The organism is Spiroplasma poulsonii, from assembly GCF_009866525.1.
GTDB classification, from domain to species: domain Bacteria; phylum Bacillota_I; class Bacilli_A; order Mycoplasmatales; family Mycoplasmataceae; genus Spiroplasma; species Spiroplasma poulsonii.
Genome location: NZ_CM020866.1, coordinates 374,260 through 604,945, shown reverse-complemented (window position 1 = coordinate 604,945; position 230,686 = coordinate 374,260). Strand labels below are relative to the sequence as shown.

The 230,686-nt window shown below is 27.8% G+C and carries 275 protein-coding genes, 2 tRNA genes, 18 pseudogenes and 1 riboswitch (1 of these 296 cut by a window edge); of the genes and pseudogenes, 66 read left to right on the top strand and 229 right to left on the bottom strand.

Translation table 4 applies throughout. The features are described from left to right. The 7 genes from MSROBK_RS03315 to MSROBK_RS03285 all read right to left on the bottom strand — a co-directional run. Positions 1–1,372, bottom strand: the 5' portion of a protein-coding gene (locus MSROBK_RS03315; RefSeq protein WP_040093101.1) for an MATE family efflux transporter. 236 nt of this gene lie to the left of the window's left edge; 1,372 of the gene's 1,608 nt are visible here — the first part of the coding sequence; the start codon lies at positions 1,370–1,372; its stop codon lies off the left edge, out of view. Positions 1,373–1,515: 143 nt separating this feature from the next. Beyond that, positions 1,516–1,959: a peroxiredoxin gene (locus MSROBK_RS03310; protein WP_040093100.1), complete on the bottom strand. Its 444-nt coding sequence runs from the start codon at positions 1,957–1,959 to the stop codon at positions 1,516–1,518. A gap of 52 nt (positions 1,960–2,011) precedes the next feature. Then, positions 2,012–2,239, bottom strand: coding sequence for a hypothetical protein (locus MSROBK_RS03305; protein ID WP_227991402.1), 228 nt, complete (start codon positions 2,237–2,239; stop codon positions 2,012–2,014). 182 nt (positions 2,240–2,421) lie between these two features. Next, positions 2,422–3,840: an NADP-dependent glyceraldehyde-3-phosphate dehydrogenase gene (locus MSROBK_RS03300; protein ID WP_040093098.1), complete on the bottom strand. Its 1,419-nt coding sequence runs from the start codon at positions 3,838–3,840 to the stop codon at positions 2,422–2,424. A gap of 62 nt (positions 3,841–3,902) precedes the next feature. Next, positions 3,903–5,237 carry a methylenetetrahydrofolate--tRNA-(uracil(54)-C(5))-methyltransferase (FADH(2)-oxidizing) TrmFO gene (gene trmFO / locus MSROBK_RS03295; protein WP_040093097.1) on the bottom strand — a complete coding sequence of 445 codons (1,335 nt, stop codon included), beginning with the start codon at positions 5,235–5,237 and terminating at the stop codon, positions 3,903–3,905. After that, complete coding sequence (locus tag MSROBK_RS03290) at positions 5,218–7,884, bottom strand: valine--tRNA ligase (RefSeq protein ID WP_040093095.1); 2,667 nt, start codon at positions 7,882–7,884, stop codon at positions 5,218–5,220. Before MSROBK_RS03290 ends, trmFO begins: the two co-directional genes overlap by 20 nt. Before the next feature lie 296 nt (positions 7,885–8,180). Beyond that, on the bottom strand, positions 8,181–9,350 hold the full coding sequence (locus tag MSROBK_RS03285) for an AEC family transporter (protein ID WP_040093093.1): 1,170 nt from the start codon (positions 9,348–9,350) through the stop codon (positions 8,181–8,183). 235 nt (positions 9,351–9,585) lie between these two features. Here MSROBK_RS03285 and MSROBK_RS03280 point away from each other — a divergent pair, with 235 nt between their 5' ends. Then, positions 9,586–10,005 carry a helix-turn-helix domain-containing protein gene (locus tag MSROBK_RS03280; RefSeq protein ID WP_052443456.1) on the top strand — a complete coding sequence of 140 codons (420 nt, stop codon included), beginning with the start codon at positions 9,586–9,588 and terminating at the stop codon, positions 10,003–10,005. Positions 10,006–10,090: 85 nt separating this feature from the next. Here the strand turns inward: MSROBK_RS03280 and MSROBK_RS03275 are convergent. The 3 genes and pseudogenes from MSROBK_RS03275 to MSROBK_RS03265 form a co-directional block, all read right to left on the bottom strand. Further along, positions 10,091–10,534, bottom strand: a pseudogene (locus tag MSROBK_RS03275) (transposase family protein); the annotation flags it as partial. A gap of 176 nt (positions 10,535–10,710) precedes the next feature. Continuing rightward, complete coding sequence (locus MSROBK_RS03270) at positions 10,711–11,511, bottom strand: IS3 family transposase (protein WP_242441467.1); 801 nt, start codon at positions 11,509–11,511, stop codon at positions 10,711–10,713. Positions 11,512–11,543: 32 nt separating this feature from the next. Then, positions 11,544–11,819 (bottom strand): IS3 family transposase, encoded by a 276-nt coding sequence (locus tag MSROBK_RS03265; RefSeq protein ID WP_040092565.1) that lies wholly within the window; start codon positions 11,817–11,819, stop codon positions 11,544–11,546. A 135-nt stretch (positions 11,820–11,954) separates the two neighbouring features. Between MSROBK_RS03265 and MSROBK_RS13080 the strand changes: the two genes are divergently transcribed. After that, positions 11,955–12,326 (top strand): IS5 family transposase, encoded by a 372-nt coding sequence (locus MSROBK_RS13080; RefSeq protein ID WP_040093092.1) that lies wholly within the window; start codon positions 11,955–11,957, stop codon positions 12,324–12,326. Next, positions 12,311–12,709, top strand: coding sequence for a transposase family protein (locus MSROBK_RS13075; protein ID WP_242441474.1), 399 nt, complete (start codon positions 12,311–12,313; stop codon positions 12,707–12,709). Before MSROBK_RS13080 ends, MSROBK_RS13075 begins: the two co-directional genes overlap by 16 nt. 155 nt (positions 12,710–12,864) lie before the next feature. Here MSROBK_RS13075 and MSROBK_RS03255 read toward each other — a convergent pair whose 3' ends face one another. The 12 genes and pseudogenes from MSROBK_RS03255 to MSROBK_RS12075 all read right to left on the bottom strand — a co-directional run bounded on the left by MSROBK_RS03255 (position 12,865) and on the right by MSROBK_RS12075 (position 19,078). Continuing rightward, positions 12,865–13,635 (bottom strand): Pr6Pr family membrane protein, encoded by a 771-nt coding sequence (locus tag MSROBK_RS03255; protein ID WP_052443455.1) that lies wholly within the window; start codon positions 13,633–13,635, stop codon positions 12,865–12,867. 90 nt (positions 13,636–13,725) lie between these two features. Continuing rightward, the gene (gene rpmA / locus MSROBK_RS03250; RefSeq protein WP_040093422.1) at positions 13,726–14,016 is read right to left on the bottom strand and encodes a 50S ribosomal protein L27; all 291 of its coding nucleotides are present in this window, start codon (positions 14,014–14,016) and stop codon (positions 13,726–13,728) included. Positions 14,017–14,018: 2 nt separating this feature from the next. Beyond that, a complete protein-coding gene (locus tag MSROBK_RS03245) occupies positions 14,019–14,333 on the bottom strand; it encodes a ribosomal-processing cysteine protease Prp (RefSeq protein WP_040093091.1) in 315 nt (104 codons plus the stop codon). A gap of 239 nt (positions 14,334–14,572) precedes the next feature. Continuing rightward, positions 14,573–14,863: pseudogene (gene rplU, locus MSROBK_RS11455) on the bottom strand (50S ribosomal protein L21); the annotation flags it as partial. A 345-nt stretch (positions 14,864–15,208) separates the two neighbouring features. Next, positions 15,209–15,607, bottom strand: coding sequence for a transposase family protein (locus MSROBK_RS03235; protein WP_242441474.1), 399 nt, complete (start codon positions 15,605–15,607; stop codon positions 15,209–15,211). Continuing rightward, on the bottom strand, positions 15,592–15,876 hold the full coding sequence (locus tag MSROBK_RS03230; RefSeq protein WP_040093087.1) for a helix-turn-helix domain-containing protein: 285 nt from the start codon (positions 15,874–15,876) through the stop codon (positions 15,592–15,594). Before MSROBK_RS03230 ends, MSROBK_RS03235 begins: the two co-directional genes overlap by 16 nt. 150 nt (positions 15,877–16,026) lie before the next feature. Next, complete coding sequence (locus tag MSROBK_RS13070; protein WP_242441474.1) at positions 16,027–16,425, bottom strand: transposase family protein; 399 nt, start codon at positions 16,423–16,425, stop codon at positions 16,027–16,029. Further along, positions 16,410–16,862, bottom strand: a complete 453-nt coding sequence (locus tag MSROBK_RS13065; protein WP_040092446.1) for an IS5 family transposase — start codon at positions 16,860–16,862, stop codon at positions 16,410–16,412. Before MSROBK_RS13065 ends, MSROBK_RS13070 begins: the two co-directional genes overlap by 16 nt. Positions 16,863–17,008: 146 nt before the next feature. Beyond that, positions 17,009–17,665 carry an IS3 family transposase gene (locus MSROBK_RS03220; protein ID WP_242441473.1) on the bottom strand — a complete coding sequence of 219 codons (657 nt, stop codon included), beginning with the start codon at positions 17,663–17,665 and terminating at the stop codon, positions 17,009–17,011. Positions 17,666–17,697: 32 nt separating this feature from the next. Further along, complete coding sequence (locus MSROBK_RS03215; RefSeq protein ID WP_040093086.1) at positions 17,698–17,973, bottom strand: transposase; 276 nt, start codon at positions 17,971–17,973, stop codon at positions 17,698–17,700. 268 nt (positions 17,974–18,241) lie between these two features. Further along, positions 18,242–18,625: an IS5/IS1182 family transposase gene (locus MSROBK_RS12080; RefSeq protein WP_040093085.1), complete on the bottom strand. Its 384-nt coding sequence runs from the start codon at positions 18,623–18,625 to the stop codon at positions 18,242–18,244. After that, entirely contained in the window at positions 18,626–19,078 is a 453-nt protein-coding gene (locus MSROBK_RS12075) for an IS5 family transposase (protein ID WP_040093083.1), read from the bottom strand. 269 nt (positions 19,079–19,347) lie between these two features. On the opposite strand from MSROBK_RS12075, the pseudogene MSROBK_RS03205 reads away from it, so the two are divergent. Further along, positions 19,348–20,154: pseudogene (locus MSROBK_RS03205) on the top strand (MATE family efflux transporter); the annotation flags it as partial. A gap of 137 nt (positions 20,155–20,291) precedes the next feature. Here MSROBK_RS03205 and MSROBK_RS03200 read toward each other — a convergent pair. Continuing rightward, a pseudogene (locus MSROBK_RS03200) lies at positions 20,292–21,047 on the bottom strand (IS30 family transposase); the annotation flags it as partial. Between the two features lie 62 nt (positions 21,048–21,109). Between MSROBK_RS03200 and MSROBK_RS13060 the strand changes: the two are divergent. From MSROBK_RS13060 to MSROBK_RS03190, 3 genes and pseudogenes are all read left to right on the top strand, one after another. After that, positions 21,110–21,562, top strand: coding sequence for an IS5 family transposase (locus MSROBK_RS13060; RefSeq protein WP_040092446.1), 453 nt, complete (start codon positions 21,110–21,112; stop codon positions 21,560–21,562). Next, positions 21,547–21,945 (top strand): transposase family protein, encoded by a 399-nt coding sequence (locus MSROBK_RS13055; protein WP_242441474.1) that lies wholly within the window; start codon positions 21,547–21,549, stop codon positions 21,943–21,945. The genes MSROBK_RS13060 and MSROBK_RS13055 overlap by 16 nt, the downstream gene beginning before the upstream one ends. A 147-nt stretch (positions 21,946–22,092) precedes the next feature. After that, positions 22,093–22,728, top strand: a pseudogene (locus tag MSROBK_RS03190) (MATE family efflux transporter); the annotation flags it as partial. A 15-nt stretch (positions 22,729–22,743) separates the two neighbouring features. On the opposite strand, the gene MSROBK_RS03185 reads toward MSROBK_RS03190, so the two are convergent. The 16 genes and pseudogenes from MSROBK_RS03185 to MSROBK_RS11450 form a co-directional block, all read right to left on the bottom strand. Next, the gene (locus tag MSROBK_RS03185) at positions 22,744–23,871 is read right to left on the bottom strand and encodes a GNAT family N-acetyltransferase (RefSeq protein WP_040093081.1); all 1,128 of its coding nucleotides are present in this window, start codon (positions 23,869–23,871) and stop codon (positions 22,744–22,746) included. Between the two features lie 287 nt (positions 23,872–24,158). Then, positions 24,159–24,994 (bottom strand): annotated as a pseudogene (locus MSROBK_RS03180) (IS5 family transposase). 26 nt (positions 24,995–25,020) lie between these two features. Next, the gene (locus tag MSROBK_RS03175) at positions 25,021–25,275 is read right to left on the bottom strand and encodes a hypothetical protein (protein WP_052443452.1); all 255 of its coding nucleotides are present in this window, start codon (positions 25,273–25,275) and stop codon (positions 25,021–25,023) included. Beyond that, a complete protein-coding gene (locus tag MSROBK_RS03170; protein ID WP_052443451.1) occupies positions 25,275–25,586 on the bottom strand; it encodes a hypothetical protein in 312 nt (103 codons plus the stop codon). The genes MSROBK_RS03175 and MSROBK_RS03170 overlap by 1 nt, the downstream gene beginning before the upstream one ends. After that, complete coding sequence (locus tag MSROBK_RS03165; RefSeq protein ID WP_105628898.1) at positions 25,579–26,541, bottom strand: hypothetical protein; 963 nt, start codon at positions 26,539–26,541, stop codon at positions 25,579–25,581. Before MSROBK_RS03165 ends, MSROBK_RS03170 begins: the two co-directional genes overlap by 8 nt. Positions 26,542–26,705: 164 nt before the next feature. Then, positions 26,706–27,104 (bottom strand): transposase family protein, encoded by a 399-nt coding sequence (locus MSROBK_RS13050; protein ID WP_242441474.1) that lies wholly within the window; start codon positions 27,102–27,104, stop codon positions 26,706–26,708. Then, positions 27,089–27,541 carry an IS5 family transposase gene (locus MSROBK_RS13045; protein ID WP_040093077.1) on the bottom strand — a complete coding sequence of 151 codons (453 nt, stop codon included), beginning with the start codon at positions 27,539–27,541 and terminating at the stop codon, positions 27,089–27,091. Before MSROBK_RS13045 ends, MSROBK_RS13050 begins: the two co-directional genes overlap by 16 nt. 824 nt (positions 27,542–28,365) lie before the next feature. Next, positions 28,366–28,617: a hypothetical protein gene (locus MSROBK_RS03155; RefSeq protein ID WP_040093073.1), complete on the bottom strand. Its 252-nt coding sequence runs from the start codon at positions 28,615–28,617 to the stop codon at positions 28,366–28,368. Then, on the bottom strand, positions 28,617–28,766 hold the full coding sequence (locus tag MSROBK_RS03150; RefSeq protein ID WP_004027793.1) for a hypothetical protein: 150 nt from the start codon (positions 28,764–28,766) through the stop codon (positions 28,617–28,619). Before MSROBK_RS03150 ends, MSROBK_RS03155 begins: the two co-directional genes overlap by 1 nt. 649 nt (positions 28,767–29,415) lie before the next feature. Further along, complete coding sequence (locus MSROBK_RS03145; protein ID WP_052443449.1) at positions 29,416–30,105, bottom strand: hypothetical protein; 690 nt, start codon at positions 30,103–30,105, stop codon at positions 29,416–29,418. 243 nt (positions 30,106–30,348) lie between these two features. Further along, the gene (locus MSROBK_RS03140) at positions 30,349–31,479 is read right to left on the bottom strand and encodes a formate/nitrite transporter family protein (RefSeq protein WP_040093071.1); all 1,131 of its coding nucleotides are present in this window, start codon (positions 31,477–31,479) and stop codon (positions 30,349–30,351) included. Between the two features lie 39 nt (positions 31,480–31,518). Beyond that, complete coding sequence (gene yihA / locus MSROBK_RS03135; RefSeq protein ID WP_040093069.1) at positions 31,519–32,118, bottom strand: ribosome biogenesis GTP-binding protein YihA/YsxC; 600 nt, start codon at positions 32,116–32,118, stop codon at positions 31,519–31,521. Beyond that, a complete protein-coding gene (locus MSROBK_RS03130; RefSeq protein ID WP_040093067.1) occupies positions 32,118–32,900 on the bottom strand; it encodes a TrmH family RNA methyltransferase in 783 nt (260 codons plus the stop codon). The genes yihA and MSROBK_RS03130 overlap by 1 nt, the downstream gene beginning before the upstream one ends. Before the next feature lie 20 nt (positions 32,901–32,920). Next, complete coding sequence (locus MSROBK_RS03125) at positions 32,921–33,631, bottom strand: hypothetical protein (RefSeq protein ID WP_040093066.1); 711 nt, start codon at positions 33,629–33,631, stop codon at positions 32,921–32,923. A gap of 242 nt (positions 33,632–33,873) precedes the next feature. Then, positions 33,874–34,317, bottom strand: a complete 444-nt coding sequence (locus tag MSROBK_RS03120; protein ID WP_040093064.1) for a hypothetical protein — start codon at positions 34,315–34,317, stop codon at positions 33,874–33,876. Positions 34,318–34,330: 13 nt separating this feature from the next. Beyond that, entirely contained in the window at positions 34,331–34,495 is a 165-nt protein-coding gene (locus MSROBK_RS11450; protein WP_227991399.1) for a hypothetical protein, read from the bottom strand. Positions 34,496–34,784: 289 nt separating this feature from the next. Between MSROBK_RS11450 and MSROBK_RS13040 the strand changes: the two genes are divergently transcribed. The 5 genes from MSROBK_RS13040 to MSROBK_RS03100 all read left to right on the top strand — a co-directional run bounded on the left by MSROBK_RS13040 (position 34,785) and on the right by MSROBK_RS03100 (position 37,398). Further along, the gene (locus MSROBK_RS13040) at positions 34,785–35,237 is read left to right on the top strand and encodes an IS5 family transposase (protein WP_040092446.1); all 453 of its coding nucleotides are present in this window, start codon (positions 34,785–34,787) and stop codon (positions 35,235–35,237) included. Continuing rightward, positions 35,222–35,620 (top strand): transposase family protein, encoded by a 399-nt coding sequence (locus MSROBK_RS13035; RefSeq protein WP_242441474.1) that lies wholly within the window; start codon positions 35,222–35,224, stop codon positions 35,618–35,620. Before MSROBK_RS13040 ends, MSROBK_RS13035 begins: the two co-directional genes overlap by 16 nt. Before the next feature lie 326 nt (positions 35,621–35,946). Next, positions 35,947–36,399 carry an IS5 family transposase gene (locus MSROBK_RS13030; RefSeq protein ID WP_040092446.1) on the top strand — a complete coding sequence of 151 codons (453 nt, stop codon included), beginning with the start codon at positions 35,947–35,949 and terminating at the stop codon, positions 36,397–36,399. Further along, positions 36,384–36,782, top strand: a complete 399-nt coding sequence (locus tag MSROBK_RS13025; RefSeq protein WP_242441474.1) for a transposase family protein — start codon at positions 36,384–36,386, stop codon at positions 36,780–36,782. The genes MSROBK_RS13030 and MSROBK_RS13025 overlap by 16 nt, the downstream gene beginning before the upstream one ends. 352 nt (positions 36,783–37,134) lie before the next feature. Then, positions 37,135–37,398 (top strand): hypothetical protein, encoded by a 264-nt coding sequence (locus MSROBK_RS03100; protein ID WP_040093062.1) that lies wholly within the window; start codon positions 37,135–37,137, stop codon positions 37,396–37,398. A gap of 73 nt (positions 37,399–37,471) precedes the next feature. Here MSROBK_RS03100 and MSROBK_RS11445 read toward each other — a convergent pair whose 3' ends face one another. The 10 genes from MSROBK_RS11445 to argS all read right to left on the bottom strand — a co-directional run bounded on the left by MSROBK_RS11445 (position 37,472) and on the right by argS (position 47,866). Continuing rightward, positions 37,472–38,182 carry a M20/M25/M40 family metallo-hydrolase gene (locus tag MSROBK_RS11445; RefSeq protein WP_227991398.1) on the bottom strand — a complete coding sequence of 237 codons (711 nt, stop codon included), beginning with the start codon at positions 38,180–38,182 and terminating at the stop codon, positions 37,472–37,474. A 61-nt stretch (positions 38,183–38,243) separates the two neighbouring features. Then, positions 38,244–38,561 (bottom strand): M20/M25/M40 family metallo-hydrolase, encoded by a 318-nt coding sequence (locus tag MSROBK_RS11440; protein ID WP_227991509.1) that lies wholly within the window; start codon positions 38,559–38,561, stop codon positions 38,244–38,246. Between the two features lie 311 nt (positions 38,562–38,872). After that, positions 38,873–39,952 (bottom strand): radical SAM family heme chaperone HemW, encoded by a 1,080-nt coding sequence (gene hemW / locus MSROBK_RS03090; RefSeq protein ID WP_040093060.1) that lies wholly within the window; start codon positions 39,950–39,952, stop codon positions 38,873–38,875. 73 nt (positions 39,953–40,025) lie between these two features. Continuing rightward, positions 40,026–41,714 carry an MSC_0882 family membrane protein gene (locus tag MSROBK_RS03085; RefSeq protein ID WP_227991392.1) on the bottom strand — a complete coding sequence of 563 codons (1,689 nt, stop codon included), beginning with the start codon at positions 41,712–41,714 and terminating at the stop codon, positions 40,026–40,028. A gap of 85 nt (positions 41,715–41,799) precedes the next feature. Next, the gene (locus tag MSROBK_RS03080; RefSeq protein ID WP_040093058.1) at positions 41,800–42,060 is read right to left on the bottom strand and encodes a hypothetical protein; all 261 of its coding nucleotides are present in this window, start codon (positions 42,058–42,060) and stop codon (positions 41,800–41,802) included. 389 nt (positions 42,061–42,449) lie between these two features. Next, on the bottom strand, positions 42,450–42,848 hold the full coding sequence (locus tag MSROBK_RS13020) for a transposase family protein (RefSeq protein ID WP_242441474.1): 399 nt from the start codon (positions 42,846–42,848) through the stop codon (positions 42,450–42,452). Further along, on the bottom strand, positions 42,833–43,285 hold the full coding sequence (locus MSROBK_RS13015; protein ID WP_040092446.1) for an IS5 family transposase: 453 nt from the start codon (positions 43,283–43,285) through the stop codon (positions 42,833–42,835). The genes MSROBK_RS13020 and MSROBK_RS13015 overlap by 16 nt, the downstream gene beginning before the upstream one ends. A 26-nt stretch (positions 43,286–43,311) precedes the next feature. Further along, positions 43,312–44,553: a BMP family ABC transporter substrate-binding protein gene (locus MSROBK_RS03070; protein WP_052443448.1), complete on the bottom strand. Its 1,242-nt coding sequence runs from the start codon at positions 44,551–44,553 to the stop codon at positions 43,312–43,314. A 76-nt stretch (positions 44,554–44,629) separates the two neighbouring features. Next, positions 44,630–46,147, bottom strand: coding sequence for a hypothetical protein (locus MSROBK_RS03065; protein WP_040093057.1), 1,518 nt, complete (start codon positions 46,145–46,147; stop codon positions 44,630–44,632). A 45-nt stretch (positions 46,148–46,192) separates the two neighbouring features. Continuing rightward, positions 46,193–47,866 carry an arginine--tRNA ligase gene (gene argS, locus MSROBK_RS03060; RefSeq protein WP_040093056.1) on the bottom strand — a complete coding sequence of 558 codons (1,674 nt, stop codon included), beginning with the start codon at positions 47,864–47,866 and terminating at the stop codon, positions 46,193–46,195. Between the two features lie 150 nt (positions 47,867–48,016). Between argS and MSROBK_RS13010 the strand changes: the two genes are divergently transcribed. Continuing rightward, positions 48,017–48,469 carry an IS5 family transposase gene (locus MSROBK_RS13010; RefSeq protein WP_052443447.1) on the top strand — a complete coding sequence of 151 codons (453 nt, stop codon included), beginning with the start codon at positions 48,017–48,019 and terminating at the stop codon, positions 48,467–48,469. Continuing rightward, entirely contained in the window at positions 48,454–48,798 is a 345-nt protein-coding gene (locus MSROBK_RS13005) for a transposase family protein (RefSeq protein WP_416375033.1), read from the top strand. Before MSROBK_RS13010 ends, MSROBK_RS13005 begins: the two co-directional genes overlap by 16 nt. A gap of 189 nt (positions 48,799–48,987) precedes the next feature. Here MSROBK_RS13005 and rsmB read toward each other — a convergent pair whose 3' ends face one another. The 3 genes and pseudogenes from rsmB to rsmD form a co-directional block, all read right to left on the bottom strand. Then, positions 48,988–50,232, bottom strand: a complete 1,245-nt coding sequence (gene rsmB / locus MSROBK_RS03050; protein ID WP_040093054.1) for a 16S rRNA (cytosine(967)-C(5))-methyltransferase RsmB — start codon at positions 50,230–50,232, stop codon at positions 48,988–48,990. Between the two features lie 22 nt (positions 50,233–50,254). Then, positions 50,255–50,830 carry a guanylate kinase gene (gene gmk, locus MSROBK_RS03045; protein ID WP_040093053.1) on the bottom strand — a complete coding sequence of 192 codons (576 nt, stop codon included), beginning with the start codon at positions 50,828–50,830 and terminating at the stop codon, positions 50,255–50,257. 1 nt (position 50,831) lies between these two features. After that, a pseudogene (rsmD, locus tag MSROBK_RS03040) lies at positions 50,832–51,401 on the bottom strand (16S rRNA (guanine(966)-N(2))-methyltransferase RsmD); the annotation flags it as partial. A gap of 85 nt (positions 51,402–51,486) precedes the next feature. Between rsmD and MSROBK_RS03035 the strand changes: the two are divergent. The 3 genes from MSROBK_RS03035 to MSROBK_RS03025 all read left to right on the top strand — a co-directional run bounded on the left by MSROBK_RS03035 (position 51,487) and on the right by MSROBK_RS03025 (position 55,478). Next, positions 51,487–52,068 carry a peptide deformylase gene (locus MSROBK_RS03035; RefSeq protein WP_040093050.1) on the top strand — a complete coding sequence of 194 codons (582 nt, stop codon included), beginning with the start codon at positions 51,487–51,489 and terminating at the stop codon, positions 52,066–52,068. Positions 52,069–52,243: 175 nt separating this feature from the next. Next, entirely contained in the window at positions 52,244–54,007 is a 1,764-nt protein-coding gene (rnjA, locus tag MSROBK_RS03030) for a ribonuclease J1 (RefSeq protein ID WP_040093048.1), read from the top strand. Between the two features lie 238 nt (positions 54,008–54,245). Next, positions 54,246–55,478 (top strand): alanine--tRNA ligase-related protein, encoded by a 1,233-nt coding sequence (locus MSROBK_RS03025; RefSeq protein WP_308506899.1) that lies wholly within the window; start codon positions 54,246–54,248, stop codon positions 55,476–55,478. A 24-nt stretch (positions 55,479–55,502) separates the two neighbouring features. Here the strand turns inward: MSROBK_RS03025 and MSROBK_RS03020 are convergent, their stop codons facing one another. The 8 genes from MSROBK_RS03020 to MSROBK_RS02985 form a co-directional block, all read right to left on the bottom strand. Next, on the bottom strand, positions 55,503–56,468 hold the full coding sequence (locus tag MSROBK_RS03020) for a CPBP family intramembrane glutamic endopeptidase (RefSeq protein WP_040093047.1): 966 nt from the start codon (positions 56,466–56,468) through the stop codon (positions 55,503–55,505). Positions 56,469–56,559: 91 nt separating this feature from the next. Next, positions 56,560–58,152, bottom strand: a complete 1,593-nt coding sequence (gpmI, locus tag MSROBK_RS03015; protein ID WP_040093045.1) for a 2,3-bisphosphoglycerate-independent phosphoglycerate mutase — start codon at positions 58,150–58,152, stop codon at positions 56,560–56,562. A gap of 143 nt (positions 58,153–58,295) precedes the next feature. Continuing rightward, on the bottom strand, positions 58,296–58,787 hold the full coding sequence (locus tag MSROBK_RS03010) for an HAD hydrolase family protein (RefSeq protein WP_227991505.1): 492 nt from the start codon (positions 58,785–58,787) through the stop codon (positions 58,296–58,298). 120 nt (positions 58,788–58,907) lie between these two features. Further along, the gene (locus MSROBK_RS03005; protein ID WP_052443446.1) at positions 58,908–59,858 is read right to left on the bottom strand and encodes a hypothetical protein; all 951 of its coding nucleotides are present in this window, start codon (positions 59,856–59,858) and stop codon (positions 58,908–58,910) included. 70 nt (positions 59,859–59,928) lie between these two features. Then, on the bottom strand, positions 59,929–60,936 hold the full coding sequence (locus MSROBK_RS03000; RefSeq protein ID WP_105628897.1) for an NAD(P)H-dependent glycerol-3-phosphate dehydrogenase: 1,008 nt from the start codon (positions 60,934–60,936) through the stop codon (positions 59,929–59,931). A gap of 14 nt (positions 60,937–60,950) precedes the next feature. Further along, the gene (gene der, locus MSROBK_RS02995) at positions 60,951–62,267 is read right to left on the bottom strand and encodes a ribosome biogenesis GTPase Der (protein ID WP_040093040.1); all 1,317 of its coding nucleotides are present in this window, start codon (positions 62,265–62,267) and stop codon (positions 60,951–60,953) included. Beyond that, positions 62,268–62,936 (bottom strand): (d)CMP kinase, encoded by a 669-nt coding sequence (gene cmk, locus MSROBK_RS02990; protein ID WP_040093038.1) that lies wholly within the window; start codon positions 62,934–62,936, stop codon positions 62,268–62,270. 16 nt (positions 62,937–62,952) lie between these two features. Further along, on the bottom strand, positions 62,953–63,654 hold the full coding sequence (locus MSROBK_RS02985; RefSeq protein ID WP_040093034.1) for a hypothetical protein: 702 nt from the start codon (positions 63,652–63,654) through the stop codon (positions 62,953–62,955). A gap of 99 nt (positions 63,655–63,753) precedes the next feature. On the opposite strand from MSROBK_RS02985, the gene MSROBK_RS02980 reads away from it, so the two are divergent. Then, positions 63,754–63,999 carry a ferredoxin gene (locus tag MSROBK_RS02980; RefSeq protein WP_040093033.1) on the top strand — a complete coding sequence of 82 codons (246 nt, stop codon included), beginning with the start codon at positions 63,754–63,756 and terminating at the stop codon, positions 63,997–63,999. A gap of 32 nt (positions 64,000–64,031) precedes the next feature. Here MSROBK_RS02980 and MSROBK_RS02975 read toward each other — a convergent pair whose 3' ends face one another. From MSROBK_RS02975 to MSROBK_RS02935, 12 genes are all read right to left on the bottom strand, one after another. Further along, a complete protein-coding gene (locus MSROBK_RS02975; protein WP_040093032.1) occupies positions 64,032–64,541 on the bottom strand; it encodes a dUTP diphosphatase in 510 nt (169 codons plus the stop codon). Beyond that, on the bottom strand, positions 64,531–66,090 hold the full coding sequence (locus MSROBK_RS02970) for a VWA domain-containing protein (RefSeq protein ID WP_040093030.1): 1,560 nt from the start codon (positions 66,088–66,090) through the stop codon (positions 64,531–64,533). The genes MSROBK_RS02975 and MSROBK_RS02970 overlap by 11 nt, the downstream gene beginning before the upstream one ends. Before the next feature lie 26 nt (positions 66,091–66,116). Next, on the bottom strand, positions 66,117–67,661 hold the full coding sequence (locus tag MSROBK_RS02965) for an AAA family ATPase (protein WP_040093024.1): 1,545 nt from the start codon (positions 67,659–67,661) through the stop codon (positions 66,117–66,119). A 13-nt stretch (positions 67,662–67,674) separates the two neighbouring features. Then, the gene (locus MSROBK_RS02960) at positions 67,675–68,343 is read right to left on the bottom strand and encodes a hypothetical protein (RefSeq protein ID WP_040093022.1); all 669 of its coding nucleotides are present in this window, start codon (positions 68,341–68,343) and stop codon (positions 67,675–67,677) included. Between the two features lie 198 nt (positions 68,344–68,541). Next, a complete protein-coding gene (locus MSROBK_RS02955; RefSeq protein WP_040093020.1) occupies positions 68,542–68,982 on the bottom strand; it encodes a vWA domain-containing protein in 441 nt (146 codons plus the stop codon). Between the two features lie 262 nt (positions 68,983–69,244). Next, entirely contained in the window at positions 69,245–69,643 is a 399-nt protein-coding gene (locus tag MSROBK_RS13000) for a transposase family protein (RefSeq protein WP_242441474.1), read from the bottom strand. Further along, positions 69,628–70,080, bottom strand: coding sequence for an IS5 family transposase (locus MSROBK_RS12995; protein WP_040092446.1), 453 nt, complete (start codon positions 70,078–70,080; stop codon positions 69,628–69,630). Before MSROBK_RS12995 ends, MSROBK_RS13000 begins: the two co-directional genes overlap by 16 nt. Before the next feature lie 26 nt (positions 70,081–70,106). Further along, positions 70,107–70,235: a hypothetical protein gene (locus tag MSROBK_RS12070; RefSeq protein WP_258267051.1), complete on the bottom strand. Its 129-nt coding sequence runs from the start codon at positions 70,233–70,235 to the stop codon at positions 70,107–70,109. 27 nt (positions 70,236–70,262) lie between these two features. Continuing rightward, positions 70,263–70,622: a hypothetical protein gene (locus MSROBK_RS02945; RefSeq protein WP_040093018.1), complete on the bottom strand. Its 360-nt coding sequence runs from the start codon at positions 70,620–70,622 to the stop codon at positions 70,263–70,265. A gap of 235 nt (positions 70,623–70,857) precedes the next feature. After that, positions 70,858–71,256: a transposase family protein gene (locus tag MSROBK_RS12990; RefSeq protein WP_242441474.1), complete on the bottom strand. Its 399-nt coding sequence runs from the start codon at positions 71,254–71,256 to the stop codon at positions 70,858–70,860. Continuing rightward, the gene (locus MSROBK_RS12985; RefSeq protein ID WP_040092446.1) at positions 71,241–71,693 is read right to left on the bottom strand and encodes an IS5 family transposase; all 453 of its coding nucleotides are present in this window, start codon (positions 71,691–71,693) and stop codon (positions 71,241–71,243) included. The genes MSROBK_RS12990 and MSROBK_RS12985 overlap by 16 nt, the downstream gene beginning before the upstream one ends. Positions 71,694–71,719: 26 nt before the next feature. Beyond that, positions 71,720–71,989 (bottom strand): hypothetical protein, encoded by a 270-nt coding sequence (locus MSROBK_RS02935; protein ID WP_040093019.1) that lies wholly within the window; start codon positions 71,987–71,989, stop codon positions 71,720–71,722. A 110-nt stretch (positions 71,990–72,099) separates the two neighbouring features. Here MSROBK_RS02935 and MSROBK_RS12980 point away from each other — a divergent pair, with 110 nt between their 5' ends. From MSROBK_RS12980 to MSROBK_RS12965, 6 genes are all read left to right on the top strand, one after another. After that, on the top strand, positions 72,100–72,552 hold the full coding sequence (locus MSROBK_RS12980) for an IS5 family transposase (protein ID WP_040092446.1): 453 nt from the start codon (positions 72,100–72,102) through the stop codon (positions 72,550–72,552). Next, positions 72,537–72,935 (top strand): transposase family protein, encoded by a 399-nt coding sequence (locus tag MSROBK_RS12975; protein ID WP_242441474.1) that lies wholly within the window; start codon positions 72,537–72,539, stop codon positions 72,933–72,935. Before MSROBK_RS12980 ends, MSROBK_RS12975 begins: the two co-directional genes overlap by 16 nt. 235 nt (positions 72,936–73,170) lie before the next feature. Beyond that, the gene (locus MSROBK_RS02925) at positions 73,171–73,530 is read left to right on the top strand and encodes a hypothetical protein (RefSeq protein WP_040093018.1); all 360 of its coding nucleotides are present in this window, start codon (positions 73,171–73,173) and stop codon (positions 73,528–73,530) included. Positions 73,531–73,557: 27 nt separating this feature from the next. Then, positions 73,558–73,686 carry a hypothetical protein gene (locus tag MSROBK_RS12065; RefSeq protein ID WP_258267051.1) on the top strand — a complete coding sequence of 43 codons (129 nt, stop codon included), beginning with the start codon at positions 73,558–73,560 and terminating at the stop codon, positions 73,684–73,686. Between the two features lie 26 nt (positions 73,687–73,712). Further along, positions 73,713–74,165, top strand: a complete 453-nt coding sequence (locus MSROBK_RS12970) for an IS5 family transposase (RefSeq protein WP_040093016.1) — start codon at positions 73,713–73,715, stop codon at positions 74,163–74,165. After that, positions 74,150–74,548 (top strand): transposase family protein, encoded by a 399-nt coding sequence (locus tag MSROBK_RS12965; protein WP_416375435.1) that lies wholly within the window; start codon positions 74,150–74,152, stop codon positions 74,546–74,548. The genes MSROBK_RS12970 and MSROBK_RS12965 overlap by 16 nt, the downstream gene beginning before the upstream one ends. 85 nt (positions 74,549–74,633) lie before the next feature. On the opposite strand, the gene MSROBK_RS02915 is transcribed toward MSROBK_RS12965, so the two are convergent. Together MSROBK_RS02915 and MSROBK_RS02910 are read right to left on the bottom strand one after the other, a co-directional pair. Further along, positions 74,634–75,518, bottom strand: a complete 885-nt coding sequence (locus MSROBK_RS02915) for a hypothetical protein (protein ID WP_052443445.1) — start codon at positions 75,516–75,518, stop codon at positions 74,634–74,636. After that, positions 75,475–75,912: a hypothetical protein gene (locus MSROBK_RS02910; protein WP_052443444.1), complete on the bottom strand. Its 438-nt coding sequence runs from the start codon at positions 75,910–75,912 to the stop codon at positions 75,475–75,477. Before MSROBK_RS02910 ends, MSROBK_RS02915 begins: the two co-directional genes overlap by 44 nt. Before the next feature lie 307 nt (positions 75,913–76,219). On the opposite strand from MSROBK_RS02910, the gene MSROBK_RS12960 reads away from it, so the two are divergent. Next, positions 76,220–76,672 carry an IS5 family transposase gene (locus MSROBK_RS12960; RefSeq protein ID WP_040092446.1) on the top strand — a complete coding sequence of 151 codons (453 nt, stop codon included), beginning with the start codon at positions 76,220–76,222 and terminating at the stop codon, positions 76,670–76,672. Continuing rightward, positions 76,657–77,055, top strand: coding sequence for a transposase family protein (locus MSROBK_RS12955; RefSeq protein ID WP_242441474.1), 399 nt, complete (start codon positions 76,657–76,659; stop codon positions 77,053–77,055). Before MSROBK_RS12960 ends, MSROBK_RS12955 begins: the two co-directional genes overlap by 16 nt. Before the next feature lie 165 nt (positions 77,056–77,220). On the opposite strand, the gene MSROBK_RS02900 is transcribed toward MSROBK_RS12955, so the two are convergent. The 4 genes from MSROBK_RS02900 to MSROBK_RS02885 all read right to left on the bottom strand — a co-directional run bounded on the left by MSROBK_RS02900 (position 77,221) and on the right by MSROBK_RS02885 (position 81,512). Then, positions 77,221–77,850 carry a hypothetical protein gene (locus tag MSROBK_RS02900; RefSeq protein ID WP_227991390.1) on the bottom strand — a complete coding sequence of 210 codons (630 nt, stop codon included), beginning with the start codon at positions 77,848–77,850 and terminating at the stop codon, positions 77,221–77,223. A gap of 12 nt (positions 77,851–77,862) precedes the next feature. Further along, the gene (locus MSROBK_RS02895; protein WP_227991388.1) at positions 77,863–78,549 is read right to left on the bottom strand and encodes a hypothetical protein; all 687 of its coding nucleotides are present in this window, start codon (positions 78,547–78,549) and stop codon (positions 77,863–77,865) included. 59 nt (positions 78,550–78,608) lie between these two features. After that, positions 78,609–79,193 carry a hypothetical protein gene (locus MSROBK_RS02890; protein WP_052443443.1) on the bottom strand — a complete coding sequence of 195 codons (585 nt, stop codon included), beginning with the start codon at positions 79,191–79,193 and terminating at the stop codon, positions 78,609–78,611. Between the two features lie 111 nt (positions 79,194–79,304). Beyond that, positions 79,305–81,512 (bottom strand): hypothetical protein, encoded by a 2,208-nt coding sequence (locus MSROBK_RS02885; protein ID WP_040093014.1) that lies wholly within the window; start codon positions 81,510–81,512, stop codon positions 79,305–79,307. A 116-nt stretch (positions 81,513–81,628) separates the two neighbouring features. On the opposite strand from MSROBK_RS02885, the gene MSROBK_RS12950 reads away from it, so the two are divergent. Both MSROBK_RS12950 and MSROBK_RS12945 read left to right on the top strand, forming a co-directional pair. Continuing rightward, on the top strand, positions 81,629–82,081 hold the full coding sequence (locus tag MSROBK_RS12950; RefSeq protein WP_040092446.1) for an IS5 family transposase: 453 nt from the start codon (positions 81,629–81,631) through the stop codon (positions 82,079–82,081). 23 nt (positions 82,082–82,104) lie between these two features. Further along, positions 82,105–82,464 carry an IS5/IS1182 family transposase gene (locus MSROBK_RS12945; RefSeq protein WP_052443403.1) on the top strand — a complete coding sequence of 120 codons (360 nt, stop codon included), beginning with the start codon at positions 82,105–82,107 and terminating at the stop codon, positions 82,462–82,464. 179 nt (positions 82,465–82,643) lie between these two features. Here the strand turns inward: MSROBK_RS12945 and MSROBK_RS02875 are convergent, their stop codons facing one another. The 15 genes from MSROBK_RS02875 to MSROBK_RS02805 form a co-directional block, all read right to left on the bottom strand. Then, on the bottom strand, positions 82,644–84,689 hold the full coding sequence (locus tag MSROBK_RS02875) for a hypothetical protein (RefSeq protein ID WP_040093013.1): 2,046 nt from the start codon (positions 84,687–84,689) through the stop codon (positions 82,644–82,646). Between the two features lie 141 nt (positions 84,690–84,830). After that, complete coding sequence (gene lpdA / locus MSROBK_RS02870) at positions 84,831–86,216, bottom strand: dihydrolipoyl dehydrogenase (protein WP_040093012.1); 1,386 nt, start codon at positions 86,214–86,216, stop codon at positions 84,831–84,833. Positions 86,217–86,232: 16 nt separating this feature from the next. After that, complete coding sequence (locus MSROBK_RS02865; protein ID WP_040093011.1) at positions 86,233–87,510, bottom strand: dihydrolipoamide acetyltransferase family protein; 1,278 nt, start codon at positions 87,508–87,510, stop codon at positions 86,233–86,235. Positions 87,511–87,528: 18 nt separating this feature from the next. Next, positions 87,529–88,518, bottom strand: coding sequence for an alpha-ketoacid dehydrogenase subunit beta (locus MSROBK_RS02860; RefSeq protein ID WP_040093010.1), 990 nt, complete (start codon positions 88,516–88,518; stop codon positions 87,529–87,531). Next, complete coding sequence (pdhA, locus tag MSROBK_RS02855) at positions 88,518–89,621, bottom strand: pyruvate dehydrogenase (acetyl-transferring) E1 component subunit alpha (protein WP_040093008.1); 1,104 nt, start codon at positions 89,619–89,621, stop codon at positions 88,518–88,520. The genes MSROBK_RS02860 and pdhA overlap by 1 nt, the downstream gene beginning before the upstream one ends. A 35-nt stretch (positions 89,622–89,656) precedes the next feature. Then, on the bottom strand, positions 89,657–90,643 hold the full coding sequence (gene lplA, locus MSROBK_RS02850; protein ID WP_040093006.1) for a lipoate--protein ligase: 987 nt from the start codon (positions 90,641–90,643) through the stop codon (positions 89,657–89,659). A 2-nt stretch (positions 90,644–90,645) separates the two neighbouring features. Beyond that, a complete protein-coding gene (locus MSROBK_RS02845) occupies positions 90,646–92,004 on the bottom strand; it encodes an FAD-dependent oxidoreductase (protein WP_040093005.1) in 1,359 nt (452 codons plus the stop codon). Between the two features lie 238 nt (positions 92,005–92,242). After that, positions 92,243–93,184 (bottom strand): 3'-5' exoribonuclease YhaM family protein, encoded by a 942-nt coding sequence (locus MSROBK_RS02840; RefSeq protein ID WP_040093004.1) that lies wholly within the window; start codon positions 93,182–93,184, stop codon positions 92,243–92,245. A 62-nt stretch (positions 93,185–93,246) separates the two neighbouring features. Next, complete coding sequence (locus tag MSROBK_RS02835; protein ID WP_040093002.1) at positions 93,247–95,535, bottom strand: 2-oxo acid dehydrogenase subunit E2; 2,289 nt, start codon at positions 95,533–95,535, stop codon at positions 93,247–93,249. Between the two features lie 40 nt (positions 95,536–95,575). Beyond that, complete coding sequence (locus MSROBK_RS02830; RefSeq protein WP_040093001.1) at positions 95,576–97,252, bottom strand: phospho-sugar mutase; 1,677 nt, start codon at positions 97,250–97,252, stop codon at positions 95,576–95,578. Positions 97,253–97,381: 129 nt separating this feature from the next. Continuing rightward, entirely contained in the window at positions 97,382–98,041 is a 660-nt protein-coding gene (gene phoU, locus MSROBK_RS02825) for a phosphate signaling complex protein PhoU (RefSeq protein WP_040092999.1), read from the bottom strand. A 26-nt stretch (positions 98,042–98,067) separates the two neighbouring features. Next, positions 98,068–98,877: a phosphate ABC transporter ATP-binding protein PstB gene (gene pstB, locus MSROBK_RS02820; RefSeq protein ID WP_040092998.1), complete on the bottom strand. Its 810-nt coding sequence runs from the start codon at positions 98,875–98,877 to the stop codon at positions 98,068–98,070. Then, complete coding sequence (pstA, locus tag MSROBK_RS02815) at positions 98,877–100,979, bottom strand: phosphate ABC transporter permease PstA (RefSeq protein ID WP_040092997.1); 2,103 nt, start codon at positions 100,977–100,979, stop codon at positions 98,877–98,879. Before pstA ends, pstB begins: the two co-directional genes overlap by 1 nt. A gap of 2 nt (positions 100,980–100,981) precedes the next feature. Next, positions 100,982–102,301, bottom strand: coding sequence for a phosphate ABC transporter substrate-binding protein (ptsS, locus tag MSROBK_RS02810; RefSeq protein WP_040092995.1), 1,320 nt, complete (start codon positions 102,299–102,301; stop codon positions 100,982–100,984). A gap of 92 nt (positions 102,302–102,393) precedes the next feature. After that, entirely contained in the window at positions 102,394–105,348 is a 2,955-nt protein-coding gene (locus tag MSROBK_RS02805) for a chromosome segregation protein SMC (protein ID WP_040092991.1), read from the bottom strand. A 260-nt stretch (positions 105,349–105,608) separates the two neighbouring features. Here MSROBK_RS02805 and MSROBK_RS02800 point away from each other — a divergent pair, with 260 nt between their 5' ends. From MSROBK_RS02800 to MSROBK_RS12935, 4 genes are all read left to right on the top strand, one after another. Further along, a complete protein-coding gene (locus tag MSROBK_RS02800) occupies positions 105,609–105,746 on the top strand; it encodes a hypothetical protein (RefSeq protein ID WP_157944223.1) in 138 nt (45 codons plus the stop codon). A gap of 197 nt (positions 105,747–105,943) precedes the next feature. Next, on the top strand, positions 105,944–106,435 hold the full coding sequence (locus tag MSROBK_RS11435; protein WP_206780833.1) for a trypsin-like serine protease: 492 nt from the start codon (positions 105,944–105,946) through the stop codon (positions 106,433–106,435). A 133-nt stretch (positions 106,436–106,568) separates the two neighbouring features. Next, positions 106,569–107,021, top strand: coding sequence for an IS5 family transposase (locus MSROBK_RS12940; RefSeq protein ID WP_040092647.1), 453 nt, complete (start codon positions 106,569–106,571; stop codon positions 107,019–107,021). Next, positions 107,006–107,404 carry a transposase family protein gene (locus MSROBK_RS12935; protein ID WP_242441474.1) on the top strand — a complete coding sequence of 133 codons (399 nt, stop codon included), beginning with the start codon at positions 107,006–107,008 and terminating at the stop codon, positions 107,402–107,404. The genes MSROBK_RS12940 and MSROBK_RS12935 overlap by 16 nt, the downstream gene beginning before the upstream one ends. Before the next feature lie 254 nt (positions 107,405–107,658). Here MSROBK_RS12935 and MSROBK_RS12060 read toward each other — a convergent pair whose 3' ends face one another. From MSROBK_RS12060 to MSROBK_RS02780, 3 genes are all read right to left on the bottom strand, one after another. After that, the gene (locus MSROBK_RS12060; protein WP_258267048.1) at positions 107,659–107,973 is read right to left on the bottom strand and encodes a solute carrier family 23 protein; all 315 of its coding nucleotides are present in this window, start codon (positions 107,971–107,973) and stop codon (positions 107,659–107,661) included. Next, on the bottom strand, positions 107,960–108,964 hold the full coding sequence (locus MSROBK_RS02785) for a uracil-xanthine permease family protein (protein WP_258267047.1): 1,005 nt from the start codon (positions 108,962–108,964) through the stop codon (positions 107,960–107,962). Before MSROBK_RS02785 ends, MSROBK_RS12060 begins: the two co-directional genes overlap by 14 nt. 198 nt (positions 108,965–109,162) lie before the next feature. Then, positions 109,163–109,624 carry a transposase family protein gene (locus tag MSROBK_RS02780; RefSeq protein WP_157944222.1) on the bottom strand — a complete coding sequence of 154 codons (462 nt, stop codon included), beginning with the start codon at positions 109,622–109,624 and terminating at the stop codon, positions 109,163–109,165. 283 nt (positions 109,625–109,907) lie between these two features. On the opposite strand from MSROBK_RS02780, the gene MSROBK_RS02775 reads away from it, so the two are divergent. The 9 genes and pseudogenes from MSROBK_RS02775 to MSROBK_RS02735 form a co-directional block, all read left to right on the top strand. Continuing rightward, entirely contained in the window at positions 109,908–110,057 is a 150-nt protein-coding gene (locus MSROBK_RS02775) for a hypothetical protein (RefSeq protein WP_084217950.1), read from the top strand. Beyond that, positions 110,057–110,305 carry a hypothetical protein gene (locus tag MSROBK_RS02770; RefSeq protein WP_040092611.1) on the top strand — a complete coding sequence of 83 codons (249 nt, stop codon included), beginning with the start codon at positions 110,057–110,059 and terminating at the stop codon, positions 110,303–110,305. Before MSROBK_RS02775 ends, MSROBK_RS02770 begins: the two co-directional genes overlap by 1 nt. 242 nt (positions 110,306–110,547) lie before the next feature. After that, a complete protein-coding gene (locus tag MSROBK_RS02765) occupies positions 110,548–110,982 on the top strand; it encodes a DUF3627 domain-containing protein (RefSeq protein WP_040092988.1) in 435 nt (144 codons plus the stop codon). Positions 110,983–111,134: 152 nt separating this feature from the next. Further along, positions 111,135–111,338, top strand: a complete 204-nt coding sequence (locus tag MSROBK_RS02760; RefSeq protein WP_040092609.1) for a DUF2649 family protein — start codon at positions 111,135–111,137, stop codon at positions 111,336–111,338. A gap of 352 nt (positions 111,339–111,690) precedes the next feature. Continuing rightward, positions 111,691–112,704, top strand: coding sequence for a hypothetical protein (locus MSROBK_RS02755; RefSeq protein WP_040092987.1), 1,014 nt, complete (start codon positions 111,691–111,693; stop codon positions 112,702–112,704). Further along, entirely contained in the window at positions 112,697–113,095 is a 399-nt protein-coding gene (locus tag MSROBK_RS02750; RefSeq protein WP_040092985.1) for a hypothetical protein, read from the top strand. Before MSROBK_RS02755 ends, MSROBK_RS02750 begins: the two co-directional genes overlap by 8 nt. Then, complete coding sequence (locus tag MSROBK_RS02745; RefSeq protein WP_040092604.1) at positions 113,095–113,331, top strand: hypothetical protein; 237 nt, start codon at positions 113,095–113,097, stop codon at positions 113,329–113,331. Before MSROBK_RS02750 ends, MSROBK_RS02745 begins: the two co-directional genes overlap by 1 nt. 11 nt (positions 113,332–113,342) lie before the next feature. Beyond that, positions 113,343–113,645, top strand: coding sequence for a hypothetical protein (locus tag MSROBK_RS02740; RefSeq protein ID WP_040092983.1), 303 nt, complete (start codon positions 113,343–113,345; stop codon positions 113,643–113,645). Next, a pseudogene (locus MSROBK_RS02735) lies at positions 113,638–114,888 on the top strand (spiroplasma phage ORF1-like family protein); the annotation flags it as partial. The gene MSROBK_RS02740 and the pseudogene MSROBK_RS02735, both read left to right, overlap by 8 nt. A 5-nt stretch (positions 114,889–114,893) precedes the next feature. On the opposite strand, the gene MSROBK_RS02730 reads toward MSROBK_RS02735, so the two are convergent. The 4 genes from MSROBK_RS02730 to MSROBK_RS12925 all read right to left on the bottom strand — a co-directional run bounded on the left by MSROBK_RS02730 (position 114,894) and on the right by MSROBK_RS12925 (position 116,988). After that, on the bottom strand, positions 114,894–115,694 hold the full coding sequence (locus tag MSROBK_RS02730) for an IS3 family transposase (RefSeq protein ID WP_242441467.1): 801 nt from the start codon (positions 115,692–115,694) through the stop codon (positions 114,894–114,896). Between the two features lie 32 nt (positions 115,695–115,726). Then, on the bottom strand, positions 115,727–116,002 hold the full coding sequence (locus tag MSROBK_RS02725; protein ID WP_040092982.1) for a transposase: 276 nt from the start codon (positions 116,000–116,002) through the stop codon (positions 115,727–115,729). Between the two features lie 150 nt (positions 116,003–116,152). Then, positions 116,153–116,551, bottom strand: coding sequence for a transposase family protein (locus MSROBK_RS12930; RefSeq protein WP_242441474.1), 399 nt, complete (start codon positions 116,549–116,551; stop codon positions 116,153–116,155). Then, the gene (locus MSROBK_RS12925; protein WP_040092446.1) at positions 116,536–116,988 is read right to left on the bottom strand and encodes an IS5 family transposase; all 453 of its coding nucleotides are present in this window, start codon (positions 116,986–116,988) and stop codon (positions 116,536–116,538) included. The genes MSROBK_RS12930 and MSROBK_RS12925 overlap by 16 nt, the downstream gene beginning before the upstream one ends. A gap of 500 nt (positions 116,989–117,488) precedes the next feature. Here MSROBK_RS12925 and MSROBK_RS02715 point away from each other — a divergent pair, with 500 nt between their 5' ends. From MSROBK_RS02715 to MSROBK_RS02705, 3 genes are read left to right on the top strand one after another with little or no spacing between them, the layout of a single operon-like run. Beyond that, a complete protein-coding gene (locus MSROBK_RS02715) occupies positions 117,489–117,764 on the top strand; it encodes an IS3 family transposase (RefSeq protein ID WP_040092565.1) in 276 nt (91 codons plus the stop codon). Continuing rightward, a complete protein-coding gene (locus MSROBK_RS02710) occupies positions 117,707–118,597 on the top strand; it encodes an IS3 family transposase (RefSeq protein ID WP_206780831.1) in 891 nt (296 codons plus the stop codon). Before MSROBK_RS02715 ends, MSROBK_RS02710 begins: the two co-directional genes overlap by 58 nt. A gap of 58 nt (positions 118,598–118,655) precedes the next feature. Beyond that, positions 118,656–119,009: a S1 RNA-binding domain-containing protein gene (locus tag MSROBK_RS02705; protein WP_052443440.1), complete on the top strand. Its 354-nt coding sequence runs from the start codon at positions 118,656–118,658 to the stop codon at positions 119,007–119,009. Positions 119,010–119,089: 80 nt separating this feature from the next. Here MSROBK_RS02705 and MSROBK_RS02700 read toward each other — a convergent pair whose 3' ends face one another. The 27 genes and pseudogenes from MSROBK_RS02700 to MSROBK_RS02570 form a co-directional block, all read right to left on the bottom strand. After that, complete coding sequence (locus MSROBK_RS02700) at positions 119,090–119,551, bottom strand: IS5 family transposase (protein ID WP_040092980.1); 462 nt, start codon at positions 119,549–119,551, stop codon at positions 119,090–119,092. A 640-nt stretch (positions 119,552–120,191) separates the two neighbouring features. Next, on the bottom strand, positions 120,192–121,730 hold the full coding sequence (gene guaA / locus MSROBK_RS02695) for a glutamine-hydrolyzing GMP synthase (RefSeq protein ID WP_040092979.1): 1,539 nt from the start codon (positions 121,728–121,730) through the stop codon (positions 120,192–120,194). Further along, complete coding sequence (hpt, locus tag MSROBK_RS02690) at positions 121,731–122,249, bottom strand: hypoxanthine phosphoribosyltransferase (RefSeq protein WP_040093404.1); 519 nt, start codon at positions 122,247–122,249, stop codon at positions 121,731–121,733. Between the two features lie 114 nt (positions 122,250–122,363). Further along, positions 122,364–122,461, bottom strand: a riboswitch (purine riboswitch). 122 nt (positions 122,462–122,583) lie between these two features. Beyond that, a complete protein-coding gene (locus MSROBK_RS02685; RefSeq protein WP_040092978.1) occupies positions 122,584–123,321 on the bottom strand; it encodes a DNA-processing protein DprA in 738 nt (245 codons plus the stop codon). 78 nt (positions 123,322–123,399) lie between these two features. Next, a complete protein-coding gene (gene rnhB / locus MSROBK_RS02680) occupies positions 123,400–124,023 on the bottom strand; it encodes a ribonuclease HII (RefSeq protein WP_040092977.1) in 624 nt (207 codons plus the stop codon). Between the two features lie 3 nt (positions 124,024–124,026). Next, positions 124,027–124,905, bottom strand: a complete 879-nt coding sequence (gene ylqF, locus MSROBK_RS02675; RefSeq protein WP_040092976.1) for a ribosome biogenesis GTPase YlqF — start codon at positions 124,903–124,905, stop codon at positions 124,027–124,029. A 41-nt stretch (positions 124,906–124,946) separates the two neighbouring features. Continuing rightward, a complete protein-coding gene (locus MSROBK_RS02670) occupies positions 124,947–125,795 on the bottom strand; it encodes a putative GTPase (protein WP_040092975.1) in 849 nt (282 codons plus the stop codon). Positions 125,796–125,860: 65 nt separating this feature from the next. Further along, positions 125,861–126,217, bottom strand: a complete 357-nt coding sequence (gene rplS / locus MSROBK_RS02665; RefSeq protein WP_040092973.1) for a 50S ribosomal protein L19 — start codon at positions 126,215–126,217, stop codon at positions 125,861–125,863. A 35-nt stretch (positions 126,218–126,252) separates the two neighbouring features. Then, a complete protein-coding gene (gene trmD, locus MSROBK_RS02660) occupies positions 126,253–126,978 on the bottom strand; it encodes a tRNA (guanosine(37)-N1)-methyltransferase TrmD (RefSeq protein ID WP_040092972.1) in 726 nt (241 codons plus the stop codon). Continuing rightward, the gene (gene rimM, locus MSROBK_RS02655) at positions 126,979–127,470 is read right to left on the bottom strand and encodes a ribosome maturation factor RimM (protein ID WP_040092970.1); all 492 of its coding nucleotides are present in this window, start codon (positions 127,468–127,470) and stop codon (positions 126,979–126,981) included. Next, complete coding sequence (locus MSROBK_RS02650; protein WP_040093402.1) at positions 127,471–127,722, bottom strand: KH domain-containing protein; 252 nt, start codon at positions 127,720–127,722, stop codon at positions 127,471–127,473. It lies immediately after the preceding gene. 30 nt (positions 127,723–127,752) lie between these two features. After that, positions 127,753–128,043: a 30S ribosomal protein S16 gene (gene rpsP, locus MSROBK_RS02645; RefSeq protein WP_174842681.1), complete on the bottom strand. Its 291-nt coding sequence runs from the start codon at positions 128,041–128,043 to the stop codon at positions 127,753–127,755. Positions 128,044–128,938: 895 nt separating this feature from the next. Then, positions 128,939–129,783, bottom strand: a pseudogene (locus MSROBK_RS02640) (IS5 family transposase). A gap of 26 nt (positions 129,784–129,809) precedes the next feature. After that, positions 129,810–130,862, bottom strand: a complete 1,053-nt coding sequence (locus MSROBK_RS02635) for a hypothetical protein (RefSeq protein ID WP_040092968.1) — start codon at positions 130,860–130,862, stop codon at positions 129,810–129,812. A gap of 289 nt (positions 130,863–131,151) precedes the next feature. Next, positions 131,152–131,826, bottom strand: coding sequence for a hypothetical protein (locus tag MSROBK_RS02630; protein WP_227991386.1), 675 nt, complete (start codon positions 131,824–131,826; stop codon positions 131,152–131,154). Between the two features lie 234 nt (positions 131,827–132,060). Continuing rightward, on the bottom strand, positions 132,061–132,537 hold the full coding sequence (locus tag MSROBK_RS02625; RefSeq protein WP_040092967.1) for a hypothetical protein: 477 nt from the start codon (positions 132,535–132,537) through the stop codon (positions 132,061–132,063). Further along, complete coding sequence (locus tag MSROBK_RS02620) at positions 132,537–133,025, bottom strand: hypothetical protein (protein ID WP_040092965.1); 489 nt, start codon at positions 133,023–133,025, stop codon at positions 132,537–132,539. Before MSROBK_RS02620 ends, MSROBK_RS02625 begins: the two co-directional genes overlap by 1 nt. Before the next feature lie 161 nt (positions 133,026–133,186). Then, entirely contained in the window at positions 133,187–133,504 is a 318-nt protein-coding gene (locus MSROBK_RS02615; protein WP_040092963.1) for a helix-turn-helix domain-containing protein, read from the bottom strand. 121 nt (positions 133,505–133,625) lie between these two features. Then, positions 133,626–134,992 (bottom strand): annotated as a pseudogene (gene asnS / locus MSROBK_RS02610) (asparagine--tRNA ligase). Between the two features lie 20 nt (positions 134,993–135,012). Further along, complete coding sequence (gene deoD / locus MSROBK_RS02605) at positions 135,013–135,723, bottom strand: purine-nucleoside phosphorylase (protein ID WP_040092962.1); 711 nt, start codon at positions 135,721–135,723, stop codon at positions 135,013–135,015. Between the two features lie 78 nt (positions 135,724–135,801). Continuing rightward, on the bottom strand, positions 135,802–136,629 hold the full coding sequence (locus tag MSROBK_RS02600) for a MurR/RpiR family transcriptional regulator (protein ID WP_040092961.1): 828 nt from the start codon (positions 136,627–136,629) through the stop codon (positions 135,802–135,804). Positions 136,630–136,634: 5 nt separating this feature from the next. Further along, the gene (tsaD, locus tag MSROBK_RS02595; RefSeq protein ID WP_040092960.1) at positions 136,635–137,591 is read right to left on the bottom strand and encodes a tRNA (adenosine(37)-N6)-threonylcarbamoyltransferase complex transferase subunit TsaD; all 957 of its coding nucleotides are present in this window, start codon (positions 137,589–137,591) and stop codon (positions 136,635–136,637) included. Between the two features lie 128 nt (positions 137,592–137,719). Further along, positions 137,720–137,983, bottom strand: a complete 264-nt coding sequence (locus MSROBK_RS02590; protein WP_040092958.1) for an HPr family phosphocarrier protein — start codon at positions 137,981–137,983, stop codon at positions 137,720–137,722. A gap of 84 nt (positions 137,984–138,067) precedes the next feature. Next, positions 138,068–138,976, bottom strand: coding sequence for a type 1 periplasmic-binding domain-containing protein (locus tag MSROBK_RS02585; protein ID WP_040092957.1), 909 nt, complete (start codon positions 138,974–138,976; stop codon positions 138,068–138,070). A gap of 15 nt (positions 138,977–138,991) precedes the next feature. Then, entirely contained in the window at positions 138,992–141,181 is a 2,190-nt protein-coding gene (locus MSROBK_RS02580) for an ATP-dependent helicase (protein ID WP_040092956.1), read from the bottom strand. Between the two features lie 38 nt (positions 141,182–141,219). After that, positions 141,220–141,981 (bottom strand): RDD family protein, encoded by a 762-nt coding sequence (locus MSROBK_RS02575; RefSeq protein WP_227991385.1) that lies wholly within the window; start codon positions 141,979–141,981, stop codon positions 141,220–141,222. 6 nt (positions 141,982–141,987) lie between these two features. Next, positions 141,988–142,959 (bottom strand): glycosyltransferase family 2 protein, encoded by a 972-nt coding sequence (locus tag MSROBK_RS02570; protein ID WP_040092955.1) that lies wholly within the window; start codon positions 142,957–142,959, stop codon positions 141,988–141,990. 292 nt (positions 142,960–143,251) lie between these two features. Between MSROBK_RS02570 and MSROBK_RS02565 the strand changes: the two genes are divergently transcribed. Next, positions 143,252–143,569, top strand: coding sequence for a hypothetical protein (locus tag MSROBK_RS02565; RefSeq protein ID WP_258267046.1), 318 nt, complete (start codon positions 143,252–143,254; stop codon positions 143,567–143,569). A gap of 46 nt (positions 143,570–143,615) precedes the next feature. Here MSROBK_RS02565 and MSROBK_RS02560 read toward each other — a convergent pair whose 3' ends face one another. The 30 genes from MSROBK_RS02560 to rpsJ all read right to left on the bottom strand — a co-directional run bounded on the left by MSROBK_RS02560 (position 143,616) and on the right by rpsJ (position 159,286). After that, positions 143,616–143,795, bottom strand: coding sequence for a hypothetical protein (locus MSROBK_RS02560; RefSeq protein ID WP_040092954.1), 180 nt, complete (start codon positions 143,793–143,795; stop codon positions 143,616–143,618). A gap of 98 nt (positions 143,796–143,893) precedes the next feature. Next, positions 143,894–144,637: a type I methionyl aminopeptidase gene (map, locus tag MSROBK_RS02555; RefSeq protein ID WP_040092953.1), complete on the bottom strand. Its 744-nt coding sequence runs from the start codon at positions 144,635–144,637 to the stop codon at positions 143,894–143,896. A 69-nt stretch (positions 144,638–144,706) separates the two neighbouring features. Next, positions 144,707–145,066 carry a 50S ribosomal protein L17 gene (gene rplQ / locus MSROBK_RS02550; RefSeq protein ID WP_040092952.1) on the bottom strand — a complete coding sequence of 120 codons (360 nt, stop codon included), beginning with the start codon at positions 145,064–145,066 and terminating at the stop codon, positions 144,707–144,709. Between the two features lie 18 nt (positions 145,067–145,084). Continuing rightward, positions 145,085–146,038 carry a DNA-directed RNA polymerase subunit alpha gene (locus tag MSROBK_RS02545; RefSeq protein WP_040092951.1) on the bottom strand — a complete coding sequence of 318 codons (954 nt, stop codon included), beginning with the start codon at positions 146,036–146,038 and terminating at the stop codon, positions 145,085–145,087. Positions 146,039–146,053: 15 nt separating this feature from the next. After that, positions 146,054–146,443: a 30S ribosomal protein S11 gene (gene rpsK / locus MSROBK_RS02540; RefSeq protein WP_040092950.1), complete on the bottom strand. Its 390-nt coding sequence runs from the start codon at positions 146,441–146,443 to the stop codon at positions 146,054–146,056. An 18-nt stretch (positions 146,444–146,461) separates the two neighbouring features. Beyond that, on the bottom strand, positions 146,462–146,827 hold the full coding sequence (rpsM, locus tag MSROBK_RS02535; RefSeq protein WP_040092949.1) for a 30S ribosomal protein S13: 366 nt from the start codon (positions 146,825–146,827) through the stop codon (positions 146,462–146,464). Between the two features lie 21 nt (positions 146,828–146,848). Next, positions 146,849–146,962: a 50S ribosomal protein L36 gene (gene rpmJ / locus MSROBK_RS02530; protein WP_004028447.1), complete on the bottom strand. Its 114-nt coding sequence runs from the start codon at positions 146,960–146,962 to the stop codon at positions 146,849–146,851. A 42-nt stretch (positions 146,963–147,004) separates the two neighbouring features. Continuing rightward, on the bottom strand, positions 147,005–147,223 hold the full coding sequence (gene infA, locus MSROBK_RS02525; RefSeq protein WP_040092948.1) for a translation initiation factor IF-1: 219 nt from the start codon (positions 147,221–147,223) through the stop codon (positions 147,005–147,007). A 24-nt stretch (positions 147,224–147,247) separates the two neighbouring features. Beyond that, entirely contained in the window at positions 147,248–147,886 is a 639-nt protein-coding gene (locus MSROBK_RS02520; protein ID WP_040092947.1) for an adenylate kinase family protein, read from the bottom strand. Between the two features lie 18 nt (positions 147,887–147,904). Further along, positions 147,905–149,332: a preprotein translocase subunit SecY gene (secY, locus tag MSROBK_RS02515; protein WP_040092946.1), complete on the bottom strand. Its 1,428-nt coding sequence runs from the start codon at positions 149,330–149,332 to the stop codon at positions 147,905–147,907. After that, a complete protein-coding gene (rplO, locus tag MSROBK_RS02510; RefSeq protein ID WP_040092944.1) occupies positions 149,332–149,769 on the bottom strand; it encodes a 50S ribosomal protein L15 in 438 nt (145 codons plus the stop codon). Before rplO ends, secY begins: the two co-directional genes overlap by 1 nt. A 12-nt stretch (positions 149,770–149,781) precedes the next feature. Next, on the bottom strand, positions 149,782–150,255 hold the full coding sequence (rpsE, locus tag MSROBK_RS02505; RefSeq protein ID WP_040093398.1) for a 30S ribosomal protein S5: 474 nt from the start codon (positions 150,253–150,255) through the stop codon (positions 149,782–149,784). Positions 150,256–150,420: 165 nt separating this feature from the next. Next, positions 150,421–150,786, bottom strand: coding sequence for a 50S ribosomal protein L18 (gene rplR / locus MSROBK_RS02500; protein ID WP_040092942.1), 366 nt, complete (start codon positions 150,784–150,786; stop codon positions 150,421–150,423). A 21-nt stretch (positions 150,787–150,807) separates the two neighbouring features. Further along, positions 150,808–151,347 (bottom strand): 50S ribosomal protein L6, encoded by a 540-nt coding sequence (rplF, locus tag MSROBK_RS02495; protein WP_040092941.1) that lies wholly within the window; start codon positions 151,345–151,347, stop codon positions 150,808–150,810. A gap of 24 nt (positions 151,348–151,371) precedes the next feature. Then, positions 151,372–151,761, bottom strand: coding sequence for a 30S ribosomal protein S8 (gene rpsH / locus MSROBK_RS02490; RefSeq protein WP_040092939.1), 390 nt, complete (start codon positions 151,759–151,761; stop codon positions 151,372–151,374). A gap of 19 nt (positions 151,762–151,780) precedes the next feature. Continuing rightward, positions 151,781–151,966, bottom strand: coding sequence for a type Z 30S ribosomal protein S14 (locus MSROBK_RS02485; protein ID WP_040092938.1), 186 nt, complete (start codon positions 151,964–151,966; stop codon positions 151,781–151,783). Positions 151,967–151,978: 12 nt separating this feature from the next. Next, the gene (rplE, locus tag MSROBK_RS02480; RefSeq protein WP_040092937.1) at positions 151,979–152,521 is read right to left on the bottom strand and encodes a 50S ribosomal protein L5; all 543 of its coding nucleotides are present in this window, start codon (positions 152,519–152,521) and stop codon (positions 151,979–151,981) included. 21 nt (positions 152,522–152,542) lie between these two features. Continuing rightward, entirely contained in the window at positions 152,543–152,863 is a 321-nt protein-coding gene (rplX, locus tag MSROBK_RS02475; RefSeq protein WP_040092936.1) for a 50S ribosomal protein L24, read from the bottom strand. An 11-nt stretch (positions 152,864–152,874) separates the two neighbouring features. Further along, positions 152,875–153,243, bottom strand: a complete 369-nt coding sequence (gene rplN, locus MSROBK_RS02470) for a 50S ribosomal protein L14 (protein WP_040092935.1) — start codon at positions 153,241–153,243, stop codon at positions 152,875–152,877. A 19-nt stretch (positions 153,244–153,262) separates the two neighbouring features. Then, positions 153,263–153,523 carry a 30S ribosomal protein S17 gene (rpsQ, locus tag MSROBK_RS02465; RefSeq protein ID WP_052443438.1) on the bottom strand — a complete coding sequence of 87 codons (261 nt, stop codon included), beginning with the start codon at positions 153,521–153,523 and terminating at the stop codon, positions 153,263–153,265. Next, positions 153,520–154,392, bottom strand: coding sequence for a 50S ribosomal protein L29 (rpmC, locus tag MSROBK_RS02460; protein WP_040092932.1), 873 nt, complete (start codon positions 154,390–154,392; stop codon positions 153,520–153,522). The genes rpsQ and rpmC overlap by 4 nt, the downstream gene beginning before the upstream one ends. Before the next feature lies 1 nt (position 154,393). Next, complete coding sequence (rplP, locus tag MSROBK_RS02455) at positions 154,394–154,807, bottom strand: 50S ribosomal protein L16 (protein WP_040092931.1); 414 nt, start codon at positions 154,805–154,807, stop codon at positions 154,394–154,396. Next, positions 154,807–155,565, bottom strand: coding sequence for a 30S ribosomal protein S3 (gene rpsC / locus MSROBK_RS02450; protein WP_040092930.1), 759 nt, complete (start codon positions 155,563–155,565; stop codon positions 154,807–154,809). The genes rplP and rpsC overlap by 1 nt, the downstream gene beginning before the upstream one ends. A 19-nt stretch (positions 155,566–155,584) precedes the next feature. Beyond that, complete coding sequence (gene rplV, locus MSROBK_RS02445; RefSeq protein ID WP_040092928.1) at positions 155,585–155,923, bottom strand: 50S ribosomal protein L22; 339 nt, start codon at positions 155,921–155,923, stop codon at positions 155,585–155,587. Between the two features lie 28 nt (positions 155,924–155,951). Beyond that, positions 155,952–156,227 carry a 30S ribosomal protein S19 gene (gene rpsS, locus MSROBK_RS02440; protein WP_040092927.1) on the bottom strand — a complete coding sequence of 92 codons (276 nt, stop codon included), beginning with the start codon at positions 156,225–156,227 and terminating at the stop codon, positions 155,952–155,954. A gap of 86 nt (positions 156,228–156,313) precedes the next feature. Further along, positions 156,314–157,150, bottom strand: a complete 837-nt coding sequence (gene rplB / locus MSROBK_RS02435; RefSeq protein WP_040092925.1) for a 50S ribosomal protein L2 — start codon at positions 157,148–157,150, stop codon at positions 156,314–156,316. A gap of 56 nt (positions 157,151–157,206) precedes the next feature. Next, the gene (gene rplW / locus MSROBK_RS02430; RefSeq protein ID WP_040092924.1) at positions 157,207–157,494 is read right to left on the bottom strand and encodes a 50S ribosomal protein L23; all 288 of its coding nucleotides are present in this window, start codon (positions 157,492–157,494) and stop codon (positions 157,207–157,209) included. Beyond that, on the bottom strand, positions 157,494–158,120 hold the full coding sequence (gene rplD / locus MSROBK_RS02425; RefSeq protein ID WP_040092922.1) for a 50S ribosomal protein L4: 627 nt from the start codon (positions 158,118–158,120) through the stop codon (positions 157,494–157,496). Before rplD ends, rplW begins: the two co-directional genes overlap by 1 nt. A 22-nt stretch (positions 158,121–158,142) precedes the next feature. Then, positions 158,143–158,913: a 50S ribosomal protein L3 gene (gene rplC / locus MSROBK_RS02420; protein WP_040092920.1), complete on the bottom strand. Its 771-nt coding sequence runs from the start codon at positions 158,911–158,913 to the stop codon at positions 158,143–158,145. 64 nt (positions 158,914–158,977) lie between these two features. After that, complete coding sequence (rpsJ, locus tag MSROBK_RS02415; RefSeq protein ID WP_040092918.1) at positions 158,978–159,286, bottom strand: 30S ribosomal protein S10; 309 nt, start codon at positions 159,284–159,286, stop codon at positions 158,978–158,980. 301 nt (positions 159,287–159,587) lie between these two features. Here rpsJ and MSROBK_RS02410 point away from each other — a divergent pair, with 301 nt between their 5' ends. Continuing rightward, positions 159,588–159,851, top strand: a complete 264-nt coding sequence (locus MSROBK_RS02410; RefSeq protein ID WP_052443437.1) for a hypothetical protein — start codon at positions 159,588–159,590, stop codon at positions 159,849–159,851. Positions 159,852–159,971: 120 nt separating this feature from the next. Here the strand turns inward: MSROBK_RS02410 and MSROBK_RS12920 are convergent, their stop codons facing one another. Then, the gene (locus MSROBK_RS12920; protein WP_242441474.1) at positions 159,972–160,370 is read right to left on the bottom strand and encodes a transposase family protein; all 399 of its coding nucleotides are present in this window, start codon (positions 160,368–160,370) and stop codon (positions 159,972–159,974) included. Beyond that, positions 160,355–160,807 carry a transposase family protein gene (locus tag MSROBK_RS12915; RefSeq protein WP_040092916.1) on the bottom strand — a complete coding sequence of 151 codons (453 nt, stop codon included), beginning with the start codon at positions 160,805–160,807 and terminating at the stop codon, positions 160,355–160,357. The genes MSROBK_RS12920 and MSROBK_RS12915 overlap by 16 nt, the downstream gene beginning before the upstream one ends. A gap of 69 nt (positions 160,808–160,876) precedes the next feature. Between MSROBK_RS12915 and MSROBK_RS02400 the strand changes: the two genes are divergently transcribed. Next, positions 160,877–161,077 carry a hypothetical protein gene (locus MSROBK_RS02400; protein ID WP_227991384.1) on the top strand — a complete coding sequence of 67 codons (201 nt, stop codon included), beginning with the start codon at positions 160,877–160,879 and terminating at the stop codon, positions 161,075–161,077. A 98-nt stretch (positions 161,078–161,175) separates the two neighbouring features. Here MSROBK_RS02400 and MSROBK_RS12050 read toward each other — a convergent pair whose 3' ends face one another. Beyond that, positions 161,176–161,250, bottom strand: a complete 75-nt coding sequence (locus MSROBK_RS12050; protein WP_258267094.1) for a 23S rRNA (pseudouridine(1915)-N(3))-methyltransferase RlmH — start codon at positions 161,248–161,250, stop codon at positions 161,176–161,178. 121 nt (positions 161,251–161,371) lie between these two features. Then, positions 161,372–161,584 (bottom strand): annotated as a pseudogene (locus MSROBK_RS12045) (23S rRNA (pseudouridine(1915)-N(3))-methyltransferase RlmH); the annotation flags it as partial. A 102-nt stretch (positions 161,585–161,686) separates the two neighbouring features. On the opposite strand from MSROBK_RS12045, the gene MSROBK_RS12910 reads away from it, so the two are divergent. Continuing rightward, a complete protein-coding gene (locus MSROBK_RS12910; RefSeq protein WP_040092915.1) occupies positions 161,687–162,139 on the top strand; it encodes an IS5 family transposase in 453 nt (150 codons plus the stop codon). Next, positions 162,124–162,522, top strand: coding sequence for a transposase (locus MSROBK_RS12905; protein ID WP_416375032.1), 399 nt, complete (start codon positions 162,124–162,126; stop codon positions 162,520–162,522). Before MSROBK_RS12910 ends, MSROBK_RS12905 begins: the two co-directional genes overlap by 16 nt. Before the next feature lie 194 nt (positions 162,523–162,716). Here MSROBK_RS12905 and MSROBK_RS02385 read toward each other — a convergent pair whose 3' ends face one another. The 8 genes from MSROBK_RS02385 to MSROBK_RS02350 all read right to left on the bottom strand — a co-directional run bounded on the left by MSROBK_RS02385 (position 162,717) and on the right by MSROBK_RS02350 (position 169,195). Continuing rightward, positions 162,717–163,931 carry a lipoprotein gene (locus MSROBK_RS02385; RefSeq protein WP_040092913.1) on the bottom strand — a complete coding sequence of 405 codons (1,215 nt, stop codon included), beginning with the start codon at positions 163,929–163,931 and terminating at the stop codon, positions 162,717–162,719. 67 nt (positions 163,932–163,998) lie between these two features. Further along, on the bottom strand, positions 163,999–165,372 hold the full coding sequence (dnaB, locus tag MSROBK_RS02380; protein ID WP_040092912.1) for a replicative DNA helicase: 1,374 nt from the start codon (positions 165,370–165,372) through the stop codon (positions 163,999–164,001). Between the two features lie 3 nt (positions 165,373–165,375). Beyond that, the gene (gene rplI, locus MSROBK_RS02375) at positions 165,376–165,825 is read right to left on the bottom strand and encodes a 50S ribosomal protein L9 (protein WP_040092911.1); all 450 of its coding nucleotides are present in this window, start codon (positions 165,823–165,825) and stop codon (positions 165,376–165,378) included. 101 nt (positions 165,826–165,926) lie between these two features. Continuing rightward, positions 165,927–166,856: a hypothetical protein gene (locus MSROBK_RS02370; RefSeq protein WP_040092909.1), complete on the bottom strand. Its 930-nt coding sequence runs from the start codon at positions 166,854–166,856 to the stop codon at positions 165,927–165,929. A gap of 246 nt (positions 166,857–167,102) precedes the next feature. Continuing rightward, positions 167,103–167,178 (bottom strand) — tRNA-Ala (locus MSROBK_RS02365). Between the two features lie 16 nt (positions 167,179–167,194). Then, positions 167,195–167,271 (bottom strand) — tRNA-Ile (locus MSROBK_RS02360). A gap of 271 nt (positions 167,272–167,542) precedes the next feature. Continuing rightward, positions 167,543–168,625 carry a hypothetical protein gene (locus tag MSROBK_RS02355; protein ID WP_040092908.1) on the bottom strand — a complete coding sequence of 361 codons (1,083 nt, stop codon included), beginning with the start codon at positions 168,623–168,625 and terminating at the stop codon, positions 167,543–167,545. Between the two features lie 132 nt (positions 168,626–168,757). Next, a complete protein-coding gene (locus MSROBK_RS02350) occupies positions 168,758–169,195 on the bottom strand; it encodes a PDDEXK-like endonuclease domain-containing protein (RefSeq protein WP_105628892.1) in 438 nt (145 codons plus the stop codon). Positions 169,196–169,248: 53 nt separating this feature from the next. Between MSROBK_RS02350 and MSROBK_RS02345 the strand changes: the two genes are divergently transcribed. Then, entirely contained in the window at positions 169,249–169,602 is a 354-nt protein-coding gene (locus MSROBK_RS02345) for a spiroplasma phage ORF1-like family protein (RefSeq protein WP_133165045.1), read from the top strand. A 20-nt stretch (positions 169,603–169,622) separates the two neighbouring features. On the opposite strand, the pseudogene MSROBK_RS02340 reads toward MSROBK_RS02345, so the two are convergent. Continuing rightward, positions 169,623–171,469, bottom strand: a pseudogene (locus tag MSROBK_RS02340) (spiroplasma phage ORF1-like family protein); the annotation flags it as partial. Positions 171,470–171,618: 149 nt separating this feature from the next. On the opposite strand from MSROBK_RS02340, the gene MSROBK_RS12900 reads away from it, so the two are divergent. Then, positions 171,619–172,071, top strand: a complete 453-nt coding sequence (locus MSROBK_RS12900) for an IS5 family transposase (RefSeq protein WP_040092446.1) — start codon at positions 171,619–171,621, stop codon at positions 172,069–172,071. Beyond that, positions 172,056–172,454 (top strand): IS5/IS1182 family transposase, encoded by a 399-nt coding sequence (locus MSROBK_RS12895; RefSeq protein WP_040092905.1) that lies wholly within the window; start codon positions 172,056–172,058, stop codon positions 172,452–172,454. The genes MSROBK_RS12900 and MSROBK_RS12895 overlap by 16 nt, the downstream gene beginning before the upstream one ends. 250 nt (positions 172,455–172,704) lie before the next feature. On the opposite strand, the gene MSROBK_RS12890 is transcribed toward MSROBK_RS12895, so the two are convergent. The 22 genes and pseudogenes from MSROBK_RS12890 to MSROBK_RS02240 all read right to left on the bottom strand — a co-directional run bounded on the left by MSROBK_RS12890 (position 172,705) and on the right by MSROBK_RS02240 (position 188,056). Further along, positions 172,705–173,103, bottom strand: coding sequence for an IS5/IS1182 family transposase (locus MSROBK_RS12890; protein ID WP_040092905.1), 399 nt, complete (start codon positions 173,101–173,103; stop codon positions 172,705–172,707). Continuing rightward, on the bottom strand, positions 173,088–173,540 hold the full coding sequence (locus MSROBK_RS12885; RefSeq protein ID WP_040092446.1) for an IS5 family transposase: 453 nt from the start codon (positions 173,538–173,540) through the stop codon (positions 173,088–173,090). Before MSROBK_RS12885 ends, MSROBK_RS12890 begins: the two co-directional genes overlap by 16 nt. A 47-nt stretch (positions 173,541–173,587) precedes the next feature. Further along, positions 173,588–173,770 (bottom strand): annotated as a pseudogene (locus MSROBK_RS02325) (hypothetical protein); the annotation flags it as partial. Positions 173,771–173,782: 12 nt separating this feature from the next. Next, positions 173,783–174,019 carry a hypothetical protein gene (locus MSROBK_RS02320; RefSeq protein WP_040092902.1) on the bottom strand — a complete coding sequence of 79 codons (237 nt, stop codon included), beginning with the start codon at positions 174,017–174,019 and terminating at the stop codon, positions 173,783–173,785. After that, positions 174,019–174,401: pseudogene (locus tag MSROBK_RS02315) on the bottom strand (hypothetical protein). The gene MSROBK_RS02320 and the pseudogene MSROBK_RS02315 overlap by 1 nt, the downstream one beginning before the upstream one ends. After that, positions 174,394–175,407, bottom strand: a pseudogene (locus tag MSROBK_RS02310) (hypothetical protein). The pseudogenes MSROBK_RS02315 and MSROBK_RS02310 overlap by 8 nt, the downstream one beginning before the upstream one ends. A gap of 166 nt (positions 175,408–175,573) precedes the next feature. Further along, entirely contained in the window at positions 175,574–175,972 is a 399-nt protein-coding gene (locus MSROBK_RS12880; protein ID WP_242441474.1) for a transposase family protein, read from the bottom strand. After that, a complete protein-coding gene (locus tag MSROBK_RS12875) occupies positions 175,957–176,409 on the bottom strand; it encodes an IS5 family transposase (protein WP_040092446.1) in 453 nt (150 codons plus the stop codon). Before MSROBK_RS12875 ends, MSROBK_RS12880 begins: the two co-directional genes overlap by 16 nt. Positions 176,410–176,839: 430 nt before the next feature. After that, positions 176,840–177,043 carry a DUF2649 family protein gene (locus tag MSROBK_RS02300; protein ID WP_040092901.1) on the bottom strand — a complete coding sequence of 68 codons (204 nt, stop codon included), beginning with the start codon at positions 177,041–177,043 and terminating at the stop codon, positions 176,840–176,842. A gap of 152 nt (positions 177,044–177,195) precedes the next feature. Further along, entirely contained in the window at positions 177,196–177,627 is a 432-nt protein-coding gene (locus MSROBK_RS02295; RefSeq protein ID WP_040092900.1) for a DUF3627 domain-containing protein, read from the bottom strand. 9 nt (positions 177,628–177,636) lie between these two features. Next, entirely contained in the window at positions 177,637–177,810 is a 174-nt protein-coding gene (locus MSROBK_RS11165; RefSeq protein WP_168226816.1) for a hypothetical protein, read from the bottom strand. Positions 177,811–177,951: 141 nt separating this feature from the next. Next, positions 177,952–178,161 (bottom strand): hypothetical protein, encoded by a 210-nt coding sequence (locus MSROBK_RS02290; RefSeq protein ID WP_040092899.1) that lies wholly within the window; start codon positions 178,159–178,161, stop codon positions 177,952–177,954. 2 nt (positions 178,162–178,163) lie between these two features. After that, on the bottom strand, positions 178,164–178,343 hold the full coding sequence (locus tag MSROBK_RS02285) for a hypothetical protein (protein WP_040092898.1): 180 nt from the start codon (positions 178,341–178,343) through the stop codon (positions 178,164–178,166). 2 nt (positions 178,344–178,345) lie between these two features. Further along, complete coding sequence (locus MSROBK_RS02280; protein WP_040092897.1) at positions 178,346–178,759, bottom strand: hypothetical protein; 414 nt, start codon at positions 178,757–178,759, stop codon at positions 178,346–178,348. 215 nt (positions 178,760–178,974) lie between these two features. Beyond that, positions 178,975–179,226: a hypothetical protein gene (locus MSROBK_RS02275; RefSeq protein ID WP_040092896.1), complete on the bottom strand. Its 252-nt coding sequence runs from the start codon at positions 179,224–179,226 to the stop codon at positions 178,975–178,977. Continuing rightward, positions 179,226–179,375 (bottom strand): hypothetical protein, encoded by a 150-nt coding sequence (locus MSROBK_RS02270; protein WP_084217942.1) that lies wholly within the window; start codon positions 179,373–179,375, stop codon positions 179,226–179,228. The genes MSROBK_RS02275 and MSROBK_RS02270 overlap by 1 nt, the downstream gene beginning before the upstream one ends. A 308-nt stretch (positions 179,376–179,683) precedes the next feature. Then, positions 179,684–180,424, bottom strand: coding sequence for a tRNA pseudouridine synthase A (locus tag MSROBK_RS02265; RefSeq protein ID WP_040092894.1), 741 nt, complete (start codon positions 180,422–180,424; stop codon positions 179,684–179,686). Beyond that, the gene (locus MSROBK_RS02260) at positions 180,424–181,389 is read right to left on the bottom strand and encodes an energy-coupling factor transporter transmembrane component T family protein (RefSeq protein ID WP_040092893.1); all 966 of its coding nucleotides are present in this window, start codon (positions 181,387–181,389) and stop codon (positions 180,424–180,426) included. Before MSROBK_RS02260 ends, MSROBK_RS02265 begins: the two co-directional genes overlap by 1 nt. A 4-nt stretch (positions 181,390–181,393) precedes the next feature. After that, positions 181,394–182,311, bottom strand: coding sequence for an energy-coupling factor transporter ATPase (locus MSROBK_RS02255; protein ID WP_040092891.1), 918 nt, complete (start codon positions 182,309–182,311; stop codon positions 181,394–181,396). Further along, positions 182,299–183,165: an energy-coupling factor transporter ATPase gene (locus MSROBK_RS02250; protein WP_040092890.1), complete on the bottom strand. Its 867-nt coding sequence runs from the start codon at positions 183,163–183,165 to the stop codon at positions 182,299–182,301. Before MSROBK_RS02250 ends, MSROBK_RS02255 begins: the two co-directional genes overlap by 13 nt. A 151-nt stretch (positions 183,166–183,316) precedes the next feature. Continuing rightward, positions 183,317–186,286 carry a DNA translocase FtsK gene (locus tag MSROBK_RS02245; protein WP_040092889.1) on the bottom strand — a complete coding sequence of 990 codons (2,970 nt, stop codon included), beginning with the start codon at positions 186,284–186,286 and terminating at the stop codon, positions 183,317–183,319. 102 nt (positions 186,287–186,388) lie between these two features. Next, positions 186,389–188,056 (bottom strand): ribonuclease J, encoded by a 1,668-nt coding sequence (locus MSROBK_RS02240; protein ID WP_040092888.1) that lies wholly within the window; start codon positions 188,054–188,056, stop codon positions 186,389–186,391. A 225-nt stretch (positions 188,057–188,281) separates the two neighbouring features. Here MSROBK_RS02240 and coaD point away from each other — a divergent pair, with 225 nt between their 5' ends. The 7 genes and pseudogenes from coaD to MSROBK_RS02215 all read left to right on the top strand — a co-directional run bounded on the left by coaD (position 188,282) and on the right by MSROBK_RS02215 (position 191,655). After that, positions 188,282–188,704 carry a pantetheine-phosphate adenylyltransferase gene (gene coaD, locus MSROBK_RS02235; RefSeq protein ID WP_040092887.1) on the top strand — a complete coding sequence of 141 codons (423 nt, stop codon included), beginning with the start codon at positions 188,282–188,284 and terminating at the stop codon, positions 188,702–188,704. A gap of 72 nt (positions 188,705–188,776) precedes the next feature. Continuing rightward, positions 188,777–189,612 (top strand): annotated as a pseudogene (locus tag MSROBK_RS02230) (IS5 family transposase). A 181-nt stretch (positions 189,613–189,793) separates the two neighbouring features. Then, positions 189,794–190,171, top strand: a complete 378-nt coding sequence (locus MSROBK_RS02225; protein ID WP_052443433.1) for an SDR family NAD(P)-dependent oxidoreductase — start codon at positions 189,794–189,796, stop codon at positions 190,169–190,171. Positions 190,172–190,197: 26 nt separating this feature from the next. After that, positions 190,198–190,650, top strand: a complete 453-nt coding sequence (locus MSROBK_RS12870; protein WP_040092885.1) for an IS5 family transposase — start codon at positions 190,198–190,200, stop codon at positions 190,648–190,650. Beyond that, complete coding sequence (locus tag MSROBK_RS12865; RefSeq protein WP_127092996.1) at positions 190,635–190,808, top strand: transposase; 174 nt, start codon at positions 190,635–190,637, stop codon at positions 190,806–190,808. Before MSROBK_RS12870 ends, MSROBK_RS12865 begins: the two co-directional genes overlap by 16 nt. Next, on the top strand, positions 190,774–191,034 hold the full coding sequence (locus MSROBK_RS12860) for a transposase family protein (protein WP_258272983.1): 261 nt from the start codon (positions 190,774–190,776) through the stop codon (positions 191,032–191,034). Before MSROBK_RS12865 ends, MSROBK_RS12860 begins: the two co-directional genes overlap by 35 nt. 252 nt (positions 191,035–191,286) lie before the next feature. Then, positions 191,287–191,655, top strand: a complete 369-nt coding sequence (locus MSROBK_RS02215; protein WP_084217940.1) for an SDR family NAD(P)-dependent oxidoreductase — start codon at positions 191,287–191,289, stop codon at positions 191,653–191,655. Positions 191,656–192,080: 425 nt separating this feature from the next. On the opposite strand, the gene MSROBK_RS02210 is transcribed toward MSROBK_RS02215, so the two are convergent. From MSROBK_RS02210 to rsmG, 30 genes and pseudogenes are all read right to left on the bottom strand, one after another. Then, complete coding sequence (locus MSROBK_RS02210) at positions 192,081–192,386, bottom strand: hypothetical protein (RefSeq protein WP_052443432.1); 306 nt, start codon at positions 192,384–192,386, stop codon at positions 192,081–192,083. 416 nt (positions 192,387–192,802) lie between these two features. Beyond that, positions 192,803–194,080: a glucose-6-phosphate isomerase gene (locus tag MSROBK_RS02205; protein WP_040092881.1), complete on the bottom strand. Its 1,278-nt coding sequence runs from the start codon at positions 194,078–194,080 to the stop codon at positions 192,803–192,805. Positions 194,081–194,139: 59 nt separating this feature from the next. Continuing rightward, the gene (locus MSROBK_RS02200; protein WP_040092880.1) at positions 194,140–194,463 is read right to left on the bottom strand and encodes a S1 RNA-binding domain-containing protein; all 324 of its coding nucleotides are present in this window, start codon (positions 194,461–194,463) and stop codon (positions 194,140–194,142) included. Positions 194,464–194,577: 114 nt separating this feature from the next. Next, positions 194,578–196,581 carry a type I DNA topoisomerase gene (topA, locus tag MSROBK_RS02195; protein ID WP_040092879.1) on the bottom strand — a complete coding sequence of 668 codons (2,004 nt, stop codon included), beginning with the start codon at positions 196,579–196,581 and terminating at the stop codon, positions 194,578–194,580. 87 nt (positions 196,582–196,668) lie between these two features. Further along, entirely contained in the window at positions 196,669–198,219 is a 1,551-nt protein-coding gene (locus MSROBK_RS02190; protein WP_040092878.1) for a hypothetical protein, read from the bottom strand. A gap of 333 nt (positions 198,220–198,552) precedes the next feature. After that, positions 198,553–199,485: pseudogene (gene arcC, locus MSROBK_RS12305) on the bottom strand (carbamate kinase). A 24-nt stretch (positions 199,486–199,509) separates the two neighbouring features. Further along, positions 199,510–201,000, bottom strand: a complete 1,491-nt coding sequence (locus MSROBK_RS02180) for a YfcC family protein (protein ID WP_040092877.1) — start codon at positions 200,998–201,000, stop codon at positions 199,510–199,512. 38 nt (positions 201,001–201,038) lie between these two features. Next, positions 201,039–202,043, bottom strand: coding sequence for an ornithine carbamoyltransferase (argF, locus tag MSROBK_RS02175; protein ID WP_040092875.1), 1,005 nt, complete (start codon positions 202,041–202,043; stop codon positions 201,039–201,041). A gap of 39 nt (positions 202,044–202,082) precedes the next feature. After that, positions 202,083–203,063: an arginine deiminase gene (locus MSROBK_RS02170; RefSeq protein ID WP_227991502.1), complete on the bottom strand. Its 981-nt coding sequence runs from the start codon at positions 203,061–203,063 to the stop codon at positions 202,083–202,085. A gap of 172 nt (positions 203,064–203,235) precedes the next feature. Continuing rightward, complete coding sequence (locus MSROBK_RS12855; RefSeq protein ID WP_181382060.1) at positions 203,236–203,709, bottom strand: transposase family protein; 474 nt, start codon at positions 203,707–203,709, stop codon at positions 203,236–203,238. Beyond that, on the bottom strand, positions 203,651–204,070 hold the full coding sequence (locus tag MSROBK_RS12850; protein WP_040092874.1) for a transposase family protein: 420 nt from the start codon (positions 204,068–204,070) through the stop codon (positions 203,651–203,653). Before MSROBK_RS12850 ends, MSROBK_RS12855 begins: the two co-directional genes overlap by 59 nt. A gap of 56 nt (positions 204,071–204,126) precedes the next feature. Further along, positions 204,127–204,351 (bottom strand): annotated as a pseudogene (locus MSROBK_RS02160) (arginine deiminase family protein); the annotation flags it as partial. Positions 204,352–204,671: 320 nt separating this feature from the next. Continuing rightward, positions 204,672–205,547: a hypothetical protein gene (locus MSROBK_RS02155; protein ID WP_040092871.1), complete on the bottom strand. Its 876-nt coding sequence runs from the start codon at positions 205,545–205,547 to the stop codon at positions 204,672–204,674. Between the two features lie 73 nt (positions 205,548–205,620). Next, positions 205,621–205,842, bottom strand: a complete 222-nt coding sequence (locus MSROBK_RS11420) for a hypothetical protein (RefSeq protein WP_168226815.1) — start codon at positions 205,840–205,842, stop codon at positions 205,621–205,623. 446 nt (positions 205,843–206,288) lie between these two features. Then, positions 206,289–206,762, bottom strand: a complete 474-nt coding sequence (locus MSROBK_RS12845; protein ID WP_181382060.1) for a transposase family protein — start codon at positions 206,760–206,762, stop codon at positions 206,289–206,291. Beyond that, entirely contained in the window at positions 206,704–207,123 is a 420-nt protein-coding gene (locus MSROBK_RS12840; RefSeq protein ID WP_040092869.1) for a transposase family protein, read from the bottom strand. The genes MSROBK_RS12845 and MSROBK_RS12840 overlap by 59 nt, the downstream gene beginning before the upstream one ends. Positions 207,124–207,149: 26 nt before the next feature. After that, positions 207,150–207,398, bottom strand: a complete 249-nt coding sequence (locus MSROBK_RS02140; protein WP_227991370.1) for a hypothetical protein — start codon at positions 207,396–207,398, stop codon at positions 207,150–207,152. Positions 207,399–207,663: 265 nt separating this feature from the next. Further along, the gene (rsmI, locus tag MSROBK_RS02135) at positions 207,664–208,338 is read right to left on the bottom strand and encodes a 16S rRNA (cytidine(1402)-2'-O)-methyltransferase (RefSeq protein ID WP_227991368.1); all 675 of its coding nucleotides are present in this window, start codon (positions 208,336–208,338) and stop codon (positions 207,664–207,666) included. Next, entirely contained in the window at positions 208,328–208,897 is a 570-nt protein-coding gene (gene pth / locus MSROBK_RS02130) for an aminoacyl-tRNA hydrolase (RefSeq protein WP_040092867.1), read from the bottom strand. Before pth ends, rsmI begins: the two co-directional genes overlap by 11 nt. A gap of 14 nt (positions 208,898–208,911) precedes the next feature. After that, positions 208,912–210,201, bottom strand: coding sequence for an adenylosuccinate lyase (gene purB / locus MSROBK_RS02125; RefSeq protein WP_040092866.1), 1,290 nt, complete (start codon positions 210,199–210,201; stop codon positions 208,912–208,914). Then, positions 210,201–211,502 (bottom strand): adenylosuccinate synthase, encoded by a 1,302-nt coding sequence (locus tag MSROBK_RS02120; RefSeq protein ID WP_040092864.1) that lies wholly within the window; start codon positions 211,500–211,502, stop codon positions 210,201–210,203. Before MSROBK_RS02120 ends, purB begins: the two co-directional genes overlap by 1 nt. Before the next feature lie 67 nt (positions 211,503–211,569). Then, entirely contained in the window at positions 211,570–213,165 is a 1,596-nt protein-coding gene (gene pyrG / locus MSROBK_RS02115; RefSeq protein WP_040092863.1) for a CTP synthase, read from the bottom strand. A gap of 83 nt (positions 213,166–213,248) precedes the next feature. Then, positions 213,249–213,788 carry a DNA-directed RNA polymerase subunit delta gene (gene rpoE / locus MSROBK_RS02110; protein WP_040092862.1) on the bottom strand — a complete coding sequence of 180 codons (540 nt, stop codon included), beginning with the start codon at positions 213,786–213,788 and terminating at the stop codon, positions 213,249–213,251. 18 nt (positions 213,789–213,806) lie between these two features. Beyond that, positions 213,807–215,039 carry an HD domain-containing protein gene (locus tag MSROBK_RS02105; RefSeq protein WP_052443429.1) on the bottom strand — a complete coding sequence of 411 codons (1,233 nt, stop codon included), beginning with the start codon at positions 215,037–215,039 and terminating at the stop codon, positions 213,807–213,809. A gap of 2 nt (positions 215,040–215,041) precedes the next feature. Then, positions 215,042–216,490, bottom strand: coding sequence for a glutamate--tRNA ligase (gltX, locus tag MSROBK_RS02100; protein ID WP_040092861.1), 1,449 nt, complete (start codon positions 216,488–216,490; stop codon positions 215,042–215,044). A 21-nt stretch (positions 216,491–216,511) separates the two neighbouring features. Then, positions 216,512–216,973 carry a 2-C-methyl-D-erythritol 2,4-cyclodiphosphate synthase gene (gene ispF / locus MSROBK_RS02095; RefSeq protein WP_040092860.1) on the bottom strand — a complete coding sequence of 154 codons (462 nt, stop codon included), beginning with the start codon at positions 216,971–216,973 and terminating at the stop codon, positions 216,512–216,514. 11 nt (positions 216,974–216,984) lie between these two features. Continuing rightward, the gene (gene ychF, locus MSROBK_RS02090) at positions 216,985–218,085 is read right to left on the bottom strand and encodes a redox-regulated ATPase YchF (RefSeq protein ID WP_040092859.1); all 1,101 of its coding nucleotides are present in this window, start codon (positions 218,083–218,085) and stop codon (positions 216,985–216,987) included. A 22-nt stretch (positions 218,086–218,107) separates the two neighbouring features. Beyond that, a complete protein-coding gene (locus MSROBK_RS02085; RefSeq protein ID WP_174842680.1) occupies positions 218,108–218,998 on the bottom strand; it encodes a ParB/RepB/Spo0J family partition protein in 891 nt (296 codons plus the stop codon). Beyond that, positions 218,985–219,764: a ParA family protein gene (locus tag MSROBK_RS02080; RefSeq protein ID WP_040092857.1), complete on the bottom strand. Its 780-nt coding sequence runs from the start codon at positions 219,762–219,764 to the stop codon at positions 218,985–218,987. The genes MSROBK_RS02085 and MSROBK_RS02080 overlap by 14 nt, the downstream gene beginning before the upstream one ends. A gap of 58 nt (positions 219,765–219,822) precedes the next feature. Then, the gene (gene rsmG / locus MSROBK_RS02075) at positions 219,823–220,524 is read right to left on the bottom strand and encodes a 16S rRNA (guanine(527)-N(7))-methyltransferase RsmG (RefSeq protein ID WP_227991365.1); all 702 of its coding nucleotides are present in this window, start codon (positions 220,522–220,524) and stop codon (positions 219,823–219,825) included. Between the two features lie 94 nt (positions 220,525–220,618). Here rsmG and MSROBK_RS02070 point away from each other — a divergent pair, with 94 nt between their 5' ends. Further along, entirely contained in the window at positions 220,619–221,122 is a 504-nt protein-coding gene (locus MSROBK_RS02070) for an isochorismatase family protein (protein ID WP_040092849.1), read from the top strand. 32 nt (positions 221,123–221,154) lie between these two features. Here the strand turns inward: MSROBK_RS02070 and MSROBK_RS02065 are convergent, their stop codons facing one another. From MSROBK_RS02065 to MSROBK_RS02035, 7 genes are all read right to left on the bottom strand, one after another. Continuing rightward, entirely contained in the window at positions 221,155–221,724 is a 570-nt protein-coding gene (locus MSROBK_RS02065; protein ID WP_040092848.1) for an HNH endonuclease signature motif containing protein, read from the bottom strand. 10 nt (positions 221,725–221,734) lie between these two features. Further along, a complete protein-coding gene (locus tag MSROBK_RS02060) occupies positions 221,735–222,136 on the bottom strand; it encodes a DNA-3-methyladenine glycosylase (protein ID WP_227991501.1) in 402 nt (133 codons plus the stop codon). 240 nt (positions 222,137–222,376) lie between these two features. Beyond that, the gene (gene nusG, locus MSROBK_RS02055; protein ID WP_040092846.1) at positions 222,377–223,021 is read right to left on the bottom strand and encodes a transcription termination/antitermination protein NusG; all 645 of its coding nucleotides are present in this window, start codon (positions 223,019–223,021) and stop codon (positions 222,377–222,379) included. Positions 223,022–223,058: 37 nt separating this feature from the next. Next, positions 223,059–223,505, bottom strand: a complete 447-nt coding sequence (secE, locus tag MSROBK_RS02050; RefSeq protein ID WP_040092845.1) for a preprotein translocase subunit SecE — start codon at positions 223,503–223,505, stop codon at positions 223,059–223,061. Between the two features lie 9 nt (positions 223,506–223,514). Continuing rightward, complete coding sequence (gene rpmG / locus MSROBK_RS02045; protein WP_071890193.1) at positions 223,515–223,664, bottom strand: 50S ribosomal protein L33; 150 nt, start codon at positions 223,662–223,664, stop codon at positions 223,515–223,517. A 54-nt stretch (positions 223,665–223,718) separates the two neighbouring features. Continuing rightward, positions 223,719–224,003 carry a hypothetical protein gene (locus MSROBK_RS11410; protein ID WP_227991364.1) on the bottom strand — a complete coding sequence of 95 codons (285 nt, stop codon included), beginning with the start codon at positions 224,001–224,003 and terminating at the stop codon, positions 223,719–223,721. Between the two features lie 406 nt (positions 224,004–224,409). Beyond that, a complete protein-coding gene (locus tag MSROBK_RS02035) occupies positions 224,410–225,747 on the bottom strand; it encodes an Mbov_0401 family ICE element transposase-like protein (protein WP_040092844.1) in 1,338 nt (445 codons plus the stop codon). 278 nt (positions 225,748–226,025) lie between these two features. On the opposite strand from MSROBK_RS02035, the gene MSROBK_RS02030 reads away from it, so the two are divergent. The 6 genes from MSROBK_RS02030 to MSROBK_RS02005 all read left to right on the top strand — a co-directional run. Beyond that, positions 226,026–226,424, top strand: a complete 399-nt coding sequence (locus tag MSROBK_RS02030; protein WP_040092843.1) for a hypothetical protein — start codon at positions 226,026–226,028, stop codon at positions 226,422–226,424. After that, positions 226,417–227,877 carry a PBSX family phage terminase large subunit gene (locus MSROBK_RS02025; protein WP_040092839.1) on the top strand — a complete coding sequence of 487 codons (1,461 nt, stop codon included), beginning with the start codon at positions 226,417–226,419 and terminating at the stop codon, positions 227,875–227,877. Before MSROBK_RS02030 ends, MSROBK_RS02025 begins: the two co-directional genes overlap by 8 nt. After that, on the top strand, positions 227,877–228,155 hold the full coding sequence (locus MSROBK_RS02020) for a hypothetical protein (protein ID WP_040093566.1): 279 nt from the start codon (positions 227,877–227,879) through the stop codon (positions 228,153–228,155). Before MSROBK_RS02025 ends, MSROBK_RS02020 begins: the two co-directional genes overlap by 1 nt. After that, a complete protein-coding gene (locus MSROBK_RS02015; RefSeq protein WP_040092835.1) occupies positions 228,148–229,539 on the top strand; it encodes a hypothetical protein in 1,392 nt (463 codons plus the stop codon). The genes MSROBK_RS02020 and MSROBK_RS02015 overlap by 8 nt, the downstream gene beginning before the upstream one ends. A gap of 3 nt (positions 229,540–229,542) precedes the next feature. Further along, the gene (locus MSROBK_RS02010; RefSeq protein WP_105629227.1) at positions 229,543–229,905 is read left to right on the top strand and encodes a hypothetical protein; all 363 of its coding nucleotides are present in this window, start codon (positions 229,543–229,545) and stop codon (positions 229,903–229,905) included. A 110-nt stretch (positions 229,906–230,015) separates the two neighbouring features. Then, positions 230,016–230,686 (top strand): hypothetical protein (locus tag MSROBK_RS02005; protein WP_159373216.1); only part of this gene is annotated, 671 nt, incomplete at its 3' end.

Here is a 230,686-nt window from a genome sequence, read left to right as displayed (position 1 = left end):
ATGGGACCATTACAATTAAAGAACGAAGCATTGAACATATTAGCGTTTGGGTTGATTTTCCAATTGCTGAATATAGTGCCATTGAAGTATAAGTTACTGATGCAAAAATATAAGTTGAAAATGCTAAAACAGTGTATCAACGATAGTGACCAACGAGTTCTTGCGGAAAGTTATAAATTAACATCATCTTATCCGCAAATGCTAAAATTAGCAGAAAAACAAATGTAAATCATGCTACCTCTAAAATTGCAACTCGAAAAATAATTCGTTCAATTCGTTTATATTTTTTCGCTCCAAAAGCATAAGCACAAATCGCAGTTGCTCCTTGTGCTAAACCTACACCAGCAGAAGTAAAAATGACAATAAACGGGGAAACGGTAGAATAAACTAACTGACAAATATAAATTCCAACCGAAGTTGTTAATACTTTTTGACCATTAACAGTAATTAAGACATCATCTTGACCTGGCAAATGGACAACTAAAATTGTTGAAATTAAAACTTGAATTGCCATTGCAAAATTAAGAAAAAAGGCTCCAATTCCAATTGGAAATGATCGTTTGATAATTTCTCGTGATCATATCATTTCCCTTCAATTAAATTTACAATATGAATTTTTTGAAAAAATAATAACACAAGCAGAAAACACAATGTTAAAAATTCAAGCCATCATACTTCCCATCATTACTCCCGACATTTGCAAATGTGCTAATTTTGCAAAAATAAACGAAAATAAAACATTAACTGGGATTGAAATAATTTGCATTATTAAAACAATAAATACTTTCCCTTCTGTTCGTAGAAAAGTTGGTAACGCAAACGATAAAAACAATAGTGGTGCACAAAAAATAAACACGCGGGAATATTCTCACGATAAAGTAATATAACGACTTTGCGCCAGTCCTGACATTCCACCATTCATTTGAGCTTTGACCAATAATGCTCCAAAATGTTCATTCATTAAAAAGAATAATACTATGGCAACCAGAATTGATAAAACAATTTGTAAGCCAACCATGTTCCCAACAATTCGTCGCATTTGTGCAATATTACGCCGTCCATATTCCATTGAAAAAACAATTGATGCTCCAACACCAAATAATGATGCAAAGGCAAATAACGTATAAAATGCCGTCATTGTATAACCGGTTGTAATATTTACTAAATTATTTGCGGTATGTTCATCAATAATAAATCGTTTCATAATATCTACACTTGTAAAACTCTGGGCCATATTTTTATCAATAATATTATATAACCCTTGAATAACCATAATTAACACCATTGGACCACAAAAATACCAAATTGCAGATCACGGTTTAGCATAACGCAACTTATGTTCGCGTTTTGTCATTATTAATTTTTCTTCCATTATGTTTCCTCATTATTCTTTCTATGTTTATAAACAAAATCTAATTTAATTAGCAATAATAAATTAGATTCTAGTAAGCGGACCATTCATTTGTTGTTAAAACTATTATTTATTATCCTTGTTAATTTATAATAACTAATTAGTTACAATACGGCGGATAAAACAGTTTTAATGTGTTCAACTGGGGCTACTTTTCGTCATACTTCAATAATTTCAAAATCATTATTTAATAAAAAAGTACTACGTTCAATTCCCATATAAACATTATTAAACATTTTCTTTTGTTTTAACACATCAAACATTTTACATAATCTTTCATCAACATCACAAAGCATTGGAAATTCAACAGCATGATCTTGTTGAAATTTAGTTTGTTTTTTTAAATTATCTCTACTAATACCAATAACATTATAACCTGCCGTTAAAAATTTTTGATAATAACGATTATAAGCAACCGTTTCTAGCGCGCAACCTGCTGTTGCTGCCTTTGGAAAAAAATAAAAAATATAACCCTTTTCTTTTTGAAAATCAGAAATTAGATGTTCTTCTCCATCAGTAAATAAAAATTTTTCTTGCTTTAAATTCATCTGAAATGCTCTCCCCCGCTATTGCAATAATAGAAAAGACAATAATAATTGATTACTGTCTTTTAAAAAGTTTTATTAAATACTTTGTTGCTTCTAATTTATTTTTTAAAATATTAAATGATAGTTTTAAATCTAAAAATATTAAATATAATGAAATTTCAGTAATATCAAACTTATATTCTAATTCACAGATCTCTTTTTCAATATTTTTTATTTGGTCGGTAATATTTTCATAATCATCAACAACGGTGCTATTATTTAAACTTGCTCGTTCTTGCAATTCACTAAGATCTAAATTGACATCCTAAACTGTTAACATTAGTTCATTTAACGATTGTTCAATTTTTTCTTCGCGTAAGGACATTTGTTCCTCTTTTTGTTCCATATTATTTTCCCCCTACTTTACAAATATAATATATCATAAAATAAGAATAAAATGAAAAAAGGTTCTTTAAAATTACTTTAGTAATTAATTACTAAACCTTTAAAACGAGTAACTGAATTAATGGTTTCACAAATTCCTTGCACTCCTTGCCCTGAATCATGAATTCCTAAAAATGGAAATGAATCAGGACCACGTTGCGTACGACCATTAATATTAACAGTTCCTGTTTCTAATTCACCAGCAATTTTGAAAGCAGCATTAATATCATTAGTAAAAATACATGCTTGTAACTTAAAATTCGATTTATTTGCTAACATAATCATTTCTTCAACATTTTTACAACGAATAATTGGTAAAACAGGTCCAAATGGTTCTTCTCAGGCTAATCGCATATCTGCTGTAACATGGTCAATTAAAGTTGCACTAAGTAAATTATCTTTCCGTTGATTTCCAATAACTAAAGTTGCTTTTTTTGCCAAAGCATCATCAATTAATTCTTGGACAAATTCAGCAGCCTTAATATCAATTACTGGAATAATTGCTTTGTTTTCTAACGGTGAACCCATCTCTAACTTGCTAACTTCTGTTTTTAATCGTGCAACTAATTCATCAGCAATTGTTTCATCAACTAAAACACGTTTAATTGCTGTACAACGTTGTCCTGAATAAGAATAAGCTCCACCAATAATTTCTTTCACAGCTTTTGCTAAATCAGCATCTTTTAACACTAATGCTGGATCTTTTCCACCTAATTCTAAAACTAAATCTTTGCCATGGCCTAATTTACGAATGTGATTTCCAACGGCAACAGAACCAGTAAAAGAGATTACATCAATTTCTGGATTTAAAACTAGTAAATCACCAATATCGCGACCACGACCTGTTACAACATTAAAGACACCTTTCGGAAAACCAACTTCATGCGCTAATTTTGCCATATATAATCCCGTTAAACTCCCATTTGTTGCTGGTTTAAAAACAACACTATTTCCAACAACTAAACTTGGAACAATTTTAGCAATACTTAAGTTAACCGGATAATTAAATGGTGAAATTGCTAATACAACGCCTTTCGGAACACGGGAAAAAATGCCAAGTTTATTTTGAACATTTCAACCATCGCCTGTTAAAGTTTCTGGAAAAACTCGTTTTGCTTCTTCAATTGTGTAATCAATATATTCAATGCTTCGTTCAACTTCAACTTGGCCATCTTTTAAACTTTTGCCAACTTCATAAGCCATAGTTTTTGCCAACTTCGTTTTATGAACTAACAATAAATCTGCTCATTTTCGTAAATAACTAATCCGTTCAAACAAGGTTAATTTTGCTCAAGGTTTTTGGGCTTGGCGTGCTGTTTGAAAAGCTTGCTTAATTTCTTTTTCTTTTAAAGCTGGAACACGTCCATAGGGTTTATTATCAATTGGTGATATAATTTCTAATCAATCGCCATTATTCATTAATTCGCCATTAATTAATGCGTTTAATTCTAAGCTCATTTTTCACTGCCTCTTTTCTCTTCATATTCATTCTACTTCTATTCTATGCTTTTTTAAAATTATTAAAAGTTAATTTCATCATTTAACTTATTGTTTTTAATAAAATTGGTTAATTTTGTTAAGACACGGTCACTATATGCTAAGTATTTGTCGACTTTTGCTTTAAAATGTTGATCAAGATTAGGGACAATCCCAAAGTTAGCCTTCATTGGTTGAAAATTAGTTGATGAAGCATTAATAATATAGTTAATTAATGCTCCCATCATTGTTTCAGGAGGAAAAGTTAACATTGCCTTGTTATTTAAAAAGTTTGCAATATTAAGCGCACTAATAATCCCGGTTGCTGCTGATTCAACATAACCTTCAACACCTGTAATTTGACCAGCAAAGAAAACATTTTGTTGTGATTTTAATTGTAAAAATTGATTTAACAACACTGGTGAATTAATAAAATTATTTTTATGAATAACACCATAACGAACAATATTAGCATTTTCTAACCCCGGTATCATTGTCAGAAGACGTTTTTGCTCTGGGAATTTTAAATTAGTTTGAAATCCTACAACATTATACAACGTGTCAATCGCATCATCTTGGCGTAATTGAATAACAGCATATGGTTGTTCACCATTTGGTTTTTCTAACCCAACTGGTTTTAATGGTCCAAATAATAATGATTTAACTCCACGCTTGGCCATTACTTCGATTGGTATACATCCTTCAAAATAAATTTCTTTTTCAAATTCACGTAAAGCAACTGTTTCAGCTGTAATCAATTCTTGTACTCATCTTTCAAACTCTGCTCTTGTCATTGGACAATTAATATAATCTTTACTTTCACCTTTATCATAGCGTGACTTATAATAAACCTTTTGAAAATCAATACTTTCCTTTGCAATAATTGGTGCTGCTGCATCATAAAAATAAAAGTATTCTTTTCCTAATAACTGTTGAATCTCTTTTTGTAAACTTGGTGTTGTTAATGGTCCTGATGCAATTATAGTAATTGCTGTTAAATCAATTGTTGCAACTTCTTGATCAATTAAAGTTACATTAGGATGTTTTGTTACCCAAGTTGTAACATAATTTGAAAACTGTTGGCGATCAACCGCTAAAGCACCACCAGCCGGGACACGACTAGCATAAGCAGCTTTAATAATCAATGAATCAAAAGCTAGCATTTCTTGTTTTAAGAGCCCAACACCATTTGTTAAACTATCACTTCGTAATGAATTTGAACAAACTAATTCCGCAAAACTATCTTGCTTTTGCACTGGGTTTTTATTAATTCGTTTACTTTCATATAAATTAATCTGAAACCCTCTTCTTGCCAACTGATAAGCTGCTTCAGTTCCAGCTAAACCAGCACCAATAATATTAATTTTTAGTTTTGCCATAGTTTACCTTTTCTTTTAATTGGTCATATTGTTCCAAATATTTCGCATATTTCTCTTGTTCAACTTTAATTTTCTCTGGAGTTGCCTTTGCCAAAAAGTTTTGATTATCTAAAATATTCTTACTACGGATAAGCTCTTGTTCTAAGCGTTTTAATTCAGCGGTTACTTTCATTTGTTCTGCTGCTAAATCAATAATATCATTAGCAACCACTTCTAAAATCACATCTGTTAATGGAACTGTGATATATGTTTGTTTCAGATCTTTTTCTTTTAAAATACCTTTAATTTCACTATTTACCATTTTAAAAATGAAATCATTAATTAATGGAATTATTGCCCCATTAATTTTTATTTTATTATTTGTCGCATCTAATCAAATTTCAATTACTTGTTGTTTTTTAATTTGATAATTACTACGTAATTCCCGCATTGCAGCAATAATTTCAGTTACTAAATTTAAATATTCTACATCATAATTAAAATTAGTTGTTGGATATGTTTCTAACATAATTGATGCTTTTAAATTTAATTTTTGATAAATTTCTTCTGTTACAAATGGAATAAAGGGATGTAACATCACTAAAATTTGTGTTAAAACATAAAATAATGTTTGTGTTGTTACAGCTTTGATTCTTTGATTATCACTTTGTAAATTAACTTTTGTTAATTCAATATATCATGAGCAAAACTTATTTCATACAAAATCATATAAATCCTTACCAACTAAAACAAACTCGTATCTTTCCATATTAACCTTAACTTTATTAATTGTTTTTGTTAACTCTGTTAAAATTCATTGGTCAATCGCATTTTCTTGATGTTTAGTTAATAGTGCTACAATTTCTTGGTCAAACTTTAGCAATGGTTTAAAATCACTTGCTAAATTCATTTCAACATAACGTGCCGCATTCCATAACTTGTTAATAAAATTTCAAGCCCCATTAATTTTTTCTTGCGAATATCGTAAATCTTGGCCTGGCGCACTATTTGTCACTAAAAAATAACGTAATGTATCAGTTCCATAATCATTAATAACATCCATTGGATCAATCCCATTTCCTAATGATTTACTCATTTTGCGACCTTCTTCATCACGAATTAAACCATGAATTAAAACATCATTAAATGGTTTTTCATTAGTAAATTCTAATGAATCAAACATCATTCTTGAAACTCAAAAGAAAATAATATCATAACCAGTTACCAAAACATTAGTTGGAAAATAACGTTGAAATAATGTTTCATTTCAAGTTCATCCTAATGTTGTAATTGGTCACAATGCTGATGAAAATCATGTATCTAAAACATCTTCATCTTGTAATCAATTATTTGTATCATCTGGTGGTGTTAATCCAACATGGATTTTAGTCGGGTCGTCTTTCATATATCACGCTGGAATTTGATGTCCTCATCATAGTTGACGGGAAATACATCAATCTTGAATTTTTTCCATTCAATTAATTAATGTTGTGTTAAACCGTGATGGATAAAATTTAATTTGATCTTTTGTTTCTTGAAATTTAATAATTTTTTTCGCAAAAGAATCCATTTTAACAAATCATTGGTCAGATAAATATGGTTCAACAATTGCTCCACTTCGTTCAGAAAAACCAACTTGATGAAAATGGTCTTTGATTTCAACAACTAAATTTTGTTTTGTTAAAGCAGTAACTAAATTTTGTCGGGCAATAAATCGATCTTGATTAACATATTCCCCCGCCATTTCATTCATTGTTCCATCAGTATTCATACAAATCGGCATTGCTAAATTATGACGCAACGCAATTTCAAAGTCATTAGCATCATGGGCTGGTGTACATTTCATTGCTCCCGTACCAAATTCTTGGTCAACATAGTCATCACAAAGAACAGGAATTAACTCACCATTTGCTGGATTAATAACCTTTTTATTTCAATATTGCCGATAACGTTCATCATTTGGATTAACAACCACGCATTGATCAGCAAACATTGTTTCTGGGCGGGTTGTGGCAATAGTTAGATATTCACTAGTACTATTTTCTAGAAAATATTTAAAATAATACATTTTACCTTTTTGTTCTTGATATAAAACTTCAATATTTGATAAGGCTGTTTTTTGCACTGGATCTCATGAAATAATTCGTTTTCCACGATAAATTAATCCTTTTTGATATAAATCAATAAAGACTTTTTGAACCGCTGCTGACAAATTATCATTTAGAGTAAATTGTTCACGCGAATAATCTAACGCTAACCCCAACTTGGCTCATTGCTCACGGATTACCTCCGCATACTCTTCTTTTCATGCTCAAACTTGTTCAACAAATTTTTCACGGTCTAAATCATGCCGTAAAACATTTTTTGTTATTCGTAACCGTTCTTCAACTTTTGCTTGCGTCGCAATCCCGGCATGATCCATTCCTGGTAAATATAACGTATCAAACCCCATTAACTTTTTATAACGAATAATTAAATCTTGTAAAGTTGTATCTCATGCATGCCCTAAATGTAGCTTTCCAGTGACATTTGGCGGAGGAATCACAATACTAAAACTTGGTTTATTACTCTTTAAAACACCGGTAAAATACCCAGCATCTTTTCAAAATTGATACTTTCCTTCTTCAACAAGATTATGATTATACTTTTTACTTAATTCCTTTGCCATTAAATCTCCTATCTAAATAAAAACTCCTATTATTTTGTTAAAATAATAGGAGCAATTATTATTTAATAATTACGGTACCATCCTTTTTTAATAAGTACAAACTTATTATCTTAATTAAAATATCAAGTTGAAATATTGGTAACCTTCATTAAACAAATAGATTAATTTCACACCACCAATTAACTCTCTGAACTATTTTGTTTAATTACTCCTCTAATATTTATGGTTTTATTATAATTCTTTTTTGATTAATTGCAACAATTTTACCAGTTTTATCTTTATTCTTAATTGTTTAACTAAGTAAATAAACTAATTGATCCAATGGCTGTTGTAACAATAATTCAAAATGGCAAAATAATAATTGACATTAAAGTTGATAATAATGTTACATTACTTGTTAACAAGGTTTCTTTCTTGAAGTTAATTGAATATGCAACAATTACCGAAGCTGGTGGAGCTGCTAACATAATTATAATAATTGTTAAGCCCATACTACTCATTGTTCAAGCCCCAGTTTCTTTTCCAATTGCTGTTACAATCAAGGTTATTACTAAGCCAATAACTGGCGCTAGTAAAACCTTCATAATTGTCCCATATCATGTTTTAAAACTTTTTAAACTATCTTTTAACGTCTCTTTTGTTAAATTAATTCCAATTGCTAAGCATGCTAACGGCGTGCAAATTGCTTGTAATGTTACTAAAATTTTTTTAATTGGAGGAAAAGTATTATCTAATCGTAATGATGAAAATGATTTGCCACTACCAAGCACATTTTGATCAGGAACAACAGCAATTCCCGGAATCAACTGTGTTACTCAAAAGGTAAATCCAATAATTGTCGCTAATAAAATTGGATTCAATAAAATCTTCTTAGAATTAGTTTTAAACATTTTTCAGCCATAAGCATATCGATTCTTAAAACTATTTCTAATAACAACCTTATCTTGTAAATAACCCTTATTATCTTTGCCCATAATAATAAATCCTAATGAATATAAAAAGACATAGTACGGAACATTAAAAATATTTGAAGCAATTTTTGCATCAGATCCCGGAAACAACGCCGTTACAATTGGAATACCAAAAAAAGAAGTTGCTGCAAAAGTAATACTCATTGATAACGCATCTTGGACATCACGATCATATTTAATATAAAAGTATTTTGCAATAATCCCTAAAATAATATAAAATAAAAAACCGCTTAATAAAACAGCCGCTTCTTGTTTAACATTTTCAACAGTAGCATCAGACATAAATCCTTCAAAAACTAAAGCTGGTAAACCAATTACAACTAATATTTTAATAAAAACAACATCTCATTCTTGTTTTAATGTTACTTTTTTTGTTAAAAGTCATCCTAAAAATATCACAAAAATTGTAGCAATAATGGCACTTCAAAACCTTCATGCTGTTAATATGTCAATAATTGCCTTGCTAACTTTATTTTCATCCAATAATAACTGCATTATGTCCTCCATTTAGCATTCTTTTTAATTTTACCGCTTAAAAATAAAAATAAAAGTTATTTCTAACTTTTATTTGTTTCATTTTCTGCGTTTACTTCTTCTGCCCCTTTTAAATTATTGTTTCAATCTTTATACATGAAAAAGATAAATCCACCAAATAAAATAATAGACTTCTTGCGATACCCTTTTTTATTAAAATATTATTATAAAATATAATTTATGAGGACATAAAAATATGAACAATAATAAATTTAATACTCTTAATGATAGAGAATGGTTAAGATTAACAGGAATAAAAAAATCCACTTTTAATAAAATGTTAGATATTTTAAAAGTTGCTGAAATAGAAAAATTTAAAAAAGGTGGTAAAACTAATAAATTATCATTAGAAAATAGATTATTGATGACTTTATTATATTGACGAGAATATCAGACTTATTTTCATCTTGGTAAAAGTTTTGATATTAGTGAGGCTAATTGTTATCGTAATATTAAGTGAATTGAAGATATTTTAATTAAAAACTCTGATTTTCAACAACTTGCTGGTAAAAAAGCACTAATAAATGATTATTTTAATAGACTTCTTGCATTACTTGTTAAAAAATTGCAAATATTTGTAAAAAAGATACTAATAGAAAAATATAATTTTAATTAATTATGTTTTTTATTTAAAAATTTAATATTTTTCCACAACGAAAAATTAATTTATTATTTAAATTATTTAATTTTAAATAAATATTTTATGTTAAATATAATAATTGTAAATTATAAATTGAGGCAATTAAATTAAATCTTAAACCAAATCTTTTTCTTCGATTACGATATTTTTCTGTAATAATTTTAAATTTTTTAAGAATAGCAAAAATATTTTCAATAATAATTCTCATTTTTGAAACTAGTCTATTATATTGCTTTTGTTCTTTGTTTAAAGGGTTTTTCTTTGTTTTCTTTGTAGGTATTAGAACATTATTGTGATTTTTTTGTATTCCTTGATAACCACTATCAACTATTAATTTGGTATTTTTTAAAATTGGGATTTTTGATTCTTTAAATAAAGCATAATCATGTTTTTTTCCGAGCGAAAAACTTGTTGCAATAATTTTTTTGGTTTCTTGTTCGATAATTACTTGTGTTTTGATCGTGTGTTTTTTCTTTTTACCAGAATAAGATTGTTTTTGTCTTTTTTTGGGCGTTGGATTGGAGTTTCGGTAGCATCAATAATAATAGTTTTATCATTAGACTTCTTGCGATACCCTTTTTTATTAAAATATTATTATAAAATATAATTTATGAGGACATAAAAATATGAACAATAATAAATTTAATACTCTTGGAATGGCAAGGGTTTTTTGGACAAATTTTATGTAGAGTAAAGATTTTTATATTCAATTGGTGTTAAATAATTTAATTTGCTGTGAATTCGTACATTATTGTATCAATTAACATAGTCAAATAATTCTAATTTAAATTGTTCAATATTTTTAAATTTTCTGTTTTTAATTAATTCTGTTTTTAAAATTTTATAGGTTGATTCAGAAACAGCATTATCATAAGGACAGCCTGGTTTACTATAAGATTTTGCAACATTGTTTTTAGCTAAAAGATTGTAAATGATATTGTTATTAAATTCGCTGCCTTGATCAGTATGAAATATTTTAATATTATCTAAAGAAAAACTAAGCTTTTTAAAAGTATTTTCAACTAATTTGGCATCTTTATGAGAACTAACATCATAACCAATAACTTCACGATTAAATAAATCAATTAGAAAGCACACATAATATCATTTGCTATTGATAGCAACTTGTGTTAAATCACTGACAACAACTTCATGTAGTTTATAATTATTAAATTCTTGATTTAACAAATTATGATATTTGTATATAGCGTTTTTGTTACTTTGATGTTTATATTTAAGTTTTGTATAATTGGAAATTAAGTTATATCTTTGCATTATTTTACTAATTTTTATTCGTGATAATAAAATATTTTGTTGTGCTAACATAACTTTAATTTTTCTTGTGCCATAATTTTTACGACTTTTTAAGAAAATACTGATAACAGCATTATCAATAGTATGGTTTGATTTAGGATTATTTGATTTCAATTGATAATAAAACGTTGATCTAGGAACTTTTAGTGTTTTGCATAAATTAGTAATTGCATATTTTTCTTTGTTGTTTTTAATAATTACTATTTTTTGCCTATTATCAGTGTGGCTTGCTTTAAAATATCATTTTCCATTCGTAATTGTTTAATTTCTTTTCTTAGATGAATTAGTTCATTTTCTTCTGGGCTTCGATTATCTTTTGCTTTAAATGAACCAGAATTATTGAATTCATAAATTCATTTTCAAACTGTTGATTTACCGACCTGATAGTCACTGGACAATTGTTTTGCTGTTTTACCTGTTTTATAAAGACTAACAATTTGTTGTTTAAATTCATCGGTATAATGATTCTTTGCCATAATTACACCTCCATTTATTAATTTAATTATAATCCTTACTCCACATTATTGTTGTCCAATTTATCTTAACCCATCCATCTTAATGATAGAGAATGGTTAAGATTAACAGGAATAAAAAAATCCACTTTTAATAAAATGTTAGATATTTTAAAAGTTGCTGAAATAGAAAAATTTAAAAAAGGTGGTAAAACTAATAAGTTATCATTAGAAAATAGATTATTGATGACTTTATTATATTGACGAGAATATCAGACTTATTTTCATCTTGGTAAAAGTTTTGATATTAGTGAGGCTAATTGTTATCGTAATATTAAGTGAATTGAAGATATTTTAATTAAAAACTCTGATTTTCAACAACTTGCTGGTAAAAAAGCACTAATAAATGATTATTTTAATGATAAAACTATTATTATTGATGCTACCGAAACTCCAATCCAACGCCCAAAAAAAGACAAAAACAATCTTATTCTGGTAAAAAGAAAAAACACACGATCAAAACACAAGTAATTATCGAACAAGAAACCAAAAAAATTATTGCAACAAGTTTTTCGCTCGGAAAAAAACATGATTATGCTTTATTTAAAGAATCAAAAATCCCAATTTTAAAAAATACCAAATTAATAGTTGATAGTGGTTATCAAGGAATACAAAAAAATCACAATAATGTTCTAATACCTACAAAGAAAACAAAGAAAAACCCTTTAAACAAAGAACAAAAGCAATATAATAGACTAGTTTCAAAAATGAGAATTATTATTGAAAATATTTTTGCTATTCTTAAAAAATTTAAAATTATTACAGAAAAATATCGTAATCGAAGAAAAAGATTTGGTTTAAGATTTAATTTAATTGCCTCAATTTATAATTTACAATTATTATATTTAACATAAAATATTTATTTAAAATTAAATAATAAATTAATTTTTCGTTGTGGAAAAATATTAAATTTTTAAATAAAAAACATAATTAATTAAAATTATATTTTTCTATTAGTATCTTTTTTACAAATATTTGCAATTTTTTAACAAGTAATGCAAGAAGTCTATTATTTCACAATTTTTTTCTTATTAACAAACTTATATGAACAAAAATTATACAGGGTTCCTAGCCCAAAAACTAACCCTGCAATAGCAATCACAGCGATGATAAACCATACCACCCCAGGAATTCCAGCTAATGATTTATGAACATTTAAGAAAAAATATTGATAGGGAAATGCTTTCCCCGCTTGTCAACGAAATTCACCACGAATCATATTCACAATTGTTCATACAATTGGATAAAAATAAAATTTTCAAAGATCTTGTCTTCAATAAACTTTTGTTGTTTTAATATTATTTTCTCGTTCCATAAAGAATAAAAAATAAACAATCATGACTATTGGACAAATAACGTGTTGAATTGTTGAATACAACCAAGCTCTTCAAGTTTGTGGTTGTTCAACTGGTAATAACATTAAATTAAAAATTAAAAAAGTAATACTAATATAAATTGTAATTGCTAAAGTCATATTGTAACCTAATCACTTGTTTTTTCCTTCATATTTAGGAAATAACCCTGCTCCAAGTAATCAGGCAAATACTAACAGATTTATTTGAATTGTAAAATAACTAAAATAATTAAAAGTATAATCACCTTTATCATTGATAAAGTTTTTTGTTGTTTCCTCTGATCATGTCGGATTTTTCACAGTAACAGTAATTCCATGAACATAACTTTCAATCAATGCCGCAAAAATACCGTACCCAATTAAAACTGCAAAGAGTAATTTGTAGTAAACTCGTCAGTCTCTTCATATCTCCTTCTTGTAAAACATTTTAATCCTCCTTTTAAATATTTCAATTATTATATAATTAAAAAAATACTAATGCTACCTTTTGGGGTAAATTAGTATTTTTATTTTTGTTTATTTTGCTGGTTTTTGATAAACTGATGCTTTTGTTTTGTTTCGTCCAAATTTTTCAAACTTAACAATCCCATCGATTAAAGCAAATAAGGTATCATCCCCACCACGCCCAACATTTACTCCTGGGTGAACTTTTGTTCCGCGTTGACGATAAATTATTGATCCAGCTCGAATTCCTTGGCCATCAGCTCTTTTTGCGCCTAAACGTTTTGAATGTGAATCACGACCATTTTTAGTCGACCCTACTCCTTTTTTTGAAGCAAATAACTGTAAGCCTAATAAGAACTTCATCATTATTCTTCAACCTCCTTTACACTAATAAATTCTTGGTATTGCTGATAAATTGTTAAAAATTGATAATACATCGTTTGTAAAATAACTTGTAAATCAGAACTATTTTCTTTTACGATGATAGTAATTAATCCTTCATTAATAACAAATTCACAACTATTTGGTTTAATTTGATCAATTGCATTTAAACCACCTGTTGCAATTCCTGTTATTGCTGCACAAACAAGGTCTTTACCATATTCACCTGCCTGTGCATGACCAGTAATTTCAATTTTTGTAAATTTTTGTTCAGTTTTATTAATTATAATTTTAATCATAATTATTTATCATTTTTTTCTGTTTTTGTTACTGGTTTTTTTGCTGATGTTGTTGTTGAAGTTTTTGCAGCAGGTTTCGCCGCAGTTGTTGATTTTACTGTTGCCGGTTTTGCTGCTGGTGCTGGTTTACTTACCACAGGTTTCACAACCGGTTTTGGTTCAGCACTCGTTGCAGGTTTTGCTACTGCTGCTGGTTTAGTTTCTGCTGCTACAGCTGGTTTTGCTGTCCCTGACAATAAAATTTGGTCAATTTTAATTTTTGTGTATGGCTGACGATGACCATACTTCTTATGTTGTGTTTTCTTTGGTTTATAATGAAACACAACAATTTTCTTTTGTTTTCCTTGTTTTAAAATTGTCCCGGTTACTGATGCCCCTTTTAAAAAGGGAGTTCCTACTTTTCCATCAACCATTAAAACTTCGGTAAAATTAACTTTTTCACCTTCGTTACCGTTTAACATTTCAACAAATATTTCATCACCTTGAGAAACACGTAATTGTTTCCCCCCAGTTTTAATTATTGCAAACATTTTTACACCTCCAGTTTATACTCGCCTTGTAAGTAGATAAGTATTACATATCCTTTAGGTACTTAAAAGTCAAAGAGCGGTTGAAACTGAAACAACCATAATTAATTATATCGTTATCTTGAAAAAATTCAATAAATATTTTATTTTTTAATATTTCTTAACTTAATTTTAATTATTATATTAGACTTCTTGCATTACTTGTTAAAAAATTGCAAATATTTGTAAAAAAGATACTAATAGAAAAATATAATTTTAATTAATTATGTTTTTTATTTAAAAATTTAATATTTTTCCACAACGAAAAATTAATTTATTATTTAAATTATTTAATTTTAAATAAATATTTTATGTTAAATATAATAATTGTAAATTATAAATTGAGGCAATTAAATTAAATCTTAAACCAAATCTTTTTCTTCGATTACGATATTTTTCTGTAATAATTTTAAATTTTTTAAGAATAGCAAAAATATTTTCAATAATAATTCTCATTTTTGAAACTAGTCTATTATATTGCTTTTGTTCTTTGTTTAAAGGGTTTTTCTTTGTTTTCTTTGTAGGTATTAGAACATTATTGTGATTTTTTTGTATTCCTTGATAACCACTATCAACTATTAATTTGGTATTTTTTAAAATTGGGATTTTTGATTCTTTAAATAAAGCATAATCATGTTTTTTTCCGAGCGAAAAACTTGTTGCAATAATTTTTTTGGTTTCTTGTTCGATAATTACTTGTGTTTTGATCGTGTGTTTTTTCTTTTTACCAGAATAAGATTGTTTTTGTCTTTTTTTGGGCGTTGGATTGGAGTTTCGGTAGCATCAATAATAATAGTTTTATCATTAAAATAATCATTTATTAGTGCTTTTTTACCAGCAAGTTGTTGAAAATCAGAGTTTTTAATTAAAATATCTTCAATTCACTTAATATTACGATAACAATTAGCCTCACTAATATCAAAACTTTTACCAAGATGAAAATAAGTCTGATATTCTCGTCAATAGACTTCTTGCATTACTTGTTAAAAAATTGCAAATATTTGTAAAAAAGATACTAATAGAAAAATATAATTTTAATTAATTATGTTTTTTATTTAAAAATTTAATATTTTTCCACAACGAAAAATTAATTTATTATTTAAATTATTTAATTTTAAATAAATATTTTATGTTAAATATAATAATTGTAAATTATAAATTGAGGCAATTAAATTAAATCTTAAACCAAATCTTTTTCTTCGATTACGATATTTTTCTGTAATAATTTTAAATTTTTTAAGAATAGCAAAAATATTTTCAATAATAATTCTCATTTTTGAAACTAGTCTATTATATTGCTTTTGTTCTTTGTTTAAAGGGTTTTTCTTTGTTTTCTTTGTAGGTATTAGAACATTATTGTGATTTTTTTGTATTCCTTGATAACCACTATCGACTATTAATTTGGTATTTTTTAAAATTGGGATTTTTGATTCTTTAAATAAAGCATAATCATGTTTTTTTCCGAGCGAAAAACTTGTTGCAATAATTTTTTTGGTTTCTTGTTCGATAATTACTTGTGTTTTGATCGTGTGTTTTTTCTTTTTACCAGAATAAGATTGTTTTTGTCTTTTTTTGGGCGTTGGATTGGAGTTTCGGTAGCATCAATAATAATAGTTTTATCATTAAAATAATCATTTATTAGTGCTTTTTTACCAGCAAGTTGTTGAAAATCAGAGTTTTTAATTAAAATATCTTCAATTCACTTAATATTACGATAACAATTAGCCTCACTAATATCAAAACTTTTACCAAGATGAAAATAAGTCTGATATTCTCGTCAATATAATAAAGTCATCAATAATCTATTTTCTAATGATAATTTATTAGTTTTACCACCTTTTTTAAATTTTTCTATTTCAGCAACTTTTAAAATATCTAACATTTTATTAAAAGTGGATTTTTTTATTCCTGTTAATCTTAACCATTCTCTATCATTAAGAGTATTAAATTTATTATTGTTCATATTTTTATGTCCTCATAAATTATATTTTATAATAATATTTTAATAAAAAAGGGTATCGCAAGAAGTCTATTATTGTATCAATTAACATAGTCAAATAATTCTAATTTAAATTGTTCAATATTTTTAAATTTTCTGTTTTTAATTAATTATGTGTTTAAAATTTTATAGGTTGATTCAGAAACAGCATTATCATAAGGACAGCCTGGTTTACTATAAGATTTTGCAACATTGTTTTTAGCTAAAAGATTGTAAATGATATTGTTATTAAATTCGCTGCCTTGATCAGTATGAAATATTTTAATATTATCTAAAGAAAAACTAAGCTTTTTAAAAGTATTTTCAACTAATTTGGCATCTTTATGAGAACTAACATCATAACCAATAACTTCACGATTAAATAAATCAATTAGAAAGCACACATAATATCATTTGCTATTGATAGCAACTTGTGTTAAATCACTGACAACAACTTCATGTAGTTTATAATTATTAAATTCTTGATTTAACAAATTATGATATTTGTATGTAGCGTTTTTGTTACTTTGATGTTTATATTTAAGTTTTGTATAATTGGAAATTAAGTTATATCTTTGCATTATTTTACTAATTTTTATTCGTGATAATAAAATATTTTGTTGTGCTAACATAACTTTAATTTTTCTTGTGCCATAATTTTTACGACTTTTTAAGAAAATACTGATAACAGCATTATCAATAGTATGGTTTGATTTAGGATTATTTGATTTCAATTGATAATAAAACGTTGATCTAGGAACTTTTAGTGTTTTGCATAAATTAGTAATTGTATATTTTTCTTTGTTGTTTTTAATAATTACTATTTTTTGCCTATTATCAGTGTGGCTTGCTTTAAAATATCATTTTCCATTCGTAATTGTTTAATTTCTTTTCTTAGCTGAATTATTTCATTTTCTTCTGGGCTTCGATTATCTTTTGCTTTAAATGAACCAGAATTATTGAATTCATGAATTCATTTTCAAACTGTTGATTTACCGACCTGATAGTCACTGGACAATTGTTTTGCTGTTTTACCTGTTTTATAAAGACCAACAATTTGTTGTTTAAATTCATCGGTATAATGATTCTTTGCCATAATTACACCTCCATTTATTAATTTAATTATAATCCTTACTCCACATTATTGTTGTCCAATTTATCTTAACCCATCCATATCTAACATTTTATTAAAAGTGGATTTTTTTATTTCTGTTAATCTTAACCATTCTCTATCATTAAGAGTATTAAATTTATTATTGTTCATATTTTTATGTCCTCATAAATTATATTTTATAATAATATTTTAATAAAAAGGGTATCGCAAGAAGTCTATTATTTAAATTATTTAATTTTAAATAAATATTTTATGTTAAATATAATAATTGTAAATTATAAATTGAGGCAATTAAATTAAATCTTAAACCAAATCTTTTTCTTCGATTACGATATTTTTCTGTAATAATTTTAAATTTTTTAAGAATAGCAAAAATATTTTCAATAATAATTCTCATTTTTGAAACTAGTCTATTATATTGCTTTTGTTCTTTGTTTAAAGGGTTTTTCTTTGTTTTCTTTGTAGGTATTAGAACATTATTGTGATTTTTTTGTATTCCTTGATAACCACTATCAACTATTAATTTGGTATTTTTTAAAATTGGGATTTTTGATTCTTTAAATAAAGCATAATCATGTTTTTTTTCCGAGCGAAAAACTTGTTGCAATAATTTTTTTGGTTTCTTGTTCGATAATTACTTGTGTTTTGATCGTGTGTTTTTTCTTTTTACCAGAATAAGATTGTTTTTGTCTTTTTTTGGGCGTTGGATTGGAGTTTCGGTAGCATCAATAATAATAGTTTTATCATTAAAATAATCATTTATTAGTGCTTTTTTACCAGCAAGTTGTTGAAAATCAGAGTTTTTAATTAAAATATCTTCAATTCACTTAATATTACGATAACAATTAGCCTCACTAATATCAAAACTTTTATCAAGATGAAAATAAGTCTGATATTCTCGTCAATATAATAAAGTCATCAATAATCTATTTTCTAATGATAATTTATTAGTTTTACCACCTTTTTTAAATTTTTCTATTTCAGCAACTTTTAAAATATCTAACATTTTATTAAAAGTGGATTTTTTTATTCCTGTTAATCTTAACCATTCTCTATCATTAAGAGTATTAAATTTATTATTGTTCATATTTTTATGTCCTCATAAATTATATTTTATAATAATATTTTAATAAAAAGGGTATCGCAAGAAGTCTATTACAGAAATTTATGATCGTGTTGTTTTTTCAGTTAATAAAAACTTTGGGAAAGCAAGTGCGTTAACTAATTAAAGATATCTTTAAAAAACCTTAATAAATTAATTTTTTTGAGCTATAATTTAAGAAGGATTATAAATATAGTTTTACAAATTACTTTACTTAGTAAGGTTTTTTTGCTTTTTAAATAGGGGGGATTAAGTTGTCGGAAGTTTTAACGGTTCGTGAGAAAAAATTACGGTTTGAACAGCCATGAAAAACAATTGCATACTTTTGTATTCCAACCGTTTTTTTAATGGTCGTCCAAGGATTATATAATATTATTGACAAAAAATTAGCTTTAGCATTTGTTGCGCCTGATGCAATTTATGATTGGTTTTATATTGATGCTTATAATCAAATAACAGGAAGTGCTGTTTCAATTGTGCCATTAGCTGATATGCGGTCATATATTAATGTAGCAACACAATATGCTTCACAAACGTATAATTTACAATGATCATTTAGTATTATGATTGGAATGGGTTGTGCAATGAATTTTTCAATTGCCTATGGACAGCGCGACATTCCGAGAATGCGTTGGATTGCTGGAAATGGTTTTTCAACAACGGTGCTTTTTTCGATTATCATCGCGTTTGCAATTTTTTGTATTGTGTATCCCGGGTGAAATGCTGTTTTCATCACTTCGCAAATGGGGAAAAATTATAATCCAATTACTGAACGTTTATGTTGAGAATATTCTTTCCCAATGTTAGCAGCAGCGTCAATGATGTTTTTGAGTTATTATTTTATGTCATTGCTTCGTAGTGAAGGACGAATGAAATGAGTAACAATAATGATTTTAAGTTCAATTATTATTAATTCTGTTGCAGCAATTTTCTTTATGAAAGTTTGTCATTTGGGAATGTCTGGGGCAATGTTGGGGACAGTTTTTTCGTGAACAGTGCAAGTAATATGAGGATTAATTATTGTTTTTGTATATTGTAAATTCAAATGACACACTTTATTTAATTTCATTATAACACAACAAAATAAGTATTCAATATAATTTTATTTTTAAAATTATGGTTTTTTTATCTAAATTTATGAATTTAGACACACTAAAAATAATTTATTAAATTATTTGATTAATTCAATAAAAAATTATTAAATATGTGATGATAAATTTAAAAATAATTGTTGTGAAGTTAACCACTGTAAACAAGCCCGTGGTTTATTGTTAATAACATCAATAACTCAGTCTATTTCTTGTTGAGTAATATTATTAAAATCTGTTCCTTTAGGAAATCAATGCCTAATATCTCTATTAATTCTTTCAACTAATGGTTTTTGAGTAGGCGTTCCAGCATCACAAAAATAAACATTAGTACAAGCAATTTTTTCTATTTCTTTTCAGTTACTAAATTCTTTGCCTTGATCTGTAACAATTCCTTTAATATTTATGGTTTTGAAAATCTTATTATTTAAAATTTTTTTTATTGCTTTTGTAACTTCTACGACTGAATTTTCATTTAATTTTTTACAGAAAGTTTTTTTGCTTAATTCTTCTGTTAAAACTAAACAACTAGATTGATGGTCTTTCCCAACTACTGTATCCATTTGAAATCAACCAAATTCATATTTATCATGTTTTGCTTGCTCAATAGTTTTAAAATTTCTTATTTTTCCACGGTTATCTTTTCTATTTTTTGTTTTAAATCTTTTACCATGAAAATACAAATTTTCTTTTGATAAATTTAAAAGGCCAGAATAAATATATTTATACAAAGTTTTAACACATATAGGAAATTTACTGCCAAATTCTTTTTCATAGTTTTTACAAATTTGCTCTGGTGTATCATGGTACTTATTAAATCTTTTATCTAATCATCTTAATTTTTCATCTGAAAATATAATAGACTTCTTGCGATACCCTTTTTTATTAAAATATTATTATAAAATATAATTTATGAGGACATAAAAATATGAACAATAATAAATTTAATACTCTTAATGATAGAGAATGGTTAAGATTAACCGGAATAAAAAAATCCACTTTTAATAAAATGTTAGATATTTTAAAAGTTGCTGAAATAGAAAAATTTAAAAAAGGTGGTAAAACTAATAAATTATCATTAGAAAATAGATTATTGATGACTTTATTATATTGACGAGAATATCAGACTTATTTTCATCTTGGTAAAAGTTTTGATATTAGTGAGGCTAATTGTTATCGTAATATTAAGTGAATTGAAGATATTTTAATTAAAAACTCTGATTTTCAACAACTTGCTGGTAAAAAAGCACTAATAAATGATTATTTTAATGATAAAACTATTATTATTGATGCTACCGAAACTCCAATCCAACGCCCAAAAAAAGACAAAAACAATCTTATTCTGGTAAAAAGAAAAAACACACGATCAAAACACAAGTAATTATCGAACAAGAAACCAAAAAAATTATTGCAACAAGTTTTTCGCTCGGAAAAAAACATGATTATGCTTTATTTAAAGAATCAAAAATCCCAATTTTAAAAAATACCAAATTAATAGTTGATAGTGGTTATCAAGGAATACAAAAAAATCACAATAATGTTCTAATACCTACAAAGAAAACAAAGAAAAACCCTTTAAACAAAGAACAAAAGCAATATAATAGACTAGTTTCAAAAATGAGAATTATTATTGAAAATATTTTTGCTATTCTTAAAAAATTTAAAATTATTACAGAAAAATATCGTAATCGAAGAAAAAGATTTGGTTTAAGATTTAATTTAATTGCCTCAATTTATAATTTACAATTATTATATTTAACATAAAATATTTATTTAAAATTAAATAATTTAAATAATAAATTAATTTTTCGTTGTGGAAAAATATTAAATTTTTAAATAAAAAACATAATTAATTAAAATTATATTTTTCTATTAGTATCTTTTTTACAAATATTTGCAATTTTTTAACAAGTAATGCAAGAAGTCTATTCTTCCATTGTGTCATGAATGACATTAGTTTTATCTGCCGGAATTGGGGTCACCCAAGGAGCACGGAGTATTATTGCCTATAATTATGGGGCGAAGAAAAACGCCCGGATTTGAGAAGTTTTAAAACGAGTTAGTTTATTAATCATTATTTGATTTAGTTTAATGTTAATTGTTTTCATTCTGTTTGGAAAAGATATGATGATTTTGTTTGCTTTCCCACCAGAGTATGCGGCTCAATATCGTTGATGAATTGTTTTAAACTTTATGACATATCCATTTTGTTCATTAACTTACATTGCGTTAACATTATTCCAAGGAATTAATCGTTCAATTTTAGCAACTTTTACAAGTAGTTTACGTTCAATTGTTGTAATTTTACCTTTAATTGGAATTGGATATGGCGTTAGTCAAGCAACGGGTAATCCAATTTTCTATTATGTTTTTATCGGTTTAAATGATTTAATTTCTGCAGCAATTATTATTCCAATTTTAGTTTATTATTGAAAAAAATATCATACTAAATTGGTTGATGAACCAGATCCATATTTTAATGAATATCAAGAAGATTTACAATTAAAAAAAGGCTTAAAGTTAAGTCATAAAAAAAATAAGAATTAAAAAATTACCTAATTCTTATTTTTTTGTTGTTTCATCATTAGTTTTCTCAACAAGGAGCACTCATTTATCCTTTGAAGAAAAACTATAACAATTCTGATGATAATTATTAATAACAAAATCATTTAACGGTGTTATTGCCACTAGATATTTTTGATCAAGAATTTCACTATTACATTTTTTACAAGTTAAATTATTAACCATATAGGTAATTGTTGTTTGCTGCATAGTTTGAAGATTCTTAATTTTACCTTTACTAATTTTTGTGGCAATTTGGCTTAAATCATTTCCTTTTGCTTTTGTGACATATTCGCTTAAATATAAATTAATTGGTTGAAACCCTAATTTGCGATAAACATTATATCCTTCTGGTGTGGCAATTAAACCAACTAAATCATAATCTTGATTATAAACACGGTTAATTAAATGATTCATCATTAGTTTTGCCAATCCTTGGCGGCGAAAATTTTGATGTGTTGAAATATCATCAATAATTGCGATGTCTTTTTCAAAATAAATATTTCCAGTTGCTGCGGGAAGATCATTTTTATATAATAAATCAATTTCAGCAACGTCTTTATCCTTGTTTAGTTTTAATAATGTTTTATAAAAGGCATAATCTCAACTTTTTGGTCCCATAGCACTTTCTAAAATTTTACTAAAATCAGTTAATCGTTTGTTATCATTAACTCGTCGAAACTTAATACTTTTATCAGTTTTTGTTTTATATTTTTTTCATTTGGTTAAATCAAGGACCATTCCCACTAAAATTTCATTTTGAACAAAACCTAATGATTCAAAAAAAGCTTGTTCTTTTTCATCAATTTTTTCACCAATGGTATATCATAAAAAATCTAAATCATTGTCAACATAGTCTTTTACTAACTCTTTAACACGTTCAGCATCTTCTTGGTAATCTAGTTGGGTACTAATAGCAATAGTATAAGTTTTATCAACATCATTGCTAATATCAGTCATATATATTTCGTTTTCAGTATCAATTAGTTCATTTCGGATTCGTTTATCTTGGAAAGGGTTAGTCATATAACGAACAAAATTTTGTGCTAATTTTGTTGCTTCATATTCCCCTTTAATCCGAAACATTCGTTTAATTTTCGGGTTCTGTCGATACTTTCTTCGTTTCATCTTTTCATCCACCTTAAATTACATATATTATATCGTGTTTTTATCAAACTTGCATTAAATTATTAGTTTTCATTAAAATTAAGAGTACTTAGAGAATTAAAGATCATAACTAGCCTTATTTATTAGACTTCTTGCATTACTTGTTAAAAAATTGCAAATATTTGTAAAAAAGATACTAATAGAAAAATATAATTTTAATTAATTATGTTTTTTATTTAAAAATTTAATATTTTTCCACAACGAAAAATTAATTTATTATTTAAATTATTTAATTTTAAATAAATATTTTATGTTAAATATAATAATTGTAAATTATAAATTGAGGCAATTAAATTAAATCTTAAACCAAATCTTTTTCTTCGATTACGATATTTTTCTGTAATAATTTTAAATTTTTTAAGAATAGCAAAAATATTTTCAATAATAATTCTCATTTTTGAAACTAGTCTATTATATTGCTTTTGTTCTTTGTTTAAAGGGTTTTTCTTTGTTTTCTTTGTAGGTATTAGAACATTATTGTGATTTTTTTGTATTCCTTGATAACCACTATCAACTATTAATTTGGTATTTTTTAAAATTGGGATTTTTGATTCTTTAAATAAAGCATAATCATGTTTTTTTCCGAGCAAAAAACTTGTTGCAATAATTTTTTTGGTTTCTTGTTCGATAATTACTTGTGTTTTGATCGTGTGTTTTTTCTTTTTACCAGAATAAGATTGTTTTTGTCTTTTTTTGGGCGTTGGATTGGAGTTTCGGTAGCATCAATAATAATAGTTTTATCATTAAAATAATCATTTATTAGTGCTTTTTTACCAGCAAGTTGTTGAAAATCAGAGTTTTTAATTAAAATATCTTCAATTCACTTAATATTACGATAACAATTAGCCTCACTAATATCAAAACTTTTACCAAGATGAAAATAAGTCTGATATTCTCGTCAATATAATAAAGTCATCAATAATCTATTTTCTAATGATAATTTATTAGTTTTACCACCTTTTTTAAATTTTTCTATTTCAGCAACTTTTAAAATATCTAACATTTTATTAAAAGTGGATTTTTTTATTCCTGTTAATCTTAACCATTCTCTATCATTAACAGTATTAAATTTATTATTGTTCATATTTTTATGTCCTCATAAATTATATTTTATAATAATATTTTAATAAAAAAGGGTATCGCAAGAAGTCTAATAAATCCAACAATATATAAACTCGATATTGTTAACATTAACGGATGAGAAAACAAAATTGCCATTTTACCAAATAAAGAAAGTAAAAAAGTATCTGAGTTATATAAATCCATAATGATATTTTTTGCTGATGTTAATTGATTAATAATTACAGTAATAAAACCAGTACCAAAAATAGCAATTGCAACAACTAATAAAACTAATCTAATCATTAATCTGTTTCCTTTCACTGACCATTTTTATTAGCCTTATGTGCTTTTTTAACACCACGTACTGTTGAAGCATACAATTTTGATGTACTGTTTTTAACAGTTGAACCTAATTCGTTATATTGCGTTCTTGTTCCGTGAATTGCATAAATCGATAACTTAACCACCATAAAAAAGATAATAAAATAAGCAATTGTTGTATTTGTCATTGGCAATTTAGTATTTCAAATAACATCAAAAATAAACAAAAATACATCAAAAATAAAACTAAAAATCTTATCTCAATTACTACTTTCTGATAATAAATTAATCATTTTTACCACTTCCTTTTTCTTTTTTAGGTTTTAAATTCTTTTTCAAAATATCAATATCAAACAATTCTAAACGCTCTTTAACACTCAATTTAGTAATTTCCAACCAATAATATTCTTTTTTATTAACTATTTCATCATTTTTTAAATCACGAACAAACTTTAATCATTGACTATCATATTTTTGAGCAAACTCTAACGGAATAATTATTTTAAAAAACCGAATTCCTAACCCGACATCAGATTTATGTTTTGCACGTTTACCTTCTGCTGTTCGTTCCACTGATTTTGTCTTTCAAATTTCATAATCAGTAATATCTTGGAAAATACCAATTCGCATAACAAAGAAACGATTAAAAAAATTTAATCCTTTTTTAGCAATGGGTTTTTTCAATGAAATTGGAATAATAATACCGCTTGCTAATTGTCGAATATTATTTCAAATCATACCCTCACGCTGAGCTGTAAATAAAGCACGATTACCAAAATGTCTTGCTAATACAATTCACGGAATTTTACCACTATGAACTTTTTTCTCATCGTGGGGACTAGTTCCATCAATATATAAATAACTTTCATCAAATAAAATAACACTATCATCAGGGGGAACCGGTTTTGTTCTATCTGTAAAATCTAAATTTTTAAATGTTAAAACCTTAACTTTATCATCTTCTAACGGATAATTACTATAAATCTTATCTGTTAATAATTTCATAGTTTGTGATAAATAAGTTAAAAGTAAAGTTTTACCCGTTCCTAACTTACCAATAATTACCGATAACGGATTATCTCAAACAAAATTAACTAACCGAAAAGCATTCAACTGATAAAATATGTTTTTTCATACTCATCAAACAAAATAAACACATTGTAAAGCAAATAATAATCAAAATATTAAACCAGTATAATTTAATGAAATTATCCAAAGTAATAAATCAATTAAACTAAACAAAATCATTAGACTTCTTGCATTACTTGTTAAAAAATTGCAAATATTTGTAAAAAAGATACTAATAGAAAAATATAATTTTAATTAATTATGTTTTTTATTTAAAAATTTAATATTTTTCCACAACGAAAAATTAATTTATTATTTAAATTATTTAATTTTAAATAAATATTTTATGTTAAATATAATAATTGTAAATTATAAATTGAGGCAATTAAATTAAATCTTAAACCAAATCTTTTTCTTCGATTACGATATTTTTCTGTAATAATTTTAAATTTTTTAAGAATAGCAAAAATATTTTCAATAATAATTCTCATTTTTGAAACTAGTCTATTATATTGCTTTTGTTCTTTGTTTAAAGGGTTTTTCTTTGTTTTCTTTGTAGGTATTAGAACATTATTGTGATTTTTTTGTATTCCTTGATAACCACTATCAACTATTAATTTGGTATTTTTTAAAATTGGGATTTTTGATTCTTTAAATAAAGCATAATCATGTTTTTTTCCGAGCGAAAAACTTGTTGCAATAATTTTTTTGGTTTCTTGTTCGATAATTACTTGTGTTTTGATTGTGTGTTTTTTCTTTTTACCAGAATAAGATTGTTTTTGTCTTTTTTTGGGCGTTGGATTGGAGTTTCGGTAGCATCAATAATAATAGTTTTATCATTAAAATAATCATTTATTAGTGCTTTTTTACCAGCAAGTTGTTGAAAATCAGAGTTTTTAATTAAAATATCTTCAATTCACTTAATATTACGATAACAATTAGCCTCACTAATATCAAAACTTTTACCAAGATGAAAATAAGTCTGATATTCTCGTCAATATAATAAAGTCATCAATAATCTATTTTCTAATGATAATTTATTAGTTTTACCACCTTTTTTAAATTTTTCTATTTCAGCAACTTTTAAAATATCTAACATTTTATTAAAAGTGGATTTTTTTATTCCTGTTAATCTTAACCATTCTCTATCATTAAGAGTATTAAATTTATTATTGTTCATATTTTTATGTCCTCATAAATTATATTTTATAATAATATTTTAATAAAAAAGGGTATCGCAAGAAGTCTATTGTTTACTTATTGATAAAAACACTGATTATTAACAATGTTATACATAATGCTATATATTGTTTATTTAATGTTTAATAAACAATGTTATTAACAATGTTAAATATATAAAATAATAAAAATTGACACACTGAAAAATACTATTTAATTTTTAATAATAGTTATTAAAATATAAAATCATAAGTTTATATAATTAAGTTGATATTATTATGGTTTTCTCTCTGTATAAATTATTTTAAATAGAAAGAAAAAATAAAATATCGAAGAAATAATAAATTCATTTTTTACAAATGTGATACCATCTATTTTTTGATTATCATGAATGGTATCACCAATTAAAACAATTATTTCAATAACAATAGTTTTAATAATAACTTTTAAATTTATTATTTGAATTTTTAATAAATTAACAAATTTATAAATATTTTTATACAGAGAGAAAACCATAATAATACCTTAAATATAATTAAATTGATATTTTTACACTATACACTGTTTACAAATAAATCCTACTAAAAAATATTTTTCATAATAGACTCAATATTATGAATAATAAACAATATAAATTTATCCACCATAGAAAATATAGTTAAAATTATATGTATAATAGAAATTTTTATAATTCCAACATTAACAATAATAATAAACTTTATTAAAAAATAAATTTGTAAACAGTGTATAGTGTAAAAATAAACAATAAAATTATTTAATAAAATCACATATAAAAACTAGTGTGCCACAGCTAAGATATATGAATTAAAATCCTTTAACCATAACACGGAAAAAATTTAAAATCTTAATGATAACAAAAATACCAAATGGAATTAAAATAATTCACGTATCACCTAAAAAGGTCATTAATTGTGGTAATACAGCATAAATTGCTTCTTTAACTTTCATCATTGCTTGTCCTAATCCACTTCAAATAGAACCCATTCCATCTGAAATAGTAGGTTTATCACCAACTGCTAAAAAATTAATTACTGTTGTTAAATACATACCTAACATTATTTCTTATCCTCCTTATTTTCAATTTCTTTTTTATCTTTTTTCTTTCCTCGAATTTGGCGAATTTTTTGATAAATTGATAAACCAATTCACGCAAAAATACCTAATATAATAACAACACTAAAAATTGTCGTTAATCAAACTGGCATAATATATCTCCTTTCAATAAATTAAAAAATTGAAATTTGCAAACTCGCTCCGCTCGTTGTCGCTTTGCTCCATTAAAAAACATTATTGAATAAATTATCCGCTAATAAATTACGCGGAATAATTTATTCTTTATTTTTTAATTTCAATATCATTTGCAATCTTATTGACAGTATTAATAACATTATCTTTACCATATTTTTTCACTAACGACCGCAAAATAAAATATTGCTTTGTTTGCATAATTCCAACTCCTTAAAATTTTTAAAAAATAATAACTTTAATATTAATAATTTCTATATATAAAAGAAAAAACAAGATTATATCTTGTTTTTAACTAAAACCCGTATCTTTGCAACACTCCCTTTTAGAAAAATAAAATATTATTTTCCTGCAAATTTTAAAATTATTATTTTTCTCAAAATACCCAATCACTAACATTATACTATTAATATTCCAAAATTTACCATTTTTTAAATCTTCTTTTTAATTTAAAATTTATAATTTGTTTTTTATTAATAATCACTTTAATTTCAATTTTTAATTTCATTCTGTTTTAAAATGTTTTCCTCTTCTAATGAGATACTGTGCTTCATTTTATCACTTTACTCTCATTTTTATTTAAAACAATTATTTTCGTTAACTTCAAATTTATAATTTATTTTCATAAATAATAACTCTAAAATAAAATTTTGCTTGAGTTTTAACTCAACTAAATAAATTCGTATTTTGAACAGTGGCTTTAGCGATAAAATTAGTAGTCATTACATTATTAAAATATTCTAAATTTACAGTTAATCCTAGTTTTACTGTTTCAAGTGTATAGAAATCTATTATGTCAAAACTTGTTTCATATTTTGTATAATTATATTTAATTTCTGCTATTTTTTTATTATTTTGTGTATTATTTACTAATGAAATATTGGTTTTAAAAAATAAAGGTAAATTCAAAGAATTACTAAAATAATTAAAATCACCACCTTCAGCTCAATAATTACTATTGGGTTTAACTTCTATATTAAAAAATTTATATTTTGTCCCTATTGGTAATTCTTTTGTTCAAACAAATGTATTTTCATCAGAATTGGTTGTATAAAAAGCGGTTACTTTGGTAATTGTTGTTTCTAATTCAAAATCTTCCCTAATAAAAGCGGGGAATTGTTGATTTGTACTACTTTCTCGTTTTATTATTTTTTTTGCTTGCTCATTAGATTTTAATTCAGGTTTGAAATCAGTAACTTCAAAATTATCTTTTCCAACATATAAACTCATAACATTTAATGTTAAAACTGGCGTAACACCAATTATTAAACCACTTACTAGACTTAAAAAATTTTTCATTTAAAATCAACCTTTCTTCATCTCTTATTTCATCTTTAAGATAGTATTATCCTACCTTAAAGAATAAGAAAATTATTTTTTAAGATAAAATAATGCCAAAATACCTGGGTGAATAAAATATTTGAGGATTTAATTGATCGTTTAATTATCCTTAAACTTACGCCAAAAAAAATATTAAAGATAGCTTTTCTTATCATAAAAATAAGTTAATTTTTCTAATAAAATAAAGAATCTAATTTAAACTTAGTTTTTTGTTTTTTTAACAAATCAATGTTTTTTCACTGGTAACTGCACATTACTAATTGCGTTATTAAATTTAGTTTGATCTAATACAAAATTATTATCAATAATCTCCGCAAAACCAGCCTTTAATTGTAATATTTTAATTTTACTTGCATAATTTTCTTTTTTTAAATTAACAGCTGTTGCAACAACCTTTTTATGAGCAATAAAATATGCCACTGTTGGAATAATAATTGCTCCTCCTAAAAAGTTACCAATAAAAGCTGGTAATAAATTAAATCCCGCAAAATAACCAACTGATGAGCCTGATAAAACTTCTGTCCCGAACATTGTAGTTCCCAACATTAAGACATTCATTCAAAAAATAAATGAATTAGCAACAACGTGTTGAAATCCAGAAATACAAAATGCTAATAAAACAAAGAAAATACATAAAATTGAAGCAGTTGGGCTTTTTGAAAAATAAGTAACATATAATGTTGCAGCAACTAAAATATTACAAAAAATCCCTGACATTAGACTATTTAAAAAAGTTATTCCCATATCACTACCGGTAACTGCTTGCCCATGGGCCAAGGCCTCTCCAATTGAACCAATTTTATGTTGAATCATATTCATTGTTTGACCAGCAAAACTATTTAAATCAGTTGTTGTTTGATGACCAAAAACAGCAGCATAATAAATAATAACTGCCGCAAACAAACATCCAATAAAATTACCTAAAAAAATTAATAACAAATTACGAACAAATAATCATGGGTTGGCGTGTCCTGTCGCAGCATTAATAAAACCAACACAATGCGATGTATAAATTCCGCCACCTAAAAATGTTACTAATAACAAACCAACCGGAAAGATAATTCCAAAAATTACTTGTTTAATTCCTGTTGTTGTAATTCCTTGAATAGCATATAATGCAGCAATATACCCAATCGAAATAAATAGTCCTCCCAAAAAACCATTTAATAATGTATTAATAATTCCTGCCTTAATTTTACGATCAGACGATTCAAAAGCACCAATAATTGCTTGTTCAGAATAAGATAAATGGCCTTCTAAAACTGATACATCAACTTTTGCTAACTTATCAATTTCATTTTGATATTGCACTATTTTAATAGTATTTTTCATTGTTTTCCCCTTTATTTTTAAAATAAACTATGGTTTAGATTATACATTAAATCCTAATAATTTTGCAAATAATGTTAAGCATTCATCACGACCAATGTTTTTACTACTTGATGTTTTAATAAAATAATCGCTATCGGCAAAATTTAATTTTGTTTTAATAATTTTTTCTTGTTTCTGAATGTCGTTTTTTTTCAACTTATCTAACTTTGTTCCAATAACAACTGTTAGAATTTTAAAGTGCTTTAAATATTGGTACATCTCATAATCATCTTGGGTTGGAGAATGACGTAAATCAACTAAGAGACAAACAAATTTTAAATTATTTCGTTCAGTTAAATATTGTTCCATCATTTTTGCAAAAGCAACTTTATGTTCATCGTTCGCTCTGGCAAAACCATAACCTGGGGCATCCACAATTCGAAATTGATTATTATTAATTGTAAAAAAATTTAGCATTCTTGTTTTTCCTGGAATTTGTGAAACTTTTGCTAATTGCCGTTGATTTGTTAACATATTTAAAAAACTTGATTTTCCAACATTACTTTTTCCTAAAAAAGCAATTTCAAATAAATCATCATTAATTCATCCCATTTTATTTACAGCCGAAGTAAGATAATTGGCATTTTTAAACTTAAACATTATTTTCCCTCCAATTGGCGATTAATTTCATACATTAAAATTGTTCCTGCTTGAGCAACATTTAATGATTCTAATTTTGAACTAATCTTAATTTGAACATTATAGTCACTAATTTTTTGTAAATCAGCAGAAAGACCATGCCCTTCGTTTCCTAATACTAAAATATATTTTTCTGTTTTGTTAACCTGTCATTCTTGCAAGAAAACACTTTTTTGTTTTAAAGCAGTTGTCACAAGTTTATAGTGTTTTGCTTGTAACGCTTTAATTTCTGACAAACTAAGTTCTTTAATAATAGTACGAAAAACTGCCCCTTGGCTGGCTCGCAATACTTTATCATTAAAAATATCAACCGGATGATTATATAAAATAATATTAGTAAAATTAAAACCTAAACCGGTTCTAATTAATGTCCCTAAATTCCCGGGGTCTTGAATATTTTCTAATAATAAAATATTTTGATTGGCCTTAAAATCATTGTTACTATTCATTTTATTTAAGTCAATAACACCAATAATATTCTGACTATTTTTGCTCTGACTTAATTTTGCTAAAATAGGTTCTGAACAAATTGTTATTAAAACATTAGTAATATTTTTTAATTTTGACCTATTTGCCGCAGTTGTTAAAACTTCAACTAGTAATTCTTGTTGTAAAACTTCTTCAATAATATTTCAACCTTCAATTAATGCTAAATTTAATTCGTCACGATATTTTCTGTCTTTTAACTTCACTAATAATTTAACATGTTCATTTTGAGTTGAATTAATTTCACGATACTGCATTTGCTTGTTTTCTTTCTCTCTTAATTAACATACATAAAACCAACAAGATATTTTTTTGTTTTAGGATCATCTCATTGTTTTTTAGTTTCTCCTGTTTCCCGAATTGCCACAGCCATTGCTCGTGGCCGTTTTGGTGGGTCTTGCATTTTTCCTAATAAAACCGATAATCCGGTGCGTTTATTTTCGTGATTATTTTCTTTGTTATAATCTTCGGCATCTTTAACACCAACTTGTTTTGCCATAATTTTAATTTTATTTTTTTTATATCAACGTTGAAATTGCAAGTATTTTTCAAAAGTTCATTCCTTTTCTTCTCATGTTAAGAAAATACGATCTTTTTCTTCATCTCAACTATCTAAGTAATCACGAAAATTTGTTTGTGAGGTTGGCCCTTGTTCCATCATTTTAAAAGTTCGGTCAATTGTTTCTGCTAGAGTATCATACCCGTAACCAATAAAAGCATTACCAATTCAATGATGTTTATAAATTGGTTTGATAGGATCAATTGGTTCAGTAAAAGTAACAGCATATGACCAATATTTATCATCAGCTTTACTACGAAAAAGTTCATATCCAAATTTTTCATGCTTTATAATTACGGCATCTTTCTTAATTTTGCATACTAAATGTTTAAAGCTTTTAACAATTGCATCAATTTCAGTTGCAGTTAAAGGGGCTTTTAATTTTGGTTGTTTTGATTTTAGAATATGTTCTGCATAATATAATGGCATAATAAGTATAAACCTCTTTCTTTAAACCTTAGTAATTAACTAATTATAATTTTAACTTTTATCATTCGTTAAGTAAAGGATAATTATTAATTAATCTTTACTTCAAAGATACTTTTTAAAAATTTTAAACATAAATAAATATTACAATTTAAAAAAGAAATAACTTAATTTAATTATTTTGACAATTTAAATTCTTCTTTCTTTTTTTCTTAAAAATAATAGTTTAAACTTATTCTTAAAGTTTATTTTACTTGTGCATTTAAATAATCTTTTAAACATTTTAATGAACAAACATTAACATTATCAATTCGCATAATTTTTGATTTAAGGTTATCACATTGATAACAAACAAACGCCTTTGATTCATCTAAATGATGGGTACATGGTTTTGCTTTATGCACTCAACACTCCGTAATCCCTTCTCCTAATAGTTCAAAATCACTACCATTGTCATTGACCATTCGTGAAAAACTAACTCCTTGCGCAACATCATGACCACAAGCTGATTTAATTAAAACAGATAAAATTTCATATGAAGAATTAGCAAAAACTAAATTTGACATTTGATTTTCATAATTACAAGTTTCACAATCAACATATGGAATATTAGTTAAATGTTGGATTTTTGCTACTAAATCAGCAAATTTATCTAATCATTTATTATTACTTAAAACTTTATTATTCATCTTTTTAATCCCCCTACTTAATTGTTTTATTAAGATATTTGCGTAAGCATTCTCGTGAACAATAATTATTATTATCAAGAACTAAGTGTTCATCATCTGGGTAAAGCAATTTTTTGCAATAAACACAAGCAACATTATTACGTAAAACTTTAATATATGAATTAGTGACATCATTCATTTCATTACATTCATTACATAAATCAACATTAAATTGATCAATTGTTTCTTTTTTTACATTAACTTTATCAAAACTAAAACCAAAAAAAAGATCATAAATATTTAAATCATCAATATCTTTCTCCTGATTACAGTTATTACAATAAAACGAAGTAATTTTACCAAGTTTAATTATTTCATATAAATACCCAAATAATTTATCTTTAAACTTAATTCAATATTAGACTTCTTGCGATACCCTTTTTTATTAAAATATTATTATAAAATATAATTTATGAGGACATAAAAATATGAACAATAATAAATTTAATACTCTTAATGATAGAGAATGGTTAAGATTAACAGGAATAAAAAAATCCACTTTTAATAAAATGTTAGATATTTTAAAAGTTGCTGAAATAGAAAAATTTAAAAAAGGTGGTAAAACTAATAAATTATCATTAGAAAATAGATTATTGATGACTTTATTATATTGACGAGAATATCAGACTTATTTTCATCTTGGTAAAAGTTTTGATATTAGTGAGGCTAATTGTTATCGTAATATTAAGTGAATTGAAGATATTTTAATTAAAAACTCTGATTTTCAACAACTTGCTGGTAAAAAAGCACTAATAAATGATTATTTTAATGATAAAACTATTATTATTGATGCTACCGAAACTCCAATCCAACGCCCAAAAAAAGACAAAAACAATCTTATTCTGGTAAAAAGAAAAAACACACGATCAAAACACAAGTAATTATCGAACAAGAAACCAAAAAAATTATTGCAACAAGTTTTTCGCTCGGAAAAAAACATGATTATGCTTTATTTAAAGAATCAAAAATCCCAATTTTAAAAAATACCAAATTAATAGTTGATAGTGGTTATCAAGGAATACAAAAAAATCACAATAATGTTCTAATACCTACAAAGAAAACAAAGAAAAACCCTTTAAACAAAGAACAAAAGCAATATAATAGACTAGTTTCAAAAATGAGAATTATTATTGAAAATATTTTTGCTATTCTTAAAAAATTTAAAATTATTACAGAAAAATATCGTAATCGAAGAAAAAGATTTGGTTTAAGATTTAATTTAATTGCCTCAATTTATAATTTACAATTATTATATTTAACATAAAATATTTATTTAAAATTAAATAATTTAAATAATAAATTAATTTTTCGTTGTGGAAAAATATTAAATTTTTAAATAAAAAACATAATTAATTAAAATTATATTTTTCTATTAGTATCTTTTTTACAAATATTTGCAATTTTTTAACAAGTAATGCAAGAAGTCTATTCATAATGACGTTTAACAATATTTTCATTATTTTGCTCATTATTTTCAACAGTTGGTTTATCATAATCTTGCAAGTTTTCTAATTTCATTATTAGACTTCTTGCGATACCCTTTTTTATTAAAATATTATTATAAAATATAATTTATGAGGACATAAAAATATGAACAATAATAAATTTAATACTCTTAATGATAGAGAATGGTTAAGATTAACAGGAATAAAAAAATCCACTTTTAATAAAATGTTAGATATTTTAAAAGTTGCTGAAATAGAAAAATTTAAAAAAGGTGGTAAAACTAATAAATTATCATTAGAAAATAGATTATTGATGACTTTATTATATTGACGAGAATATCAGACTTATTTTCATCTTGGTAAAAGTTTTGATATTAGTGAGGCTAATTGTTATCGTAATATTAAGTGAATTGAAGATATTTTAATTAAAAACTCTGATTTTCAACAACTTGCTGGTAAAAAAGCACTAATAAATGATTATTTTAATGATAAAACTATTATTATTGATGCTACCGAAACTCCAATCCAACGCCCAAAAAAAGACAAAAACAATCTTATTCTGGTAAAAAGAAAAAACACACGATCAAAACACAAGTAATTATCGAACAAGAAACCAAAAAAATTATTGCAACAAGTTTTTCGCTCGGAAAAAAACATGATTATGCTTTATTTAAAGAATCAAAAATCCCAATTTTAAAAAATACCAAATTAATAGTTGATAGTGGTTATCAAGGAATACAAAAAAATCACAATAATGTTCTAATACCTACAAAGAAAACAAAGAAAAACCCTTTAAACAAAGAACAAAAGCAATATAATAGACTAGTTTCAAAAATGAGAATTATTATTGAAAATATTTTTGCTATTCTTAAAAAATTTAAAATTATTACAGAAAAATATCGTAATCGAAGAAAAAGATTTGGTTTAAGATTTAATTTAATTGCCTCAATTTATAATTTACAATTATTATATTTAACATAAAATATTTATTTAAAATTAAATAATTTAAATAATAAATTAATTTTTCGTTGTGGAAAAATATTAAATTTTTAAATAAAAAACATAATTAATTAAAATTATATTTTTCTATTAGTATCTTTTTTACAAATATTTGCAATTTTTTAACAAGTAATGCAAGAAGTCTATTATATCCTCCAAAGAATTTAATGGATTAATTATATCACAAATTAAACGGAAACAATGATGAACTTATCTGTTAAATAATGTTAAATGAGGTAACAATGACCAAACAATTTAACTGAAAAATTTCTAAAAATTCATAGTATAATTCTTATATGAAATAACTATCTTTAAGATGAAAGGAGTCAAATTTATGGCTAAAAGAATGTTATCATCACTTTTCAACATCTTGTTTTGTTGATTAAACGTAATTTTATGAATTTTTAATGTGAATCCTGTTGGGACCCTGCTTTTTGGAACTGATTGTCCAAATACGCGCAAAGGAAAATTTGTTTATGGATTATGTTCTTTGTTACAATGAATTTTAATGGCAACAATTATTGGAACAATCTTCGTCATTATTTTCTGAGCAAAAGGAGAGCCATCAATTGCTCAACGTCTTGCTAAATTAGTGTAATAATAAAAAATAAAAAGTTTTAATAAATATCCTTATAAAGATCTTTGTTAAAACTTTTTTAATTACAACAATATTACTTTGTTGTTAACAACGGAATTGCTTTTGTATAAATTTCTAACATTTTTTGTAAGTCGCTGATTTTAACATACTCATTATATGCATACATTGTTGACTCATTAATATCAAATTCAGCCCCAAAAGTAACACAGTTTGGCATTGCTTTTGCATAAGTTCCACCACCAATTGCGACTGGTTTTGCATCATGATCACCAGTAACATCACGATAAACTTGCATAATATTCTTAATCATTGGACTATCAAGTGGCATATGAATTGGTTTTTTTGAAGAAATAATCGCTAATTGTAAATGATATTTTGATAGTTCCGCTGTTAATGGTGCTTCAACATCTTTTAAATGATATGAAATTGGTACTCGCATGTTTAATGTCAAACGGGTTTTTTCAGCATTAATCTCAACAATGCCATTATTAACAATCAATAAACCGGTATCATCTTTCATTGTTGAAAAAATTTGTTTAAAATTAAAATCATTGTATAGATGTTTTTTCACAAAATTAGCAATTGGCGAGTCAGTTGTAAATTCAGCATAGGTTGCTAATGTTACTAAAGCAGCATTAATTCCTCGTTCAGGTAAACTACCATGGGATGCTTTTCCTTTCACGATTAATCAATCATCTTCAAGATCTGTTTCAATTTGTTTTTGGTCTAACTTAGTTTTAATGTCTGTAAGATAAGGTTCTTGATAACGAACAACATTAGCCACACAATTGTACGCTTCGCCACCTAATAAAACAAATTTTTGTCCCTCACCAATAATATCGGAATTAATAATTCCTTTCTCGGCATAAACAACTGGAAACTCACCATCTGGGTGGGGTATAACCTAATGCTGGAGTTCCTTCAACTGCCATATATGCTTTAATTGATGCTCAATCGGTTTCTTCTGTTAAACCAAAAATTAAACGAATACAATAATCTGGTTGATAATTATGATCTTTTAAATATTTTAAAGCATACAAATTAATAATGGTTGGTCCTTTATCATCAAATGCACCACGACCTAATAACTTTCCATCGCTAATTTGAGGTTGAAATGGTTCAAAATCTCATTTTTTAAGATCACCCGCCGGAACAACATCTAAATGCCTTAAAATTGCAAAGATTTCAGCACCCGTTCCATATTCTACATACCCATAACGATTTTCAGGGTCCTGATAAGTTTTAAAACCTAATTCTTTTGCTAAATTAACAGCATAATCTAAGACAGCTTTTGTTCCTGCTCCAAATGGGGCATTTGGTTGTGCTGCACTACGAACAGATGGAATTTTAATAACATCTTAAATTTTTACTAGTGCTTCTGAAAAATATTTTTCTTGTAATTTAATAACATCTATTTCCATTTTATTTTCCTTTCCCTTTTAAGGGCCTTGATACTCATATCATAACATAAAAATTATTCCATAATATTAACTAAAATATCATTTAAGATATTTAATCCTTGTTTTGTACAACGTAAATGATTATTTTCAAAAACCAAATTATTTTTTGCAACTTCAGCGGTAATTTTAGCTTCATAATAATTTACTGCTGCTTGTGCATCTTTGACTGTTCCTAAATTAATGCCCTCCAAAATTCGTAATCCCATCATTAAAATTTGAAAATAATAATCTGCTAATGATATTTCTGTTTTCTGCTGCGTTCAATTGGCATATTTTCGACTATTTTCTAATAAATAATAACCATCATCATTAATAAAACCAGCTGCTCCTGGTCCAAGCAATCAAAATGATTTATTAGTTCAATATCCTAAATTATGCTGTGATTTTTTATTGTTATTAGTGTAATTTGAAATTTCATAACGAACACACCCCATTTTTTTAAGAGCCGCATTAATAATTTCATCAAAGGCAATATCATAATCAGGCAATTTAACTTTCGTTTTTCCTCAGTAAGAATTTTCTTTTAAAATTAATGAATATCAACTAATATGATCAGGTTGTAATTGTTTAACCATTATTAAGTCTTGTTCAATATCAGCTGTTGTTTGGTCAAATAAGTTATAAATTAAATCAAAAGAAATATTATTAAAACCCTCCCTGCGCGCTAAATTATAACTAGTAACAATATCTGCAACACTATGATGACGATTAATTTTTTTTAATAACTGATCACTAAATGTTTGCACCCCAATTGATAACCGATTAACATGATATTTTTTTAAAAGTTGCAATTGACTTTTCATAATTCTTTCAGGATTTAATTCAATCGTATATTCAACAACTGCTGTTTGATCAATCTTTTGCAACAATTGTAATAATTTTTCTAATTGGCTATCATCCAAACTGTTGGGTGTTCCGCCTCCTAAATAAATTGTTTTTAAGTTGAATCGTGGTTGGGGCTGTGAAATTTCTGCTTCTAACGACAATAAATATTCGTCAACCATTTCATTCCGTGATTTTTTGATTTTAAAAAAATCACAATAAAAACAAATATGGTCACAAAAAGGAATATGTACATATAAATGTTCAATCATTATTAATCCTCACTTCTTTATTAATAATTATAAGATAATTTCAAATAAAAAAGAATTGTTTTCAACACAATTCTTAATTACGGTTAAATCAACGACCAAGGATTGGTTCACCACGACGTTTACGACGACGAGCAATTAACCATGGAATTGAAATTACTAGCGTTAAGATAATTAGAAAAATAATAAAAATAACTAAGCAAATGCGATTGGTTTTCTTCTTCAACGCCGCTAATTCTTCTGGTTTAACAATTTCATAACCATAATAACCAATAATATTTGCTTTACGTTTTTTTGTTAAAACAATATTAGCAATATGAATTCCTAATGTTGCAATTAAAATCGTAATTGTAATTGTAATTGCTGCTGTTAAATCATCAACAATTCCCCAACTTCAAAATCCAAATCGGAATTCTTCGCCAGAATGTTGTTGAAAACCATAAAGGATTCCTAACACAATTCCGCCAAAGAAATATGTTGGAAATGCTAATCAATTTAAAATAATACTACGAACAGTCATTTTTTTATAATTATCAATCAAGAAGTGTGGAATCGTATGATTACCACGCATTAAATGCGAGATATAATTGTTTGTTTCAATGCGAACCCGTGATAAATCAAAAATTCCGGCAAATAATAATCCTAATGAAATTAATAAAAAGGTAATTGTTAAAAATGGATGGGGAATATATTTCGCTTGAATTTCCATAATTGATGATAAACCTTGTTGATGTGAAATGAAATATAAGGCAATAAATAAACTTGTTGACATTGTGCCAAAAAGACCAAATGTAATCATAATTAGTGTTCGAACTTTTTCCGAACGAATTTCACGCGCAATTTCTAACGGAATTAATTTATTAGCATATTCACGATTAAAATGACGACGACTATGTTTTGCTGGTAATTGTGGCTGATAAGCATAACGATTATTTTCAAAACCATTTTGAAAAGGTTGACCTTCCAACTGGGCTGGTGGTAAATAATTATTATTTTGATAAAAGGCAGGTGGAGCTGGCATTGCATTTGCCATCATTTGGTTTCCATCAAAATATGGTTGTGGATTTACATTAGGATAATAGTTTTTGCCATCATAAGATAATTCGGACTGGTTAAATTGTTCGTTAAACTGTAACTGACTATATGGATTAACAACACGACGTTGGTAAGGACGACGATATTGATTTACATAAACATGATCATCATTAAAATAACCATCACGATTATTTTGATAATTCATTGCTTCTGGATACGAATACCCACCATAATTCTGTTGACCTGCTAAATATTGATCTTGCATTGAATTTGATGTTGGTTGATGAATTCGCCGTGGTAAAATTTGTGGTTGCACTGGACGAGAATAATTATTAGCGGCATCATGATTATAATAAGGTTCAACATAACCTGGCGGTGTTGATGGTGCTACTGCTGGTGCTGTAATTAACTCACGTTCTTCATCAATATACTGTCTTTCATTATTTGTATAATAATTATATTGGTTATTTAAATTCATTCGTGCCGGACGAATTGTATTGTGATTTTGATATAACATTTCGGTATTATTTAATTGATTTTGTTTATATGTTTCATTGGGACGGAAGTACTGATCTTGTGGCCATTGATTTTGCGCAATACCATTATTATTTATTTGTTGATGAGAAAAATTTGGGTCATTTTGGTTCAATAATTCGGGATTAAAATTATCACCATAACCATTACCTGTTTGCATTTGTGACTGTTTATCATGTTCTTTATCTTTAGTCATAAAAGATTTTACTGTATTAAAAAAACCCATACTTTGTTTCACCTACCCTACTTGTGAAAATTAATTTATTTAAAAAAAGAACTATCTAGTTTTTATCACCCGTTTTTCTAGCTAGCATAATTTCTTGTTCAAAATACTCAATTTTTTCCTTAAAACTTGTTTCTTCTTTTAATTTCATCATATTTGTTCAATTTTGATTATTCTTTTTACTTCGAAATAAAGAAAAAGTAATAATAAAATAAATAAATAATAATAGCGTTGCGAACCCTAGTAGAAATCCAACTAACCCAATTATTGGAATTTCTAAATCTAAGATTTTGATACTAATAGCCAAGATTCCTCCCATATAAACACCACACTATCTAAAAGCATTATACTATAATTTTTAAATTTTTACAAAAAATATTTTTTTATTTTAATCCATCTTCTAACGACGTTAGAATCACTTTTTTAAGTGTTTTTTGGTTCTCATATGTTAAAGTTAAGGTATCAACAAAATGTAATTGATTTATTTTACGATAAATTTTTCCAACCGTTGCCGCTAATTTTAGTAACTTTGGATCTTTATCAATAGACTTCTTGCATTACTTGTTAAAAAATTGCAAATATTTGTAAAAAAGATACTAATAGAAAAATATAATTTTAATTAATTATGTTTTTTATTTAAAAATTTAATATTTTTCCACAACGAAAAATTAATTTATTATTTAAATTATTTAATTTTAAATAAATATTTTATGTTAAATATAATAATTGTAAATTATAAATTGAGGCAATTAAATTAAATCTTAAACCAAATCTTTTTCTTCGATTACGATATTTTTCTGTAATAATTTTAAATTTTTTAAGAATAGCAAAAATATTTTCAATAATAATTCTCATTTTTGAAACTAGTCTATTATATTGCTTTTGTTCTTTGTTTAAAGGGTTTTTCTTTGTTTTCTTTGTAGGTATTAGAACATTATTGTGATTTTTTTGTATTCCTTGATAACCACTATCAACTATTAATTTGGTATTTTTTAAAATTGGGATTTTTGATTCTTTAAATAAAGCATAATCATGTTTTTTTCCGAGCGAAAAACTTGTTGCAATAATTTTTTTGGTTTCTTGTTCGATAATTACTTGTGTTTTGATCGTGTGTTTTTTCTTTTTACCAGAATAAGATTGTTTTTGTCTTTTTTTGGGCGTTGGATTGGAGTTTCGGTAGCATCAATAATAATAGTTTTATCATTAAAATAATCATTTATTAGTGCTTTTTTACCAGCAAGTTGTTGAAAATCAGAGTTTTTAATTAAAATATCTTCAATTCACTTAATATTACGATAACAATTAGCCTCACTAATATCAAAACTTTTACCAAGATGAAAATAAGTCTGATATTCTCTTCAATATAATAAAGTCATCAATAATCTATTTTCTAATGATAATTTATTAGTTTTACCACCTTTTTTAAATTTTTCTATTTCAGCAACTTTTAAAATATCTAACATTTTATTAAAAGTGGATTTTTTTATTCCTGTTAATCTTAACCATTCTCTATCATTAAGAGTATTAAATTTATTATTGTTCATATTTTTATGTCCTCATAAATTATATTTTATAATAATATTTTAATAAAAAGGGGTATCGCAAGAAGTCTAATGTAATTAATAATTTTGCTATCAATTCATTTTGTTTTTTCAACACCCAATCAATTAGCATTTGTGCTTGATGATTGATCAGTATTAATTCAACATTTATTAGTTGCTTTCTTAGCATCTCATATTTTACTATCTGTTTGATAACCACATGTTGGTGAATAAATATTTATTAAAGCATCTTCTGTTGCTTGAGCAATATTTAATAAGCCACTCGTAATAATATATTGATCACCATAAATCTCTGCCTGGGCTGTATCAACACCAACTACTTTTGCCTTTGCTTCATTATATTTAATTCGATCAATTGTATCTTGCGTTTGTGGTCCTGCAACCGGAAAAATAACATTCGCCTGTTTACTAATTAAGTAGTCTGAGATAACTTTACCATCCCCCTGATTAAATGATTGCGAAAACCATGATTCGTTTTTATTTAATACTGTTTGTACTTTATTAATTGGTTGTAATCCCTTCAATGTTGGACTAATTCCTTGTAAGAGAGTTAAAATATCTTGTTTTAAGTGATGTAAGTTAGGATAAAGACTATTGTTATTAATTATTTCATTAAAAATATCCGCTGATAATAAAAAGCCTCATAAGTAATTTGAAACCCCAATTGGATTATCCATCCCACCATAAGTTCCAATCCCTAATTGACCATTAAATTGTGTTTGATGCAAATTAAGTCACATTGCTGTTACAAGTCCCGCTAAAAAACCAGCAATTTCTTTTTGAAATAAAATTCCAACAACATTATCTACTCACGATTCTTTTTGATCCATATTCTTATGAATATTTTGACCACTACCATCAATAAAAATGATATTATTTGCTAATGTCGCCGCTCAACCAATGGTATTACCATGAATAAAACCTGGTAAAATTAATGTTTTTGCACCAGCAATACTTGCTGTAATATAAGCTGTTTTAAACTCCGCTGGGGTTAATCCTACTGGTTCAAAGTAACTGGCACGGATGTTACTATCTTGTCAATTTGATGAAACTGACTGTTCGGAATGTGTGACAAGATATCGACTAGCTCCTTCTCACGCTGATTGATTAAAAGACTTATCATTAATAGTACTACTACTAATAACTCAAATATTACTCATATATTGGTGTTTTTTTAAACAAGCTGTTAAAAAACTAGTTAAAGGAATAACTATTTGTAACGCCATTATAAACTTCATTAGTTTTTTCATTATACACTCCTTTTTAAATAAGTTAAAAATAATAAAAAACATTGCTTCTTAAACCAAGGAATAATTAATTATTATGTTAACTTTTATTTTTTTCATCTGCCCCAATTGCCATATTTGACTTTACCCGACTAATAAAGCTTTCACGTAGCAATAAGTTAATTTTAGGAACTAATAATCGTAAATGATTGCGATATTCCGCTAAAATTAGGTCTGAGGTATAATAAAATATTAACAGAATAATTAATACAATTGATGCACAAATTGTAAAAATTATTGTTGTAATGTTATCAATTTGACCAGCAAAATTATCAACTGGAATATAGTTTTGCCCGGGAACAACATAATTACTAAATATTCCAATTTGTTTGTCACGAACAAAGTCATCAAAGAATTTTGTAATAAATTCAACACCAAATCACAATAATTGGAATTGAGCAACAACGGGACGATTAGTTGGTGAACGATATTTTCACTCACAAGTCATTGCAAATAAAATACTAAAACACATTGAATAAGCTAAACCATTAATTATTTGTAAAAATAAGTATGCATCAGGAGAGTGGTTAAAAGCAGCAACACTAAAGAACAAGAATCATAATAACAACCCTAAACTAAAACAATATTTAACACCGATTTTATTATAAAGTAAATGACATGCTAAATAAGCCCCAAAAAATTGCGGAATTAAAAATAACTGTTCATTCAAACGAACAAATTGGTTAACTTTTAAAACATCATGGTATTTTTCCCAAGTCCGCTGTCCCAATAATCAAATATAAATATTTGATTGGGAGATTTCTTTTAAGGCAATAATTAAAATAAACATAAAAAAGATAATTAAAACTTTTTTTCATTTAAATGGTTCAAACATTTTTTGTTGTTCAACGGTAAACGGCTGCGAAGTAAATTCTTTATGTGAAAAGAACGAATATAACATTGCGGCAATCCCAATCGCACAAACCGCAATTGCCCCAATTATTACAACTTGTAAATGATTGGATAAATCGCTCCCTCTTGTTGTCACCAAATTATTAAATTCACTACCAAAAATAAGGGCAAAAGTCATTAATGGGGCAATTAAACTAACCATTTTAAAAGGAAAAAACTTACGACCATAGACTTCATTATATGACAGAAAATAACTAGCTTTACTAATGATTCCAAACCCTAAAAAAATCGCCGCAATAATTAAAGTTGGTAGCGACGGATAAGCCATTAAAATAATAATCCCTAGTGCGGAACCAGCGAAAATCCCATATTGCGCAAAATGTCACCCAACACGAGAAAAAACCTTATGTAAGAAAACATAAGGAATCATTGCTAAAAATGCATAAAATGACAGCAATGTAACGGCAATTAACGCAACCCCTTCAAAATTATTGATTGAAGCAGCAAAAAATAAATTTCTAAATTCTAAATTATCACCAATAATGGCTGATAACGCAAATCAATATAAAAAAGTTTGAACGAAAAATGCCTTTTGACTAGCATGTTTAATTTTAATGTTTTTCGCTAAAATTAAAATATAAAGAACAAATAACAATAATAACATTAATGGATTAAATATAAAAACATCTCAATTATTCTTTAACATGCTTGGCCCCTCTTTCTTCTATGATAAATTATAGCACAACTTAATTTACATCTGTTCAATAACATTAACCCCTAATAAGTTAAAGGCATTTGCTAAGATTTGATAAATTACTTTAATAAAAACTAAACGTTGTTTTGTTAATTCTAAGTTATCTAAATTAATAACTTTTGATTCATTATAATACGAATGGAATTGCCGTGCAATATTTTGTAAATAATCACAAATTAGATGCGGTTGACGTAACTTTGCGGCTCCTTCAATACAACGATTAAACAAATCAATATCATTTAAAAGATCTAATTCTTTTTGGGAAGTTAATAACTCAAAGGTTTTGACATCATCAACCTTAATATCATTAACTTTAGCTTGTTGTAAAACACTATTGCAACGTGCTGTTGCATATTGGGCATAATAAACTGGGTTTTTTGATGAATGCTCTTTTAAAACACCAATATCTAAATCCATATGACTTTGGGCACTCTTTGAAACTAACATATAACGAATCGGGTCAACCCCAATTTCTTCAATTAAATCAATTAATCAAACTGCTGTTCCTTTTCGTTTACTCATTTTATATTCAGCACCATCTTTAATTAAACGGACCATTTGAATCATATCAATATCTAAAATATCTTTTTTATAACCTAATAACTGTAAACCAACTAGCATTCGGATAATGTACCCATGGTGGTCACCACCTCAAAAATTAACTAATTTATCAGCTTTTGACCGCATTAAGCGTTCATTATGGGAAGCTAAATCTGGTGTAATATATGTTAAATCGCCATTTGATTTAACTAAAACACGATCTTTATCATCACCAAAATCAGTTGTTTTTAATCATAATGCACCATCAAGCTTATATGTTTTATTTAGTTTCGCATATTGTGCTAATGTACTTTGAATTTTACCACCTTCATACATTGATGCTTCTGAAGAATAGTGTTCGATTTCAACACGAAATAATTTTAATTGTTCCTTAATAATATCTAAAAATAAATCAACTGACTTCTTACGAAACATTTCGTGCACTTCTGGATCACTAAGTTTATAATCCTCATCAAAAGTTACATCAATAAATTTATCTTGATACTTATCAACAAAATATTGTGCTACCTCATCATACATATCCCCGCGATATGCTTCTGGTGGTAGTTCTGTTTTTTTCCCTAATAAATTTAGATAACTTACAAAAACAGTTACTGCAAGATTATTAATTTGATTACCTGCATCATTAACATAATATTCAGTTTGCACTTTATACCCAGCGGCACGTAAAATCCGAGCAACACTATCACCAATTGCACCGTTTCGGGCATGCCCAATATGTAAAAAACCAGTAGGATTTGCTGATACAATTTCTAAATTATAAATAAAGTTTTTGGGGGCTGAATGACCATATTTTGTTTGTAATTTTAAAACATCACTAATAACGTGCTGTAATTGTTCATCAGCTAATGTAAAATTAATAAATCCTGCCCCAGCAATTTCAATTTTTTTAAAATACGGTTTATTATTTTTTTCAATAAAGGCAATAATTTCTGCAGCAATTTTGTTTGGCGCTTTTTTTAAATCCTTAGCTAATAATAAAGTTAGATTTGTTGATAAGTGCCCAAACCCTTCTTGCCGTGGTTTTTCAACCATCACTTCTTTTGTTAAATTGTGGACCTTTAAATATTGCTGTAAAAGTTCTTCAATCAGTTTAACGTTCGTATTCATAACTCCGCTTCCTTTCTTATTCTTATATATATTTTACATACTTTTTATAATTACTTATCTTTTTTTCGAATTTTACAATAATAGACTTCTTGCGATACCCTTTTTTATTAAAATATTATTATAAAATATAATTTATGAGGACATAAAAATATGAACAATAATAAATTTAATACTCTTAATGATAGAGAATGGTTAAGATTAACAGGAATAAAAAAATCCACTTTTAATAAAATGTTAGATATTTTAAAAGTTGCTGAAATAGAAAAATTTAAAAAAGGTGGTAAAACTAATAAATTATCATTAGAAAATAGATTATTGATGACTTTATTATATTGACGAGAATATCAGACTTATTTTCATCTTGGTAAAAGTTTTGATATTAGTGAGGCTAATTGTTATCGTAATATTAAGTGAATTGAAGATATTTTAATTAAAAACTCTGATTTTCAACAACTTGCTGGTAAAAAAGCACTAATAAATGATTATTTTAATGATAAAACTATTATTATTGATGCTACCGAAACTCCAATCCAACGCCCAAAAAAAGACAAAAACAATCTTATTCTGGTAAAAAGAAAAAACACACGATCAAAAAACAAGTAATTATCGAACAAGAAACCAAAAAAATTATTGCAACAAGTTTTTCGCTCGGAAAAAAACATGATTATGCTTTATTTAAAGAATCAAAAATCCCAATTTTAAAAAATACCAAATTAATAGTTGATAGTGGTTATCAAGGAATACAAAAAAATCACAATAATGTTCTAATACCTACAAAGAAAACAAAGAAAAACCCTTTAAACAAAGAACAAAAGCAATATAATAGACTAGTTTCAAAAATGAGAATTATTATTGAAAATATTTTTGCTATTCTTAAAAAATTTAAATTATTACAGAAAAATATCGTAATCGAAGAAAAAGATTTGGTTTAAGATTTAATTTAATTGCCTCAATTTATAATTTACAATTTTAAAATTAAATAATTTAAATAATAAATTAATTTTTCGTTGTGGAAAAATATTAAATTTTTAAATAAAAAACATAATTAATTAAAATTATATTTTTCTATTAGTATCTTTTTTACAAATATTTGCAATTTTTTAACAAGTAATGCAAGAAGTCTAATAAAATCCATCAGTATTGTTTTCATACCCAAAAGTTTGCTCAGTTGCAATTATTTCAAGATCATTATATTTTGCTAAAAAATTCCTAATTTGGAGGTTGTTTTCATATACTTCAAATGTACAAGTAGAGTAAACTAAAATACCTCCTGGCTTTAATAATTCATAGGCTTTCTCTAACAATTGTTCTTGGATTTCGACCAAATTAGCTAACTTCTCATTTGTAAAAGAATGATATTTGATTTCCGGTTTTCGTTTAATGACACCAAGACCACTACATGGTGCGTCACATAAAATTTTATCATATTTAACTGATGCAGTAATTTTTCTAGCATCTAATAAATGGGGATAAATATTTGTAATTCCCAGTCGTTTTGCATTAGTCTTAATTAAATTAAGTTTTCTTTCACTAATATCACATGCATCGATAATACCCTTATTATTCATTAACTGACTTAAATGGGTTGTTTTACCACCAGGAGCACTACACATATCTAAAACACGATCAGTTTCTTGCGGATCTAATACTTCGGCAATTCGCATACTCATTTCATCTTGAATAAAAATTAAGCCCTCTTCAAACATTTCTGAATTAATAACTGGTTTTTCGGCAATAACACCAACCGGAGAAACGACACTTTTTGTTAAATTATAACCAGCATACTTTGTTAATAATTCATCCTGTGTAATTTTTAAAGTATTGACACGAAAAGCAATCTTTGGAATTGTTAAATTATCTTCCATTACTTTTCGGGCAACTTCTTCGTTATATTCATTCCGAAGAATTAAATATAATGACAAAGGAAAAATATATTTAATACTTAACTTTTTTGTTTCATCAGTAAGTTTAATTTCAAAAATATCTTCCTTACTTTCAAAAATCTTTTTTAAAGTAGCATTAACAAACCCGGCATATTTTGGATTAAGTTTTTTGCCAATATTAACTGCTTCGTTAACAATAGCATAATTTGGAATGCGGTCTAAAAAACGAAATTGATAAATGCTCATTCATAAAATTACTTGGAGTTTTTGATTAGTTTTTCTATTATCAATAAATTGATTAGCAATATATTCTAAATATAATTTGTTTTTAAGAGTGCCATAAACAATTCGATAAGCTAAGGTTTTATCCTGGTCAGTAAAACTGGCATTTAGTTCAATTGTTTTTGCTAATAAATGATTACTAAATTTATTCTTTGCAAAAACTTTTCACAGAATATCTCAGGCTAATTCTCTTGCTCGCATACCTTAACCACCTTTAGTTAACTTATATACGATTAGCAATTTCTTGCTCTAAAATTGTTTTAATTTCTGCCACTGCTTGTTCAACGGTATTATTCACAACAACATAATTATAGTTACTTTGTAACGGAAGTTCATCAGCTGCTTTTGCTAACCGGGCTTGAAGAACAGATTCCGGTTCACTTTTTCGACCCCGAATTCGGCTCTCTAATTCTTCTAAACTTGGTGGAATTAAAAAAATTGAAACTGCATCAGTAATTTTTTCTAATACTTGTGTTGCTCCTTGAACTTCAATTTCTAATAAAACATTCTTTCCCTTTTCAATTTGTTCAAGACAATATGATTTTGGGGTCCCATAATAATTCCCAACAAATTCTGCATATTCTAATAACTCATCATTTTTAATTACATTTTCAAAGGTTGGCCGATCAACAAAGAAATAATTTAAGCCCTCAATTTCATCTGACCTCTTTTCCCTTGTTGTCATTGAAACTGAATAAGCTAAATTTAATTCTTCATACTTGAACAACTCCTGACAAATTGTTCCTTTGCCAACGCCTGATGGACCAGAGAAGATAATTAAAAAACCCTTTTTTTGCACACTAATTTTCTCCTTTTTCTAAACGTAGTATATATAAATACTTTTTTTTATATTTTTTGTAACGTAACATTACTAAGTCAAATTGAACAAATGATAGTTCTTGATTTGATTCACAAACTATTATTCCATAGTTATTTATAATATTGTTTTTCAATATTATAGTAATAATATCATAATAATATTCAATTTGTTTAAAAGGTGGATCCAAAAATAAAATATCAATTGTGATATGGTTTTGAATTATTCAATTTAATAACACATTATAATCATAATTTAACACTTTTCCATTCGTAATTTTTAAGTTTTGAAGATTAGTTGTAATTATTTGGTAAGCACCTTGATGAAAATCATTAAAATAACATTGCTGTAAACCACGTGATAACCCTTCAATTCCTAGTTGACCACTACCAGCAAAAATATCTAAACCAGTTTTATTTTCATAAATAAAATAATTATCTAAAATATTAAACATATCCTCTTTTACCCGGGCTGTCATGGGTCGTGTATTCATCCCCTCTAATGTCTTAATTTGATAACCCTTATATTTTCCCCTAATTACACGCATCGTTTTAGTCCCTTTTCTATCTTTTTTAAATTATACTAAATTTTTTTAATAATTATGGGATATGTTATAATTTTTTAAGAGGTGATTTTTAGTGTTACAAAATGAAATTCCAAGTAAAGACTGATTAGTATTTGATGATACACCATCAATTCGACAATCATCAAGTGATGTTTCATTCCCATTATCGCCTGAAAATGAACTTGTTATGCAAAAACTAATTGATTTTGTCCGATATTCACAAGATCCACAAAAAAATGATAAACAAACCATTAGACCTGCCGTTGGCCTTGCCTCCCCACAAATTGGTCATAATATTAAGATGTATTATATTAGAATCGAAGATACTGATGATGAAACTGGAACCAAAAAAATAACTGAGCATGCCATGATTAATCCAAAAATTAGTGGCAAAAGTAGCCAATTAGCTTGTATTGAAGAAGGAGAAGGTTGTTTAAGTGTTGATGGTGATAAAGAAGGTTTTGTTCCCCGTAGTTTTCGGATTATCATTGAAGGATATGACTATCTAAAACAACAAAAGGTAACAATTACCGTTCGAAGTTATGAAGCAATTGTTTTTCAACATGAACAAGAACATTTAGAAGGTAAATTATATTATGACTTAATTAATAAAAAGAATCCTTGATTAAAAAATTCTGATTGGATTATTTTATAAATTTAATAACTTTTAACTTTTTTAAGAAAAAGTATTTTTTTGTAAACTTATTAATCTTTGTGTTATAATTTTTTGGATACTAGGAAATTAACTTTTTTTCTTTTTAATAATATTAAATAATAAATTTAATAAAGAAAAAACTATGAATTTTTAGAATTATGAGGTGATAATTTCAATGAATGAAGAAAACAAAGAAATAAATAAAATTAGTAAACCAGCAACTACAAAACCAGCTAGTATAGTACCAAAAACAACAACACAAAATATTATTAAAAATAAGTTTCCAACAAAAGTCTTTGCCCTAGGAGGGTTAGAAGAAGTTGGTAAAAATACATACTGTATTGAACATGATGAAGAACTAATTATGCTTGATGCAGGAGTTAAATTTCCTAGTTCAACAATGCTTGGAGTAGATGCTGTTATTCCAAATTACAATTATTTGAAAGAAAATCAACGAAAAATAAAAGCCCTATTTATTACCCACGGGCATGAAGACCATATTGGGGGAATTCCATACTTATTAAGAGAAGTAACAATTCCAATCATTTATGCTCCTCGACTAGCTGCTGCTTTAATTCGTGACCGATTAAAAGAAGCAAAGTTAGAACAAACTACTATTGTCAAAGAAGTTGACAATATGAGTGTTATTAAAACAAAAAACTTTAAGATTAACTTTTTTGCTGTTAACCATAGTATTCCTGATGCTTTTGGCATTTCAGTTATGACACCAAATGGAAAAGTCGTATCAACAGGAGACTATAAATTTGACTGAACACCATTAGGACATCGTTCAGATATTGAACGAATGGCAAATATGGGCCAAGAAGGTGTTATGTTACTAATGGCTGACAGTACAAATGCCGAAGTTGAGGGATATACTCAAACTGAAACAAAAATTATTAAAAATATTGCAGAATTATTCGTAAAAGCAAAAGGACGAATCCTAATTTCAACATTTGCTTCAAATGTTCACCGGATTCAACACATTGTTGAAATTGCGAATAAATATGGTCGTAAAATTTTAGTTTTCGGGAGAAGTTTAGATCGAATTATTAAAATTATCCGACAAATGGGACACTTAAAAATTTCTGATAAAGCCTTTATTAAAGCTAATGATGCTAAAAACTATACGGATAACGAAATTTTAATTATTTGTACTGGAAGCCAAGGAGAACCAATGGCTGCTTTATCACGAATTGCAAATAATCAACATCAACATATTTCAATTGTTCCTGGTGATACTGTTATTTTCTCATCATCGCCAATTCCCGGTAACCAAGCTGATGTTGAACGTGTTATTAATAAACTAGTTCGTGCTGGCGCAATTGTTCAAGAAAATAGTCCGTTAAATCAAATCCATACCTCAGGACATGCTTCACAAGAAGAACAAAAACTATTATTTACATTATTAAAACCAAAATATTTTATGCCAATGCATGGGGATTATCGTATGTTACGTCAACACGGTGAAACCGCAAGTAGTGTTAATGTCCCAAAAGAAAACGTCTTTATTTGTGCCAATGGTGATCAAATTGAAATGTTGAATGGGACAGCTGCCATCGGAAAACGAATTGAAGCTGAAGCAGTGTATGTGGATGGAAAAGACTTATCTGGACAAACAACTGCCGTTGTTCGTGATCGTGAGATTTTGTCAAAAGATGGTTTAATTGCTGTTGTTATTTCAATTGATTCACAAAATAACCAGTTATTAACCCCTCCTCGTATTATTTCACGAGGAAGTTTCTATGTTAAAGAATCAGGAAATATTATTAATGAATCAATTCGCTTAGCAACCGAAGCAGTTAATGAAGTTTTAAAAACACAAAAACCAACCTTTGGTGCTCTTAAAAATGCAATCAAACAATCATTATCGCCGTTTATTTACCGTTATAAACGTCGTAATCCGCTAATTATTCCTGTCATTTTAAATAAAAAATAAAAGAATATTTTAATTATTCTTTTTTATTTTATAAAATGACATATAATTTTAATTAATACTAAGAAAGGATATTATTAACTATGAATAATTAACAAATTGAATTATTATGAACTAACTTAAAAAAACAAGACAACAAAGTGATAATTCCCTTAACAAAATTTCATAGGTATCAACAAACAACTGATAAAGGAACTATTTTAGCGCTTTTTAACGAAGCTGGCCACCCTATTGAACAAAATTAAATGGAATTGGTTTTGTCGCCTTTGATCATACTGTTTTTTATGCCCTTGGTGGGGGTCAAATCTCCGATACTGGTATTTTAATGAAAGATACACATACAATTAGCGTTTTTGATCTTAATAAACAAATTTATAAAAAAGTATATCTTCATCTTGTTGATACACAAGGAACAACAATTAAGCTTAATGATACTTTAGAACAAAAAATTGACCAAGAACGACGCATTAAACTTACTAAAAACCATACAGCACAGCATCTTCTGTCATATATTATTGAGCAAATTTTAAATTATGGTGAAATGACAGATTCAGTTCAAATTAAAACGGATTATGCTTTATTGGCAATGAATAAAGTTGATAATTGATTAGATATTATTTTAACAGCACGAGAAAAAATTATTAATGATTTAATTAAACATGATATTGCTAAAATTGAACATCAAATGCCAATTGCCGAGGCAATAAAATTAAAAATTGCTCATCCAAATTTTGAATATGACCCAATTGTCCGCGTTGTTGAATTCCCTACAGCAACAATTGATTTATGTGGTGGAACCCATGTTAATAATTTACAAGAAATTGATTTTTTTGAAATTTGAGATTGTTGAATTGATAAAAAGAAAGTTAGAATTCAATTTTCAACCAATAAAGCAACAACACAAGCATATTTTACGAACTGAATTAACCAAAAAAGAACCGCATTAGAACAAAGCGTCAAAAAAATTAGTGGTTATGATCCAACTTTTACTTTTATCATTCCTAATTTTTCGGTTCCAACAACTTTGATTGAAAAAAATAATTTAAACCTTAATATTGAAAAATTAGAAAAAGACTTAAATGAAACAGCAAAAGTGAAATATAAACAACTATTACAAATTATTGAAGAAACCACTTTTCCATTTAAAACAATTCCTATTAACGATAATTTAACAGTGCAAGAAATTATTATTAATGATGAAAAAATAACCCTTGAATTAGTTCGTAATAAATTAAATAAATACTTACAAGAACATCAAAATACCCTAATTATTTTTATTAATACAAGGTTAAAGTATGGTTTTATTAGTTTTACGAAAAAAAATCAAACTGAATTTAATCTTAATAATTTCTTACAAACAAATAAAGAACAATTTAAAGTTACCGGTGGTGGAACCCCATTCTTTATTAGTTTTACATATCAAAATGAAATTAATTTATTTTTAGAACAATTATTAACTACTCTAAAAAAATAAAAAGACCAAGAAGGTCTTTTTATTTTATCTAGTTAGAAAACTTGGTGCGGCAATAATTAAAATAGTACTAATACAATTTAAACCACTATGAGCAATAATATTATAAGTTACATTGCCATTAACAACAATGAACAACATCCCTAATGCTAGTGCTGCGCCTAAATAACCAAGAAGGTGTTCTCAATCACCAGTTGCCGTAACATGCATTCCAGCAAAGAAAATTATTGAAGCAGCAAAAGCAATTCATTTATTTCCTGTTAAACTAAAAATTCCATGCCGACAAGCTAACTCTTCAATAATTGGGGCAACAAAAACCGTATAAATCGATAAAATAACAATATTTCACCACTTATCAATCCCTTTAATTAAACTATTTTGATTATTTGATGCAGTTGGAGTTATTAATGATTTTAAATAACCAAAAGTAAGATTAAAAAGAAAAACCACAACAATTGCAATTGCACTAACTAGCAATAAACGTTTATAGTCTTGTTTAAAAGTTAATTTAATTTTTTTAAAAATAAATGGCGAAGTTTTGTAAGTAATAAAAATCGTCACCAACGCAGCAATTAAACTTGTTAATAAATTAATTGTTGTTAACGCAGCAGCAGATGGTTGAAATAAATTAGCAATAATACCAATTATTAAACCAACCATATTAGGAATAAAATAAAAATAATAAAATACAATTGCCCCAGAACGCATAATTTCGTTTTGAGCACGACTAATAACAAAATAAGAACCAATAGCAACAATAATTAAACTAACAAAATTCATCCCAACTAATGAATATTGATCATGCGCAAATAAATAAGAAATTAAAATACTAATAAAAAATGGAGCAAAGATTGCTGTTCCGATAAAAATATAACCAGTATTACGAACATTCACCAGTTTAAAATCAAATGGTGCTGCACGGTCAACTAAGGTTGGTTTTAATTCATATCATGGTCTTTTAAAATTATTATAAACATTTTCATTATCATTCATCTTTAATACTCCTTTAAACCCTATTTGTTAATTATATACCGATTATAACTAAAATATTGTTAAAATTACGAATTCTTTCATAAAAAAGATATTAGATAATATCTTCTGATTTAACAATTAATGATGGTTGTGTCATTTCAACCGGAATTTTCTCATCCAACAATTCTAAAATGGTTGGTGCAATATCAGCAATCGCTGGGTCTTTATCACGTAATTTTAATCCTGCTTTAGTGATAATAATTGGAACTAATTGGGAAGTATGTTTTTTATTTGGTCCCCCAGTTTCATCAATCATAACTTCAGCATTACCATGATCAGCTGTAATAATCATAATTCCATTAACTTTCTGCATTGCTTGATAAATTTTACCAAGACAATCATCAATTGTTTTTACTGCTGCAATCGCTGCTGGTAAAATTCCAGTATGACCAACCATATCACAATTGGCAAAATTTAAAATAATAACATCAAATTCATTACGTTCAAGTTCAGCAATCAATTTATTAGTAATCTCATATGATGACATTTCTGGTTTTAAATCATATGTTGCAATTTTTGGTGATGGAATCAAATCAGCTGAAGCACCTGGTAATGTAATTTCAGCTTGAGTTGCTAACCCATTTTTAAAATAGTCTTTTCCTCCGTCAAAGAAAAACGTCACATGCGCAATTTTTTCTGTTTCAGCAATTCGCAACTGACGATAACCCTTTTTGCTTAACCATTCTCCCAAGCCATTAACAACTTCAATTGGTTGAAAAGCAACATGTTTTGACCCAACTGTTTCAGCATATTCCATCATTGACACAAAATAAATGTCATTTAATTTTGGCACAAAATAACTTTCTGCTTCATTAACAGGAAAATTAGCATTTGTTAATGCTGAAGCAATCGCAATTGCCCGGTCAGGACGAAAGTTAGCAAAAAATACGCCGTCGCCTGCTTTAATGTATCCTTGTGGGGTATTGATATTATAAGCTGGCATTAAAAACTCATCATTACGACCAGCCGCATATTCTTGATCAATATAGGCTAACGGGTCACTAAACTCAGCTCCTTTTCGTGAAACTAAAACATCATATGCAACTTGCACCCGGTCATATTTTTTATCACGATCCATTGCATAATAACGACCCCCAATTGTAGCAATCACCCCTACTTTTAAAACTGCTTGTAAAGCGTTAAATTGTTCAATATATGTTTTAATACATTCTGGTTTAGTATCACGACCATCACCAAATAAATGTAAATAAATTTCCTTAACACCCTCTTTTGCTGCTAATTGATACGCGGCAAAGATATAGTTAAGATGGGAATGAACACCACCATCAGAAAACAATCCCATTATATGAAAAGCACTATTATTTTGTTTTGCAAAATTAATTGCGGCTAAGATTTCTGGATTTTGATTAAAAGTTTCATCCTTAATAGATTTATTAATTAATGTTAATGACTCATATTTAATTCGACCAGCGCCCAAATGAATATGACCAACTTCTGAATTTCCCATTTGCCCAGCTGGTAACCCAACTCATTCTCCCGATGCATGAGCAGCTACTCAAGGGTATTTTGCTTTTAACATTTCAACATTTGTCATATGTGCTTGTGTAACAGCGTTTCCTTTTGAATCAGGGGCAATTCCTCATCCATCAAGAATTGCTAATAAAATTGGTTGTTTAGCTTTCATCTTAATATTTCTCCTCTTTTTCTTTTTCCTCAACAATTATATAATTATTTTTTACTATTGAGAATATATTTTTCAATCATTTTTGCAACGCCGCCTTCTTCAACATTACTAGTAATATCTTTTGCGATTGCTTTAATTTGATCCTACCCATTATTCATTGCAATTCCTAACCCAACATTTTTTATCATTCAATAATCGTTCATACTGTCACCAATTGCCATCATTTCTGATAGGGCAATCCCCCACTGTTGTGAAATTCATTTTAAACCTGCTAATTTACTAATTCCAGGAGCATTTACTTCAGCGGTATGGGAAGCATCAATTGCAATTTCAATGTTTTCAGCACGTGCTAAAGTAATAAATTCATCCGTTTCCTGGACATTCATTATAATACATTTGTAAGCAGTATTTTTCACTTCCGATAAACTATCATATTGAATAAATTCACCATGAAAGAAAGTTAATTCTAGGTTATTTTCGGCAATAGGATCAAAATTAACAACTACTTTTGTTAAATCATCAATATAACATCATATTTTTTTGTGATATTTTGTTGCTAATTGAAATAAAAAGTTAACTTGCAGGATAGACAACGTTTGTTGATGCACAATCTTGTTTGTTTTAATATCATAAATACAAGCGCAGTTCCATCCATATCTAATGCGATTAATTTAATATTTCTCATAATTTCCTACTTTCTATTAAAAATTCCATAATTATATTGTAAAAGAAAAAACCATATTTTTAAATATGGTTTATGAATTTAAATAATAAGTAGTTGGTGATATTGATTTATTATCTGACATTAATGCTCCCGCGCTTTTACTAACAGTTAGGTTTGTTCCTAATAATCAATCTTTAATTTCGGTGCGAAAACCATAAATAGCTCCAACACAATCACCTAAAATTGCTAACATTATTAAAACACTAACGAAGACTGTTAATCAAGGACGTGATTTTTTTGTACAATTTTTACATTGACATTGTGTTCCATCATTTTCAATATTAGTATTTAATTTTCGATTTTTTTTACGACTTCCTTTGCCATTTTCATCTTCAAATAAATCGGTTGGTAAGGATGCTGCAATATTCATATTTTTACCAAGACCCACCTTAATATTAGGATCAATTGGAACATTTAACAAATCGGATGGTTTAATGTTTTTTTGCCCATAATAATTTTCATTTTTATTTAAACCACCACTTTGTAAATTAGCAATTCGCTCCGCTAATGTTTGATTCTGTGTTGGAGCTGCCGCTGATTGTTGCACATTAGGCGTTGGATTTATCCCTTGTGAATTCTGTTGCCCTGTTGGTGCAAAATTAGCACGTTGTTGATTCATAATTGGTTGCTGATATTGTTGATGCTGTTGTTGCGGCGCTGTATTTTGTCCTGATTGCTGTGCCTGTGAATATTGCTGTGCTGATGGTTGTTGTTGATATTGCGGCGGCGCACTAGCTGTTTGCTGCTGTGACTGCGAATATTGCTGCGGGGCAACACTTTGTGGTGGTTGTTGCATCAAGTTTTGTTGTTGTGAATATTGCTGTGCTAATGGTTGTTGTTGATACTGCTGTGGTGCAACATTCTGCTGATATTGTTGCAGTGCAGCACTAAAATTATTCCCTTGATTAGGGGAAAGCTGTTGTTGATTATTGTCAGGTTTATTTTCTAAACCATTATTATTTCAAGTATGATGTAAACTCATTTTATGCCCTCTCACTATATATTGCCATACACTATTGTATAAAAATTATACCATAAAATGAGGATTTTTGCTATGCCAATATTGCTTTTGTAAAAACACTATTGATAATCGCACTTGGACGCTTATTGTTATATAAAATATCGTATAACGCTTCAAACAATGGTAATACGATTTTATTAGCACGAGCATCTAAAACAATTGTTTTACAAGTTAAAACACCTTCAACTGTCTTAGCATGACTTGCTAAGACTTTTTTAGCATCATCTGCTTGTGAAATTTCAAAACCAAGTGAGTAATTTCGTGATTTGCTTGAAGTTGCAGTTAAAATTAAATCTGCTAATCCGGCAAAATTTAAAAAAGTTTCAATCCGAGCACCTTTTGCTTTTGCAAAAAGTTGAATTTCATTTAATCCCATCGTAATTAATGCTGCTTTAGCGTTATCTGATGCATAAAGACCGTTAAAAATCCCCGATGCAATTGCAACAGCATTTTTTAGGGCAACAGCATATTCAGCACCAACAACATCGGTATTTGCGAAGGTAACAAAATACTCATTATTAAATAAATTACGAACTTCTTGGGCCATTGCAATTTCATTTGAAACTGCCATAATGCACGTTGGTTTTCGTTGTAAAACTTCTTTAGCAATACTTGGACCATAAATTCCAGCATATGCTTTTAAAATTTGATTATTAATTAATTTTCCAATTGAACGTGATAATACTTCATGTGTTTCAGGATCTAATCCTTTTGAAACATTAATAATAACAACTGGTTTTGTTACTGTTTGATTAATTCTTTCAATAATTGGTTTAATAGCAATAACTGGAATTCCCAAAATAATATATTCAGCGTCTTCAACAGCTTCGGTAAAATTAGTTGTTGCTTTAATTTCCCGATTAATTTTTAAATCACCAAAAAAATGACTATTTAAATGTTCATCGTTAATATCATTAACTTCTTTACTATCAATGCCATACATTATAACATTATGATCATTATCTGTTAAAACATTAGCCAAAACAGTACCATATGCTCCCGTTCCGATAATAGTAATATTCTTTTGTTCTTTTCTCATTATTACTTACCTCATTACTTTCTTTCTCTAAATAATATTTTAATTGGTACACCATCAAACCCAAAATGTTCACGAATTTGATTTTCAAGAAACCGTTTATAAGAAAAATGAATATATTTAGGGTTGTTACAAAACATAATAAAAGTTGGAATCATACTTTCGGGTTGTGTTGCATAATAAATTTTTATTCGACCACCATTAAAATCTGGCGGTGGATTTAACAATTGTGCTTTAACTAAAATTTCATTTAAAACGCTTGTTTTGATGCGTTGCGTTAAACCAGTATAAACCTCGTCAATTGTTTGAAATAATATATGCAAACGTTTTTTTTCTAATGCTGAAACAAAAACCATTTTTGCATAACTTAAATATTTAAAATAACCACGAATTTGACTTTCAATTATCTGCATTGAACGGTCGTTTTTTTCGACAACAGCATCTCATTTATTAACAGCTAAAATAATTGGCTTGTTTTGTTCAAAAGCAATTCCAGCAATATTAGTGTCTTGATCAGTAATTGGTACTGTCCCATCAATGATTAATAGAACAAGATCACTTCTTTCAATGGCACTAACGGCACGAAGAACACTATATTTTTCTAATTTTTCATAAACCTTCCCCTTCCGTCTAATCCCCGTTGTATCAATAACCGTATAAAGGTGATCATTTCGTTTAAAGGTTGTGTTAATTGAATCAGTTGTTGTTCCTGCAATTGGTGAGACAATTACTCGTTCTTCTCCTAAAATCGCATTTGTTAATGATGATTTCCCAACATTTGGTTTTCCAATTAAAGAAAAATGAATTCCTTCCGTTTTTGGTTGAATTGGAATTTGGTCTAAATAAGAAATGACTTTGTCCAATAAATCACCAATCCCAATCCCATGCGTTGCTGAAACGGCAATTGGTTCACCAAATCCTAATGTCATATATTCATATAATTCACTTTCTTTTTCTTGTTTATCATATTTATTAATAACTAATAAAACTGGTTTCTTTGCCCGATATAATATTTTTGCAATCATTTCATCATCTGGGGTAATTCCTTCTTTATATGATAAAACAAAAATAATAACATCGGCTTCCGCAATCGCAATTTCTGCTTGCATTTTAATTTCTTGGGCAAACATTGCTTCATTATCTAAAGTAATTCCTCCGGTGTCAATCATTAAAAATTCACGCGTTAATCATTCCGAAAAGGCATAAATTCGATCCCGTGTAACACCAGGAGTATCTTCAACAATTGCAAGACGGTTTTTAATAATACGATTAAATAATGTTGATTTCCCAACATTTGGTCGTCCTACAATTGCTACGGTTCCTTTTTGTGCCATTTATTTTCCTACTTTCTTATATTCCATTACAACTTGATAAATTGCAGCGACTGTTTGTTCAAAGGTTAAACTACTAGTATCTATTACAATTGCATCAGCAGCAATTTTTAATGATCCAACTGTCCGACTTGTATCAACATGATCACGTTCTCTTAATTTTGTAGTAATTTCTGTTAAATTATTTGGTGTAATATCATTTTCATTATTTTGACTTCATCTTCGTTTAGCGCGAGCAGCAATACTAGCTGTTAAATAAATTTTTATTTCTGCATACGGCAAAACAACAGTTGTAATATCACGACCAACAACAACATTACCCTTCTTAGTAACTAATTGGCGTTGTAATGCTACCATTGCTGTTCGAATAAACTCAAGACCGGTAATTTTATTAATATTATCCAAAACTAAACTTGTTTGAAGTATTGCTGTGACATCTTCATTATTAACATAAATTTTATTGTTTAACACTTGATAATTAAACTTTGTTAATAGAACTTGTAACTGCTGATTATTACTAAAATCAATCTGTGCCTTTGCACAAAAATAAGTAAAAGCACGGTAAGTTAATCCGGTGTCAATAAATTGATAGTTTAATTTTTTGGCCAATTCATAACCAGCAGAAGACTTACCACTACCAGCTGGACCATCAATAGCTATATTTAATTTCATTATCTTCTCCCATTTTCTATAACACAAAGATTAGTGCCAAACAAGCACCTAATAAAATAACAAGCAAAAGTATTGTTAATAATAACATTTTATAGTGTAGTTTTATTTTACGATAAGTAACTAGAACATTATTATGTTTTTCTTCTAATAAAATACTTGATTCCTTTAACATTTCTGCTGTACTACGATTGTCATTTTTGCGCATATGAGCAATTGTACTAAATTCAATGTTTGTTGAATTAATTTTAAAATCACTATTTTCTTCTTGGATTTTATCACTTAAACGGTGATATGTAATTTTTTCAGCTAGAATACTTTCTAAAATTGTCTGATATTTTTGATAAGTTGGTTTATTTAACAATGTTTCAGCAATTAAAATATTATGCATAATATCACCAGCATCTTGATCATTTTTTAAATTAACTTGAGCGGATAGATTTGTTGTACTAACAACTTGTTCTAATAATTGCTGTAAATCATATTTAAAATCAGATGGATATGGTTGTTCATCTGGATTTTTATCCAAATATACTTTTTCTCAGCTAAATTCTTGTTCAAAATCTGATTTAACATTGTTAAAGAAAGTAGCATCAATGACATTTAATTTTGCCATATAACTATTAATTACTTGATTTGCCTGATTAATTTCTTGATCTAATTCAATTTCCTTCTTGATCATCTCACGTAGTTGGGCAAATTTTTCCATTCTAGTTTCCATTGTACTCCTCCAACTTTTTCAAACTACATTAAAATTATATATTATTATTAAAATTTTTGTTATCATTATAGTAATAAATAAGATAATGGAGGGATCTTGATGGCAGACCGCGATATTTCAAAGAAAAGAACATATGTTAACACTGACTTGTGTATTTCTTGTGGAAGCTGTATTATGATTGATGAAACCGAAACATTCTTTATGGATGATGATGGTTTTGCAAATACAACTAAAAATATTCAAGAACTAGTTGAAGCACAAATGGTTTGTCCAACGGCTGCCATTTTTATTAAAACATTAGAAGAATTTAAAGAAAATCGAAAAAGTAGTCTTGATACTGATTAAAAAATGTTTTATAAATATTTATAAAACATTTTTTAATAATTATTTTCTTGACGAGCAAAGTTAATTTCATTTTTCTTATTATATGCTGTAATTAAATCAGTTTCCGTAAACTTTAACTGCGCAGCAATAATTAAATATTGGTTTAAAACTTGAAAATAAATTTTAGTTATTTGTTTTTTAATTAATTTAGCACAAGCAGCAAAACATTCTAAATAAAGTTTTGTTAAACTAACTACTTTACCAAAGTATTTATTTTGATAATGAAATTTATTAAAATCAACTTGTAAACTACTACCAATACTAATTAAAAAATGAATTCCATCAATATATTCTTCTAACAAAACATCTTGTTCTGAAGCTGGTTTGATACTTCAATATTTAAAATCACGTTGTTCATTAATAAATTCGGCTAGTTCAACTAGAAAAGCCAAAATTCGTTTATCTAAGGTTTGTTCATCATTTAACTTAAATTTTGTTAAAATATGATGATCTAGCTTTTTTTGATTTTCAAGTAAATATGCAAAAGTTGCGTTACTTAACATTGTTATTGACCCCCTGTTCTGTTCTAATTTTGTTTAAAATAGTTTTTGCTCCTGGAATTTTATCATATTTCTTAACAACTTCCCCCGTTAATGAAGCAATAATCCGTTCTGAAGCAAACGGATCACGAGGATCATAAATTCATGCGTTGTCAAAAACTGTTGTCGACTTTTCTTCTCCCATTGTCCCAATAATAATGGCGTGGAAACGATTACGTCTTTTTCTTAATATCTTAATTTTTTCAATAATATCAGATGATAAATCTGATGTCATAAAATCACTAATTAATAATAAATCCGCATTAAAATATTCATTACTATCCATTGCCGTTAAAGTATGTTGCAATGCTGGCTCAACATCCGTATCACCGCCAAAACTTTTTGATAAAAAATCAATTAACTTTGGAACAGAATCTTTTAGTTGGGATAAGTTATAAACATCTAAACTTTTTGAAAAATTAATCATATAACACGGACGATGTTCTGATAAAGCAATTTTAGCAATCGCCAACGCCAATGCTTTAGCAATTTGTTCCGGACTACCACGCATTGAAGAAGATGTATCAATTGACAACACAATTGGCCCTTTCTCTTCAGGAACATATGATTCAACTATCTTTAATTTAATTTGTTCTTTTGGAACCTTATCTTGTGATAAAAATTCAAATGTTGTTAATTTTCCTTCAATATATTTTTTATAAAAAATATATTTTAAAATAGGGTCACGTAATAAAACTAATTCAGCAGGAAACATATGTTCTAAATCTTTTGATTCAGTCGCCCCAATGATTTCTTCTGGCGATGAACCAACTGGTTTTCACTCAAAATCCATTACAATTTCTTCTAAAATTCGTTGTTCAATTAAATTACTTTCACCCTGATAACGTCCTAATAAAGTTGCAATTTCCATAATTGCGGGGTTACTTTCTAAAAATTTAGCAAATTTATCAATTGCTGTCATATCAACACCTGGTTTTAATAGTTCTGCTGGATTTCACATTTTTCCAAAAAAATTTCATACTGTCTTTAATAAACTATTTGCTTGATGATAAATTGCAATCTTATTGTACAAATCTTGCATAAATTTACTGCGTAACTCTTCAATTTTAGTGAACCGATAATCATTAATTCTTTTAATTAAAATGGATTCTCACATCCCAACAAAATCTCGAAATAACATATTAGGATTATTATTTTTCTTATTAAATTCATAACGATAATAGTTTAACCGATCATAAAACGGTGAATTGACTTTAAATAAAAAATCCTGTGTTGAAGCATAATTCTTTTTTAATCCTTCATACCCATTAACTTTAATTCAATGAAATAAATAAATTTCTTTTTCAATATTTGGACTCAATTTAATTTTCATAATTTCATCTTCAATTTTTTTATCATAAAAATTATTAATTTCTTGATCAAAAATATCACTTAATCATCGATTTGATTTTTTAACCAGAGCAAAATTTGGACTAGCTAAATCAGTCTTTTTTAATTCTGTTAATTTTTCCGCTAATTTAACCCCTGCTTTTTGCTCTAAATATGGATTCATAATGAATACTCCTTTGTTTTACAAAATTAATTTTTAACTAAATTTGATAAACTGCCAGAATTAGGTTCGGTATTATCTTTTGAACGATAATCAACTTCAATAATATCCTCATTAAAATTCAGTTTGTCATCATTAAAAACATTATTAACAGCTAAGATAAAACGGTCTCTAAAAAAGATACAATTTAATTCTAATAAACGTTCTTTTTCATCAGGAAAAGCAGTTGCTAACTTATCAATTTCACGTTCAACTTCTAAAATTCTTTTTTCAAGTTTAGAATTATTATCCTCAACTTTTGAATTTTTAATTTCAACTCTAATTTCCTCATCTGTTTTAATAATTTTAAAAGTACTATCATTGACATAACTAATTTCAGTTTGTAACACATCAACCATATTATCTAAGTCTTCGCCATAATATAATTCAACTAATGTTGGTTGTGTTTTATTATGACGAGCATCAATCAAATCTTCAACGCGAATAAAACAAATCGGATATTGTTGATTTTTTCAAAGAATACGATGAAAAGTTCCTTGTAATTTTTCATCAAAAACATCCAAATACTCACTTTTACGACTATTAACTTCTTGAATATCTTCATACTGTGCTGATAATTCTTCTAATTCTTTACTTAAACGAATCTTTTTTTCACGAACATCATAAGTTAACGCATCTAGATAAAACTCGTTAAAAATAGCATTATATTCTTCTTCTTGTTGTTCGTCATCTCAAATACAATAGGGAATAACTAATCAATCAGCTTTATCAACCGTATCACGACCATTATAAAAAGCTGATGCTTTCATTAAATGGGCAATCTTTTTTCATCGGCGATCAGAAATATAATATTCCCCATCAGTTGCAATATACATTGCTTTTCGAAACCGTGAAATAAAATCAAATGTTGATTGGGTCATTTTAACTTTATTAATTTCTTTTCGTCACACATCATATTCTTCATGGGTAATCTGTAAAGCTTCATCAACTTTAACATCTAATTCTGTTACTCCAGCAATCATATCATTAAAATTTGTTTCATCTTTTAAGCCATGGGCAATATAACGAATAATAAAACGATCATATAAGGCTTCTAAACCTTGGCCCTCTGCTGGTAACTCATTTGACGCAGAAATCAATAATTTCATTGGAACTTTAATATCAACCCCCGCATTACGAAAAATCTTTTCATTAATAATTGTTAATAATGTATTTTGAATTGAAGGTCCTGCCTTTCAAATTTCATCTAAAAAGACAATTTCCGCAATTGGTAAATATTTATTAATCAACCGTTTATAGACTCCCTTTTGTAAATCCTCAATTGAAATTGGTCCAAAAATTTCTTCTGGTGTTGAAAAACGATTCATTAAATACTCAAAAATAGTCCCATTTTTAAAAGCATGTTTTAAACGTCGTGAAACTAATGATTTTGCAATTCCTGGTTTTCCTAAAAGAAAAATAGATTCTCCACTTAGCATTGCTAACATTGCTAAATTAAAAATTTCTTCTTTTTCATAAACATTTTGCTGTAATTGTTTTGTTAATTCTTCTAATCTTTCTGTAAGCGTCATCATTTTTCTTTACTCCTTAAACTTCTAAATTAATTTTTCGTTTGACATCATCTGATTTAACAATTAACATACATGCCCCAACAATTCAAATTGAGGTAATTACTAAAACTAACACAATAAATATTAATAATCATTGACTAACTGGTTCTGAGGTATTTGCTTTAATACTACCTAAAATTAATAAAGCCGCACATAGAATTTCAACAAATAAAAAGTACAAAATTGCTAACATAATGTAGGCAATTGCCCACCCATAAACCGCCCCCGCAGTTCGTGCCATTCCCATTGGAATAAAATATAATAAACTAAATAACAATGTGATAAATAAAAATCCATAACTTAAAAAATCCTTAACATAAATATTGGCAAAAACTTTAATACTAGGATCAACATAGTTACTTAAAGCAATTAATATTGCTTTTTGACCAATAAAATATGCCAAAGTAATTGCGAACACTTGCCCAAGAATAATAAAACTACGCCCAACTCGTTCTAACGGACTATCTCAAAACATTCGACGTTGAGAAAAATCATTATTTTGGGTTGGTGAAATATAACTAAAACGTTTTTGTTCTTGTTTTGATAATTCTTTAACTTCTTCTTCGTATTTTCGTCGTTCTTCCTCTGTATCAAGCAGTTCTAAATCAGGAAATTTACTTCCATATGTTGGCTTATTTTTATTCATCTTGAACCCCCTTTTGCTACATATAAACCATATTGTTATTATTTTAGCATTTTTTCATAAATTTAAACAATTAAATTACATTTTTCCTACTTTTCAACAATAAAATCACGTGATATTATCCCATCAAAATATTTTGAACCATCCGTTGCTGTTACTGCAATATCATACCAATATCTTCCTAACACTTGAAAAATACTACTATCATTTAATCGGCGGCCATTTCCATCCCGTAATAACAATTGTAAAATAATTAGTAATATTATTAATATTATAACCATCCCTATTAATAGCTGCTTTTAGTTGATTCATGATGGTGATTACGACATTTCGAACCGAATTACCAACTTTTTGCTGCCCAGGATTAATCTTATTATAATATTTATTAATTGAAACAGGCTCCACAGTTAAATTAAAGGTTGTTATCCCCGTTACAACATTATCATTGCCAAGGGCAGTAATTGTAATTGTCTTTTGACCGATTGTTAATTTTATTAAACTATTTTCTGTAATACCACTAATGCTAAAATCAGAATCATTTAAATTTAACCCCCTACTTTGTGCTCGTGCTAGAATTTGTGCTTTAATTTCACGATAGGCACGCTGTTGGGTCCAAGAACTATCCACCACTAATTGTGACAAGGAAATGGCACTAATTGGTGCTGCTGTAATCCGAATAACCCCTGTTTTAAAACTGCCTTGATAATTTAATGAGTCTTTCGTTGCCGTAATTATTGCATTAGACTTCTTGCATTACTTGTTAAAAAATTGCAAATATTTGTAAAAAAGATACTAATAGAAAAATATAATTTTAATTAATTATGTTTTTTATTTAAAAATTTAATATTTTTCCACAACGAAAAATTAATTTATTATTTAAATTATTTAATTTTAAATAAATATTTTATGTTAAATATAATAATTGTAAATTATAAATTGAGGCAATTAAATTAAATCTTAAACCAAATCTTTTTCTTCGATTACGATATTTTTCTGTAATAATTTTAAATTTTTTAAGAATAGCAAAAATATTTTCAATAATAATTCTCATTTTTGAAACTAGTCTATTATATTGCTTTTGTTCTTTGTTTAAAGGGTTTTTCTTTGTTTTCTTTGTAGGTATTAGAACATTATTGTGATTTTTTTGTATTCCTTGATAACCACTATCAACTATTAATTTGGTATTTTTTAAAATTGGGATTTTTGATTCTTTAAATAAAGCATAATCATGTTTTTTTCCGAGCGAAAAACTTGTTGCAATAATTTTTTTGGTTTCTTGTTCGATAATTACTTGTGTTTTGATCGTGTGTTTTTTCTTTTTACCAGAATAAGATTGTTTTTGTCTTTTTTTGGGCGTTGGATTGGAGTTTCGGTAGCATCAATAATAATAGTTTTATCATTAAAATAATCATTTATTAGTGCTTTTTTACCAGCAAGTTGTTGAAAATCAGAGTTTTTAATTAAAATATCTTCAATTCACTTAATATTACGATAACAATTAGCCTCACTAATATCAAAACTTTTACCAAGATGAAAATAAGTCTGATATTCTCGTCAATATAATAAAGTCATCAATAATCTATTTTCTAATGATAATTTATTAGTTTTACCACCTTTTTTAAATTTTTCTATTTCAGCAACTTTTAAAATATCTAACATTTTATTAAAAGTGGATTTTTTTATTCCTGTTAATCTTAACCATTCTCTATCATTAAGAGTATTAAATTTATTATTGTTCATATTTTTATGTCCTCATAAATTATATTTTATAATAATATTTTAATAAAAAAGGGTATCGCAAGAAGTCTATTATATGTTCCTACCCGCAAATTAGTATTATTATAGCGTCCAACATTAAGTTCATTTACTGCAATATTAAAAGCATTACTATGCAAACTTTCAACGGGATAATTATTACCTGGTTATCCACTACCCGTTGGATTACGATATTCTCAATCATTGGCAGCTTGAAGAATTGCTTGTTGATAATCATTATATAGGTCTTTCACCCTATCCAAGGTTGTGTATGTTTTCGATAAAGCAAAAGTTGATTGTAAAACATTAAGATTGTTTTTATCAACGCCCCATGGATCTTTCACAACTTTAGTTGGGAGTTCATATTCATAAGATAAATCATAAAGTTTATTAAACGTTCCATCATATGAAAATTGCACATTAATAACAATGCTTGGAAAACTTAAAAGTTTATCTTGATACACCTTATTATTATTTCCTCGTAACATTCCATTGATTGGCGGTTGTTTAGTAAAAGTTGTTCCCACAATTGTTGTGGGATTTCTCCCAACACCAACGGTAATGTCCTTAACAATCTTGTTAATATCAATATATTGATTAGACTTCTTGCATTACTTGTTAAAAAATTGCAAATATTTGTAAAAAAGATACTAATAGAAAAATATAATTTTAATTAATTATGTTTTTTATTTAAAAATTTAATATTTTTCCACAACGAAAAATTAATTTATTATTTAAATTATTTAATTTTAAATAAATATTTTATGTTAAATATAATAATTGTAAATTATAAATTGAGGCAATTAAATTAAATCTTAAACCAAATCTTTTTCTTCGATTACGATATTTTTCTGTAATAATTTTAAATTTTTTAAGAATAGCAAAAATATTTTCAATAATAATTCTCATTTTTGAAACTAGTCTATTATATTGCTTTTGTTCTTTGTTTAAAGGGTTTTTCTTTGTTTTCTTTGTAGGTATTAGAACATTATTGTGATTTTTTTGTATTCCTTGATAACCACTATCAACTATTAATTTGGTATTTTTTAAAATTGGGATTTTTGATTCTTTAAATAAAGCATAATCATGTTTTTTTCCGAGCGAAAAACTTGTTGCAATAATTTTTTTGGTTTCTTGTTCGATAATTACTTGTGTTTTGATCGTGTGTTTTTTCTTTTTACCAGAATAAGATTGTTTTTGTCTTTTTTTGGGCGTTGGATTGGAGTTTCGGTAGCATCAATAATAATAGTTTTATCATTAAAATAATCATTTATTAGTGCTTTTTTACCAGCAAGTTGTTGAAAATCAGAGTTTTTAATTAAAATATCTTCAATTCACTTAATATTACGATAACAATTAGCCTCACTAATATCAAAACTTTTACCAAGATGAAAATAAGTCTGATATTCTCGTCAATATAATAAAGTCATCAATAATCTATTTTCTAATGATAATTTATTAGTTTTACCACCTTTTTTAAATTTTTCTATTTCAGCAACTTTTAAAATATCTAACATTTTATTAAAAGTGGATTTTTTTATTCCTGTTAATCTTAACCATTCTCTATCATTAAGAGTATTAAATTTATTATTGTTCATATTTTTATGTCCTCATAAATTATATTTTATAATAATATTTTAATAAAAAAGGGTATCGCAAGAAGTCTATTATTTAAATTTTCTAACAAATAGCTTTTTAAACTTGATTTAATATCATCAATCTTATTTGTTAAACGAAGATCAATTGCTTGTTCTGAATCATCATATTTAATATTTTCAATCACATCTTTAACATTAGCAACTAAGTTAAATTCTTGATAATTAATGGAACGAGCAGTATAACTTTGTTGATCATAATACATTTTTGTTGGATCCCGGTTAATTTTATCTGGCAAACCATTATTATTAATATTTAAAAACTGAATTAATACTTCATTAGACTTCTTGCGATACCCTTTTTTATTAAAATATTATTATAAAATATAATTTATGAGGACATAAAAATATGAACAATAATAAATTTAATACTCTTAATGATAGAGAATGGTTAAGATTAACAGGAATAAAAAAATCCACTTTTAATAAAATGTTAGATATTTTAAAAGTTGCTGAAATAGAAAAATTTAAAAAAGGTGGTAAAACTAATAAATTATCATTAGAAAATAGATTATTGATGACTTTATTATATTGACGAGAATATCAGACTTATTTTCATCTTGGTAAAAGTTTTGATATTAGTGAGGCTAATTGTTATCGTAATATTAAGTGAATTGAAGATATTTTAATTAAAAACTCTGATTTTCAACAACTTGCTGGTAAAAAAGCACTAATAAATGATTATTTTAATGATAAAACTATTATTATTGATGCTACCGAAACTCCAATCCAACGCCCAAAAAAAGACAAAAACAATCTTATTCTGGTAAAAAGAAAAAACACACGATCAAAACACAAGTAATTATCGAACAAGAAACCAAAAAAATTATTGCAACAAGTTTTTCGCTCGGAAAAAAACATGATTATGCTTTATTTAAAGAATCAAAAATCCCAATTTTAAAAAATACCAAATTAATAGTTGATAGTGGTTATCAAGGAATACAAAAAAATCACAATAATGTTCTAATACCTACAAAGAAAACAAAGAAAAACCCTTTAAACAAAGAACAAAAGCAATATAATAGACTAGTTTCAAAAATGAGAATTATTATTGAAAATATTTTTGCTATTCTTAAAAAATTTAAAATTATTACAGAAAAATATCGTAATCGAAGAAAAAGATTTGGTTTAAGATTTAATTTAATTGCCTCAATTTATAATTTACAATTATTATATTTAACATAAAATATTTATTTAAAATTAAATAATTTAAATAATAAATTAATTTTTCGTTGTGGAAAAATATTAAATTTTTAAATAAAAAACATAATTAATTAAAATTATATTTTTCTATTAGTATCTTTTTTACAAATATTTGCAATTTTTTAACAAGTAATGCAAGAAGTCTAATCAATATATTGATATTAACAAGATTGTTAAGGACATTACCGTTGGTGTTGGGAGAAATCCCACAACAATTGTGGGAACAACTTTTACTAAACAACCGCCAATCAATGGAATGTTACGAGGAAATAATAATAAGGTGTATCAAGATAAACTTTTAAGTTTTCCAAGCATTGTTATTAATGTGCAATTTTCATATGATGGAACGTTTAATAAACTTTATGATTTATCTTATGAATATGAACTCCCAACTAAAGTTGTGAAAGATCCATGGGGCGTTGATAAAAACAATCTTAATGTTTTACAATCAACTTTTGCTTTATCGAAAACATACACAACCTTGGATAGGGTGAAAGACCTATATAATGATTATCAACAAGCAATTCTTCAAGCTGCCAATGATTGAGAATATCGTAATCCAACGGGTAGTGGATAACCAGGTAATAATTATCCCGTTGAAAGTTTGCATAGTAATGCTTTTAATATTGCAGTAAATGAACTTAATGTTGGACGCTATAATAATACTAATTTGCGGGTAGGAACATATAATAGACTTCTTGCGATACCCTTTTTTATTAAAATATTATTATAAAATATAATTTATGAGGACATAAAAATATGAACAATAATAAATTTAATACTCTTAATGATAGAGAATGGTTAAGATTAACAGGAATAAAAAAATCCACTTTTAATAAAATGTTAGATATTTTAAAAGTTGCTGAAATAGAAAAATTTAAAAAAGGTGGTAAAACTAATAAATTATCATTAGAAAATAGATTATTGATGACTTTATTATATTGACGAGAATATCAGACTTATTTTCATCTTGGTAAAAGTTTTGATATTAGTGAGGCTAATTGTTATCGTAATATTAAGTGAATTGAAGATATTTTAATTAAAAACTCTGATTTTCAACAACTTGCTGGTAAAAAAGCACTAATAAATGATTATTTTAATGATAAAACTATTATTATTGATGCTACCGAAACTCCAATCCAACGCCCAAAAAAAGACAAAAACAATCTTATTCTGGTAAAAAGAAAAAACACACTATCAAAACACAAGTAATTATCGAACAAGAAACCAAAAAAATTATTGCAACAAGTTTTTCGCTCGGAAAAAAACATGATTATGCTTTATTTAAAGAATCAAAAATCCCAATTTTAAAAAATACCAAATTAATAGTTGATAGTGGTTATAAAGGAATACAAAAAAATCACAATAATGTTCTAATACCTACAAAGAAAACAAAGAAAAACCCTTTAAACAAAGAACAAAAGCAATATAATAGACTAGTTTCAAAAATGAGAATTATTATTGAAAATATTTTTGCTATTCTTAAAAAATTTAAAATTATTACAGAAAAATATCGTAATCGAAGAAAAAGATTTGGTTTAAGATTTAATTTAATTGCCTCAATTTATAATTTACAATTATTATATTTAACATAAAATATTTATTTAAAATTAAATAATTTAAATAATAAATTAATTTTTCGTTGTGGAAAAATATTAAATTTTTAAATAAAAAACATAATTAATTAAAATTATATTTTTCTATTAGTATCTTTTTTACAAATATTTGCAATTTTTTAACAAGTAATGCAAGAAGTCTATTATAAAAAATTTGGTGTTCAGAACCTCATACATATGAACTAAAATCATTATTTTCATAGTTAACATTATCAGAGACATTATCAGAACTTAATCCCATTTCTTTAATATAACCTTGATAAGAATCAACCCGTTGATCTTGCATTACGCCATTTAAAAATGTTTGATCAGTATTTCGATCATATAAATCATAACTATTCTTAACATTAACAAAGGTTGGCATTTTAATTCCAATTTTGGTAAAAATATTGGCAATTACCCCGTAATTATTACTATGATAATCAAAAAAACTAGCACCAAATTGTTGTAAGGGATTAAATTTTTTAACATTATACTTAATATTTAATGTTAAATTACTTGCAGAAGGGTTATCTGTAATTGCTGCAAATGGAGTTCCATTTTTATTAACAACTTGCTCATTAATAATAATACTATTATCAGCCTTTGCGATTGGATAATATTCTGTTAAAAGTGCATTTAAAATTATTTCATTATTAGTGTCTAACGCAAGGCCATATTTCTGAACTAATGTCACAATTTTGCTATTACTCATTAAATTTAACATTTGACTTAAAATTAATAATGTTGGTACTGCCGCTTGTGTTGTATCATATGTATAATCAAAAGTTTTCTCTAAATCAACATAATAACCAGCATTATCAGTTCCAATTAGTTGCAAAACAAATCTAATTTTATAAGTAAATAATCCGCGGTCTTTATCAACAGGAGTAACTGTTACTAACCCATATTTATCATCACCATTATTATAGGGATAAGTTAAAATTTTTGGTCGTAAAATTAAATTCAATCGATTTCCTTGATAAATTATTCGAGTTCCTGACAAAGTTGGCCCCTGTTCCTTTTAACATTGTTTCAACAGTACTTAAATTATTTTTAATTCAATCGTTTTTTGCAAAAATTTCTTGAATAATTTTAATATTATCTAAATTAGGATAAATATCAATCCCATCTTTTTCACCAGTATTAAAAGAAACATAACTCGCTAAATGTTCTGGCCTTGGATCACCATTAAAATCAAGTAATGGTTTTGATAATTGTTGATTTATCATTCTAGTAATTTTATCATCCAACAAAGTAGCATTAGCTCATGGATTTTTATTATGATAATAAGAGGGTGCAACAACAGAATAAATAACACCACCTAGACCAGCTGCAATCGCAACTGTTCCAATAAATGGCAAAAATCTTTAAATTAGTTTTTCGCGATAATTTTCGACGCATTGGTACTGGTGATTCTAAAATATTATTAGTCTTATCTTCTTTTACCATTAATAGCCTTTCCTTCCATACACATTAATCATTTTTTAAATCTGCTTTAAACTCTTTTTTTCTTCCTGCTTGCTTTTTTTCTTGTTGTTCTAAAACTGGTTTTTGAACATACACCCGCTGTTTTTTTCTTTTAAATTATTTAAATTATATTAGACTTCTTGCGATACCCTTTTTTATTAAAATATTATTATAAAATATAATTTATGAGGACATAAAAATATGAACAATAATAAATTTAATACTCTTAATGATAGAGAATGGTTAAGATTAACAGGAATAAAAAAATCCACTTTTAATAAAATGTTAGATATTTTAAAAGTTGCTGAAATAGAAAAATTTAAAAAAGGTGGTAAAACTAATAAATTATCATTAGAAAATAGATTATTGATGACTTTATTATATTGACGAGAATATCAGACTTATTTTCATCTTGGTAAAAGTTTTGATATTAGTGAGGCTAATTGTTATCGTAATATTAAGTGAATTGAAGATATTTTAATTAAAAACTCTGATTTTCAACAACTTGCTGGTAAAAAAGCACTAATAAATGATTATTTTAATGATAAAACTATTATTATTGATGCTACCGAAACTCCAATCCAACGCCCAAAAAAAGACAAAAACAATCTTATTCTGGTAAAAAGAAAAAACACACGATCAAAACACAAGTAATTATCGAACAAGAAACCAAAAAAATTATTGCAACAAGTTTTTCGCTCGGAAAAAAACATGATTATGCTTTATTTAAAGAATCAAAAATCCCAATTTTAAAAAATACCAAATTAATAGTTGATAGTGGTTATCAAGGAATACAAAAAAATCACAATAATGTTCTAATACCTACAAAGAAAACAAAGAAAAACCCTTTAAACAAAGAACAAAAGCAATATAATAGACTAGTTTCAAAAATGAGAATTATTATTGAAAATATTTTTGCTATTCTTAAAAAATTTAAAATTATTACAGAAAAATATCGTAATCGAAGAAAAAGATTTGGTTTAAGATTTAATTTAATTGCCTCAATTTATAATTTACAATTATTATATTTAACATAAAATATTTATTTAAAATTAAATAATTTAAATAATAAATTAATTTTTCGTTGTGGAAAAATATTAAATTTTTAAATAAAAAACATAATTAATTAAAATTATATTTTTCTATTAGTATCTTTTTTACAAATATTTGCAATTTTTTAACAAGTAAGTAATGCAAGAAGTCTATTTTTCTTTATTATACTTAATTGTTTCTAATTCAACAAGATGTTGTCGTTCTTGTTCTAATGTCACTAACTTTGTTTCAACTTTTTTCATTTGTGTTTCATCTGTTAAATATTCAAATTTTTTTCGTAAAATTCATTGTTTTTTAACTTCTCGTCACAGTAAAACATAGGAAGGAAAAATCACTAGAATACAAACACTAATTAAAGTAAAAGCAACAATAAAATAATTATTAATTGTATTAAACATTCCAATATAAGTAACTGCTAAAATAAAACAAACTGTATAATATATGATGGCAAAAACAGTGGAAATAATAATTCAACTTTTAAAACTTGCCGCTCTTTTTAATTTAAGATAGGGCAAACCAATAAAACAAAAGAAAAAGAAGGCACAAACAAGGCCAATTACACCAGCAATAATATAATTAATTTCATAAGTTCGATGTGAAATAACTCCCGTTAAATTTTTCATATTATTGTAAGCCATCGCACAACCAGCACTAATAAAATAACCCATAAAAGTACCTAAAATAGAAAAACCAATGATTAATAACCGTGTTGCAACTTCAACTCGAGTGTTTCATTGTAATGCTAATTCATCGCGTTTTGAACTAATTTTTGTTAACATCCTAATCTCTCCTTATCCTCTTGTTGCACGAATTTGATTTGCTAATTCATTTTCAACTTTTCGTTGATATTTCTTACGGTTATTTTGTAAAGCCATACATCCAATTGCAAAACAAACAAAAGCAGCAAGAATGATTCCTGATAAAATAAATGGGTTAATATTTAATCCAGCAACCGAACCTTTAATATAAAGCACTTGTAGGACCGCAATTAAAAAAACAATTATAAAATTAATGTTGCCAACAATGCTTACGATAATTGTTCAAATGTGAACAGTTCGTAAGGTCTGAGCCGTTAAAATTGGAATTGTTAAGAAAAAGAATGTTGATACTCAGGCAATTGATAATAAAATAATTAAGGCAATAACAATTGGCCCCGTAAAAGAAGTGTTTAATTTTGAAACCAAAGACATCAGAAAATGGGCAAGAACTTGACTTAAAGTTGGAATATATACCAATGAAACAACAATTAACATTAATTGCCCAAAAATAATCATTATGCGGGCTAAAGTTTCTCCTTTTGTTGCAAAATAATATTTAGTTGCATCAACGTTATAATGATAAGGCAAAGGTTTATTTTGTTTTTTGCGTTTTAATTCATACTCACCTAATGATTTAACTGTTTTATCCACCACCGTTTTGTCCAAACTTTTTAATGACGCTGGGCGATTATCTTCCACAAATTGAATTTTCTGAACCATTTTTGATGCGGTCTCACCTTTTGACAATATTGTTTTCTCTTTTTTCATTTGACACCTTCCTACTCAACCACTTTTAACTGTGATCTAAAATCTAAACTTTCCGCCATTGCAATATTAATCCGTTTTTGTTGCTGTCATGCTGAAAGTCATAATAAAAAACTCCCTCAAAACAAAACTAATGCACAAATTCCAGCCATAATAACCCCCGGGAAATTTAAGCGCACTGGAATATAAAGATAAGCAACAACACTTATTGCTAACATTAATAAAGTAAAGAAAGACCCTAAGGTAATAAAAATAATTCCTGTTAATTTTATTGTTTTAATATTACGAACAATTAACGTTGGAATAACAAAAACTAACGAAAAGATAATGCCTAACAAAGCAAGCATAATTGTCATCCCACGAAAAACACCATCAGCAACACCAAAATTATTAAAAACAGCTGGAATTGGAAGCTTACTAGTTGCAATCATTGCTAATGAGGCTGACACAATGATAATCACCCCCAGCATAATTCCTTGACCAAGTAAAATCAAAATACGGCCAACAATTTCCATTGCATTATTAAAATACATTCGTGTTAAACGAATATCTTGTTCTTGCGAACTTGCTTTTATCGTTCATTTGTCCTGTTTGCTCATCAATATCACCCAAAATTACTACTTTTCCTTTTATTTACAATGATTATAGCATTTTCTTCAAAAAATACTATCACCTAAAAATAAAAAATTCTTCTAGCTTAGAAGAATTTTTTATGGTTGATAAATAAGTTTTACTTTAAGTTTAACTGTTCCTTCAAATACCGGAATATTTGGCTGAATTGTAATAATTGATTCCTTAATAGAATCTGTTGCTATCGGCAAGACTAGTTCGTTTAAAACTTCATTTGTAAAGGCATTATACACATTTAAATCTAATGGTACATTTGGATACTTATTATGTAAAGCAGGATTTTTTGTAATGCTTTGATCTAATAATGTTTCCATAATTTTTACCAACAAAGCAGTTTTCTCGTCTTCAGTTGCTGGTAACTTACGAACAAAAATTGGTTCTACTTTATTAGTTAAATCAATATCTCCAAAAGCAGTTGGTATTCCTGGTGTTAATTTAAAATCAAGTGTTATTTTACCACCATAATTTGTTGGATTTAATAACATCAGATCGAATTGTAAAGAAATGTCTTTTGCTGTATTAGGGTCATAATTTTTAATCGCTTCACCAATCAGTGTTCCTAATTCTGTTACATTTCAATCAGCTTCATTTTTGGAAATCCCAAAAGTAAGTTCGTTCTGATCAACAAATGGTGGTTGTTTAATAACGTCTTTTCAAATTTGATGTTTAAAATAAGATCCCTGTTCTTTTCATGTCTCTAATTTTGTTGCATTAAAACGATAATTTTTACTTGTTAAATCAATTGGTAAATCAACTGTTATTGGATTATCAATCATTTTAATTTTTCCTTGAACAAGAACATCAACATCACGCCCTGATCCATCTTCTTGATTACCAAGAATTGAAATAACATAAGTTGCTCAATCACCATTACGCTCGGTTGCTTCTAATGCTCGTTTTAAATCGTCTTTTCGTTTAATTCTAAAATTACTTAATTGGTTTGATAAACTAGGACCTCATTCTGGGGTATTAATAACATTATTTCAAACTAAATTTAGCACCGAATCAACAGTATGATGATCTTGACGAACTAATAAAATTGAATCAACTGGTAATAAACTAATAGCCGTTCCTTGATTAATTAACTCAACTTCAATTGCAACATCACCTTTAAACATTGGATTTGTATTAAGGTTAATTGCATTTAATGTCACAACTCTTGACCCACTAATGCTAGGTCAATTTTGATTTAAAGTTGTCGTTCAACTCGTTACATCAAAGTCTTTTAGTTCTGGTCCATTTACTAAGTTTGCTTCTTGCATTTCCATCGCCCAGATATAATCTTTATTAACATTTGGACGTTCTCTTTGCGTTACAACAACTGGCACCGTTAGTTTTATTGTTGGTGGTAACAATATTGGATATTTAGTAACACCTCCAACAGCACGAATATAATGGTGTGCATTCTCATCTTTTGGCGTTGCTAAAAAGTATAAATAAACAGCTTCTCCAACTGGGGGTTCTGTCACACTATTTCAGTCAATTAAATAGTCATTTCGATCATTTGAAACTCTTACATCAGTGGCAAAATATTTTTTAACTTCTGTTCAAACTAAATCATATAGTGCATCTGGTGGTAAGTTATTTTGTTGTAATTTTAAGTTAACTTGCGCACGATAACTAATGACCGCTAACTTAATAACAATTGTTCCACTATACATTGCAGTTGGTGTATTCGCTTTACCATTATAAGCGGCCTGCATTTCAACATCTAATTTTTGGTTAAAAGTTACCGGTGGTATCTTAAACCATGACATATCGTACGTATCGTAACTCTTTGGTGTATCTGGTTGCAAATCATTAACTGCTACTTTTCAAATATCTTGGTATAAATCATTAATTGAATCATATTTTGTAATATCCCAAAGATCTTTTAACTGAATTGTTTGGCTAAGGTCAATTGATGCTGTTTTAATAACAGTAAAATGAATAATAATTGAACCAATATACGGAATATCATTATCATCACGAACTATTAAAACAACATAACCCTCTTGTGGAGTGTTATCATTAACCGGTTTTTCCAAATTTGCAGAATCAGTAACAGTAAAAATATCTACTGTCAAAGTTGAAGCAATTCGTTGTTCTGTTTTTGCTTGCTCAAAAATTGAATCAAGAACAGGAATATTGTCATCAGTAACAATGACATTATTTGTCAAAGTAAATTCTGTCGCAAGATTTTCTTTTCCATTAATTTTTGAAGGTGAAGGTGTTCCACATCCTATTACACTAGCTGTTGAACCACTTACCAAAACAGTTGCTGTTAAAAGTGCTAAAATTTTTGGCATTGAGAACATCTCTCCTTCCCTAAGTATTTACTAGTATAATTATACACTAGACTTCTTGCGATACCCTTTTTTATTAAAATATTATTATAAAATATAATTTATGAGGACATAAAAATATGAACAATAATAAATTTAATACTCTTAATGATAGAGAATGGTTAAGATTAACAGGAATAAAAAAATCCACTTTTAATAAAATGTTAGATATTTTAAAAGTTGCTGAAATAGAAAAATTTAAAAAAGGTGGTAAAACTAATAAATTATCATTAGAAAATAGATTATTGATGACTTTATTATATTGACGAGAATATCAGACTTATTTTCATCTTGGTAAAAGTTTTGATATTAGTGAGGCTAATTGTTATCGTAATATTAAGTGAATTGAAGATATTTTAATTAAAAACTCTGATTTTCAACAACTTGCTGGTAAAAAAGCACTAATAAATGATTATTTTAATGATAAAACTATTATTATTGATGCTACCGAAACTCCAATCCAACGCCCAAAAAAAGACAAAAACAATCTTATTCTGGTAAAAAGAAAAAACACACGATCAAAACACAAGTAATTATCTAACAAGAAACCAAAAAAATTATTGCAACAAGTTTTTCGCTCGGAAAAAAACATGATTATGCTTTATTTAAAGAATCAAAAATCCCAATTTTAAAAAATACCAAATTAATAGTTGATAGTGGTTATCAAGGAATACAAAAAAATCACAATAATGTTCTAATACCTACAAAGAAAACAAAGAAAAACCCTTTAAACAAAGAACAAAAGCAATATAATAGACTAGTTTCAAAAATGAGAATTATTATTGAAAATATTTTTGCTATTCTTAAAAAATTTAAAATTATTACAGAAAAATATCGTAATCGAAGAAAAAGATTTGGTTTAAGATTTAATTTAATTGCCTCAATTTATAATTTACAATTATTATATTTAACATAAAATATTTATTTAAAATTAAATAATTTAAATAATAAATTAATTTTTCGTTGTGGAAAAATATTAAATTTTTAAATAAAAAACATAATTAATTAAAATTATATTTTTCTATTAATATCTTTTTTACAAATATTTGCAATTTTTTAACAAGTAATGCAAGAAATCTACTGTTTATTATCTTATTAATAATTAATGTTAAAGCGGAAAGTGACCGCCTTTAAACTCTCTGGGATATTCCCACCTACTTGTAATGCTAATTTAATATCAAGGACCGTAAAAAGACTATAACGAGTTTCATCATTAGCAAGAAGGGTATTAAATCATTCAAGGAATGTGCCAGCACTACTATGATAATTATTAACTGGGGTAAATGTTGTTTGATAATCCTTTTTGAAAGTTGTTTCATATTGTGCTTTTGAAATACCATTAATAATATTTAATTTATTTCCTGCTACTTGGGCAATATTTTTGATAAACGCTCATGTTTGGTCAATAATTTGATTCATCAACATTGTTTCAAATGCCTTTTGATCAAGACTAATATTTCTTACATCAATATTAATTTGATTTAGTGTTGTTGTTGCTCCATATAAGTTAGCACTTCAATATTTTGTAAATAATGTATTTCGTTTTTGAGGATCATCAATGGTATACGCATCAACATTTCCTGGATGAACTAAATTAGTGACTGAGTGTAATGATGGTTGGTCAATTGTAACAAATTCTGTTCCTGGCACAGAATTACCAAGAAAATCAATTACTAAATTTTTATTTTCTTGAATTGTTCGTTTAATGACAGTATAATCACTTTTTTCAATAAAACCATATGATTGAAATGGTAAAATATTTCAATCATAAACCCATTTATATTTTGAATCATTAGGATTGCTCAAAACATCACGTTGTAAATCTTTAACAGCAGTTGCTAGTGTCTCTTTCCCGCTTAAGACATCTGTTACCTGATTGCGTAAAAGATTACCAATGATATTTTGAATTGTTTCATCTTTTGGCAAGAACATAAAATAAAATTGTTCTTGTTTAGTGACGTCTAATCGTTTCGGTTGAATTAATTGATATCAATCTTTTCAATCATTTGGTACTAAATCTTCGGGTAAAACTAACCCCCGATTTTCTGATGTTTCTAAAACATTAATTAAGAAAATTAATAATTGCGGAATGTATTGACCTCCAATATTAATGTCTTTTTTTGCTAGTGATCCGCTAAAATCAGGATTATTTTGTTGTGCTGATTGAATCACTCGATTCATATCAAACATATAGCCAACACTATCAAAAAATACCCCTGGTAAAATTTGATCTTGTGGATTAACACTTGAAATAGCAAAATTACTGTATGGATTATAATCACCAATAAATTCTTTATCTGTCCCTTTATTTTCGTTGTAAAAAGCAGCAAATTTTGTTTTATAAGCCGCATAAACTTCATCATCTAAAGTTAAACTATTATTGCTTCCATTTAACATAATATTATTTGCTTGACTACCAAGAATTTTTGTCTGATTTTCTCAAATTGTTGGGTCAGGTTTATCCTTGTTCATTGTTTCTGCTGTTTTAAAATTTAAAAAGTTTGATAAAAATCCTTCAATTCCAACAAAAAGCGTTGGCATTCAAATTAATGTTAATTGTTCTTCACCTTTATATTTAATTTTTAAATACAACATATTTTCCATTAAATTTAATTTATTTTGTTGAACATCAGCAAGTCCCAATGATTTTGTTCCTTGCGGATTAGTGTAAATATTTAAAATTTGAATTTGGTTAACATCACCATATTTTCCTTTAAAAAAGATATTATTCGCAATATACATTTTTGGGGCATTTGCAAAAATATAATTATAAGCATATTCTAATCGTAATGATGTCGTTTGAACTCGTGTTTGTGCAACACCGCCAGTTGTTGAATCAGGTAGCAGTTCATATGTTGCAAAAACAGGAGTTTTTTTAGTATTATCCCGTAGTTCAGTTTTAGCAAAATTAACTTGAAAATAATCCCCTGTCTCAAAGTCTGGTAAAGGACCATCCGTTTGAATTCCCCCATAACTTAAGATTTTCGCTAAAAATGACACAGCAAAATAAGCCGACGGAATTAAAACTGCGATATATAACAATACACAAATTGCCGCAATTCACCCTCTTTTTCGCGAAGCAACAGTAACGTTTTTCGTTAATTTATTAAGTTTATCTCAACTTCCTGGTTTTTTTGCCATTAGTTTCTTCCTTAATTCCCCTTTATATAACCTACGTGCTCTAATATGGACTCATTATAGCAAAATTAAGAATAAATGCAATTAAAGATTAGATTAGATTTTTTACAATTAATTAATAAAAAAAAGTTACTTTTTGTAACTTTAAATATGAATGGCATATCCTTCTAAACCGTGCGCAACTTCCATTAAAACTTCTGATAAAGTTGGATGCGGATGAATCGCTTTTCCAAATTCATGGATTGTTCCTTCTGTTTCCATACAAACAGTAATTTCTGAAATCATATCCGTTGCTGTAGCCGCAATAATATGGGCCCCTAAAATTTCACCGTATTTAGGTTCACATAAAATTTTAACAAACCCATCGGTTTCACCATCTGCTAGTGCTTTTCCATTCGCTGATAACGGAAATTTAAAAGCTTTATAAGCAATTTTATCTTTAATTGCTTGTTCTTCGGTGATTCCAACGGTTGCAACTTCTGGAAATGAATAAATACATGATGGAATGCGATTATAATTCATTTTTTCATTTTTTCCCTTAATATTATCAATTACTAAAAGACCTTGTGATGAAGCAACATGGGCTAACATTGCTCTTCCAACAACATCCCCAATTGCATAAACGCCTGGTAAATTAGTACGACATTGATCATCAACTTCAATATTTTTTCGTTCACCAATTTTTAACCCAATATTTTCAAAACCGGTTGTAACAGGGACACGACCAACTGATACTAAACAATAATCAGTTGCTAACTTAACTTCTTTTCCTTCACTATTATCATAAATGACGGTTTTACCTTTAATTTCTTTAATTTTAACAGATGTTTCAATTTTAACTTTATTTTTAATTAATAGTTTTGTTAATTCTTCACGAATATCTTTATCTAACATTTCTAAAATTGTATCTAAACCTTGTAAAATTGTTACTTCTGTTCCTAAACGACGGTATAAACAAGCAAATTCAATTCCAATAACACCACCACCAATAATTGCCAATTTTTTTGGAATTTTTGGTAATGATAAAGCTTCGGTTGATGAAATAACATAACCATCTTTTTCTGCTTGTTCAAAGCTTGGTAATGGTAAATTACGTGAAACACTTCCTGTTGCAATAATTAAATTTGTACATATATAGCGTTTTCCTGCTACTTCAATTGTGTTTTTATCAATTGCTTTTGCTTCACCCTTAACTAGGTCAACCTTATTTTTTTTCAATAAAAATTCAACCCCTTTTGTTAATTGTGTTACTACTTTTGCTTTGCGTTCTTGCATTTTTACTCAATTTGGGGCAACTTCTGTCATTTTTGAAATATCAATTCCATAAGTATCAGCATGACCAATTAAATCGTAAACTTTACTACTTTTTAATAACGCTTTTGTTGGAATACAACCAACATTTAGACAAACACCACCATAATATTTTTTTTCAATAATTAATATTTTTAAACCTTCTTGGGCCGCTTTAATTGCCGCAACATATCCACCCGGACCAGCTCCGACAACAATTACATCATATTTATTTTCCATCTCATAACCTCTTCTCTTACAATAATAATAAAGCTGGTGATTCTAATAATTCAGTTACTCGTGCTAAAAAGCGTCCACCATCAGCACCATCAATTAAACGATGATCAATTGTTAATGACAATGGTAAGATTGAACTAACTTCAACTTCATTGTTGCTATTAATAACTGGTGTTTTTTTAATAATTCCAACTCCTAAAATTGCAACTTCTGGGAAGTTAATAACTGGTGTTGCTAGTTCAATTCCAGCTGACCCAAAATTTGTAATTGTGAAAGTTCCCTCTTTCATTTCATCTGGTTTTAATTTACGTTCACGTGTTTTTGATGCTAAATCATTAACCATTTTTGCAATTTGCATGACATTTAATTGATCAACACCTTTCACAACGGGAACCATTAATCCTGTTGGGGTATCAGTTGCCATCCCAATATTATAGTAATCTTTAAAAATAATTTCTTGTTGTTCTTGATCGTATGACGAATTTAAAATTGGAAAATCTTTTAACGCAACGGCACATGCCTTCATAAAGAAGGGCATATAAGTTAATTTAACGCCTTGCTTTTCTGCTTGTCCTTTTAATTGCGTTCTAATTTCAATTAATTTTGTAACATCAATATTTTTCATTAATGTTGTTTCTGCAATAACTGTTTTTGATAATGTCATTTGTTTAGCAATTGCCTTACGAATTGGTGACATTGGTTCACGACGAACAGCTCCCGTTGCCGTAATTTTTGGAATTTCAATTGGCATTGCTGATAATGATGGACCAGTTGGTGCGGCGCTATTACCCTGTGCTAAATCAGCTTTCATAATTTTACCATTTGACCCTGATCCTTGAATTTTTGTTAAATCAATTTTTAAATCAGCCGCCATTTTTCGCACAAGCGGTGTTGATAAAACATTACTGTTATTACCACTATTAATATTATTACTATTTGGTAAATGACGAGGAGCTAAAACAGTATTTGAAATTGGCACAGCACCAACTACCCCGGCTGCTTTTTCTTCTTCTACTGGGGCTGAGGCTGGTTGTGCTGGGGCGGTATCAGTGCTATCTGCACCACCGTCATCAATTTCAACCACAACATCACCAACGTAAATTGTGTCACCAACATTCATATTAATCTTGCTAACAACGCCATCACATGGAGAATAAATTTCTGTATTAACTTTATCTGTTTCAACAGCAAACATTTCATCTCCATCTTTAATTTTGTCGCCAACTTTAATCATAATATTAGTAACTTTTCCTTCAGTTAATCCTTCTCCGATATCTGCAAATTTAAATTTAACCATTTTTCTTACAACTCCTCTCTAAAATTGGTAGTTAATTAATTCTTTAATTTTAACAGCAATTTTTTGTACTGATGGTTGATGATAATGTTCTCCACGATCAAACGGAATAATAATATCATAACCTGTTACCCGTCCAGCGGGGGCTCTTAAATATTCAAAACAATTTTCATTAACGGTTGTAATTACTTCTGAGGCAACTGAAAATGAACGAACTGCTTCATGAACAACTAAAATACGACCAGTTTTTTTAACTGATTCAATAACCATATCACGATCTCATGGTTGAATTGTTCGTAAATCAATTAGATCAACATTAACATTGACTCCTTCTTCTTTTAGTTGGGCCAATGCTTTTTCACAGTCACCAACCTGTGCCCCATAAGTAACAATTGTTAAATCATCACCTTCTTGAATTTTATAACCTTCACCAATTGGTAAAGTATAATATTCATCAGGAATTTCTTGTTTAAAGGCACGATAAATTTTTGTTGGTTCTAAAAAGATTACTGGATCTGGTGATTCAACAGCCGCTAATAATAATCCTTTCATATCATATGGACTTGAAGGAATAATCACTTTTAATCCCGGATTATGTGAAAACATTGCTTCCATTGCTTCAGAGTGGTGTTCTAACGCACGAATTCCTCCCCCCATTGGCATACGAACAATTAGGGGACAAGTGAAACGCCCACGTGAACGATTACGCATACGAGCAACATGAGTGAAAAGTTGTTGTAAAGCAGGATATGAAAATCCTTCAAATTGCATTTCAACAATTGGTTTCATCCCATTAATTGCCATTCCAACCGCACTTCCAACTAAAGTTGCCTCAGCAATTGGCGCATCAAAACAACGGTCTTCACCATATTTTTCTTGTAATCCAACTGTTGCTCGAAAAACTCCGCCTTCAAAACCAGCGTCTTCTCCATACACAACAACATTTTGATGTTTTTCCATTGCTAGATCTAAAGCATGTGTTAATGCTTGAATATTATTTACAACTGGCATTAGTGATGTCCTCCTTTACTTGGATATTTTGCAAAGAATGCCTCTGCTTCTTGATATTGTTCTTCTAAAAATTTTGGCATTTCAGCATATGTGTAAGCAAAAATATCACGAATTGAAACATTATTGTTTTCTTCAACTCAAGCAAATTCACCTTTAATAAATTTATCCTGCTCAGCATCTAATGCTTCTTGTTCTTTTTCTGATCATTTTTTCTTTGCAATTAAGTATGCTTTTAAACGAATTAGAGGATCTTTTTTTAAGGCTTCTTCGTGTAATTTTTCATCACGATAAACTTTTGGGTCATCAGCTGATGAGTGAGCTCCTAAACGATATGTATTACATTCAATTAATGATGGTCCTTTGCCCTTACGAGCAAGACTAATTGCTTCTTGAACGGCACCATAAACAGCAAAAAAATCATTTCCATCAACTAAAATATTACGCATTCCAATACCAACTCCTTTAACAGCAAAGTTAATTGTTTTTGTTGCTTTTCGGCGTGGTGTTGAAATAGCATATTGGTTATTTTCAACAATAAAGATCGCTGGAACTTCATGTAATTGCGCAAAGTTAATTGCCTCATAGAATTCTCCTTCTGATGTACCTCCATCACCAGTGGTTGTAATAGCAACACCATCACGTTTATTATACTTTTCGGCAAATGCTAAACCAGTTGCATGGGAATATTGTGTTGCAATTGGAATATTTACTGGCAAAGTATTGATTCCTTCTGGCATTTTACTCCCCATTTCATTTCCACATCAATATAACATAATGTTTCGCATTGGCACACCACTTGCTAATCAAGCAGCATTATTTCGGTAAGCTGAAGAAAATCAATCTTTTCCTTTAATGATTTGCATTCCATATGCTACTTCAGTTGCTTCTTGCCCCGTCGAAGATAAAAATGATAACATTCGCCCTTGACGTTGAATTTTATTTTGAAAATCATCTTGGCGACGAGATAAACACATTAATTTATACGCGGTTAAAATTTCATCATCGCTAATTTTTGGCATCAAGTCTGGTTTAACAATTTTTCCTGTTGCATCCATAATTTGAAGCATTTCATTTTTTAACGAATTAAACTTGTCAAAATACATTTTTAATTCCATCCTTTCTGTTTCTATATAAGTTTTTAATTAAAAATAACATCTAAGATTTCTTGTGTTTCAAATTTCTCTCCAAAAATTTCTTTAATATTAATTTTTAATAATTCTTTTGTAATTTTGTCCGGACTATATTTGCAACCCGTTAGAAGCGTTTCAAGGTGATCTGTTCCACCTGAACCTAAAAAGTCACCATAAAATTTAATATTTGTGATTTTTCCTTCATTAACACTTAAACGAACATCAACAGTTCCTTTTCCTTCATAACGGATTTTATTTTGATAACTAAATTCTGGTGAATTACCAAAATTTCAGTTTCATGTTCGATATTTTTCATCCGCTAATTTATTAGCAGCAGCAATAATATCGGGTGGTAAATCAACCACTGTTGTTCCTTGGGCTAATAGTTCTTTTGTAATAAAATCCATAAACTGATCAATTGTAATATCTGTTTCTAACAATGGGCGAATATTTGTTACTCGCGCTGGAATTGATTTAATTCCTTTTGAAACAATTTTACTCTGATCAACATTCAAATATTTTTGCATCTTTCTTAAATCAACATCAAACAAAAATGTTCCATGATGTAATAAGCGATTTTTATATTTTATTTGAGCATTTCCAGAAATTTTTTTACCAGCAATTTCAATATCATTTTTACCAGCAAACTTAGCATTTAAACCAAGCTTTTGTAAAACATTGATAATAGGTTGCAAAATACTTTCATAATTTTTCGCGATTTCATTATCTTTATCAACAATGATGGAAAAACATAGATTTCCATCATCTTGATAAACAGCTCCTCCCCCAGTAATCCGTCTAACAACATTTACTTTATCAGTCTCAACTGCTTGTAAATTAATTTCTTCAATTGTATTTTGGTTACGACCAATTACAATTGTATTCGAGTTTTTTCACAAAAAGAAAATATTGTCCTTAATTTCACTTTTTAAGAGATATTCATCTAAAGCCAAATTAAAATAGACATCTGTAGAAGGATTTTTAAAACAGATCATAGTTATTTTTTAAAGTAATTTAAACCTAATACCTCTAATGCTGGCAAAGTAATAAAGTTATATGGTTTATTAAAGTGTGGCAAGAAGAAAATATCAACTAATGGTAATTCATCAATTGTAACTCCTTTCATAATAGCCAATGAAAACATATACATAACTTCTGTATGATTAGCTACTGAACCAACTTGTGCTCCAATAATTTTTCTTGTTTTTTTATCTCAAAGAATCTTAATTAAAACTTCTTGATAAGATTCCATAAACTCTGGACGATCATTATCGGTAAAAGTAATTTGTTCATAATCAAAACCAAGATCTTTTGCAACTGTTTCTGTTACTCCTGTTGAAGCTAATGCTCAACCAAAAACATTAATTGCATTTGAACCTTGGAATCCTGGTGATGCTAAACCTTCTGGTTTTAAAGCGTTAACAGCAGCAATAACTCCTGTTCGAACAGCATTTGTTGCTAAAGCAATATATGCTGGTGCTTTTTTAGCGTTATCATAAACTTCAACACAATCTCCAATTGCAAAAATATTTGGATCTGAAGTTCTCATATATTGATCAACCATAATTGCGGCATTTTTATCTAAATCAATAACACCATTTAGAATTTCTGTGGAAGGTTTAAATCCAACTGATCAAATTACTAAATCAGCATCATATGAACCTTTATCGGTTACTACTTTTGTTACCTTGTTATTGTTTCCTTCGAATTTAATAACTTTTTCGCCACCACGTAAATTAACGCCTGCTTCCCGCATTGCGTTTTCAACTTTATCAGTAAATGGTTTATCGTAGTAACGTGGCATAATACGATCTAAAATATCAACTAGGGTCACATTTTTTCCTTTTTGGTGAAAAGCATCAACTAATTCAACGCCAATGTATCCCGCTCCACACACAACCACATTTTTAATATTTTTATCATCATTTGCTTTTTTTACCAATTCCCCGTGTTGGTATCATTTAACAATATGAACACCTTCTTGGTTAATACCCTCAATGTTTGTAATAATTGGTCATGAACCAATTGCTAAAATCAATTTGTCATAATTGTCATCAAATTCTTTGCCAGTTTTTAAATCTTTAACACGAATTTTTTGACTTTTATTATCAACTGATAATACTTCATGTTCCATATTTACTTTAATACCTTCACTTTGTAAAATCTCTGGTGAAGCATAAAATAAGCCTTTTGGATCCTTTACCTCTCCTGAAACTCATAATGCAATTCCACATCCCAAAAACGAAATATTGTTGTTTTTATCATAAGTAACAATTTCTGCTTTAGGGTCTAATCTTCTTAGGGTTCTAACAGCAGTTGTCCCCGCATGATTAGTTCCGACTACAATAACTTTCATTTATATTCTCCTTCTCTGTTCTCATAGTATTTTTAGTTTTTTCGATATAACTAACTAAAAAAATGCGCATAGTTATATTTAAAAATTTGGCATCTATTCCTGAAAATTAAATCATACCGTACCTTTATTATATACCTGCCATAAAAAATAGAAAAGAAAAACACACGAAAAAGGTAAGAAAACTGAAAAAATACCAAAATTTTTGAAAAATTTTGGTATTTTTTGACTATGATATCACTTATTTTTCAAAGTGTTTTAAGAATCAACGTCCTTCAACCGCTAATAAACGTTGTGTTTGCTCATTAACTGACGTTTTTTTTAATTCTTTATCAATTCGATAAATTCGCGCATCTAAATTATCTAAAAATGATAAAATTTCAGCTTCTAGTAAATGTGGTTCAACTGGTGACCCATATTCTAAACGACCATGACTAGCTAAAATCATATGCTCTAATAAAATAATCTTCTCAGAATTTAAATCATTAATTTTAGCCATATGGTTTAATTCATTTGCCATAATTGAAATATGACCAATTAATTTTCCTTCTAATGAAAAATCATTAGTTGCTCCACTTGTAATTTCAATAACTTTTCCCAAATCATGTAAAATAACACCACAATATAAAAGTTCAGCATCAATTAACCGATCAGAATATACATTAGCAACATTCTTTGCCATTTTTAACATTGTTAAACTATGTCAAATTAATCCTGATTTAATTTCATGGTGGTTGCGAACTGCTGCTGGTCAAATTTTAAATTGTTCCCCATATTTTGATAAAATTAAAGTCATAATTTCACGATATTCTGTTGTCTGCATTGCTTGCACTGTAGTAATAATTTCATCATACATTACATCAGGTGGAAGTGGTGCTACTTCAATAAAATCTTCTAAGTTAATACTATCATTATCAATAATGTCATAAGTATTAATTTTTGCTTGTAACACTTTTCGATATTCAATAATATTAATATTTACTTTATAACAATTTCCTTTAATTCAACATTCAATATCAGCAGGACGAGCATCTCATAATCGTGCTTCAATTGTTCCTGTGCGGTCTTTTAATGTTATTGACAAATAAGTACTCCCATTTGAAGCAGTTCCTTGTGTTACCTTATCAGCAAGGACCACTAATTCAATATTATTGGTCTCTTTCGTTAAGTCCTTAATATTCATTGTCTTTTTTCCTTTCTAAAAATAAAGAAATGCATAATGAAGAAAAACATCACTTTCTTGTTTTATAACAATAATCCTGGATTTGATAATAAATATGCAACATAATGTACAAACTTACTTGCTTCAGTAATATCAATCACAGCTTCATTATAACCAAGGGTAATTATCATAATATCACGAATTGTAATATCGTTTTTTTCAACAACAACTGGTTTTTTAAAGATAATTCCCATTGCAATTCCAGCAACATTGTCTTCTGGAATGGTAAAAGTTCCCCGCATAATTCCATATTCACCATAATTTACAATTGAAAATGATGCATCTTGATAATCTTTGTCGGTTAATTTATCATTAATAGTTTGTTCAATTAATTTTGTTGCTTTTACCGCAATTTCTTTAATTGATTCATTTTTTAAATTAGATAAAACAGGCATTTTAATCCCCGCATCAATATCAACACTAAAAGCAATATTATAAAATCATTTTAATAAAAGGGCATGTTCTTTACTAATAAATGATGCATTTAAAATTGGGAATTTTTTTAAACCCTCATAAACTGCCTTAATATAAAATGGTAATAATGTTAATTCAAGCTCATTTGATAAATATGCTTCTCGCATGATTGATAATAAACTAACTAATTCACTAACATCAACCTCAACATCAATAAAACTATGAGCAATATTCTTTCTGCTTTCCATAATTACTTTTGCCCGGGTGATTGCTTGATGATTTAATTTAATTTGGTCAGCTTGTAATATTTTACCATTATGGTCAAGAACTGCTTTGTCTGGCATATGTTCTGATGTTTCAACATGTGATTTTGAATGTCCTGCCGAATGTGCTTTTGTTTCAACAGAATGCGAAGCAGATTCACTATGACCACTATGTACCTTTGAATGTGAAGCAGCATGATGTGTTTTTACTTCTTCATCATGTTTTACTTCTTTATGGTGAACCGTAGATGTTGAATGAGACCCAGCATGTGCATGTGGTTTTGGGTGCGAAACAGTTTCTGAACCAGAACTAGCATCTTCATCAACATGAGAGCTCAAATGAGTTACTGGTTTTGAATGCGAAAAATGTGTTTTTAAACCTTCAGAGGTGTCAGAATGCAAAACCGGGTGCGTTTCAGAATGAGCAGAATGTCCTTTTACTTCTGTTCGATCTGGAGCAGATTCACTATGACTACTATGGGTCTTTGGATCCGAAACAGAATGATGTGTTTTTACTGGCTCATCATGTTTTACTTCTTTATGATGGATTGTAGACATTGTGTGAGATTCTGTATGAGGTTTTGGTTCTCTATGATAAACAACAGATTCTGAATGATGAGGATGGGATTCGGAAGGTCCATTATCATATTGTTTTGTTGAAACTACGTCTGTTACCCTTAAAACATCATATCCTAACTTTGAATCAGTCTTCATTTCATCAATATTTGAGGCAGATAAAGCAATATCTTCTCCCAACTCTTCTAATGTTAAATCTTCACTAAAATAAATTGTTTCGGGATTATCATCATCTAAAATTAATTCTTTTTCATTACTTTCTTGATTTAACTCTTCTTGAATATCTGTATACATACGGTGAATCAACGTATTTGATATTTCATCATAGTTTTGCGTTTTTTCTTTCATTTCTGCTGATAATGCTAAGTCTCGCTCTAAATGTGCAATATCTTCAATAATTTCTTCTTGAATATTAATTGTTTCTAAATCATCTTTAACTGTTGTTAAATTGTCTTTTAATTGGCCAAGATCCTTTTTCAAGGTTTCAATATTATTTTCATTTGGAATATTTTCAATAACATTTTCAACTTTATCTTTTAATAAAAATGATGTTGTACTAACATTATCTTGAAATAAATTTTGTTTCTCTTGTTGCGGTGTTGTTCCTTCTGAGTTTAGCTCAATTGTCGGTTCAAAATCATTTTTAGGGTTTTCACCGGTAACTTCACGAGCTAATAATGTTTCAATTAATTCTTCACGAAAAATTTCAGTTTCTGATTTTTTAATATCAATTGATGGATTATTAGCTGCATTATATCTTGATGAACCAAGAAAAGAACTAGTATTATAATCTTGACTAGTTTCATATTTTTGGTCATTAAGAGCGGGTTCTAGTGGCACAATTTCTAATAAAAAATCGCCACTATTAATAACTTTATTTTCATAAGCAATAAGATTTTGTACTTCACCAGCTTCTGGCGTTTTTATTTCATATACTTTATTTTGAGTGATGACATTAACGATTTTATCTCCTGCTTGCACCTTTTGTTGATTTTTAGCAAAAAGTTTATCGATAATACCTTTACGATTGTCATCAGCTTCAAATATAATCTTTGCCATTTAGTAACCCCCTATTTTCTAAATATATCTTAGCATACTTTTAAGTATTTAAATAATTAGTTTCTAATTCTTGATACATTGCTTCCATTTTTGCTTTTGCTTGTTCATTTGTTTTATCAACACAAACAAAGTAAAACTTAATTTTTGGTTCTGTCCCACTTGCCCGAACAGCAAATCAACTACCATCTTCAAAATAAAATTTTAGTAAATCTTGTCCTGGCATATTATATAACCCGTTTAGATAATCTTCCTTTTTAATACATTTAATTCCGTTTAAACTAGCAATCTCTTCTTGTCGCAATTTTTGCAACATCCTCTTAATAATTGTCTTTCCATCAACACTATCACGAACCAAATTAACGGTATTACAGTAAAAATATCCAAATTTATCATATTGTTCAACTAAGACATCAAAAAGTGTTTTTCCTTGTTGATGATAATATCAACAAGCTTCAGCTAATACCACCGATGATTGAATTCCATCTTTATCACGAGTAATATCTTTTAAAACATAACCATATGCTTCTTCAAAACCAAATAAAAACTGAACTCCGTTGCTATCTGCTTTACTCATTTGATCACCAATTCATTTAAAACCAGTTAATGTTTTAATAACCTTAACACCATAACTTTCAGCAACTTTATCTGATAAATTACCGGTGACAAAAGTATTATATAATACACCATTTTGAGGTAGTGTGTTGCTCTTTTTATAATGTGAAAATAAATATTCAATTAAAACTGGGGCAGTTTCATTCCCTGTCATTAAGTAGTATTCCTTATCCGCAATCTTAACCCCAATTCCCAACCGATCAGCATCTGGATCATTTAAAATAATAACATCCGCATCAACCTTTTTGGCATATTTTAATGCTAAATCATAACATTCAGTTAATTCTGGATTTGGATTAGGCGCAAAAGTAAAATTAGGGTCATTGGCAAATTGTTCTTCAACAATAATAACTTCATATCCACAGTCTTGTAAAATTCGTGGTGTTCAGTCTTTACTTGTGCCATGTAAATTAGAAAAAACAATTTTAATATTACGTTTTTGATTTGGATAAAACTGCATTGCTTTAACATCGGCAATATAATTTTCTTCAATTGTTAAAGAAACATTAGTAATTAAACTTGGATCTGGTTTTAATGTTAAATTAAAAACTTCTTCTTTAATTTTCAAATAATTTGCTCCAATAATATCGGTTGCCACTGGTAAAAATTGGCAACCATTATGATCATAAATCTTATAACCATTGTACTCACGTGAATTATGACTAGCTGTAATAATGACCCCGGCAGCAGCTTTTATTTTACGAACAATATAGGAAACAACTGGTGTTGGTCGTACATCATTATTATTAAATAAAATTGCTTTAATATTATTAGTAGCAAAAATATCAGCAACCTCTTGTGCAAACTCAGTAGAAAAATGACGATTATCATGGCCAATTACGACACCCTTTGTTTTTAAATCAGTTTCTGAATAAATTTTCTTTAAATATTGCATAAATGCCAATGTTGCTCTTCTAATTGTATATAAATTCATTTTGCCCGTTCCAGGACCAAGTAATCCTCGTAACCCAGCTGTTCCAAATTCCAGATCATTCGAAAAAGCAGCAATTAATTCAACCTCAGACATTTGTTGAAATTCAGTTGCTAATGTTGGATCTAAGTTTTTAGCATTTTTCCATAACTTTAAATTATCTAAATATGACATATCAATTCTCCTTTAAAATCACCTTTTTAACAATTTTATTTTATAATATTTATAACAAATTACTAGTAAATCACTATTTATTTTCAATAATGTTATTAATAAAAAATAATCTTCATAAAGAAGATTATTTTAAATTGGTAATTCAAAGTCATAGATTTTTCCCTCAATAATATAAATTAAAGTTTCTGCAATGTTAATAATATGTGTTCCTGCTCGTTCAATTGAACGTAATTGTTGCATTGTTAGTGTAATAACTTTAATTTCTTCTTTAGTTTTTGCTTCTCGGATTTTTTCAATTAATGCATCATTTTCAACTTTATAAAGTTTATCCAATTCAGTATCATATTTTAAAATATTATATGCCGATTCAATTCGTTCTTCTTCAAAAATATTTGATACTTCAGTTAGCATTTCAATAACTTTAGCAACTAATTTTTTTAAAAAATTAATTAATTTAGTTGAGGGTTTATATTTAATATAGTAGCGACAAATACTTTTTGCATAGTCAGCAATCCGTTCAACCTCTTTAACAATTAAGATAAAACCAACTGCTCGTCGCAAATCTTTTGCTACCATTTGTTGTTTTGCAATTTTTCATAATGAAACTTCAATAAAAGCTTCTTGCATTTTATTAATTGTCTCATCAGAAGAAATCACATTTTTCCCAAGTTCAATATCATTTCCCTCAAGACACTTAACCATATCATCATATTGATTTTTTGTCATCGCAATAATATCAATAATCATTTGTTTTGTTTGGGCTAGATCATTTTCAATTTTAACGCTCATCGTTTCCTTCCTTCTCCTTTCTGTCATTATTCAAAACGACCAGTAATATAATCTTCTGTTTTTTTATTAGCCGGACGTGAAAAAATAATCTTAGTTTTATTATATTCAATTAATTTCCCTTTTGCAAAAAAAGCAGTATAATCAGCAACACGTGCTGCTTGTTGCATATGGTGGGTTACTAAAATAATTGTAAAATCTTTTTTCAATTGTGTAATTAATTCTTCAATCTTTGATGTTGATATTGGATCTAACGCACTTGTTGGCTCATCCATTAATAAAATTTTTGGTTTCATCGCAATGGCACGAGCAATACAAAGTCGTTGTTGTTGACCACCTGACAAAGCAAAAGCAGAATCTCTTAAATTATCTTTTACTTCATCTCACAATGCTGCTCGTTTTAAACTTTCAACAACAATACTATTAATAAGTTTTCGATCACGAATCCCTTGGTTTCGTGGTCCATAAGCAACATTATCATAAATGGACATTGGAAATGGTGAAGGTTTTTGAAAAACCATACCAATATCAGTTCTTAATTTGACAATATCTGTTTCAGGACTATAAATATTTTTTCCATTAATTAGAATTTCACCTTTAACAACGGATTTTGGCTCAACATCATTCATTCGATTAAATAATCGTAATAATGTTGATTTCCCCGACCCTGATGAACCAATAAAAGAAGTTACCGTATTTTCTTTAATTTTCATTGAAATGTTAAAAAGGGCTTGTTTATTTCCTTTATAGAAAAAATCAACATGTTTTACTTCAATTAAATCTGGATTATTGTCTGATGAATCAAATGTTGGATTATTAATGATTACTTTCGGATCCATTATTGTTCTCCCTTATTATCATCTTTGTCTTCTTTTGCTGTTTGTTTTTTCTTAGGTCCAATTTTTCTTCAAAAATTAGTAACGTTTTCTTTTTGATGAAGATAGTTTTCTTTTGAAAAGAAAAATTTTAAACTATTAATTCGCATTTTTCACTTCTGCTTAAATCCAATTTTAACATAATTTGGAGCAAATTTTTTCCCTAAAATATGGGCAAAACTATTTGATAACCAAATTAACACCATAATGGCAAAAGCTAATTCAAACATAATCCGCATCGCATCAGCTGTTGCGCCTTCCTTTGATAACATTAAAATTTGCGTTGTCATACTTGCTCCTGGGGACATAAACCCAGCAATTGGCAACCGGACAGCGGTTCCCAATGTTAAATAAACTGGGGCTGACTCCCCAATTACTCGCCCAATTGCTAAGATAATTGCTGTTACAATTCCTGGCATTGCGTTTGGTAAAACAACTTTTAAGGTTGTTGATGTTTTATTTGCCCCTAAAGCTAACGAAGCATTTCGCATTGAATTTTCGACTCCCGCTAAAGCTTCTTCAATACTACGAATCATAATTGGCAAAATAACAATTGTTAAAGTTAATCCTGATGCTAAAACTGATAGGGGCAATCGACAAACACCAATAAAGAATGCTAATCCAAATGTTCCATAAATAATACTTGGTGTTGATGATAAAACATCAATTGCAAAGCGAACTGCTTTGGCAAAAATACTACTTTGACGAGCATATTCATTTAAATAAATCGCAACCATTAAACCTAATGGCACTGCAAAGATCATTGAACAAATAACTAATAACAAGGTGACAAAAAAGGTTGAAAGAATTCCCGCACCGCCATCAAATGTTGAAGTCGAAATTAAGTCGTGCCAAACCATTCCAAATAAACCTTTTCAAATGATAGTAATTAAAATAATTAAGGTAAAAAACACCACAATCACTGTTGATGAAATTAGGAAGAACATTCCTAAACCATCTTTAAATTTTTTAATTCCCCGTGTTTTTTTAATTCGTTCATAAAATAATTTATTAATTTTATTACCATTATATGATTTACTTAAACGTAAACTTTTTGTTGTTTTACGAGTATGATAATTTCGTTTACGCTTATTAAAAGCTTGCGATGAAATAATAAAAATATTAATAATACAAACAATTATAAATAAAACCAAACCAATAGCATATAAAGCTGACTCATACATTGGTCCCGAGTTTTCTAACATTTCTAACCCAATTGTTGAAGCTAATGTCGCAATTGATGAAAAAATAAAATTAAGAAAACCATTCCCAACTTTTAATCCATCAGGTGCATTCCCGGCAATCATCATAACAGCCATTGTTTCCCCAATAATTCGAGCAACCCCCATCATAATGGCTGTAATAATTTTAAACCATGCTGATCGTAACACAATGCGATAAGTGGTATGTGTTTTACTCAAACCTAATGCTAATGATCCAAACCGATATGAATCGGGAACGTTTTCTAACGCATTTATTGATAAAGAAATCATAATTGGTAAACCCATAAATGCTAACGTAATTGATGTTACCAATAAGTTTGATGTTGATGGTGCTCCCATTAACATAAATAACGGTCCTAAAATAGCTAAGGCAAATAACCCAAAAACAACCGAAGGAATTCCTGCTAGCAATTGAATAATTCCTATCACACGACGTTTAATCGTTGGACTTAAATATTCTGAAATATATAATGAAGAAAAAATTGTTAACGGAATTGCAAAAAGTAACGCAATTAATAAAACAAAGAAAGTAGCAATAACAATTCGTCAAATTCCAAATTGATTATTATTAGCATTTCAGGTTTGACCAGATAAAAATCCTCAAAAACCACCTGGATAATGTTGAAAAAAATAAATTGATTTATAAATAATAAAACCAACTAAAGTTAATAAAATTAAAATTGTTAAAATCGCAAAACTATAAATAATAATTTTAGATCCAAAATCAGTTAATTGTTTTCGACCACGAAAATTATTGGCAAAGCAAATACGTCACATGCGCATTTTTTCCCGCACTGGTTTTCTATATGCTGTCATAACTTCTTTAACATCTTTATTTGCCATCGTTAATTCTCCAATCCATTATATTCATAACCAGGATACGCCTGATATTTACCAGGGAATTTTTGTAAAATAGTATCTCAAATACTACTATAATTTGCGCTAAAATTCCATGGAACTTTTTCATTAGGTGTTGCTTTGCCGCTTTTTGCAAATTCTGTATTATTATATTTTCGGAAGAAAATATCATCAAATGTTAAGGGTTCTTCTCCTTCTTCAATATATCAATATGCTGCATCATGAACACTTAATTTAAAATTCGAGTCATAATACGGATTAATCTGACCATTACGCAAATACTGCTTTGTTTTTGCATATGGCAACGGGTCTAACATTCAAGCAATAAAAGCTAATGCCTTATCAAATTGTGAACCACGATAATTAATAATTCCGGTAAATGGTCGGGTTAAAGAATACTTTGGATTAAATTCTAAATTTTTATCAATAATCTTATATGGTAATTCTGGTGTCGTTGTGCTTTGGCCAATCAAACTTGCAATTGATTGTATTCCTAAGCGACTATCATCAATAATTGTTTTAAGATACGAAAACGAAATAAAGCCAATTGATCCTGGCGTAGTTGAAACAGCTTGATACATCGCACCATTTGATGCTGCAACTTGATTTGTATCATAGTTTTTGGTTTTAATTACTGCTGATTCAAAGAAATCTCTTGTTCCACTTCCTGCTTCTCGGGTTAAAGTATAAAACTTATTGCTCCCACCACTACAAGTTAGTTGTGAACCAAAAGCTTGTTGTCAAGTAAAATTAGGATCCGTATAAATTCGACGGATCAATTCTGTTCCTTTTCCACCATAAAAACTTTCAAAATGTAATGAATCTTGCGTAGGATTAATTTGACAACCAGCTGGTAAATGATAAAACAGCACAATATAATCACGGGCAAACACAAAACGAGATGTTTGATAATCTTCTCATAATTGTTGGGCATTAGCACGATTATCACCTTGAGTTGGCGTAGAATTAACATCTTTTGATAAAAACCCAAAAGCATAACTCCCATTTTTAACGCCGACTAAAGCAGCTGCACTTCCTAATGAATTATATAGAATGTCTTCTTTTTTATCACGTTTATACTGCTCGGTAATATTTGCCATCACTTGTGCAACAGAAGTACTTCCCCCCGCGACAATAACATTATTCGCCGAAGCAACTGTTCAAATAACAATTGATATTACTAACACTAAAACAAAACCAATTAAAGTAATCATTTTATGGTTGCTAATCTCTCCTACTAAAGTTTTAAAGAAATTTTTCTTTTCTTGTTTTTTTGAAACAGCTTTAGTAGATTCGTTTGGCTTCATCCGTTAAGTTTCCTCCCGCTGTAATATATTTTTAACTTTGCTCATTTATTTACATTAATTGTATCAAAAAAAATAAAAAATCATAAAATATCTTATGCTTTTTTATTTTCAAAATCTTGAATCATTTCCTCAGCTTGTTGCAATTTAATTCCCACAATCTTTGTTACCCCTTTTTGTTGCATTGTTACCCCATATAAGACATCACAATTTTCCATTGTTCTAACTCGATGAGTAACAACAATAAACTGGGTTGTCTCAACAAACGTACGAATGTATTTAGCAAAACGCTCAACATTTGCTGGATCTAACGGTGCTTCTGCTTCATCTAAAATAACTAACGGAATTGGGCGAACTTTTAAAATCGCAAATAGAACTGATAACGCAACCAATGATTTTTCACCACCAGATAATAAATTTAAATTAGTAATATTTTTTCCCGGTGGTGATACTTTAATATCAACACCAGTTTCTAATAAATTTTCTGGTTCAGTATAAATAATTTTTGCTGACCCACCACCAAATAAAACTTCAAAAGTTGATGGTAAATTTTTATTAACCTCTTTGATTGTTTTATCAAATTGTTCTTCCATAATAGCATCCATTTCATCAATCGACTTTAATAAATTTTTAACTGAATCATTTAAATCATTATATTCATTATTCATAAACTGGAAACGTTCATATTCTTCCTTATACTCATCAATTGCTTCTAAATTAACACTACCAATTTGCGCTAAATCACTTCGTAATTGTTTAATTTCATCACGAATCAAGTCTTCATTATCAATTACTTTTAATTCTAATGTTTTGGCATGATCATATGTCATTTGATACTCTTCTGTTAATCGTGTTAAATTTTGTTGAATTTTAACATTAATAATCGATAAATCAGTGTTGATTTTACTAATTTGGTCTTGTAAAGCGGAAATATAATAACGTTTTTCTGAAATATAATTATTCAATTCATTAATGGTGAATGATTGTTTATCTTTCAAACTATGGGCAACATTTAATTGTTGTTCTAATTTTGTTTTTAAAAGTTCTTTTTGCTTAATTTTATCAACAATATTAAGAACCTCTTGATTTTCTTCTAATTTTGTTTCATCAATATTTTTTGCTGTTAACAAATGGTATTCACTTTGCAATTTCATCTGATTATGCTTAATAATTTCAATTTGCCGCTTTGCCGCACCAATTGAAGCCTGATTTTCAGCAATAATTTCATTAACTTCATCTAATTGATGGCGAATTGTACTTAACTGTTGGATAATTCCTTGTTGTTCATCACCCTTAACTGCTAAATGCCCATTAATTTCATTAAGCTCTTTTTCTGGATTTACAATTGTCATTTTAGTACGGCGCGAACCACCCGAAACAGCTCCTTGTGGGCGAATTACCTCCCCATCCAAAGTAACAATATTGTAACGATATTTTGTTAATCTTCCAACTTCTTGGGCACTATCAAAATCGGCACAAATAATATAACGGCTTAATAAATAATCAATTGCAATGCGATATTCTTTGCTTGTTTTAACTAAATTATTTCCTAAACCTAAATATCCGGGTACTGACTTAATCACAAATTCTTCATCACCGCTAAGAAAACGCGGCGAAATAACATCCAATGGAATAAAAGTTGCCCGTCCAGCGCGATTTTGTTTTAAATATAAAATTGCTCGTTTTGCACTATCAACATTTTTAACTAAAATATCTTGTAACCGCCCCGTTAAAGCTGTCACAATTGCTTGTTCATACTTATTATCAACATTAATTATTTCTTGTACTAACCCAATAATACCAGGTAAAACATTTTTATTGTTGATAATATTTTTAACCCCTTCATGCAAATTATCTTGATTTTCAAACTTATGTTGTGCTCGTTCTAAATCGCTTTCTAAACGAACGATTGTTTTATTAATTGCCCCTAGATTCTCATTTAATTTAGCTTGAATTACATTAAAATCATTGCGCTGATTACGATATTCAAGTTGTTGTTTTTCCAAAATTTCTAATTTTTCTTGTTCATTTTGGAGATTAAAAGTTAGTTCATTGTAATCACTAAGCATATTAGTAATTGTGATATCATTATTTGACATTTTTAAAGCAGCTTCTTTATTATCTAATTCAATTTTATGAACTTTTAAATCACTAATTTCTGAAACTAAACTCTGAAATTCTCTACTTAAAGTACTAATTTTTGTATCTAAGTTAAAATTTTCTTTATTCAATTCATTATATTCAATTTCTTTATTTTTTAATTCACGATCTGCTTCTTGTTTTGTACTTGTAATTGTTTTTTGTTGTTCACGTAATTCAAATAATTTATCATTAAAAAAAGTAATATCCTTAACCAAAACTGCTAATTCAATTTCATTTAATTTATCCTTTAAGGTAGTATATTTTAAAGCTTTTTCACTTTGACATTTTAAACTTGGTAACTTTCGTTCAATTTCATTTAAAATATCTTTTAGACGAGCTAAATTTTCATTTGAACGTTCTAATTTTTTTAATGATTCTAATTTTCGTCGTTTGTATTTTAAAACCCCCGCCGCTTCTTCAAATAAAGTACGACGATCTAATGGTTTTGCTTCTGCAAAAACATTAATATTGCCTTGTGAAATAATAGCTAATGATGATTTTGTTAAACCACTATCCATCGCAAAATCTTGCACATCTTTTAAACATACCCGTTGTTTGTTAATAAAATATTCATTTTCTCCTGTTCCTCGAAAAACACGACGAACAATTTCAATCTCATCATAATCCATTGCAAAAATTCGTTTTGTATTATCAAAAGTTAATTTTACTTCTGCCATATTTAAAGCTGATTTTGTTTCAGAACCATTAAAGATAACATCTTCACTATTATTTCCACGCAGTGATTTAATTGATTGTTCACCTAAACATCAACGAATTGCATCATTAATATTTGATTTTCCACTCCCATTAGGTCCAACAATTCCAATCATTTCATGATCAAAATTGACAGTTAATGGGTCAGCAAATGACTTAAATCCAAACGCCTCCAGTTTTTTCAAAAATAGCACTGATTTTCACTTCCTTAAAATTTAACCTAATAACAAACTGAATTATTCCTTATTAATTATTCTATAAAAGTTAACTATTTGCAACTAAATTTTTTAAAATCATTGATAAATAACAAAATTAGGGAAATAATTTTTACAATAAAAAAAGTTAAAGCAATTTTTTTGCAGATTATTAAGGATATAATGAAGCCGGTTATAAAATAAGTGAGAATTAACCACCCTCATCTCAGAACCAATAATTTAAGAAAGAAGATGTAACTATGAAAAAAATACTGGTTCTTTTTACTAGTCTAGCAATGGCTAGCACAAGTACAATTAGTACAATCGTTATCAATAATAAAAATAATAATGTTGAAGTTACCAATGGTGTTGATGTTAAAAATGGTGAATTTCCATAATATGGTCTTATAAGTAATAAGGGCGCACCAATTACAACCACCGGAATTGGTGGTGGTGTTTTAATTTCTCCAAATTGACTTTTAACAGCAGCGCATGTTGCTAGTGATTTTCAATTTGCACAGTTACCAATGCAAGTTACATTTGGCCTTTATGATAAAGTAACACCTTATCAACCAGAAACGGTATATGCTAACCAATATTTTGTCTATGGTGGCAGTCATTATGATATGAAAAAGATATTGTTCTAGTTAAATTAGATCATCCCGTTACTGATATTACACCAATTCAAGTTGCAAATAAATCACAAATCCCCCAAGCAGGACAAAATGCAATTGTAACTGGTTTTGGAATTAGTGGTCTTGATTCACAAGGACAACCAATTTGACCAACACATATGAAAAAAGCATTAATGCCAATTCAAGACCCCGCAATTGCGAAAGACCCAAAATACCAAATTTCTGATTTTGATCAAAATTATGATTTTTTAGGTGAAACAATTACTGGCAAAAGAATAAGCTCTGCCCTTGGTGATAGTGGTGGTCCTGTAATTCAAAAAATTAATAACCAATGAGTAACAGAAGGAATTGTTAGCCACGGTGTTTATGATTGAACAACACCATTACCAACTGTTTTTACTGCTGTTGGAGCTTTTAGTGATTGAATTCAAAATATTATTAAAAATAATTAACCTACACATTAATATTCAAAAAATATATTAAAAAAAGCAATATTTATTGCTTTTTTTCTTTTATTAGACTTCTTGCGATACCCTTTTTTATTAAAATATTATTATAAAATATAATTTATGAGGACATAAAAATATGAACAATAATAAATTTAATACTCTTAATGATAGAGAATGGTTAAGATTAACAGGAATAAAAAAATTCACTTTTAATAAAATGTTAGATATTTTAAAAGTTGCTGAAATAGAAAAATTTAAAAAAGGTGGTAAAACTAATAAATTATCATTAGAAAATAGATTATTGATGACTTTATTATATTGACGAGAATATCAGACTTATTTTCATCTTGGTAAAAGTTTTGATATTAGTGAGGCTAATTGTTATCGTAATATTAAGTGAATTGAAGATATTTTAATTAAAAACTCTGATTTTCAACAACTTGCTGGTAAAAAAGCACTAATAAATGATTATTTTAATGATAAAACTATTATTATTGATGCTACCGAAACTCCAATCCAACGCCCAAAAAAAGACAAAAACAATCTTATTCTGGTAAAAAGAAAAAACACACGATCAAAACACAAGTAATTATCGAACAAGAAACCAAAAAAATTATTGCAACAAGTTTTTCGCTCGGAAAAAAACATGATTATGCTTTATTTAAAGAATCAAAAATCCCAATTTTAAAAAATACCAAATTAATAGTTGATAGTGGTTATCAAGGAATACAAAAAAATCACAATAATGTTCTAATACCTACAAAGAAAACAAAGAAAAACCCTTTAAACAAAGAACAAAAGCAATATAATAGACTAGTTTCAAAAATGAGAATTATTATTGAAAATATTTTTGCTATTCTTAAAAAATTTAAAATTATTACAGAAAAATATCGTAATCGAAGAAAAAGATTTGGTTTAAGATTTAATTTAATTGCCTCAATTTATAATTTACAATTATTATATTTAACATAAAATATTTATTTAAAATTAAATAATTTAAATAATAAATTAATTTTTCGTTGTGGAAAAATATTAAATTTTTAAATAAAAAACATAATTAATTAAAATTATATTTTTCTATTAGTATCTTTTTTACAAATATTTGCAATTTTTTAACAAGTAATGCAAGAAGTCTATTATAATTTAATCATCTTCGTTATTAGGTTTCTTATTTTTATTATTTTTTTGGTTTTGACTTACTTCTTCTTTTTGTTCATTTTTATCTTTTACTTTTTTGGGCGGTCTTTTTTCTTTTTAATAATTAGCTTGATTTTTTCTCACCATATAAAACCATTATTTTGATGATCTGGTAGAAGTAAGTTTAAGAAAATTCCAACAAAAGCAGCTAAAGCAACTCCCGTAAATTGTAAATTACCACTACCAATATTAAAGTTAAAAATTGCTCCCCCCAATCCTAAGACTAACATAATTGCTGTTACAAAGACATTTTTCATATTGGTATAATCAATCCGATTATTAATTAAAACACGAATTCCATTTGTTGCAATTAAACCAAACATAATCATACTAATACCACCCATACATAACTGGACCTGGTAGCATTTGAACCAACTGGTTAACCGGGGCAATAAAAGATAACACGATCGCAAACAGGGCAGCGAATCCCGTTACTCACACTGAAGCAATTCTTGTCATTCCAACAACCGAGGCATTTTCACCATAAGTTGTGTTTGCAGGACCTCCTATTAAGCCATCAAAAATAATTGAAACCCCATCTGCAACTAATGTTCGATGCATTCCAGGATCTTTAACAAAATTCTTACCTGTCATTTGTCCCATACTAATATGATCACCAATATGTTCAGCAATGGCAATAATTGCCAAGGGACTAATTGCTAAAATTGCTGGGACAATATTACTTGCTTTTAAATCTCAAATTTTTTTAAAAGAAGGATATCACTGTCATTGACTTGGGTCACTAATTTTTGAAGTGTCTAAAATATGATATTGAGTTCCAATTGCAAAATGCAAAATAACACATAATAAATAACCCATTATAACCCCAATAATAACTAGTACTACTTTTGCAAATCCCTTACATTTTAAAGCAATAATTGCCGTTACCAAAAAAGTAAAAACTGCAATCCCAATTCCAATTCAATGTGAATAACTTTCTTTTCAAGCTGCTGGATTAAATCCAGTATTATTAATAGCACTCGGAGCAACTGACATTCCAATAATAATAATTAATGGTCCAACAATAACTGCTGGCAATAGTCGTTCTAAAAATTTATTACCAATAAAATATACTAAAACTCCAAATGTAATATAAATAACTCCAACCATCATTACGGCAATAAAAATAGCATTTCCATACAAAGGATAACAAACCCCCATTGCTCCAATATAGGCAAATGAACTTCCTAAATACATTGGCACTTTTGCTGCCGTAATGGCAATGTAAATTAATGTTCCAACACCCGAGCAAAATAAAGCCATTGAAATATTCATAACTTCAACACCAGCTGTTTGATTAATAATCAACGGCACTAACACTGTGGAACCAAACATTGCAAAAACATGTTGCAAGGATAAAATTGATCATTAGACTTCTTGCATTACTTGTTAAAAAATTGCAAATATTTGTAAAAAAGATACTAATAGAAAAATATAATTTTAATTAATTATGTTTTTTATTTAAAAATTTAATATTTTTCCACAACGAAAAATTAATTTATTATTTAAATTATTTAATTTTAAATAAATATTTTATGTTAAATATAATAATTGTAAATTATAAATTGAGGCAATTAAATTAAATCTTAAACCAAATCTTTTTCTTCGATTACGATATTTTTCTGTAATAATTTTAAATTTTTTAAGAATAGCAAAAATATTTTCAATAATAATTCTCATTTTTGAAACTAGTCTATTATATTGCTTTTGTTCTTTGTTTAAAGGGTTTTTCTTTGTTTTCTTTGTAGGTATTAGAACATTATTGTGATTTTTTTGTATTCCTTGATAACCACTATCAACTATTAATTTGGTATTTTTTAAAATTGGGATTTTTGATTCTTTAAATAAAGCATAATCATGTTTTTTTCCGAGCGAAAAACTTGTTGCAATAATTTTTTTGGTTTCTTGTTCGATAATTACTTGTGTTTTGATCGTGTGTTTTTTCTTTTTACCATGTAAATTGTAAATGCCAAACCATAAAAAGTTAACTATCAATTTAGTTAACTTTTTTAAGTTAGTTTTAAGGAGTTGAAATTATGCAAACAAAGCAATATTTGATTTTGCGGTCGTTAGTGAAAAAGTACGGTAAAGATAATGTTATTAATACTGTCAATAAGATTGCAAAAGATATTGAAATTAAAAAGTAAAAGAATAAATTATTCCGCGTAATTTATTAGCGGATAATTTATTCAATAATGTTTTTTAATGGAGCAAAGCGACAACGAGCGGAGCGAGTTTGCAAATTTCAATTTTTTAATTTATTGAAAGGAGATATATTATGCCCGGTTGATTAACGACAATATTTAGTGTTGTTATTATATTAGGTATTTTTGCTTGAATTGGTTTATCGATTTATCAAAAAATTCGTCAAATTCGAGGAAAGAAAAAAGATAAAAAAGAAATTGAAAGTAAGGAGGATAAAAAATAATGTTAGGTATGTATTTAACAACAGCGGTTAATTTTTTAGCAGCAGATACGCCTACTATTTCAGATGGAATGGGTTCTATTTGAAGTGGATTAGGACAAGCAATGATGAAAGTTAAAGAAGCAATTTATGCTGTATTACCACAATTAATGACCTTTTTAGGTGATGCGTGAATTATTTTAATTCCATTTGGTATTTTTGTTATCATTAAGATTTTAAACTTTTTCCGTGTTATGGTTAAAGGATTTTAATATTTATTATAACTAATTATTTGTATTAGTTAAGGCACACTAGTTTATTTATATTTTATTAATTTATTATTTTATATAACTATTATTTTAAACTTAATAGTATTTTTCAGTGTGCCAATTTTTATCATTTTTATATTTAACAATGTTTATTAACAGTGTTTATTTAACAATAGATAAGCAATATTTAACAATATTTATAACATTGTTAATTAGAAACAATGTTTATTAAGGAGTTGATAAAATTGAGTAATTTTGTTAAGAAAAATCAAAATGTAGAAAATTATTTTATTCGTAAAGAATTGATAGTTTTTGAAACAGAAAAAGCAAGTTTTATAAATTTACCTAATCATAATCGCCATATTTGTTTTTGATTGAGTAATAAGTTTATTTATCCGAGTGAAAAACACTCAGAACAAGTAGCAATCGGTTTGATTTATGATAATTCTTATCCTATTGTAAAATATGATGAAAATTTAAAACGTCATGTATGAAAGTATTTAACTGGAACAGAATTAATAAATTTATACAATCAATATAAACAAAATTATTTTACACAAATGAAAAAAGCTTTATTTCAAAATGAACCTAAAAAAGTAAAAACGACTAACAATAATTTAACAAATTGAAGTGATGAAAAAGAACAACAATTAATTAAAGACCTAGAAAGTTTAAATTAAATGAGTTTATATGACTATTGAGTTCAATTTGTTAGTTATATTATTGGTTCAAATGCCCCTGAATTTTTATATGTTATATCTTTTGTATTATTTATTGTTTTATTTTTTGGAATATTTTTTAAACTTATTCAAAAAATGTGGAGTTTTTAAAAATGCAAAATGATTGAGAAAAATTAAAAGAGTTTTTTATTCATATATTTTTGTTTATTGACAAATTTAACGTTGAAAGTATTACAACTTGAAATTTAACACAAAATGAATATTTAACTCTTATGATTGGTATTTGAATTGTAATTTTATTTTTAACGTGGTTTTTATTGTGAATGGTTTTTAAAATAGTTAGTTGTTTTAAATAATTAAATTTTGTTATTATTATGGTTTTCTCTCCCCACAAAATTTTAAAATCTTTTTTTGAATATAATATATATTTTTATTATGAATGCAATAATTATTAATATAAATAATGTTGTAAAAAATATTTCTTTTGCATTTATTTGACTAATATTTTTAAATATTCATTTTACAAAATTAATTGTAGTAATTAATTTCTCGATAGGATTGATTAAAAAGTTTATAATTCCAATAATAGGCAATAATATTGAAATTATTTTTAAAATTTTCTTAATTTTTATCACTTTCTTTTTTGATTTGTGGGGAGAGAAAACCATAATAATACTAGTTTAATTATAAATAACTATTGGAGGTAAAATGAAAAAGTTCATATTTTTCTTAAAAAATTATTGTTATATTAGTGGTTCAATGATTTTGTTTAGTTTAATTGATTTATTACTTTGGATAATTTCATTAAATTATACTGGTTTAATATTTTGATTATTATTTGCTTTACAATGTGTTTATTTTGTTTGATGAGTATGAAAAAACATATTTTATCAGTTGAATGCTTTTCGGTTAGTTAATTTTGTTTGAGATAATCCGTTATCGGTAATTATTGGTAAGTTAGGAACGGGTAAAACTTTACTTTTAACTTATTTATCACAAACTATGAAATTATTAACAGATAAGATTTATATTAATTATCCGTTAGAAGATGATAAAGTTAAGGTTTTAACATTTAAAAATTTAGATTTTACAGATAGAACAAAACCGGTTCCTCCTGATGATAGTGTTATTTTATTTGATGAAAGTTATTTATATATTGATGGAACTAGTCCCCACGATGAGAAAAAAGTTCATAGTGGTAAGATTCCGTGAATTGTTTTAGCAAGACATTTTGGTAATCGTGCTTTGTTTACTGCTCAGCGTGAGGGTATGATTTGGAACAATATTCGGCAATTAGCAAGTGGTATTATTATTCCAATTTCATTGAAAAAACCTATTGTTAAAAAAGGATTTAATTTTTTTAATCGTTTCTTTATTATGCGAATTGGTATTTTTCAAGATATTACGGATTATGAAATTTGAAAGACAAAATCAGTAGAACGAACAGCAGAAGGTAAACGAGCAAAACATAAATCTGATGTTGGTTTAGGAATCGGGTTTTTTAAGATAATTATTACGTTAGAATTTGCACAGAAATATGATAGTCAATGATTAAAGTTTGTTCGTGATTTAAAAAATGATGAAATAGTTAATAAAAAAGAATATTATTGGTCAGAAATTACTAAATTAAGTGTTAAAGAGCGTTTAACATTGTTTGATATTGATATTTTGAAAAAGAATTTAAAACCTAAAAAAGAAAAAGGAAGTGGTAAAGATGATTAATTTATTATCAGAAAGTAGTAATTGAGATAAAATTTTTAGTTTTATTTTTGATGTATTTTTGTTTATTTTTGATGTAATTTGAAATACTAAATTGCCAATGACAAATACAACAATTGCTTATTTTATTATCTTTTTTATGGTTGTTAAGTTATCGATTTATGCTATTCACGGAACAAGAACCCAATATAACGAATTAGGTTCAACAGTACAAACGGGGGTATCAAATATTTATTCTACGACTGCTCGTGGAGTATCAGATACTAAACAAGGTATGCAAAAACATTTTAAAGAGCGTAAACAGTTTAAAATTAATCGTAATAAACAACAATTATCAAGTTTAGCAAAACAAGCAAAAACAAGAGAACAAGGATATCGGAGAGTGAATAAATAATGATTAGATTAGTTTTATTGGTTGCGGCAATCGCTATTTTTGGTACTGGTTTTATTACGGTGATTATAAATCAATTAACATCAGCAAAAAATATCATTATGGATTTATATAACTCAGATACTTTTTTACTTTCTTTATTTGGTAAAATGGCAATTTTGTTTAGTCATCCGTTAATGCTTACAATATCAAGTTTATATATTTTAGGTTTTATTGTTTCAAAAACATTATATAGTTAGGAGTTGAATTTATGGATAATAAAAATGAAAAGAAACAAAAAGAAAATGGTTTATTTATTTCTTGGGTTGATTTAATTTTGTATCTTGTTATAAGTTTTTTGTTAACCCTTATATGTGTATTAGATACAGTTTCAACTATTGATGAATTAAAAGAGAAATATGCTGGTATAAATGGTTATATAATTTATGGTTTATGATTTGATATATTATGATATATTTTAGTAATTCATTATTTTTATGGTTATTTATTTAATCAAATTATTAAATTAATAAAAGAAAATAAAAAAGATAAGGTGGTAAAGAATAATGCGTAAGTCATTATCTTTATTTGCGATATCTATTTTAGGTATTTTAGGTTTAATTATTCCATTTATTACTTTAACAGCATTTAAACCCTTAAATCAGCAGAATTATACTGTTAATCAACAAACAACGGGAATGAATGAAACTGATTTTATTAATACAATGTTTTTACGCAGTAGTTTTTTTGAAAACTGGTCAGAAACAAATTATTTTATTAACCCAACTTTAAAAACATTACAAACATTAACTTATAATGATAAATGATATTTAGACTTTTTAAAGGATAGTTATTCAACTGGGATTTCATTTGATAAGCCTAGTGATGAGTTTATGGATTTATATAAAAATTGAGATACTTATGCTAAACAATATAATATTGATAAATTTTATGATGTGGATAAGAAACAATTTTTAAAAGAATTAACTAATTTCTTTTATTCATTTGCTAAGTATTTTAATACTGTTGAAGTTATTAATAAATTAGAAAAAAGTGTTGATAATTTACAACAAGTTAATTTAAAATTTCAAAATTGAAAGTTAATCCCATTAGATAAATTAAATAGGAATCCAGATAATAAATGATATATTGGAATTGTAAAAAAGAAACAAAATGATAATTTTTCTATTATAAAATTTAATTTTTCAAATAAATTAATTTGAGATAATAGTGGAGTACCTTATCATATTATTAATGGTGTATGATATCTTTTTAAATCATATTATTGTTGAGATGGTTTAAATGAACCTGAAACGCCAAAAATAGATATTAATGACAATCCAATTTTTTGAACTGATGATGAATATCAAAATATTCGTTCTTTTTTATTAAAATATATTAATGCTATTGTGCAAGAAAATATTAGAGTTCAGCAAGGTGGTAATCCTGATTATGATGACTCAAATTTAGGTAGTCAAAGAATAATATTTGATTTTAAAATTATTAATAATATGGAAAAATTAGATTGAAAACCTGATGTTATTTTAACTAGAAAATCAATTTATCGGATGATTTTAACAATTGATGAAAATAAAAATATTGTTGCAGGTAGTTTAGAATTAACACATTTTAAACAATATTGGGATGGTAATAATGCAAATAGTTATCGGTATACTGATGATTTAGGTTTTTTATTTTCTTTCATAAAAGAAAAAGAAGATACTTTTAATTTTAGTGCTGAAACTTATAATTATTATCGAGGTAATACTCCCAATACTGGTAAAATTGTTTTTTGGAATGGCAAGGGTTTTTTGGACAAATTTTATGTAGAGTAAAGATTTTTATATTCAATTGGTGTTAAATAATTTAATTTGCTGTGAATTCGTACATTATTGTATCAATTAACATAGTCAAATAATTCTAATTTAAATTGTTCAATATTTTTAAATTTTCTGTTTTTAATTAATTCTGTTTTTAAAATTTTATAGGTTGATTCAGAAACAGCATTATCATAAGGACAGCCTGGTTTACTATAAGATTTTGCAACATTGTTTTTAGCTAAAAGATTGTAAATGATATTGTTATTAAATTCGCTGCCTTGATCAGTATGAAATATTTTAATATTATCTAAAGAAAAACTAAGCTTTTTAAAAGTATTTTCAACTAATTTGGCATCTTTATGAGAACTAACATCATAACCAATAACTTCACGATTAAATAAATCAATTAGAAAGCACACATAATATCATTTGCTATTGATAGCAACTTGTGTTAAATCACTGACAACAACTTCATGTAGTTTATAATTATTAAATTCTTGATTTAACAAATTATGATATTTGTATATAGCGTTTTTGTTACTTTGATGTTTATATTTAAGTTTTGTATAATTGGAAATTAAGTTATATCTTTGCATTATTTTACTAATTTTTATTCGTGATAATAAAATATTTTGTTGTGCTAACATAACTTTAATTTTTCTTGTGCCATAATTTTTACGACTTTTTAAGAAAATACTGATAACAGCATTATCAATAGTATGGTTTGATTTAGGATTATTTGATTTCAATTGATAATAAAACGTTGATCTAGGAACTTTTAGTGTTTTGCATAAATTAGTAATTGCATATTTTTCTTTGTTGTTTTTAATAATTACTATTTTTTGCCTATTATCAGTGTGGCTTGCTTTAAAATATCATTTTCCATTCGTAATTGTTTAATTTCTTTTCTTAGATGAATTAGTTCATTTTCTTCTGGGCTTCGATTATCTTTTGCTTTAAATGAACCAGAATTATTGAATTCATAAATTCATTTTCAAACTGTTGATTTACCGACCTGATAGTCACTGGACAATTGTTTTGCTGTTTTACCTGTTTTATAAAGACTAACAATTTGTTGTTTAAATTCATCGGTATAATAGACTTCTTGCATTACTTGTTAAAAAATTGCAAATATTTGTAAAAAAGATACTAATAGAAAAATATAATTTTAATTAATTATGTTTTTTATTTAAAAATTTAATATTTTTCCACAACGAAAAATTAATTTATTATTTAAATTATTTAATTTTAAATAAATATTTTATGTTAAATATAATAATTGTAAATTATAAATTGAGGCAATTAAATTAAATCTTAAACCAAATCTTTTTCTTCGATTACGATATTTTTCTGTAATAATTTTAAATTTTTTAAGAATAGCAAAAATATTTTCAATAATAATTCTCATTTTTGAAACTAGTCTATTATATTGCTTTTGTTCTTTGTTTAAAGGGTTTTTCTTTGTTTTCTTTGTAGGTATTAGAACATTATTGTGATTTTTTTGTATTCCTTGATAACCACTATCAACTATTAATTTGGTATTTTTTAAAATTGGGATTTTTGATTCTTTAAATAAAGCATAATCATGTTTTTTTCCGAGCGAAAAACTTGTTGCAATAATTTTTTTGGTTTCTTGTTCGATAATTACTTGTGTTTTGATCGTGTGTTTTTTCTTTTTACCAGAATAAGATTGTTTTTGTCTTTTTTTGGGCGTTGGATTGGAGTTTCGGTAGCATCAATAATAATAGTTTTATCATTAAAATAATCATTTATTAGTGCTTTTTTACCAGCAAGTTGTTGAAAATCAGAGTTTTTAATTAAAATATCTTCAATTCACTTAATATTACGATAACAATTAGCCTCACTAATATCAAAACTTTTACCAAGATGAAAATAAGTCTGATATTCTCGTCAATATAATAAAGTCATCAATAATCTATTTTCTAATGATAATTTATTAGTTTTACCACCTTTTTTAAATTTTTCTATTTCAGCAACTTTTAAAATATCTAACATTTTATTAAAAGTGGATTTTTTTATTCCTGTTAATCTTAACCATTCTCTATCATTAAGAGTATTAAATTTATTATTGTTCATATTTTTATGTCCTCATAAATTATATTTTATAATAATATTTTAATAAAAAAGGGTATCGCAAGAAGTCTAATGATTCTTTGCCATAATTACACCTCCATTTATTAATTTAATTATAATCCTTACTCCACATTATTGTTGTCCAATTTATCTTAACCCATCCAAGCATTAGTTGAACGAATAAATAGAGATATAAGGCGATGATTTGGATCAAATGAACCTTTGATTAATATTCGTAGTAGATTAAAAAATGTTTTAAATATATTAAATACTACAATAAGACCTTGTTTAGAAAATTTTACATCAAAACAATATTTTAAAAAAATATTTGTTCATTAATTAGTTAATGTATATAATAAAAATAATAAAATTTATTAATTATTTTTGTGTTTAACAAATTATTTTCATCATTTTAATAATATAATTTGGATGGGTTAAGATAAATTGGACAACAATAATGTGGAGTAAGGATTATAATTAAATTAATAAATGGAGGTGTAATTATGGCAAAGAATCATTATACCGATGAATTTAAACAACAAATTGTTAGTCTTTATAAAACAGGTAAAACAGCAAAACAATTGTCCAGTGACTATCAGGTCGGTAAATCAACAGTTTGAAAATGAATTTATGAATTCAATAATTCTGGTTCATTTAAAGCAAAAGATAATCGAAGCCCAGAAGAAAATGAACTAATTCATCTAAGAAAAGAAATTAAACAATTACGAATGGAAAATGATATTTTAAAGCAAGCCACACTGATAATAGGCAAAAAATAGTAATTATTAAAAACAACAAAGAAAAATATGCAATTACTAATTTATGCAAAACACTAAAAGTTCCTAGATCAACGTTTTATTATCAATTGAAATCAAATAATCCTAAATCAAACCATACTATTGATAATGCTGTTATCAGTATTTTCTTAAAAAGTCGTAAAAATTATGGCACAAGAAAAATTAAAGTTATGTTAGCACAACAAAATATTTTATTATCACGAATAAAAATTAGTAAAATAATGCAAAGATATAACTTAATTTCCAATTATACAAAACTTAAATATAAACATCAAAGTAACAAAAACGCTATATACAAATATCATAATTTGTTAAATCAAGAATTTAATAATTATAAACTACATGAAGTTGTTGTCAGTGATTTAACACAAGTTGCTATCAATAGCAAATGATATTATGTGTGCTTTCTAATTGATTTATTTAATCGTGAAGTTATTGGTTATGATGTTAGTTCTCATAAAGATGCCAAATTAGTTGAAAATACTTTTAAAAAGCTTAGTTTTTCTTTAGATAATATTAAAATATTTCATACTGATCAAGGCAGCGAATTTAATAACAATATCATTTACAATCTTTTAGCTAAAAACAATGTTGCAAAATCTTATAGTAAACCAGGCTGTCCTTATGATAATGCTGTTTCTGAATCAAACTATAAAATTTTAAAAACAGAATTAATTAAAAACAGAAAATTTAAAAATATTGAACAATTTAAATTAGAATTATTTGACTATGTTAATTGATACAATAATGTACGAATTCACAGCAAATTAAATTATTTAACACCAATTGAATATAAAAATCTTTACTCTACATAAAATTTGTCCAAAAAACCCTTGCCATTCCAATTAGATTTTAGTAAAGGAGAAAAAATATATGTATGATAAAAATAACAAAATTATTGTAAAAATAACAAATATTACTCCCTATGGTGCTTTTTGTAGAGCAGAAAGAGCTGATGGTTTAATCCATATTAGTGAAGTTTCAGATTATTTTGTTAAAGATATTAAAGATTTTTTTGATATTGGTGATGAAATTGAAGTTGATGTGCTTGATTTTAATATAGTTAGAAAACATCTTAAATTAAGTTATAAAAATTGTCACCCTGAATTATTAAAAAATGATGATAAAGAAATTCAGGAAATAAAAACAGCATTCCAAAACTTAAATAAAAAACAAAATAAAACAGACAATATTGAAAATATTAATAAAATAAATGAAAATGAATAAATTAGTAAAATACAATAAAAAAGTAAAAAATAGTTTTTATACTACTTTTTACTTTTTTATTGTATTTTATTTTTAATTTGTTATAATACTTTTAACTTTTTATGGTTTAGTTTTACAGTATACACCAGAATAAGATTGTTTTTGTCTTTTTTTGGGCGTTGGATTGGAGTTTCGGTAGCATCAATAATAATAGTTTTATCATTAAAATAATCATTTATTAGTGCTTTTTTACCAGCAAGTTGTTGAAAATCAGAGTTTTTAATTAAAATATCTTCAATTCACTTAATATTACGATAACAATTAGCCTCACTAATATCAAAACTTTTACCAAGATGAAAATAAGTCTGATATTCTCGTCAATATAATAAAGTCATCAATAATCTATTTTCTAATGATAATTTATTAGTTTTACCACCTTTTTTAAATTTTTCTATTTCAGCAACTTTTAAAATATCTAACATTTTATTAAAAGTGGATTTTTTTATTCCTGTTAATCTTAACCATTCTCTATCATTAAGAGTATTAAATTTATTATTGTTCATATTTTTATGTCCTCATAAATTATATTTTATAATAATATTTTTAATAAAAAAGGGTATCGCAAGAAGTCTATTGTAAAAAAGTTTTTGGGCGTTCATGGGGAGCTAATAATAATTTAACATTATTATCGATGCTCGTAATTTGTTCTTTTTCCATTTTTTCTCCTTTCATTCTTAAAATTGCATAAAAAAACTAGTTTATAAACATTATCAACTAGTAAATTTTGCATTATTAATTTTCATTATATTGTTAATTTGTAGAATATTAAAGATATCAAAAAGAATTAACTTATTTTTTTGTAAAAAAATTTTTAATTCTTGTAGCATCTTAATTTGCATTTTATACCTCAACATTCTTAACATAAATAATATCATTTTTAAAATGATTTGTAAATATCTTCTTCTTAATTGTCTTGTAATAGTTGGAATAAAGTAAGTGTTTGCTGGTAAAATCCAGTAAACACTTACTTTATTCCGTCCTTGTAATATCCTTCATAAAGCTTTTTTCAAAATAAACCAATTATATGAAGAAATTCCCTATTTTTCTACTTTCAATCTTTTTTGCCCTAACAGTTATGAAAACAATCAAGCGCAGTGAGATTAATTCTCCCTTTTTTTATTTTATTAAACACTGTTATGGTTGCTACTCTCACTCAATTGTGCCGGGTGGTTTTGAAGTAATATCATAAGTCACACGATTAATACCACGAACCTCACTAACAATCCGTGATGAAACTTTATCTAATAGTTCAAACGGTAACCGACTTCAATTCGCTGTCATAAAATCAGTTGTATCAACACTACGAATAACAGCAGTATAACCATATGTCCGAACATCACCCATTACCCCAACTGATTGAACGGGCAATAAAACAACAAAAGCTTGAGCAACTTGATCATATAAGTCAAAATTATATAACTCATCAATGAAAATTTGATCAGCTGCTTGTAGTAATGTTACTTTTTCGGATGTAATCTCACCAATAATTCGAACTGCTAAACCTGGTCCTGGAAAAGGATGCTTGTAAACAAATTGATGATCAATTCCTAACGCTTCACCAGTCTTACGAACTTCATCTTTAAATAACTCGCGTAATGGTTCAATTAATTGAAAGGGTAAATCTTTTGGCAATCCCCCCACATTATGATGCGATTTAATTGTTGCTGAAGGCCCTTTTACTGATACTGATTCAATCACATCAGGATAAATCGTTCCTTGCCCCAATCATTTAACATTTTTAATTTTTTGTGCTTCTTCATTAAAAATTTCAATAAATAAGTTTCCAATAATTTTTCGTTTTTGTTCTGGATTAGTAACTCCTTTTAATGCTGTTAAAAATCTTTCTTTAGCATCAATTTTTAGAATGCTTAAACCAAATTGTTTTTGAAATTTTTGTAAATCATGTCAACCACTATCTTGACGCAATAACCCCGTATCAACAAAAATACAAGTTAGCTGTTGACCAATTGCTTGATGCAATAAGACTGCACAAACACTAGAATCAACTCCCCCCGATAATGCTAAAACAACATTGTGACTACCAACTTTAGTTTTAATTTCCCTTGTTGACATAGTAATAAATTCTGAAATTTTTCAATCTGCTTCACATTGGCAAATTTTAAAAACAAAATTTTTTAATAATTGTTCACCAATTAAAGTATGTGTTACTTCAGAATGAAATTGTAACCCATAAATTTTTTTCGTTGTATGTCTAATTGCACTAATTGAATTTGCACTATGCGCAATTTGAACAAAATCTTTTGGCATAACTTCAATGTGATCAGCATGACTCATCCAGACTTGTGATTTAACTGGAACATTAGCAAATAAATCGTGGTGATCATCAATAACTAATTCTGAAAAACCAAATTCTTGTTTCGCTGCTCGTTGCACTTTTCCACCAGATAAATGACTAATTAACTGCATTCCATAACAAATTCCTAAAATTGGTAAATCTAATTGAAGTAACTCTGAATCAATTAAAAAAGCATCCTCTGCATAAACTGAAGCAGGACCACCGGATAAAATAATTCCTTTCATTGGGGTTGTTTTAATTTTTTCTAACGGTGTATTGTATGGTCACACTTCACAATATACTTCTAAGTCACGAATACGACGAGCAATTAGTTGCGTATATTGTGATCCAAAATCTAAGATAATAATTTTATTTTCTGTTTTCATTTATTCACCTCTAAATATATATACATCGGGTAACTGACGATATTGATCATCATAGTCAAACCCATAACCAACCACAAATTCATTTGGGAAATTAAATAAAGCATCATAATCATATTTAAAGTCAGGATGCATTTCAATTTTATCTGCTAAACAAACCACTCGCAAACTATTTGGTTTTTTTGCTTGTAATTTTTCAATCACAACCGATAATGTTTGCCCAGTATCAATTAAGTCTTCAATTAACAAAACATCTTGCCCGGTAATATCTTTTGAAATATCTTTATGAATTGTAATATTGTTGGTAGAATTTGTTTTTTCATAACTTGAAACACTCATTGTATCAACAACAATATAATTTTTAAGTTGTTTTAATAAATCACCCATAAAAAAGAGGGCCCCGTTCATTAAACCAATACAATATAATTTTTTTCCCGCATATAAGGTATTAATTTTTTCCGCATAAGTTTTGATTCCTTCTTGAATCTTAGCTTCAGAAAGGTATAATTCTAGTTTTTCCATTTGCACAATTAATAATTCTCCTTTACAAAAATAAAAAAAATAAAAGCATAAACTATTATAGTTAATTATAAATAGGTTATGCAAATTATTTTTGTTAAATCAAGAAAATAAAACAAAAGAATCTTCATGACCTATAGTATCTTAATAACGGTAAGATGTAGAAACGTTAGTCCATAACACTAACATATATAAGCATTTTATTTTTATCACACAACAACTATAACTTATTATTGCTAGTAATGCAAGGTAATTTTAAAATTATATGTTGTCCAATTCATTTATAATTAATTTTTATCTTTAATTCTAAAAATATTTTAATAAATATAGCAAAACATTATAACTTACAAAAAATATCATTAACACTTTCGATTAGTTGTGAACCATTTTTAATAAAAATATTGTTCTTATTAGCAATTGTAACTCGTTCGGGAAAGCAAAAGACTTCTTTGCCATCATGATTTGCTAACGTAACAAGCCGATGCGTATCATCATCAGGTGTTGATTGAACAATAATAACACCGTCCATTAGACCAGACATAATTCGATAAAGTTCATATTTTGTTTTCTTTAAATTTCCATCATATGATTCAGAAATAACAATTTGAAATTTAACATCTGGATATTTTTTGCAAATGTGCGCATAATCTTGTCATTTTTTAACTATTAGAACACCATTACCGAACCCAAGATTTTCAATAACACATTGATTAATTCCTTTTTCTAGCATTACAATTAAAATTAATTTTCGTCTAATAATTTTTTTTGTTAACATTTTAGTAATCAATAATCCTGTTTCATCTGGTTTTGTTGTACCACAAATTGCTAATTTATGGCATTTATTATTAACTATCGTTAAATCACCATCATAAAATAACACAAAAGGTGGTCGGTAAATATTGCAAAGAGCCTTTGGATAATCTTGATCAATAATTGTGACATACTGACAAGTAATTTTTGTTTCAATATCAATTAAATCTTCATAAGCAATTTTTTCTTTTGTCTCTAACGCTTGATAAATTTTAAGTCAATCCCCTTCATATTTTAATGCAAAAAAAAGTAGAACTCAACGCATCTTGCTTCCTTTCTATTAATAAATAAGTATCTTATTAACATAAAGAATATAACACGAAGAATTTTACTTTTTTAATTTTTATTTATCAGTAACATTATTTTTTAAAATAAGATCACGAACCGGTCGATAACTTTTCCGATGAATTGCTGTTATTCCATATTTTTGTAAAGCAGATAAATGTTTTTTAGTCCCATAACCTTTATTATTTTTAAAATCATATTGCGGATATGTTTGATCATATTCTAACATTAGATTATCCCGTGTTACTTTTGCTAAAATTGAAGCTGCCGCAATTGATTGTGAAAGATTATCACCATCAATAATTGCTTGATAATGATAAGATGGCGCTAATTTTTCAGCATCAGTTAAAATTAAATCTGGTTTAACTGTTAACTTATCAATTGCATTTTGCATCCCAACAATACTTGCTTGTTTTGGATTAAGTGTTTCAACCATTGTCACTGACATTGTTTCAATTGCATAACTGATGGCAACATTCATAATTTCTGTTTCTAACATTGTTCGTTGTTTTACCGTTAACTTTTTACTATCTTTAATTGCTGGATTAAAGTAATCCTTTGGTAAAATAACAGCACCAACAACTAATGGACCCTCTAAACAACCTCGTCCTGCTTCATCTTTTCCTGCCATTATTGTCGTGGATGAATATGATGCTAAAATTTTTTGTTCAAAACTATTCATAATTTACATTTCCTTTTGTGGCGGAAACTCAAATGAAACTAATCCAAATTCATTATTTCATAATTTATTTAAAAAGTCAGTTACAATATTTATGACATTGTCTTCATCAACTTTGTGAAAACAATTTTGTTGCATTCTTAATAATAAATGAAATAATTCAACTTCATTGGTCACATCAAACTGATCAATTGGTAATAAATGATATTGTTTTGCTAATAATGAAAAGTAATGTTGATACATTCATTTAATAGCTGCTAAACAAACATCTTCTTTTGGTAAAATATCTTCTTTAATTGCCCGGGTAAATGCTAAATTAAGAGCCACTTGGTGCTGTTCAATTTTTGGTCATAAAATCCCGGGGGTATCAATTAAATCAATTTGTTCATTTAATTTTAATCATTGTTGGCCCTTTGTTACACCAGGTTTATTACCAACTCGTGCTGAATTACGGTTTACCAAAGCATTAATAAAAGTTGATTTACCAACATTAGGAATTCCCGTTACTAATACTTTTAACTTTGGCGTTTTAATACCTCGTGCTTTATCCCGAGTAATTTTAGAACTTAAAACAGCATAAATTTTCTCAACAATAATTTTATTAATTTTAGTATGTTTACTATCTAATGGTAAGACAGTAATTTGTTGTTGTTCATAATAATTAAGTCATGCTTTGCTTACGATTGGATCTGCCAAATCTTTTTTATTTAAAATAATTAGTTTTGGCTTTGAACCTCGTAATTTATCAATTAAAGGATTGGCAGAAGAAAAAGGAATCCGACTATCAACAATTTCAATAATCAAATCAATTAATTTACTTTGTTCATCAATTTGCTTAATCGCCTTTGCCATATGGCCAGGAAATCAATGAATGTTCGTTGACATCTTCTTTTTCTCCCTTCTTAATGTTTTCCTTTATATAATTATTATTTAAAATAGTCCTCAACTCATTCTAACGAAATTGCTGGGATTTTTTTCCCATTTTGAAGATCTGCTAAAAAATCAGCACAAAGTAATAAATTATCGGTTGTTTCGCCTTCTGGCAATGAAACATTAGCTGACTTTAATTTAATAAATTCTTTCACAAGTTCATCAACCGAAGATTTTAATTGAACATTAACACTATATGCTGTTTCTAATTTTGCTTGATATTTTGTTAATAATAATTTAAAGGCTTTAATGGCCACAACTTCTGTGTTTTCTTCAATATTAAAAATTCCTAAAATTTGGGTATTTCAATAAACATTAGGTGTTTTGAAATTAACACCGGTAATCGGTGCTGTGTCAATGAATTCAACATTATTATAACGATGAACTTTCTCACGACCAAATAATGCTAATTTTGCTTTTTCAAAGCTTTCACTATTGTTAAATAGTTTTGCTAATAAAATTTCTTTATTACTATGCGGTAAACTAATAATTAATATTTTTTTATCAACATAATCTTTTAAAAAGGCATGAAACCCTTTTAAACACTGTTGATATTGTTCTTCGCTTTGCTGGTCAGGACTTAATAACATTTGACAGTAAATTCCTTGCCCATAATAATATTTCATTCATTTTTTTGTTTGTTCCACATCAGCTTTTTGTGTATTTGAAAAAAGGATTATTCTTTTTACATGTTCTAATTTTGCATAATTTAAAAGGTTAGCACCAGAGTACGCAACTCTTGCATCAACAACTTCAATAATAACATCTGCTGTTGCTGCTAGTTTATCAACTCTTTTATTATTTTTAATAAATTCACTTGGGATTGCAATTGTCTTGTCACACATAATTGTGTTTCCTCCTTGTTTTATAATTTAGTAGAAATTAAAAAGACTTTAACAGCCTTTTTAATTTATTTAGTTTTAATGATTTCCTTAATCCGTGCAGCTTTACCAACACGATTTCGCATATAGTAAATACGAGCACGACGAACACGCCCATATTTTACAACTTCAATTTTATCAATTAAAGGTGAATGTAGTGGAAAATTTCTTTCAACCCCAGCACCATTACTAATTTTACGAATTGTAACTGATTTAGTAATGACACTACCTTGTAACTTAATTACTACTCCTTCAAAAACTTGGATTCTAAATTTATTTCCTTCCTGAATTTTATAGTGAACCTTGATAGTATCTCCTGAAGAAAACTCAGGTAAATCAGCACGAAGTTGATCCTTTGTAATTTCTTCTGTTAAACGCATATTCATAGCTGTTCTTCCTTTCTATGGTTAATAAACCTATTTTATTTTTCATTTTTAATTTTTGTTAATAAAATTTCTTGTTGTGGTGTTAAAGTCATTTTTAATAATAAATCTGGTCGTTTTAATCAAGTTTTTTTTAATGCCTCATATTCTCGTCACTGTGCAATGTTTTGATGATGACCGCTTAACAAAACCTCAGGCACAAGATGTCCATCATATGCAACTGGATTTGTATAAACGGGATAATCTAAGAGATTGTTTGTAAAAGAATCATTGAGATGTGACTGTGCATTAATAACATCACTGCATAGTCTTGCAACACTATCAATCACAATCATACTTGCTAATTCACCACCAGTTAAAACATAATCTCCAATTGATAATTCATAATCAACATAATGTAAAATTCTTTCATCAAAACCCTCATAATGACCACAAATCAAGATTAAATCCTGCTCTTGTTTTGCCAACTGTTGAGCTTGCTGTTGACGATATTGTTTTCCCTGAGGTGATAATAAAATAGTAATACTATTTTTAGTTTGGTGCGCTTTAATGGCTTTAACTAATGGTTCAATCATTAGGACCATTCCTTCACCACCGCCATATTGATAATCATCAACTTGGTGATGTTTACCAACACTATAATCCCGAAGATTGACAATATTAATTGCAATTAGTTTCTTTGCTAAAGCTTTTTCAATAATTGATGTTGTTAAAAAATTATTAAACATTTCCGGGAACAAAGTCAATACTGTAAACTGTTTCATTTAAATCACCTTTTTTAAAATTACTTTTTGCTGAATCAAATCAATTTGTTCAACATATTCATCAATATATGGAATCATCATCTTTGTTTGATCAGTTTTTTGAATTTCAAAAACAACATGTGCTTTTGTTTCAAATTGATGTGATAATGTTCCAATTACAACATCCTGATAAAAAACTTTAAAATTAGTTAAATCCTCTTGACTAATAACTGTTGCTAATTCCAAATCCGCCTTTTGGCATAACAAATAACATTCTTTAAAAGCTAACACTTCATTAATATTATTAAATTCTTTAAATTTAAGAATATAACTATGATTAGTAAGTGTAATTTTAATTAATGTTACTGGTTGATAAAGCAGCGGCAACTGAAGAAACATTACCTTATTAACTAACTGTTCTACATCCTTAATGTTAATTAATAAAGTTGCCTTAACTTCCCCCTTAATTGCATGCGGTTTATTAATCTTAAAAATTTTTAATAAATCTTTCATTTAAAAAACCTCAAATTTAATATTAACTTTATGTTGATCAAATTGCCCTCTAATATTTAATAATGTTCGTAAACTATTAGCAATTAAACCTGATTTACCAACAACATACCCAAAAACTTCTTCACTACACATTACTAATAAATTAATTTCACATGTTTTTGTTTCTGGCAATTGTCGAATCTCATAATATAATTCGTTATTGTCTTGAGAAATTAACGGTTCAATTAAATTTTTAAGTTCTGTAATATACATATTGTTTATTGTTGTAACTTTAAACAACAGCTATTTTTTTGTGCTTTTTTTGGGTTTTGAAACTTGTCTTTCATTATGTAACTTAGTCATTAAACCTTCTTTACTTAATAAATTACGAACTGTATCGGTTGGTTGCGCTCCTGTTGATAATCATTTATAAGCAATATCTTGATCAATTTTTACATCACCATTTAAAGGATTATATGTTCCAATTAATTCAATATATTCTCCATCACGTTTGACACGAGCATCTGTTGCAACAATCCGATAAAAAGCCGCTTTCTTTTTACCTGTTCTTTTTAAACGTAATTTTACCATCAATTTTTTCCTTTCTAATTCTCTTTTCCTGTTAAACTATGAAACTTAACATCCTATATATCATACCTTAAATAAAAAAAGAGTCAATTTTTTTAACTTAACACTTTTTCAATTAATAAAAATTGAACAAAAATAGTTGGTAATTTAATATTTTTTCGTTTAATTGTTTTCCCTTGTCTTCCAACCTCAGCAACTAAATTATTTAAATAAAAAAACTTTGCTTTATAAAGCAAAGTTTTAATTTTAATAAATATTTAATAATATTAAATTTCTAATTTTATCCTAGTATTCCTTTAATTATATTTTTTCATCAATCATTTATGTCATTTGGCTCATAAAAATCTTTATTTGTAACATCAAATGATGAAACTTTCAACAAATTTCATACTCGATAAATAGCATTCACACTTTGTGTTATAATGCATAAAAGAGCATGAATTTCTTTGCCACTACGATATAAATACATATCAATTCGTGATGTTTGATGAGCGACAATAAATCTATATTCATAATTTATTAGTTCTTGTTTAAGGTAAATGGGTTGCCGACTAGATCAATTATTCTTATCAATTTTTGAAGAACCAATTAATTTTGTTGATACTTTAATATTTTTCGCTGAATAGTTGCTCCTTGACCACCAGCCGCAACAACTGAATTATTTAAATTAATATAATCATAATATTTCAGAAACTCTTCTCATGAAGTTGCATAATCAGTTCATTTAAATAACTTAATAGACTTCTTGCATTACTTGTTAAAAAATTGTAAATATTTGTAAAAAAGATACTAATAGAAAAATATAATTTTAATTAATTATGTTTTTTATTTAAAAATTTAATATTTTTCCACAACGAAAAATTAATTTATTATTTAAATTATTTAATTTTAAATAAATATTTTATGTTAAATATAATAATTGTAAATTATAAATTGAGGCAATTAAATTAAATCTTAAACCAAATCTTTTTCTTCGATTACGATATTTTTCTGTAATAATTTTAAATTTTTTAAGAATAGCAAAAATATTTTCAATAATAATTCTCATTTTTGAAACTAGTCTATTATATTGCTTTTGTTCTTTGTTTAAAGGGTTTTTCTTTGTTTTCTTTGTTTTCTTTGTAGGTATTAGAACATTATTGTGATTTTTTTGTATTCCTTGATAACCACTATCAACTATTAATTTGGTATTTTTTAAAATTGGGATTTTTGATTCTTTAAATAAAGCATAATCATGTTTTTTTCCGAGCGAAAAACTTGTTGCAATAATTTTTTTGGTTTCTTGTTCGATAATTACTTGTGTTTTGATCGTGTGTTTTTTCTTTTTACCAGAATAAGATTGTTTTTGTCTTTTTTTGGGCGTTGGATTGGAGTTTCGGTAGCATCAATAATAATAGTTTTATCATTAAAATAATCATTTATTAGTGCTTTTTTACCAGCAAGTTGTTGAAAATCAGAGTTTTTAATTAAAATATCTTCAATTCACTTAATATTACGATAACAATTAGCCTCACTAATATCAAAACTTTTACCAAGATGAAAATAAGTCTGATATTCTCGTCAATATAATAAAGTCATCAATAATCTATTTTCTAATGATAATTTATTAGTTTTACCACCTTTTTTAAATTTTTCTATTTCAGCAACTTTTAAAATATCTAACATTTTATTAAAAGTGGATTTTTTTATTCCTGTTAATCTTAACCATTCTCTATCATTAAGAGTATTAAATTTATTATTGTTCATATTTTTATGTCCTCATAAATTATATTTTATAATAATATTTTAATAAAAAAGGGTATCGCAAGAAGTCTAATATTAAAATGATCAGTTGTACCCCCTGTACTCATAGCTCCTATTTTTTTGAAATTTATTTTTGGGTTTAATTTTTCTTCTTCTAACTTTAACTTATTTTTCTCATTATTTTCAGCTTCTAAAAAGATACTCGTTCTTAAAATTCAAGCAAAAAAAGCAGAAGTAGTCGCTAAAACAGCAGTAACAGCTGGTATTATTAGCGATGTTCCACTAACAACAGTGACATTTGCGGTTAAAATTGGAAAAACAATATCTCAAAAACTATGCGCTAATGTTCTAATTGATAAAGTAACACGAATACTTTTAATAAGATTATTCTGGTACTCATTATTTATATTTAAATAATACGATATTCCCGCCGTTGTAACACCCAGTGATGCCGCAACAACAGTAGCCGCAATGGTTCACGGTACACTAATCCCAAAAAATCAGGCCGCTGCTCAAAAACCAGCGGCTGCAATTGCGAAAATAGTAGTTGCTGTTTTAAACCCTAAATTTATATCATTTAGTTTATCTCAATATTCTAATGCAGCTTGTTTATCTTTGCTGATACTATATGCAACATTAATATCATTATTAAAATTTAACCCTGAATTTGAACTAAAAGCCATAGTTCCTTCATTTTTTTGGATTTTTTTGTCATACAAATTTTTAAAATCTGGAAATTCAGTTCGAAAATCATTTATCATAATATCAAATAAATTCGTAAATAGTTGTCCTCCCATTTTTTGATATTTTTTTACACTTTTTTTACCAAATTCACTAACTGATTTAAACATCTCTTTTTCACGTGAAGTTTTATTCGAAGAGTTTTTATTTAAATCTTTAAAGTATTTATTAACTTGATCTCAATCAACTTCATCCGTTTCAGATTCAGGACTTTGTAAAACTGATAAATTCTTGTTAATAATTCCTTCTTTGTTTGCTATCAAATTACTATTTGCGGTCAGATTTATGATTCCGCTTCCAACAATTGTTATTGTACCCAATAACACTAACAACTTTTGCATATATAATTTAATATTCCTTCTATTCTATACAACCCAACCACCCTACCAAAACTAATAAACTTTAATAATAAAAAAGAAATACGATAATTTGTTAAAAAATTAAATATATTAGTTCAAAATAAAAATATTTTTTAAAACCCATTTTAGTGATAAAAAATATTTAATAATGTTTGTGGTATGAAAACATCTTTGTTTTGTAATGTTACACTTTCTTCTTTAATTCCGAATACTTTTTCATTAACACGTTTATTCAATGTTTCACCATGATATTTACGATATAATTTGTTATTTAAAAAATATATAAATATTGTAAACCAACAAATAATGCCAAAATGCAAATGAAAGAAAAGATTAAAATTAATCATCCTCATTCTTGATAAACATTTAGGAAAAAATATGGATATCATGTATTTGATGGTCTATGGTCTAAATAACGTAATGTTCCCCGAATTAAAATAATAATAAAATACAAAACTGGGTAAATTAAAATTAATCATAATGTTAATTTATGATGTTTTTTAAGATTATATTGAAAATTCCCTGATGTTAAAATATAACTAATAATTATACTAACTGGGATCACTAAATGTAACACAATTGTTGATATTCATGAATAAGCATCATATTGGTTAGCATCTTGGGTATTGGTAAAAATTCCTAACCAAAAAACTAGCATTGTAATTGTAATATATTTCGTAACTGCTAATTTTATTAAATAACTCGGGCTACGATTTGCAAACTTACTTTCAAATAAGTAAACAAAGAAATACATTGCAACAATATAATTTGTTTGCGTTGTAAAAAAAGCATAATAATTTGATACTCGTTCTGCATAACCTAACGCACTAAATTGTGGTAATGGAGCAATAATTGTGAAAACTAAATCAACAATTAAAAAAGATAATACTAATAACAAAACTCCTAAGCGAACATAAAATAAAATTTTATTATTTCATTTAAACATACAAAAACCTCCGATATTAAATTAATTAATTTTTACTTAATATTTTATAATATTTTTGTTACGATGTTATTTTTTAATTGATATTACTTTTATAGTTCCTTTTTTAATAAAATTCAACTGTATTTCCAAGCTATATTATTTATTAAGATCAATCATAAACCTCTGATGTGACTAATTAAAATTTATCAAAATAATCAGTCATAACAATATCTCTTGGTTTTAAAATACCTCTCATTATTTAATTGTAATTTGCAAATTTTTAATTAATGTTTTAGAACAATCAGGACAAGCTAACGATGGAAAAACATCCCCATTTGAAACAAATTTAATTCCAACAGGATTAAAGAAATTATGACAAACTTCACATTCCTTCAGTCCTTGTTTGACTTGACCCAAACACTTTTCACACATATTAACATTATTTTCTCGTAAAAAATATTCATGACAATGAATACAATTACCAATGTCATTTTTAAACTGCCCTGTTTTTCATTTTGAATATTCATAACGATCATTTGAACCAACATAAACATAAACTTTTAAAATTCATTTATTATCTTTTGAAACTTTCTTGCCATTTAAAGTTACTTTTGTTAGTAAATATTTGTTAGCTTCTATTTGATTTGTAAAAATTTTAGCAACTTTAGCTTGATCTGGATAAAGTGCATTTTCAGTGTAAAACACTATATACAAATTTTTTGTCTCATTCACTATGTTTCCATCCTTTCTTGTTGTCTTGGAAGCGGATAATTTTGCGCTGCACATTTAAAACAAATAAGATATTCTTTATTATTAACTAATAATTTTCCGAATAATTCACGGTTAAAATCATCACGAACAAGACGATGTTTTTTACACAAGTCACATTGAAAGGTTTCAATTCCTGCTAATTCGCTTTCACATTCTGAACAAAGTTGATTACGATCTAATTTACTTTTTACCCGATTACATTGTTGACAAACCGATAATTCTTTAATAAATTCTTCTGTTGCCCGTTTATTCAATTCATAATTATCCGTTGTATTATCAAAGGTAAAGATTAAACAAAATGAAATTTGCTTAACAATATCAGTATTATATTTATTATCTAAATAACAATCTTCCAAAGCTTCCTTTGCATCAGCAGCTGTTTTGCAAATGCAACGCAATGTTTGTGTTGTTCCATTTCCATCAAAAATAAAATAATAATCCCAATTCACTCTATTATTCCTCATTCTACGACATTAATAGCTATTCTTTATTATTATATCACTAATTTACAAAAACAAAACAGAAAAACATAAAAGACCCTTATGGTCTTCTTTTTTCTTCATAGTTAATTCAACTGCACGGTAAAACAATATTATTTAACTATTTTAAATTAATTAGTAAAAATTCGTAAAACCTTTAATGCTAATACTCGTGGGCTTTGATCAAGTTCTTTACGAATTTTGGGATTATCAATAATTAAGGATAAAAATTCATATACTTTACTTTCATTATATGTCGACAGTTTATCAATAAATTTTTTAACATCTAATTTTAATGCAACTAGTAATTTTAAAATTTTATTTCAACTAGTTTTTGAACAATCTTTTTCAATTCGACAAATTGTTGATTGTTGTAAGCCAGATATCTTTGCTAATTCACGCTGGGTCAAACCTTTATAAATCCGTAATTGCTTAATAACTTCGTTCATTTATATATTCCTTTCATATAAAAAATAACTAAGTTAAATAATATATTTCTTTATCTATGCAATGCAAAAATTATAGCAGAAAAAAATTTTATTGTTAAATAAAATTTTTGTATGCATCAGATTAAAATAATAAATTACGTGGAGTACGCGGGAAAGGAATCACATCACGAATATTCAACGCTCCGGTCACATACATTACCAAACGTTCAAATCCAAGTCCAAACCCAGCACTTTTATAATAACCATATTTTCGTAAATCTAAGTACCATTGTAAATCTGTTGTTGGAATTTTTAATTCGTGACAACGAGCAATAATCTTATCATAACTATTTTCCCGAACACTTCCTCCTACTAATTCTCCAATTCCTGGCACCAGTAAATCACAAGCAGCGACTGTTTTATTATCATCATTAACTTTCATATAAAAAGCTTTAATCTCTTTTGGATAGTTAAATAAAAACGTTGGTTTCTTAGTTTCTTGTTCACATAAATATCTTTCATGTTCAGTTTGTAAATCCATTCCCCAAAAAATATCAGCATTATCAAATTTATGACCATTCTTTACTGCTGTTTGTAAAATTGTAATTGCTTCGGTATATGAAAGTCGCACAAATTGATTATCAACAACATTTTGTAATCTTGTTAGTAACTGATCATCACCATTATCATTTAAGAACGCAAGTTCACGATGATTATTATTGAATAAATAATTAATAATATATTTCACCATTGTTTCAATTAAGTCCATATTCTCGGTTAAATCAATAAACGCAACTTCTGGTTCAATCATTCAAAATTCGGCAGCATGTTTTGTTGTGTTAGAATTTTCTGCCCGAAAGGTTGGGCCAAAAGTATAAACTTGACGAAAGGCTTGCGCAAACCCTTCAGCATGAAGTTGGCCAGAAACGGTTAAACTAGCTTTTTTGCCAAAGAAATCTTCGGCATAATGATCATCGGTTCTTGTTGTAACAACAAATGATTCACCAGCTCCTTCAGCATCATTCCCTGTAATAATTGGAGTATGAACATAAATAAAATTATTTTTGTTAAAGAATTCGTGAATTGCAAAAGCACTGCTGCTACGAATTCGAAAAATTGCATTAAAAGTATTAGTTTTTGCTCGTAAATGTGCAATTTCACGTAAATATTCATAAGTGTGTTTTTTTTTTGTAACGGGTAATCTTCACTTGCTTGGTCAAGAATTTCAATGTTACTTGCTTGAATTTCAAATTGTTGCTTTGCAGTTGGCGTTAAACAAAACTTTCCGGTAACTTTTACTGCCGATGAAACACGTACGCCACTAAGTTCTAAAAAATTAGTTAATTGTTCCGCCTTATAAACAATTTGAAAATTGTCAAAAATAGTTCCATCATTAACAACTAGAAACCCTAATTTTCCACTACTACGATTTGAACGCACTCATCCTAAAATCGTAATTTCACTTTGATTTTGAATCTGATCTTGATATAATTGTAAAACTGTCGTCATTATTTATCTCCTTTTTGTTTTTATAATTTAATTGCACTTTGTAATGCTAATTCAACCATCTGGTGAAAATTATTTTGGCGTTCAGTAGCAGAGGTAACTTCACCTGAAATAAACGAATCTGAAATCGTTAATAATGTTGCTGCTTTTTTATTTAATGCTAACGCATTAGCAAACAAAGCAAATGATTCCATTTCAACACAAACCGCATTATATTCAGCTTTAATCTTCTTTCAATCATCTGCATTTTTACGATAAAAAACATCAGAAGAATGGACAATGCCAGGATAGGTCTTAATCTTAGCTGCTTGAGCAACTTCTTCAATTGTTTCAAAAATATCTTGTGAAGCTTGAAGAACTTTATCATTAACTCCAGCAACAATTTCAGCAAAATTATTTTCGCCATAAGCTCCCATTACATTAACAATATCATAAACTTTTAATGCTGCATCATAACTTCCAGCTGAACCAATCCGAATAATATTATCAACATCATAAAATTTAAATAATTCATACGAATAAATCCCAATACTTGGACAACCCATTCCGCTTCCAGCAATTGTAATTGGTTTATTCTGATAAGTCCCCGTATACATATACATATTTCTAATTTCATTTACTAATTTTACATTTTCTAAAAAAGTTTCCGCAATAAATTTAGCTCGTAATGGATCACCGGGCATCAAAACTGTCTTAGCAATATCTTCTTTTTTGGCATTAATATGTGGTGTCATTGTAATCTCCTCTTAATATTCTATGTTTAATTTATATTGTACTATAAAAAACAAAAAGAAACATTAGTTCCTTGCAATTTAACGATACTTTTTTAAAATTTTATTACTTTTAACCTTATTTTCTAAATATTGGCGATCTTTATCCATTGATAATAACACCTGAATTAAATTATCGTTTCAATATATTAATGGTAATAGCACTGAAATAAAAATTTCACTTTTTTCATATAATGATGATGAAACAACAATATGGTTAACATCAGCATATTTTGATAAATCAGAATTATATTTTGAAGTAACGGCAACAACATTTGCACCATTGTTTTTTGCTTCTTTTGCAGCCGCAACAACAGCTTGTGTTTTTCCCTCTAAACTCATACAAATTAGTAAATCATCTGGTTGCATTAAACTTGCCCGCATAATAGTATTATTTTCATCTTCAACTAAATTACTACAAGCAAAACCAAAACTAAATAAACGATTAGCTAACTCTTTTACTGCTAAACCGGTATTACCAACACCAACTAAATAAATTGCTTTTGCTTTTTTTAGTAGTGTCACTGTTTCTAACAATTTATCACTATGAAAAATTTGATTGTTACGTTGTAAAATATCTTGATAATATAAAAAGATATTATCTGTTGCATCTAAATTTAAATTATTAGTTTCTAATCGTTCTTGTTCAGCAACAATTGCAATAATAAAATCACGATAACCTTTAATTTGCACTTTTCGTAACAAACCATAAATTGCACTATAACCAGTATTAACTCGTTGTGCTAAAATTTCAATATTCATTGTTGTTACTTCTTTCATATTTTCTTTAATATATTTAATTATTTCATTTTCCTTTTTGGTAAAATTCTTTGAATCAAATGTCTCTAATTTTGATAAAAACGATGCCATTGTATCTAATCTCCTTTTATTCTATTTTCCATTAATTCTTGTGCCGCCAAGCGGGCAATCATTGCAGCATTATCAGTACAATATTCTAATTTTGGAATAATTACTTTTAAATTTGATGTTGCTAGATCTAATATTGCTGTCCGCAATGCACTATTGGCAGAAACGCCGCCAACTAACGTAACCATCTTTGGTTGAAAATTTTTAATTGCCAACTTTGTTTTTCGCATAATAATATCAACACAAGTTTTCTGAAAGGTGGCACAAAAATTAGGGAGGTTAAGATTTTCCTTACCGTGTTCTTTTGCAATTAAATTAGCTGCCGCTGATTTTAAACCACTAAAAGAAAAATTATAACTTTGGTCATTCAAAGGCAATGGTAAATGATAAGCGGTTGGTGTCCCAGTTCCTGCTATTTTATCAATGATTGGCCCGCCAGGATATCCTAGTTCTAGCATGCGTGCAACTTTATCATAACATTCACCAACTGCATCATCTAATGTTAAACCTAAAATTTCAAAATCTAAATTTTTTTTCATTAATATTAGTTGGGTATGGCCACCGCTAACAAGAACCGCTAACAAGGGAAATAAAAAATTATTATCAATTGCACTAGCGTAAATATGACCATATAAATGATTTAATGGCAGAATTGGAATTGCTAAATAGCTGGCTAAAGTTTCAGCAATTATTTTACCAATATGTAACGCACCAATTAAACCTGGTTTTTCTGTGTAAGCAATGTATTGTAAATCTGTGATTTTTATTTTTGCTGTTTGTAAAGCTTCTAATAAAACATATGGAAAATTTTTTAAATGCAAACGGGACGCAAGCTCCGGAACAACACCACCACATTTTGTGTGTTCATTAATTTGGGACGAAATAACATTTGCTAAAATTTTTCTATTTTTATAAATCGCAACACTAGTTTCATCACAACTTGTTTCAATTGCAAAAATTACCATTACATACACCTCTAAAATATAATAATTTTTAATAAAATGATAAGAAACCGATTACTATCAAAAATAATAATAAATACTACAAAATTGTAGTATTTATTATTATTTTGTATATTCAATAAAAATCCAATCTAAATAACCTTGTTGTCTTTCATTACTTTTTCGATTCCTGCAATTGCAGATTCTTCGTCAGCACCTGATGCAACAATTTCCACTTTTGCACCTTGGTGAATTCCTAACGCAATAATAGTCATAATTGATTTCAGATTACCAGTTTTTCCTCCTGAGAAAATAGTAATATCTGACTGGTACTTTCCTGCTTCTCCTACAATTAATGCAGCTGGGCGAGCATGCATCCCAACAGGATCAGCGATAACAGCTTTAAATGATGCCATTAAATTTCCTCCTTTAAAATATACTCACTTATTATATCAAAAAAAATAAAAATAACTATATTATCATTCAACAATTTTACCTTTTTAACCAATAATTTCAACGGGAATTTCTTGTTGTTCATCAGAAATTGTTCTTGAATTTAGAAATATCATTATCTGTTCAATAATTCAATTAAAATTAATTTTAATTGCTTGATTTGATATCAAATAATTAGTCACTAAATTGGGTTCAAAAATAACATTAATAATTTTGCAATCTAATTTTTTAATACTTTTAACAAGAAAATAACTTTCTTCATCAACACAAATTACTGTTTCAATATGTTTGTCAATTATCGTATTTGTCAATAATGTTACATCAGTTTCATAATCATCACCAGTTAAAACAAGATAATTTGTCAATAAGTTTAAATCATTACTAGCCTTAAAATATCCTCGATATAATGTTTTTCACTCTGTTCCTAATGATAAATACAAGATTGCTTTTGTTTGCGAAGCAATTTTTGTTACTAATTGGTACATTATTTTTTCAAAGTTAAAATATAATGCTTGGAACTTGTTATTTTGTTGTCCAAACAGAAGAACATTGATATTATTTTCATATTTTTTTAATAGTTTTGAAACTTCTTCATAATAACTAGTAAAAATAATTATTTTCATATTTCATTGTTGTTGTAAGGCTTGTAGCTTTAAGTCAAAGAGGTTTTCATCTTCATTAATTAACACGATATTAATCATAATATTTTCATTGGCTAATTTATTTGCTAAAAATTGAATAATTTGGCAAGTCCATTTTGATGTTTTATCAAAAATTAATAATGTAACATTTGTTTGCACCTGATTCTTTTTAAATAAAAAATCATTTTGTTGTAAAATTGCGTTAATCCGCTCTCGCATATCATCACTAATTGAACCGCCACTAAAATAGCGCGAAATTGTGCCAACACCACAACCAGCAATTTTTGCTAATTCTTTATAATTTTTAATTTTCATCTAGTTCAACCTCCCTTATTCTACTTTCTTAATTGCCTGACTATCTGCTGAAATGATTTTAACTTTGTACGGGTCTGGAAAAACAATTTGTACATTTTGAGCAATAATTTTTACAACCACCCCAATGCCAAACAAATCATGACTAACAGTATCATTTACTTTTCATAAGTTAGGTTTAAAAGATGGTTCAACATTTTTGTTCAAATGAAAAACTGTTGTTTCACCACTTGACTTCATCCCATCATGGTTTGAAAAAGGTTTTGGTTTACTAAATATTAATTCACTATTAACCTTTTGATGAAAATCACTATCTAATTCTTTAATAAAGCGCGAAGGAAAACGTTCGTTTCCGGTAATATATGAATAACCTTCTGGATGACTTAAAAATAACATTTCTTGTGCTCTTGTAATCGCAACATATAATGTTCGTCGTTCCTCTTCAATTTGATCATGGCCTATTTTAATTGCCTGACTTGATGGAAAAATTCCTTCATTTAAACCAACAATAAAAACAATCTTTTTTTCTAATCCTTTCGCATTATGAATTGTCATTAAAGAAACAGTATTATCAGTTAAATTATCACTATCACTATCGGTTTGTAATGAAACTAATTGTAAGTATTCACTTAATAATTCAACTCCAGTTAGATTATCATTTTGCTGGTCAAATTTTTTTATTGAGTTAATTAATTCTAAAATATTTTCTTCACGTTCTTCTTCAAAATTATCACGCAAACGTTGTTGATATCCTGTTTTATTTAACAATAATATTACCAGATTTTCAATTGTTGCTGTTTTTGGTAATTCTGTTAAAGCAGCTAACATTGCTGTGCGTAAAGCAGCTAGATTATGTTGTAAACTTGTTGGTAATAAATCAAAATGATGTTCTAACAATGCCGTAAAAGTTAATTCTCGTTCTTTTAAAACTGTGATAATTTGTTCAAATGCTTTTGAACCAATTTTTGGCGTTAATAATAATACTCGTTCCACTGCTAACTGGTCATTATTCATAATTATTTTTAAAAAGGCAAGCGCATCTTTAATTTCCTTTCGTTCATAAAATTTGAACGCTCCAAAAATACGATAAGAAATTCCATAGTCTGCTAAAGCAACTTCTAAATCACGCGATAAGTAATTTGCCCGATATAAAATTAAAACATCTTTATAATCATAACTTTCTTGTTTAATCAATTCCTTAACTTTTCGTGCCACAAAGTCACTTTCATCAGCACTATTTACAGCATGATATAAAATTGGTAACTGTCCTAATGTTTGGTTTGTAAATAAATCCTTTTCAATTCGGTCTTTATTATTTGCAATTAAATTATTAGCTAATGACAAAATACTTTGACTTGATCGATAATTTTCATTCAGAATAATTGTTTCTGTTCCCGGAAAATATTGCTCAAGATTTAAAATTAACCTAACTTTTGCTCCCCGTCATGAATAAATTGTTTGATCAGGATCCCCAACAACCATAATATTATGTGCGTCACCAACTAATCATTTAATAATATCAAATTGAATTTCATTTGTATCTTGAAATTCATCAACTAAAAAATAATCAAAACGATTTTGTCATTTTTCTAAAACTTCTGGATGGTGTTTAAATAACTTATATGTTAGCAAGATTAAATCGTTAAAATCAAGACTATTTAATTCTTTTAACCGTGTCTCATAATGTCCATACACTTCCGCTCAACGTTTTTCATCCCCAATTGCATTATCCTTTGCACTGGCCGGACTAATAAAATCATTCTTTTGATTACTAATATAATTCTTTACCATCCGGCTTTCTTGGGCATCATACTTAGCATTAAATGTTTTATAAATATTACGTAAAATACTATCTTGATCAGCCATATCAATAATATTAAAATTACGCTCATAATTTAGCGCAACAACATCTTCGCGTAAGATGCGTACACACAAAGCATGATAAGTTGAAATCATACAACGTTTGCCATTAACACCAATTAAGTCAACAATCCGTTCTTTCATTTCATTCGCTGCTTTATTCGTAAAAGTCACCGCACAAATTCGTCATGGTTGTAAATCAGCGTATTTAATTAAATAAGCAATCTTATTAATAATTACTCGTGTTTTTCCACTACCAGCGCCAGCAATAATTCGAACAGGACCATTAATTGCTAAGACAGCCTCTCGTTGATTTGGATTTAAATGTTCAATAAATTCATTTCCCATGTGATTCTGCCTTTCTTTTCAAACAATTACATTTTACCTTATAATTCATCAATTTCTTTTAAAATTTCATCAGAAATATTCCCCGGTTGATCTTTTTGTAAATGAATATGTTGATGCTCTCTTGTTATTGGTTTTTTTGACGCCTTTTTTTGTTTTTTAACAATTGGTTTTGTTCTAGCATTAAATAAATTAAAATGACGATCAAATAAAATTTGATGATTTGGATTTAAAACAACCGCAAAAATTAACCCTAAATATCATAAAAAATAAGTTGTTGTTACAATTCGAATCACAATAATTGCCACGGGATTTTTGTTAGTTGTTCGAAATAAATCACCTAAATTAACATGAAAAATTAAATTTAAACTTAAATTTGTTAATAATACAATAAACCACGGCAAAAATATAATAAATAATTCTCGCGTAAAAATAACTCCTAATTTTAATTTTTGTTCTGTGTTAACTAATTTAATTTGAAATAAAAACTTACCAATCGTTTTACCATCTCAAAAATATGGTAAAAGGACAAAATAACAAAAGAACAACAAAAATGTTATGCCAATCACAACAATTGGTACTCAAACAGTACGCTGAGAATCTCAGTAATTCATTGTCAAAGTTAAAATTAATGGAATTAAACTAGCTAAAATAATATCAAGAAAACGCACGAAAATAATGCGTGCTGGTCGCGCTAATTGGTGCAAGTTATAATCTTCGCCTTCCGTTGTTGTTGCTATTGTCGTATCCTCCGTATCGTTGTTTTGCATCGAATGCTTAGTTTTATCATTTAATTCTGTCATAAAATCTTATTTAGCATTTTCTAGTTTTCAATTTTTAATAAATCCTTTAATATCACTAACAATTACTTTAAACTTTGGTTCTTGAATATCTTTAATGTATTTATTTTTAAGAAAACTTTTATATCGTCGTTCTAATTTATTTTCGGTGCTATGAATCGCTTTAATAGATAAGGCTTTATTGTTTTGCAACCGTACCAGACGTAAAAATGTCACAAGACAAAAACGAATAAAGGCATATTCTAATTCTTCTTGATACTCACGATATAAATTTAAATCACGATATAAATTAAAAATATAAATTCATTGTTTTAGTAAATCAAAAACGCTATAATTGACACGCCCTAATTCATAATCAGCTAAAATATCTTCAATTGCTAAAAAACCGTTGGCATATGCTAAGATATTATAAATGAAGAAGGCATCAGTCCGGCGATAATTAAGTAACATAATATTTTTTTGCAATACTAATTTACGACGAAAAATTTTAGTAAAAACCAAAGAATGGGTGTAAGCTAACACTTCCTTATCTGTTTTTGGAGATAATAAAACATTAGCTTTATTACGAATCTCACTATTTCCTTTTGAATGCGGATAATGTAACCGAAATTCAACAATATCAATTTTTTTATGCTCAACTTGGTGTTTTGTAACATTTTCTTTTAGCACAGCAACAGCTGTTTTATGAATAACTTCACCTTCATCAACAATCATAAAATAATCCCCACGTGCAACACAAATAGCACTATTAAGACCATAAGAAAAACCTTGACTTCGTAAATTGGTAACGACTTGCATTTTTTTACCAACATTATAAAAATGCTCACTCATAACCTCTAATGTTGGTGATTTAGGTTGAAAACCAGTATCATCAACTAAAACAATTTCATAATCACCATTGGTTTGCTCTTTAATTGACATTAATGTTTTCATTAGTTTGACGGGGTTATTCTGTGTTACAATAAGAAATGATAAAAACATACTAGTATCCCCCCCTATTTATACTTGTAATAATTATAACATTTTAATTTATTTTTTAGTATAATTATTATATTACACTAGAAAAGAAAATCATTGAACTTAAATGCTTTGAAAATAGAGGTTTTAAAATGCCAAATGAAACATTACAAAAAATTTTACAACAAAGAGAAATTAAAACAACCGATGATATTATCTTTCGTACCATCTTTGATGTTTTAAGTGCCCTTTTTACCGATGAAAATCATCTTTCAACATTGAAAAGTGGTTATACTATTAATGATCACCAACAAGTGTGACTAGTAAATATCCCACCACCCATCGCCTTGCTGGGGAAATTGAAAAGGGTTATGCCAATTACATTGCTCCTGATGGAACATATCTTTATCAATTTGATAGCACCAAACCGCTTAGTAAACGAAAAAAACTTGGTGAACAACAAAGCCAACAGCAAACTGAATTTGTCACTTTTGCAAAATTAAATGAAAAAGAAAAAGGCATTGGTTATCACTTTGTTGGTGTTTTTCGGTTTAATGGTTATACCGATGAAGATTGTCAAACAATGATTTATAAAAAAATTGCTAATTCTTATCACTTACCACCTATAAAATAATTTCCAACATAAAAAACAAAAACCATACTTAATTCTAAGTATGGTTTTAAAAATTATAATTATTATTACGATTTTGTTTTGCTTCTAATCGTTGTTGTTTTGCTTCTTCGCGCGCCATTCGTTTTACACGGCCATAATCAAACGGGTCATATTTTCCTGTTCCCGCTTTAATATGCTTACCAAAAATATTAATCTTTCAAGTTCAATTTCTTTCTTTGAATCTCATCATTATCTCCTCCTATAATAAATTATCAAGCCCTTTTTATTTATGATACACGATATTAGAATATTTTTCAATTTCAAATTTAAAAATTATAAAAACCGTTATGTTAAAACCTCATAACCGGTTTCAGTAATTAATATCGTATGCTCAAAGTGGGCACTCGCTAATCCTAATGCCGAAACAGGTGTTCACCCATCATCTAACATTTTAATCGCTTTAGTTCCAATTTGGACCATTGGTTCAATACAAATTGTTATCCCTGCTTGCAACCGCAGCCCCGTTCCCGCACTTCCAACATTCGGAATCATTGGGTCTTCATGTAAACTGTGCCCAATTCCGTGACCAGTAAATTCAGTTGGTAAGTAAAAGCCTTCCCCTTCAACATATGTTTGGATTACAGCACCAATATCACCAATCCGAACGCCTGGTTTTAAAATTGCCATTGCTTTTGTTAACGCTGTTTCTGTAACAGTTAGTAACTTAACATGCTCTGGATTTTGATCAGAATCAACAATAATAGTAAAAGCACCATCACTATTATAGCCCTTATAAGCACATCCTGCATCAATTGAAACAAGATCACCCACTTGGAATGGAACATCATTAGGAATCCCATGCACTAAGACAGTATTTAAAGAAACACAAATTGATGCAGGAAAACCATATAATCCTTTAAAATTGGGTTGACAATCATTTGCGGCAATAATTTCTTCTGCGCGATGATTAAGCATTATTCCTGTTACGCCCGGTTTAATCATTGCTCGTAATTCTTGATGAATTTGTTTTAAAACAACACCAGCTTTCCGCATATATTCAATTTCTTGCTCAGTTTTAATTGTAATCATGTTTTGACTCCATTTCTTTTTTTATTGTATCATAAAAAGAAAAAAACTAACTATCCTGTTAGTTTTCCTTTATACTAATTCAATAATCACCATTGGAGCATTGTCCCCTTTACGATTATCTAATTTTAAAATGCGAGTATAACCCCCATTACGATTTTGATATTTTTTTGCAACACCATTAAATAATTTTTGTAATGCTGTTTCTTTTTCATTCGCATCAATATCGCGTAAAAAACTAGCAGCACGACGACGAGCATGTAAATCTTGTCGTTTCCCTAAGGTAATTAATTTATCAACATGACGACGTAGTTCTTTTGCTCGGGTTTCAGTAATTTCTAAACGTTCATTAATAATTAATTCTGTTGCTAAATTACGCATTAAGCCATTTCGTCAAGCTGTATTTTTTCCTCTTTTTTGTTGATATGACATGATAACATTCCTCCTTTCCTAATCGCGACGAAAGTGTAAACCTAATTGGTCCACTTTGTCCTTGATTTCTGTTAGTGATTTTTTTCCTAAGTTTCGAATATCTTGAATTTCATCTTCTGTTTTTGAAACTAAGTCCCGTAACGTATCAATTTTTGCTCGTTTTAAACAGTTTTGTGAACGTTGGGTAAATTCTAATTCATCAATACTACGATCTAATTCATCTTCTTCTGTTTCAGTTTCTGATGAAATAATTTGGGTTAATTTAATTGCTTCGTTTAAATTAACGAAGAACTCTAAGTGTTCAGTAATAACTTTTGCCGCCATTGCAACAGCATTAACTGGTGTAATTGAACTATCAGTTTGAATTTCTAACTCCAATTTTTCTAAGTCCGCATTTTTCCCAACTTTTGTTGGTTCAACATTATATGCTACTCGTTGAATTCGACAATAATTTGAATCAATCACGATTAAATCAGCATATTTTTTTTCTTTCTTGTTATCTGTAAATGATTTATAACCACGCGAATTACGAGCGTGTAATTCTAGTTCTAATTCCCCACCTTTAGCAATTGTTGCTAATAATAAGGTTCCATTAATAATTTCAACTCCCGTTGGCACCACTAAATCTTTCGCGTAAACTTCTCCTTCTTTTGAAGAAACTACCTTCAAGATAACTGATTCACCATCAGGAATAATATCTTGGTTAATTTTCAATACTAAATTTTTAATATTTAAAATTATTTTTGTAACATGTTCAACAACCCCGGGAATAGCAGTAAATTCGTGTGAAGCCCCTTTAATACGAACTGCAAAAACAGCAGCCCCTGGTGTTGCTGATAACAATGTTCGGCGTAAAGCATTCCCCAATGTTACCCCAAACCCTCGTTCTAAAGGTTCCACTAAAAACTTTCCATAATTATTTGCTTTATCTTCTGCTTGTAATTTAAATTCTGGTCTAATAAATTGTTTCATCGCCTGATCCTTCTCCTATCCTCTTGGTCTTTTTGGTGGTCGTGCCCCATTATGAGGAATTGGCGTTACATCTTTAATTGAAGTAATTTCTAATCCAATTGCTTTAATACTACGGACTGCAGCATCTCGCCCCGGACCTGGTCCTTTTACTTCAACTTGAACACTATTCATTCCGTGTTCTTGACTTGCTTTCCCAGCAGCTTCAGCAACCATTTGTGCTGCATATGGGGTTGATTTTTTACTTCCTTTAAAACCCATTGCCCCTGCTGATGATCATGAAATTACATTACCCGCTTCATCGGAAATGGTAACGATTGTATTATTGAAAGTTGAATGAATATGTGCAATTCCCTTTAGGACATTTTTCTTAACTTTTTTCTTATTCGTTGTCTTCTTAACAGCCATAATTCTTCTCCTTATCTATTATTTTTTCTTATTAGCAACCGTTTTACGCGGTCCTTTAACCGTACGAGCGTTTTGCTTTGAAGATTGTCCGCGCGCTGGTAAACTTTTACGGTGACGCATCCCACGATAACTCCCAATTTCCATTAATCGTTTAATGTTTAAAGCAACTTCACGCCGTAAGTCACCTTCGGTTTTTAGTTTTGCAATTTCATTCCTAATTGTTGTTAATTCATCTTCTGATAAATCTTTTACTCGAATATCTTCTGATATTTTTGCTTCTTTTAAAATTTTTTGTGATTGTGGTTTTCCAATTCCATAAATGTAAGTTAATGCAATTACAACGCGCTTATCATTTGGAATATCCACTCCGCCAATACGTGCCATCTATCTTCTTCCCGTCCTTTCTTAACCTTGTCGTTGTTTATGTTTTGGTTGTGAACAAATTATCATCACACGCCCTTTTCTTCTAATTACACGACATTTGTCGCAGATTTTTTTAACTGATGATCTTACTTTCATCGTGTATTCTCCTTTACCAAATTTTATTTTTGTTATTCTTTTTTATTTATGTCTAAAAATAATTCGCCCACGTTCTAAGTCATAAGGTGACATTTCGACAACTACTGCATCCCCAGGTAAAATGCGAATGTAATTCATCCGGATTTTACCCGAAACGTGAGCTAAAATAACTGCCCCATTTTCTAGTTTCACCTTAAACATTGTATTTGGTAATACTTCTAAAATTGTTCCTTGTACCTCTAATAAATCAGTTTTGGCCATTTTATCTATTACCTCCAATCCCCGTTATTTTAGAACTGCCATAATTTGGTCCCATACAGCATATCCTTCCATATCAGCATCAATAACGGTTAGTACTTGCTGATTTAAATAATACTGCACTAAGGGTACTGTATCATTTTGATAAGTTGCTAACCTAATTTTAATTTTTTCTTCACTATCATCTTTTCGTTGCACCAATGGTGTTTGATCATCATCACAAACTCATTCGACTTTTGGTGGAAACGCTGTGCGATGATACGTACGTCCACAAGTTGGACAAGTTAACCGTCCAACAATCCGATCAAATAATTTTCTTTCATCAATTTCAAAATATAAAGTATGATCAATTTTACTATTCAACTTTTGTAGTAACTGGTCTAATTTTGCTGCTTGCGTAATTGTCCGCGGAAAACCATCTCAAATTAAATCACCACTGATTGTTTGTAAATGTTGTTCAACCATTTCAATCATAAGATCATCAGGAACTAACTTTCCTTGTTCAGAATATTGTTGACACAACAATCCTGACGGTGTTTTCTGGTTAATATTATCACGAATAATATTTCCGGTTGAAAGATGCGTAAAGCCAAATTGTTTGACTAAATGCTCAGATTGGGTTCCTTTCCCACTACCTGGCGCTCCTAACAAAATAATGTTTCGCATTGTTTGTCCTCTGGCTTTCTATCATAAGTATGAATCTTTTGTTTCATCTTCTAATTTCTGTGACTTTTTGTCAATAAAAGCTTGTTGAGTAATACGACCTTTAACTTGACGCATTGTTTCTAACGCAACTGACACCATAATAATTAATCCTGTTCCTCCAATTGCTAATGCACTTGGTAATGATGTTAACTTACTAATTACATATGGTAAAATCGCAATTGCTGCTAAAAAGACTGATCCTAAAATACTTAAACGGTTAATTGTTCCTTTAATGTATTTTTCGGTTTCTTTTCCGGGACGGACCCCTGGAATAAAAGTTCCGGCCTTTTGAAAGTTTTCCGCAATCTTTTCTGGATTCATTTGAACTTGTGAATATAAGAACGTAAATAAAATTGTTAACACAGCATAAATAATAATTCCTGGCCAAGTACTAAACGATAAATAATTATTCGTAAATTGGACAAAGCCATTAGCTGGATTGCTAACGCTAATAATTTGAGCGACAGTAATTGGCGCTGAAATTAATGCTGAAGCAAAAATTACTGGAATAACTCCCGCGGAATTAATTTTTAAGGGTAGGAAGGGATGATTATTTTCATCACCTGACGCTAACCCACTTCCGGTTTGTTGAATTGGTAATTTACGTTCTGATTCATTTAACATTACAACAAACAACACTACCAATAAAAACATTACAACATAAACTAAGAATTTTAAAATTCCATCAAACAATAAGTTAATATCCTCTTGTCCTGAAATTCAAAACTTAAATGTTGTTTGTAAATTGTTTGGTAATTGCTCAACAATTCCAGCAAAAATAATTAACGAAACCCCATTTCCGATTCCTTTAATTGTCATTTGATCTGCTAATCATAACATTAACATTGTTCCAGCAATTAAAGCCGTTGGTACTAACAGATAATAGAAAATTGGACTTCCAGTTCCAAAATCAGATGAATCTCATTTTGGCGAAATAATTCCTTGATTTGCCATTGTAAAAATTGTTGCAATTCCTTGCATAATTGCAAACGGAATTGTTAATCATTTTGTTAAACGATCTAATTTTTTTCGACCGCGTTCCCCACTCTTCGCTCAGCGCGATAGTGGGGGAATAACGTCAGTTGATAATAACTGCACAATAATTGAAGCAGTAATATATGGTGAAACTCCTAACGCTAAAATAGAAAACTTCCCTAATGTTCCTCCTCCCAACATCGAAATCAAACTAAAGAACTGGTCATTGTTTGATAGATCTTGGAAGTTCTGTGAAATTGTAACACCTGGGACTGTTAAATAACTTCCCAAGCGGATTAAAACTAAAACTAATAAGGTAAAACCAATTCGTTTCATCAAATCTTTATTTTTAACAAAGAAATTTGATGATTTAACAATATCAATATCACCATTTTTGCGGGTTGTTTTTCTTTTTTTTGTTTTAGTTTTCACTATATTACCTCCACTTTTCCTCCGGCTTTTTCAATTGCTGCTTTTGCAGTTTGTGAAATTTTGTTAACTTTAACATTAACACTCTTATATATTGTACCATTCCCTAAGATTTTAATTAATTCTTTCTCATTTTTTAGCACTTTTTTTGCAACTAATGTTTGATGGTTAACGTCATTTAAACTAAGTTTTTCTAAATCACTTAAGTTTAATAACACATAAGTTTTTGTTGAAATATTAGTAAACCCAACTTTTGGTAAGCGGCGAAAGATTGGCGTTTGTCCCCCTTCAAAACCAGAACGAACGCCACCCCCAGTACGAGCATTTTGCCCCTTATGACCTTTCCCCGAAGTTTTTCCAAGACCAGAAGAAGTTCCTCGTCCTAAACGTTTTTTACTATGACGAGCCCCTTCGGTGTATTGTAATTCGTTTAATTTCATCTTCCTTACCTCTTATCCTTGTAATTCTTCTGGGGTTTTACCACGTAATTTCGCAATTTTCTCAACTGTTCGTAAATTGCGTAAACCATCTAATGTTGCTCTAATCATATTGATTGGCGTATTTGATCCTAATGATTTTGTATAAACATCTGCTAAGCCCGCTAGCTCAATTACTGCTCGCGCTGGCCCCCCGGCAATAACTCCGGTTCCCTTGCACGCTGGTTTAATTAAAACCTCACCGGCTCCAAAATGACCAATAATTTGATGGGGAACTGTTGTTCCAACTAAAGGCACTTTTACTAATTGTTTTTTTGCTTCTTTAATTGCTTTTTTAATTGCATCAGGAACTTCATTTGCTTTTCCAGTTCCAAACCCAACACGACCTTTTTTATCACCAATAACGACAACTGCCGCAAAACGGAAGTGACGTCCTCCTTTTGTAACTTTTGTCACACGACGAATTGTTACTACTTTTTCTTCAAACATATTATCCTCACCACGACGATCAAAGTTTCGTTCTGAACGTTGATATGGTTGACGGGGATTGTTTCGTGAAAAATCACCTTTTGGTGGTTGTGATGGTGTTGATGGTCCACCAGTATTTGGTGTTAAATCTGTTTTATTCTCTGCCATATTTTCTTATTGCTCCTTTTAAAATTTTAATCCTGCTTTACGCGCAGCTTCTGCAAATGCTTTTACTTTTCCATGGTATAAGTACCCACCACGATCAAATACTACTGTTGTAACTTTTTTATCAAGTGCTTTTTTTGCAATATCAGTTCCGACTTTTTCTGCCGCCCCAACATTACTTGTTGTTTTTAAATCTGCCATTTTTAATGTTGAGGCAACAACAATTGTTGTTTGCTTAACATCATCAATTAATTGGGCATAGAAATGCCCATTCGACTTGAACACATTCAAACGGGGAATTGCAGAAGTACCATTGATTTTTGCACGAACACGAAAATGTCTTTTTTTACGTTTTGCGCTTCGACTTTGACTTTGTAAATTTGCCATTGTTGTTCTTCCTCTCTTCTGCTATTTACCAGCAGATTTCCCTTCTTTACGAATAATATGTTCATCTTTGTATTTAACCCCTTTTCCTTTGTAAGGTTCAGGTTTACGATAATTTCTAATGTTAGCTGCTACTTCCCCAACTAATTGTTTTGAAATTCCTTCCACAACAATTTGTGTTGGTTTGGGAAGGGTAATGGTAATTCCTTTTGGAATATGATACTCAACTGGATGGGAATATCCTAAGTTTAAGGTTAATTTATCACCTGCTAAAGCAGCACGATAACCAACCCCATTAATTTCTAATTCTTTTTTGAAACCTTTGCTAACACCTTCCAACATTCCTTGAATTAAAGAATTGATTGTTCCGTGTAATTGCTTACTATGTTTCACGTCATTTGCTCTTTCTGTTGTCACAATGCCATCTTTTGCGTTAACGGTAATAACACTTGGGATTGCTTGTTCTAATTGTCCTTTTGTGCTTTTGACAATAACATTGTTTGGTTGAATTGTTACTTCAACACCTGTTGGAATTTTTAACTCTCTATTACCAATACGAGACATTTTTCTGTTCTCCTTTAAAGTTTGCTATCAAACATAAGCAATAACTTCCCCACCTAAGTGAGCATGTTTTGCTGCTTTATCTGTCATAATTCCTTGGCTTGTTGAAATAATTGCAATTCCCATCCCATTTAAAACTTGAGGTACTTTTTCAACCGTTACATAAACTCTTAATCCTGGTTTTGAGATTCTTTTTAATCCTGAAATAACTTTTGTTTTTCCTTTGTACTTCAAAGTTAAACTTAATTCTTTTTTCACATCTCCTGATATTTTAAAATCTTCAACATAACCTTCTTCTTTCAAAATCTCAGCAATTCTTACTTTCATTTTACTTGAAGGAATGATCACACTTTTGTGTAAACGTTGGTTAGCATTTCGAATTCTTGTTAACATATCAGCAATTGTATCAATCATCATAATTAATTAGTCTCTCTTTCTATCATGAAGCTTTTCTAACCCCAGGAATTTGTCCTTTGTATGCTAAATTTCTAAAGCATAAACGACATAAATTAAATTTACGTAACACAGTATGAGGTCGTCCACAGTTTCCACAGCGAGTATAACCTCTTACCTTGAATTTTGGATGGCGTTGTTGTTTAACTTTTAATGATTTTTTGGCCATATTTCTTTCCTCCTATTTTTTAAATGGCATTCCCATTTTACCTAATAAGGCGTGAGCATTGCCATTATTACTTGCACTTGTGACAATTGTGATATCCATTCCACGAATTTTTTTAACTTTATCATAGTCAATTTCGGGAAAAATAATTTGTTCTTTGATTCCTAGCGTGTAATTCCCGCACCCATCAAAAGCGTCGAGACTAACCCCACGGAAATCTCTTACTCGTGGTAAAGCAATGTTAATTAGTTTATCTAAAAACTGATACATCTTTTTACCACGTAAAGTAACTTTTGCTCCAATTGGCATTCCTTCTCGTAATTTGAAGGCCGCAATTGAACCTTTTGCTTTGGTAACAACTGGATGTAATCCTGTAATTAACGCTAATTCATTTGTAATATCTTCGATTACTTTACTATTTTGTGCTGCATCACCAGCTCCCATGTTAACAACAATTTTTTTAACAGCAGGAACTTGCATAATTGACTGATAACCTTGCTCTTTGAATAATTCTTTAACAATTACATCTTTATATTTTTTTTCTAAACTAACATTCATTATTAATAATTATTCCTTTCTTTACGCTAAATGCGCTTTTGACTTACGAGCAATGCGAACTTTTTTACCATTATCAGCAACTTGATAGCTAATTTTAGTAATTTCTTTTTTGTTCTTTGGATCAATTAATGCAACATTTGAAATATGAATTGAAGCAGGAACTTGTTGAATTCCTCCTTCGGTGTTGTCTTGTGACGGTTTAACATGTTTAATATTAGTAATTCCTTCAATGACAACACGACTTTTTTCACGTAAAACACGGATGATTGGTCCTTCAGTTCCCTTGTGTTTTCCCGTTACAACTTTGACTAAGTCACCTTTTTTAAATTTAACTTTACTCATAACTTAGCCTCCTATAATACTTCTGGCGCTAATGATGCAATTTTTCCAAATCCAGCATCCCTAACTTCACGGGCAATTGGACCAAAAATACGTGTTCCCCGTGGCGTCTTATCTTCTTTAATTAAAACTACTGCATTTTCTGAAAATTGAATTTGTGTTCCATCGGTTCTTTTTAATCCGCGTTTTGTGCGAACAATAACTGCTTTAACAACTTGCCCTTTTTTAACAATCCCACCGGGAGTGGCTTTTTTAATGGTACATACAACAATATCCCCAATATTAGTAAACTTACGTCATGAACCACCTAAGTTTTTAATTACTAACACTTCTTTTGCTCCAGAGTTATCGGCAACTCTTAATCTTGTTTCTTGTTGGATCATTTATTTTTCCTCTTCTTAATTAACCAATTGCTTTTTCAATAACTTCAATTAAACGAAAGTGTTTAGTTTTTGATAAGGGACGTGTTTCCATAATACTTACCTTATCCCCAGTATGTGCTTGTTCATGTTCGTCGTGAGCTAAATATTTTTTTGAATACTTAAAACGTTTTTTATATAATGGGTGGTTTTTGTATGTTTCAACTAAAACAGTAATTGTTTTATTGCTTCGATCCGAAATAACACGGCCTTGTAGCACTTTTCGACTATTTCTTTCCATTATTTTTTCCCTGTCCCTTTCTTGGTAGTTGTTTTATCATCGGCTTTTTTTGTTGTTTTTCCGGCAGTTAAAATTTTATCACGATTTTCTTTTCAATTTGTTCCATAAGTATACTCTGATGCTTTTGGATCTTTTGTTTTTAAATCTAAATTGATTTTAACACCTGTTCAGCGACCTTTTTTTGTTCCGATTGAAATTGAACTTTTCATTGCTGCTAATTTTTCTTTTGCATTAAGTTCAACATCTTTTTTTGCAGTATTAGTTCCCGCTGATTTTTTTGTTACTTTTGGCATTTCGATTTCTGCTTTTGCCGAAGTAACTGATTTAACGGTTACTGTTGATTTGCTACTTGTTGTTGGTGCAGCTGGTTTGCTTTCTTGCAACGGTGCTGCTGGTTTTTTCGCGGGGGCTGCTGAAACTTCTTTTGTTGTTGCTGCTTTTACCACTGCTGGTTTTTTGTCATCTGCTTTAGCAACTGGTTCAAGATTTGGCCCTTCCGCAGTCATTTCCATCGCATCAGTTAATGGTAAATCCATTAAACTTGTCATATTGTCTTCGGGACCTTCTTGTTCTGCCAGAATTTGATCAATTTTGGCTTTGCGTTGCTTTGCAAATTCTTGTGATTCTTTTTCAATTTTAGCGTATGTTTCACTTAAATTAATTTTGACATTAATTGCTGTGTTTTCACCAGCTTTTTTACGAGAAGATAAGATTGTTAAAATGCGAGCAATTTGTTTTTTCAATTCCCCAATGCGATGTGGTTTTTCTAAGTTCCCCATTGCTGATTGAAATCTTAAAGCAAATAATTCAGCGCGTGATTCTTCTTCCAGTCTTTTTAACTCTTCAACTGATTTTTTGTTTAAATCATTCATCTTACTCTTCTCCTTTTTTTATAATCTTACATCTCACTGGTAATTTATGCATTGCTAAACGTAACGCTTCACGGGCTGTTTCTTCTGAAACTCCTGTTACTTCAAACATAACAGTTCCCGTTTTAACTACTGCTACTCACTCTTCTGGTGAACCTTTCCCTGATCCCATCCGTACTTCTAATGGTTTTTTAGTTTTTGCCATATGGGGAAAAATTCTAATTCAAACTTTTCCTCAACGTTTCATATAACGTGTCATAGCAATCCGCGCTGCTTCGATTTGACGGTTTGTAATTCATGCTCCATCTAGTGACTGTAATCCAAATTCTCCAAAATCAACTTTAGTATTCCCTTTTGCTTTTCCTTCGTATTTAATCCGATGTGGACGACGATATTTCGTTCTTTTTGGTAATAACATTATTTTGCCTCCTTAGGAGCAGAACGTGATTTTGGTGGATATTCACGACGATTATTGTTCGAACGATCATAATCTCTTCGTTCAAACTTTGGTTTTTCATCGCTAGTTGTGACTAGATCTTTACTTAAGATTTCACCTTTACAAATTCAAACCTTAACACCGATTTGACCATAAGTTGTCAAAGCTTCAGCCAAAGCATAATCAATATCACTACGTAAAGTGGCTAATGGTACTGTTCCTTCGGTATATCCTTCGGTACGAGCCATATCAACGCCACCTAAACGTCCTGATACAGCAGTTTTAATTCCTTGTGCACCAGCTTTCATTGCTTTTTTAATTGCTAACTTTTGCACAGTTCTGAATGATGCACGATTAACAATTTGTTCTGCAATTGTATTTGCAACTAATTGTGCATCAGTATCAGGGTTTTTAATTTCAACAACATTAATTTTTACTTCCATTTTACGATCACCAATTGTAACTCTTACTAGTTTTACTAATTCGACGATGTTTTTTCCTTCTTGCCCTAAGACAACACCAACACGAGCAGTTCTAATAAAGATAACAATTTCTTTTTTTGTTCGCTCAATTTCAATTTTAGAAACACTAGCTCCTTTTAATTTTTTCATTAGAGCTTTTCTAATTTTGATATCTTGATACAATCAATTCACATAATCTTGCTTTTCAGCATATCATCTTGAATCTCATGTTTTAATAACTCCAACACGTAATCCCGTTGGACTAACTTTTTGACCCATATCTTGTTATCTTCCTTTCTTATTGCTGCCCATCACTAACAGTAACTGTGATGTGACTTGTTCTCTTTAAAATTTCATATACGCGTCCGTGGGCACGAGGACGGAATCGTTTTAATGTTGGTCCTTCGTTAACGAAGATTTCTTTAATAAATAAGCGATCAGCATCCAAGCCATTATTGTTAACAGCGTTTGCCACTGCTGACTTTACTAATTTTTGAACTGGTACTGATGATTTTTTGTTTGTGTTGTTAAGAATAACTATTGCGTCTCCCACTTTTTTATTTCGAATTAAATCGATAACCAATCTAACTTTTCGTGGCGATATTCGAATACTTCTTAAGTTTGCTCTTACATTCATTTATATAATACTCACTTTCTGAATTTAATTATTTTTTCTTTTTCTTATCATCGCCATGGCCACCAAATTTTCTCGTTGGTGAGAATTCTCCTAATTTATGACCAACCATATCTTCAGTAACATAAACCGGAATATGTTCTTTTCCGTTATGTACAGCAAAGGTATGACCAATAAATTCAGGGAAAATAACGCTTCTTCTTGATCAAGTCTTAACAACTTCTTTTTTATTTATTGCATTTAATGCTTCAACTTTTTTTTGTAAATGTTTATCAACAAATGGTCCTTTTTTTAGACTTCGTGACATTGTTGTACCTCCTTTTAAATAATCTCTCTAATTTCAATCTTTACTTTCAACTACTATTCGTCATATTTGACTGCTAATTAGTAAGATTATTTAGTGCGTCTTCTAACAATTAGTTTAGTTGAAGCTTTTTTCTTATTACGAGTTTTTACTCCTAATGCTTTTTTACCTCATGGTGTCATTGGTGCTTTACGCCCAACAGGAGCTTTTCCTTCTCCCCCACCATGCGGGTGATCATTTGGGTTCATAACTGACCCACGAACAGTTGGCCGAATTCCGCGTCAACGGTTACGTCCTGCTTTTCCTCAATTTACTAAGCCATAATCTTCATTTCCAACTTCTCCGATAGTTGCACGACATTCAGCTAGAACCTTACGAACTTCACCAGAAGTTAGTCGAATTGTAACATATTTACCATCTTCATCTTTCCCTAGTAATTGAACTGATGAACCCGCTGAACGCGCTAATTGTCCACCTTTACCAGGACGTAATTCTAAATTATGAAGTACTGTCCCTTCTGGAATGTTTTTTAATTTCATACAGTTTCCAACTTTAATATCATTTTTTTCCCCACTAATAATTTGCCTTCCAACTTTAATTGTTTTTGGTGCTAAAATATATCTTTTTTCACCATCAACATAATTAACTAAAGAAATAAAGGCATTACGATTTGGATCATATTCAATTGTGGCAATTTTACCAACAACATCATCCTTATTTCGCTTAAAGTCAATAATTCGATATTTAACTTTATGACCGGCACCTTTATGTCTTGTGGTAATAACCCCTTGGTTATTACGACCAGCATGTCTTTTCCGAGTTTCAATTAATGATTTTTCCGGACGATCAGTTGTTAGAACGGAATAATCTAATGTTGTCATATTACGACGACTCGGTGTAACTGGTTTAAAACTCTTAATTGGCATTTTTATTTATCCTCCTATTTCGCCAATAAACAGTCCCAGATAGTTGTATCCTGGAATTATTTATCTTCTCCTAATAAATCTAATTTTTCTCCTGGTTTTAATTTAATGATTGCACGTTTTGTATACGTTGTTTCTCCAACAAATTTTCCCATTTTCTTTTCTTTTGGGTCATAATTAATAACATTAACTTTATCAACCTTTACTTCAAAGATTTTTTCAAAAGCTTTTTTAATTTGAACTTTATTAGCAGTACGTGCCACTTCAAAAGTGTAAACCCCATCAGCCATATTACGATATGTTTTTTCTGATAAAATTGGTTTTTTAATGACATTTGTAATATGCATTATGCGTACACCTCCTCAATTGCTTTAACCGCTTGTTCTGTTATTAATAGTTTCTCAGCATTTAGTAAATCATAAATATTAATTCCAGCAGATGTAATTATATTTACTTTTTCAATATTACGTGATGATTTAAAGTTAACTTCATCACCATCGGTTGTAATGATTAATAATTTTTCATTATTAACTTTTAAATTATTTAAAACCCCAACCATTGCCTTTGTTGAAGGTTGTTCAATTCCAAATTGATCAATTATCACTAAATTTTTGTCTTGTGTTTTTAATGATAATGCTGATTTAATTGCTAATCTTCTTACTTTTTTATTAACATGTTTTAAGTAATTTTTTTCTGGAGTTGGACCAAATACGATGCCTCCCCCTTTTCATTGTGGTGCTCTAATTGAACCCTGGCGAGCACGACCAGTACCTTTTTGTCTTCAAGGTTTTCTTCCCCCACCAGATACTTCAGTTCTTGTTTTAGTTTTGTGTGTACCTTGACGCATTGCCGATTGTTGCGCAACAACAGCATCAAACATTGCTTGTTGGTGTGGTTCAATCCCTCAAATTGTCTTATTTACACTAATTTCTTTAATGCTACTTCCCTTCGCATCAAGTACTTGTAATTTCATTTTAAAATTCCTTTCTAAAAAACTATTCTTCAACTGATGCTGGTGCATCGGTTGCTGGTGCTGCTTCAACTGGTGTTTCAGCAACTACCTCAACTGGTTTTTCTGTTTTAATTTCGGGTTCTGGTGTTTTTGATTCAACAGTTCTTTTAATTAGTTCTGTTGGTGTCTTTGGGTTTAAACCTTTAATTGTTTCTTTAATAACTACAAACTGTTTGTTTGGTCCCGGAATTGAACCTTTTACTAACAAGGCGTTTTTTACAGTGTCAATTGCAACTACTTCTAAATTTTGAATTGTTACTTTTTCAGCTCCCATATGCCCCGGCATTTTTTTTGATTTTAAAATGCGGTTTGGAGCAATTGGTCCCATTGACCCAACTCCACGGTGATATCCTGATCCATGACCCATTGGTCCACGCGAATAGTTGTGTCGTTTAATTGACCCTGTAAATCCTTTCCCTTTTGAAGTTCCGGTTACATCAACGAATTCCCCAGCAGTAAAGATATCAGCTTTAATAATATCGCCAGAATTATAGCCATCCATGTTTCTGATTTCTTTAACGAAGCGCTTAGGTGTTGTATTCGCTTTTTTAAATTGTCCTTGGTCTGGTTTTGAAACCAAGTTAATTCTTTTATCTTCGACAGCTAATTGAAGCGCTTGATAACCATTTTTTTCTTTACTTAACACTTGTAAAACAACATTAGGTTGTACTTCAACTACTGTAACTGGTATTAGTCTACCATCGGTAGCAAAAACTTGTGTCATACCAATTTTGCGTCCTAAGATTCCTTTCATTTCTTTCCTCCTTGAAAATACGTCATGTATATCTTGCTGATAAATTAAATTTAAGAACGGTTATTTATTTCATTTCAATTTCAACACCACTTGGTAATTGAACACGTTTTAGAGTATCAATTACTTTTGGACCATCAGGATTAATGATATCAATAATTCTTTTATGTGTTCTCATTTCAAATTGTTCTCTTGAATCTTTGTATTTATGAGTTGCACGTAAAATAGTAATGATTTCACGATCAGTTGGTAAAGGAATTGGTCCTTTAACTTTTACTCCTGCGGCTTGGGCTGCTTCAATGATTTTTTGAATTGATTGATCAACCACACGGTGATCATAACCCTTTAATTTTATTCTCATTTTAGTTTGAGCCATTACTTTTCCTCCTAATTTATTTATATTTTTTGTGTAAACATTTACAACGCCTATCAGTGTATCAAAGATAGACCACAAAAGATGTTTCCACAAAATATACATACTAATTTATTTTATTGGATAACATCCAATAATGCAAGTACTTTTTTAAAAAAAATAATATTTTAAAGGGGATAAAATTAGCAATTATTATCACATTCATAATCGTCAGTAACAGAAAAATATTATCTTATCTTTTATATATTTTTTTAATCTCGTTATAATTATTATTGTATAAAAGTAACAAAGGGTGGGGAGAAAAATGGCAAACAAAAAGAATGATAAAACTATCATATGAAAAAAGTCAAAAATTGTTGAACATGATTTAAGTTATGAAAAAATCCAAGAGTTTAAAGCACAAGTAGTTAAAATTGAGCTTGATAATTTAGCACGTAAAACATCACGAGCCCATGAAGTATACCGTAAAACAAAGAAAAAACCAAAACTTGATAAGAAAAAAATAATTGATAAAAATAATCCAATAGACTTCTTGCATTACTTGTTAAAAAATTGCAAATATTTGTAAAAAAGATACTAATAGAAAAATATAATTTTAATTAATTATGTTTTTTATTTAAAAATTTAATATTTTTCCACAACGAAAAATTAATTTATTATTTAAATTATTTAATTTTAAATAAATATTTTATGTTAAATATAATAATTGTAAATTATAAATTGAGGCAATTAAATTAAATCTTAAACCAAATCTTTTTCTTCGATTACGATATTTTTCTGTAATAATTTTAAATTTTTTAAGAATAGCAAAAATATTTTCAATAATAATTCTCATTTTTGAAACTAGTCTATTATATTGCTTTTGTTCTTTGTTTAAAGGATTTTTCTTTGTTTTCTTTGTAGGTATTAGAACATTATTGTGATTTTTTTGTATTCCTTGATAACCACTATCAACTATTAATTTGGTATTTTTTAAAATTGGGATTTTTGATTCTTTAAATAAAGCATAATCATGTTTTTTTCCGAGCGAAAAACTTGTTGCAATAATTTTTTTGGTTTCTTGTTCGATAATTACTTGTGTTTTGATCGTGTGTTTTTTCTTTTTACCAGAATAAGATTGTTTTTGTCTTTTTTTGGGCGTTGGATTGGAGTTTCGGTAGCATCAATAATAATAGTTTTATCATTAAAATAATCATTTATTAGTGCTTTTTTACCAGCAAGTTGTTGAAAATCAGAGTTTTTAATTAAAATATCTTCAATTCACTTAATATTACGATAACAATTAGCCTCACTAATATCAAAACTTTTACCAAGATTAAAATAAGTCTGATATTCTCGTCAATATAATAAAGTCATCAATAATCTATTTTCTAATGATAATTTATTAGTTTTACCACCTTTTTTAAATTTTTCTATTTCAGCAACTTTTAAAATATCTAACATTTTATTAAAAGTGGATTTTTTTATTCCTGTTAATCTTAACCATTCTCTATCATTAACAGTATTAAATTTATTATTGTTCATATTTTTATGTCCTCATAAATTATATTTTATAATAATATTTTAATAAAAAAGGGTATCGCAAGAAGTCTAATGTATAAAATTTTATTAAATGCCCAAAAAAAGAATAACCAGTTAAGAAAACAAGCTTTTAAAACTAATGACCCTAATTATATTGATGTTAATAATATGACTGTTGCTGATTGTGTTAAAATTGTTAAATTAGCGAAAAAAAATAATCCATATTATCGCCAACTATTATTAGAAAAAACACAACTGGACTTTCTGAATTAGCCCGAAAACGAAAAATTGAAATGATGACACAAGCAGCTCAATCAAAAAAAAGATCAAAAAAATAAAAAAAGTATAAAAAACTCTTTTATACTGTTAATTTATTTGTGATAAACTTCATTATTAATAATTTTAAATCCCCGATAAATTTGTTCTAGTAAAATTAATCGACATAATTGATGCGGTAATGTTATTGCTCCAAAGCTTAATTGAAAAGCAACCTGTCCTTGGATTGATTGTTAAATTAAAACCATGACTACCACCAATAATAAACATTAATTTTGCTTTTTTAAAATCCTTAACATCTGCTATTAAAGCAGCAATTTTTTCACTTGTTAATGATTTACCATCCAGAGCTAATAATACTTTATAATAATCGGGATAATCTAAAGCTTTTTTTATTACTAATACTGTTTGTTCATTAACTGCTACTTGTTCATTTTTATTGACAATTTCTTTTATTTCAATGATTTCGATTTTAGCATAATGTTTAATTCGCTCTAAAAACAAAGCACAACCCGATATTAAGAAACTTTTATCTAATAGACTTCTTGCGATACCCTTTTTTATTAAAATATTATTATAAAATATAATTTATGAGGACATAAAAATATGAACAATAATAAATTTAATACTCTTAATGATAGAGAATGGTTAAGATTAACAGGAATAAAAAAATCCACTTTTAATAAAATGTTAGATATTTTAAAAGTTGCTGAAATAGAAAAATTTAAAAAAGGTAGTAAAACTAATAAATTATCATTAGAAAATAGATTATTGATGACTTTATTATATTGACGAGAATATCAGACTTATTTTCATCTTGGTAAAAGTTTTGATATTAGTGAGGCTAATTGTTATCGTAATATTAAGTGAATTGAAGATATTTTAATTAAAAACTCTGATTTTCAACAACTTGCTGGTAAAAAAGCACTAATAAATGATTATTTTAATGATAAAACTATTATTATTGATGCTACCGAAACTCCAATCCAACGCCCAAAAAAAGACAAAAACAATCTTATTCTGGTAAAAAGAAAAAACACACGATCAAAACACAAGTAATTATCGAACAAGAAACCAAAAAAATTATTGCAACAAGTTTTTCGCTCGGAAAAAAACATGATTATGCTTTATTTAAAGAATCAAAAATCCCAATTTTAAAAAATACCAAATTAATAGTTGATAGTGGTTATCAAGGAATACAAAAAAATCACAATAATGTTCTAATATCTACAAAGAAAACAAAGAAAAACCCTTTAAACAAAGAACAAAAGCAATATAATAGACTAGTTTCAAAAATGAGAATTATTATTGAAAATATTTTTGCTATTCTTAAAAAATTTAAAATTATTACAGAAAAATATCGTAATCGAAGAAAAAGATTTGGTTTAAGATTTAATTTAATTGCCTCAATTTATAATTTACAATTATTATATTTAACATAAAATATTTATTTAAAATTAAATAATTTAAATAATAAATTAATTTTTCGTTGTGGAAAAATATTAAATTTTTAAATAAAAAACATAATTGATTAAAATTATATTTTTCTATTAGTATCTTTTTTACAAATATTTGCAATTTTTTAACAAGTAATGCAAGAAGTCTAATGAACCAACTGTTAAAATTTTAATATCCATTACTTGTATTGATCTGTCATTGAATCAACATTAATTTTTCATTTTAAATCAGGAAAAGCATAATCTGGTGATAACGATGGAAATTGTCCATTTTTATCAACTTTTTTATCTTCATCAGCTGTTAAAATTCCATCTTTGTCACCTTTTTTAACATATCCTAATGCAATACTAAAACTTGGATCGATATTAGGAACTGGAATCTTAAAATTATAGTCATGATAATCATCATTTGTTAATTTACTAAAATCATAAAAACCATAACTAAGAAAAAACCATTGATGAGCATATGTTGGTTTATCCGTACTACTATTTGGATTTTTATAAACCAAGTAATTAGCGTAAGCAACTAATTTATCAATTGTTGCTGAAAAAGTAAAACGTTTATGTTCGCCTTGGAATTCAAACCGAATTGTTACATTTGGAATTGTTATCGCAAAATAACGAGCTGATTGATAACCACGGTTCTCATTAATCTGGTCAAATCCTTTATTATAATTGTTATTTGGATCATTTAATCAATCTAAAATTGTCGCAACTGACGATAAAGTTTTTAATGATGGTGGTGTATAAGGTCCTTTTTTACTACCTCACGTATGTTCTTTCACTCAATCTTTATTTGATGTTTTTTCTGCATTACCACTCATTGTTACTAAATTTTGATTATTAGGATCAACAACAGTTGGGTTTTCATTTGCCGTTAAACTAACTTGGGTATAATATGAATCATAACTAGTTGAATAATTAGTAAAAAATTCTTCTCATAAGGTTTTTTGATTAATTTTTTTTGCATTATCAAAAGGATCAGTTCCATCAATTTTTGCATTTGCAATAATATTATCTTTTTGTTCTTTTAATCCGGCAGCAATTTGTTCTGGTGTTCAATTTGCTCCTTTTCCAGTTGTCTTACTATTGTCTTTTGTTAAATTTATTCCAGTTAAAAATGGAACAACGACATTACTAATTAATCCCATTCTTCCCCCTTGTAAACTATATTCATAAGGAGCTCCCGTTTCATCTTTCCCTGATTCAGCAGCGTTATCGATTCCATTAACTGATTTTCCAGTTACAGTCGGCGCATAACTAAATTTTTGATTCCCATTATATACAAAAACAGGCACCGGATTTCCTTGCGGTGTTGTATTACAAGCAACAAGTGACGTTGTTGATGTTGTAATTAAAGTTGTTGCTGTAAAAAGTGATAATAATTTACGCATTTTAGACCTCTTTTCCTAAGCGTTTATTTAATATAATTGCATCTCTGCTACTAACTAAAATGTTAACCTAAATTTTAACATTTTGCAAACCATAATCAGCAAATGAACCATGTTTTTTTACAAATAATAATTCGACACTACCAGTTGGACCATTCCGATGCTTCGATAAAATTAACTGTGCTTTTTCAGTTTCCAATGGAGCATCTAAGTTATTTGGATCATGGGTTGCATAATAGTCTTCACGAAATAAAAACATGATAATATCAGCATCTTGTTCAATTGCCCCTGAATCACGTAAGTCTGACATAATTGGACGTTTATCTTCTCGTTTTTCAACTGACCGTGATAGCTGAGATAAACAAATAATTGGTACTTCTAATTCCCGCGCTAAAGCTTTTAATTGGCGCGAAATAGTTGAAACCTCTTGTTGACGAGAATCACTAAAATGCATTCCCGTACTCAATAATTGTAAATAATCAATAACAACTAATCCAACTTCATTTTCACGACACAGTTTTCGAAGTTTTGATTGTAATTCAATAACTTTTAATCCTGGTGTATCATCAATAAATAACTTGGTTTGTTTTAAAAAGTCCGCAGCCTTTGTAATATTTTCTCAATCACGAGTTTGTAAACCTTTTCCAGTACGAACTTTTGCTGAATCCACTGTTGAATAACTCCCAATCATCCGTTGAATCAATTGTTCTGCGGGCATTTCAACTGAAAAAATCGCAACAGCTTTTTTTGATTGTGCTGCAGATTTAACAGCAAAATTTAGAGCTAATGCCGTTTTCCCCATTGATGGTCGTGCTGCTAGAATAATAAAATCCCCTTTTTGAAAACCTGATGTCATTCGGTCTAAATCACGAAAACCACTTGGACTACCTGTTAACATTTCACCAGAATTTTCTAACAATTCAATTTTTTGTAAAACTTTGTCAACTTCATCAAATGATGTTTTAAATAAATTTCCTTTTCGTTCTTTTTTAACATCCAAAATCTCTTTTTCGGCTTTGCTAACAACTTCATCAATTGGCTGATGAGTTTCAATTTCACGATGGATATTTTCAAGCACCGCTTTTAAACGGCGTGAAGTGGTGTTTTTAATAATAATATCTAAATACTCTGTTAAATTTGCATCAGTTGTATATGATTGAAATAAATCTGTTAAAAATTCAATTCCCCCAATTTTATTTAACATATTATTTTTTAACATATAATTACTTAATGTCGTAATGTTAATGGCTACTTTTGCCAAAAACTGTTCTTGTAAGGCTTTAAAGATAACTTTATAATTCATTACGGTAAAATCTTCTTCTGTTAAAATTGAAAACACTTCTTCTGCAGCAGCAATTGAATGAGCAATAATTGCTAAAACATTTTTTTCCGCATCATTAATAACATTAATCTTATTTAACTCTTTTTTACTTAAGTTATCCATTACCTAACTCTCCTTTTTATCAATCATCACCTTCAAAGTTGCAATTAAATTAGGGGCTAATTTAATTTTTAAATAGTGCAACCCAAAACTTGTTAAATTATTATTATCAAGAAATTTCTTTTTATCAACTTTTAAATTAAATTCTTTTGCCAAACGATATTCAATTTGGGTTAATGAAATTGAACCAAAAGTTTTATTATCATGAACTTTTAATTTAAAATTTAAGGTTAATTGTTCTAAAGCTGTCTTTAGTTCTTCTAATGTCGCTTTATTTGCTACTGCTTGGGCTGCTTGTTCGGATAGAACAACATTGAGTTTTGCTAAATTAGCTGGGGTTGTTGGAATCCCAATTCCTTCTTTAATTAAATAATTTTTCGCATAACCATCTGAAACTTCAATCACATCATTAATTTTGCCTTTGCCCTTAACATCTTTAATTAAAATAACTTTCATCATAATCACCTATTATCAATTATATAGGAAAACTATCTTAAAAAAATACTTCTTTTATCATTTTAAGAAGGATAATAAAAAACGAATGATACTATTCGTTTTTAACCAATATCTAATAAGTACAAACATAAGACAGCTTTCTTAAAAACCTTGTCTAAACGTTTTTCTGCATCAGGATCTTCTTGGTATGTTAATGAATTACGATATTTTGTATGTTGTAAGAAACTAAAAATATCATATTCTAACTTAGGATTAAATTCTTTGATGTCTGTGCGTTTTTCTTCTAACAACGGCAATAATTTATTTAATACTGTTAACTTAGCATTAATATCACCATTATTAGCAAAATACTCCGTAAAGATTGATTCCTTATTAATTTTTTCTTCATCATCATTATCATTATCAAATGAGCGCTTTGATGTAAACCCCGGTTTTCGTCTTAACTTTCTGTTACTACCAAAATGATTTTCTTTTACACCAAAACGTTTAACCTTGCAACTGTTACTAATTGTCTCAACAACATCAATGCCAAATCAATCTAACAATTCATAAATTTTAGTTGGGAAACTATTAAAAGCAATTGACTTATAATTATTTAAAGCATTAATAGTTGGTCCATCTGTTTCTGTTGATAAATTAACAACATTTAAACTATACTCACAAAACTTTAATAGTTCTGAATCTTCAACAAAAAAGGTATCAATTTGATTATAAATTACATCATAATTTTTTTGATCTTTTTTTTGAACTGATTTTTTATTTAAATCTAATTCCAAGTCATTAATCAAATCAATACTATAACTTTCTTTTATAATTCCTAATTCTTGTAAAGTATTATTTACTTCTAAATTAATATTAAAAAAAATAATTGCTTTATCAACATTCATTCCAAATAATTTAGTTGACGAATTATCTAACGATGTTTTAATAAATTGGTCATTGACCATCACTGACCAATCAGATAAAATTTCTTTAAAATTTGTTAAAAAATACGCATATCTTTCATTTTCATTTTTATCAAAAATTGACATACTTCACCCCTGATTATATTTTTTATTTCTACATTATATATATTATACCAAAAAAACAAGATTAATTAAAGCAATAACTTTGGATTTATATTTGATGATAAATAAAATAATTTTAATAATCATCGCTTTTTTATTGCATTCTATTTTCTTAACCAATTATCTTTTCTAAACAATTAAAAAAACATACCAATGGGAATTTGATATGTTTTGTTTATTGTTTACTGTTTAAATTAAATATATTTGAAATGGTGGACCCGAACGGGATCGAACCGTCGACCCCCTGCGTGCAAGGCAGGTGCTCTCCCAGCTGAGCTACGGGCCCAAAATTAGATAAAAAATGGTCGGGCTAAATGGACTTGAACCATCGACCTCACCCTTATCAGGGGTGCGCTCTAACCAACTGAGCTATAGCCCGAAAACCTAAATCATTATAACATTAATTTTATTTAAAAAACAACTATAAACCCAAAATATTTTAAAAAAATAAGAAAATAATTTTTAGAACCCTAATCTAATTATTTATAGTAACTATCAGTAAAAAACAATTAAATTAAATAATAATTAATATAATTTTTAACCATATAAAAATGTTTCTCCTAACTTTAGATATTAATAAAAACCTAGAAAGGTTTTTATTAATATTTTCTTAGTTAAAAGAAACATTGCAAAAATATTTAAATTACTTTTTATTTTACAATCGGATTTAAGTCTTCAATATCGTTAACATTTTCACGATTTGATTTTTTACGACTTTGTTTTTCTAACTTTGCTTGCAATTTTGCCGCTTTTAATTCTTCTTTTGCTAAACGTTTTGTTTCTTTCTTTGACATTTCTGAATTATGATTAAAATCATTATCATTAATAAAACTAAAGAAATCATCATCATTTAAATCAGTTGGTTTCGTTGTCGCTTGCGGTTGTGATACATCTTGGTTAACATAAACTGGGTTTGCAACAAAAGCTTGTTCGTAGTAATCTGGCATTCCTGCTCCCGCTTGATTTTGTTGTTGCTCACCAGATGTTCCTTGTTGTCCAAATCCTTGTGATCCTAATGGGTCACTCTCTGCTCCTTGTTGTTCTAAAGGCAATTCATTTGTACCAATTGGTTGTGTACTATTATATTGTTCTTGTACAGTAACAGGTGCTATTGGTTCAACTTGGGCTGTTTGTAGAGGTTCTGATTTAATATCAGTAACATTTGAAACAGCCACATTTTCAGCATTAAAAACACGACCGCTTTGTTGGCGATCATTATCTTCATCAGCATTCTTTCTTAAATCATCATCCCTTTTACTGCCCTGATACTTTTTTTCTGTAGAATCTTTTCGATGGTAATCTTCTTCTGAATGTTCATAATAACCCCCATGGCCACAAGTGCATCCACCACCACAGCCATTTTGCGATCAATGGTTAGGATATATGCCGTGATACATTCCTGTGTTCATTCCCATTGGTGGCATTGGCGGCATCATTGGATAATACGGATATGGCGCTGGCGCTGGTTGTTGAATAAAAAAGACTTGTGGCGAAGCACCACTAGCCGCAGGATACGGAGTAATAACTTGTTGTTGTGGTGGTGTCGAATATTGTGGGATTGCTGATACTGCTGAATAATTATTTGCAGGTGAAATTAATGGTGACAACGTTAGTGTACTAATAAACACTTCAGCATCACGGCGACTTCTAAATAACGCTATTTCACTATTGGTATCATGTGACTTCACTAAATATCCTTCTTCATTTGGTAAGATATAAAAGCCATTATTCATTACTACACCTCATTTACCCTATCTTCTACCCATACTTTACTATATACATTATAGCATAAAAAAAGGAAATAATATATAATATTATATCTATTTTTTAATTAATAGGTTATTTCTTTAAAAAATAAAAAATAATTATTCCTTTAAACTCCAACTTAAAGTTTCTATTTTCTTTAAAACTCGTTCAATCACTTTATTTTGGTTTCCTTTTCATCACTGCAACAATGAAATTCGTTCAAATTTTCAACCATTACTTTCTAAAATTGATTGTCGCCAAATATCTCGAGCTCGGTCCATTGGCTTAGAATGATATTTATGACCATCACACTCAATTGCTAACACAAAATTACCTGTTGTTTTATCTTTAATTCCTAAATCAATCCGAAAACCAGATTGTTTTACTTGCGGAATAATTTCAAATCTTTCTCCATTTAAATGTTTTTTCAATTGAGTATAAATTTCTTCTTCTAAAATACTATCCATTTGTTGATAAGGATTCTCATCACTATATTCTATAAGATATTTACTTCAAATTAATTGAAAAACCTCATTATCTAAATTGCATGATTGCAAGTGATCAACATAATTAATATAGTCAGCAAATACTTTTGCTCCTTCAGATTTTAGTGCTGAAATATCATAACCAAAATCATGACCCTTGATTGATTTTACAACAAGTTAATTTAAAGTTTCAAAATTGAAAATTAGTTGATGTTAGTTTTAAAGAAAAATTAAAAAATGAATTATCAAATTTTAATGATAAATGATATACAGTAATTTGAAAACCAAAAAATATTTATTTCATTGCTAAATTTAATTCGAAATGAGATGTTTTAACTCCTGGTGGTAATATATCTTTTCAAAATTATTATGTTAATTTTGAATATATTAAATCTCTTTATCATTATAATAATAGTACTAATGAACCTGAGTTACCTGAAATTGATAATAATGGTAAAATTACAGATTGAAAAGAATAAAAGGACTAACCAGTCCTTTTTTAAATTAATCGAACAAATTTCATAAAAATAATTAATAGGAATATATTTGTTATTGTGTTGTACAATGCTGGACTAAATTTTCATACTTCAAATGTTTGACTAAAAAAACTATATATTGTTTGAAATATTTTACCAACACCACTTGCTAATTCATTGACTTGTTTTACACCAGGAATATTATTAACAACTCAAATTTCCGCATTTCGTATATGACATGCTAAATTATATCAATTACAAATTTTATATTGTGCTTGTCATCATTGTCCATCAGGAAATAATCCACCGTTATTTATTTCTTGTCAATTATAAATTCCAAAATTAAAATCATAATAACGATACAAATCATTTTCTTTTTAGGCTTGTAATTCAAAAACATTATAACCGATTTTTTGTTCTTCAATTTTTTTGTATTTTAAACCATATTTATCTTTTAAAGCATCTTCAAAAACATAACCCTCATTTTGATTAATATTATAATTATTTACAACTGAAAAATCATAATTAAACACATTACCATAATTTGTATTTTTGTATTATAAAACCGATTTTTAAATGCTGAGTATAACTTAATATCTAACTGATTATATTTATCAGAAAAATAAAAGTAACGGGGATAAATTTTAAAACCATTGTTAGCTAATAAACCATATTTTTTATGATATCCTTGCACATAAGTATTATTTTCTAAATCAAAAATGGTGCGTAAATAATCTTTATAAAAATTTTGAGAAACCGTAAACATACTATTTAATAACTTTTCAAACTGACTTTTATTAGTATTACTTTCATCAATTAAAACATCTCTAAAATTAACCAATTTTAAACCAAAAAAATTAATTAAAACAGTATCATAATGTAAATTGTCAATATATCCACTTTCAATAAAATTACTACGATTTTGAAACACCGGGACTAAAGCATACGCAAAAAAAGCTTTTAAAAATTTATTAATCTCAATTTGACCTTTCATCTGTTCAAATATACTTTTACCAGTATTAGTACTATTACCCGGGTAATAATTATAAGTTTCAGCACTAAAATTAAAAACATCTTCTTTTTCTTTCATAAAAGAAAATAAAAACCCTAAATCATCAGTATATCGATAATTATTATAATTACTACCATTTCAATATTGTTTAAGATGTGTAAGCTCTAAACTACCAGCAATAATATTTTTCTTTTTATCAATTGTTAAAATCATTCGATAAATTGATTTTTTAGTTAAAATTGTACCAGTATCAGGCTTATCTAAATTATTGATAATTTCAAAATCAAAAATTATTCTTTGACTGCCCAAATTCGGATCATCATAATCAGGGTTACCACTTTGCTGTACTCTAATATTTTCTTGCACAATAGCATTAATATACTTTAATAAAAAAGAGCGAGTATTTTGATAATTATTATCAGTTCAAAAAATAGGATTACCATTATTATCAATTTCAGGTAACTCAGGTTCATTAGTACTATTATCATAATGATAAAGAGATTTAATATATTCAAAATTAACATAATAATTTTGAAAAGATATATTACCACCAGGAGTTAAAACATCTCATTTCGAATTAAATTTAGCAATGAAATAAATATTTTTTGGTTTTCAAATTACTGTATATCATTTATCATTAAAATTTGATAATTCATTTTTTAATTTTTCTTTAGAACTAACATCAACTAATTTTCAATTTTGAAACTTTAAATTAACTTGTTGTAAATTATCAACACTTTTTTCTAATTTATTAATAACTTCCACAGTATTAAAATACTTAGCGAAAGAATAAGAAAAATTAGTTAATTCTTTTAAAAATTGTTTTTTATCAACATCATAGAATTTATCAATATTATATTAGACTTCTTGCATTACTTGTTAAAAAATTGCAAATATTTGTAAAAAAGATACTAATAGAAAAATATAATTTTAATTAATAGACTTCTTGCGATACCCTTTTTTATTAAAATATTATTATAAAATATAATTTATGAGGACATAAAAATATGAACAATAATAAATTTAATACTCTTAATGATAGAGAATGGTTAAGATTAACAGGAATAAAAAAATCCACTTTTAATAAAATGTTAGATATTTTAAAAGTTGCTGAAATAGAAAAATTTAAAAAAGGTGGTAAAACTAATAAATTATCATTAGAAAATAGATTATTGATGACTTTATTATATTGACGAGAATATCAGACTTATTTTCATCTTGGTAAAAGTTTTGATATTAGTGAGGCTAATTGTTATCGTAATATTAAGTGAATTGAAGATATTTTAATTAAAAACTCTGATTTTCAACAACTTGCTGGTAAAAAAGCACTAATAAATGATTATTTTAATGATAAAACTATTATTATTGATGCTACCGAAACTCCAATCCAACGCCCAAAAAAAGACAAAAACAATCTTATTCTGGTAAAAAGAAAAAACACACGATCAAAACACAAGTAATTATCGAACAAGAAACCAAAAAAATTATTGCAACAAGTTTTTCGCTCGGAAAAAAACATGATTATGCTTTATTTAAAGAATCAAAAATCCCAATTTTAAAAAATACCAAATTAATAGTTGATAGTGGTTATCAAGGAATACAAAAAAATCACAATAATGTTCTAATACCTACAAAGAAAACAAAGAAAAACCCTTTAAACAAAGAACAAAAGCAATATAATAGACTAGTTTCAAAAATGAGAATTATTATTGAAAATATTTTTACTATTCTTAAAAAATTTAAAATTATTACAGAAAAATATCGTAATCGAAGAAAAAGATTTGGTTTAAGATTTAATTTAATTGCCTCAATTTATAATTTACAATTATTATATTTAACATAAAATATTTATTTAAAATTAAATAATTTAAATAATAAATTAATTTTTCGTTGTGGAAAAATATTAAATTTTTAAATAAAAAAAATAATTAGACTTCTTGCATTACTTGTTAAAAAATTGCAAATATTTGTAAAAAAGATACTAATAGAAAAATATAATTTTAATTAATTATGTTTTTTATTTAAAAATTTAATATTTTTCCACAACGAAAAATTAATTTATTATTTAAATTATTTAATTTTAAATAAATATTTTATGTTAAATATAATAATTGTAAATTATAAATTGAGGCAATTAAATTAAATCTTAAACCAAATCTTTTTCTTCGATTACGATATTTTTCTGTAATAATTTTAAATTTTTTAAGAATAGTAAAAATATTTTCAATAATAATTCTCATTTTTGAAACTAGTCTATTATATTGCTTTTGTTCTTTGTTTAAAGGGTTTTTCTTTGTTTTCTTTGTAGGTATTAGAACATTATTGTGATTTTTTTGTATTCCTTGATAACCACTATCAACTATTAATTTGGTATTTTTTAAAATTGGGATTTTTGATTCTTTAAATAAAGCATAATCATGTTTTTTTCCGAGCGAAAAACTTGTTGCAATAATTTTTTTGGTTTCTTGTTCGATAATTACTTGTGTTTTGATCGTGTGTTTTTTCTTTTTACCAGAATAAGATTGTTTTTGTCTTTTTTTGGGCGTTGGATTGGAGTTTCGGTAGCATCAATAATAATAGTTTTATCATTAAAATAATCATTTATTAGTGCTTTTTTACCAGCAAGTTGTTGAAAATCAGAGTTTTTAATTAAAATATCTTCAATTCACTTAATATTACGATAACAATTAGCCTCACTAATATCAAAACTTTTACCAAGATGAAAATAAGTCTGATATTCTCGTCAATATAATAAAGTCATCAATAATCTATTTTCTAATGATAATTTATTAGTTTTACCACCTTTTTTAAATTTTTCTATTTCAGCAACTTTTAAAATATCTAACATTTTATTAAAAGTGGATTTTTTTATTCCTGTTAATCTTAACCATTCTCTATCATTAAGAGTATTAAATTTATTATTGTTCATATTTTTATGTCCTCATAAATTATATTTTATAATAATATTTTTAATAAAAAAGGGTATCGCAAGAAGTCTATTGTATTAATAAAATCAGTTTCATTTATTCCTGTTGCTTGTTGTTCAATGTTATAAGTTTGTTGATTTAAAGGTTTAAATGCCGTTAAAGTGATGAAAGGAATCACTAAACTTAAAATACCTAAAATAAATATTGAAAATAAAGATATTGTCTTTTTCATATTTAACCGCTCCTAACTATACAACGTTTTTGAAACTATAAAACCTAAAATATATAAACTTGAAATTGTAAGCATTAACGGATGACTAAATAATATTGCCATTTTACCAAACAACGAAAGTAACCAGGTATCTGAATTATATAGGTCCATAATAATATTTTTTGCTGATGTAAGTTGATTTATAATAACTGTTATAAAACCTGTACCAAAAATAGCTATTGCTGCAACTAATAAAACTAATCTAATCATTATTTATGCACTCTCCTATATCCTTGTTCTCTTGATTTTGATTGTTTTGCTAAACTTGATAATTGTTGTTTATTACGATTAATTTTAAATTGTTTACGCTCTTTAATATGTTTTTGCATACCTTGCTTAGTATCTGATACTCCACGAGCTGTTGTCGAATATATTTGTGATGTACTATTTTGAACAGTTGAACCTAACTCATTATATTGTGTATAAGTACCATGTATTGCATAAATTGATAATTTAATAACCATAAAAAGATTATAAAATAAGCAATCGTTGTATTTGTCATAGGTAACTTAGTATTTCAAATCACATCAAAAATAATAAAACTAAAAATCTTGTCTCAATTACCATTATTTTCCGATAATAAATTAATCATTCTTATCACTTCCTTTTTCTTTTTTAGGTTTTAAATTCTTTTTCAAAATATCAATATCTAATAAATCTAAACGTTCTTTTATTGTTAAATCTTTAAGTTGAGTTCAATAATATTCTTTAGTAATAGGAACATCATCATTTTTTAGATCACGAGCAAATGATAATCATTTACTTTCATACTTTTGAGCAATTTCTAATGGAATAATAATCTTAAAAAACCGAATTCCTAATCCAACATCAGATCTATGTTTTGCACGTTTACCTTCCGCTGTACGTTTGACAGACTCGGTTTTTCAAATTTCATAATCAGTAATATCTTGAAAAATAACAATTTACATAATAAAGAAACGATTAAAAAAATTTAATCCTTTTTTAGCAGTAGGTTTTTTCAGTGAAATTGGAATAATAATACTACTTGCTAATTGCCGAATATTGTTTCAAAGCATGCCTTCCCGTTGAGCTGTAAATAAAGCACGATGTCCGAAATGCCTAGCCAACACAATTCAAGGAATTTTACCACGATGAGTTACTTTTTCATCATGTGGGCTTGTACCATCAATGTACAAAAAACTTTCATCAAACAAAATTAAACTATCATCAGGGGGAACTGCTTTTGTTCGATCAGTAAAGTCTAAATTTTTAAACGTTAAAACTTTAACTTTGTCATCTTCTAATGGATAGTTACTATAAATTTTATCTGTTAATAATTTCATTGTTTCTGACAAATAAGTTAAAAGTAGCGTTTTACCAGTTCCTAATTTACCAATTATTACTGACAAAGGATTATCTCAAACAAAATTAACTAATCTAAACGCATTTAACTGATAAAAAATATTTTTTCATAGTCATCAAACAAAGTAAACACATTGTAAAGTAAATAATAATCAAAATACTAAGCCAGTATAATTTAACGAAATAATTCAAAATAACAAATCAATTAAACTAAACAAAATCATTGAACCACTAATATAACAATAATTTTTTAAGAAAAATATGAACTTTTTCATTTTACCTCCAATAGACTTCTTGCATTACTTGTTAAAAAATTGCAAATATTTGTAAAAAAGATACTAATAGAAAAATATAATTTTAATTAATTATGTTTTTTATTTAAAAATTTAATATTTTTCCACAACGAAAAATTAATTTATTATTTAATTTTAAATAAATATTTTATGTTAAATATAATAATTGTAAATTATAAATTGAGGCAATTAAATTAAATCTTAAACCAAATCTTTTTCTTCGATTACGATATTTTTCTGTAATAATTTTAAATTTTTTAAGAATAGCAAAAATATTTTCAATAATAATTCTCATTTTTGAAACTAGTCTATTATATTGCTTTTGTTCTTTGTTTAAAGGGTTTTTCTTTGTTTTCTTTGTAGGTATTAGAACATTATTGTGATTTTTTTGTATTCCTTGATAACCACTATCAACTATTAATTTGGTATTTTTTAAAATTGGGATTTTTGATTCTTTAAATAAAGCATAATCATGTTTTTTTCCGAGCGAAAAACTTGTTGCAATAATTTTTTTGGTTTCTTGTTCGATAATTACTTGTGTTTTGATCGTGTGTTTTTTCTTTTTACCAGAATAAGATTGTTTTTGTCTTTTTTTGGGCGTTGGATTGGAGTTTCGGTAGCATCAATAATAATAGTTTTATCATTAAAATAATCATTTATTAGTGCTTTTTTACCAGCAAGTTGTTGAAAATCAGAGTTTTTAATTAAAATATCTTCAATTCACTTAATATTACGATAACAATTAGCCTCACTAATATCAAAACTTTTACCAAGATGAAAATAAGTCTGATATTCTCGTCAATATAATAAAGTCATCAATAATCTATTTTCTAATGATAATTTATTAGTTTTACCACCTTTTTTAAATTTTTCTATTTCAGCAACTTTTAAAATATCTAACATTTTATTAAAAGTGGATTTTTTTATTCCTGTTAATCTTAACCATTCTCTATCATTAAGAGTATTAAATTTATTATTGTTCATATTTTTATGTCCTCATAAATTATATTTTATAATAATATTTTAATAAAAAAGGGTATCGCAAGAAGTCTAATAGTTATTTATAAAAAATCACACAGTATTTATTATGGTTTTCTCTCCCCACAAATCAGAAAGGAGAGTGATAAAAATACTTAGTATTTTTTATCAATACTACGGGCATTCACACCAATAATGCCCTATATATTATTATTTTTGGGTTTTAATCCTTTTGGAAAAGAATTATTCATATTAGATAAAATAATATGATTATTCAATGCAATAGAAATTAATAACCTATCATTTATTTGATTTATCATTATTTCAGTTTTAATAAGAACAGGAATAATAATTAAAAGAATAATATCAATATTTATATAAAAATTTGTGGGGAGAGAAAACCATAATAATTACAAAATGTAATTACAAAATGTAATTATTTAAAACAACTAACTATTTTAAAAACCATTCACAATAAAAACCATGTTAAAAATAAAATCACAATTCAAACACCAACCATTAAAGTTAAATATTCATTTTGAGTCAAATTGCAAGTTGTAATAGTTTTAACATTTGTTTTATCTATAAATAAAAATACATGAATAAAAAACTCTTTTAATTTTTCTCAATCTTTTGTCATAATTTAAAAGCTTCACATTTTTTGAATGATTTTAAAAAAGATACCAAAAAATAAAACAATAAATAATACAAAAGATATAACATATAAAAATTCGGGGGCATTTGAACCAATAATGTAAGTTATAAATTGAACTCAAATTTCATATAAACTCATTAATTTAAGTCCTTCAAGTCATTCAATAATTTATCTACTTTTTCATCACTTCAATTTGTTAAATTATTGTTAGTTGTTTTTACTTTTTGAGGTTCACCGGGAAATATTGCTTTTTTCATTTGTGTAAAATAATTTTGTTTATATTGATTATACAAATTGATTATTTCTGTTCCAGTCAAATACTTTCACACATGACGTTTTAAATTTTCATCATATTTCACAATAGGATAAGAATTATCATAAATCAAACCAATAGCTACTTGATCAGAATGTTTTTCACTAAAGTAAATAAACTTATTGCTTAATCAGAAACCAATATGGCGATTATGATTAGGCAAATTTATAAATGAAGCTTTATCAGTTTGAAAAATTATAAATTCTCTTCGAATAAAATAATTTTTTACATTAATATTCTTCTTATAAAAACTCATAAAAACACCTTACTTTCATATATAAAGTTCATTTTTATTGGTATCAATACCAGCAAATCACTTACTTCCAATTATTTTTCTAAATGATTGAAAACCGTTATAACCAATAAATCATTTTATATTAATTACTTTGATAGTATTAAACGGATTTGGGCTTTTGTTATAATTTGGTTTCTGATACATTACTCAAATCAACTCGATTTCTATTGCACTGCATTGAACAAATATTTAACTTAAAATATAATTTACCAACAAATTTTTTATTCAAAATAGAATGACAAATTTGACATTTACGTTTAACAAAAAATATTCAAATTCCTAACATTATTTTTTCCTTTCTCTTAATTTTTGATGAAAAATTCAATGACAATTATCACAATATTCTTTTTGGTATTTTAAATTATTATCACCACAATTATTTAAAAAACATATTTCAATATCTTCATCAATTAAAATTTTGTTACATAAAACGCATAAAGCAATTCCTTTTGGTGTTGAAATATGATTATAAAAATATGTTTTAGCAACTGACATAATTAATCATACTCTTTAGTATCAATTTTCTTTTCTAACTCTTCTGCAACATGTTGATAAAAACTCATTTCTTTTCGAATAATGTTAATAGATTCATAATGAATTTCATATTCATTCAATTGAATTAAAGTAGCTTGCATAGTTTTAATTTTCATTTTAATTTCGTCTAATAAATCTTGCATAATTATTCCTCCAAAGCTTTATATTGAATTTCAGAAATTTCATATTGCCAAGTTCATTCTTTGTTACGTGGACATTCACTGTTTACATTAATATCTTCTTCATAAATACAATCATAATCACTATCTTCGCCAAAAATACAAGTACATTGACAATAACAATCTTGAATATCATCTGTAACTCAGCATTCACAAGTATAACATCATACTTTAACTTCAACATCACTTTTCTTTAATTGACTATATTGTCTAGTTTTACTAGAATAAGTAATTTGTTTATTTGCTGTTAATAACAAATCAATTTTTCTATCTTTTTCAGCAAGTTTATTTTCATAAATCTTTTTTACTTTATCTAAAATATTTTCACGCTCTTGTTGAGAAAATATTTCATCATTATCAACATCTATATTTTTTGTCATAAATTACTCCTTACTGTAATAAACATTGTTATAGAAATGTAACTTAATATTGTTTAAAAAACATTGGTAATAACAATGTTAAAATATATAAAATTAAAAATTAAGGCACACTGAAAAATACTATTTAACAACGTTAATAAAAAATATAAAATTAATAAATCAAATAGCAAAGCTAGTGTGCCACAGCTAAGATACATGATCAATTATAATAAATATTAAAATCCTTTAATCATAATTCTAAAGAAATTCAAAATCTTAATAATAACAAAAATTCCAAATGGAATTAAAATAATTCAAGCATCACCTAAAAAGGTCATTAACTGTGGTAACACAGCATAAATTGCTTCTTTAACTTTCATCATTGCTTGTCCTAAACCGCTTCAAATAGAATCCATTCCACCAGAAATAGTAGGAGTATTACTATCTGCTAAAAAATTAACCGCTGTTGTTAAATACATACCTAACATTATTTATTTTCCTCCTTATTTTTAATTTCTTTTTTATCTTTTTTCTTTCCTCGAATTTGACGAATTTTTTGATAAATCGATAAACCAATTCAAGCAAAAATACCTAATATAATAACAACACTAAAAATTGTCGTTAATCAACCTGGCATAACTTAATTCCTCCTAAAAATTTAACTTGCGCGGCACGCTTCGCGTGTTCGCTACGCTTAAAATAAACTATATTGAATAAATTACCGCTAATAAATTACGCGGATAATTTATTCATCTTCTTTTGCATTATTAGTTACTATTTTATTAACAGTATTAATAACATTATCTTTTCCATACTTAGTTACTAAGCACCGCAAAATAAAATAATGTTTTCTTTCCATTAAAAAAATCAACTCCTTTCAAAGTTGATTTGTTGCACTTCATATTACAGTTTACAAAATAAAAAAAAGATAGTTTTTATCTTTCGTTAATATTTAATCTTTTTTAGACATAAACCATATGGTTTTGCACAATATTTTGTTGTTTGACCAACTGGAGGATGATCCAAAACTTCCTTCAACTGTTCTAAACTAATTCTATCCCAATAACACGCTAAAATGTTTTGTGTTATCATCCGAATTTGATAACGAATAAAACCCTTTGCAATAAAATGTATCTCAATTTTTTTTGCTTTGTTTCTCTTAACATAAATTTTATTAATTTTACGCTGGGTCTTAATTGCTTCGCTTTGTTTTACTCCTGAAAAATAAGCAAAATCGTGGTCACCAACAAACACTTGACTAACTTGCCGTAATTTTTTAAGATCCAATAATTCATCAACTTTTAATTCATAACGGTGATTAGTAAAATCATAACTATGATCATTAATCGTATAAACATATTCTTTTAATTTTGTTGTCCGAACACTAAAGTTATCAGCAACTACTTTATAATCTTTAATATTCATATTAATTGGTAAACTTTTGCTAATTGTTTTAATAAAAAAATCGACATTGCGTGGTTGAAACGGAATCTTAACTAACACTTTTTGATTACAAGCATGAACACCAGCATCAGTCTTACTAGCACCCAATGTTCAAACTGGCTGCTGACAAACACGAAAAAATGCTCTTTCTAATTCGTTTTGAATTGTTCGTGCATTTTTTTGTTTAACTCAACCACTATAATCATAACCATCATATTCAAGGGTTAATAATAACGATAACATTATCATCCTAAAACAAAATCATCAATGTGAGGAATACGAATTTGTAAAAATCCGGTTGGAATTTTCCCAAATACTCATCCATTTGTTCCTCAATATCAAACTTCATAGAAAACTTGATATTGACCCATCGTAACTGATTGCGCAATAATAATACTTGCAACCCCAACCCCAAAAATAAACAACAAAATATCTGGGAAATGAATACGATAATGACGATAACGTGTTCGTTTTGCATGCGGGTCATAACCACGTGCATCCATTGCATAAGCTAAATCTTCGGCTTTTTGAAAAGCCGATACTAATAATGGAATAATTAAAGCTGTTGTTGATTTAATTTTATCTTTAAAATGACCATTACGAAAATCAACTCCCCGCGAAGCTTGAGCCTTCATAATCCGACCAGCCTCTTCAATTAACGTTGGAATCATTCGCAAGGCAATTGAAATTATTGTTGATAAAATATGAACTGGAAAACGAACTAATTTTAAAGGACTCAATAAATCCTCTAATGCTAATGTTAGATCTAATGGTTGTGTTGTTACTGTTAAAATGGTTGTAATTAAAATCATTAAATAAATCCGGCAAGCCATATACAGCGCATTAAAAACAGCTTTTTCGGAAAAAGCAAATCAACTTTTCCCGCCCGGAGCGAAAGGACCAGTTGCTGTTGCTTTGCCACCTCAGTGTCAACCAATATAACCATCGGTTACTAAAAAACAATTAATTAATAGTAAAACAACAAACATAAATAAGATTGGTTTTAATAATGCTACTAGCAATCGTGGTGGTAATTTTGCTAAAAAGAACAACGTAAAAATGGTTACCCCCAGAATAGCATAACCGGTAAAACCAGTCGAAAAAAAGATTGATACCATTAATGATAACAACATAAATAGTTTTACCCGTGGGTCCATCCGATGAACAGCGGAATTGTAGGCAATATAACGTCCAAATGATAAGCGCATCTTTTTACCCCTTTCTTTTTAGGCCTTTACGTTGGATGATTTCTTTTGCTAATTCATCAATATTCCGAATGTCAGCATCTGTTAAATCAAATCCTTTTTCTTTTAATTGATAAATTAAATTATAAATCTTTGGTGGTTCAATTAAAAGTGTTTGTAATAAATCTTTGTTTTTAAAAATTTCAAAAGGTGTTCCAATTTTAATAATTTTTCCATCTTTTAAAGCAACAACTTCATCAGCAATTTCTAAAACATGATCCATATTATGAGTAACTAAAATAATTCGTTTGTTTTGTTCTTGATTAATCCGGTGAAATAACTTAATAAAGTCTTCTTCTCCTTCCGGGTCTAATCCTGCGGTTGGTTCATCTAAAATTAAAGTATTTCCTTCCATTGCTAAAATTCCCGCAATTGCAACCCTTCGTTTTTGTCCTCCTGATAAATCAAATGGTGAACGTTCTAAATAATTTAACGGTAAACCAACCATTGTTAAATATTTCTTAGCATTTTCACGAGCAATTTCTTTACTCTCACCTAAATGAATTGGACCAAACATAATGTCTTTTTCAATTGTTTCTTCAAATAACTGATATTCCGGAAATTGGAATACTAAACCAATTGATTTTCGTAGTTGTTTAATATTTCTAATCCGCTTTTGCTTTGCCTTAATAATGAAACCATTTGCATCAACAACTCCTGTTGTTGGAATTAATAATCCATTAATATGTTGAATCAAAGTTGATTTTCCACTCCCCGTGGAACCAATAATAGCAGTAATTTTCCCTGGTTTAATAACTAAATTAATATCTTGCAATGACTTATATTCATACGGTGTTTTTGGTACATAAACATAAGAGACATCGGTAAATGTAATATCAGTGTTTTGTAAGGCCTCAACTTTAGTTTTCTTTTTTACTTTTGACATAGTTCATCCACCAACTCTCTAAGATCTAGCGTATTTTTAACATTCAACCCATTTAAACGTAAGCTATCAATTACTCGCGAAACAAACGGCACGTCTAAATGAATTGATTTTAAAAATTCTTCATCATACAAAATCTCGTGTGGTTTTCCACATTTAACCATTTGACCCTTGTTCATAACAATAACTTTATCCGCATTTAAGATTTCATCCATATCATGCGTGATTGAAATAATTGTTTTTTCGCGCGATTCTTTTAAATCAACCATAATTTGTTTAATTTCTTTACGTCCTTTGGGGTCTAACATACTTGTTGCCTCATCAAAAATAATGATATCAGGTTGTAATGCTAACGCCGAAGCAATCGCAACACGTTGTTTTTGTCCTCCTGATAGCATTAATGGTTCATGGTCAAGAAAATTACTCATTCCTACTTTTGCAGCGGCTTTGTCAATAATTGCTTGCATATCTTTTTGTGGTACTTGGCGATTTTCTAATCCAAAAGCAATATCATCACGAACAGTTGAACCAATAAATTGGTTATCTGGATTTTGAAAGACAATTCCTAAAAATTTACGAATTCCAGTTAGTGTTAATGAATGAACTTCATTCCCAAAAACTTCAATTCTTCCTTTTTGGGGGCGTAAAACACCAATAATAATTTTGCTAATTGTTGATTTTCCACTCCCATTATGACCAATAATTGTTACATATTCACCATGTTTAATTTCAAAACTAACTCAATCAACGGCATTAGGATGATTTTCACGGTAGCGAAATTCAACATCAGTTAATTTTAATGAAACATCATTTAGTTTCTCTAATTTTGAATTTGATTTTTTTGTTTTTTTTGCCATTTCTTCTCATCCTTAATGTTAATTACATAATAGTTTAATTATATCTTAATATTTTTAAATATTAATTGAAATTTTTTCTTTCCAATTTCATATTTAATTATATATAAATATTATAAATAAACAATAAAAAATTTATTTTTCAACAAGCCACTTATCATTGACCACCACTACTAAAATCATTATCATCTAAGTCACTGCTTTGAATATAAACATCACGTGGTTTAGCCCCATTTTGTGGCCCAATAACTCCGTTGTCCTCTAAAGCATCAATTAACCGACTTGCCCGATTATAACCAATTGAAAATTTACGTTGAATTAACGATGTTGATGCTTTTTGATTTAAAATTACAAAACGCTTAATTTCATTATACATTGGGTCAATATCTTCACCTTCATTCCCACCACCAACTTCATTCGAATTCTCAATATTAATAAATTCTTCATCAAAATCAGGTTCTTGTTGCGCATGACAAAAATCAACTAATCGTTGAATTTCGTCATCGGAAATAAATGCTCCTTGCGCACGGGTTGGAATATTTTGACCAGCTGGGGCATATAACATATCACCATAACCAATTAATTTTTCAGCACCACCTTGATCTAAAATTGTGCGTGAATCAATCGAAGAAGCAACAGAAAAGGAAACTCGTGATGGAATATTTGTTTTAATAACCCCCGTAATAACGTCAGTTGAAGGACGTTGGGTTGCAATTACCATATGAATTCCTGCTGCTCGCGCCAATTGAGTAATTCGCATAATTGAATCTTCAATATCTTTTCCCGCTGTCATCATCAAATCTCCTAACTCATCAATTACAACAACAATGTATGGTAAGCGTTCTTTTGGGGAAACTTTATTATTAAATGTTTCAATGTTTCTAACTCCACGTTCTGATAACATACTATAACGGCGTTCCATTTCTGCAATAACTTTTTTTAAAGCAGCATTTGCAAATTTTGTATCAGAAATCACTGGTGCTAATAAATGCGGTAAATTATTATAAACTGCTAACTCAACTTGTTTTGGATCAATTAGCAATAATTTAACTTCTGATGGTTTTGTTCGTAATAATAACGATGATAAAATCGTATTAATACATACTGATTTTCCACTTCCCGTTGACCCGGCAACTAGTAAATGGGGCATTTTATCTAATTCAACAAAAATAATTTCACCATTAACACTACGCCCAATTCCAACTAACAACTTCTTATTTTGTTTTTCTAAGGGTACTCGTTCCATAATTTCACGTAAGGTTACTTTGCTACTAATTTCATTTGCTATCTCAATTCCAACCGCTGACTTACCTTGAATTGGTGCTTCAATTCGAACATTTTGGGTTGCTAAAGCATATTTTAGATCATTTTCTAAATTCATAATTTTATTAACTTTCACACCGGGTTGCATTTGAACTTCAAATTTTGTAATTGTTGGTCCAATATTAACACCTTGAACACTAGCGGCAATATTAAATTGATGAAAGACCTCATTAATTTTAACCGCTTTCTTTTGCGCAGAAGTTTTATTACGTTCATTATTTCGCCGATTATCTTCTTTTGGATTTAATAATCCTAAATTTGGTAATTTATAATGTGGATTATTAAAACTACTACGACGCGGTGCAGCTTGGCTAAGTTTTTTATTAACTTCAATTGTTTTTGGCTTTGAAGCACGGCGTTGTTGCGGTGGCATATTAAAATTATTCCCACTCATTAAGGGCGGTTCATATGAAGGATAATATTCTGTTTGATAAGGGGCAGGTTCATTAAAAATTGGTTGATTACTTTGACGATGATAAATCCCATCATCATTAAGCACATTTGAATCAAATTGATCATAGTCTTGTGGTTCTGCAACATTAAAATCATCAACCTGAACATGATCATCATAAAATGATGTTTGTTTAACCTTGGTTGGATTAAGATTACGATTAATTTTCCCAAATGGTGTAATATTTGTCTCGGAATTCAGTTTATCACGAGCAGCATCAATATTAACATCTTTGCCATAAGCGGAACTATATACTGGTAAGTCATCAATATTCTTATTAAGATAATTATTATTTTGACGATTACGTGGTTGAATATATTGGTCTGGTGTTGGCGAAACTTTTGGTGTTCGTTGCGGTGGCGTTGGATTATAATCATTAAATTTATCAGCAGGCATTCTCGATTGCATTTTTTCTTGTTCATCAAAACGAACATAATTTTGTTTCCCTTTTTTCTTCCCAACAAAATCATTCGCAATTAAATCATCAATTAACCGTTGATCATGTAAAGCGGTATAAGAAGGCATTTGAATAGTAATATCTGATGCTTCCGTTGTATGCATTACTTGGCGAGCTGAAAATAATTCCTCATCAGGAATATTAAATGATTGATAAATATTTTGTTTTTGGCGGCGATTAGCTGATAATCTTAACACACGCAACCCCTGTTGTTGGCGTTGTGCTTTTGGTAAAAACAGTCCTCAAACTGTTCCGGTTGTTACTAAACTTCCTCATAATAAAAAAGTTAATAAACAAAAAATTAGTGAACCAAAAATTGTGGTATAACTAAAAATTACCGCCAGGAAATTTCCAATAATTCCGCCACCAGCATATAAGGTAATTCAAGCTCCATTAAATCCAATAAAAGTAATCGGATGACTTGGATTAGCATTAAAAATTGAAGCATCCTGTCAATGTGCTAAATAATTATTAATAACATCTAAAAAAACGGTTTTATTAAAAAAGGCAATTTGACCATTAGCATATTGATAAATTAGTAAAACACTACTTACTAATCAACAAGATAAAATAACAAAGCTAATAATCATTCAGCATACCCGACTCTTTAATTTAATCCGTACACCGATAAAAATTGTAACTCCAAGCACTAAGCATACTAAATATAGTAAATATTTAAATCAACCAAAAGCAAATGTAAATAAAACATCATCTAAAAATTGCCCAATTAAAGTAATTCGGCCCACCGCAAGAATCGTAAAAAAAGTAACTAACAACGCACCGATTACTCACCCGATTGAATCATTACGATGTTGCTTTTTTTCGACTTTTAAGATTGCAGTGTTCTCATTATGATCATTTAAAAGGTGATCATCATAAGATTTCTTTTTCATGGTGCAGCCCTCCTAAAATCCTAAATATTTAAGAATTCCTTTAAATATGACCATACATTTAAAAAGTTTCAAATATTTATATACTATAAATATATCATAAAATTAAATTTCATTCACAATTGCTAAAATAATTGGTGTTTTCCCTGTTTCCGTTTTAACAAATGAACTAATTGTTAATCTAATTTCATTTTTAACTTCATTAACATCATACATTTCACCAGCAACAGCTTTTTTATAATGTTTTTCAATAATGTCAATAATTACCTTTTGCATTTTCCGAAAAATATCATTATTTTCTTGAATATAAATTACTCCTCGCATTTGTGTATCAATTAAGGAAACTAATTCTTTTGTTTTACCATCAATTGAGACACCAATAATAACAACTCCATCGGTTGCTAATTGTTTTCGCTCATTTAAAACAACAGACCCAATATCACCAACACCAATTCCATCAACATATAAATCGGCTGTTTTTACTTTATTTGTTGTTTTTGTGTATTCACAATCAACAAATTCAACACCATCACCATTATCAACAATAAAAATATGGTCTGGGTTAATACCAGCTTCAATTGCCGCAGTTTTTGCTTGGACAAAGTCTTTGTATAATCCTTTGACGGGAATAAAGTATTTTGGTTTAATAATTGAGCTCATTAATTTAACATCTTCATAACTTGCTGTCATTGTTCAAACTTTTTTATCCGATAAAGCAATTGTTTTTGCCACTGTTCGTGCTAATTCATCTAAAACATTAGCATGGTTTAATTCACTTCCTGGATTTGGTGGGGTTGCTAAAATAATCATATCGCTTTCTTTAATATCTAAAATATCATCATTCCCAGAAGCAATTTTAATTAAACGACTATATAAACGTTCACCACTACCAGTTACAATAATTAATGATTTTTCTTCTTTAACCGCTTCTTGTAAACCTTTAATATTAATCCCGTTAAAGTTTAATTTATTACTATCTGATAACACTTTTAATGATTCTAATAAGGTTTGACCGTAAATTCCAACTGAAATATTATTTTCTCGTACTAAGTCAAAAAGTTCACTAATTTTATGTAAATCTTGATCAAAACAAGCTAAAATAATCCGCCCTTCTGCTTCTTTGACTGCTCGTTCAATATAATTTTTAATTTTATGATTTGGTGCTGTATAATCGCGTCGTGATGCTGTTGAAGCTTCAGATAAAAATAATAACACCTTATTTTTAGCAACAATTTGATTTAAGTGTTGTAAATCAGTTGCAAAGTTTGGATCAGCTTTGGCATCAAAAATATAATCCCCCGTGTAAATAATTGTTCCATCTGGTGTGTGTAATGCAAATCCAAAACTATTTGGCATATTTGTTGTTGTTGAAAAAACTTCAACTTGACATGTTCCAAAATCAAGAACATCCTTTGCATTAATAACATTAAAACATTCTTCTTTACCACGTACTTTAAAACGTTGTAAATGGAATTTTAAAACATTGCATGTTAAATCACTACCATAAACTGGTACCGCTAATTCTTTTAACATATAAGTTAATGCTTCTGAACATTCATCAGAAGGTTTTGTAATAAAAATCCCTTTAATACGGGCACGATTTTCTTTTAAATAATCAAAATTTGATATTACTACATCAATCCCTAAAATCCCTCGTTCAGGGTTTTTTGTTCCTGCATCAAAAATAAAAATATCTTGTTCTACTTCGATACAGTATAAATTCTTACCTCGCTCATCTAGGCCACCAAGAGCGAAAAAACTAATTTTTGCCATAATTAAAATCTACTTCTTTCTATTCTTTTTTGTTTAGTACTCATTTACATTTCATTATTTAAATGCTTTTTACATTGTTTTCTTAAATTAAATAAATGTAATCTTAATTATTATACATTAGTATTAAAAAAATATACAAATAATTAAAAAATATCTTATTACCATTATAATACCACATTTTTTCAGTTAAAATAATAAAAGCAATCAAAAGGATGTGAAATAAAATTGAAAGCAATATTTCCGGGTAGTTTTGACCCAATTCATAATGGACATCTTAATATTATTAAAAAAGCTAGTGCTCTCTTTTCAAAATTGTATGTTGTTGTTACTAATAACTTAGAAAAAACAGGACAAACTGACATTAAAATCCGGGCAGCAAAAGTTATTGCTGTTTGTCAACAAATTAATCCACACATTGAAGTTGTCATTAATGATAAAATGTTAACCAGCGATTTTGCAAAAGAATTAAAAGTTAACTATATTATTCGAGGATTACGAAATAATAATGATTTAAAATATGAGATGGAATTAGCTTTTGCTAATAAAAAATTAAATGAAAATCTTGAGACAATCTTCTTTGTTGCTGATTATGGCTTAACGGAAATTTCTTCAACCTTTTTAAAACAAATTGAACAACTAAAAAAATAACAATAGACTTCTTGCGATACCCTTTTTTATTAAAATATTATTATAAAATATAATTTATGAGGACATAAAAATATGAACAATAATAAATTTAATACTCTTAATGATAGAGAATGGTTAAGATTAACAGGAATAAAAAAATTCACTTTTAATAAAATGTTAGATATTTTAAAAGTTGCTGAAATAGAAAAATTTAAAAAAGGTGGTAAAACTAATAAATTATCATTAGAAAATAGATTATTGATGACTTTATTATATTGACGATAATATCAGACTTATTTTCATCTTGGTAAAAGTTTTGATATTAGTGAGGCTAATTGTTATCGTAATATTAAGTGAATTGAAGATATTTTAATTAAAAACTCTGATTTTCAACAACTTGCTGGTAAAAAAGCACTAATAAATGATTATTTTAATGATAAAACTATTATTATTGATGCTACCGAAACTTCAATCCAACGCCCAAAAAAAGACAAAAACAATCTTATTCTGGTAAAAAGAAAAAACACACGATCAAAACACAAGTAATTATCGAACAAGAAACCAAAAAAATTATTGCAACAAGTTTTTAGCTCGGAAAAAAACATGATTATGCTTTATTTAAAGAATCAAAAATCCCAATTTTAAAAAATACCAAATTAATAGTTGATAGTGGTTATCAAGGAATACAAAAAAATCACAATAATGTTCTAATACCTACAAAGAAAACAAAGAAAAACCTTTTAAACAAAGAACAAAAGCAATATAATAGACTGGTTTCAAAAATGAGAATTATTATTGAAAATATTTTTGCTATTCTTAAAAAATTTAAAATTATTACAGAAAAATATCGTAATCGAAGAAAAAGATTTGGTTTAAGATTTAATTTAATTGCCTCAATTTATAATTTACAATTATTATATTTAACATAAAATATTTATTTAAAATTAAATAATTTAAATAATAAATTAATTTTTCGTTGTGGAAAAATATTAAATTTTTAAATAAAAAACATAATTAATTAAAATTATATTTTTCTATTAGTATCTTTTTTACAAATATTTGCAATTTTTTAACAAGTAATGCAAGAAGTCTAATAAAGGGGGAACTAAAATGAAATTAAATAACATTAAAAGTGTCTTTATTTCAGGAGCAAGCAAAGGAATTGGCTTTGAATTAGCAAAACAATACTTAACGAACCATATTAATGTTTTTTGTGTGGCAAGAAATACAACACCAATTACAATCTGAGCAAAAGAACAAAATCTAACCAGTTATTTACAAACATTTAATTGTGATTTAAGTCAAATTGCAACCAACAGAAAACTAATTTCTGAACTTAATAAAATTGATTTTGATATTATGATCAATAATGCTGGTTTTAGTGTTTTCGGAATGTTTGAGAATACTAACATTGATGATGAACTAAATTTAATTGATTTGAATATTAGACTTCTTGCGATACCCTTTTTTATTAAAATATTATTATAAAATATAATTTATGAGGACATAAAAATATGAACAATAATAAATTTAATACTCTTAATGATAGAGAATGGTTAAGATTAACAGGAATAAAAAAATCCACTTTTAATAAAATGTTAGATATTTTAAAAGTTGCTGAAATAGAAAAATTTAAAAAAGGTGGTAAAACTAATAAATTATCATTAGAAAATAGATTATTTATGACTTTATTATATTGACGAGAATATCAGACTTATTTTCATCTTGGTAAAAGTTTTGATATTAGTGAGGCTAATTGTTATCGTAATATTAAGTGAATTGAAGATATTTTAATTAAAAACTCTGATTTTCAACAACTTGCTGGTAAAAAAGCACTAATAAATGATTATTTTAATGATAAAACTATTATTATTGATGCTACCGAAACTCCAATCCAACGCCCAAAAAAAGACAAAAACAATCTTATTCTGGTAAAAAGAAAAAACACACAATCAAAACACAAGTAATTATCGAACAAGAAACCAAAAAAATTATTGCAACAAGTTTTTCGCTCGGAAAAAAACATGATTATGCTTTATTTAAAGAATCAAAAATCCCAATTTTAAAAAATACCAAATTAATAGTTGATAGTGGTTATCAAGGAATACAAAAAAAATCACAATAATGTTCTAATACCTACAAAGAAAACAAAGAAAAACCCTTTAAACAAAGAACAAAAGCAATATAATAGACTAGTTTCAAAAATGAGAATTATTATTGAAAATATTTTTGCTATTCTTAAAAAATTTAAAATTATTACAGAAAAATATCGTAATCGAAGAAAAAGATTTGGTTTAAGATTTAATTTAATTGCCTCAATTTATAATTTACAATTATTATATTTAACATAAAATATTTATTTAAAATTAAATAATTTAAATAATAAATTAATTTTTCGTTGTGGAAAAATATTAAATTTTTAAATAAAAAACATAATTAATTAAAATTATATTTTTCTATTAGTATCTTTTTTACAAATATTTGCAATTTTTTAACAAGTAATGCAAGAAGTCTATTAAAAGTCTCCAATTTATGACTAAATACTTCTATTTAAAATATCATAAAACTAACACCGAAAAAAGAATTATTAACCTCGCGCTTCCATCGCCGCCTTCCAACCAGGACCATTATATGCCACTTATTTTGCCTCAAAAAGTTATGTTTTAAATTTTAGTTGTGCAATAAATTTTGAATTGCAACAACAAAAATCTAAATTAAAGGTAATTGCGTTATGTCCCGGTCCAATCAAAACAGACTTTTGAAATAGAGCCCAATATCAAAGTAAAAAACTACCACCTGGTAGCATGAATGTTACTAAATTTACTAAAATTGCTTTTAAAAAAATTAATCAAACAAAAAGAGACGTTGTTTTAATTGGCAGTAAAAATAAAATTAATGTTTTTTTCGCAAAGCACTTACCTCGTAAAATGGTTTTAAAACAAGTCTATAAAATGCAAAAATCAGGTTTATAATTTATAACCTAGAATACAAACTACAATAAATTAACTTTTTTTTAAGTTAATTTTTAAATAAAAAAACATTATTTTATAGTCCTTAATAATTAAAGATAAATAAAATAATGTTATTAATTAAAATATATCATATTGATAAAGAGATTTAGTATTTTTAAATAAAATAGGTAATATAAAAATTATAATCATATTTAAAATAAAGTTAGTTTAAAAAAATAGTTCATTAATTTTATTCAACATTATTATCATTATAATCATTTGTTTTAAGAAACTATAATTTTAAAATAAAATTTGGCTTGAGTTTTCACTCAACTAAATAAACTAGTATTTTTGACAGTAGCTTTAGCGGTAAATTTCGCAGTTATGACATTATCAGAATATTGCAAATTTAAAATTAACTTTACGTTTACTACATCAATCTTTCTTTAACTCTTATTCCCTCATACATAGCTACTATAAGTTTCTTCTGCTAATGTTTTTTCATCTTCTTTATTATTTATTAATGGCATATTAACTACATAACCTAGCGGTGAATAAACCCTTCGATTAAAATAATTAAATTCATACCCTTCAACTCAATAATTACTATTTTCTTTAACTTCTACCTTAAAAAAATTATATTTTGTTCCTGTTGGTAATTTTTTTGATCAAATAAATGTATTCTTATCCGAATTATTTATATAAAAAGCGGTCACCTTCGTAATTGGTGTTGCCAATTCTGAATCTTTCACAAAATTAGATTTTTTTTGATGAATCTCAGTTTCTCTTTTTACTATTTTTTTGCTTGTTGACTAGATTCTAAGTTAGCTTTGAAATCAGTACCTTCAAAATTATTTTTTACATCATATAAACTCGTAGCATTTAATGTTAAAATTGGTGCAACGCCAATTGTTAATACACTTACTTACTAAACTTAAAATTTTTTTCATTTAAAATTAACCTTTCTTTATCTCTTAGGACATCCTAAGATAGTATTATCCTACCTTAAGGCACAAGAAAATTATTTTTTAATATAAAATAATGATAAGAATCATATTTAAATCAAAAATTCTATTATTTAATTAATAGTTTTACCGCATTTGTCGCTTTAATTTAACTTAAAAAAACAAAAAATATTGAGATTCAATATTTTTTACCTTGTTATTTTTTAATTTTTTCCTAGCAAATCAAACATATTTTTTTTATAAATTTCAACACCAGGTTGATCAAACGGATTTATTTTTAATAAATAAGCTGACATCGCACATGCTTTCATAAATCAATATGATAAATAGCCAAACATTTTGTCATCCATTGTCTCAAATTCCAAAATAATATTAGGAACATGTCCTACTTTGATATGAGCGGCGATAACACCTTGGATTGCAGTTATATTGACCTCGTGCAATGTTTTTCCTGCTAGATAGTTTAAGCCATCAATGTCTTGCTCTGCTTTGGTTAAAGCAAGATCTAATTGTGGTTTTTTAATTTCAATAACTGTTTCAAATAAGATGTTTTTTGTTCCTTCTTGAATAAATTGACCAAGAGAATGTAAATCTGTTGAAAAAATACATGATAAAGGTAGTAATCCTTTTGAATCTTTTCCTTCTGATTCTCCGAATAATTGTTTTCATCATTCAGTAATCATCTGCATTTGTAGCTCATAAGTTACAAGCATTTCAGCTTTATATTTTTTTTCGTAATTCAAAATATAACGGCCAACAGCATATTTATAGGCATAATTAGTTAAATCATCAATTAAAGTGTCTTGATAAGCTTGTTGTGCTCCTTTAAAAACATTGTCAACGTCAATACCACTTACGAGCATTGCAAAAACCCCAACCGGAGTTAAAACTGAATACCTTCCTCCAATATCATCAGGAATTACGAAGGTTTGATATCCTGCTTCATCAGCTAATGTTTTTAATGCACCTTTATGCTTATCGGTAATTGCAACAATTAATTTTGCTGCTTTTAGAAACCCTTCTTTTTTCTCTAAAAGCTCCTTACATAGACGAAATGCAATCGCTGGTTCAGTTGTTGTTCCAGATTTAGAAACAACACAAATTCCAAATTTCTTATTTTGAAGATATTGTAAAACTTGTGCCATATAAGTTGAAGACATTGTATTACCAAGATAAATTACTTTGACTTTTTGTTGACTATATAACCCATTAATCATTTCAATCGCAGCACGAGCACCAAGATAACTCCCACCAATTCCAATTACTAATAAAACATCAATTTCATTCGCTAATTGTTTTGCTGTTTGTTTCATTGCTGCAAGTTCTGCTTGATCATAAGTATTTGGTCATTCAACCCAACCTAAAAAATCACTTCCTAGGCCAGTTTTGTCATGAATCATATGGTGAATATCTTTAACTTGTCCTAAATACTTCTCGAAAACAGCTTCACTTAATGCATTAGTAAAATTTACTTTGATCATTTTAATAATATTGCCCGCTTTCTATCTAAAAATCAATTTATTTATAAAATTTAAACGTTTTATTTACTTGTTAACGAAGTAATTTTTTCACATAAAGGTTGAAAACCTGCTCCCGTCTCTTGAATTTGACTGTTGTTTTTCTTCAGTAATTCAGGTCGGCAGTTTTTATAACTTAATTTAACTTGTTTCTTAACTGGATCAAAATCAAGTACTTCCACTTCAACATTGTCACCAAAATTAACAAATTCTTTAATGTCTCTTACAAAGAAATCTGAAAATTCACTAATGTGAATTAATCCATCCGCGTTCTTTAACTCACAGAAAGCACCAAATGGTGTAATGTTTTTTATCTTCGCAATAACTTTACTTCCTTTTTCATACATAATTAGTCACAGCCCCTTTCTAAAACTATAATAATTATACCGCTAGAACTATGAAAATCATTTTCTAAATCAGAAAAAAATTTATTAGCCGCATATAAAAAGGATTATATCACCTTATTTTAATAAATTACGGCGATATAATCCGTTATTTTCATTATTATCCTCATTATTTCCTTCTTGCTCAGGTTTTTCTTCTTTATAAGAATCAGTATAATGACAATTTGGATAATTAGTACAAGCTTTAAAGTGTTGAAAACGTTTATTAAATTTTAAAATAATTTCACCAACACCACACTCTGGGCATAGCCCAAATTTAGGACCAGTTTGGTGAATATAGCGACATTTTGGAAAACCAGAACAAGCAATAAATTTTCCATATTTTCCATAACGATATACCAAATCACGACCACACTCTGGACAATCAATTCCCGCTTTTTCAACCGGAATCTCTTCCATTAATTCCATTGCTGCTTCAATTCGTGGTTCAAAGCGTTCTCAAAATTCTTTTAATAATGGTTTAGGGTCTGCTTCACCATGGGCAATCACATCTAAACTTTCCTCAATGGTTGAAGTATATGTTTCATTAATAATATCATTAAAATATTCTTGCAACTTATCACTTGTTAAAATTCCTTTTTCTGTTGCTTTAATAGCTTTATTTTCGACAATAATATACCCACGCTCTTTTAAAGTACGCATAATTGGGGCATAAGTTGATGGTCGACCGACACCAATTTCTTCTAGTGTTTTAATTAATTTTGCTTCAGAATAACGACTTGGTGGTTTTGTAAAGTGCTGAATTCCAAATAATTCATTTAAATTAATAATTTGGTTTGGTTTCAAGGCTGGTAATTTTGCAATTTCTTCATCATCATCTAATGCGGAACATTTTAAAAAACCATCAAACTGAATCGTACTTCCCGTCATTCGAAATTCATAATTATTATTATCTAAAATAATTGCTTTACTTAATAATTTAGCACTAGCCATTAAACTAGCAAGAGCACGATTATAAATAATTTTATATAAACGTAATTGATCACGACTCAAATATTCTTTTGCTGCATCAGGTGTCATCATTAAATCAGTTGGTCGAATTGCTTCATGGGCATCTTGCACATTTTTTTTATTTTTAGCAGGAGTTTTAACTTCACCCAAATATTTTTGCCCATACTGAATCGTAATATAATCAAATGCATCTTGAATAAATTTATCACTTAACCGAATAGAGTCTGTTCGAGGATAACTAATAAACCCCGTAATATCATCTTTTACTTTAATTCCTTCGTATAGTTGTTGCGCAATTAAAGAAGTTTTATTTGAAGCAAACCCAAACTTACTACTTGCTTCTTGTAACATTGTTGATGTTGTGTGTGGATTAGGTGATTTTCGGTGTTTTTCTATTTCCTTAACTTGAACAACAACAAAATCTTTTTTTAATGCCTTTTTAATTTTTAAAACATCAGTTTCATTTTTTAATTCAATCTTTTCATCTTTAAATTTTGTTAATTTAACAACTGCTTTTTTATATAATCCTTCAACAGTTCAATATTCTTCGGGAACAAAAACTTGTCATTCTTTTTCTCGTTCAACAACTAATTTTAACGCAACAGATTGTACTCGTCCAGCTGATTTTGACTTAATCTTTTTTTGTAACAATTTACTTAATCGAAACCCAATAAAACGGTCAAGAATTCGGCGTGCTTCTTGTGATTTTACCAAGTTCATATCAATATCAGTTTGATGATGAAACGCTTCTAAAACGGCTTCTTTTGTAATTTCATTAAAACGAACACGACGCGATTTGTCATTACAATTTAAAACTTCATTCAAGTGATATGCAATCGCTTCTCCTTCACGGTCGGGGTCCGTTGCAAGAATAACTAAATTTGCAGCTTTAGCTTCTTGTTTTAATTTTTTTACCAGTTCTTTTTTACCACGTTCCATCTTGTAAGTTGGTTCAAAAGTTTCAATATCAACACCCAGACCATACTCACCCTTTGTTGATAAGTTTCGAATATGTCCTTCTGAAGATAATACTAAATAACCATCACCAAGATATTTTTCAACTGCTTTTGTTTTTGTGGGGGATTCCATTATTACCAGCGTATTCGCCATTTTTTCTCTCCTTTAAATTGGATAATACATTACAATAATTATTATACATAATATTTCAAAAAAACTATTTAAATTTATTTTTTCAAACTAAAATAGATTTTGAATCTTATTAATAATCATATCAATCGTATTTGCAACACTTGGAACTGTAAAATAAAGAATAACAATAACCCCAACTAGTAACAAAATTATTCCAATAATAGTCATACTAATTCAAAAGGCTTTGACATTAAATCTTGAGCGAATTACAACCCCAATTTGTTTTTCATCGATTTTCTTATTCCAATTTTTCTTTACTTGATAAAAATTATCAATTAACTTATCATATTGTTTTTGCGTAAGCCCAAATTCATTCATAACTTCAAACTGATCCATCTTGCTATGACCAAATTCATCAAAGATTTTATCATAAATTTCTTGTGCTTGAATTTTTCCCATTAATGTCTTAATGGTGTAATTTTTATATGTTCCCAATCCGGGTGATGTATCAACCACTCCTTTTACAAAACTATTTTTAAAACTTTCTTCTGTTTCATCATCTATCATTGGTTCAACTTTCGTTGGATCTAAATCAATTACTGGAGCATTTGTATCAAAAAAATCATGTAAATTTTCTGTAAAATTATTGTCAAAATTATCATCATGTTCTGCTTTATTAACAATTGGGGGAGTGGGGTCATTGAATTCAGCAGTATCGAAGAAGAAACTGTGTTCGTCATCCTGTTCGTCATCAAAGTGACTATCAAAATCATCATCAAAATTAAATAAATTAAAAACATTATTTTCAGATAGTGAATCAATTTTTGCCTTTCCTGCAGGTTCAATGACATCTTTTACTTCTGAGCGATTCTCCGCATTTAAAATTGTTGGTGGTTCATTTTGGATTACTTCTTCTTGTTCAGTTGTTAATGGTAATTCTGGTAAAATAATTGTTTCTGAACTAGTTACAGTTGACCGTGACTCTTGTTTTTCATTTCTTTTTTCTCAAGCTTCAATTAAAGTTTTATTTAAAGATTCAGCTTCTTTTAAATGACGAAGTGAAGTATCTAACGTATTTTTAAATTCTTTGTATTCACCACCACTTGTTTTTGGCTGATTACGATCGCGGCTAATAAACTCATCTAAAATTTTAGAAATATGAATTGCTCAATTATATTCATCTTCAGCACTAAGCGGACCGACAGGACGACGAAAATCATTATAATTACTTTCTTTCGCGAATGGGCGAGAATTATAATACGGTGAATAAGGATCATCCAAATATTGTTGATTACGATAATCATACCGATTATGATATGATGACATATTTCGCATATCATTCTCAGGCCCTAAATTTGGCAATGAAGAAGGATTCACCGTTTGATTAATATTTTGATACGGTGGCGTTGGATTTACCATTGCGGGAGATTGTTGTTGTAATGGTGTTGGTTGTTGAATTACTGGCGAATAATTATACTGCGATAACAATGGGGGATATAAATTTTGTGGTAGGGTATACTGCACTCCTGATGGGGGAGTAGGATATGGATAAAACGGTGGATATGGATATTGATAATAACTAAAAAAATCAGGATTATAATGAATCCGACAATTATTATGACAACCCTTACTATGACCCTTTTTTATGTTTTCACCCATATTATTCACCCTATTCGCAATTTAATCACTTATATTAATTATAACATAAAAGCAATGAAATAACATTTTCGATCTTGGAACTTAAAATTATACAAAATAACTAGTTTAATTTCAAGACAGTTGAATGGATTTTGCACAATGTTTTTAATGGTTTTAATTTTCATTGTTTCATTATGTCTTAAATTCCTTCCCTTCTTTTTTACCCCCGAACAATAATTTTATTATTTTATCAGCTGTTAATAGATCGTCTGAATAGTCAGGACGTCTTCATTAAGGTAATTAAAGATAAAAAATAAAAAAAGTATTTTATTAAAATACTTTTTTATAAATCAATTATTTTTTAATTGCTGTTCCAGCTTTACCAGCTAATGCTGCTTTTGCTTGCGCTAATTCAGCAATAATAGCAAATTTTTGATCACCTAAATTAGCAAATTTTATTGCTGCTTGAACTTTTGGCAACATACTACCTGGCACAAATTGATTCTCAGCAATATATTTATTAGCATAAGCTAATGTTAAAACATCTAAAGTTTCTTGATTAGGTTTCCCATAATTAATTGCAACTTTTGCAACTGCTGTTAAAACCATTAATTTATCAGCTTTGATTAATTCTGCTAATTTTGCACTAGCAAAATCTTTGTCAATTACAGCAGGAACACCTTGATAACCACTGGCAGTTTTCACAACGGGAATTCCCCCACCACCAACAGTAATAACAATATGCCCCTTGTTGATTAAGTCCTAAATAATATGTTTTTCAACGATGTCAACGGGTTGTGGTGAAGCAATTACGCGTCGTCATCCTCGCCCGGCATCTTCTTTAACGCTAAAACCATTTTTGGCAGCTAATGCTTTTGCTTCCGCTTCTGCATAAAAAGCCCCAATTGGTTTTGTTGGATTATTAAAAGCCTGATCTTTTTGATCAACTTCAACTTGAGTTACAATCGTCACAACACTTTTATTAATTTTTCGTTTATTTAGTTCATTTAAAATTGCATTTTGCAAATGATATCCAATATAAGCTTGTGACATTGCCCCACATTCTGGAAATGGCATCATTGGGATTTTATTATTAACATGTGATGCTTCATCAAAAGCATTGTTAATCACTCCAACTTGTGGTCCATTCCCATGCGCAATAATTAATTCATCACCGTTTTCGATAATATCAACCATTGCTTTTGCCGTATCTTTTACAATTTCTTGTTGTTCAGTGGGGGAATTTCCTAAAGCGTTTCCCCCTAACGCAACAACTATTCTTGCCATAAATTTACATATCCTTTCTTAGTCTTAGAATCAAGTCCCAGTATTTGAAATTGGTAATAAAGTACCAACTGCCAACAAGACAATTGACCCAATAGTAATTCCAACAAGTAATGGCCATGATGCTTTAATAAAGCTGTCATATGGAACTTTTGAAATTGATAATGCTGCCATTAAAATTGCACTAGTTGGTGAAACTAAGTTAATAATTCCATTTGCAAATGAAAAGGCAGTAATTGTTCCTGATGCTAATCCAGCAGAAACTCCGTTTGCAACTGGTCCTAAAATCGGAAAGACCGCTGTTGCAAATCCTGAACTTGATGGAATTACAAAGGAAATAATTAAGAAGAAGAAGAACGCCACCATAATAAAACCAGTTTTTCCTAACGATGACATTGGTGAAGATAATCCACTAACTAATTTAGTTTGCATTCCAGTATTTGTCATAATGAAACCAATTCCAGCTGCAAACGCAATAATTAAACACACTGATAAAATATCAGCTGATCCACGGATAAAACTATTAACATAGTTTTCTTCTCCCTTTCAGTTAATTAATGCAATAATAAGTGATGAAATAAAGAATAACGCTGAAATTTCCATAAAATATCATTGTCCTAATGGCGCAAAGAAATGCGCAATATACGGAGCATGTTTGCTAACTAACTCAGTAAAATCAACAAAGACCGGTATTCCAAACTTATCTCACCCAATTAAGGCAAAAATCATTAAAGCAAAAGCAATCATAAAAATAACCATAATTGCTTTTCGTTTTTTAGTATATTCAGGTAAATCAGCCGCAATTGCAAATTCTGCTTCATAAAAATCTTTTTTATCAAATAATGGTGATTTCCCTGGCGTACGACGAACACGTAACGCATATCAAACAACAAAAGAAATTCCTCCTGCTGTTAATAATAATCATGTTACTACTCTTCAAACAATTCCTGTTGATGATGTTAATTCAGGAACACCAGCATTAGAAACTGCAATTTGAACTACAAAAGGGTTTAAAGTTGACCCGATACATCCAATTCCAGCTCCCAATAAAATCGTCATAACAGCTGTCAAGACATCAAATCCAGCAGCTAATAAGACCGGAATAATAACAGGATATAACGCAATTGTTTCTTCTCCCATTCCGTAAGTTGTTCCTCCAACTGAAAATAAGAACATTACAATTGGAATAATTCAAATTTCGCGACCTTTCATTTTTGCTACTAACCGCCCAATTCCGGCATCTAGTGCTTTTGATTCAATAACGATTCCTAAAAATCCTCCTAGCACTAAGATAAAGATAATAACATCAACTTTATCTTTAAAACCATTCATTGGCGCTAAAAATAAGTCAAAAATCCCAGCTGGTCCCCCCGCATACGTCTTTTTATCCGCATCAGTTCAAGCCCCTGTTGTTCCTGGAATTCAAGAAATAATAATAATAAACAATGTAAGTACTAATAAAATTGTGAATGCCGTTGGTAATTTAAACTTAAACTTCTTTTTATTTTTTACATCCATTTCTGCAACCCTTTCTGAATTCTATTTTTCAACAAATTCTAATCACGAATTGTTGCTAGCATTACTGCTTTAATAATATGTAAACGATTTTCTGCTTCTTCAAAAACACGTGAATATTTTGATTGAAATACTTCATCAGTAACTTCTAATTCACCAGTTCCGCCAAATTGTTTAATTACTTGTTGGGCAGTATCAGTTTCAGCATCGTGGAAACTTGGTAAACAATGTAAGAAAATAACATCTTCTTTTGCTTGTTTCATTTTTTCCATTGTTACTTGGTATGGTGTTAAATATTTAATTCTTTGTCCTCACACTGATGGGTCTTCTCCCATTGATACTCATACATCAGTTGCAATAGCATCAGCATCTTTTGCTGCTGTTTTATGATCTTTCGTTAAAGTAATTGATCCACCATGTTCTTTAGCAATAGCTTCTACTTTTTTTAATAATTCTTTGTCTGGTCATAAATCTTTTGGTGCACAAGCAACAAAATGCATTCCTAATTTAGCACTAACAACCATATAACTATTTGCCATATTAAAACGTGAATCTCCAAAGTAAACAAATTTTAACCCTTTCATGTTACGACGACCTTTTTCTTCTTGTAATGTTAAAATGTCCGCTAACATTTGTGTTGGGTGAAATTCGTCAGTTAAACCATTTCAAACTGGTACTCCTGAAAATTTTGCTAAAGCTTCAACATCGGTTTGTTTGAAACCACGGAATTGAATTCCATCAAACATTCTTCCTAATACTTTTGCTGTATCTTCAATTGATTCTTTTTTCCCCATTTGACTACCACTTGGTCCTAAATAAACAGGGTGCATTCCTAAATCAAATGCTCCTACTTCAAACGCACATCTTGTTCGTGTTGAATCCTTTGCAAATAACAATGCAACAGATTTACCAGCTAATGGTTTTTGTTCTGTTCCAGCATATTTTGCATCTTTTAATTGTTTTGCTAAATCTAATAAATAATAGATTTCTCTTTGTGTGAAATCTAATAAAGTTAAAAAACTTCTTCCTTTTAAATTTACAGCCATATTATTTTTTCTCTCCTTTTAAAATGTAATATTAATTTTTTAAATGTCTTCTTTTCAAATTGGCATCGACATACAACGAGGTCCACCACGTCCCCGTGATAATTCAGATGAAGCAATGACATGAACTTTAACTCCTGCCGCTTTTAATTCTTCAATCGTAATATGGTTACGTGAATAAGCAATTACTTCGCCAGGACGAACTGTAATTACATTTGTTCCATCATTTCATTGTTCTCTTGCTTGCGAAATTGGGTCTTCACCACCACACTTAAAAATGTGCACTGGTTTTCCAACTTCTGCTGATAAATAATCTTTAATTGTTTCTTTAATTTCTGTGACCCCATTTTTTGTAATCTCAAAAATTTTAAATTCACCCATTGCTTCAAAAATTAATGGATGAGCGATAAATTTATCATAATCAATATTTGTAAAAACAGTATCTAAGTGCATGAAAGCACGATTTTTTGTTTTTAAATCTAATGCAATTACTTTTTCATAATTAACTGAATTATTTTCAATTAAATTTTTTGCTACTTTTTTAATTGCTTCCATTGATGTTCATTGTGATGCACCAATGATTAATGTTTTTTTGTTTAAAACTAAAATGTCTCCACCTTCTAAAGTTTCTTTTTCATCACGACTATATCAGTAATTAATTTTATCTTTAAAACGTGGGTGATGTCTTAAAACAACATCAGAAAATAATGTTTCACGATTTCTTGTTATCGTAAACATTTTGTGAATTGTTGCTCCATTCCCAATTGATGCAAATGTATCACGTTGGAATAAGATATTTGGTAGAGGGTCAACTGCTAATGGATAATCATCAGTTATCTCAACTCCTAATTCATATTTTGTCACTCCGACAATCATTTTATTAACAAGAGCTTGATTATCTAATTTGTCTAAATAAGTACGTAATTTACTAATATACTCTGCTTTTGCACCGGATTCTTTTAAGAATTGTTCTAATAAAGTTTGCCGCATTTTTGGATCAGTTTCTAAAACTTCAGCGACTAATTTTTCAATAGACTTCTTGCATTACTTGTTAAAAAATTGCAAATATTTGTAAAAAAGATACTAATAGAAAAATATAATTTTAATTAATTATGTTTTTTATTTAAAAATTTAATATTTTTCCACAACGAAAAATTAATTTATTATTTAAATTATTTAATTTTAAATAAATATTTTATGTTAAATATAATAATTGTAAATTATAAATTGAGGCAATTAAATTAAATCTTAAACCAAATCTTTTTCTTCGATTACGATATTTTTCTGTAATAATTTTAAATTTTTTAAGAATAGCAAAAATATTTTCAATAATAATTCTCATTTTTGAAACTAGTCTATTATATTGCTTTTGTTCTTTGTTTAAAGGGTTTTTCTTTGTTTTCTTTGTAGGTATTAGAACATTATTGTGATTTTTTTGTATTCCTTGATAACCACTATCAACTATTAATTTGGTATTTTTTAAAATTGGGATTTTTGATTCTTTAAATAAAGCATAATCATGTTTTTTTCCGAGCGAAAAACTTGTTGCAATAATTTTTTTGGTTTCTTGTTCGATAATTACTTGTGTTTTGATCGTGTGTTTTTTCTTTTTACCAGAATAAGATTGTTTTTGTCTTTTTTGGGCGTTGGATTGGAGTTTCGGTAGCATCAATAATAATAGTTTTATCATTAAAATAATCATTTATTAGTGCTTTTTTACCAGCAAGTTGTTGAAAATCAGAGTTTTTAATTAAAATATCTTCAATTCACTTAATATTACGATAACAATTAGCCTCACTAATATCAAAACTTTTACCAAGATGAAAATAAGTCTGATATTCTCGTGAATATAATAAAGTCATCAATAATCTATTTTCTAATGATAATTTATTAGTTTTACCACCTTTTTTAAATTTTTCTATTTCAGCAACTTTTAAAATATCTAACATTTTATTAAAAGTGGATTTTTTTATTCCTGTTAATCTTAACCATTCTCTATCATTAAGAGTATTAAATTTATTATTGTTCATATTTTTATGTCCTCATAAATTATATTTTATAATAATATTTTAATAAAAAAGGGTATCGCAAGAAGTCTAATATATAAAACTTCTACACCTAAATCTTTAAAAACTTTTGCAAAAGCATCATGTTCTTTTTGGGCAACTGCTAAATCTGGTGTATCATCAAATAATAACCTTTCTAGCAAATCTGGTGATAAATTAGCTAATTCATCGCCAGGACGGTGTAATAAAACGGTTTTTAATTGACCGATTTCTGAGTAAACATTAATACCATATTTTTCTGCCATGTTACATTTCCTCATTTCTTTCTACGTTAATCTTTAATAAAACACTTTAATAAAAATATCTTATTAAAAAATTTTAAAGATAAATATGCAAAAAAAGTAAAAAACAAATTGTTTTTAAATATACAGGATGCTTATCAAGTTGTAATATTTTAATATCATTTAAATAAATATACTTTTTTGTATTCGTTATTCTCCTAGCACAATATATATTTATTGACAATATGACTTTACATATTGCAGAAGTAAAGATGCCATTCCTTACTTTTTTATCCTTATACCTCTAATCTTATACTCTTTTAAATAAAAAAACAATAAATTTCTTATTGTTTTGCAGTATTAATAATATTAGTTGAAGTCAAAATATTCATTAATAACTCATGTAAGCATTGAATAATTTGTACTAATGGAACAACTTTATTACGATAGTCTGTTATTTTTTGAGCAATTTCTAATCTTTTTTCTGGTGTTAATCCAATAACAAATTTATGATAAGTTTCCACTTCTTCAACAATTTTTGCTTTGTTAAATTCTGGTAACTTAATTTTTCCCTCATTAAAATCTTTCTCAATTTTATCAATATTTTCTAATTGTGTTTTTAATTTTTCTTCTTCTTGATCAACTGAAAATTCAGTTAAAACAATATCGCGTTGTAAAAATAATCCTAATTGATTTACTAAATTTCAAATTTCTAACGCATCACTTGCTTGATTAATATCTTCTAAACATTTATCAAGGGCTGAATCTAAACTCTTAATTTCTTCATCATAAATTTTTGTTAATTCAGTAATTTCTACTTTCATCATATCTACGAAAAGTTTATTTAAATCAACTGGACTTGATTCTTTGGCACTAGCCATAAAATCGTTTAAAAAACGAGGTAACGGAATAATTGCATTAAATAATTTACTTACTTCAATTAGTGTTGTCACTTTCTTTTGATCAACTTCTTCGGGTGTTTTATCTTCTAAATATTCAGTTCTAATATCATCAAATAAAGGTTTAATTTCTGTTTTAACAAAATTAAATAAATCCTCAAAATTAGTTTTAAATTTAGCTCCTGCTAAAAATGCTTCAATTTTTGGGTTTTTTTCTGCAGTATCCTTTTGATAATCTACTTCAAAAAGATCAATATATTTTGTTAAATAATTCATCATTCCTTTTTCAACATCTGCTCAGAAATTATTCTGTTGTGTCATAATATCATATCCCTCTATTTCTATAAATTATTATGTACTCCAATTTTACCGTAAAATAAAAATTTATGTTATTTTAATTTGTCTTTTCTTGATTTTCTTTAATTTTTTGACGATTAACTAACAAATTATTTAAATTAACAACAATTGAAACTAATAACGCAATAATTAAACTTAAGACAATTAAATATAAAATATAATATTCTGGTTTTCGAAAATCTTGAAAAAAATATGGAACATAATAATTTTTGGCAGGAGTACTATAATTTCATAACTTTTCATCAATCGGAGTTAACAATAATACTATTTGTCGTAAAGCAATAAAAATTGTTTAGAAAATGGGATGAAGATAAAACTTGTATAACTTTCGTGCATAAAAATCACGATGATTAATTATTTTTTTCAAACCTAAAACAAAAATAAATAATAAAAATAATTGGACAAAGTCAATGTTGAACAACAGTACTAATCCAATAAATTGTAATATTATTCCAACTTGCGGTAAAAGTTTGTCTTGTAATTGCACCAATCACACTACCGATTGTAAAAAACAAAAAAGTTAACAATGCTGCAAAAACAATAGACTTCTTGCATTACTTGTTAAAAAATTGCAAATATTTGTAAAAAAGATACTAATAGAAAAATATAATTTTAATTAATTATGTTTTTTATTTAAAAATTTAATATTTTTCCACAACGAAAAATTAATTTATTATTTAAATTATTTAATTTTAAATAAATATTTTATGTTAAATATAATAATTGTAAATTATAAATTGAGGCAATTAAATTAAATCTTAAACCAAATCTTTTTCTTCGATTACGATATTTTTCTGTAATAATTTTAAATTTTTTAAGAATAGCAAAAATATTTTCAATAATAATTCTCATTTTTGAAACTAGTCTATTATATTGCTTTTGTTCTTTGTTTAAAGGGTTTTTCTTTGTTTTCTTTGTAGGTATTAGAACATTATTGTGATTTTTTTGTATTCCTTGATAACCACTATCAACTATTAATTTGGTATTTTTTAAAATTGGGATTTTTGATTCTTTAAATAAAGCATAATCATGTTTTTTTCCGAGCGAAAAACTTGTTGCAATAATTTTTTTGGTTTCTTGTTCGATAATTACTTGTGTTTTGATCGTATGTTTTTTCTTTTTACCAGAATAAGATTGTTTTTGTCTTTTTTGGGCGTTGGATTGGAGTTTCGGTAGCATCAATAATAATATTTTTATCATTAAAATAATCATTTATTAGTGCTTTTTTACCAGCAAGTTGTTGAAAATCAGAGTTTTTAATTAAAATATCTTCAATTCACTTAATATTACGATAACAATTAGCCTCACTAATATCAAAACTTTTACCAAGATGAAAATAAGTCTGATATTCTCGTCAATATAATAAAGTCATCAATAATCTATTTTCTAATGATAATTTATTAGTTTTACCACCTTTTTTAAATTTTTCTATTTCAGCAACTTTTAAAATATCTAACATTTTATTAAAAGTGGATTTTTTTATTACTGTTAATTTTAACCATTTTCTATCATTAAGAGTATTAAATTTATTATTGTTCATATTTTTATTTCCTCATAAATTATATTTTATAATAATATTTTAATAAAAAATGGTATCGCAAGAAGTCTAATATATAACACAAAAAGATGGTTTGTCACAAAATGACAATATTTTTGCTTGCTAAAATAAATTAAACCACCTAACGCAAATAACAAAATTAATAAATCCGTTTGAACACTCCATCAACTAATAAAATATCATGAGTAACTTAACCAATTTAATTGATAATGAAATAAACTATAAAAATAAGTTAACGCTAAAATAATAATTTCCAAACTAAAAAGAAGACTACAATAAATTAAATTTTTAATCTGTATTTGTTTTGACATATTACTGCTTGTGATGATGATATTTATTATACAAGATATTTTTACTAATTTGATATTTGCTAGCAACAAAATCAATTGCTTGTCTAACTCGATAATTTTTATTTTTAATTAATTGATCAATTTCATTAATTAAAACTTCATCAGCAACGATGCTTTTTGGTTCACAAGTAAATCCATCAACAACAATTACATATTCACCAAAAGCAACATTTTATTCTTCTGCTAAAAATGTTAAAACTTCTTGGCAAGAACCACGATATCATTGTTCATAAATTTTTGTAAGTTCCTTCACCACTGCAATTTGACGATCACCCAGCACCGTAAAAATTAGTTTTAATGTTTCTAACAGACGGTGTGGTGCTTCATAAAAAATAACTGGGTATGGTAGCTGTGCAATTTGTGCTAATTCATTAGTTTTCTTTGTTTTAGTTTTATCTAAAAAACCAAAAAATAAAAAATGTTTTGGATTAAGACCTGAGCTAACAATCGCATTTAAAGCAGCATTTGCTCCACTAATTGGCACAACATCATAAGGATACTCCGCTAAAATTTTATGAACAGCATAATAACCCGGATCACTAATTAACGGATAACCAGCATCACCAATAATAGCAATCGATAAATTAGCTGTTAAATCATTAATCATTTCTGTAAACCGTTCAATTTCATTTTCTTTATTTAATGAAACTAATTTTTTCTTTAGATTAAAATAATTTAACAATTTTAAAGTATTACGAGTATCCTCACAATAAATTTTTTGAACATTATTTTTAATAACATCAATCGCTCGTGGTGTCATTTCTTGTAAGTTCCCAATTGGTGTTGCAATTAAATAAACTTTGGGCCGATTACTTTTAAAACCATATTGCTTAATTTTATTTGCCATTATAAAGACTCATTAGTTTATCAAAACTATCACCTTGAACCAAATATTGGGAAATAATTTGAGAAACTCTTTCTAGAAGGTCATTATTAATAATTGCTAACTGATCAGCGCTAAATTTTCCTAAAACCCAGTTGCGAAGCGGGATTTGATTATGCTTACCAATTCCTAACTTAATACGCAAAAAATTTTCACTACCTAACTTGTGAATTAAATCTTTAATACCATTATGCCCCGCACTTGAACCATTCTTTTTTAATTTTATAACATTAAAGGCAAGATCTTTATCATCATAAATAACAATGATATCTTCTAACGTTAATTTATAAAATTGTTTAATTAATAAAACGGCATCACCACTTAAATTCATAAAAGTTTGCGATTGACAAAAAAGAACTTTTTCATTGTTAATTGCTGTTTCTCAAACAAAAGCATTAAAAACATTACGAGGTTTTGTTAAATTAAACTTAACAACTAGTTTATCAATTGCTAAAAATCCGATATTATGTCTTGTATAACTATATTCACAACCCGGATTACCCAAACCCACAATTAACTTCATAATTTCGCTCCTCTTTATTTCAACACCCGTTGATAAATTTTATCAACATTACGTAAAAAATAATTAATATCAAATAACTGGTCTAGTTCTGATAATGTTAAATATTTTGCAACATCATTTTTAATCAAGACTGTTTTAAAATCAATTTGTTGTTGTGTAAGTAAGGTGCATTTTTGAATAAAATCATAAACTTCTTCCCGCGAATAATTAGTTTTTTTCAAAATTTTTGTTAAAACAACTTGGCTAAAATAAAGATTATTCGCTTGTTGTAAATGTTCATTAATCTTAATTGGATTAACAACTAAATCTTCAAGAACAATAATCATTCGTTTTAACAAATAAACAACTAACTGATATGTGTCAGGAATAATAATTCGTTCATTACTACTATGTGAAATATCACGTTCATGTCATAATAAATTGTTTTCAAAAGCAACATTCATGTTGCTACGAATTAAACGAGCTAATCCTGAAATATTTTCCGCACTAATTGGATTTTTTTTATGGGGCATTGAAGATGACCCTTTTTGGGTTTTACTAAAGCCTTCGGCAATTTCGTTAACTTCTGAACGTTGAAAGTGGCGAAACTCTAAAGCCATTTTTTCTAATAAACTAGCAATTTGTCCAAAACTAGTGAACAACGCAACATGATAATCACGGGAAGTAACTTGAGTTGCAATTGGATCAATTTGTAATCCTAATTGTTGTGCAACATATTCTTCGACCGCCATTTCAACATGAGCAAAATTACCGACTGAACCAGAAATTTTTACAACTTCAATCCCTTGTGCTGCTGCATTAAAACGAATGATGTTTCGTTCTAATTCTGCATACCAAAGTAAAAATTTTAATCCTAATGAAGTTGGTTCAGCAAACATCCCATGGGTACGCCCCATAATTAGTTGCTTTTTATATAAGAGGGCTAACGATTTTAAAACTGTTTGCAACAGATGCAAGGATTTTTTAACAACTTCATTTGAAACTTTAATTAAATAATTTTGACTAGTGTCAACAACATCAGTTGATGTTAAACCATAATGAATTCATTTCTTTTCTGGTCCTAATGTTTCAGACAACATGCGGGTAAAAGCAACAACATCATGTTTTGTTTCAACCTCTAATTCTAACATTCGTGATAAATTTACTGTTAAATGTTCTTTAATTTTTTTAATATCGCCAGGAGGAATTAAGCCAATTTTAGCTCAACCTTCACAAACTAATAGCTCTACTTTTGCTCAAGTATTATATTTATTTTCATCACTTCAAATTGCTTCCAACTCTGAAACAGCATAACGATTAATCATTAGAAAATTCCCTCATTCATTAAAATGGTTTGTTCACGATCAGGACCAACCGAAAATAAACTAATTGGTACTCCAACAATTTCTTCTAATTTCATTAAATATTGTTGAGAATTATGTGGTAGTTCTTCAAATGACGTCACTTTACTAATATCCTCTTCTCACCCTGGCATTGTAATTAAGATTGGTTTACATGCTTCATATTCTTTAATTGTACTTGGAACATAATCAATTTGTTGACCTTCATATTCATATCCAACACAAATTTTCAATTCCTTAATTGATGATAAAACATCTAACAACATTATTGCCATACTAGTATAACCACTAATTCGTAATGAATGTTTCATTAAAACACCATCGAACCACCCGATTCGCCGCGCGCGACCAGAAACAGTACCATACTCGCGTCCTACTTCGCGAATATATTGTTCTGTTTCGCCGAAAATTTCTGATGGAAACGGACCAGTTCCAACTCGCGTATTATAAGCTTTGACAATTCCAATAACATTATTAATATAACGCGGGGCAATTCCAACCCCAACCGGAATTGATGCAGCTGTTGGATTAGAAGATGTCACAAAAGGATAGGTTCCGTGGTCTAAATCCAGCATTACTCCTTGGGCTCCTTCAAATAAGACTTTCTTATGGGCATAAATCGCATTATCAACTAAAATTGAAGTATCAGTTACCTTTGTTTTAATTTGTTGGAATAAATCTAAATATTCTTTTCAAATTAATTTTGGTTCAAATCCTTCACTATTAAAAATCTTTGTTAAAATTTCATTTTTAAATTTCAAATTATTTTCTAATTTTTGTAAAAATCCAGCTTCATCAAACAAATCACCTAAACGAATCCCAATTCGTTCGGCCTTATCCTGATAACAAGGTCCAATTCCTTTTTTTGTTGTTCCAATTGAATCTTTTTGGCGATATTCTTCTTGCAATTCATCAATTTTCATATGATATGGAAAAATTAAATGTGCTCGATCACTAATCCGTAGATTGCTACAGTCAAACCCATTTTCTTGTAAATAATTAATTTCACTAACTAATTTTCGTAAGTTAACAACACAACCATTCCCAATTACATTAATTGAATTTTTATTAAAAACACCCGAAGGAACAATACTTAACTTATATTTTGTTCCCTTAATCACAATTGTGTGCCCAGCATTATCGCCACCCGCTCAGCGCACAATAACATCAGCTTTTTGGGCAAAATAATCGGTAATTTTACCTTTTCCTTCATCCCCTCATTGACTACCAACAACCGCTAATGTTCGATAATTTGTACCACTCATAACTTATTCCCAACCTTTCTACCTTTTAATCTTAATATAATTTTCAATGATTTTACATTTTTTCTCTTTATTTAGTCTTAATTACCGCTTGGATAAAACCATTAAATAATGGGTTTGGTTTGTTTGGCCGTGAAGTAAACTCAGGATGATATTGCGCAGCAATATAAAACGGATGATCACGTAATTCAATAATTTCAACCAAGTTTTTTGTCTCATAAAGGCCACTAAAAACTAATCCTGCTTGTTCTAATTGTTGACGATAATCATTATTAACCTCATAACGATGACGATGACGTTCTAATACTTCATCTTTACCATATAATTGATGAGCTAATGTATTTGGAACTAAAGTTGTTTTATAATTTCCTAATCGTAACGTTCCACCAATATCTTCTGTTTTATCTTTGCCACGAATCAGATCAATAACAGCATTATTTGTTTTAACTAGTTCAGAAGAATTTGCATCCTCAATATGACAAACATTACGAGCAAATTCAATCACTGCTGCTTGCATTCCAAAACAAATTCCTAATAACGGAATCTTATTTTCACGGGCAAACTGACAAGTCAAAATTTTCCCCTCAAAACCTCGTTTACCAAAACCACCAGGAACTAAAATTCCCTTTGCATTTTGAAATAACTGTTGATAATTATCGACAGTAACATCTTCAGCTTTAATTCAATCAATTTTAATTTGAACACTATTTTCATAACCAGCAATTCGTAATGATTCACTAACAGATAGATAAGCATCTGGTAACTCAATATATTTTCCGACCAACTTAATTTCAATTGTTGTTTGTGAATGTTCAATTTTTTCAACAAATCGCTTTCATTCCGTAATATCTGTTTTTGTAATGTTTAAATTTAACAAATTACTAATCACTTGCTGCGCATTCTGCTGATACATTTTCATTGGTACTTCATAAATACTCGCAGCATCAGTTGCAACAAGAACATTACTTTTTTCAATATTAAAAAATAAAGCAATCTTTTCAATTAAACTATCATCTAATAATTGTTCTGCGCGAGCAACAACAATGTCGGGTTGAATTCCTAATGATAATAATTCTCGCACTGAATGTTGCGTTGGTTTTGTTTTTGATTCCTTTGAAGCAGCAATATACGGAACTAATGAAACGTGCATATATATCACATTTTCACGACGTTGTTCCATTCGGACTTGGCGAATTGCTTCAATAAAAGGTAATGATTCAATATCACCAACAGTACCACCAATTTCAGTAATAATAATATCAGCTTTTGATGTTTCTGCGGCATAATATACCTTCTTTTTAATTTCATTAGTAACATGTGGCACCACTTGGACTGTTCCGCCATCATATTCACCACGACGTTCCTTTTCAATTACATTTTTATAAATTTGTCCTGAAGTAATATTTGATTCTTTTGTTAAGTTTTCATCAATAAAACGTTCATAGTGTCCTAAATCTAAATCAGTTTCTGCACCATCAGCTGTAACAAAAACTTCCCCATGTTGATAAGGGCTCATTGTTCCTGGGTCAACATTTAAATATGGATCAAATTTTTGCATAAAAACATTTAATCCACTTGCTTTTAATAAGACACCAATTGAAGAAGCAGTAATTCCTTTCCTCAGACCGCTTACAACTCCTCCCGTTACAAAAATATATTTTGCCATCGTATTTTCATCCTTTCATCCCCAAATAAAAAGAGTTTAGAAATTAACAGGGTTGTCAGTTCTAACACTCTTCAATCTTGGTATTAATTATTTTCTTCCATTTCCTTTTCAAGAGCTTTTCAGTCAATTTCTTCTGTAATACCCAATTTAGCGGCTACTGTCTCATCGTCATCATCAACAGAATAATCATTCGTCAACTCATCATCCTCAACTTCAATTTTGACAAAATCATCCTCTTCATTATCATCTTCATCTAAAGTATCATCAAAATCAAGAGTGTCAATCAATGATTCCTCTTCTTCATCTTCTTCCTCTTCATCTAAATCAATATCTTCAAATTCTTCTGTTGTTTCAAATTGATCAGTATAATCATATTGTTTTTTAATATCATCATATTTTAAAAATTCACGCAACCCTCACATACCTTCACTTGTTAAGACAAAACGATTATCTAAAACTAAATCAGTATATAATTCCGCAATAACGTCTTCCTTACTTGTTCCGTGTACTATTACAGCACTTTGTGAAGCAATCTCATTTCAAATATTTTCAAAAGTATCACTTCCACCTTTTTTCTTTAAACATAAATACACTAACTCTAATAATTCTACACTATCGTTCATTAATTTAAACCTTTCTTACTAACTACTTTCATATCTTTCACCAATTGAAAACCAAATTGTTGTTGCAGTTTCTTTGTTATTATTTTTAAATGCCAAGACTTCTGACACTTCCATAATGCATTTTATACCATCAGGAGTATCAATATAAATTGGTTTTGTATCACTATCATATAATTTAACTGGTTTTAGGTTATATTCAACCATAAAATAATTATAATGGTTTTTATATTTTTTTATCAAATTATTTTTAATTTCTTCTAAATTTCTTTTATCATTATTTACTTTTCGTAAAAACTGACGATTTGTTAACATTTTAATTAAAGTAACTAAAATTTCATCATTTTCCTGCTCTAACATTTTTAAATAAGTAAATAAAGTGTAATCATCTAATAAACAATACTCTTCTGCTTTCATCATTTTACCATCAAATAATGGCCTTAATAATGTTACAATATCTTTATTTTTAAAAGGATATTTTTCATGGTACAAATCACATAAACGCTTAAACATCATTTTAAAAGTTAAATCAAAACCAATGCTTAATGGGTGTAAATAAATTTGTTTATACATATGATAACGACCAATTAGAAAGGATTCAATTGCATACTGAACTTTTAACGGAAAAATGATTTTTTTGTCTTTAATAAACAAGTGCCGAATAATTCATTGCGTATCAACATGACTATAACCAACACCACTTGTTTGGCCATCACGTAATAAGTAATCCATCCGATCAGCGTCTAATTGCGATGAAACTAATGATGATAAAACACTATCCTGATGTTTTCCTTCAATAATCATACATAATTCATTAATTTCATCTGAACTAAATTCTTCAATTAAAATCTTATTAATATTTGATGTTGGACTTTTGATTAATAATGTTGAATAACTTTCGTGGTTAATATTACTATTCGTAATTTTATTAATCATTTCAAAAGTATGCGAAAAAGGACCATGCCCAATATCATGCAATAATCCTGCTAATTTAACCAATAATTGTTCATGTTTACTATACATTTCTTGAAAACTTGGTGTTTCTAACATTTTACTAACCAAATGATAAACACCAATACAATGTGAAAAACGCGTATGCGACGCACTTGGAAAAACATATTGTCCCCCTGCTAACTGACTAATGCGACGTAACCGCTGAAATTCTGGAGTATTAATTAATTTGACAGCAATTTCTTCAATAATTTCAATATCACCATGAACACTATCCCGGATTGTTAAGGGTAATTTCATCATCTTTATTGTAATTTTGTAATATTACTAATTACTTGTTCCTTTCCTAATAAATAAATAACCTTTGCTAGTTCTGGTCCGTGTTCTTGATGAGAAGTAAAAATTCGAATTGGCATAAATAGATTCTTTCCTTTCATTTTATACTGATCACCCATCTTTGTAATTAGGTCTTTAATATTTGTTTCTGTTCAATCTGATAACTCATGTAACTGTGTTTTAAAAGTTGCAATCATTGTCTCATAACCACTTAATTCTATTAACATTCCCCTTGTTGCTGATGCTAACTGCGCAACTGGTTCAAAGAAAGATTTTGCTAATGTAACAATTTCCGCACCATATTGAAGTTCTTTTTTATAAATTAATAATAACATATTTACTCATTCTGGGGTTTTTTTTGTTAAATCAAATGCTTGCGCTAAAAAAGGTCGAACAAAAGCAAGATAATCTTCATCGCTAAGTTGTTTAAGATAATAATTATTCATTCAAGTTAATTTTTTAACATCAAACATACTTGGCGATTTACTAAATCGTTTTTCATCAAATAACTTAATTAATTCATCGTGAGAAAAAATTTCTGCTGTTCCCAATGGTGATCATCCTAATAAACTAATAAAATTAAAAATTGCCGTTGGTAAATAACCTAAGGTACGATACTGACTAATAAACTGCACTAAATGACTATCACGTTTTGATAGTTTTTTATGTTGTTCATTAACAATTAAAGTTAAATGCGCAAAAATTGGTGGTGTTACATTAAAAGCTTGGTAAATCATTAATTGTTTAGGGGTATTAGAAATATGTTCTTCACCGCGAACAACATAACTAATTGCCATTAACATATCATCAATTACTACTGCAAAATTATAAGTTGGAATTCCGTTTGATTTTAAAATAACTCAATCCCCAAGGTCTTTTGATTCAAAATGAACCGAACCACGAACTAAATCATCAAAATCATAACTAGTGTTATCGGGAACAAAAAAGCGCAAATTATATGGCGTATTATTTGCTAATTTTGTTGCAACTTCAGTTGCTGATAATTTTCAGCATTTTCGATTATAACGTGGAGCAAGGCGTCCTGCCGCTAATTGCGCTTCACGATCTTGTTCTAATTCAGTTGGGGTGCAGAAACAATAATATGCTTTTTTCATATCTAATAACTCTTGAGCATATTTTTGATACAAATCTAACCGTTCTAACTGGCAATATGGCCCATAAGCTCCTGGTCGATCAATTGTTTCATCTGGTTCAATTCCTAATCAGCGTAAATTATCTAATTGTGATGCAATTGCTCCATCAACATTACGTTCTGTATCAGTGTCTTCAATCCGTAAAACAAAAACACCTTGATAATGTTTCGCAAATAAATAATTAAATAAAGCTGTTCTTGTATTCCCAATATGTAAAAATCCCGTTGGACTTGGTGCATAACGTAATCTAATCTTTTGACTCATTTTAGTTCCTCATTCTAACTTCTAACAATTGTCTTTTTTAACTAGCAGCAATGTTGTATAACTTTGAATAATGTTAGTAAAGTTTTTTTCTGTTGTTGTTGCTTTAATATTAATATTTTCATCTTCTAATTGTAATAATTGTTTTAAATTCATCTTAATTGATGTTTTATATTCTTTTAATTTTGGCGCATCAACAATAATCGTTGTATCAATATTAACAATTTGATAATTTTGCTTAGCCATTAAAGTTAGTGCTTGCTTTAAAATTACTTGTGAATTAATATTTTTGTTTGTTTCATCAAACCAATCACCTAAATCGCCAAGTCCTAAGGCTCCAATAATTGCTTCACTAATTGTGTGTAACAAGATATCACCATCCGAAACAGCTTCAACTTGATGTTGACAGGGAATAAAAATTCCTCCCAAAAGTAATCCTGTTCCTGCTTTTAAATTATGTAAATCATAACTATTACCAATCCGCATTATTATTCTCCTTAAACATTAAATTTGAAAAAGCAAATATCACCATCTTGCATGATATAACTTTTTCCTTCACTCCGTAAACGACCATTTTCTTTTATCGCTTTTTCACTACCGTATTTGATTAAATCAGCATATGAATATATTTCGGCACGAATAAAACCACGTTCAAAATCAGAGTGAATAAGACCCGCACACATTGGTGCTGTTGAACCCTTCTTAAAAGTTCAGGCACGAACTTCTTGTTTTCCCGCCGTAAAAAATGTTTGTAATCCTAATAAGGCATATGATTTTTTAATTAATTGATTTAACCCTGTTTCTTTAATACCATAATCTTCCATTAACAGAGCACGATTAGTTACATCTAACACCGATAATTCTTCTTCAATTTTGGCACAAATAACAACAACTTCAATCCCATTTTGTTTGCCATATGCCTTTACGTTTTCAACATAAACATTATCTCGTTGACTCAAATCATCTTCAGCGACATTAGCAACATAAATAAATGGTTTAATTGTTAATAAATTAAAACTTTTTACAGCTCTTAATTCATCTTCTGATAACACAAGATCTTTTAATAACTTGTTTTGTTCTAATGTTGCTGCTAACTTTAATAACAACTCATATTCAAGAACATCATCTTTTTGTTTTAGGGTTTGCGCTTTTTTCGCCACTTTATCAATTCGTTTCTGAATTTGTTCTTGATCATAAATAATTAGTTCCAAATTAATAATTTCAATATCACGAATTGGGTCAACTGTTCCTTCAACATGTGTAATATCTTTATTATCAAAACAACGAACAACCATACAAATTGCATCCGTTTCGCGAATATTTTGTAAAAAAGCATTGCCTAAGCCTTCTCTTTTACTAGCGCCAGCAATTAATCCGGCAATATCATAAAATTCAAATGTACTACGAATTGCTTTATTTGGTTCACAAAGATTAATTAAAGTATCCATGCGTTCATCAGGAACTTCAACTGTTCCAACATTAGGATTAATTGTTGCAAACGGATAGTTTGCTGCTTCAACTTGTGAATTTGTAATTGCGTTAAATAAAGTTGATTTACCAACATTTGGTAAACCAACAATCCCCATTTTTAATGCCATCTTTTTTCTTCCTTACTATCAACTAATCATCTGTTAAACCTAATAATTCTAAAATTCGGTTTAAATCTTTTAATCCATGGTAACTAATAACAACCTTATCAGCATCAATAACGACCTTTGTTCCTAATTTTCGCATAATTTTATTTTCTAAAAATTCATTAACAGTTCGTTTCCCCGAATCTTTTTTATTAGTTTCTTGAACTTTACTTTGTTTTGTCCCATAAGTTTTAACTAATTCTTCAACTTGGCGCGCATTTAAATTAAGACTGACAATTTTATCAACAACCTTTTTAAATTCACTCTTATCAATGTGAAGACTAATTAACGGTTTCACTTGTCCCATCGTAACTTTATTTTCTAATAATAATTTCTGAACATCAGCTGGTAAAGTTAATAAACGTAAGGTATTTGTAATATGACTCCGTGATTTTCCAATTCGTTTTGCTAATTCATCTTGGGTTAAGTCTAGTAACGCAATTAATTCCTTATATGCATTTGCTTCTTCAATCGTATTTAAATCAACCCGTTGGATGTTTTCAACCAATGCCACTTCTTTCATTTGTTGATCATTAAAATCAACAATGATTGCTGGAATTTTTGTTAACCCCGCTAATTTAGCAGCGCGACTACGACGTTCTCCCGCCACTAAATAATAACCACTACTTGTTTTTTTAACAATTATTGGTTGAATTAAACCATATGCTTTAATTGATTGTGCTAATTCTGCCAACTCTTCGTCATTAAAAGTTTTTCGTGGCTGATGTGGGTTTGGAAAAATTTCTGTTAGCATAATTTCATTTGCTGTTGCTTTTAATTCATCGCTACTTTCAATTTCTTTAATTACATCGTTAATTCCTTCACCAAAAATTTTATCCAATCCCTTTGAACTTAATCGACTCTTATTGTTTGCCATTATTTGCCAACACCTCTCTCGTTAATTCTTCATACGCAATTGCCCCGGCGCCACCTTTATCATAATCAAAAATACTTAATCCATGTGAGGGTGATTCACTAATTTTAATATTACGGGGAATATGCGTTCGATATACTTTTTCATTAAAATATTTTTTAACTTCTGCCATTACTTCAAATGATAGTTTTGTTCGTGAATCAAACATTGTCAGAACAATCCCTTCAATGGTTAAATTTTTATTAAACATTTTTTGTACAAAGCGAATTGAAGTTAACAATTGGGCTAAACCTTCTAATGCATAATATTCCGCTTGAATTGGAATTAAAACTGAATCAGCACAAGCTAACGCGTTTCGATTAATTAATCCTAATGACGGTGGACAATCAATTAAAATAAAATCATATTTATCACGAATCGGTTTAATCCGGTCAAGTAACAGACTTTGATTATCATCTAATTTTTCCATTAAATAAATATCTGCTCCCGCTAACGAAATTGTTGCTGGTGCTAAATCAACATTATTGATAACGCCTGGGATAATAATATTTTTTAACGGCACTTGACCAACTAAAACATCATACATACTCATCCCATCATGAATTTTATCTTTATTAGCCCCCGTTCCTGTTGTCGCATTTCCCTGGGGATCAATATCAACTAATAAAACTTTTTTCCCAGTTCGCGCTAAGCCCGCCGCTAAATTAATTGAAGTTGTTGTTTTTCCAACCCCACCTTTTTGGTTTGTGATTGCAATAATTTTCCCCATAATTTTCCTCTCTTTGCTCTGTAACTAATAATTTTATATACTACTATTATATAACACTTTACCCAATTGGGAATTTTTTTATTTGATTAAAACTGCGTGGATATGGTTTTACTGTTGGTGCGGTTTTAATAAAATAACAAATATTACGTTCTCCTAATGGAAGAATATTTTCATATTGTGTCTGTTCTAACTTTAAATTTAAGGCCTTTAATGTTGCTTGTGCTGTTGCTAATTCGTTAACAATATTAGGTCCTTTATAACAAATAATTTTTCCCTGCACTTTAACCATTCGCACAACTAATTCTAACAACATTCCTAAATTAGCAACAGCTCGTGAGACAACATAATCAAACTGTTCACAATGTTGTCAACTGTAATTTTCTGCACGAGCATGAACAATTTCAACATCATTTAACTGTAACTTGGTAATTAACCGTTGCAAAAACAAACAACGTTTTTCTAATGCTTCAATAATCGTTAATTTAATTGTTGGACAAAATATTTTCAGAATAATCCCCGGAAATCCAGCGCCACTCCCAACATCAACAACTTTTACTTTATCACTAAACGTATAATTTTTTAACACTAATGCTGAATCTAGAAAATGTTTAATATAAACATCCTCACGAATAACAAGGGTTGTTAAATTCATTACTTTGTTTTGCTCAATCAAATATTGATAATATTGTTCTAATTGTTCTTCTTGCTGTTGGTTAATAACAAGCTCAGAAAAATAATCATTAATTAGTTTGATCATCATAACCCCTCATAACTTTTAATTGCGTTAACATTATAACAAGATATTTGTTAATATATAAATAGATAATAAAAATTATTCAAAAGGAGAGTTAAAAATGACGAAAAAAGCGTTAATTGTTGTTGATTATCAAAATGACTTTGTTAATCCAAAAGGAGCATTATATGTTTCTGGAGCAGAAAAACTTCATCATCAAATTGTAAAGTTAATTAAAACGTTTCAAAATAATAAAGATTTAGTTGTTGCCACAAAAGATTTTCATCCCAAAGATCACTGTTCATTTACAAAGTGACCACCACATTGTCTTGCCAATAATTGAGGAAGCGAACTTTATCAATTACCAGAAAGTTATTTTAATAAAATTATTTTAAAAGGAACAGCACAAGACATTGACAGTTATAGTGCCTTTTTCAATGATAATCAAATTTCGAACGGTTTACATGAATTCTTACAAGAACAAAATGTGACAGACCTTGTCCTGGTTGGTGTTGCATTAGATGTTTGTGTTTCTGCAACTTTAACTGATGCTATTAAATTAAATTACCATGGTTATCTTGACCTAACATATAGTGTTGGCCTTAACCCCCACATTACCTTTTAAAAAAACTATTATCTTAATAAATAATAGTTTGTTTAAAAATCATCATCGTCAAAATCAATGTTTTTTACCCGCATAATGGTTTCACCGTTTGGCAATTGACCAATCCGCCCGCTGCTACTGCCCCTTCATTTAACTTGATAATAAATAATTCCTTGAGCGTGTAGTAATTTTAACAACTCAATCCAATTGTATAATTGATCGCGATACATTCAACGCTTTTCGCTATGAGCTTCAATTAAATTACGATTATAAAAACTGTGTGGATGTGATCACATTCTAATTTGCCGCATTGTGTTTTCACGTTTTGACACAATTTCAAGATTTTCAGCACGATTATCGCGGGGATTACCATTAATATGATCAATCGTCATATTTGGTGGTACTTGGCCAATAAATAATTCAACAACTAATTTATGCAGCGGTTTTGTTTTTGTTTTTCCTTCTTCACGACGACGAACTAAAAAATAATTTGTATTTTTTGGTTTTTTTAGTTCCTTAACTTTCTTTGTCATATTGTTACGAATACGACCCATATTACTAATCTCAAGATAAGGAAAATCAGGATGAATTTTTCAAATTTCTGTGTTTTTTGTTTTGTTCATTTTTAACCTCTTACTTTTTTGAAACTGCCTTATGATTGGTAATATAAAAACAATATGGTTTTAACTTAAAATTAGTTGCATAATCAATATTAACCCGTGGCGTTGTTGTAATGTCAAAAACACTTGGCGTTGTTTCTTGCCCTAAATATAGTGTTGAACTTTTGATAAGGTTAAGCCCATCATCAGTTTTATTAATTTTTAAATAACGTGACAGTTTTCCTGGACCATTTGCTAAATTAGGTTTACTAATAAAATTAGGAATTGTTTCATCAAGAATAATTTCACCAGCTCGTAACAAAACAGCACTCGGATAATAAACTTGATCAGTAACAATATTAAGACAAAAATACATCCCATAAATCATAAAAATATGGGCATAACCACCTTGTCAAAATAATGTTTCACTACGTAAACTTCGTTTATTGTTAAAATCATAATTAGCATCATCGTTTGGTCCATCATATGCTTCTGTCTAAATAATTTTACAAATATTTTTTTCCCATCAATAATACGAATTAAATACTTTCCTAATAATTGTTTTGCAACAATAATAGCATTTTGCGAAAAAAAAGCAGAATCTACTAATCATGTTAAATTTAACATTTTTGCGAAAAAAACATAACAAAAATTATTACTAATTTGTTATGTCTTCTTAACCAATCTTTTCACATTGGTCAAAATCAACTTCGGTGGAAGTTAAACGACCAAACATCTCTAAATTTACTGTTGCAATTCCTTTTGAAGTATCAATTTTTGTAACTTGTCCTTCCATATCAACAAAAGTTCCAGATAGAATACGAACATAATTGTTAACTTCAAAGTTTGCAACAAACACTTTTTTAACTTTTTTCCCTTGTTGTGCTGCTGCTTTTTTAGCTGCTAGTGATTTTGAAAGCATTGTTTTTGCTTCTTGGTCAGTTAATGGAAACGGTTTTGTCCCGCGTCCTGATGAACCAATAAACCCGGTAACACCAGTTGTATTTCGAACAATATATCAGGCTTCATCATTCATAATCATATTAATAAAAATATATCCTGGATAAACGTTTTTTTCTATTGTCTTCCCGTTTTTGGGTGGGACTGTCTCTTTTACAACTATAATATCAAAAACAACATCTTTCATATTTAATGATTCTACCCGTTGAATTAAATCATCACGGACACGATCTTCGTGACCAGAATAACAATTAATTACATATCATTTTCCAGGATACTTCGTAACATCATCGAAATCTTCACTGTTATCCAGGTTATCATTATTTGCCTCTAGTTCTGTCATTGTGTTCTGTTCTGTCATTATTTTGCTCCTTTAATTTTTTCTTATCGTACTATTATTATATAATGCGCGCGACGATTAGTAAGTGGTGTAAAACTAAATCCAATACTAAATAAAATATTGCAAAAGCAATAATAAATAAAATTGTTATTAAAAATTTGCGTCCTAAACTACCTTTACTTGTCCAACGAATTCTTGTTACTTCTTTGGCCATTTTAACAGGAAATTCACGAAATGCTAATTTTCAATTTGTTCTTTTACTTTTATCGGAATGTTTACTTTTAAAAAGACCTTTTTTAATTGGCTCACCATTTTCGTCAATTTCTGGTGCAGTAATTTCTTTTTTTGTTCCAATTTGAATTGGCGCTGTTTTACTTGCTTTTTTTTGAAAAATTAGCGCTGCTTTCTCATTTTTCTTTTGCAGCTTTAACGCTTTTTTTTCTTCTTTTGTTAAAACTGGTTTAATTTCTTTTTTTGCGTTATCATCTTTCGCTTTTTTAGTCATTGCGAACACCTACCTTGTTTCTTTATGTTTCGTATGCTTGTTACATGTTTTACAAAATTTATTTATTTCTAACCGCTCTTTTTGTGTCATCTTATTCTTAAATGTTGAATAATTTCGATTTAAACATTCCGAGCATACTAATATAATTTTTTCGCGCATAATATTCACCATATTTAATTATAGTATATTAATAAAAATATTGATATACTTAATTTAATTATTTTTATAAAAATCCTTTGTTTTTTGCATAATTCGTTGCATTGCATTATCAACTTGCCAATAATCTAGGGCTAAAAGTTGATGAATATTATAAATATTTTCCCCTGCATACCATAATCGAAAAACTTCTTTTTCTAATGGTGATAACCGTTGATAAAATAATTTAATAACTTGTTTTTGTTCATCAAAACGCGCAATTTTTGTTGAAAAATATTCTTCATTGTTTGTAACATTATCATTTGCTAGTTTAACATAATAATTCAAAACGCGATTTCGCATATTTAAACATTGGCGAATTTGCTTATGAATATCTTATGTATAACGTTGAAAAATAAAATCTTTTAGTTTTTTCCGTGACTGAGGATTATACATTTTCGCACTTTCTAGGACAGAAAAATACTTCAAACTCTCTAAATCGGATAATTCAATTGGCAAAGCAAAATACTTATAAAACGTTCGTCGTTTTACCTCTTCTAGAAAGGGGGCATATAATTTATATAAATTAGGTTGTATGTATTATTTAAGGGTTTTAATTAATATCTTAGAAATTGTGGAATAATATACCACTTACTTATCTATAGTATATAACTTTTAATTTTATTGTCAATAATATTTTAGTATTTTTTAAATTTTTTCACAACAAAAAATATATTTTTATTAAAATTACTTAATTTATTATATAAAATTAATAAAGATATAAGTTTTGTTGTAATTTTTTATTAAAATTATTAACTGAATAATTAATTCTATTTTCTTCTAATGGTTCATTAGTGTTAAATAAATTAATTTTATTTTTAAAATTCATCATACTAGTATTTAATTTATTTTTAAGAGTTTTTTCATGATAAGTTGCTTTTTTAACCAAAACACCCTTACAGTAATGTGATATATCACCTTCAATATGACAACCAATATTATTTCATAATATTTGATTTCTGACACCCTCTTCATTATTTTTAATTAATTTAATTGTTTCTTTTAAGAATTTCATTTTTGATTCTTTTATAAAAGAAGAACTGTTTTCTAAGCATTGTAATAATTCTTCATATTTTGCATTATAAAAATAATCAACGGTTTTATGATAAGTTTCTCTATTTTCTTTATTTTTATTTTGAAACGGATATAGTTTTTTAAATCTACTTGTAAGATGAAATTTATCTATGGTGTAATGTACTTTATTTTTAGGGAAATATTCTTGAATAACTTTTGCAATATTTTTAATTCAAGGTGCACCATCACCTAATACCATAATTTCAATATTGTCATTAATATCATAATAACTTGTAATTAATATAAGTAATTTATTAACAAAATTAGTTAATTTACTATTTTTTCTAATATATTCTGGAATGTTATCTAATTCTATAACACCCAATTTATTTTCAATTACAGGTCTTTTTTTAGTTGATTTTGCTTTATCAAAACCAGTATAAACAGTTGAAAATATACTATGTTTTTTTATTTTCTGTTTTCCTATTTTATTTTCATTTCACATTTTTAAAAAAGTTCCATCAATTTGAATATATAAAGTATGCGGTATTTTTATTTTTTTATTAGTTTTATTAAGATAATATTCTTTATCAGTTTTTGCATTTTTCATAATATTTGAAATTGTTTTTATACAAATTTTTACATGTTCCATAGTATCTAAAATATCTTGATATGTTTTTTTCTTGCCAATAAATGATAATATTTTTTCTTTAACAGAATTATCTATTCTTTGTCATTTTTCAATTACTAAAAGTTTATCCAAAGGAAAAATATATTCTTCTTTACCTGTTTCTGGATTAATTTTATAATATCTTCTTCTTTTAAAAGTTATTTTCCCATTTAAAATAGTTAATGTTCTTGGTTTTATTTCTTTTACTTTATAATCTTTAAATTCTTTTAAAGTTTCATCAATTTTATAATTTTTAAAAATTCATTTATCATAATTTTCTAAATTTTGTTGAATAATTTCAATACTTTGTTTATCTAATAAAATATTAAAATTGTTAAAAAAGTTGTTATCAACATTTATCATTTTTTACCCTCTTTTCTTAATTTCAAACATTATCACAAAAATAATAAAAAATCAAAAAAGATAGTAATTTTTATTTAATATGTTATAATATAGGTGTTAATTTATTTATTAGCAAATTAATTTAACTAAGAAGGTAAAGAAATTTACCTTTTTTTTATTTTAATTAAGAATGTAAATAAAAAGAACCGGCCAAGTTCTTTCGTACATGTTTTTTCTATACTTATATTTAACCATATAATTTTTATAATTGCAATTTTAGTATGAAACAAGGAGTAAAAATGAAAGAATTTAATCCAAAAACAGCAAGTTTACGAACAATTTACCGTAAAATAGAAGAATTTTGACAAGATAAATCATCTAATAAACCATATACATTGAATGATTTAACCAATAAATTCAACCTTTCTTGCAAGTGAAGATATGATACTTATGCGAGCGAAAAGATAGTTCCTTTGCTTGAAAAACAAGTTGATAGAATTGAAAGTGAAATAATTGAATATATGATGCGTTCGCCTGATGGTGCTAAATTATATTGACAACGAGCATTTAATTATAAATATTCACTGCAAGAAAAAGAACTTGAAAAAGAATTAAATTTAAATAATCAACAACCAATAATAGTTAATTTACAAACTGATATTAGAGATATTAAAAAAGAAAGTGATAATAATGCTTAATCATTTTACTTATTTGTTAGAAACGCCTTATTGGTTATTACAAAATAGTAATGTTGGTGATAAATATCCATTTGCTAAAAAATATGAATTAGTTAATGAAATTAATCAAATTGGAACACGATATAGTGGTAAAACTATTTCAAATATTAAAATGTTTGGTGAATTATTAAAAATTAGTTTATTGATTAAAGAACCAATTTGTATTATTGCTAGTATGTATTGAAGTAAAGATTTAAAAGATAGTGTCTTTCAAAACATATGAAATATGTTAGATGAAAATAATATTTCTTATACTATTAATTTATCTAATTTTACTTTTACTTTATCAAATGGGAGCAAAATATATTGTAAAGGTTTACATTCACCAAGTCGAAAAGAAAAATTAAAAGCTTTTGCTGATTTAAATAAATATAAATTAGTTATTGATTGAAGAGAAGAATGTGATCAATTTCAACAAAAAGATTTAAGTGATTTAGAATTTGCTATTCGTGGTTATCAAAATAAAATAACAATTAATACATGTAATCCTGAAAGCTTAAAAAGATATATTGTTGGTTATTGTAATGAATTATTACCTTTTAATGAAGAAATAATGCGTAGTAAATATGAACAAATTAATTATATTGAAAAATGAAATATGAAGATTATTATTCATTATTCTAGTTGAAGACTTAATTATGAATTACCACAAGATAAAGTTAATGAACAATTAAGATTAGAACAATTAGATATTGAAAGAGCAAGAGTATGAAGTTGAGGACTGCCTGGGAATACTAGTGGTTCAATTTTTGCAAGATATATTGATATTATGCAAGCAACAGATATTATTCAACCAACTAAATTATTAGGTGGTGTTGACTTAGCAAACTCTACTAGTCCCAAAGGACATACAACAGCATCGAGCTTTTGAATATATAATTCATTTGATAAAAAAGCCTATAAAGTTGCTGAATATACACACTCAAATGCTACGCAACAATTTAAAGGACCATTAGAACAAGTAAAAGATATTTTAGAGTTTTACAACAATCAATTAAACCAATATTTTAATTTAATACAACAAGGAATATCAATTAATGTTGATGATAGTGCTTATGCAACATTAGAAAGTTTAAATAGAGAAAAATATAATTATACTTTTGGTCAATACATGAATTTTAAACCAGCACAAAAGCAGAAGTTTAAAATAAAACATCGTGTAGAAGCATTTACAATGTTAATAAATACTAATCAATTAAAATGATTATGAGAAAAATGTCCTGTAAGTAAAACCCAATATGAATTAATTCAATGAGAAGATAAACCCGATGTAAGAGAAGAACGAATGTTAGATTTATATGATGATACATTTGATAGTGATTTTTATGCTTTACACTTTGAATTAATACCAATGGTTAAACATAATAGTTCATCCGATTATAAATTATGACAACAAAGGGAGTGATTAACTTAATGAAAAAAGATATTTATGTAATACATGATGAACGTGTAATAAATGCAAAAAGACCTTATATGTCTGTTTGTGGACAAGTTAAAAAAAGACTTTGTCAAGAATTAAAAAAAGATAATATAGCAATATGTAAATTAAATTTATATAACGAATATATTAAGAAATATCAAAAAATTAAAGTATGTGTACAAGTTTTATCAAATGAACCAAATTTATTAACAGTAAATATTATTAATTATGCACTTATTTTAAAATTAAAGGAGCAAAATAACAATGAATAATACTTTCCCTAGTTTACCAAACTTAAATGATATTAATAGTGTTTTAAAATTTTATAATTATGATTGAACTATTAATTTAGCAAATATTATTGCTCGCCATCAAATGCGACTAGTAAATGGTAAAGATATTTTATTTAAGTCTCATCGTAAAGACATTTTAGAAAAATTAAATTGATGATATGAAACTTATAAAATAAAAGAAAAATTAGATAAAAATGAATTAACAGCCAGTTTAATGGGTAAAACTATCTTTGGTTTATTAGAAACTAGTGATGGCAATATTGATTTATGAATTAACCCATTTAACTTTACTTCAAGAGTAAGCAAAATAAATGAAATTGAACAAGGTGCTGATATTTGATTAAATTATCATCAATCAGATAGTGGTTTTATTTTAAATTTAATTTGTACCAAAGATAAAATAATTATTAAAGGTTGACCAAAAAATAATGAAGTAGTTGTTGGGCAAAGTAAAACACAAATTAAAGATGATGTTAGACCTGTTTTAGTACAAGAATTTAAAAACAAATTAGGTATTGTCCCTTTTTGAGAAATGATTAATGAACCTAATCCATTATTTTTATCAACTTCAACAACATTAAACCCATGGCCTACTATGGCAAATTGTTATAAATTACAATTTGATTTAGAAGATAGTTTTAATATTAAATCAAAAGAAAGATGAGCAAATCGTACTCATTGATATGGGGTATTAGATGATGATTTAATGACTGCTTATAACAAAGGCAATAAAAAAGTATTACAAGATGCTTTTGATGATATTTTTATTCAATCAGGTCAATCAGCAGTAGATGGTCAATTATCACAATCTTTACAAGTAGTACAAGGTACACCAACCTTAGAAACATATACCGAAGACGAAAAATCAATTATTGAACAAGTATATTTAGCATGTCATTTTTCTAGTCCTTTTGGTGATAAATCAGATAATGACCAAAATAAAACACAATCTTTATTAACTAAAACCAAAGATTTAGAAAAACAAGCATATTTACAAGCATATCGTAAACAATATTATACAAAGATGTTTGATACTGTTTTAAAATATTATGGTTTATGAGATGGTGTTGGTGAACGACCTTATGGTTTTGATTTTGTTAGTGCTAGTTTAGTTGACCAAATGCGACAAAATGAATTAATTACTGCTAGATTAGATAATGGCACAATGGAACCAATAAGAGCAATTACTGAATATGATAATATTGATGAATTAGAAGCAAACAAATATTTTGAAAAAATAGAAAAATGACAAGATAAAATGCAAACCAAAGAAATTGAACATAATAATAAATTACTAGAATATGATGAAACTGGTAATAATCAAAATGCCTTACAAGGTAGAACAGAAATTAAGGAGAATTAACAAATGAGTAGAATTAATCCCGGAGTTATCGAAGAATTAAGAAGACAAGCCCACGATACTTTAATAGATATCAGAGAAAACATAAAAGACAATCGTCATTGAATGGTATTTCCTTTTAATGTTTATAGTTCATATATCCCTGATACTGAAACAGGATGAAAACCTAATAATGCAAAACCAAGTGATTATGGTAGTTATTCACGCATATTTGATAATATGGAAAGTACTATTGCTCAATGACAAAATAGTTTAAAAATAGTACAAAAATATAAAGGTGAAGAAATTAATATATTAACGATTGATGATTTTAATAAACAGCCAATTAATTCAACTATATGAGCCAATAATGAAACACCTTTGCTATAAAATTAAAAGATGAAAATAATAATGTTTATTGAAAATTAATTGATGGTGAAAATATTTATGATATTAATAGAATGCTAGAATACTTAAAGCAATATAAATTAAGTTATTTTATGAATAATGATAATAAAGCAGATAATTTTTATACTAAAGAAGTTAAGGTTGGGAAATATTGAGATGCTTATATGATTGATGATAGAAGTTCAATTCAATTTGGTGAAGCTAAATTTGAACAAGTATTTACTCAACAATCAACTGAAAGACAATATACTTTATTAATTTTAGATGAAGATGTCAATAAATTAAATATTAATGATTATTATAATTTTTATACTGTATTTAATGACCGTGGTTTAAATATTGGTGGGGGTAATATTAATTCTGCACCACAAGATAGACAATGATTATATCCATCTAATGTTATTAATTATTATTCACCTTATGATGGTAGTTTTTTATGACAAGAAATTACATTTTCAAGTATTAATGACAAAATTAGTAATAGTGGTTTATCAGTAAGACAATTTATACAAACAAGTGCCCCAGGTGAAGGTTATTGTTTTCCTAAAATAACTTATGATGAAAAACTAAATAAAGGTATTGTTGAATTAGATGAAGTTTTATTAAAAGACCCGGGGGTTAGAGCAATGGCAGTTAAATTTTATGGTAATCCTATCTTTTTTGATATGCCTGTAATTGGTCGGCCAATTATTAAAGGTCAATTTAATAAAAAAGTTATGAATTCAAGAGATTTATTAATGTATAACATGTATCCTTGTCCACC